We start from the raw sequence: 230,686 nt of genomic DNA, 5'->3' as shown, positions 1-230,686 counted from the left end.
GGCATCAAGCTTTTCGGTCCTGACGGATACAAGATGTCGGACGAGATCGAGGCGCGGATCGAGGCGCTAGTGGATCGCGAGAACTATTATCCTCAACTGGCCCGCTCCAGCGAGATTGGGCGCGCCAGCCGCGTTGAGGGCGACATCTACCGCTATATTGAATTCGTCAAACGCACGCTTCCGCGCGATGTGACGCTGCATGGCCTGCGTGTCGTGGTCGATTGTGCCAATGGCGCAGCCTACAAGGCGGCCCCGACAGCGCTGTGGGAACTCGGCGCTGACGTGGTTACGATCGGGGCGGAGCCGGACGGCCTCAACATCAACAAGGAATGCGGATCGACCTATCCGAAGACGCTGCAGGCCAAGGTCCACGAAGTCCGCGCCGATATCGGTATTGCACTCGATGGCGACGCCGATCGGCTGATCGTTGTCGACGAGAAGGGAAATATCATCGATGGCGACCAGCTGATGGCGGTGATCGTCGGCAATATGGCCGAGGACGGTGAGCTCAAGGGCAACGGCCTTGTGGCCACGGTCATGTCGAATCTCGGTCTTGAGCGTCATCTCAATAGCAAGGGGCTGGATCTTGTCCGCACCAAGGTCGGCGACCGCTACGTCGTTGAGCATATGCGCAAGCACGGTCACAATGTTGGCGGCGAACAATCCGGGCATATCGTGCTTTCCGATTTTGGCACGACCGGCGATGGGTTGGTCGCCGCCCTGCAGATCCTCGCCGCCGTTAAACGCGCGGGAAAGCCGGTCAGCGAAGTGTGCCGCAAGTTTGAACCGGTTCCTCAGCTCTTGCGCAATGTCCGCATTCAGGCGGGCGCAGCCCCGCTGGAGGACGGCAACGTCAAAAAGGCGATCACCGAGGCTGAGGCGGAACTGAAGGGCAGGGGACGGTTGGTTATACGGCCCTCCGGCACCGAGCCGCTGATCCGGGTGATGGCGGAAGGCGACGATCCCGCGCAGGTCGAGCGTGTCGTCTCTGGCCTCATTGACGTGATCGCGAATGTGCGCCACGCTGCATGAGCTGTTTTCAACAGTGATATCAGAGGCGCCCCAAGAGCTATATGAAGATCATCAGCTATTTTACACTTGATACGCCCTACGCGGTCGAGGTGCAGACGCTCGAAAAGAGTCTGCAGAAACAGGACATGGATTATGTCATCGAAGGGCTGCCGGCAAAGGCCAGATGGGTCGAGAACTGCGCCCAGAAGGCCGTCTTCGTGCGCTCAATGGCGAACAGGCTGGACGAAAGCTTCTGGTGGCTCGACGCCGATGCCGAGCTTTGCTCGCCATTGCCCGACTTGTCAGCTGATGGGGTGGATATAGCAGCCTACGCTACGGACGGCTGGAGCCTGAACAGCGGTACGGTTTTCTTTGCCAACACCGATGGCGCGCGGCGGATTGTCGAGCTGTGGTGCTGCTATTGTGAAACATACCCGTTTGTATGGGACCAGCTGCTGTTGATGCTCGCGGTTCACAACGCCCGCTGCGAGAGAGAAATTGTCTTTCGTGATTTGCCGAGAACCTACTACAAACGCGTCAAGAGCCGTCCGATAAGCCGGCTTAAGCATCAGCTTTTCATGGCGCTGGGGTTGGAGAAACGTCCGGTTGTGCGCCAAAATCAGGCCTCTCGGCGCCTGAAAGCACAGGCTCCCTCGAATGGGCAGATCTGGGAGTTCCGCAGCGACGACGCGCCGGACGAGGTGCGCACGGCACTCAAAAACCGCGCCAGGACGAGAAATCAGCATGGAACAGCTCTTTCGTGGTTCGAAGTTCGCTGCTGCGTTGGAATAAACTGCGCCGTATGCCTGACAGTCAGGTTGCCCTGAAAATGTCGTCAAAGCGCACACGCGGCAAAGTTCCGAGATTGCCGCCGATGCCGGCATTGAGGATGCGCTGATTGTGTCGTGCCGAACCGGCCGTCAGCCGGGCAAAACCCACATTGGTGTTCCGGATCATCTTGTCTTCGTCTCGCCGTGCAGCACGGAATTCACCTTCAGTGACGGCATAGGCGTATGGCTCCGGCGTGGTGTAGTTGAGGTCGCAGCCGAGAATAAAAATTTCAGGATATCCCATGAACAGGGCGATCTGTGTGGCCGACAGCAGCACTGTCTGGCCTCCGGCGACGCTGATCCACGGGTGCGTCGAGAGCCCGCGGTTCTGGGTGCCGCCCTTTGCGCTGGCAAACCAGATGATCCTTGCATCCCTGACAAAGTCAGCCGGAAGGAGCGGTTTGAAGCCTTCTTCCAGAAAATAGACGTTTGCCCTTACGGCGGGGGCGCCATTGGCGTAACCGTCGATGACACGCTTGTCAGCGGCGATATAGAAGGGGTTTTGTTGACCCTGAGCCCAGGCGATACGGTCTGCATGATTGCATAGAAAATAGTCTTCTCCGTGCAGCTGGTCGAGGTTCATTGCCTTGAGCGACGGGCCGTTGCCGATGATGAATATACGCTGTCTGCGCCTGTTGGCGGCAAGGGCCTGAAAATCGGCACGCCTTTGGCGGTGTCCGATAGCGAAGCGCAGATATTCGGGCAGGAAATACAGGCCTGCGTTGGCGCGCTTGAGTGCTTTCATAATCCGCCTCCTGAAGAACTGCCCATCGGCCTGCCGATACCTGCACCTTATGGGCGCAAGCTGCGGATTTGTCGAATCTCATCAACAAGCTGATCGAGGCGGCAGCGCAGGCAGCCCTGGTTGGCGACGGACCGCTTGGCGTCTGTTCGGAGGCGGTTTGCTCAGCGGGTTTCTGCCGGCCCATGCGACCGGGACAGGCTTCACCCAGGGGCATGCCGCTGTCGACAAGCGCCTGCCGGAAAAATCCCGGGCGCGGGGCATGCTTGCAGGAGGGCTGTTCTGATGGCGGAGAAATTCGAACAGCCGGCATGCCCGGCGATCACGAGCACGAAATCGGTTCGATGACGCGCCGGTCCAGAACAGTGACGGCACGTTCAACTTCTAGGGCGGTTCGTTCGAGACCCGCAATGGCTTTCCCGATCAGGCAGCACTTGCCGGGTTTCCGGCTGTCGAGAGTGAACAGGGCGTTGGCGTCGAGATCCAGCAGGGGCAGGCGGCAACGTGTGCGATCACCATTCAGGTGCCGCAGCTGATCTTTACTGATGCCGATAATGGCAATGTCAAAGCGAACGCGGTCGATATCGCCATTGATCGCCGGTCCGAGGATGGTACATGGCGTGAGGTGCGCACCGATACGATCTCGGGCAAATGCACCTCGCCCTATGTCCGCGCCTACCGGATACTGCTGGAAGGTACTGGCCCTTGGTATCTCCGTGTGCGGCTGCTGTCCAACGATGCCAATGGCACGATCTCGAACAATCAGACCTACTGGTCGTCCTTTACGGTCATCGAAGACTATCGGCTGACCTTTCCTGACAGTGCGGTTATGGGGTTGACGCTCGATGCGTCCGAGTTCGGCGGTGGCGCCATTCCGACAGTCTCTGTTGACTGGGCCGGGACGGTATGATCGCCGCGCTGGTGACGTGGCTCGCAAAGCTTGGTGCGGGCGGTCTCTGGTTGTTCGCGGCCTTTCCCGCCCCGCTCGATGCCTGGGCGGGCAACATGGTCCAGTGGGTTTTTTATGTCGGCTCGGGCGTCGCCGGGCTTCGTGCAATTCTGAAATAACGGGGGCAGGGCATGACGGTCGATCTTGCGCGTCGTCTGGGATAGGTTCAGGGCAAACTTGATGCCCTGATCCGCAAGGTGGATGAAAACGGTAGCGGTCACGATGAAATCCACGACCGGCTGAACCATGTCGAGCATCAGAACGAACGTCTGCTCGAGCAGAACAGGGCGCTATCCGAACGTCTCGGTGAAACCGAAGAGTTTGTCGCCGAGTATCAGAAGATCAAGCAGATCCGCCGGAGCTAAATCCTCGGCGCCGCCATGGCCGGGACCGGGTTCGGCGTCTGGCTGTCCGATGGGCTGATGCAGGCGATGAAGGGTGGGTGAGGTGACGAGTAAATTCACTCACGAAAATCGGACACTGACGCAGCTCTCGCTGGATTTCAAATGCGAAGACCGCCCTCTTCGCGAAGGAGGGCGAGACGTCATTGGTCGAGTTTTTGAAGGGCCTGAACTGCCTTCGCTAGACGGCATTATCCGTATCAGGGAGAGCAAGATAAATCAAAACGGCAATGATCGTGATGAAAAAACGGAAGGCACTTTCCACGCCGTTCCATTGTTGGGACATCCACATGCCGAACCATTCACCGCCAATCGACATGAAGCCTACCTGCCAAGTCAGAAAACCTATGGTTAGACCTGCTATCGCCCATTTCTTGCGGGCGTTAAACTCATTCGCGGAGCTGCCACTGGCGGCAAGTAACTTAAGACCTCCCACCCAGCAAAGGAGCGCGGTGAGTGTTTCCAGTGCAATAATGAAGATATACCCTGCATGGTGGAGTGCTTCGGATTCAATGGCCCGGTACTTAATCGATGAATCTGGGAAGATCGTATCCATCAAAAAAACGTGGTGAACAAAAGCGAAATTAGAACCGTAGTCCGTGATGTTGCCAAATGCCACTAGCGAAGCGAAAAAAGCAATGGCAAGAACCATCAAGGATTTTGACAGCCTGATAGTCATCATAAATTAACTCCTTGGTGTTTCGTTTTTTAACAACATATCAAACTGGTAGTCTCGTTCTTCCGGCAACTCTGACAGTTGACAATGTACAAAGTCTCTCGTGCAGGCGATCGAGGTGCAAGTGCGTTGCTCAGCGGCTTGTATGTTGCCCGGATCCAGGGGGCTGCAGCCCGCCAAAGCTGCAAATGACGGGGCAGTCGCCAAACATAGTCCCGTCCGGTAAGCACAAAGAATCCTCACTGCACCTGGTTGCCTGCGCTGGCGACGCGGTGTTTGGCAGATTCGGACATATCCTACAATGCAAGGAATGATCTCGGTGCGACCCGTGTCGCCGCCGGCCGCCTGTTGTGGCGGCAAAAAACGTCTCGCCAGGCGCGTTTTATCTATTATCGAACAGGTCTGCACTTCCAGTCCCGTTATCGTGACTAGAACCGGAAAGATCCGACATCCAGCGGTTCAAAGAAGGGGCGCACTGTGGGAGCAGGTCGTGCGGAAACTCGCCTGGCACGGGCAGGCGGCGGGCTTGCCGGGCGGCGCTGATCGGCCAGCCTCTTCCATACGCCGTTGACAGCCCGACTGCGTGACACTTACGAAACGAATGAGAACCGTTAGTGTTTCCAGAAAAGGATCAGCATGTCGCCAATCTTTTCGCTCCGGGCCATTCTTCTTGTCGCATTCGCTGGCACTGCAGGGCTGAGCGTACACATCATTGCCCAGCAGGTCTTCCATGTGCCCTACCCCGAGACCGGGGTCACCCGGCTGGAATCCGCGCTGCTTGCGCTGTCGCGGCATGTGGCGCTCTACGCGATATCCGTCATTCTCGTCCTGAGCCTGAAAAAGAAAGGCCGCTGGATCACGCTCGCCACGCTGTTCTTCTGCACGGCAGCCTTCTACGAGCAACTCGTCCGCGTGCCCGTCATGCAAAGCATCGTCACCAATGCCTGGGGCTTCGCGTTTCTTCCGCAAGTTGCCGTCTATGCCAAGGTTCTTCTTTTCTCCGTGCTCGTCCTGCTCACGGCCGCACTGGCAGCGCCTTTCGGGGACCGCCTCCGAAAATACGGAATCTTCGCCATCGGCGGGGTGATCGCGACGCTGCTCCTCTTTGCCTTGGACAATATCCTTCCGGTTCTAGAGCAGTTCCTGATGCAGTTCGCGGCCCCGCCGCAGGCAGAGAATGTCATCCAGTCGGAGGCTTACGGCACGCTCATCCTGTTGGCCGCCTATGCCACCTACATCGTGCCATCCTGGGCGATGTACCTCTATTTCCGCGCCTTTGCCGCGACGCTCGGCGGCGGGGCCCTCGCGGTCTGCCTGCTCTACATCGCGCTCCTGTCGCTGGCACGCGGGACACTGCTGATCTCGCTGGCGTCGATCGGCCCGGACTTCCTGCCAGTCTTCCAGTTCGCCGCGCAGATCCTCGTGGCGACCGGGCTGATCTGCGTTTTCTTCAGGAACGACCTGGCAGCCGGAGCGGTCAGGCCGCGCGCTTCGGAGTCAAGCGTCACAGGCCTGCCCGCTTCGACCTGACGCGTCTGGGGCAGATCCTCGAAGAGGTGCATGAACGCCGTTCCGGCGTCGTCATAGAGGACCTGGACTGGTGAGCTTTCATCGAGCGCTATGACAGGGAAGGGGCCTTGTTCTATTTCGAACCGTCCTATTACGGCTGCGAGATCGATTACAGCAGCGATAGCTTCAGGCGCGCTGAATTTGCCGAGATGGCGGAACGGCTTGCAAGTATCAAGGGTTGGCTCATCGTGGCTCACGCAAAGGAAGTGAAGATGAGACAGAAATCCGGGCAGCAGAAGTCGAGCGCAGACAAGGCGATCAAGGATATCCGCTGTGCCACACGCAAATCCTATTCTGCCGAGGAAAAGATCCGTGTCGTGCTCGAAGGCCTGCGCGGAGAGGACAGTATCGCCGCGCTCTGCCGCCGCGAGGGTATCGCCGAAGATCTGGCGGGATAGCTGAAGGACAGGAAAATGGAGCAGCGCCACGGTGCGCCCGGGTATCCGCAGACGTGAAGGCAAGATCGAGCGCTGGCATCAGACGCTGAAAAACCGGATCCTGCTCGAAAACGACTTCTTCCCGAAAGACCTGGAAGCTCAGATCGGTGCGTTCATCGAACACTACAACCATCGCCGATATCACGAGAGCCTCGGGAATCTCACGCCTGCGGATGTCTACTTCGGAAGAGGAAACGAAATCCTGAAACAGCGAAAAAGGGTCAAGGAACAGACAATCCAGAGCCGACGCTTGCAACACCACGCAAACGTCGCCTAAATCAATCAATCAAACGAGCCAGATCCTCCTGATAGTCAAACCGCATTCTGTCCATAATCATTCGATGACGGACAGTTACAAGAACAGGGTGGTGAGCCGCTGCGTCAGTTTTGTGTCAATTGAACCATTTTGTTCTCTTTATGTTCGTGGCTCGCCTTGCATGAAGTTGCAGTCCGTCATCACCAAGTCATCTTTTTCCTTGCGTATTCTCAACACCTCCAATATATCCAGCGGCGGGACACCTCTCCCCAACGAGAGGCTACTATCTGAAAGGGTAGAGATATGACAGATATGACCAAACCGGACATCCGTCCGGAAAATCCCCGTTTTTCTTCAGGCCCCTGTGCGAAGCGTCCCGGCTGGACGCCCGAAGCGTTGAATGACGCTGCCCTTGGCCGTTCCCACCGTGCAAAAATCGGCAAGGCGAAGCTCAAGGAAGCGATCGACCTGACCCGTGAGGTTCTGGACGTTCCCGGCGATTATCGCATCGGCATCGTTCCCGCCTCCGATACCGGCGCTGTCGAAATGGCGCTGTGGTCGCTGCTCGGCGAGCGCGGTGTCGACATGCTGGCATGGGAATCGTTCGGCGCAGGCTGGGTGACTGATGTTATCAAGCAGCTGAAGCTGAAAGATGCGCGCAAGCTCGAAGCGCCCTATGGCCAGCTTCCCGACCTTTCCAAAGTCAATTTCGACAATGACGTGGTCTTCACCTGGAATGGTACGACCTCTGGCGTGCGGGTTCCAAACGCCGATTTCATTCCGACCGACCGCAAGGGCCTGACGATTTGTGACGCGACCTCGGCCGTGTTTGCGCAAGACCTTGACTTCAACAAGCTCGATGTCGTCACCTTCTCCTGGCAGAAGGTTCTGGGCGGCGAGGGCGGCCACGGCATCCTCATCCTTTCACCGCGTGCGGTTGAACGGCTTGAAAACTATACGCCCGAATGGCCGCTGCCGAAGATTTTCCGCATGACCAAGGGCGGCAAGCTGATCGAGGGGATCTTTGTCGGCGAGACGATCAACACCCCGTCCATGCTTTGTGTCGAGGACTATCTCGATGCGCTGAAATGGGCAAAATCGCTCGGCGGTGCTGATGGATTGATTGCGCGGGCCGATGCCAATGCAAAGGTGATCTTCGATTTCGTTGAAAACAACGACTGGATCGAAAACCTTGCGGAAGATCCGGCAACCCGCTCCAATACCTCCGTTTGCCTGAAGATCGTCGATCCCGACGTTCAAAAGCTTGACGATGCGGCGCAGGCTGCCTTTGCCAAGGCGATCGTCTCCGCGCTCGACAAGGAAGGCGTGGCCTATGACATCGGCGCCTATCGCGATGCGCCGTCCGGTCTTCGCATCTGGGCCGGTTCCACGGTGGAAACCGCCGACATGGAAGCGTTGATGGGCTGGCTCGACTGGGCTTTCCGTGCCGAAAAGGTGAAGCTTTCCGAAAAGGCGGCCTGAGCGCCGCGCTTCAAGGAGGGTGGGCCGTGGCGATTTCTCCACGTGTGACCAGTTTCGTGGCAGACACGCTGGCGCTGGTGATCTTCTTCACCATCGCCAGCGGGCTCAACGAGCGGTTCATTGCCGGTATGGAATGGCGTGAGGTCCTGGTTTCGCGGAGCATTGGTGCCGTACTGATGGTTCTCACCGCAAGACCCTACGGGATGTGGCGCGACTTTGTGTTCGCCAAGGTTCGTCCCTCACGCCGTGCGGGCGCATTCCTCACCGATTGCGCTGCCCTGCTTTTCTTCCAGGTTCCGATCTATGTCGCGATCATCGCCGCTGGTGGCGCGTCGGGAACAGCGATCCTGAGGGGCGCGCTCGGCTTTGCCTTGCTGATGCTCGTGCTGGGGCGGCCGTATGGCCTGTTTCTCGAATTCGTCCGGGGTCTGTTCGGCCTTAAGGACAAGGGCCAGAAGCCGATGTCACTCGGCGGTTAAGAATGAAAGGCCGGACCCCGTTGCCCGGCGCTATGACCAGAAAATGTAATGCGCCGGCCGCTGTCCGGCACCAACCTCAAGGAGGCCATCATGGCACCTCGCGTACTCGTATCCGACGCGCTGTCGGAAGCTGCCGTCCAGATCTTCAAGGATCGCGGCATCGATGTCGATTTCCAGCCGAAACTCGGCAAGGACAAGGAAAAGCTTCTCGAAATCATCGGCCAGTATGATGGTCTCGCCATCCGCTCGGCCACCAAGGCGACCGAAAAGCTGATTGAAGCCGCGACCAATCTCAAGGTCATCGGCCGCGCCGGCATCGGTGTTGACAATGTCGATATCCCGGCAGCCTCGCGCCGCGGCATCATCGTCATGAACACGCCCTTCGGTAACTCGATCACGACCGCCGAACATGCGATTTCGCTGATGCTGGCCGTTGCCCGCCAGATCCCGGCTGCCGACACCTCGACCCAGGCCGGCAAATGGGAAAAGTCTAAATTCATGGGCGTCGAAATCACTGGCAAGACGCTCGGCGTCATCGGCGCCGGTAATATCGGCTCGATTGTCTGCGACCGCGCCATCGGTCTGAAGATGAACGTCATCGCCTATGACCCCTTCCTATCGCAGGATAAGGCCGAGAAGATGGGCGTCACCAAGGTCGAGCTCGACGAGCTGCTGGCCAAGGCCGATTTCATCACGCTGCATGTGCCGATGACCGACAAGACCCGCGGCATTCTGAACGCCGAGGCACTTGCCAAGACCAAGAAGGGCGTTCGCATCATCAACTGCGCCCGTGGTGGTCTGGTCGATGAGGCTGCCCTTGCCGAAGCCATCAAGTCCGGTCAGGTTGCCGGCGCCGGCTTCGACGTGTTCGAAACCGAGCCTGCTACCGAGAGCCCGCTGTTCGGCCTCCCGAACGTCGTCTGCACGCCGCACCTTGGTGCCTCGACGTCGGAAGCTCAGGAAAATGTGGCTCTTCAGGTGGCCGACCAGATGTCGGATTACCTGCTGAAGGGGGCCGTTACCAACGCCATCAACATGCCTTCGATTTCGGCCGATGAGGCCCCGCGCCTGAAGCCGGTGATCAAGCTTGCCGAAGTTCTTGGCGAGTTTGCCGGTCAGGTGACGGAAAACGCCATCAAGGAAGTCGAAGTGCTTTACGACGGCAACTTTGCGCAAATGAACACCACGGCGCTGACGAGCGCGCTTCTGGCTGGTCTGCTGCGTCCGCTGGTTGCCGACGTCAACATGGTGTCCGCGCCGATCATGCTGAAGGACAAAGGCATCATCCTGCAGGAAACCCGTCGCGACAAGTCGGGCGTCTATGACGGCTATATCAAGCTGACGATCACCACCGAAAAGCAGACCCGCTCTGTTGCCGGTACGGTGTTCTCTGATGGCAAGCCGCGCTTCATCCAGATCAAGGGCATCAACATGGATGCCGATGTCGGCCGCAACATGGTCTACATCTCCAACACCGACGTGCCCGGCATGATCGGTTTCATGGGCACCACACTTGGTGAGGCAGGTGTCAACATCGCCAACTTCCAACTCGGCCGCGACAATGAAGGCGGCGATGCAATCGCGCTTCTCTATGTTGACGATCAGCCGAAGCCGGACGTGCTCGACAAGCTGCTCGGCCATGAGGCCATCAAGCAGGCCAAGCCGTTGCAGTTCAGTGTTGAATAAGACGGCTTTACAGAAATAGCCGAAAAGCCCGGTTGCCAGAAAAAGGCGGTCGGGCTTTTCTTGTTGGCGGGAAGCGCAACGTAGTCTTTAATCACTAGAACCGCTGAACTGTTTGTGACGAGAGTTCTGAATGTCCGGATCTTGCATCGGGTGCCTGAAAGCAGATGCCCTGCCTTTTGACTTCTCGATGGCCTTTCAGCCGATCGTCAATCTTGAAGACGGTTCGGTTTTCGCCTACGAGGCGCTTGCGCGCGGTGTTGCTAATGAAGGGGCGGGAACGCTTTTTGCTCAACTGAGCGAAGACAATCTCTATGCCTTCGATCAACAATGCCGGGTGAAGGCGATTGAACTTGCCGCCGGCCTCGGCCTTATGGAAACAGGGGCGAAACTTTCGATCAATTTCATGCCGCGAGCGATCTATGAACCACGCGCATGCATCCAACTGACGCTTGCGACCGGCAAGAGATGCGGTGTCGCCAGTGAAAGGCTTATCTTCGAGTTTACCGAATCGGAAGTGGTCAACACAGACAGGCTCAAGTCGATTGTGACGCTCTATCGGGAGCTTGGCTTTCAAACGGCGGTGGATGATTTCGGCGCTGGCCATTCCGGTCTGTCGCTCCTGGCCAATATGCCGCCGAATATCATCAAGCTCGATATGGAGCTGGTGCGCGGCATCGAAAAAAGTCCGTCACGCCATGTCATCGTCAAGCACCTTGTCGCCATGGCGCGGGAAATGGCAATCGATCTCGTCTGCGAAGGTGTGGAGACCGCTGGCGAGCTCGCTGTGCTGTGCGAACTGGGCGTGGAGCTGGCGCAGGGCTATTATCTATGCCGCCCGGCCTTCGAACACTTGCCGCACACCGACGAGATTTGTTGGCGGTACTGAGTGCCCCGAAAGGGAGATGCAACAAGCAGGAGGCGTTTTTCATGACCAGCAATCAATTGGCAGCCCTTGATGCGGCGCTTGAGGCGCTCGCCCGCGCCGGCTTCGTGATTGGGTCGCAATGGGAAGCGGTGCACGAAATTTGCCAGGCACATGAGGGCGAGATGCCTTATGACGCAGCTCATGCGCTCTGTCACCGGATCGAGGGTGACAAATGGAATGCCGGCTACTGGTACCGCCGCGCGGGAAGGCCGGTCCCGCAAGGTAGCTTCGCGGACGAGCTTGCGGGGCTCAGGGCCGAGACAGCCTCCATGCGATAGGGCGAACAGTCTATCTTTTAGGGGAGGAGCGCCTTGCACCCCTCCCTGTTTCCTCATCATTTGTTGTCAGGTTGACTTCTGACCAGTTTTAATCCGCGTTCAGTAATCTGATACGGCCTGCCGCCGCGCGAGCGGATGGCGCGTTTGGCCTTCAGCTTGCGGAACAGGGTCAGGTCGAGGCCGGGATAGACCCAGCCGTCGCGGGTATAGCAGTCGACCTGTTCGATCTTGCGGTTGTCGGAGCGTGTCAGTTCGATCCTGCCACCCTGTGCGAGCAGGTGCAGGATGCGCTGTTCATTGCGCGAGATATCCATCGTCTTGAAATCCGGATTGGCGCCGTCATGGCGCACGAAAACATGTTCCCGCTGGCAGGTTTTGCCGCGAGGCTCAGTGTTTTCGGCCGCTGCGCGCTTGTCGCTTCATCAAAGCGAGGCGGGCAGGGCCCTTAGCGGGATTCCAGTCGGTTTGACATTCAAACTCCGAGTTGACGCGGATGGAATACGCCTGCGTCCGAAAAAGGTCAAGGTTTTGCCGCTCAAGCGTGTGCCCTATCGCTTGCGTCTTGCACCTATTTGCTCTACCTCACCAACGATATTCCGTAGATGAACGATGAGCTGACCATGACCATTGTCGATACCCGTACGCCTGATCCCAAACGCATGTTGCCCGGTGTCACCGGCGACTGGGAAATCATTGTCGGCTTGGAGGTGCATGCGCAGGTCACGAGCAATTCGAAACTGTTTTCCGGCTCGTCCACCCGGTTCGGCAAGGCGCCGAATGCCAATGTATCGCTGGTGGATGCGGCCATGCCCGGCATGCTGCCGGTCATCAACGAGGAATGCGTCAAACAGGCCGTGCGCACCGGTCTCGGTCTCAAGGCCCAGATCAACAAGCGTTCGATCTTCGACCGCAAGAACTATTTCTATCCCGACCTGCCGCAGGGCTACCAGATTTCGCAGTACAAGGATCCGATCGTCGGCGAGGGCATCATCACCATCTCGCTCGGGCCGGACAAACAGGGCAATTTCGAGGATATCGAAATTGGCATTGAACGCCTGCACCTGGAGCAGGACGCCGGCAAGTCGATGCATGACCAGCATCCCTCGATGTCATTCGTCGATCTGAACCGATCCGGTGTGGCGCTGATGGAAATCGTGTCCAAACCGGATATGCGTTCGCCCGACGAGGCCAAGGCATTCCTGACCAAGCTTCGCACTATCGTGCGTTATCTCGGCACCTGCGACGGCAACATGGACGAAGGCTCGATGCGCGCCGACGTCAATGTCTCTGTGCGCAAGCCGGGTGGGGAATTCGGTACACGCTGCGAGATCAAGAACGTCAACTCCATCCGCTTCGTTGGCATGGCGATTGAAAGCGAGGCGCGTCGCCAGATCGATATTCTGGAAGACGGCGGCGAGATCGATCAGGAAACCCGGCTGTTTGACCCGGTGAAGGGCGAAACCCGGTCGATGCGCTCCAAGGAAGATGCGCATGACTATCGCTATTTTCCTGATCCCGACCTGCTGCCACTCGAATTCGATGATGCCTTTATCGCGGAGCTGGCGAAGGATCTGCCGGAACTGCCTGACGACAAGAAGGCGCGGTTCGTCAACGATTTTGGCCTGTCGATCTACGATGCCTCCGTACTGGTTTCCGACAAGGCTGTTTCCGACTACTACGAAAAACTGGTCGGCCAGGGCGATGCCAAGGTCGCGGCCAACTGGGTGATCAACGACCTGCTCGGCGCGCTCAACAAGGCTGGCAAGGGCATTGACGAGACCCCGGTTTCGCCCGAGCAGCTAGGCGCAATCCTGTCGCTGATCAAGGAAGGCGTGATTTCCGGTAAGATCGCCAAGGACCTGTTCGAAATCGTCTGGAACGAGGGCGGTGACCCTAAGGCGATTGTCGAAGAGCGCGGCATGAAGCAGGTGACCGATACCGGCGCGATCGAAAAGATCGTCGACGAGATCATTGCCGCTAATCCCGAGCAGGCCGAAAAGGTCAAGGACAAGCCCTCGCTTGCCGGCTGGTTTGTCGGTCAGGTGATGAAGGCGTCGAAGGGCAAGGCCAATCCCCAGGCCGTTCAGGCGCTGGTGAAGGACAAGCTCGGCGTTACGGAGTAGGCCTTTGTTTTTCGTCCGAACCGCGATGGAAACGGATATTCCGGCGGTCTGCGCGCTGCTGGATGTCTCTTGGCATGCCACCTATGATCCCATCATGGGCGCCGAAAAGGTTAGCCAGCTTGTTGCAGGTTGGCATTCTCCCAAGGCAGTCAAGGACCGGCTCGAGCGCAAGGGCGGCGAGTTTCTGGTGGCCGATGATGGCCGCAAGGTCGGTGGCATGGCCTATGCTGCACCGTCGAAAAGCCGCGCGGATGTGGTCAACCTGCACCAGCTTTATATCCATCCGGATTTTCAGCGGCAGGGGATCGGCCGTAATCTTTTCGCCGAGATCGAGACCTGCTTTCCCAATGCCAGGAGGCTCGCGCTCGAAGTCGTCATCGGCAATGACGCAGCGTTTGCGTTTTATCAGGCGCATGGCCTGAGCGAGAGCGGGCGGACTGAGAATTGCGGCACCTGCGGCTCCGGCATTCCGGCAATCGTGATGGAAAAGGATCTGCCCGGTGGCTAACGGATGATTGGTCGTTCTTGACACGGCTCTGGCGGACTTGAAGTGGTCCTTGATAAGTCCCTTTTGTGCTCTGCAGCAGGACGGAACGTCCTTCGGATTTGGGCGTGTACTTTCGTCTCCCTCTGGACAAATGCCATCGGAAAAGCCATACACGGATGACGAAAATTGACACATGGCCGCAGCGCCGGTCGTCATAAGGAACGAAGAATGGCAAGCTTTCTGGCAAAGATGTTTACCTGGTGGAACGGCTCGACCATCGGTACGGATGTGTTCACCCGTCGCTTCGGCAACAAGGTCGGTGAAGACCAGTTCGGAAACGTCTATTACCAAGGTGGGAAGTCCACCTACGGCCTCGTGCGTCGCTGGGTGGTCTACAAGGGTTATGCTGACGCCTCCTCCATTCCGCCCGGCTGGCATGGCTGGATGCATCATCGCACCGATACTCCGCCTACGCAGGCTGTCTATAACGCCCGCGAATGGGAAAAACCGCATAACCCGAACCAGACGGGCACGGCTCTGGCATACCGGCCGAAGGGGTCGCTTGCGGTTCAGGGCGAGCGCGACGAGGTCACCGGCGACTATGACGCCTGGACACCGGGCGCGTAAGTTTTTGCCGCAATCAGACGGTATGCTGGCGCACATGTCAGTCTGAAATGAAGCGCGGCATTGGTCGCGCTTTTTGTTATCAAGGGATGATTCATGGATTTCCGTGCATTAAGGCGTCTTGTTACTGTTTCACTCGCTGTGTCGGCAGCAGGCATGTCGGCAAGCCCGGCCTTTGCCGCGCGCGTTGAAAACCCGGTGGCCGTGTTCGGCGGTATCGACAAGATCACCGGACGCACCTACACCTTCAATGCCTATGTCGGCGAGACTGTTCAGTTCGGCCGTCTGCAGGTAACGCCACGCGTTTGCTATTCGCGCGATGAGACCGAGGAGCAGCAGATCGATGCGTTCGTGCAGGTCGACAAGGTATCGCTGCAAAACGATGTGAACCGGATCTTTTCTGGCTGGATGTTTGCTGACTCACCGGCACTCAACGCTGTTCAGGATCCAATCTATGATGTCTGGCTGACCGACTGTGTGCAGCAGGCCGATGTCCCCACCCCGTGATTTTCCCATTTTCGAAGGCCCGCTATGTCAGACGCGCGTCCTGAGCTTTCGGTCGCTGAAGCCGCAAAATATCATTACCTCCCGGTTCTGAAATATTCAGGTCGTGCCGGTGCCGAAACCGTCGATCCCTGGGATCCGAAGGCGGACGCCTTCATGTGCGGCAACGCAAAGGCGCGTGCCGACTATACGGTCGGTAAATCCGGCGGCGCATTCAATGCGATCCAGATGGCGGTCAGCCAGGCTGTGCTGGATGCGGCGGCAGGTAACACCGGGAACAGGATCTATATCGCTATCCAACCCGGCGTTTATGGGGAAACTGTTATCGTCCCGCGGCTCATCGTTGGCGGCCGTTCCGTATCGATTACGCTTTACGGTACAGGACAGGCCCCGCAGGACACCGAGATCCGCGCCAATATCGACCAGGGCATGACCGGCGCTGATTTTGCGACGGCTTTTGGCGCTGCCGTCGAACACTACGCGCCGGAAATTGCCGAAATCTACCGTGCTAATGCCGCTCTTCAACGTCTTTCCACCGAGAATGCCTGTGTTCTCAGGGTTGAGAATGACGGCTTTCAGGCGAAAAACCTGACCGTTCAAAACGCCTATAATTGCGACAGGGCGGACCAGAACTCGAAATGCGAGGATGGCAAGGGCGGGCCGAAGAACGCAGCCGGGCAGTTCGCAAAGGGCTGGCATCAGGCCGTGGCGGCGCTGGTGCACAATGCCGACCGGGTCCATTTCGACCACGTTCGGTTCTCGAGCTTTCAGGACACGCTCTATTTCAAGGGCCGCGTTCCCAGCACAACAGTGCGTTCCTACTACAGCCATTGCTATGTCGAAGGCGATATCGACTTCATTTTCGGTCGTTCGACCGCCTATTTCGACGGCTGCGAAATCCGCTCCCTCGGTTCGCGGGTCGACCACACCTATGTGGTTGCGCCCTCGACCAATATGCACACGCCTTACGGTATCGTTTTCAACGATTGCGACTTCACCCATGACGGCAGTGAGACTGCGCTTGCCGGCACGTTTTCGCTTGGACGGCAGTGGTTTCAGACGGTGCGGGCGTCGCCCTACGGCATTCCCAATATCGAAGCCTATCGCACACGGCTTGCCGAAACCTCGGAATTCGACCATCCGCCGGAAGGAACAATCTCGCTCGATGTTCTGGAAGCCGTCGGCAAATGCGTGATCCTTAGTTCCCGCATCGGCGCGCATATCAATGCGTCAGCCCCCTGGGATGACTGGAGCGGCGGCAGGCGCAATGCGGATGGAGAATTCGTTCCGGGAGAGTGGAACACGCGCTATCGGCCCGTACAATACACGTCAGCCGATTTCTTCCGCTATCTGGGCGACTGGCTGAAGGGGGAGGGGCTTACGCTCCACGAACCGGATCCGCCGCAGCCGTGGCTTGCGGAGTACAACAACCGGCAGGCATAGCCGGTTCACGGAAACGGCTGATCGGGCCAGACCAGCGCTGCATTCAGCAGCGTCATATATTCTTCTTTGACAATATCGACCGCGCCCATGCTCTTCAGGTGATCGGTGGTGAACTGGGTGTCGAGCAACAGAAAGTTGTTGGCGCGCAGCCGTTCCACCAGATGTACAAGGCAGATCTTGGAGGCGTTGGGGCGGCGCGAGAACATGCTTTCGCCGAAGAACGCCGCCTTCAGCGAGACGCCGTAGAGACCGCCGACAAGTTCACCGTCCTGCCAGGCTTCCACCGAGTGGGCGCGGCCCATGGCATGCAGTGATTTGTAGAGGCTGCGGATCTCGTCATTGATCCATGTCTGCGGCCGGTCGGGCGCAGGCTCCGCACATGCGGCGATCACGCCCTCGAAATCATGATTGAACCGAATCTCGTAGGGAGACCTGCGCATGAATTTGCGCAGGCTGTGGGAAATGTGGAGTTTGTCGAGCGGAATGATACCGCGGATTTCCGGCTCGACCCAGAAAAGCTCGGTATCGTCGGCCGACTCGGACATGGGAAAGAGGCCGATGCTATAGGCATTCAAAAGCAGTTCCGGTGTGATTCCGCTGCTCTTTCCGGCGTTCTTTTCCATGGCCTCACAGCTAACCGTTCTTCTCTTCCAGATAGTGTTCCAGCCAGTGGATATCATAGTCGCCATTGGCGATATCCTGGTTGGCAATCAAATCCTGAAAAAGCGGCAGCGTCGTGTCAATGCCGTCCACGACGAACTCATCGAGCGCGCGTTTCAATCGCATCATGCATTCCACGCGGGTACGCCCGTGGACGATGAGCTTGCCGATTAGGCTGTCGTAATAGGGTGGGATTTTATAGCCCTGATAGACACCCGAATCGATGCGCACACCAAGCCCGCCCGGCGCATGGAAATGCGTGATCATGCCCGGCGACGGCCGGAAGGTCCTGGCATTTTCGGCATTGATGCGGCACTCGATCGCGTGGCCGGAAAAGGAGATATCCTTCTGGCTGACCGAAAGGCCTGCGCCAGCGGCAACGCGGATCTGCTCATGCACGAGGTCGATACCGGTAATGGCCTCGGTGATCGGGTGTTCCACCTGAAGACGGGTGTTCATCTCGATGAAGAAGAACTCGCCGTTTTCATACAGGAACTCGACCGTGCCGGCGCCGCGATATTTCATCTTGCGCATTGCAGCGGCGCAGATTTCACCGATTTCCATGCGTTGCTCGACGTTGAGCGCTGGCGAATTGGCTTCCTCCCAGACCTTCTGGTGGCGGCGCTGCAGCGAGCAGTCGCGTTCGCCCAGATGAATGGCATCGCCTTCACCGTCGCCGAAGACCTGCACTTCAATGTGACGCGGCTTGTCGAGATATTTCTCCATATAGACCGAATCATTGCCGAAAGCCGCTGCGGCTTCGCCACGCGCCGTGCTCCAGGCTTCCAGCAGATCGTCTCTGTCGCGAGCAAGCTTCATGCCGCGTCCGCCGCCACCGGCTGTTGCCTTGATCAGCACAGGAAAGCCGATTTCCTCGGCGGTCTTGATGGCGTCTTCCTCGGTGTCGACCGATCCGGCGGAGCCGGGGACGACGGGAATGCCGAGTTCTTCGGCCGTCGTCTTGGCGGTGATCTTGTCGCCCATCATGCGGATATGTTCGCTGGTCGGGCCGATGAAGGTGATACCGTGTGCCTCGAGGATCTCGGCGAACTTGGCGTTCTCGGACAGGAAGCCGTAGCCGGGATGCACCGCATCCGCGCCGGTGATCTCACACGCAGCGACGATCTGGTGAATATTGAGATAGCTCTCGCGTGAGGAGGGCGGGCCGATGCACACGCTTTCATCGGCAAGGCGCACATGCATTGCGTCGGCGTCGGCAGTGGAGTGTACGGCCACGGTGGCGATGCCGAGTTCCTTGCAGGCGCGCTGCACACGAAGTGCAATTTCGCCGCGGTTGGCAATCAGGATTTTGGAAAACATTTGGCTTTGACCCGTTATTCGATCACGACAAGCGGCTCGTCGAATTCTACCGGCTGGGAATCATCGACGAGAATTTCGACGACCTTGCCGCTCTTGGGGGCAGGGATCTGGTTCATCGTCTTCATCGCTTCGATGATAATGAGGGTCTGGCCTTCCTTCACATTGGAGCCGACTTCGATGAACGGGCGAGCGCCGGGGGCGGGGGAAAGGTAAACGGTTCCGACCATGGGCGCTTTCACGGCGTTGTCGTGATTGTTGGCCTTGGGGGCTTCGGTCGCAGCAGGCTGGGGCGCAGCGGTAGGGGCTGGCGCCGGGGCATAGGCCATGGCTTGCTGCGGCGCGGTTGTAACCGTCACTTCGCGCGCAACGCGGATATGAAGGCCGTCCTGATCAACCTCGATTTCGGTCAGGTCGGTTTCATTGAGAATTACGGCGAGCTCCCGCACCAGCGCTGCGTCAACTGCCTTCTTTTGGTCTGCCATGGGTGGTGTTCCTTTGTTCTTTTTATTCCGTGAGGTGCTTGAGTGCACGAAGCGCAAGGAGGTAGCTGTCTTGTCCGAAGCCACAGATTACCCCCTTCGCCGCCGGCGAGATCATGCTCTTGTGGCGAAAGGTCTCACGGGCATGAATGTTGGAAATGTGAAGCTCCACGACGGGTACGCTGATGGCGCGTATCGCATCATGAAGCGCAATGGATGTGTGCCCGTAGGCCCCTGGATTGATGGCCACGCCGGCAGCTTTCTCGCCGGCTTCGTGAAGCCAGTCAACAAGCACGCCTTCATGATTGCTCTGACGACAGTCAGCCTCAAACCCAAGGGTTTCCGCTTCCGCGCGGCAAGCCGCATCAATAGCTTCAAGGGTGAGTGCGCCATAGATACCCGGTTCGCGCTTGCCCAGAAGATTGAGGTTCGGCCCGTTCAGAACAAAGATCACGCGTGTCATCGGTCAATTCCAGTTTCGCCTTCACCTATAGACGTTCAGACCTTTCAGGAAAACCCCAAAGACCAGACCTTGAAACGTCTTGGTTAAGCTTCGGCGGGCTTCAAACTCTATGAACAGGTACCCTGTCCACAATCACGCACATTGTCGATGATCTGCTGGATACGGTCTGCGCCGATCGCGCCGTGAAGCATGGTGTCGCCGACGATATAGGCAGGGGTTCCGTTCACCCCGATGGAGCTTGCCAGTGCAAAATGCTCCTCAAGGGCTGCTTCGGCCGGAAATTCTGCCATCGCTGCATCGATCTGGGCGTCGTCTACGCCGAAGGCTGCGGCAACAGCGCGCGCACTTTCGTCGGTGGCGCGGTTGCCCGAGCCCATCAATGCGCGGTGGAAATCTTCATACTGATCGGGGTCGACCTTAAAGAAGGCGTAGGAAACGCGCTGCGCGGCCTCCGATTCGGGACCCAGAACAGGGATTTCCTTCAGGATGAAACGCACATCGTCATTGTTGGCGATGATCTCGTCCATATCGCCAAGCGCGCGCCGGCAATAGCCACAATTATAGTCAAAAAACTCGACGACGGTGATCGCGCCATCGGGATTGCCGAGCACAGCGTCGAATTCCGGCTGAAAGATCTTGTCTTGCTTTTCGGCAAGGGCGGCCTGGGCCACCTTTTGCTGCTCTTCGGCCTGCTTCCTCTGAAGCGCGACCTGAACATCCAGTAGCACTTCCGGATTGGTCACCAGATAGTCATGGACCCGCGTGTCGAAGTCATCGCCTGCAGGGGGGCTCTGCTGATTCGCGCGGTTGCGGCGTGGCAAACCCATAAATAGCACCTGTGGTTGCAGCAGCAGACGCGATCGCGGTCGCGAAGATGGCGGCAACGGCGAGCGTCGTTCCCTTAGAAGACATGTTTTCCCCTTCCAGCACGGTAAGATGCGTTTTGCTATGATCCAATTGTGCGCAAAAGGCGGCATTGTCCAGAGCAAAGACCTCAATTATAGCGGGCAGTGTTCAAAATCCCGTTTTTTGACCTCAAGGATTGCGGGCGCCGGGCGAATGGTCCAAGCCCGATAAAACCCCGCAGACCGCGCCGTACCCCTGAAGGAAGAACAGCCATGCCCTCGAAACGCAGCGAAATCGATTCATTTTTGGCCATGGATGTTCTGGCGGAGGCCAATCGCCGGAAGAAGGCGGGCCGCCCTGTGCTTTCGCTCGCTGTCGGCCAACCCTCCCACCCGGCGCCCGACAAGGCGCTTGAGGCTGCGCGCGCGGCACTTGACCACGGCCATCTCGGATATACCGATGCTTTTGGGCTGGCCAGCCTGCGCGAGGCAATTTCGAATGATTACCGCGACCGCATGGGTGTCACCGTTGATCCCGCACGGATTGCGGTGACGACCGGCTCATCGGCGGGCTTCAACCTGGCCTTTCTGGCGCTTTTCGATGCCGGCGACAGCGTGGCGATCGCCAGACCCGGCTATCCGGCCTATCGCAATATCCTCAGGGCGCTCGATCTCAACGTGATCGAGGTCGAGGCGAATGCGGCCCATGAATTTACCCTGACACCGGATGCACTGACCGAGGCTGAGCGCGAACATGGCGTGACCATCAAGGGCGTCCTGCTGGCAAGCCCTGCCAACCCGACCGGGACTGTCACCGGCCGGGCCGCGCTGAAGCGGCTTGCCGACTGGTGCGAGGAACGCGGAACGGCCTTCATCTCTGACGAAATCTATCATGGCCTTGTTTTTTCCGGCGAGGAGGCGACCGCGCTTTCCTTCACCGATGAGGCGATCGTCATCAATTCCTTTTCGAAATACTATTGCATGACCGGCTGGCGCGTCGGCTGGATGGTGCTGCCGGAAAAGCTGGTGCGTGTCTTCGAGCAACTGGCGCAGAACATCTATATCAGCGCGCCTGAGCTTTCGCAGATTGCCGCTGAAGCAGCACTCAAGGCGCGTCCGCAACTCGATGGTTACCGTGAAATCTACAGTGCCAACCGGGATTTTTTGATCAATGCACTTCCCGAGATCGGCCTGCCGATCGTCTCGCCGATGGATGGCGCTTTTTATGCCTATGTCGATGTCAGCGGCCATTCCAATGACAGCATGGCGTTTTCGCGTAAAATGCTTGCTGAGATTGACGTCGCTGCCACTCCAGGCGCTGATTTCGACCCGCTGACAGGCGGGCGTTATCTCCGGCTTTCCTATGCGGGAACCGAGGCCGAAATCCGCCAGGCTGTGGAGCGCATGGGCAACTGGCTGTCGCGCGCGCAGTAAGTCCCGTATTTTTCTGACGGACCACCATCACAGCTGTCACCATCAATGAAAAACGCCGCCGATGCGAACATCGGCGGCGTTTTGCGATCTCTCGCGGACCTCTTCGTTTTCAGAAGAAGCCGCGGCGCTGCCACCAGCCGCGCTTGGGTTTGGTGGCCGGCTCGTCTTCGTTTTCTGAGCCGTTGGAGGTGACCACCGGTTCCGACGTGGTGATATTGGAGCCACGGTTGGCGCGCTTGGTGCTGCCGTCTTCTTCAGCCTCGGAGGCCGCAGGTGCTTCCGTGGGGGCGGGCTCGGCTGCTGCCGTGGCCGCGGTCGTTTCCTCCGTCGCCGTGGGCTCGTCCTTGTCATCAGACGCGGCCTTGGTTTCAGGGGCGGTGTCTTCGTCCGTGTCCGGCTTGGCTGCAGCCGCCGCTACAGGCTGTTCGGTCTCTTGCTCCACAGCCTCGACCTTTTCGGCCTTCGGCTTACGGCGACGACGGGGTTTGCGGCCTTCGATTTCGGCCATCGCCTCGTCTTCCATTGTGGCCGTCGGTTGATCCGCGCTTGCTTCCGCAGTTTCCTCGGTCGGCTTGGACTTTACCGTTTCGGCATCTGCGGCTTCGGTCGCCTCAGATATGGCGGCTTCCTGCTGTTCAGGCACCGCACCGGAGGTTTCACCATCCGACGTTTCGGCTGAAGGCGCCGGGGTCACGTCGGCTGTGGTCTCGGCAGCGTCGTCAGACGCGTCCTGCTGGCCGTTTTCGTCACTGCGATTGCGGCGACCGCCGCGCTTGCCGCGACGGCGTTTGCGACGCGGCTTGTCGCTGTCATCGTCAAGACCGTCCGCGGCGTCCTGCGTGTTTTCGTCAGTGCTGCCGTTGTCGTCGTCCTGCGACAGGTCATCGTCCAGCGCATTGTTGCCGTTCGGCTGGCTGTTGCGGCCGCGACGGCGACGACGCTTGCGGCGCGAACGCCCGCCTTCCTCGTCACCACTGTTGGTTTCGCTGGTGTTGTTTGTTGGCGTGTTGTCGGAAGCATTGTCTTCCGCTTCGTCTGCTTCCGGCGTTTCGACGACCTCGTCTTCCTGCTCTTCAATCAGGTTGAACAGCGCCTCGATCTTCACCGGGTTTTCGACAGGGTCGCGACGGTCGATTTCGAAATGGCTACTCTCAATAGCGCCATCGGCCTCGATGATGATCTCGACACCGAAACGGTTTTCGTAATCAACCACCGTATTGCGCTTCTGGTTGAGCAGGTAGGGCGCAATATCTTGCGTCGTGCGCACGGTGATGTTGTGGGTCGTGTTCTTCAGCAGATATTCCTCGATACCGCGCAGAACATGCAGCGCGACAGAGGACTGTGAAAGAACATGACCGGCGCCACCGCAATGGCTGCACACCTGCGTGGTTGATTCCAGAACGGAAGCGCGGATGCGCTGGCGTGACATCTCCAGCAGGCCGAAATGCGAAATCCGACCGACCTGAATGCGGGCGCGGTCGTTCTTCAGGCATTCCTTGATCTTTTTCTCGACAGCGCGGTTATTGCGCTTTTCTTCCATGTCGATGAAGTCGATGACAACAAGACCGGCAAGGTCGCGCAGCCTGAGCTGGCGCGCCACTTCTTCGGCCGCCTCCAGGTTGGTCTGCAATGCGGTGTCTTCAATCGAGTGCTCACGGGTGGAGCGCCCGGAGTTGACGTCGATGGCGACCAGCGCTTCGGTCTGGTTTATAATCAGATAGCCACCTGATTTCAGCGTCACTTGCGGCTGCAGCATGCGGTCAAGCTGCGCCTCGATGCCGGAGCGCGAATAGATCGGATGGATGTCGCGGTAACGCTGAACCACTTTGGCGTGGCTCGGCATCAGCATTTTCATGAAGTCCTTCGCTTCGCGATATCCTTCATCGCCGGAAACGATGACCTCGCTGATATCCTTGTTGTAAAGGTCGCGAATGGAGCGCTTGATCAGGCTGCCCTCCTCGTAGACGAGGCAGGGCGCCGTCGATGTCAGCGTCATGGAGCGGACATTTTCCCAAAGGCGCATCAGGTATTCGAAGTCGCGCTTGACCTCTGCCTTGGTGCGGTTGGCACCGGCGGTGCGGAGGATCACACCCATGCCCTGCGGCACTTCAAGGCCCTTTGCGACGTCCTTCAGCCGCTTGCGGTCGGCGGGGTTGGTGATCTTGCGCGAAATACCGCCACCGCGTGCCGTGTTTGGCATCAGCACTGAATAGCGGCCTGCAAGCGAGAGATATGTCGTTAGCGCAGCGCCCTTGTTGCCGCGTTCTTCCTTGGCCACCTGCACGAGCAGGATCTGGCGGCGCTTGATGACTTCCTGAATGCGGTACTGTTTGCGCATCCGGCGATGGCCGTTGTCCGGCACTTCTTCCATCGCGTCTTCGGCGCCAACGGATTCGACACTGTCGTCATCATCATCGTCGACGTCTTCGGAAATGGTATCGGCGTCAACCTTGGCGGCCATGTGGGTGGGGCCACCTGAACCTTCGGAACCGTTTGAGCCGTTGTCGTCGGAGCCGCTTTCGGCAGAATTTTCGGCCTCGGAAGCGGTCTCGCCGTCTGCCTTGGCGTCTTTCTTGGCGGTGGGCTTGCGGCGCCTGCGCGGTTTGGCCTTTTGGGGCTCTTCCGGCGCGTCTTCGGTTGCTGGGGCTTCAGATGTGGCCGCGATGTTTTCGCCGCTCTCATCCGTCTCCGCGTTCTGGCTATCGTTGGCAGCCGTAGTTTCGGCCTTTTCGTCGCCGGTTGCCGCGTCAGCATTCTTGCCGCGCGTTTTGGCCCGGCCGCGACGGGTGCGTGGCTTCGGCTTGCCTTCGGCAGCCTGTTCGGAAACTTCCACTGGCTCGCTGACCGACGTATCGCTGTCATCATCGTCGTCATCGTTGGCCTCTCTCAGGAGGGCTTCACGATCGGCAAGTGGAATCTGGTAATAGTCTGGGTGGATCTCGGAGAAGGCCAGGAAACCGTGGCGGTTGCCGCCATAGTCGACAAACGCAGCCTGAAGAGAGGGTTCGACCCGCGTGACCTTTGCAAGATAGATGTTGCCGCGCAGCTGTTTCTTATGCTGCGATTCGAAATCGAACTCCTCTATACGATTTCCACGAACAACGACGACGCGTGTCTCTTCTTCATGAGAGGCGTCGATGAGCATTTTGTCTGCCATTTATGATGAGCTCCTCGGCGCAGTCGCTTACCGGCTCCCGAAAGGACTTCAGTCCTGCTTCGGAAACGGTCAGTTGCGGATGCGCCGGATGAAATTTCGCTCGACCGGTGCAACGAAACGCAGGCGGCTGCTTCTCGAATCAGTCTTCCACCTTTGGTCAGGGTGGAGGCCGAGGGAAGAAATGGACGCTTCATTCTCATATAAAACCAGTCGAAACCAACTTTGACGAGCCTCTGTTGAGAGGCGATGAATATGCTCCGTGGGGGTTACCAAAGAGCAATGAGCCTTACGCCGCAACGTTTTCGTAAAATACGTATACCGGCGAAGATATTCTGTTCGGTGGTGGGAAAAGACGGCGGACGATCCGTTGCTCCATATGGCGCCAATCATCTTGAGACCGGCTGCCGTTGCGCGCATCTGTCCCGTCATAAATCTCCACCTATACACATTAGTATGTATTCCATGCTGCAATAGCAAGAAAAAACCAATCACCCGTTATATTTGAGCACATCACGAATCACAGTCAATTTGACCGTGGGCAGGCAGGCGAAGAAGGCCCGGTCACGCCGCCGAAAAATCATAGCGGCTCGTCTGGCGGCCACTTTTTTGCCATGTCGCCGGCGTTATTGGCGCTGGCCCTTGGCGCGTGCTTGCTATTAACGTGCTGCACGGAATAATTGCACCTTGACGCGAGGGGCTTTGCACAGAATGAGGGGTTGCATGACGGGACACAACGCGGTCGGTGCCGGCGGTCTGTTCAATCAGGCATGGTTTGCCATTCTTACTGTTCTGGCCGTGGCCGGTTCTTTTTTGTTGTTGCTGGTGCTGACCATGGTTTTACCTGCGCCGGCTCGTGCCGCAGAGGATAGTGCCGCACCGCTCATTGCCTACAATGCGCTGCTCGTGGGCGACGACGCGCGCGCGCGGCTGGTGATCGATTTCGATCGCCCGCCTGAATTCAGCTATCACTATCTGAAGGATCCGGCCCGCCTTGTCATCACGCTGCCCAGCACGGCTTTCGGCTTTTCGGGCGATTCTGTTGAGCCGCGCGGCCTGGTTAGCGATGTCCGCTACGGGGCCACCGGCCCGGGCCAGTCGCGCATTGTGCTGTCGGCGCGCGAGCCGATCCAGATGACACTCGCAGAGGTGCGGGAAGACACGGGTTCCGGTGCCCGGCTCGTGATCGACCTGGCGATTGCCGGCGAGGACAGCTTTGAGGCGCTTCTTGAAGGCCAGCGCCCCGACCCTGGCGATTTCTTCTCCGATACGCCGCAAACAGTCGGCGAGGACAGGTATGTCGTGGCGATCGATGCCGGACATGGCGGCGTTGATACCGGGGCAATCGGTGAAGACACAAAGACACTCGAGAAGACCATTACGCTCGACTTTGCCCGCGCCTTTGCGCAGCGGCTTGCCGAGGTGCCTGGGATTGAGCCGTTTCTGACGCGGGATTCCGACACATACCTGTCGCTGACCCGGCGTGTCGAACTGGCGCGCCAGCACGGTGCTGACCTGTTTATTTCACTCCACGCTGATTCCCTGGACCAGCCCGATATCTCCGGCGCGACGGTCTACACGCTCTCTGACCGGGCCTCCGACCGGCTTGCTGCCGCCCTTGCGCGGCGCGAGAACCTGTCTAACGAAATCATGGGCCTGAATGCCGCCGACGAACCCGAAGAGGTTACCGACATCCTGCTTGACCTGACACGGCGGGAGACACAGAGCTTTTCCGTTTCGCTTGCCGATACGGTTGTGGCTTCGTTTGAAGGCCAGATCGGATTGATCAACAACCCGCACAGGTTTGCCGGGTTTATGGTGCTGCGTGCGCCGGATATTCCTTCGGTCCTGCTCGAAATCGGCTTCCTCTCCAATCCTGAGGATGAAAAGCGCATGCTCGACCCGGACTGGCGTGACCGGCTGGTGGAGCGGCTGGTGGATGCCGTGCGCCGCTACCGTACCCCTCTGGTCTCCGGTGGCGGATGAGCAACACCGCCGACGAGGATGGGTTGATCGGCGAAGCAACGTTTTAGCTGCGTCGCAAAAAGCGCACATTCGTTGTAAAAAAGTGATCGGGGTGTTTTCATCGCAGCGTTGGAGCGGTATCTGCGATGATCTCGAAAATGCGCCGACCAGAACAGATGCAGAGCCGTGCGTAAGCGTGCTCAATGTTAGCCTCTCCAGAGACAGGACCAAACAGACGTGAATGTGATCAAGTTCATCGGATATCTTTTTGGCCTCGCCTGCGCGCTTTTCGTCGTGGTGGCAGTGGGGCTCGGGGTCTATCTGAACAATGTCGCCAAGGATTTGCCGGATTACGAGGTGCTGGCGCAATACACGCCGCCGGTCACGACCCGCGTTTATGCCGGTAATGGCGAGCTGATGGCCGAATATGCCCATGAGCGCCGCCTGTTCCTGCCGATCGATGCCATTCCGATGCGTGTGCGCGGTGCCTTCCTGTCGGCTGAAGACAAGAATTTCTATTCGCATCCCGGCGTCGATGTTGTGGGGCTTGGCCGTGCGATCATCACCAATGTGCGCAATATGGGTACCGGCCGCCGTCCCGTCGGCGCTTCGACCATCACCCAGCAGGTCGCCAAGAATTTTCTTCTGAGCTCCGACCAGACGATTGAACGCAAGGTCAAGGAAGCGATCCTCTCCTTCCGCATCGAGCAGGCCTATTCCAAGGACACGATACTCGAACTTTACCTCAACGAGGTCTATTTCGGCCTCAATGCCTATGGCGTGGCCGATGCGGCGCTGACCTATTTTGACAAGCCAGTTTCCGACCTGACTGTCGCCGAGAGCGCCTATCTTGCCGCGGTTCTCAAAGGTCCGGCCAATTATGATCCCTACCGCCACCCCGATGCAGGCATAGAGCGGCGCAACTGGGTGATCAGCCGGATGGCGGAAAACGGCTACATCACCGCCGAGGAAGCTGAAATTGCCCGGGCAGAGCCGCTGGGCGTTGTCTCTACTCACAAGAACCGTCCGATCGCGGGGGACGAGTATTACGCCGAGGCTGTGCGGCGTGAACTGAAGGACGAGTACGGCGAGGAAATGCTTTATGAAGGCGGCCTGTCGGTTCGGACCTCGCTCGACCCGAAGATGCAGTCCTATGCGCAGAAAGCCTTGCGTGACGGCTTGATCCGCTATGATGAGGCTGCCGGTTTCAGAGGCCCGATCGCAGAGGCGTCGATTTCCGGCGACTGGGGTCCTGAACTGGCCAAGATGCCCCCTCTGTGGGATGTGCCCGACTGGAATATCGCGGTAGTGCTCGGCGTCAGTGCCGATGGTGCCGACATCGGCATCCGTCCGCCCATTGACGTCGGTGGCCGGGTCGACAACGCCCGCAATACCGGCTTCATTTCCGCAGACAATATGAAATGGGCCTATCGCTTCCTGAAAAAGGGCAAGAAGAACGCGACCAGCCCGGAGGGCGTCCTCAAGCCGGGGGATGTCGTCTATGTCGAAGCGACCGGCGAGGGCGATGCCTACCGTCTGCGGCAGGTGCCCAAGGTACAGGGCGGCCTCGTCGCAATGGACCCTGATACTGGACGTGTTGTTGCAATGGTGGGCGGGTTCGCGTTCGCGGAAAGCCAGTTTAACCGCGCTACCCAGGCGATGCGTCAGCCCGGATCGTCGTTCAAGCCGTTTGTCTACGCTGCGGCGCTCGACAATGGCTATTCGCCGGCGTCGGTGATCATGGACGCACCGATCGAGATCGAATCGGGTGGCGAATTGTGGCAGCCTCAGAACTATGCTGGCGGTTTTTCCGGGCCGCAGACGCTCAGAACCGGCATCGAAAAATCCAAGAACCTGATGACTGTGCGTCTGGCCAATGACCTCGGCATGGACGTCGTGGCGGACTACGCAGAGCGTTTCGGGATCTACGACCAGATGTCGCCGGTGTTGGCCATGTCGCTTGGCTCCGGGGAGACGACCGTGATGCGCATGGTGTCGGCCTATGCCGTTATCGCCAATGGCGGCAAGCAGGTCAATCCGACGCTGATCGACCGTATACAGGACCGTTACGGCGAAACCATCTTCAAGCATGAGGACCGGATCTGCGAGAACTGTGATGCGGCCGAATGGAACGGACAGGCCGAACCGATCCTGATCGACACGCGCGAACAGGTGCTTGATCCGATGACGGCCTATCAGATCACCTCAATGATGGAGGGCGTCGTCCAGCGCGGCACGGCGGCCAGCGCCGTCAACCTCGACCGTCCGGTCGCCGGCAAAACCGGCACCACCAATGACGAGAAGGATGCCTGGTTTGTTGGCTTCACACCGAATCTCGTTGCCGGCCTGTATATCGGCTTCGATCAGCCCCAGACCCTTGGCCGCCACGGAACTGGCGGCGGTCTCGCCGCGCCGATCTTCAACACCTTCATGACCAACGCGCTGAAGCAGTTGCCCAAGGAAAACTTCATCGAGCCGGAAGGCATGACCAATGTGCTGGTCAACCGCTCGACCGGCATGCGAGCCGGCGGTTCCGGCCCCGGGGTGATCCTGGAATCCTTCAAACCCGGAACCGGGCCGGCCCAAGCGCTCGATATCATTGATATGAGCGGCTACGTCCCGCCGGCGCAGATTCTCAAGGATTCGAATCAGGCCAACAAGGCGATCTCGACCGGTTCCAGCGGCCTTTACTGAGCCGCGGCCCGATGGGCGAGGCGGGGTTTACATCCGCGCCTCGCGCCCTTATTCACCGGCTCAAACACATTTTTCAAAGAAGCAGAAAGAACCATGCGCGCGGAAATCGAAGGTATTGTCGACGAAACCAAGCAGGCTATAACCCTGCTGAGGAGGCATCTTTGACTGGGATCAGGCAATCAAACGGCTGGACTGGCTGAACAACAGAGCGGAAGACCCCGATATCTGGAATGATGCGAGCGAAGCCCAGAAGCTGATGCGCGAACGCCAGCTTCTCGATGACGGCATTTCCTCCGTTCGTCGGATTGAAACGGAGCTTTCCGACAATATCGAGATGATCGAGCTCGGTGAGGAGGAAGGCGACGACGAGGTTGTGAAGGACGCCGAGGACAGCCTGAAGCGCCTTCTCGCGGAAGCTGAGCGTCAGCAGGTCGAGGCCATGCTGTCCGGTGAGGCCGATTCCAACGATGCCTATCTTGAGGTCCATTCCGGTGCCGGCGGCACGGAAAGTCAGGACTGGGCCAACATGCTGTTGCGGATGTATATCCGCTGGGCCGAGAGTCAGGGCTTCAAGGTCGAGGTGATGGAAGTCCATGACGGGGAAGAGGCAGGCATCAAGTCTGCGACCATCCACGTCAAGGGCCACAATGCCTATGGCTGGCTGAAGACCGAATCGGGCGTGCACCGTCTGGTGCGGATCTCTCCCTATGACAGCAATGCGCGGCGTCACACGTCGTTTTCGTCGGTCTGGACCTATCCGGTGATTGATGATTCAATCGATATCGAGGTTTCCGAAAGCGACTGCCGGATCGATACCTACCGCGCATCCGGTGCCGGTGGGCAGCACGTCAACACCACCGATTCGGCCGTTCGCATCACTCATATTCCGACAGGGATTGTGGTTCAGTGCCAGCAGGAGCGCTCGCAGCACAAGAACCGGGCCAAGGCCTGGGATATGCTCAGGGCCCGCCTCTATGAAGCCGAGTTGCAGAAACGTGAGGAGGCGGCCAACAAGGAAGCGGCCTCCAAGACCGATATCGGCTGGGGTCACCAGATCCGCTCCTATGTTCTCCAGCCCTATCAGTTGGTCAAGGACCTGAGGACGGGCGTCGAAAGCACGGCGCCGTCGGATGTTCTGGACGGTGCGCTTGGCCCGTTCATGGAGGCCGCTCTTGCCCACCGGATCGAGGGTGGCGCAGGCGCTTCTGTCGAGGACATAGACTGACCGCCAGTTGATCATACTTCCAAAGAAAAAGGCCGCTTCGGATATCCGAAGCGGCCTTTTTCTTTGGCGTTCGTTGCTGGTTAGCGCAGAGCCTGCAGCAATTGCGGAGTTGGCCAGCCGTCTGCCGGCATGCCGAGCTGCATCTGAACCGAGCGGACCGCATCGCGGGTACCGGCGCCGAGAATGCCGTCGATCTTGCCGACGTCGAATCCCTTGCGCGACAAGGCCGTCTGAAGCTGTTTCATCTGGCTGTCTGAAAGCCCCCGTTCGGGGTTGCCCTTGTTGTAAGCCGCAGCACCTTCAAACCGGGTCGCGAAATAGGCAACCGAGGTGGTGTAGATGAACGACTGGTTCCATTCCAGATAGACGTTGAAATTCGGATAGGCCAGGAACGTCGGGCCGAAGCGGCCCTGCGGCATCAAAAGCGCGGTCGGCAGATTGGAAAAACGGGTATTGCCGTCGCGCGGCTGAACGCCGAGCTTGAACCACTGGCCTGCCGTCAGGCCGCCACCGAACCCGGTTTTGTCCCAGGGCAGATCCTTGGGAATGATGACCTCCTGGATCCATGGCTCACCGGAGCGCCAGCCGAGGCTGCGGATGAAGTTGGCGGCTGTCAGTAGCGCATCGGGCGAGCTCTTCTTGACGCGCACATGGCCGTCACCGTCGCCGTCAACGCCGTAGCGGATGATGTCTTCGGGCAGCATCTGCACCTGACCGAGTTCGCCGGCCCAAGCGCCGGTCTCGGTCGCCGGATTGAAATCACCGTGCTGGGTCATCTCTATCAGCGCCAGAAGCTGCGGGCGGAAGATGTGCGGGCGACGGCAGTCATAGGAAAGCGTCACCAGCGCGTTGCGGGTGTTGAAATCGCCCTGGACGGCGCCGAAATCGGTTTCCATTGCCCAGAATGCGGTCAGCACGCCGGCAGGCACACCGAATTCGCGGCGGGCGCGGTCGAATGTGCTGGCATATTGCTGGATCTTCCGCTTGCCGGTGTTCAACCGCGAGGTGCTGCCGGTGCGCTGGGAAAATTCCAGAAAGGTCTGCTTGAAGACGCCCTGGGCGCGGTCACGGTTGAGCACGCTCTGGCTCACCGAAGCACCGGATAACACGGCATCGGCGGCACTTGGCGAAAGGCCGCGCTGAACGGCCTCGGATTTTACGCCTGAAAGAAAGCGCGAAAAATCGCCGCCGCATTGCTGTGCAGCAGCGGAGCCGGCGAAAAGTGATGTGAGACCGGCGGCAACCACAACCGCTCGGAGGGTCCTAGAAATCATGGGCGTCTCCTCAAAAAAACGACGGCCAGCCTTGGCCGGCGGGCGCACAAAATCGCTCCGCAACTTATATCAGACCACCTAAGCTTTCATTAAGACCGGTCTGAAGCAACCCTTGCGCTTGATCGAGGCCTGCTGTGCGCCGCTGCGTTCACGCCAGTTTGATGACGCCATGCCAGGCGTAGCCGCGTCCGATCGTGTCAAAATGGAACTGTGCACCGCGTGCTGCTGCCTCGCCCTGCAGCACGGCATGGAGCTTGGCGCGGGGCGTGACATGAAAGCGCGCCAGCCAATGCTGAAGGCTCCCGCGGAACCAGCGGGGGAGGCCTTCCTGTTGTCCGAAATCGACGACGTGCAACTCACCGTCGTCATTGAGCGCATCGAGAGCCGCTTCGACTGCCAGACGCCACTGCGGTATCATCGATAGCGCATAGGAAATTGCGATCCGGTCGAAGCCGTCAACTCCGAACCGCGCGGGCTTGAATTCGCAGGCATCGGCGGCCGCGAAGAGCGGCGGCGTTGAACTGGCTTTGAAATGCGCCCGCGCAGTCCCCAGCATTTCCTCGGATATGTCGAGGCCGTACAGGCGCGCTTCGGGCAGGCGCGCTGCCAGCTTTCTCAGGTTTCGCCCTGTGCCACAAGCGATCTCGAGCACGGAGCCACCGGGCGCAACGCTTACGCCATCGATCATCCTGTCACGGCCGAAGAGGTAGTATTTCCGGGTCAGGTCATAGATGTGCCGCTGATAGCGGTACATGGCATCCATCGCTGCGGCCTGATCGTGTAATGTTTCGGTTGGCTGTGTCCCGGCCATTTCAGACTTTCTCATAGATGTGGAAGCCGCCGTAAATCGCGGAGCGATCGAGCGCCGCAAGCTCGCGGGATGTCTTTTCGAGATAGCGCCACTGCGCCTCGGTCTCCGGCGTCAGCCGGCCGTCGATCACGGATGGCTCCGCGGCGGTACGAAAGATGACGCGGGCGCTTGGTCGCGCCGTGCGGGTGATCTCTCGCCACAGATCGTTGAGTTGCGCGTCGTTCATCCAGTCCTGCGCGTCGAGCAGCACGTAGCGATCGACGCTGTTGTCGGGCTTGCCGCAAAGAAGTTCGGTAAAACTCGCGTGATGAACTGTCGCCCGCACCGCATTTTCGCGGATCAGAGGGAACGCCGCCGCCTGCAGATATGTCGGCATCGGTCCGCAACCGTTATCCGGATAGCTGCGGGCGAAGGCCTGCCAGGCGAAATAGTTGTCTTTCAGCGAGAAATGACAGGCGAGTTTTTCCAGGCGCTGACACAGCACGGACGCCAGCGTGCCGTCAGTGCTGGCGCGGGCAAGTTCATCGTACTGGCGGGGCGGGATGCCAAGGCCGAACAGCGATGACTTGCGCGACGTCGTCCAGCGGATCAGCGGTTTGTCGAACAGCGGCGCGATCTTTTCCTGAAAGATGCGCCGCTGTTCGCGCATCGATGTGGCTTCGGCCAGTTCGGATATTCGAACGCCATGGAGGCGGGCAACCATGTGTCCGGTGCCGATGAAGTGACCGAGCAGTCCGGTGCGATAGATGTTGCGCTCGAAAACGCTGATGCGCCGGCGGCCAAGACTGTCGCGGCTTTCCCAGTATTTCCGGGTGTCCGGGTCAAGATGGCGCGCGATGTGGCTATCATAGTCGCGCACGCTCCCTTTGGCGCCATTACCGAACAGCCGCAGCACAGCCGCATGATCCGGGAGGTGGGTGAACGCTGTCAGTTTCAGCCGGTTGAGCGCGATATGATGGCTGTTGAGATCGACAACGTCGATGTGTTCCGGCGCGCGGGTGAGATAGGCCAGCACATTGCAACCGCCCGAGCCGATGGTGACGACCCGGTGTTCCGGCCCGAGCACCATCGCCGCGATATCGACGTCGGGATCCTCCCAGATCTGAGGGTAGACGAGGCCCGAAAACAACAGGCCAAAGAGCCGCTCTGACAGGCCCTCTTTTGTAAGCGCGCGATGCTGGAGCAATGCCGCATTCAGCGGGCGTCCACCTGTTTTGCGAAGTTCTTCCTCGGCAACGCTCATTTCCGGCTCCGTTTCTGGCCCGGGCCGGTGGCGTGGATGTGCCTGACCCAATGGCACCATCGAGTAAAGCGGTTCTGCTAAACTTTGATGACGGGGGCAATACAATCCACAGGCGTATGACCGCGCAAAGGTGTGGCCTCAGGCCGCGTCTTGCCGGTATCTGGCCGAAACGCGGGGCAGTCCGGAGCGCAGCAGCCGGGCGATTCGTTGCTGCCGCGACCGATCAAGCCGGCGGTTGAGGCGGGTCAGCAGTACTCGCGCGAAAAGCGCATAGACGAGAAGCGATGCCAGACTGGCAGCAAGGTGTGAGGCCGCGAACATTTCGCCTGTGTTTTGAAGCGAAGGGGCTGCCGGGATGAAGAAGATCGCGGTCGCAGCGGCGAGGCCAAATTCTGCGGCAGGCCGTGTCTTCAATTGTGCACCGTACCGGATGCGGCCAAGAAAGCTCTTGCCGGGCAGGTTGTCATTGCCTGCGAGCGGGGAGGGGCGCCGCAGGCGAGCGATCTGCCGCACGGCGAAAAATGCCAGAAATACAATGGCCGCCACCGACGCAACGGCGCGACCGGACGGCATGGCATGAACAAAAGCCACAGTGGCACCCAGCCCTGCTGCAAAAAACAGCGCCCGGGCTCCAAGGATTCCTGCTGCAATGGACATGCTTGCCCGTAGCCCGCGCTGACAATGCCATTTCGCAAATTCAAGCATCCGATCCGACGGAAGCACAAACATCACGAAAGCCAGCGCGGCGTAAAGGATAGCCGTTTCTAAAGTCACTCGTGTTCCTCCATCCGCAGGGCCCATAAAAGCCCCGAGGGATGAAAAGGTCAATTGGGGGGCGTGAAATGCTGCCCGATTTCTTCCATCACACCCGCAAACCAGGGCGTTGAAAGATCGAAATGGCCGCCGCCCTTGATACGATCGAATTCGATGGTTCGAAGTTGGCCATTGCGTTCGACATCATGTCCGGTCACGCCTGAGATGCCGTCAAGAGCGCTTTCGACGGCAAGGTCTACCATGGAATGAATCAGCCGGAGGTCGTCGGTATTGGCCGGAGCGGAACGGGCGTAGTAGCCGGATTTCTGTACCAGCGCGCGCTCGGCGCCGAGAATCTCGGCGAATTGTTTGGTGAACCAGTTGCCGACATTGATGTTGTCGAGCTTGACATGGCCAAAGGCATCGCGCTCGACATCGGCACCGGCGGCTTCCTGCTCGGCGATGATGGCATCGAGGCATGCGCCTTCGGAGACGAACAGCGAAACGGTGCCGTTGCGACTCATGGCTTCTTTCAGCCGTGCCGTTTCAGCCTCGAGGTCGAAGGCGGCCTCCGGCAGGTAAACACCGTCGATCATTTTCATCGCCGGGTTCATCAGCATGCCATCGACATAGTCGACTGTTTTCAGGCGTTCGAGATAGGCGCGTGCCGTTGCCGCGGTCAGCCAGCCGCAATTGCGGCCCATGACTTCGTGGACGATGAGTGTGCGCGGAGCCGCACTCTGCTCATTGGAGACGTTATCGAAGAAGGCCGCGCCGTACTCGGCCGCCGTCAGCGCGCCCAGTGTCTGGCGGATCGGCTTTACGTCATTGTCGACGGTCTTCGGCAGGCCGACGACGGTGAGGTCATAGCCGTTTTTCTTCAGATAGGCTGCTAGATCGGCAGCCGTCGTGTTGGTGTCGTCGCCGCCAATGGTGTGGAGAATGGTGATGCCATCTTCGGCAAGCCGGTCGGCCGCCACTTTCAGCGGATCTTCGCCGGCACCGACCAGCCCGCGCTTTTCGCAATCTTTCTGGTTGGTCAGCTTCACACGGCTATTGCCGATCGGAGAGCCGCCGAAGCGATGCAGAAGATGGGCCTGCTCACGTATTCCTGGTGTGATGGGCATGCTGTCGCCCATCAAAAGACCGGTATACCCGGAGCGGTAGGCGATGATTTCGGCTTCGGGTGCGATATCGGTGTAGCGCTCGATCAGTCCTCCGACGGCTGAAGAGAGACAGGGCGCGAGCCCTCCGGCGGTGAGCATTGCAACCTTCTGGCTCGACATATCAATCCTTCCATCAAATCCGAGGCAATTATCCGTCCAATATGCGACATGGATGCGACAGGAGAGGCCGGGCTGTAAAGCCTGAAAACGAATAAAATCCGGGATTTGCGTGGGCTGGTTTCGCGAAACCAGCGCTGTCTGCGCCGCTAAAACGATTGAACCGACGAGCGCTGACCGGACCGGACGAGGCAGTATCTGGTTTAGCCAAAGCGCGGGGAGAGGCTCGGTCTTGCGACAGAACCACTTTAGAAGCTGATATTCAGCCCGATCTTGCCGCCAAAGCCATAGGAACGGGTATCAAAGGCTGCGGACCCCTGGATCTCTGCAAATACGGAATACTGGCGCCCGGCGTTTTGCCAGTCTGCCTTTCCGCCGAGCCTGATCTCACCGGAAAGCTCGGCAGGTTCGGAGGAGAAGTCGTAGATGCTGCCCGGTTCAGCCAGGAAATCATAGTTGATGTTGGTGCTGCCGTAGAGGTTGCTGGAGCGCGTCTCTCCGTTCACATTCTGCCAGTTGCTTGTCCATTCGACCGCAAGTCCGGCCCGCCCCCAAAGGCTTTGCCCATTGGGAACGCCGAAGGCTTCGGCATAGGCTCCGCTGACACTGTCGATATCGACAGCCGCGAATGCCATCTGAAGCTGCGGTGCAAGCGAAAATCCGCTTCCAATATCAAGAGTGTGGCCCGCTTCCAGTGACAGCGCATAGCCGGTGGCGTTGCTGTTTTCGGATGAAATTGCCCCGTCTTCGACAGAGAGAGTGCTGTCATAGAAGGTGTAGGCAGCCTGGGCATCTGCGTAGAAGCCGTTCGTTCCAAGCCAGGTCAGCGTGACGCCAATCCCGTGGCCGTCCGGTCGGATTTTGCCAATGCCGCTAGAAGCCTGAACTCTGGCCCTGCCGATCTGGTACTGCCCCGTAACACCACCCACCAGTGTGCCTGATGGCTGGTCGACATATAATCCATCGATACCGATCTGCAATTCGAAGCTCGACATGCGGTAACCAGAGCCGGCCGAAGCCGATTGCGGCTCGAACACGTGATGTGCCGCATCAATCCTGCTCCACAGGACGTCGGGCGCGGCATCGGACGAAAAGGCCTGGCCGCCTGCGTAGCGTCCGCCCGAACGTGACTCGAAAGATGGAGGCCGGGTCATTTCCAACAGTACGGCGGGGTAGGCTTCGTGAACCGCAACCAAGGTGTGTGGCCATGCGCCCTTGTCGGTCGGGAAGCTGCTCGCACTTCGGGTTTTATGGGCCGTTGCCCGCACCTTCAAGAGGGATTTGAGCGGTCTCGGACCGGTTGTCGTAGGGTGAGTGCCAAGGTTGTCTTGCTGCGTGCGATGGTGTTGACGGAGTTCAGAGGCGACGGCCAGGATTTCGCCTTTTCGCAGGGGCGACGCGCTTTTGGTTGGAGTATCCATTGTGCCGCTCAGCCGCGCCGTCCCGCCTGTGGTGGGCAGAGCGGCGCCAAGGCTTGACGCCGGTGCCGCGCAGTGTTGCGCTTTCAGCTGATCGGTGCCGCAGGTGAAGGTTTCATCGGCGCTTGCTATCATTGGTGCGCCGACAATCAGGCTGAGGGCCGCTGCGAAAACCAGAGCGTAAGGCGTTAGCGTGCTGGGCGCGGGGGCGCGCAAACTGCATGGCCGGCCGGGTCCTGGCATACTCAGCTCCTCCCTGGATCTGCATCCAAATATAAGAGAAGCCTAATTTAGATTAATATTGCAATATAACTTGTATTAAATTGGAGTTATTTATGTATATGGTTTTATATTCGTGTATTTTAGATGTATGGATAAAATATACATGAAAAAATTCATGTAATTTTGAGTTTATAATTTTATGTATAGCTTTAAAAAAAACGGAACGGGCACCGCATGCAAGCGGCGCCCGTGATCAGGCAGTTCAGGTCCGTAAGGCCTATGAGAAGATGCGCGCATGCGCCAAGGGCTGCTGGACCAGCGGCGGAAAGTCGTCCGGGGTGATGGTTTCCTTCTCGAGGAGGATGCGGGCGCCGTCATCAAGGTCCTTGCGGCGTTGGGCAAGCACGGTCTTGGCCCGTTCATAGGCTTCATCGATCAGCTTGCGGATCGCAAGGTCGATCTCGCGGGCGGTGACATCGGAATAGTCCTTCGGCCTGCCCATGGCAGGGCCGCTGTCCAGATATTGGGCGCGCTGCTGTTCCAGTGCCGTCTGGCCTATATCCGGGTCCATGCCAAAACTCATCACATATTGCCTGGCGATATCGGTTACGCGCGCGAGGTCGTCCGAGGCGCCCGTCGAAATCTCGCCATAGACGAGATCTTCGGCGGCGCGGCCTGCGAGCAGCACCACCATTCGGTCCCGCAGTTCGCCGGCAGTGATCAGGAACCGGTCTTCGGTCGGACGCTGCATGGTGTAGCCGAGTGCGCCGATCGAGCGGGGAATGATCGAGATCTTGTGGACGGGATCGGTCTTGGGAAGGGCGGCGGCTGCCAGCGCGTGGCCCATCTCATGAAAGGCGACGCGTTCGCGCTCGTCGGGGTTCAGCAGTCGCCCGCGGCGTTCGGAGCCTGCGACGATGCGCTCAACGGCCAGCGTGAAGTCATCCATGGTCACATATTCGCCATCGCGGCGGGTGGCGAAGATCGCGGCCTCATTGACTAGGTTGGCGAGATCCGCGCCTGAAAAACCCGGGGTGAGGGCGGCCACATCATCGGCATTGAGTTCATCGGCGAGTTTCACATTGCGCATGTGCACCTTGAGGATCGCCGAGCGGCCTTCGCGGTCGGGCCGGTCCATCACCACCTGACGGTCGAAACGGCCGGCGCGGGTCAGTGCCTGATCAAGTACTTCGGGCCGGTTGGTGGCCGCCAGGATGACGATGCCGGCGGACGGATCGAAACCGTCCAGCTCCACGAGAAGCTGGTTCAGCGTCTGTTCCTTTTCATCATTGCCGCCACCGCCGAAGGAGTTGCGAGCGCGGCCCAGTGCATCGAGCTCGTCGATGAAGATGATGCAGGGCGCCATCTCGCGGGCCTGTTTGAACAGGTCGCGAACACGCGCTGCTCCGACGCCCACAAACATCTCCACGAACTCCGAGCCGGAGATCGAGAAGAATGTGACATCGGCCTCTCCGGCGACCGCCTTGGCAATCAGGGTCTTGCCGGTCCCGGGCGGGCCGACGAGCAACAGGCCCTTCGGGATACGCGCGCCGAGCCGGCCGAATTTGTCGGGCTCGGTCAGAAAGGAAACGACTTCCTTCAGCTCGGCCTTGGCTTCGTTGGCGCCGGCGACATCGTCAAAGGTTATGCCGGTCTTGCGTTCGACATAGATCTTCGCCTTGGACTTGCCGACATTCATCATGCCGCCAAGGCCGATGCCCTGCTTTTCCGCGAATTTGCGAAAGAACCATGCCCAGATCGCGAAGAAGATGATGATAGGAAGTATCCAGGACAGGATTTTTGTCAGCATGCTGTGGTCAGGGACGCCGGTGACATCGACCTTGTATTTGTCAAAATCGACGGCCAGCTCCTGAGGAACGCGATAGGTGACGAAGTATTCCTTGCCGTTGACGGCGTCCTTGAACTGACCCTGGATGGTGTTGTCGGCGATAGCGACGGATTGCACCTGGCCCTTTTCGATGTAGCTGATCATCTCGGAATAACTGATCTGGGCAACGTCGCGTGATGAAAACCACATCTGGAAACCGATGATCACCAGGAAGGCCAACAGAAAATAGCCAATATTGAATGTATTCTTGCGTTCCATGGTCGATTTTCCCCGCTATCGCCTTGTGAGGATTAGTCTATAGCCTCGGCATTGCGTTGCAGGCAATTGCAATCATCCCCGCCCTGCGTTTGGTTGTGTTGAATGTCACGGAAAAATTGTTCGACGGCGTCGCGAAAAAGTGAAATTGAACCGACCGGTTCGACTTGCGTCGAGCGTATTTTTTGTCCAATCTGTCCTGACGTGAAAGGGCGGATTCTACCCGCCGGGAGACTGTCGAATGTCATTTTGGGAGAAGCTGGTCAATTTTATCAGCCAATCCGCCGGCAATGTGCTGACCAGCGTTGTCGAGGCTGTGCGGACCCTGTTTGAGGGTGACCCCGAAACACGCCGGCAGGTTGCCTTCTCGGTGTCGCTGATCGCGCTTTCCGCGAAGATGGCCAAGGCCGACGGTTTCGTGACCATAGAAGAGGTCAACGCCTTCCATGAGATTTTCGAAATCCCGGACAGCGAGCGCGAGAATGTTGCACGGCTCTACAATCTCGCCCGCCAGGATATTGCTGGCTACGAGGCTTATGCCGGGAAGCTGAAAAGCCTGTGTGCTGAAGGTGACGAGGGTTGTCCGCTTCTTGAAGAAATTATTGATGGCCTGTTCCATATCGCCAAGGCCGACGGTGCGGTGCACGAGAAGGAACTGGCCTTCCTCGCGCGTGTTGCCGAGATCTTCGGCATCAGCGAAACGCGCTTTGTCGCGATCTGCGCCCGTCACATGGATATGGGGGAACGCGATCCCTACGGGGTGCTGGGCGTTTCGCGCAACGACGATTTCAAGACCATCCGTTCGCGTTACCGGGCGCTTGTCGCCGAAAACCATCCCGACAAATTGATTGCGCGCGGCGTTCCGAAGGAATTTCACGCCACCGCCAATGATCGCATGGCCCGCATCAACGCCGCTTACGAAGAAATCGAACGTGAACGAAAGGCCGCCTGAGGTGGTGGTTCGCAGCTTTTCGCTGGTGGTCCCGGCGCTTGTCGCACTTGTTGCCGCCTTTCCGGCCTCTGCCGCTGAAGACGGGCTTGCCGGTGCACGGGCTCTGGTTGAATTTCTCAACCCCGATGATTGTGACGCCGACCTGACCTCTCGCTTTGAAGGTCTGGAGGATGTCGTCCATCCGGTTGTCTGGACTGAGGTCGATTATGAGGGCAAGCCGGTTAAACGCGACGGTACGCTTTATGAAATCAATTGCTATCTGGGCGCTTACAATCTGGTTGCCGCCTATGTCTTTGCACCGGGAGAGAGCTATGGCGGAGGTCTGCACCCCGTAACTTTCGCAGTTCCGGACTTCACTGTGGACTATGCGGAAAACGACATGACGCAGACGCAGCTCACCCAGGCGCCTGCTGTGAGCGGTTTCGCCACCGAAACCACGCTGATCAATCCTGAATTCGATCCAGAAACCAATACGATATCGACATTCGAGAAATGGCGCGGGCTGGGCGATGCTTATTCATCGGGCGCATGGACCCTCGAAAACGGCCGTTTCGTGCTGAAGCGCTACGTAATCGATCCGATCTACGAAGCCAATATCGAGGATCCGTCGCAGGAACTGATCGATCAGAATTTCATTCTCTATGATGCGGGCGACAGGTGATACGCCGCCCTTGAGCGAGCGCAAGCAGTGATGTCTTTCGGCGTGCTATTGACGTCTCTGCTTCGCCCAGATGGCACGGTCGGTGAGGTTTCGCTTGCAAATTTTCCGGTCAGTGCTCAAGCTTTCGCTACTTTGCCCGGAAATTGTCTGGTGCCGTGATGCGCTGATGAAGGGGGCGGGCCATAGAGGGATTCATGACTGCACATTTCAGGACGATCATCGTCGGGCGAGGCCTGATGGGCGCTGCGGCCGCTCGCCATCTGGCCGGTTTGCAGGACGGTGTTGCCGTGATCGGGCCGGACGAGCCCGCAGACAAGGCAAATCATACCGGGGTTTTTGCCAGCCATTACGATGAAGGGCGGATTACCCGCACGATCGATCGTGATCCTGTCTGGGCGAGTCTCGCCAATCGCTCGATTGCGCGTTACCGCGAGATTGAACGCGAAAGCGGCATCGAAGTGTTTAACGAAGTCGGTGCCCTGATTGTCGGCCCGGCGCGCTCGCGCGGCAGATATGTCGAAACGATCATGGAGGCTGCCGGCAGTTGTGGGGCCGCTGCCGAGATCGTCGATGCGGACGGCCTCGTCGAAAAATTCCCCTATTTCGAGTTTGCGAAGAAGACCGAGGGTGTCTACGAACCGTCGTCTGCCGGATTTATATCGCCACGCAGGATGGTTGCAGCACAGTCCATTCTGGCCAAAAAGGCCGGTGCCGCGGTGATCAAGGCGACGGTGACGAAAATACGCGAAAGCAGTGCCGGCGTGCAGGTCGAAACTGATGACGGCGCGGTCTACACTGCGGAGAAGGTTCTGGTTGCTGCAGGTGGATTTTCGATCAACCCGGATCTGCTGCCCGCACGGCTCGATCTTACCGTTTTTGCAAGAACGGTCGCCTATTTCGAGGTGGATGAGGATGAGGCCGAAGCACTGGGTACTGTGCCCAGCCTGATCTACAAGCCGGAATTCGATGTCGACGGGATCTATCTCCTGCCGCCGATCCGCTATCCTGACGGCCGCTTTTATATCAAGATCGGCGGCGACCCGGACAACGTACCGCTTGAGTCCGAGGCGGATGTGTGTGCCTGGTTCAAGTCCAGGGGAACAAAAGCCACCCGTGAGTACCTGACGCGGGTCCTGTGTGATTTGATGCCTGGCATCCGCGTGCTGCAGTCTGAAACGGGCACCTGTGTCACCAGCTATTCGCCTTCGGGTTATCCGATGATCGGGTTTTCGCCATCCGACAGGATTGCCGTGCTGACGGCAGGTTGCGGGGCGGGGGCAAAGAGCTCTGACGAGATCGGAAGGCTCGGCGCGGTTTTGATGGCCGAGGGCTCGCTGGCCGATGAGGGATATGATGTCGACTTCGCGCCGTCCTTCTCCTGATCGGCCCAACTGCCGCGAAACCACTTTCCTTCATGGCCAAAACACAGTAGGAGACGCCCACCAGTTGGCCGGGCGGCCGCGCTGTGCCAATGCCGAAAGGCGGTGCGGTGAGGAAAGTCCGGGCTCCACGGAAACACGGTGCCGGAGAAAGTCCGGCGGGGGCGACCCCAGGGAAAGTGCCACAGAAAGTAAACCGCCCCGCTTTCAGACTGCTTGTCGATCAGACACAAGCAGCCTGATGGCGGGGTAAGGGTGAAAGGGTGGGGTAAGAGCCCACCGCGCCTGCGGCAACGCAAGGCGGCACGGTAAACCCCACCGGGAGCAAAACCGAATAGGGATGACGCGGCGCTTGACGCCAGCCTGTTTCCAGGCCGGTCATCCGGGTGGGTTGCGAGAGGCAGTGCGCAAGTGCTGTCCCAGATGAATGGCCGCCACGTTCTGCGGGAAACTGCAGGGCCTTACAAAACCCGGCTTACAGGCCAACTGGTCCTTTTTTCTCACTTTGGTCCGTTTTGGGATCGGTCGCCACGCTTCGTTTCCGGAGCGGGGCGATATTATTTTTTCTAATATTTTCAGAAGATTGCGCCTGAAAGCTTTCGTTAACAGGCGATTGATAGAATCGGGGTTTGAAACAGTTTTCCGGCACGGCTAATAGCAGGTTGTCCCATTGACGCCCAATTCTGCCCATGTTATCCCATTAACTAACAGTTCGCCGTCTGCGGCATATGGGCGGCAAGTCAGTTCTAAGTCTTTGCATTTATTGTTGAATTCGTCCTTTGGGCGAAGCGGGTTTCTTGTGTCTTTTTTTTGGGCGGCTGTCGGACGAGGGCAGCCAAAGTCTTCGGTAGTTTTGCGTCATGAACCGGTTTCTTTCCAATGCGACCAAGAAGATCGATGCGAAGGGAAGGGTCTCGGTGCCTGCGGTGTTTCGCACGGTTCTGTCAGAACGAAAGATTGCGGAGCTTTACTGCTTCCAGGATTTCACCTTTCCCGCCATCTCCATCGGAGGCACCGATCTTCTCGACCGCTTCGAGCGGCAGATCGATCAGGAGGATCCGTTTTCAGCCGACGCGAACAGCATGTCGCTGCTGATCCATGGTGGCGGCGTGTTTGCGAAACTCGATGCCGAGGGGCGGCTGATGATCACGGATTTCATCCGCGACTTCACCGGCATCGACAAGGAGGTCACTTTCGTGGGCCGTGCGGATCACTTCCAGCTTTGGGATCCGCAGGCCTTTCAGGAGGCGCAGGCCGAGGCGCGCAGGGCGCGCTCTCAGCGACGCGCCGGCGGTTGAACGAACGAGGGAACGGAATGTCGGGGACACTTGGCACAGCGGATGCCAATGGCGGACCGGTTCGCCACATTCCGGTCATGCTTGCCGAGGTGCTGGGCGTTCTCGCTCCTGCATCCGGCAAGGTCATTCTGGACGGCACTTTCGGCGCCGGCGGCTATTCGGCGGCGTTGCTGGAGGCTGGGGCCACGGTGATCGGCCTTGATCGCGATCCGAACGCTATTGCAGCGGCAGGCGATATGCTTGCCGCTTATGGCGATTGTCTGCAACTTCACCACACGCAGTTTTCAGTGCTGGACCGTTTCGCGCCCGAGGGCGGTCTTGACGGGGTCGTGCTCGATATCGGCGTCTCCTCGATGCAGATCGACGAGGCCGAACGCGGCTTTTCGTTCCAGAAAAACGGACCCCTCGATATGCGTATGTCGGGAGAAGGCGTTTCGGCCGCCGATGTCGTCAACCGCGCCAAGGTCAGCGATCTGACCCGGATTTTCGGGATCCTCGGTGAGGAAAAGAATGCCGGTCGCATTGCCCGCGCCATCGAAAAACGCCGCCAGGATCAACCGTTTGAAACCACCCGCGATCTGGCCGGGCTGATCGAGATCGTGACGCCGCGCCGCGCCAAGGACAAGATCCACCCGGCAACTCGCGTGTTTCAGGCGCTTCGCGTCTATGTGAATGATGAACTCGGTGAACTTGCCGCGGCACTGCTTGCCGCCGAGCGCAGTCTGAAGCCCGGCGGCGTGCTGGCCGTCGTCACCTTTCATTCGCTGGAAGATCGGATCGTAAAACACTTCATCGCAGCCCGTCTCGGCAAGGCTGGCGGCTCACGCCACCTTCCGGCGGTTGAGCCGGCGCCTGCGCTGTTTTCGCAAGCTGGCAAGGCGATGATTTCGGCAAGCGAAGCCGAAGCCGCTGAAAACCCGCGCGCACGCTCCGCAAAGCTGAGAGCCGCAATCCGTACCGATGTCACCGCGCCGGCCACCGGGCTCGATGCCTTCGGCCTGCCGGCGCTTGCCGATCTTTCCCGTCTAGGAGGTTTTGAGAACTGATGCTGCGTCCTCTCGATCTCATTCTCATTCTGGCCATGGTGGCGACTGCGACCGTCACCTATACGATCAAATACAATGCCGAGACGACACTGGAAGAGGTGCGCAGTCTTGAGGATCAGATCGCGCTTGAGGAAAACACCATTGACCTGCTGAAGGCCGATGAGGCGCTGTTGACGCAGCCCGCCCGCATGGCACGGCTTTCGGAGTATTTTGCGGTCGAGCTTGGTCTGGAGCCGGCCGAGCCCGAGCAGATCGCGACCCTCGATCAGCTCCCGCCGATTGCCCCCGAACCCCAGCCGGAAGACCTTCCGCCGCTGATGGCCGGGAATGCGCCCGACGGAACGGATATCGTTATAACCGGATCGGTGACCCCATGATGAAACTTGCCCGCATCTTCAGGAAAAAGCCGAAAGCAAACAACAGTGCCTCCGATGAAACGGCCACGGCGCAGACCGATGTGTTTCAGGGAACGGCCAAGAGGCGCGTAAGTCTTGCGCGCAGCCGCGTTGCCTTCGTCACCGTTGCCTTCGTTGCCGTCTACGCCATCATTGGCGGCAGGCTGGTACATTATTCGCTGGCCAAGGAAGACGGAACGGTGGCGCGCGCAGCCATGCCGCTCACACTCGCACGTCGCCCTGATATCGTGGATCGCAACGGCGCAATCATGGCCACTGACGTGCGGATGATGTCGCTTTATGCCGATCCCTCGATGATCACCAGTGCCGATGATGTGCTGGAATCGCTGAAACCGATCTTCCCGGATCTCGATGTGAAGCGGGCCTATCGTTTGCTGAAGTCCAAGGGCGAGTTCGTTTGGCTGAAGCGTCAGATCACGCCGAAACAGCAGAGCCAGGTGCTTGCTGCCGGTGTCCCCGGGGTTGGTTTCCGCCCTGAAGTGCGGCGCTTTTATCCTGGCGGTCCCGAGGCGGCTCACATTCTGGGTCTTGTGGATATCGACAACCGGGGTCTGTCTGGCATCGAACGCTATATGGACCAGACCGATGGTATTTCCGGCCTGATGGGACTTGGCCTGACAAGTTCCATGGGGTTGAAGCCCTTCGAGGTCTCGCTCGACCTGCGCGCCGAAAGCATTGTGCGCGATATTCTGGTCCGTGGCGTTGAAAAGTTCGAGGCGCTGGGTGCCACTGGTATCATTTTGAAGGCCGATACCGGTGAAGTTGTCGCACTCGCGTCCTATCCGGATTTCGATCCCAACAATCCGCCGCCGGCCAGCGACAAGAGGATGCTCAACCACGCCATTACCGGCGTTTACGAGATGGGCTCGACCTTCAAACTGTTTACGCTGGCGATGGGGCTGGAATCCGGGCAGTTCAACCTGCAGAGCACGGTCGACGCCAAGACGCCGCTGTTCTTCGGTTCCTCGCGCATCAATGATGACCACGCCCAGCATCGGATCCTTACTTATCCAGAGGTGTTTACCTACTCCTCCAATATCGGCGCCTCGCGCATCGCGGCCGCCGTCGGTCCAGATTACCAGAAGGCATTTCTCGAAAAGCTTGGTCTTCTCGACCGCATTGATACCGAGATTGGCGGCTCGGGCACGCCGCAGAAGCCGCAGAAGTGGGGGGCGTGTTTTCCGCCACCGTTTCCTTCGGCCAGGGCATTACCACGACACCGCTGCAAACGGCTGCGGCCGCAGCGGCCATCATCAACGGCGGCAAGCTGATGTCGCCGACCTTCCTGACGCGCGCACAGGAAGAAGCTGACCGTGTGGGCGTCCGGGTGATTTCCGAGGACACCAGCGACAAGATGCGCTACCTGCTGCGGCTGAACGGAACGGACGGGTCCGGCCGCAATGGACAGGTGCCGGGCTATCGGGTTGGCGCAAAGACCGGTACGGCGGAAAAGATCATTGATGGCAAATATGCCCATGACCACAATTTCAACGCCTTTCTCGCCGCATTTCCGATGGACGATCCCGAATATGTCGTTCTTGTTACCATCGATGATCCGAAAAAAGTCGAGGGCGTTCCCGGTCGCACGGCCGCCTGGAACGCCGGTCCGATGACGGGTGAGATCATCCGCCGCACAGCGCCCATACTTGGCGTCGACCCTGATTTCGGGGAAGATGGCAACGCAAAGCTCGCGGCGTACTGAGATATGATTCCGGTCGGCGCGGGTTTGCAACCGGTCGGACACAACGGAAGAGATCGAAAATGTTGCTGCGTGCGCTTGCCGGAATGGCCTTTCCCGAATTGAATGCGGCTCTTGCCGGGCGCGCGGGCGCAATTGAAATCACCGGACTATCTGCCGACAGCCGGAAGATCGAACCCGGCATGCTGTTTGTGGCCGTATCGGGCACCAAGGCCGATGGCGCCGTCTTCATCGATGCTGCAGCCGAAAAGGGCGCAGCGGTTGCGATCAGCGCATCTGCCGCCGACAGCGCGAAAATTCCGGTCCTTCAGGTTGATAATCCGCGTCTGTTTCTGGCACGTGCCGCCGCACGGTTTTATGGCAGGCAGCCCCAGACAATGGTCGCCGTCACAGGCACTGCCGGCAAGACCTCTGTTGCTTCATTTACCCGCCAGATATGGACCCATGCGGGACATCCCGCCGCGATGATCGGTACCACCGGCGTGATTGCGCCTGGCCGCAAGGAATACGGTGCGTTGACGACGCCCGATCCCGTCGTGTTGCACGCGCTTCTGGCAGAGCTTGCCGAAAACGGCGTGTCCCATGCTGCGATGGAGGCATCCAGTCACGGGCTCGACCAGTGCAGGCTTGATGGCGTCACGCTGGCAGCCGCGGGCTTTACCAATCTCGGTCGTGATCACATGGATTACCATCCGACGGTCGAGAAGTATTTCGATGCTAAGATGCACCTTTTCGACCGGGTTTTACCGCGCGGCGCACCGGCCGTGATCAACGCCGATGACGAATGGTCGATACGCGCGGCTGAAGCGGCAAAGGCTGCCGGACAAAGGGTTTTGACGGTCGGGCGCAACGGCGATTTTCTGACGCTGAAACGCGTCGAACAAAAGCGTGACAGCCAGTTTGCCGAAGTGCTGCATGACGGCACGATTTATGAGGTGCGGCTGCCGCTTGCCGGTGAATTCCAGATTTCCAATGCACTTGTGGCCGCAGGCCTTGCCATAGCCACTGGCGTTGCGGCGAAGGACGCGCTTGCCGCTCTTGACAAGCTTGAGGGTGCCGAGGGCCGGCTGCAGCTTGCGGGCAAGGCGAAAAACGGCGCGCTCGCCTATGTTGACTACGCCCACAAGCCCGATGCGCTGGAAAAGGTTCTTGCCTCGGTCCGTCCGTTTACAACGGGTCGCGTGCTCGTGGTGTTCGGCTGTGGCGGTGACCGTGACAAGGGCAAGCGCCCGATCATGGGCGAGATCGCCACGCGGCTTTCCGATATCGTGATCGTCACCGATGACAATCCACGCTCGGAAGAACCGGCCGTTATCCGTTCCGAAATCATGGCGGCAGCTCCAGGTGCCATTGAGATCGGTGATCGCCGTGAGGCCATCATTCACGCGATCGGCCTTTTGAAGCAGGGCGACACGCTGATCGTCGCGGGCAAGGGCCACGAAGAAGGACAGATGGCTGGCGGCATTACGCGTCCCTTCTCCGATCTGACTGAGGTGAAAAAAGCACTGGAGGGCATGCAATCGTGAGTTTGCTTTGGACATCAGCCGAAATGGTCGCGGCCATGGAAGGCCGTCCCGTCGGCGAACTGCCGGAAGGCGTCAACGGCATTTCCATCGACAGCCGGACGCTTGCGCCTGGAGAGGCGTTTTTCGCCATCAAGGGCGACAGAGTGGACGGGCATTCATTCGCGGGACTTGCGGCCGCCAACGGCGCCGGGCTTCTGGTGATCTCGGAAGCAAAACTGCCCGCGCTTGGCCGTCTGACCTGTCCGATGATCGTCGTCGATGATGTGCTGGAGGCGATGGTGCGCCTTGCTGCAGCCTCAAGGGCGCGTGTCGCGGGCCGGATCATCGCCGTCACTGGCTCTGTCGGCAAAACCAGCACCAAGGAGATGATCGCGCGCGGGCTGAAGGCTTCGGGCAAGGTCCACGCGGCGGTCGCCTCCTTCAACAATCACTGGGGCGTGCCGCTGACATTGGCGCGTATGCCGTCCGATACCGAATTCGGCGTGTTCGAGATCGGCATGAACCATTCCGGCGAGATCCGGCCGCTGACGAAGCTTGTGCGCCCGCATGTTGCGGTGGTGACCACGATTGCCCCCGTCCATATCGGCAATTTCTCAGGCATCAAAGAGATCACCGCAGCCAAGGCCGAGATATTCGAGGGGCTGGAGCCGGAAGGGGCTGCCATCCTGAACCGCGATATCGACGAATTCGAGTCGCTGGCGCGGGTGGCGAAGAATTGCGGCGCGCAGATTGTCTCTTTCGGCGAACATGCCAAAGCGCTGTTCCGTCTTCTCGATTACCGCACCGTTGGCGACAAGGGGCATGTCCAGGCGCTGCTTGGCAGCGAGGAACCGGTTTCCTTCAATCTCGGTCTGCCCGGCCAGCATATGGCCGAGAACGCGCTGGCAGCACTGGCGGCGATCTCCATGGCAGGCGGGGACGCCCATGCCGCGCTCGAGGCGCTGGAAACCGCCGAACAGTTGAAGGGCAGGGGCCTGCGCCAGCAGCTCGCAATCGGCGATGACGGCTTCACCCTGATCGACGAAAGCTATAACGCCAATCCAGCCTCGATGCGGGCAGCACTTGAATTGTTGGGTGCGGATCATAGCAGGGGACGCAGGATTGCCATACTTGGCGATATGCTCGAACTCGGCGATTACGCCGCGGAAGCGCATGAGGCTCTTGCCGGGCCGCTGGTGTCTGCCGGTGTCACGGATGTCTGGCTCGCCGGGGAGCATATGCAGGCGCTGCGCGATGCCCTGCCGGAGAGCATTGTTGTGGAATATCGGGCGAATGCCGGAGAACTGGCCGAATTTGCCGTCGGTGCGGTCGCGGCCGGCGATACTGTGATGGTAAAGTCATCCAATGGTGCGGGATTCGGCAAGATCGTCGCAAAACTGATCGATACCTATCCCGCGCGGTGATAAACCGCGCTTAAACATTTTCGTGGTAAACGGACGTTTGATATGCCGCGAAAAACGCAATTCTGAAGCGCCTGTTGCGGCCCGTTCGGGGGCAATGCCGGCGTGTTTCGCCGTCGCTGGAAAGGGACGTTTATGCTGATTTGGCTTGTGGAGCTGTCAGACAGGTTCCAGTTTTTCAACCTGTTCCGCTACATTACGTTTCGCTCCGGCGCTGCCGTATTTACCTCGGCCCTGATTGTCTTCCTCTTCGGTCCCCGGATTATCGCAGCCTTGCGCATAAGGCAGGGCAAGGGTCAGCCGATTCGCGCCGATGGTCCGCAGACCCATTTCAAGAAGGCCGGTACGCCGACCATGGGCGGGCTGATGATTCTGGCGGGCATTGTCGGCTCAGCGCTTTTGTGGGCGGACCTTTCCAATGCCTATGTGGTCGCGACCCTGCTGGTCACGCTCGGTTTTGGGGCAATCGGCTTTTATGACGATTATCTCAAGGTCACCAAGCAGTCCGATAAGGGGTTTTCCGGGCGGCGGCGGCTGTTCTTCGAATTCATCATCGCCGGTGTTGCCGTTGCCTTTATGATGTATGCGGCCAACCTGGCCAGTATCGATGGTGCAACGCTGGGTTCGGCGCTGACCTTCCCGTTCTTCAAGGATGTGATCATCGATCTCGGCTGGTTCTTTATTCCCTTCGGCGCTTTCGTGATCGTCGCTGCCGGTAATTCCGTGAACCTGACCGACGGTCTCGACGGACTGGCGACCGTTCCGGTGATTATCGCCTCCGGCTCGTTCGCGCTGATCGCCTATGTCGTCGGCAACTCCGTGTTCGCGACCTATCTTCAGATCAATTATGTTCCGGGCACCGGCGAACTGGTGGTGCTGCTTTCCGCCGTCATCGGCGCCTGCATGGGGTTCTTGTGGTTCAACGCACCGCCGGCGGCGATCTTCATGGGCGATACCGGGTCGCTGGCGCTTGGCGGCCTGATCGGCTCGGTTGCGGTTGCCACCAAGCATGAGATCGTGATGGCGATCATTTGCGGGCTGTTCGTGCTTGAGGCGCTCTCCGTCATCATTCAGGTGGCTGTCTATAAGAAAACCTCCAAACGGGTGTTCCTGATGGCGCCGATCCATCATCATTTCGAGAAGCTCGGCTGGACCGAGAGCCAGGTCGTGATCCGGTTCTGGATCATCTCTTTCGGTCTCGCCATGGTCGGCCTTTCGACCCTGAAGCTTCGATAGGAAAATAATCCGTGATCGTGGTCTCCGTCTTCTCCGGTAAAAAAATCGCTCTTTTCGGGCTCGGCGGTTCGGGCCTTGCGAGTGCGCGCGCTCTTGTTGCGGGTGGCGCGGAGGTTTCTGCCTTTGATGACCGCGAGGAAAGCCGTGCGGCCGCTCAGAAAGCCGGTATTCCGGTGGTCGATCTGAAGACGGCGGACTGGCATATGTTCGATGCGCTGGTGCTGGCGCCGGGCGTGCCGCTGACCCATCCGAAGCCGCACTGGACCGTAGAACTGGCAAAGGCTGCCGGCGTCGAGATCATCGGCGATGTCGAACTGTTTGCCCGTGAGCGGCGTGCGATCTGTCCGGGTGCAAAGCTGATCGCGATTACCGGCACCAACGGCAAATCGACAACCACGGCGCTGATTGGCCATATCCTCAACGCCGCCGGACGCGATGCGCAGGTTGGCGGCAATATCGGCAGGGCGGTGCTCGACCTCGATCCGCTCACACCTGAATGCTTTTATGTGGTGGAATGCTCCTCCTACCAGATCGATCTGGCACCGACGCTGGATGCCGATGTCGGCTTGCTCCTCAACCTCACGCCTGACCATCTCGACCGCCATGGCGACATGAACCGCTATGCTGCGATCAAGGAACGGCTGGTGGTGGGGGCTGGAACCGCTGTTGTCGGCGCCGATGACAGCTATTGTCTGGCAATTGCCGGTCGCCTGGTTCGGGCCGGTCACAATCTGATCAGCGTATCCGCCGATCGCACCCATATCACAAGCGGACTGGGCTTTGACGGTCGGGCGATCATCGCTGCAGAGGATGGCCGCGTGGTTGCCGATCTGTCCGGCCACACCGTGCTGCGCGGGGCGCATAACGGTCAGAACGTCGCCGCCGCCATTGCCGCCTGCCGTGCGGTCGGCCTTTCGGACCCGGAAATCCTGTCCGGTATCGCCACGTTCAAGGGACTTTCACATCGCATGCAGCCGATTGCGCGGCGCGGCAAGGTGCTGTTCGTCAATGATTCCAAGGCAACCAATGCCGAGGCTGCCGCCCCTGCGCTCAAGACCTTCAACGATATCTACTGGATCGCAGGCGGACGGCAAAAACAAGGCGGCGTCTCCTCATTGCAGGCGTTTTTCCCGAGGATTACCAAAGCCTATCTGATCGGAGAGGCGGCGGATGCCTTCGCCGAAACGCTTTCGGGCAAAACCGAGACGGTCATATCCGGTACGCTGGAAAAGGCCGTCAGTGATGCAGCGGATGATGCGGCGACGGCCGGTTCGGCGTCGCCCGTGGTGCTGCTTTCGCCCGCCTGCGCCAGCTTCGATCAGTTCAGGAACTTCGAGACGCGTGGCGATGCCTTCGTCGATGCCGTGATGGCGCTTGACGGGATTGAACCGCCCGATGAAACCGGCAGGGGGAAGTAGGCTATGGTCTCTCGCGTTCAACGCGGACCGATTGCGGACTGGTTCTGGACCATCGACCGATGGCTGCTTGCGGCCTTTCTCGCGCTGATGGGCATCGGGTTCATGCTGTCGTTTGCGGCGTCACCTGCCGTTGCCGACCGTCTCGGCTATGACAGTTTCCACTTTGTCCGCCGTCACGCCATCTTCATTTTTCCCTCGCTGGCGGTGATGATCGGCCTGTCCTTCTGTTCGCCGCGGATGATCCGGCGGCTGGCGGTGGTCATCCTCATTGGCTCTCTTCTGATGATGGTTGCGGCGCTGTTCGTCGGTACGGCGAATAATGGCTCGCGGCGCTGGATCGTGCTGGCCGGTTTTTCGCTCCAGCCTTCGGAGTTTCTCAAACCAGCCTTTGCGGTGGTCTGTGCCTGGCTGTTTGCCGAGCACCAACGCTATCCGGAAATTCCGGGCAATCTGTTTGCCGGAATTCTGTTCATCATTTCGGCAGTGCTGTTGATCGCCCAGCCCGATTTCGGTCAGACCGTGCTTCTCGGCATTGTCTGGGGTGGCATCTTCTTCATGGCCGGAATGTCGTGGATCTGGATTGCAGGTCTCGGCGGAGTGGGAGTTGCCGGTTTCCTGGCAGCCTATACCTGGCTTCCGCACGTGACCTCGCGTATCGACCGGTTTCTGACCGGCGAGGGCGATAACCTTCAGGTGGAGCTTGCTGCCAAGGCGATCCAGCAGGGCGGACTTTTCGGTCTCGGGCCGGGTGAGGGCATCGTCAAACGCCGCCTGCCGGACAGCCATACAGACTTCGTTTTTTCGGTGGCTGCGGAAGAGTTCGGCATTCTGTTCTGCATGTTCATCGTGGCGATCTTCGCCTTCATCGTCCTGCGTGGCCTGACCCATGCCTATCGCGAACGTGATGATTTTGCACGCTTTGCCGTGGCCGGTCTTGTGCTTCAGATCGGCATGCAGTCGGTGATCAATATCGGCGTTGCGCTGCAACTGATGCCGGCAAAGGGCATGACCCTGCCGCTGATTTCAGCGGGCGGATCGTCGATGATCGCAACCTGCATCGGAGCAGGCTTCATTCTGGCACTGACCCGCCACCGGCCCGAAAAACGCGCCCGACAGGACCATTTCTTCGAGCCGGGCCGACCACGTGGCGTGGCTGCGGAATAGGGTTTATCATGGAAAGCAAGCTGTTCTTCCTCGCCGCCGGTGGCACTGGCGGTCATGTATTTCCGGCCGAAGCGCTGGCGCATGAACTCATCCGGCGCGGTCATCAGGTTCATCTTGTGACCGACAGCCGTGCAGAGCGTTATGCCGGCAGTTTCCCCGCAGCCGAAATCCACATTGTGCCATCTGCCACGATCGGGTCAAAGAACCCGATATCGATCATTCGCGCGGCGCTGACGCTGTTCAAGGGATCACGGGTGGCGCGCGCGCTGTTTGCCGAACACCGTCCCGCAGCCGTGATCGGCTTTGGCGGATATCCGACCGTTCCGCCGCTTTATGCGGCCGCTGCCAGCGGCATTCCAACCATGCTGCACGAGCAGAATGCAGTGATGGGACGCGCCAACAAGATGCTGGCACCGCGCGTGAATGCCATTGCCGGTGGTTTCCTGACGCCCGAGGGCGAGCCGCTTGGCGCCAAGATTTTTGCGACCGGCAATCCTGTACGTCCCGCCGTTCTTCGGGCGGCGGCAACGCCCTATGATAGACGGACGCAGAAAGAGCCTTTCAACCTTCTGGTTTTCGGCGGTAGCCAGGGTGCGCACTTCTTTGCCGATGCCGTTCCCGGTGCACTGACGCGTCTTTCGCCTGAGGTGCGGGGCCTGTTCAGGGTCACCCAGCAGGCTCGACCGGAGGATGTGGAGCAGGTAACAGCGCGTTTTACCGAACTTGGAGTTCCCGCAGAGATTTCTCCTTTCTTTTCCGATATGGCGCGCAGGATCGCAGAAGCCCATCTGGTCGTTTGCCGTTCGGGTGCCTCGACAGTCTCGGAGATTTCGGTCATCGGGCGTCCGGCAATCTATGTGCCCTATCCCCACGCGCTTGATCATGACCAGGCGGCAAATGCCGCGCTGGTTTCGGCCAATGGCGGCGCAAAGGTCGTGCATCAGTCACAACTTTCAGATGAGCATTTTTCGGAATTGTTAACCGAAGCCGTTGATGATCCGGAGAAACTTGTCGCTGCGGCTGTCGCGGCAAAACAGGCCGGAAAACGCGATGCAACAGAGAAACTCGCCGACATGGCTGAGGCTCTGGCGTCGGGTGAGAAAATTGAAGGAACAAGCAGATGAGAATGCCTCAGGCTATCGGTGTCGTCCATTTTGTCGGCATCGGGGGGATCGGCATGAGCGGCATTGCCGAAGTCCTCAGCAATCTCGGCTATAAGGTGCAGGGCTCCGACCAAGCCGAAAGCGCCAATGTCACCCGACTGCGTGAAAAGGGCATTGTCGTCTCGATCGGTCACAGGCCCGAAAATCTCGGCGATGCGGAAGTGATCGTGGTGTCGTCAGCCATCAAGCGCACCAATCCCGAGCTTGTGGCCGCCCGCGAAAAACACCTGCCTGTGGTGCGCCGCGCGGAAATGCTGGCCGAACTGATGCGCTTCCGCGATGCGATCGCGATCGGCGGCACCCATGGCAAGACCACCACCACCTCGATGGTTGCGACCCTGCTGGAAGCCGGCGGGCTGGATCCGACTGTTATCAACGGCGGTATCATCAATGCTTATGGCACCAATGCGCGCATGGGCGAGGGCGAGTGGATGGTGGTCGAGGCGGATGAATCCGACGGCACCTTCCTGAAGCTGCCCGCCGAAATTGCGGTGGTTACCAATATCGACCCCGAGCACCTCGATCACTATGGCACCTTTGACGGCGTGCGCGCCGCCTTCCGGCAGTTCGTCGAGAATGTGCCGTTTTATGGGTGCGGTGTATTGTGTCTTGATCACCCGGAAGTGCAGTCGCTCGTCGGACAGATCGAGGACCGGCGTATCGTGACTTATGGCGAGAACCGCCAGGCGGATGTCCGGTTTTCCAACATCCGCAATGAAGGCACCCGCACGATCTTCGACGTCGATATCCGACGCCGCCGCAGGCCGTCGGTGAAGCTTGAAAATCTGGCGCTGCCGATGCCCGGTCGCCACAACGTCTCCAATGCGACGGCCGCGATTGCCGTTGCCGACCGGCTGCATATTTCCGAAGACGATATCCGCAAGGGGCTTGCGGCCTTCGGCGGTGTCAAGCGGCGGTTTACCCTGGTCGGAACCTGGAACGATGTTCAGATTTTCGATGATTACGGGCATCACCCGGTCGAGATCCGCTCGGTGCTGGGCGCGGCGCGTGAAGCCTGTGACGGGCGGGTCATCGCCATCCACCAGCCGCACCGCTATTCGCGGCTGGAAAGCCTGTTCGAGGATTTCACCAACTGCTTCAACGATGCCGATACCGTGTTCATCGCGCCGGTCTATGCAGCGGGTGAGGAACCGCGCGAGGGGTTTGACGCCGAGACGCTGGTCTCCGGCATCAAGGCCGCCGGCCACCGCGATGCCCATTATCTGGCTGGCGAGGAAGCGCTTTCGGCAAGGATTGCAAAGATTGCCGAACCGGGCGATTTTATTGTCATGCTCGGAGCGGGCAGTATCACCGCCTGGGCTGCGCGACTTCCGGTCGCGCTCAATGAAATGTCTTGAAGGATCCTACGTCAATGCTCGACGGAAAGAGGCTGATTGAACGGCTTGGCGCGACTGCGTCTCAACTGAGAGGCAGGCTTGTGCCGAATTCCGGCATGGCCCGGGTAACCTGGCTGCGCGCCGGGGGGCGGCCGAATTATTGTTTCAGCCATTGGACGAAGACGATCTTCAGCTCTTTCTGCAGGCTCTGCCGGACGATGTGCCGCTTGCCGCCTTCGGTGTTGGGTCAAACCTTCTGGTGCGCGATGGTGGGGTTTCCGGCGTGACTGTGCGTCTTTCCGCCAAGGGATTCGGCCAGCAGGACGTGGCCGGTGAAAACCGCATTCTGGCCGGGGCGATCTCGCCGGACAAGCATATCGCCGGGTTCGCCATGGATCAGGGTATCGGCGGATTTTCCTTTCTTTACGGCATTCCGGGTTCGCTGGGCGGGGCGCTTGCGATGAATGCCGGCGCCCATGGCACCGAGATGTCCGAGCGCGTTGTCGAAATCTATGGCCTGAACCGCAAGGGCGAGAAGGTGATCATCCCCCGCGAGGCGATGCGTTACGCCTATCGTTCGGCGGCGGTGCCTGAAGGTGTGATCTTCACCGGAGCCTTGCTGGAAGGTTTTGCCAGAGACCGGGCGGAAATCCGCGACGAGATGGAGGTGGTTCGCAACCACCGTGAGACGGTTCAGCCGATCCGTGAAAAGACCGGTGGCTCCACCTTCAAGAACCCGGACGGACATTCCGCATGGCGGCTGATTGACGAGGCTGGCTGTCGCGGTCTGATGATCGGTGGGGCGCAGATGTCGCCGATGCACTGCAACTTCATGATCAATCTCGGCCATGCCACTGCCTATGATCTGGAATATCTCGGGGAAACCGTGCGCGAGCGTGTCTACAATCACACCGGCATCCTGCTCGAATGGGAAATCAGACGCGTCGGCAAATTTCCCGAGGGCCGCGAGCTTTACACCTTCGTGCCGCAGGAACTCGATTGATCCACAGAGCCTGAAACGCCCGTGGCGCAAGGATGTTTAGCGCTGTCAGAGCGGGCTAACTCCTTATCGACAACAGCTTTTTCTCGTTCGGTTAACCAAAGTAAACGCTTCATTAACCATCCTCCTTCACAAATAGGGATACGAAACGCTTTCCACAAAAAAGCGGTATTCCGAATGTTTGGTCCGGCTTTTGCCGGCAAAGGTGGGGACGTGCATGAGTTCCGGACACGTGGCTGTTTTAATGGGCGGATTTTCCTCGGAGCGTCAGGTCAGTCTGGCGACGGGCAAGTCCTGCGCCGATGCGCTGGAGGCTGAAGGCTTCCGCGTCAGCCGCATCGACGTGACCCGTGATGTCGCCACGGTCCTTTCCGAACTGAAGCCAGATTTTGCCTTCAATGCGCTCCACGGTCCCTTCGGCGAGGACGGCAAGGTCCAGGGCATCCTGGAGTATCTCGAGATCCCCTATACCCATTCCGGCGTGTTGGCCTCGGCTCTTGCCATGGACAAGGCGCAGGCCAAGCGCGTGGCTGCTGCCTGCGGTATTCCTGTTGCTGACAGCATTCTTCTTCAGCGCGGCGAGATCGGCCATGACCATCCGATGACGCCGCCCTATGTGATCAAGCCCGTCAGCGAAGGCCTCGTCCTTCGGGGTGCTGATCGTGGATGAAGGGCAGGCTTCACCGCCGCAGTCAATTTCGTCCACCGATTGGACCTTCGGCGAGAAGGTCATGGTTGAGCGCTTCATCAAGGGGCGCGAGTTTACCTGCGGCGTGATGGATGGAACGGCGCTGTGCGTGACCGAGATCGTGCCGGTCGGCCAGAAATTTTACGATTTTGACGCCAAATATCGTCCGGGTGGCTCGAAACACATTCTGCCGGCGGAAATTAAACCGAATATTTACCAAAAGATACAATCATTGGCCGTTCAGGCGCATCAGGCAATCGGGTGCCGCGGTGTCTCTCGTTCGGATTTCCGTTTCGACGAGACCCTCGGCGAGGACGGCATCATCTGGCTGGAAGTGAATACCCAGCCCGGTATGACCGAAACCTCTCTGGTTCCCGAAATGGCTGCCGATGCAGGCTATGACTTTGGTGCATTTCTCCGATGGATGGTGGAGGACGCTTCGTGTTTGCGATGAAAGCTAAAAAGGGCGATACGGTCGACATTGGCCGCAGCGATCCCGTCGGACGGGGTGGCGTTCTGCCGCGACCCGTCAGGCGCGCGGTTCGCTTTTCGACCGGCTTTCTGACCGGCCGCACCCCTATGCCGGGTCATGTCGGAAGCCTTGCAGCGCTTGCTTTTTTTGTTGCCGTCAGTGCTCACGCGATTGTCGCTGCCGAAAAGGGCGACCTGGTGCGCCGTGCGGCTTTTCAGCTCGCTGGGTTTTCGGTCGAGGACATTGAGATTTCCGGCAACACTGAGACCTCGGAAATCGCCATTCTTCAGAACCTCGGCCTCGAAGGCGCCTATTCGCTGCAGGGAATTGATGTCCAGCGCGCTCGCGGGCAGCTGCTCAATCTGCCATGGGTGGCAGAGGCCGATGTCCGCAAGGTCTATCCATCGACGCTGAAGATCACGCTGACTGAACGCGTTCCCTATGCGCTTTGGCAGCAGGAAGATGGTCGAACGCTGATGATCGAGCGTGACGGCAATGTCATCGGCTCCCTCAGCGCACCGAAATTCCGCAGGCTTCCGCTGGTTCTCGGTCAGGGCGGCAATTTCGCCGCCGAAGGCATTGACGGGCTGCTTGAAGGTTGGCCGGCATTGTCGGACCGTGTGCGCGCCTACAAGCGCGTCGATGGCCGCCGATGGGACCTATATCTCGATAATGGCATGATCGTGAAACTGCCCCAGAAGGGCACGGAAGCGGCGTTGGCGCGCCTGAAGGGCCTGGAGGATAGCCGTTCAATCCTGGAACGCGAAATCACGGCCGTGGATCTCAGACTGGATGACCGCATCGCGATCCAGTTGACACCCGCTGCGATGGAGCGGCGTCAGGCGGCTACAGAAGCGCTGGAAAAGACATTTAAGAACAAGGGGAGGCGCCTGTGAACCTGTTTGGCTCCGTCGGCTTTGGCCGCGTAAAACCCCTTTCTGCAAAGAAGACGCATATCGTCAGTGTGCTGGATATAGGCTCGTCCAAGATCGTCTGCATGATCGCCCGTCTGACGCCACGCGCCGAAAGCCAGATTCTGCCCGGTCGAACTCACAATATCGAGATCATCGGGATCGGTCACCAGCGCTCGCAGGGTATCAAGAGCGGCGTCATCGTCAATCTCGATGCAGCCGAGCATGTCATCCGGCTTGCTGTCGATGCTGCGGAAAGCATGGCTGGGATCACGATTGACAGTCTGATCGTCAATGTCTCGGCTGGTCGCATCAAAAGCGATACCTATACGGCCGCGATCGATCTCGGTGGTCAGGACGTTGATGCCTCCGATCTGCGACGCGTCCTGTCTGCGGTTTCGCGTCGCTCGATCAACGACGAACGTCAGGTCCTGCACTCGCTGCCCGCCGGTTTCACGCTTGACGGAGAACGCGGCATTCGCGATCCGCTTGGCATGTATGGCGAGACGCTCGGCGTCGATCTGCATGTGGTTACCGCCGAAAGGCTGGCGCTGCGCAATGTCGAGCTTTGCGTTAACCGCGCGCATCTTTCTGTGGAGCGCATGGTGGCAACGCCCTATGCCAGCGGACTGTCCGCACTTGTCGATGATGAAGTCGAACTTGGCTGCGCGGCGATCGACATGGGTGCCGGTACCACGACGATCTCGGTTTTTTCCGAGGGACGGTTGGTTCACACCGATGCCATCAGTCTCGGTGGGCATCATGTGACGACCGATCTCGCCCGTGGTCTTTCCACGCGCATGGAAGACGCCGAACGTCTGAAATGCGTTCATGGATCGACATTGGCCTCCAGTGCCGACGAACGCGAGATGATTGCGGTTCCCTCGATCGGCCGCGACGATGACGACCAGCCCCGGCAGATCTCCAAGGCGCTGCTTTCGAAAATCGTCAGGGCGCGGGTGGAGGAAACGCTTGAGCTGATACGCGACCGGATCCAGCTTTCGGGCTATTCGGCCGTTGTCGGCAAGAGGGTGGTGCTGACCGGCGGAGCAAGCCAGCTCATCGGTCTTTGCGAACTGGCGCGGCGCATCTTGAGCCGCAATGTCAGGATCGGGCGTCCGATGGGCGTTTCGGGACTGCCGCTTCCGGCCAAGGGCCCGTCCTTTGCCACGGCAGCGGGACTGCTGATTTATCCGCAACTTGCGGAAAGCGAAACCTATGGCGGCGAACAGCGGGGTTTTCTGCCATCGGGAGGCGGACGCCTGTCGCGCGTCGGCCAATGGTTCAGGGAAAGTTTTTAAAGAACACCAGAGATTGGCCGGCTTGGCGGTGCGGCCTTAGCGAGAAGGAACGAAACCAATGACTATCACGCTTCAAAAGCCAGATATTACAGAATTGAAGCCGCGCATCACCGTATTCGGTGTCGGCGGCGGCGGCGGCAACGCCGTGAACAACATGATCACGGCAGGCCTGCAGGGCGTTGACTTTGTCGTCGCCAACACCGATGCGCAGGCGCTGACCATGACCAAGGCGGAACGCGTCATCCAGCTCGGCGTTGGCGTGACCGAAGGTCTCGGCGCCGGTTCGCAGCCGGAAGTCGGACGGGCCGCTGCCGAGGAGTGCATCGATGAAATCATCGACCACCTCAACAACACCCATATGTGCTTCGTCACTGCTGGCATGGGCGGCGGAACCGGCACGGGTGCTGCGCCAGTCGTAGCTCAGGCGGCCCGCAACAAGGGCATCCTGACCGTTGGCGTCGTCACCAAGCCGTTCCAGTTCGAAGGCCAGCGCCGTATGCGCCTTGCCGATTCGGGCATTGAAGAACTGCAGAAGTCGGTCGACACTCTGATCGTGATCCCGAACCAGAACCTGTTCCGTATCGCCAATGACAAGACGACCTTTGCGGACGCCTTTGCCATGGCCGACCAGGTGCTCTATTCCGGTGTTGCCTGCATCACCGACCTGATGGTCAAGGAAGGCCTGATCAATCTCGACTTCGCCGACGTCCGTTCGGTGATGCGCGAGATGGGCCGTGCGATGATGGGCACCGGCGAGGCATCTGGCGAAGGCCGCGCAATGCAGGCCGCCGAAGCCGCAATCGCCAATCCGCTGCTTGATGAAACCTCGATGCGCGGCGCTCAGGGTCTGCTGATCTCGATCACCGGTGGCCGTGACCTGACGCTGTTCGAAGTCGACGAGGCAGCCACGCGCATCCGCGAGGAAGTCGATCCGGACGCCAATATTATCCTTGGCGCCACTTTCGACGAAGAACTGGAAGGCATCATCCGCGTTTCCGTCGTTGCCACCGGCATCGACCGTTCGATGTCCGAAGGCTACGAGGATGCTCCCGCGCCGCGCCGCGAAGCACGTCCTGAAGTCCGCAGCATCAATGGTGGCCAAAACAACGGTGGCCAGACGGTCAACCAGGCACCTCAGCCGGCTGCACCCCAGCCTCAGCCCCAGCAGGCTCGTCCGGACCCGATCGCCGAGACCATTCGTTCGGCGGAAGCCGAAATGGAACGTGAACTGCAGATGGCTGTAAGCCGTCCCCAGCAGCCAAAGCCGCAGGCACAGCGTCCCGAAGGCGTCAACATGCAGCCGAAGAGCCAGATCTTCGCCGCCGAGACGGACCAGGCTCCGCGTCAGCAGCGGGCAGCTCCGGCTCCGCAGCAGGCGCCTCAGCAGCCCCGTCAGCAGATGGCTGAACCGCGCCGGATGCCGGAAGTCTCCGACTTTCCGCCGGTCGTCCAGCCGGAAATGAGCGCAAGCCGTCGTCAGGAGCAGGAAGAGCGTGGCCCCAAGGGTCTGTTCAAGCGCCTGTCGAATACGCTTGGCCGCGGTGACGAGAGCTTCGAAGGCCATCACGAGCAGCCGGCTCCGCGCCAGCAGGCACCGCAGGCGGCCCCGCAAAACAATCCTTACGCGCCGCGTCGTTCTGCTGAGCAGCCCGCCGCCCGCCAGGATGATGATCAGTTCGATATTCCCGCCTTCCTGCGTCGTCAGGCGAACTGATTGTTACGGTCTCATCGCTTCCCGCCTTAGGGAAGCGGTAACCGTCTTTTCCTAAAACTTCTCGCAAAGTGAACCCGGTCGCGCCTCGCGGCCGGGTTTTTTACGACTTTCGTAACATTAGGAAAGAAACAGTGATTTGGATTCAAAAGGGGCAATGCGTAATTACGTGACGAGCGGTCGATGTAGCGCAGAGTTGATTTGCGCAGCATGGTCTGACTCGCATGCCCGTGCATTTGGTTTCCGGGTCATGATGTCATTGAGACAAACACCTATTTTTATAAGGGCGTGATTATATGTCGGCTGGTTTTTTCGGATTGCAAACGACGGTGACGAATTCCGTGAGGATTTCGGGAATCGGTGTGCATTCTGGCAAGCCGGCGACGATTACGCTCGCACCTGCCGAGGCCGATACCGGTATCGTTTTCGAACGCTATGACGCGGGCCGCCGCATCAGTTCGTTCAAGGCGGTTTCCGACAATGTCGGGCCTACCGCGCTTTGCACCGTGCTCGGCGAGCATCCCGGCGAATGGATCGCGACGATTGAACACGTGATGGCAGCCCTCTATGCCTTTGGCGTCGACAATCTGGTCGTGGCCGTCGAGGGTGCGGAAATGCCGATCATGGACGGCAGTGCGCGGATCTTTGTCGAGGCTTTGGATGAGGTTGGCATTGTCGCGCTCCCCGAAAAGCGCAGCTATCTCAAGGTTACCAAGACTGTTCGTGTTGAAAACGGCGCCGGCTGGGCCGAGTTCACGCCTTATGAAGGCACGCGTTTCGAAGTTGAGATCGATTTCGATACACCGTTGATCGGCCGGCAGAAATGGACTGGCGACATGACGGGGGATACCTTCCGCAAGGAACTCTCGGGTGCGCGCACCTTTGGTTTCATGCGTGACGTCGAGCCGATGTGGGCACGCGGATTTGCACTTGGGTCCTCTTTGGAGAATTCAGTGGTGATCTCCGACGATGATCGTGTCATCAATCCGGAAGGGTTGCGCTACGATCACGAATTCGTGCGCCACAAGACGCTCGACGCTGTTGGCGACCTTGCAATGATGGGCATGCGGTTTGCCGGTTGTTTCCGGTCCTATCGCGGCGGGCATGCGCTGAATGCGAAAGCGGTGCGTGCTTTGTTCGAAACGGCAGGCGCCTGTGTCATCGTTTCGCCACGCGGAGCGCTGCCCTTCAGGCTGCGTCAGGAAGATGTCGTGGCTGCCGGGCCGGTTTCCTGATACTCAAAACCAATCGAAAATGCGGTCATGCCGGCGTCTGATGGGCGTCGGTATTTCCATGTTGAGCGATGGTTCGCTGATGCCGACTGCGTGTTTTTCATTGGAAAATCCCGCGCCGAACCTGTATCGATGCCACAGAAACTTATGCGTTTTCGGTGGCTTGAGATTGCTCTTGCCGGCCGGATATGCGTAAAACGACGTTCGACTTTGAAATGCGTTCCATAGACGCTGTAAATGGGGCTCGAAGAATGGCTGGTACCAAAAAACGAATGAATGACGGAGCGTTTCGCGCAGCGTCTCTTCCCGTCGCCATAGTTCTCGGAGCGAGCATTGTTCTTGCCGGATGCTCCAGAAACAAAGACGTGGATATCACGACGCTTCAGTACGAATCGGACCCGCCGCAGCAGCTTTATGACGAGGCGCTCGCCAACGTCAACGCTGGCAAGGTCAGCGAAGCGCTGAGAAAGTTCCAGGCAATCCAGGATCAGAACCCGCTCTCCGACTATGCGCGTCAGGCGCTGATCATGCAGACCTACCTCCAGTACCGTTCGCGCAAATATGAAGCGGCGGTCTCTTCAGGCAGGCGCTATCTCAAGCTCTATCCGAATTCGGCAGATGCGGCCTACGCTCAGTATCTGGTCGGTCTTGCCTATTCGAAGGAGATTGTCGACGTAACTCAGGATCAGGGGGCTGCGGAAAGCACCATCGTGGCAATGCAGGCTGTCGTCGACAATTATCCCGATTCTGAATACGTCTCCGATGCGCGGGCCAAGATCCGCTACGCGCGCGACCAGCTTGCCGGCAAGGACATGCAGGTGGGCCGCTATTATCTTGAGCGCAAGGATTATGTTGCTGCGATTTCACGCTTTAACAGCGTGGTTGAGGAATATTCCGACACCAACCAGATCGAAGAGGCGCTGGAACGGCTGGTCGAAGCCTATTACGCCATGGGCGTCATTCCCGAAGCGCAGAATGCTGCCTGGGTTCTCGGCCTCAATTATCCCGACAGCGTCTGGTATCAGAGGGCTTACAACCTGCTGAACAAACAGGGTATTCAGCCAAAATCGGCCGGCCGCGGCTCTTCTGTCGCCGACGCTATGCCGAATTAGTTCAACCGGCTTTTCGCCAGGGCGCGAACACAACAATGCTAGTCCAGCTTTCCATTCGAGACATCGTTTTGATCGAGCGGCTGGAACTTGATCTCGGCGACGGTCTTTCGGTTCTGACCGGGGAGACCGGCGCCGGCAAATCCATCCTGCTCGACAGCCTTTCGCTGGCGCTCGGCGCCCGCGGAGACGGCTCACTTGTGCGTCACGGCCAGGATTCAGGCCAGGTGATCGCCGTTTTCGATGTCGGTATGGAGCATCCGGTGCGCCTTCTGCTGCGCGAAAACGATCTGGATGACGAGGGCGACCTGATTTTCCGGCGGATGCAGTCGGCCGACGGGCGCACCCGTGCTTTCATCAACGATCAGTCGGTCAGCGTCCAGCTGATGCGTCAGGCCGGCCGGCTTATGGTGGAAATTCACGGCCAGCATGACGAGCGGGCGCTGATCGACACCGACGGCCATCGCCGGCTTCTCGATGCTTTCGGCGGGCTTTCCGGCGATGTCGAGACCGTCAGTGCGCTCCATCGCGCCTGGCGCGATGCCGAGCGACGGCTGAAAAAGCACCGCGCCCAGATCGAAGAGGCTGAACGGGAGGCTGATTTCCTGCGTTCCTCGGTTGAGGAGTTGCAGGCGCTTTCCCCCGTTGACGGTGAAGAGGACGAACTGGCCGAGCGGCGTGCCACGATGATGAAATCCGAGCGTATTGCCGGCGACATTTCCGAGGCGCTGGAGTTTCTGAACGGCAACGGTTCTCCTGTGCCGATGATCGCGTCGCTGGTCAGGCGGCTGGAGCGCAAGTCGCATGAGGCGCCGGGTCTTCTCGAAGATTCAGTCAACCTGCTCGATGCAGCGCTTGAACAGCTTTCCAGCGCGCAGATGGAGGTCGAAGCCGCACTCGAACGCGCCGCCTTCGATCCGCAGGAGCTGGAGCGAACGGAGGAGCGGCTTTTTGCCCTCAGAGGTGCGGCGCGCAAATACAACGTGCCTGTGACCGAGCTTCCGGCACTTGCCGAACGGATGGTGGCCGATCTCGACGAACTGGATGCCGGCGAGGCGCGGCTGGAGGTGCTGGTCGCCGAAGCCAAGTCGGCGCAAAAATCCTATTTCGAGAAAGCACAGAGGCTTTCCGGTGATCGCGCAAAGGCAGCCGAGCAGCTTTCGGCGTCTGTGATGGCCGAGTTACCGGCGCTGAAGCTGGAGCGCGCGCGCTTTACCGTCGCGGTAACATGCGACCCGGAGAATGCAGGAGCCGAGGGTATAGACACGGTTTCCTTCGAGGTCCAGACCAACCCGGGTACGCGACCCGGACCGATCATGAAGGTGGCCTCGGGCGGCGAGCTTTCGCGTTTCCTGCTGGCGCTGAAGGTGGCGCTTGCCGACAAGGGATCAGCCCCGACGCTTGTGTTTGACGAGATCGACACCGGTGTCGGCGGTGCTGTGGCCGATGCTATCGGTCAACGCTTGCGCCGGCTTTCCGAAAATGTTCAGGTTCTCTCGGTGACACATGCACCGCAGGCGGCCGCGCGCGCCAGGGGACACTATCTCATTTCCAAGGCCAGCAATGGCAAGGGCAAGAATGAGGCGGTGGCAACCCGCGTTGCCGTAATCGGGCCCGAAGAGCGCCAGGAAGAGATTGCCCGCATGCTGGCCGGTGCCAGCGTGACGGCAGAAGCCCGCGCTGCTGCGGCAAAGCTTCTTTCGGGCGATAGCTGATAATTTTCAAGCAAGCTGATATAACGTCAGCCCCGGGCCACGCCGGAACCGGCGGGCACAATGCGCCAAACCAACGGAATTGCCCTTTATGAATGTTTTTCTGGAACACTACTGGCCACATATTCTGGCGGTGCTTTCCTTCATCCTCGGTGCAACGGCGGCGATCCACGCCACCATGACCAAGGACGAGGTGCGCGCTGCAATCGGCTGGGTTGGTGTGATCATGCTTTCGCCGATCCTGGGGGCTGCGATCTATGCGGTTGCGGGCATCAACCGTATGCGGCGGCAATCGGTGCGCGACAAGCGGGAAAGCGTGCCCGATGCGGTGGCACATGAAGAGCAGAAACACAAGATCGATCGCGACCGGGTTGTCAGCGCCCTGGGGCCGCGCATGGGCGGGCTCTGGATACTCGGCAATACCGTGACCGGCATGCCCGCGACGGCCGGCAACAAAGTCCACCTGCTGGAGACCGGAGACGAGGCCTATGCAGCGATGCTGGAGGCGATCGACAAGGCCGAGCGGTCGATCCTGCTCCAGACCTATATTTTCGACAGCGATGCCATCGGCCGACGCTTTGTCGAAAGCCTGTCCAATGCCGTCAAACGCGGTGTCGAGGTGCGGATCCTCGTCGATTCCATCGGCGCGCGTTATTCGCGGCCACGCATCACCGGACTTCTGCGTGAAAACGGCATTCGCGTTGCCACCTTCAACGGTGCGGTTTTGCTGCGGCTTCGGCTTCCCTACGCGAACCTCAGAACCCACCGTAAGATTCTGGTTGTCGATGGTGAGACGGTGTTTGCCGGTGGCATGAACATCCGAGCAGCCTTTACCGGACCGAACGCTGCGCAGGATACCCATTTTATGCTCAAAGGTGCTGCCGTCGCGGATTACTACGCTGTCGCCGCCGCCGACTGGTATTTTGAGACCCATGAGACCCTCGACGGCGACGCCTGGCAGATTGCCGAAACACCGGCCGATGAGAATGACCTTGTGGCCCGTGTGGTGCCGTCTGGCCCGGATCGCAATCTTTCCAACAACAACAACATGATCATGGGCGCGCTTTCGGTTGCCGAGGACCGGGTGCTGATCATGTCGCCCTATTTCCTGCCGGACCGGGATCTCGTATCGGCGCTTGCCACGGCGGCGCGGCGTGGTGTCGTTGTCGATATCATCGTGCCGGGCAAGAACAATCTCGGGCTCGTGGACCGGGCCATGACGGCGCAGTTTGACGAGATCATCGAATATGGCTGCCGGATCTGGCGCGATAACGGGCCGTTCAACCATTCAAAACTGATGAGTGTTGACGGAAAATGGTCTTATCTCGGCTCCTCCAACATGGACTCACGGTCTCTCAGGCTGAACTTCGAAACCGATCTTGAGGTGTTTGATGCCGGCTTTGCGGATGAAATCGAGGCAAGGATTGCCGCGGCACGGGAGCGCTCGACACAGGTGACGCTTGAGGCGCTGAGAGCACGGCCCTTCGCCTATCGTTTGCGGGACCGGATCCTGTGGCTGGGCTTGCCGTATCTCTGAAACACTTCCAATATACATCCCGTAAGCCGATAACTCTCCTGAAGTCATGAAGATGCGCCCGATCAAATCGCCCCTTGCCAATGCTGTCATGCGGTCCTTCCGCGAAAACGGAAAACGCCCGGACAAGGCCATCCCCATGGAGGGGGATGGTCTGAAGGTTGCGACATACAATGTGCACAAATGTATCGGGGTCGACGGCCGGTTTGATCCGGATCGGATTTTCGAGGTGATTCGCGAGATCAGCCCCGATCTGATTGCTTTGCAGGAAGCCGATACACGGTTTGGCGAACGCACAGGCCTGCTGGACCTGAAGCAGATCGAGGCGGAGACCGGACTGATCGCTGTTCCCGCGCAGGCCAGTGCGCGCGCCCATGGCTGGCATGGCAATGTGCTGCTTTTTCGTGATGGCGCGGTGCGCGATATCCACCGCGAAAAGCTGCCGGGGCTTGAGCCGCGCGGCGCGCTGGTCACAGATATTGCGCTCAATAATGGTATTTCGCTCAGGGTTGCCGCGGTCCATCTCGGGCTTTTGCGCTGGGCGCGGCGCCAGCAGGCTGATCACATTATCGGGCTTCTCGGGCGCCGTGTCGAAGCGCCCTCTGTCATTATGGGCGACATGAATGAATGGCGGCTCGGTGACGGCTCTGCGTTGAAGCGGTTCGAGCAGGCCTTCGGATCACTGCCGCCGGCGCGCGCGAGCTTTCCCGCCCGCTGGCCGGTGCTGGCGCTCGACCGGATCATCGCCAATCGCGACGGTCTTGTCGCCGATCTCACCGTCCATGATTCGCTGCTGGCGCGGGCGGCGTCTGATCATTTGCCGCTGACAGCACTTCTCAACACCGCTGTTTTGAAGGGTGGTATTGATCCCGGCGAAGGGCTTTCCGCCTCCGCCGGTCTTTGAACTTGCCGACCCGGAACCAAATGCTCTAATGCGTTCCCGATGGCATGAAGGAGCTCACGGCAATGGCGAAAGAGACGGTCGTAGTCGATCAGTTGACCCGGGAACAGGCTGAGGCCGAACTGGCGTTTCTGGCTGGTGAGATCGCGCGTCATGATACTGCCTATCACGGCAAGGACGCGCCGGAGATTTCTGACGCCGAATATGATGCGCTGAAGAACCGCAATGACGCGATCGAGGCACAGTTCCCCGATCTGGTGCGCGATGACAGCCCGTCGGCCCGCGTCGGGTCCGCGCCCTCGGAAGTGTTTGCCCCCGTCACCCATTCTGTGCCGATGCTTTCGCTCGGCAATGTGTTTTCCGACGAAGACGTTCAGGATTTCATCGCCTCGGTTTATCGTTTCCTCGGCCAGTTGCCCGACAGCTCGATTGCCTTTACCGCCGAGCCCAAGATCGACGGGCTGTCGATGTCGCTGCGTTATGAGAACGGACGGCTGGTGTCCGGCGCCACGCGTGGTGATGGCACCACGGGCGAGAATGTGACGGCGAATGTCCGCACCATTGGCGAGATCCCGAACACGCTGCCGAAGGGCGCGCCGGAGATCGTTGAGGTGCGCGGCGAGATATATATGGCCAAGAGCGATTTTGCGGCCCTGAATGCAGCACTCTCGGAAGCCGGCGAAAAGACCTATGTGAACCCGCGCAACACCGCGTCGGGCTCCCTGCGTCAGCTTGATCCGAAGGTGACCGAAAAGCGCAGGCTGAAATTCTTTGCCTATGCCTGGGGCGAGATGTCTGAAATGCCCGCCGAAACCCAGATGGGCATGGTCGAGACCTTCGAAAAGTGGGGTTTTCCGGTCAATCCGCTGATGAAGCGGCTTTCTTCTGTCGATGATCTTATGGCGCATTACCATGAAATCGGCGTTAGGCGCGGCGATCTCGATTACGATATTGACGGTGTGGTCTATAAGGTCGACCGGCTGGATTTGCAGGCGCGTCTCGGCTTTCGCTCGCGCTCGCCACGCTGGGCGACGGCGCACAAGTTTCCCGCCGAACAGGCGATCACGCAGTTGACGGGGATCGATATTCAGGTGGGTCGCACGGGAGCGCTGACGCCGGTGGCGCGGCTGGAGCCGATTACCGTCGGTGGTGTGGTCGTCACCAATGTGACGCTTCACAATGAGGACTACATCGTCGGCAAGGGCTCTAAGGGCGAACCGATCCGCGAGGGCCGCGACATTCGCGTCGGCGACTATGTGATCGTCCAGCGTGCCGGCGATGTGATCCCGCAGATTGTCGATATCCTGCCGGAGAAGCGCCCTGACGATGCGGTTGCCTACGTGTTTCCCGACCACTGCCCGGTCTGCGGTGCCCATGCCGTTCGCGATATCAACGAGAACAGCGGCAAGGTCGACGCCGTGCGCCGTTGTACGGCCGGTTTTTCATGCCGGGCTCAGGCTGTCGAACATCTGAAACATTTCGTTTCGCGCAACGCCTTCGATATCGAGGGGCTGGGCGTGAAGCAGGTCGATTTCTTCTTTGAACACGAAGATCCGGGGCTTGTGATCCGAACCGCGCCGGACATTTTCACGCTGGAGCGCCGTCAGGCTGAGGCCTTGACGAAGCTTGAGAATTTCAACGGCTGGGGCAAGACCTCGGTCACCAACCTGTTCCAGTCGATCAATGAGCGCCGCGAAATCGCATTGCCGCGTTTCATCTTCGCGCTCGGGGTTCGCCATGTCGGCGAGACCACGGCCAAGCTTCTGGCGCGTTCCTACGGGACCTATGCCGTCTTCGAGCGGGCGATGCAGGAGGCGGCAGCAGGTAAGGGCGATGCCTGGGACGACCTCAACAATATCGATGGGATCGGAACCGTGGTGGCTCGCGCGCTCGTCGACTTTTATGCTGAAGAACAGAATGTCGAAGTCATCGCCCGCCTGCTGGACGAGGTGAAGCCACTCGATGACGCGCAGCGCATCGATACCTCAAGCCCGGTGGCGGGCAAGACTGTGGTGTTCACTGGCAGCCTTGAGAAAATGACCCGCGACGAGGCCAAGGCAAAGGCTGAAAGCCTGGGCGCCAAGGTTTCCGGTTCTGTTTCGAAGAAAACCGACATCGTTGTTGCCGGACCTGGTGCTGGCTCCAAGCTTAAAAAAGCCGAAGATCTTGGCGTTCAGACCATGGATGAGGATGAGTGGCTGGCGCTGATCAGCTGATGAACCGTTCGGTGACCGCTTGCAAACCACGCCTGCGCACCTATCTCCAGAGAGATTACAATGAATGCTAATGGATGGAGTGCGGTCATGCGTGCATATCTCGTTTCCCTTGTTGCGGGGCTGGCTCTCATGGCGTCGGCAGCCAGCGCTGAGCAGATCGGTGAGGTTGGCGTCGACTGGGTCGGCAATGATATCGAGATCGATGCGCTGCATGACCCGGAAATCGAGGGCGTAACCTGCCATATCGCCTATTTCGACCGCTCGATGATCGACAGGCTTTCAAAGGGCAACTGGTTCGAGGATCCGTCAAACTCCTCCATCGCCTGCCGCCAGACCGGCGCGATCCGGATCGGCGATATCGATCTCGACAAGGATGGCGAGGAAGTCTTCAAACAGGGACGCTCACTGATCTTCAAAAATCTGGTGATCAACCGGATTTACGACCGCAGCAACGAAACGCTGATCTATCTCGCCCATACGCGCGAGATCACCGAGGGTTCGGCCAAGATGTCGATGTCGACGGTTCCGCTTTACGGACAGGATGTCGTCTGGGAAAACGGTGCACCGGAGTAAGGGCTCCAAACGCATCTGGACAGGGGAGAGAGACCATCAGACTCGATTGTAGTTGCCAGTGCGGCAAAACGCACTTTTCAGTTGAGAGCAAAACGCCTTATCCCTATATGCGTTGCTATTGCAGCATATGCCGGAAATCCGGCGGGGGCGGGGGCTATGCCATCAACCTGGCCGCGGATGCCGAAACACTTTCGATCTCGGGTGGGGAGCACAAGCGTTTCTACCATGCCCGTATCCATAACGGCGAGAGCGAGGCCGAGCGGCATTTCTGCGGCGCTTGTGGCAGTGCACTCTACCTCTATGACCCACGCTGGCCGAAGCTGGTTCACCCGGTTGCCTCTGTGGTTGACACCCCCTTGCCCCGACCACCGGAGATCGTGCATATCATGCTTGGATCGAAGGCCGGTTGGGTCGACGTGCCCGAAGGTGAGGGGCATGTGCAGTTCGAAGGTTATCCCGAACTGTCGATCGAGGAATGGCATCGCAGGCACGGTCTGCTGGAAAAATGAGGCCGGTCGGCCTGACAGGGAATGAGATATGAAAACGTTCCGGCGTGTGCTCTGGGCATCGGTGATCGTGATCTGCGGTCTGATCGTTTGGCTGATTTATGAAATCGGCAAGACCAATGAGGAGATGATGAACGTCCCCTTTGGACCCGAATTCCAGCTGACTGCGGGGGACGGCTCCACGATCACAGAACAGGCACTGAGAAACAAGCCGACGGCGATCTTCTTCGGCTTCACCCATTGCCCGGAAGTTTGCCCGACGACACTTTACGAGATGAATGGCTGGCTTCATGAGGTCGATCCAGATGGCGACCGGATCAACGCTTACTGGATCACCGTCGATCCCGAGCGCGATACGCCGGAAATGATGCAGCGTTATATTTCCAATGTCTCTGACCGGATCGATTCGATTTCCGGTGACCCGGAAAAAGTGCTGGCGATGGTCGACGAATTCGGCATCTACTACAAGAAAGTGCCACTTGACCCCGACCAGCCCGATGGTGACTACACCATGGATCACAACGCGTCGGTGTTCCTGCTGGACGACGGCGGCGTGCTCCAAGGCACGATCGCTTATGGCGAAAACCCGGATGTCGCTGTACAGAAGCTTCAAAACCTTCTCGATTGAGGGCTTGCCTTGACGGGCCTGCGGCAGTATCGCCAACCGATAGACCCGCCGTTAGCAGAAAAGGCAAGAACAAGTGAGCCAGATCCGTCTTTACGTTACCACCGATGAAGCTGGCGCGGGCCGCGTTCTTGATGCGCTTTCGGAGTTGCTTGGCGAGGCACCCTACGCGCTGGCGACGATGGAAATCGAAGAGAAGGCCTGTATCTGGGAAGCCTCTGTCTACCTTGAGGCGCAAGAGGAAGATGCGCTCCGGCAGGTGTTTGATGCCGCGCTGGAGATCTTCACACCAGACGAAAGGCCAGCTGTCGAAAAGGAAATTATTCCCGAGATTGACTGGATCGCAAAATCGTTGGAAGGGCTGAAGCCCGTGCGGGCCGGCCGTTTTCTGGTGCATGGCGCCCATGACCGGGAGCGCCGTCATACGGGTGATATCGCGCTGCAGATCGAGGCGGGGCAGGCGTTTGGTACGGGCCACCACGGTACCACCTCAGGCTGCCTGGAGATGATCGACACGGTGTTGAAAGCCGAAGCCCCGCGAAACGCGCTGGATCTCGGTACGGGCACCGGTGTTCTGGCAATGGCTGTGCGCAAGCTCCGGCCCATTCCCGTTCTGGCGACCGATATCGATGCGGTTGCTGTTCGGGTTGCGCGCAGCAATGCGCGGCAAAACGGTATTGTATCAGGTGTCGATTTCGTCACCGCGCCGGGGTTTCACAATGCTGCGTTTGCGGAACATGGCCCGTTCGACCTTGTAATCGCCAATATTCTCGCCCGCCCGCTGATGAAGCTGGCGCCCGGCGTGCGCGCCAACCTTGCTCCCGGCGGATCGGTGATCCTGTCGGGTATTCTGGAGACCCAGCGCTGGAAGGTGCTTGCCGCCTATAATGCCCAGGGCATACGGCATGTGCGCACCTATTGGCGCGAAGGCTGGGTGACGCTGCTGCTCAAGGGCTGATCGGGTGCTCGTTCAGACGGCAAGGCTGAGCGTTGTTTCGCGTACGCTCATGCGGGCTTGACGGCGCAATGCACGCTCCTGCTGCGGTGAACACTGGTAAATCTCGCGATAACATTTGGAAAAGTGCGACGCGGATACGAAACCGCAGGCAACAGCCACGTCAACGACCGGCATGGTCGATTGCGCCAACAGCCGTCGGGCGCGGTCGAGCCGGATTTCCAGATAGTAGCGCGCCGGAGAACGGCCCATTTCCTGGCGAAACAGCCGCTCTATCTGGCGACGCGACAGACCGACCGCATCAGCGATTTCAATCAGCGACAGCGGTTCCGCCAGATTGGCCTCCATCAACTCGATGATCTGCATGACCTTGCCGTTCTGAACACCGAGCCGGGCGCGCAGCGGCAGGCGCTGGCGTTCGGTGGAGGGGCGCACCCGATCGGTAAGCGTCTGTTCGCAGATCGCGTTCACGAGCCCGTCACCGAACTCCCGGCTGACCAGGTGCAGGATCATGTCGATCGCCGCAGTCCCGCCGGCGCAGGTGTAGATGTTGCGATCAATCTCGAACAGGTCGGCACGGGCGTCGATTTCCGGATAGGTTTCGCAAAAGCCCGGCATGTTTTCCCAATGGATCGCACAGCGTTTACCTTTGAGCAGACCGGCGCGTGCCAGAAGATAGGTTGCTGTGCACATTGAGCCGATGCCGCAGCCGCGATTGTTGAGTTCGCGCAGCCAGGCTTCAAAAGACTTGTTGTCGTAATCGTCAACATTGACGCCGGAACAGACCAGCACGAGGTCTGGGCGCTTCTCGCCCATCAGTAAACGGCGCTCGTCGGCAAGCGAGGTGTCCGGATCGACCGCGATGCCGCTCGACGACGTGACCTTGGCGCCATTGTCGGAGGTAATCCGCCACCGATAAGCGTCAAAGCCCAGCATTCTGTTGGCAATGCGCAAAACATCGATGGCGCCCGAAAAGGGTAGCAGGGAGAATTGCGGAACCATATAGAAAACGAATGCTCTCACCATTGTGCATACACCGCCGCAGTAGAAGCTGAAATCTGATCTTGTAGAATTAACTTCTGCAAGAATTATGGTCGCCAATAGTCTGATTGCGACACTGACACAGACAAATGCGCCTGAGAAGATGTTCGTGTGCCGGTATGTGATTTTTATGATGCGTTGCTCGTGCTCTTCATCAAATCGAGACCTGTGGCGGGCCTTTAGCGGGCCGATTTCGGCTACTGTTGCTGCACTGCAGAAAAGACGGCCGCCGATCATGGCGATGGCGGCCATCTTCTCAGTCGTATTGCCAGTGCTTTTCGCGCGCGACAATGTCGTCACGCAGGTGCGGTGGGATGCGGTTGAGATTGCGTTGACGTTGGGCCCGCCGGGCGTCTTCGTCGCGCTGCTCGGCAAGCCGGGCAAGAGGGGTAACCAGATGCTTCAGGATAATGAACAGTCCCATGTCGCCTACTCCTTCAAGGTGTTTCGTGATGACCTGACGACAAGGTAGGAGAATTTGACATTCAATCAAACGAAATGTAGTCATGGTATTCGTCAATAAAATTGATTTGATGGAGCGCTTCCATGGCCAACTTTCTGCAAACGCCCTTACCGGTTCTTGACAATGACATCCTGCGAACCTTTGTAGCGATCGCCGAAACAGGCAGCTTTTCCGGGGCTGCAGAAATTGTTTTTCGCACGCCTTCGGCGGTTTCCATGCAGATCAAGCGGCTTGAGGAGCAGATCGGGGTCTCGCTGTTTGTGCGCGACGCACGTGCGGTGCGCCTGACCAGCAGCGGCGAAACTCTCCTGAATTACGCGCGGCGCATGCTGGCTCTTTCAAACGAGGCGATGTCGCGTTTCCGACATCCGGATATGCACGGCGTGGTCCGTCTCGGTGCGACCGATGATGTCGGCGAGCGGATACTGCCGACGATCCTCAAACGGTTTTCCGAGGCTTTCCCAGGTGTCATGGTTGATGTCACGATCGATAACAGTGTCGGTTTGAGGCGGCGCCTCGGCGAGCAGCGTCTCGACCTGACCCTGCTCAACTCCGGGGCCGGAGCATCGGACGAGGAAAGCGAACTGATCCTGCGCGAGCGTCTGGTCTGGGTCGGCGCGCGCGGCGGCACGGCGCATACCAGGGACCCGCTGCCGGTTTCGATGTGGGAGCAGGGCTGTTCCTGGCGCAACGAAGCGGTTCAGAAGCTTGCGGAAGAGGGGCGGGCCTATCGTGTCGCCTATATGAGCGCGACCACAATGGTGCAGCGCGCCGCAGTGCTTTCAGACCTTGCCGTCGCGCCGATCGCGTCATATTACGTCGCGGACGGCATGGAGGTTCTGGGCAAAGCCGAGCGGCTGCCCGAGCTCGGCTTTTACGAGATCCGGCTGAAGTTTTCCGAACAGCGCGGCGAACTCGTCGAGGCCGTGGCCGATGCGATCCGTCATGCCTTCCGTCCGGTACAGCGGCCAAGCCGGGTGGCCTGAGACAGCCTAGAAAAGCATGGCAAGCAGCGCGCCGGCCGCCACGATAACGAGGACTGCCAGCATGATCGACAGCACCCCGATGAAGGTTCCGATAATCAGCCCGTAGCCGTCGCGTTCGGTCACCGAGAGGCCGATCACAGCGAGCGCGAGTGCGGGAAACCAGTTTCCGAACGGGATCGGGACGAAAACCACAATCGCCAGAAGCAGGGTGAATGCGCCCAGAAGACGTTCGGCCCGGCGTGTCTCGAGAAACCAGAAGCGTGGTTTTACACCACTTTCGATCCAGCGCAGCCACGGCAGAATGCGGGCAAGCAGCGCCATGCAGCGCTCTCCATCCACCGAAAAACGCGCGATGCGTTCGGGCAGCCAGACTCGGGAATGTCGCGAGGTCATCATCTGCCACGTCACGAGGATCAGCGGCAGTGCGAGGAAAAGCGTCGCGCCGGGGGGCAGAGGGATCAGATTGGGAATGGAGAACAGCACGATGAAGGCGCCAAAGGATCGTTCGGCAAGCGCCTCGTCCAGTTGCTCAAGGTTGACACGGCCGTTTGTCCCAGGCGTCAGGCGCGCCAGGATATCCGAGAGCTTTTCACTTGTGTGAGAGTGTATGTCAGCTTCGTATTCGATCTCGCTGTCGTTCAATCCGGTCACTCCTCTTGTCGTATGTTTGGAAAACATGGGGGCGGTGAAGACTGAAACCAGTGGTACAGCCCAACAATCGTGTTCAGGCGGTGTTTTTGCAGAGCACTTTCGTCACTATAGGAAAACCTTATGCGCGCTTGTGGACAGGCTGTGGATAAGGTGTGAGCAAACCTTTGACGGAACCTGAACGGCGCCCGCGCGTTTATCAGGCAGTCCAGTTAGTCGAGGAAGCTGATATGTCCAAGAAAATGATGATTGCCGCTGCCACCCTGTTTGCCATGAGCAGCCTGATCACTTCATGTGGCAACACGATCGAGGGTATGGGCGAAGATACGGCCAATGCGATCAATGCCACTCAGGATGCCGGCCAGTCGATTGACCGTGCGGCATCTTACTAAGTTCTTCAGAAGATTTGATTTTTTAGCGGCGCCCGGGGCAACAGCCCGGGCGTCTTGTGTTTCAGGTCTCAAAACGCGTTTTGCCAGCCATTGTAGAAAGGATGATCCGCCAGAACTGGCAGCGCAACGGCACTGTAGGTTTTGGCCGACCAGTAGGCCGCTGTGGCAAAATCCAGGCTGTGGCGGGCGTCGGCAAGGGTCAGGGGAAGTGGCGTTTTCTCGCAAACGGCCCGGTGGAAATCCTGCATCTGGCCCGCAAAGCCGGAAGGCGGCGGCGTGAAATTGTTCAGAGCTTCGTCGATCTTACGCCCAATTTCCTCATTGGCAGGCACGAAACGCCATGGGGCCTCTGTGGCGTTGAAATCGGGTCGACTGTCGCTTTCAATTGTCACATTCGAGAAGCATAAACGCATCCGGCTGAGCGGCTCTGTCGAACCAAGCGTGGCCGATGTCGTTGCGAGCGCTCCACAGTTGAATTCGATACTGATACTGGCGCAATCCTCCACCTCGACGGGGTTCGCGCGCGTGGCGGTGCGTGCGAACAGAGACCGCACCGGGCCGAGCAGATAGAACATCAGGTCGTTGGCATGGATCGCATGATTCATGAGCACGCCGCCGAGTGCCCCGTTCCAGCTCTTGCGCCAGTCCTTTTGGTAGTAGTCGGCGCCGCGCAGCCAGTGCACTTCGCAGGTTGCGACAAGCGGTTTTCCCGCAAGGCCCGAGGCGATGATATGGTGCGCCTGCTGTGCGCCGTCATTGTAGCGGTACTGCATGATCGGCATCACGTGGCCGGACGACCGCGATTCGGCGTCAAGCAACTCGTCAATATCGGCTAGCGCTCCGACGAGCGGCTTTTCACAGATGACATGTTTGCCGGCTTGAAGCGCGACGAGGATCATCTCCCGGTGCGTTGCCGGTGGCGTACAGATGTCGATCACGTCAATATCGTCCATGCCGACTATCTCGTGATAACTGTCTTCCAGCCTTTCGACCGCGAATTCCGCGCCGCACTGTCGGAGCAGTTCCTGGTCCAGGTCGCAGAGTGCGGCGACCTCAAAGCGGTCCTTGTTGGAGAGATATCCGTTCAAGATGTGGTCGCGACCGATGCCGAGCCCGACAACAGCAACTTTGAGCTTTCGTGTCATACAGATGTTCCGCTGTGCGTTTCGCCTGTTTCTGCAAATGATTGAGCGCCGGGCGCCGTTCTCGCGGTGGTTAAAGATCCAATCCCTTGACGGCGTTTGGCCGAACCGTGCGACCGGTCATCTGGTGCTGCGCAAACGGCACCAGGCCAAGGGCCCTTCGCCGCAGCGCAGCCGATCTGACCGGGGCTGGGGATCAGAGTATCGCCGAACGCGGCTCTGCTGAAACGGGTCAATACAAACTTTGCCAAAGAAGAATCAGAGGTTTTACGAAAAACATGCTTTAACATAACCCGATTTCTCTCTGAGGCCACCGTTTTGGATGCTGCGTTCTTCTCAGTGGCCGCAGCGCGCAAGAAATCCCTCTACCATCGATCGGTACCCCGTGCCAAACAGGCGCAGGTGAACCAGAGCCGGCCAAAGGCTGTAGACGGCCTGGCGCTCTTTGTAGCTGGGCTCGAGGGCCGGGTAGCTGCCATAGAACGCATCATCGAGACTGCCAAACAAATTGAGCATGGCAAGGTCGACTTCGCCGTGGCCGTAATAGCAGGCGGGATCGATGAAACCCGTCACCCGGCTGCCGGCGGACATCACATTCCCGGACCAGAGATCCCCGTGAAGCAGTGCGGGCGGCGGTGTGTCGGGCAGGATATCCGCAAGCTTGGCCGCAAGCCGCTCAAGCCGGCGCGCGACAACCGCCGGCACATCGCCGAGATGGTTCAAGAGGCGATGGTCTCGCCAGAACGACACCCATGATGCGGTTTGCGTGTTGGTGATCGCGACCTTGCCGAAGGCATAATCGTGGTCGAAGCCAAAATGTTGCCCTTGCGCGCCGTGCAGTGTGGCAAGTGTACGGCCGAGATCGGCCTGTGCGCCGGAAAAGCCGCTCCGGCCCTCCACCAGCGCGATGATCAGCCACCGGTCGTTGGCGGCGATAACCTCGGGCGCCGGTGCGCCGCTTGCGGCGATGCGGACAAGCATCCCGGCTTCGACATCCGGCGCAGGGCCGCCCTTTGCGATGTAATTGCGCCCGTCGGGTGTGGTGACGCGCATCAGTGCGGACAAGTCGCCGGATGCGAAATGCGAAAGCGCGACATGGTCGGTGCCGAGCATTTCCGCGATCATACGTTCAGGATCATTCATAAGACTGCCGTCACGAGACGTTTGGATTTACGGCCGGCTCTGGACGCGGGGGGCGATCCTCGCATAAAAAGCGTGCGACCGGGTTTTTCGAAAACTACGGCAAAACAGGCGTGGAGTGCAAGAATTGGCAATCGAAGACGTTCAGACCCGGAAGCGCGATCCCGCAGCAGCCGAGAAAGTGATCGCGCTGCTGAAGGAAGGCTTCGGCGACAAGGTCCAGACGGGAGAGGCGTTCCGCGCCCAGCATGCGCATACGACCACCTATCTTCCGGCTCAATTGCCGGACGCCGTCTTCTTTGCCGACAGTTCCGATGATGTGAAGGCGGTTGTAAAGCTATGCGCCGAGCATAAGGTGCCGGTCATTGCCTTTGGAACGGGATCCTCGCTCGAAGGGCAGGTGAATGCGCCGGAGGGAGGAATCTCGCTTGATCTGTCGCGCATGAACCGGGTGCTTGAGGTCAATGCCGAAGACCTCGACTGCCGTGTCGAGCCCGGTGTCACGCGTGAGGAGCTTAACGAATACCTGCGCGATACCGGCCTGTTTTTTCCCATCGATCCCGGTGCCAACGCCTCCATCGGCGGCATGGCCGCAACGCGGGCATCCGGCACCAATGCCGTTCGCTATGGCACGATGAAGGATGTGGTGCTGGCGCTGACGGTGGTCACCGCCGATGGCGAGGAAATCACCACCGCGCGGCGCGCGCGCAAATCATCCGCAGGCTACGACCTCACCCGGCTGTTTGTCGGGGCAGAGGGCACACTCGGCATTATCACGTCGGTGACGCTGAAGCTCGCTGGCATTCCGGAGAAAATCGCAGGCGGCGTTCTCGTCCTTTGATACGCTGGAAGACGCCTGCAATGCTGTGATCATGACGATCCAGATGGGCGTTCCGGTTGCCCGGATCGAGTTGCTCGACGCACTTCAGGTGAAGGCCTGTAACGCTTATTCCAACCTCGACTTCCCCGAAATGCCGTTGCTGCTGCTCGAATTCCACGGCAGCGAAGCGGCGGTCGCCATGCAGTCGGAGCAGTTTGCCGAGATCGCGGCTGATTGCGGCGGATCGGATTTCGTCTGGACAGCCAATGCCGAAGAGCGCAACCGGTTGTGGAAGGCGCGCCACAGCGCCTATTGGGCCGGTCGGGCGCTTGCCCCGGAACTCGACGGCCTGTCGACAGATGTCTGTGTGCCGATTTCGCGCCTCGCCGACTGTGTGCGCGAGACCCAAGAGGATGTCGCCCGTGAAGGCATTCTGGCGCCGTGTGTGGGTCATGCCGGCGACGGGAATTTTCATCTTCTCGTGCTGTTCGACAAGAATGATCCGCAGGAAATCTCCCGCATCGAGGCGTTTACCGAGCGTCTGGCGGAGCGCGCCATCGCCATGGGCGGAACTGCGACGGGTGAGCATGGTGTGGGGCAGGGCAAGAAGCGGGTCGTCGGCCAGGAGATCGGCAGCGCGGCACTGGCCATGCGGGCGATCAAGCAGGCGCTCGACCCGGACAATATCTTTAATCCTGGCAAGATTTTCTGATCTGCGGGGCGCGGAAACCTCACTTGCGGATCACAAGCTGAACTGGCCTGCGTTTGCACGTCGTGATAGGTTCCTGACAACGAGATCACCGAACGGACCGGGCCGGTTGACGGGAAGAAGGGTTTCGGGCGTCGCGGACTGTCTGATGGCAGGTCTGCGGCTTGCCGCGCGCATGAGATAAGGGAACCGCAAGATTGCTGGGACGAATACTTGTTTTTATCGGGGCGCTGCTGGTTCTTCTGCTTTTCACGGCACTGCTGGTTCCGTATTTCGTCGACTGGAGCAATTTCCGCAAGGAATTCGAGGTTCAGGCCAGTCGCGTGCTTGGAAAGAAGGTTGAAGTCGTCGGCGATGTCGACGTCAGGATATTGCCGTTTCCCTCGATTACCATGAATGACGTGCTGGTCGGGCGTGATGCCTCGGGCACGCCGATGGCAACCGCCGAAGCGTTCTCCATGGATGCTGAGCTTGCGCCGTTTCTGAGCGGCGAGATGCGTATCTTCAAAATGGAGCTTGAACGCCCGGTTCTCAATCTGGAGCTTGATGAAACCGGAGCGCTGGCCTGGACGGCCACAGGCAATGCGCCGCTGTCCGCGCGCCGGGTAGTGTTCGAGGATGTTGAGATTCGCGATGGCGAAATCCATCTGAGCGATACCGCAAGCGGACGGGCGCGTACGCTGACCGGCATAAACGCCTTGCTTTCCGCCAACGCCATTGAAGGGCCGTGGCGCATGGAAGGGCAGGCCGTGCTCGACGGGCATCCCGGTTCGTTCTCCATCCTCACCGGCCGTCCTGATGCCGAGACCGGAACGATGCGACTGAGACTTTCGGCGGATCCTGAGGAATGGCCTGTCTCCACCACGTTTGAAGGTGATCTTACGCTTGCCGACGGACGACCTCTCTATGCGGGCGGTTTCCGGCTTGCGATCATCGATGACGATGCGCAGGAAATCCCGCCGCCGCGTGCCAGCGGCAATTTCGAGTTGACCAATGATTCACTGGCTGTTTCCGAATACCGGCTTGAAGTCGGTACGCGGGTCGACCCTTATGTGATCTCCGGCGAGGCAGATTTCGACACGCGGCCGGGTGGAAGGTTCCTGCTGACGGCCGATGGTCAGCAATTCAATGTTGAACGGCTTTCCGACTATGACACCAACCTGAAAAAGGGGCGTGTTGCGACGCCGAGCGCGCAAGAGCGCCTCGATATGCTCGTTGGTTTCCTGCGGCAGGTTCCGATCCCGCAATTGCCAGGGACCGTGACCTTCCGTCTCCCTGCTCTGGTTTCGGGGGATACCACGATCCGTTCTATTGTGCTTGATGCCGCGCCTGACGGCGACGGTTGGCTGATCGAAAACGGTTCGGCCGAACTGCCGGGACGCACTCAGGTGGAGGCCGCAGGCAGGCTCGCGCTTGGGGAAGACGTTTCTTTTTCCGGCTCGCTGCTCGTCGCCTCGCGCCAGCCGACCGGGCTTGCACAATGGCTGACGGGGCGGGTGGAACCGGAAATCCGGGCTCTGAGCCGAGCGGGCTTTTCCGCCGATGTCGATCTGGCGACGGAAAGCCAGATCTTCGAAAATCTCCAGATCGTCGCCGGCGAGGCCGTCCTTGACGGTGCCCTCGCGCGCCTTTCCGGAGGCGCGGGGACACCTGAGCTTGATCTCGACCTGTCCGGCAATGTCATTGACCTGAGCGCGCTCAGGGCGCTGGCCGGGCTGATGGTCGGCGAGGATATCGACAGTGGGCTCAGCCAGCACCGTATTCACGCGACGCTGAAGGCCGGAACCGTCAACGCCTTCGATCTGAGTGCCCGTGTCGTGGATACCGATTTTACCTATCAGTCCGGCGCTCTCGCCGTTGATCGGCTTGAGATCGGCAATCTTGCCGGTGCCGCTGTCTCGCTTTCGGGTCAGGCGCAGACCGGCCGCGACTTGCCTACAGGCTCCGGGCGGCTGACATTTGCGGCAGAAAATATCTCGGCTTTCGTGGCGATGATGGAGAAGCGTCTCGGCGATCATCCGGTTCTTGCAAAGCTGGCGGAAAACGCGGCCTGGTACCAGAATACAGAGATTGAGGCGGATCTTGCCTTTGGACAGGACGGGACCGGTGTGTCCGCGGTGTTCAGCGGCAATGCCAATGACAGCCGCATTTCCGGCTCCTGGCGGCGCGATGCGCTGACAGGTCCAGGCGGCATGGTCAGTCAGATCCAGTTGTCAAACCCGGACGCGGCCATCGTCTTCGGCCAGGCCGGCCTCGCACCTCTACCCATCCCCGCGCCGGCAGGCGCTCAGCTCTCGCTTTCGCTGGAGCGGTCGCAAGACGCCGGGCCGGTTGCCGTTGGCCTGCGTGCTGCCAGCGGGGAGACGCGGCTTTCCGTTTCCGGTGAAGCGGATCTGTCTGCCGATGACTTTCTCGGCGGCCGTTATTCAGTCTCGCTCTCAAGCCCCGATCTCGAACCCTATCTTGCCATGAATGCGTTTGCTGTTCCGGGTACGGCTTTGGGTGTTCCGCTGTCAGTGAAGGCGTCGCTCGATATTGCGCCCGAGCGATATGCCTTTTCGGCGATTGACGGCGAATTTGACGGCAATGCCGTTACCGGTCGTCTTGCCTTGCGGCGCGGCGAACCCGTGCCGCGCCTTGATGGCGCGCTGTCGCTTGACCGGCTTGACCTTGCCTGGCTGATGGAAGCCGTGTTTGGCCCGAATTTCGTTTTGGCGCCGGAAGGGTTGCCCGATACCCCCTTCGGCTCTGCCTATTTCGGTACGGCGGAAGCCAATATCGACATTCAGGCGGCCTCTTTCGACGCCGGCCTGACGGAGCCGGTGACAGGCATGAGCGGCACAGTCGATTTTCGCGGTGGTGGTCTTGCCGTCACGGGGCTTGCCGGACGTCTTCTCGACGGCACGCTGTCGGGCGATCTGCAACTCGGCAATTCCAGCGGCAATGGTTATTTTCAGGCGCAGCTTAATCTGGCCGATGCGGCTTTGCCGGAGCTTGTCTGGCAGTCTGCCGGAAAACCGGTGGCGAGCGGCCGTTTTGATCTCGGCCTTGTGGTGGAAACAACAGCCGATACCGCTGCCGGGTTGACAGCACAGGCCAGTGGTTCCGGGATGCTGACGTTGAAATCACCGTTGATTTCAGGTCTGGATCTCGCTGCCACCGATCCGCTGCTCGGCTGGGCCGACGCGCAGGGCACGGACGTCACCAACGCGGAGATCGAACAGCAAATGCGCGCGCTGGTGTTTACGGATAACACGTTCGAGGCCAGTGATATCGCCATCCCCTTCAGCATAACCGACGGTGTGCTTCAGGCCCGCAACGTCTTCGTCGATCTGCCGGAGGCACGGGTTTACAGCGCCGTTCGGGCCGATCTTGCCGCACGCGATCTGGACGCTTCCATCGAGGTGGCGCTGAAGCTGGGAGCGGAAAGTGAAGAGGGGGCGAGCGCCGGCTTTACCATCGGCTTTGCGGGGTCTCTCGCGGATCCGGTTCGCAGCCTTGACCTCACGGAAGTCAACAACTTCCTGGCATTGAGGGCTGTTGAGCGCGAACGGGCGCGGGTCGAGCGGCTTCAGGCCGATATCCTTGAAAGACAACGTCTGCGCCGCGAGGCCACGCTTTACAGCGACCGTGCGGAACGGCGAGAGGCTGAACGCAGGCAGCGCGAGGAAGCCGAACGTCAGCGTCTTGAGGATGAACGCCGCGCGCGCGAGGCCGAGGCGGCTGAAGACGATGATCAGGCCGCCATCGTGATTCCCTCTCCCCGCCAAGGCAATGCAACCCGGACCGCACCTGCGCCGCTTGAGAAGAGTGACTGGGACAGGCTGATCGATTCGGTGATCCGGGGTGCCGAAGAGCCGCAGGGCATCTCGCCGCCCGTACAGTGACGTCTGTCCAAAAAATGCCTGTTTTCAAACGCATGAGTGACAATTATGGATCGGAACAGGATTCTTGGTTATAGCAATCCGGTTTGATGGAGGCTCGGAATTGAAGCGCGGAATATTGCTTGTTGTCGGATGGATGATGGTCGGCCTGGGGGTCATCGGGGTTTTTCTGCCGGTGATGCCGACGGCGCCGTTTCTCATCGTTGCAGCTGCGGCCTTTGCGCGGTCTTCGCCCGAGATGGAAGCCCGGTTGATGGATCATCCCCGCTTCGGCGCCCATCTTCGTCAGTGGCGCCATCAGGGCGCGATTGCGGTTCCGGCCAAGATCATGGCGGTCACGGCCATGGCCTGCAGCTTCGTGTCCGTGCTCTTGTTTGCAACGGCCTTTCCGTGGCTGCAACTCGTCGTCGGCCTGGTGCTGTTGAGCTGTGCAACCTTTGTGGTTACGCGGCCATCGCCTTCGCCCATTGCCGTGCAGGCGGATCGCTGAGGCGTTTACTGCCTCATCGCACCTGAAGCACCGTCAGAACCGATAGTGATCAGCTGTTTTGCGATGCCTTCAGTGCCGGCGCCATCGACCAGTCGGGCTTGCTGATACTCTGTCGCGGTGCCGATGCCCGGTTTTCGATTCGGGCGAGTACGGAGCGGGCGAGTTCGCGTCCTGCCTGGCTGAAATCCTCGCTCATGGCGATGATCTCCGGGCTGATCCAGTTCAGGAAATCTGCCGGCTGCTTGGCGACGAGATCTATATCCTTGCCGAGTGTCAGCCCGCCTGCACGCAATGCGGCCATGATCGGGATGGCGCTGCTGCCGCTGCAGGCAATGATGCCGTCCGGCGGTGTCGATGAAGATAGCGCAGCCAATATGCCGTCGCGGATCTCCGATAGCGAGGAATCGGTGCTGACGGAGGTCAGTGGCGTTTCCTGAAGGCCGAAGCGGCCAAGGCCGCGCTCAAAGCCAGCGCGGAAATAGCGGTAGTAGGTGAGGTGGCTTGGCGGCTGCAGACAGACGATGCGTTTTCGACCGCGCTCTGCCAGTCTCTCGACCGCATCCATCGCATAGGCGTCATTGTCGAAATCGTGGAATGGATAGTCGTGGTCGCTTTCGGTGCGGCCGTGGGCGGCGAATGGCATGCCGCGTTCACGCATCATCGCGATACGCGGATCATCCGGGGCGATGCGCGAGATGATGACGCCGTCGGCCGAGCCGGTATCGAGAATGTAGCGGATCGGCGCGATCGGATCATGGTGGATCGGCTGCGGCATCAGCACGAGATGGTAAGGTGTGTCGGAAAGCGCATCGGAGATGCCGAAGATCATCTGTCCCGACATGCCCATGATTTCTTCCTCCATGCTGAGCACGAGGGCGATCACATTGGTTTTTCCGGTCCTGAGCCGCACGCCGGCGCGGTTTGGCATGTAGCCGAGCTGTTTGGCGACGAGGCGAACACGTTCCTTGGTGTGTTCGGCAATATCCGGTGCATCCTTCAGCGCCCGGGAAACCGTGGTCACTCCGAGCCCCGTCATATAGGCAATGGTTTTCAGTGTCGGACGCGCATTGGCTGTCTCGCGCGATGTGCTGTTCGTGGGTTTCATCGACGTTCTTTTATCTCCCATGTCGCTCCAAACGCGACGGCACGGACCACAAGGCCCGTCTCCTCCCTGGTGGCTGAGCATATTGGGCGACAGGCCGGAACTGGCCTTGAGCTGCCACGATACGCTGATTCTCGCTGGCAACGCGAGTTTCGCCTGCGTTCTTATCGTTCCTGCGCGGTTTTCCCAGCATGTCTTTCATTGAGGTCGTGTGCAGGACCTCCCCGTCTGCACAGCTCAAGGAGCGGCAATGTCCGTCTCTGTTGGTCGGTATGTCCGCGTTACCACAGTTTAGCGAGTGAATGCCTGTAACGATACAGAAAAGAAGCTGTCGCGTGACAGAAAGACTTTAATCGGAACCAGCAGGTATTGGCGAGAGTGGCGCTTGCCCGGTTTTTGCAAACGCGAACTGTCGCGCAGATAGTCAACGCATACTCACAATATATCTATATAAATCAGATATATAATTGAATTTTGCGATGCAGAAATAAGGATCTGTTCCGGTGTTTTGTCTAAATCAAAAGTCGTAGATTGCCAAAAACCAGAATAAAAGGGTTGCGTCATATTTGGCTTTCGCCTACCGTTTTACGGCAACGTTTCAGTTGGGAGGACAGTATGAAACATGCAATTCTCACCGCCGCCCTTGCGGCCGGCGTGGTCATGCCTATGTCGGCGAGCGCGACCGACCTTGAAGTGACCCATTGGTGGACATCGGGTGGCGAAGCCGCCGCTGTGAAGGTGCTCGCCGACAATTTCAACCAGACCGGCAATAACTGGGTCGACAGCGCGATTGCCGGCTCCGGCTCGACAGCCAATCCGATCATCATCAGCCGTATCATCGGCGGTAATCCGATGGGTGCGACCCAGATGAATACCGGCCGTGACGCTGAGGAACTGATCAAGGCCGGACTGATGCTGGATCTGACGGAGGTGGCTGAGAAAGAAAACTGGCGTGAAAAAGTCCGCCCCGCAAAGCTTCTCGAGGCTTGTGAGTTTGAAGGCCGGATCTACTGCGTGCCGATCAATATTCACTCCTGGCAGTGGATGTGGCTGAACCGTTCCGTTTTCGAGGATAACGGTATTCCGGTCCCCACCAACTGGGCAGAACTCGTCGCAGCCGCGCCGAAGCTCCGTGAAGCCGGCGTCACGCCGCTTGCCACCGGCCAGCCCTGGCAGGTCGACGGTATCCGCAACGTCATGCAGGTCGCTATCGGAGGTGTCGACAACTATCTCGCTGTCAACGGTGACAAGGATCCCGACGCGGTGATGAGCGATGAGAACCGCGCCATCTGGGAGGCATTCGCTCAGGCGCGCGAAATGGTCGATGACGCCTATTCCGGCCGTGACTGGAATGTGGCAACCAATATGGTGATCCAGGGCGATGCCGCAGCCCAGATCATGGGTGACTGGGCACAGGGCGAATTTGCCCAGGCCGGCCAGGAAGCCGGCGTCGATTATGATTGCCTGCCGGGCCTCGGCAATACCCCGGTTCTCGATACCGGTGGCGATGCCTTCTACTTTCCGAAGAACAGCGATCCCGATATCACGGCAGCCCAGCTTGAACTTGCCTCGATGCTGATCTCGCCGGAGACTCAGGTTGAGTTCAACCTCGTCAAGGGCTCGTTGCCGGTGCGCGGCGATGTCGATCTGGAAGCCGCTAATGCCTGCATGAAGAAGGGGATCGAGATTCTCGCCAACCCCGACAATGTGCTGCCGTCGACCGAGCAGTTGCTCGATTCCGATACGCAAGGTCAGATCACCGACCTGGCGCTTGAGTTCTTCTCTTCCGATATGACGGTTGATGAGGCGCTTGAGCAGCAGCAGTCGATCATCGAACAGGCCATGTAAGCCCGCGACATCTTGATGCGGAGCGGGTTTGCGTTTTGACCGAACCCGCTCCGTTTTCTTCCGGTCCCATGCCAATTTGTGAGGGGAGCTGCAATGGCTGCTGTTGCTCGCCGTCCGTTCGGCTTGTTCAAGAATCTGAACGCCAAGATCGCGGCAATACCGATGATGCTGACCGCTGTGGTCATCTTTATTGGCTGCACCGCCTGGACGGTCATCTATTCATTCACCGACTCGCGTCTCTTGCCGAGCGAGAATTTCGTCGGCCTGGCCCAGTATGATCGCCTGTTCGACACCACGCGCTGGAATGTCGCGATTGTCAATCTTCTGATCTACGGAAGCTTGAGCCTCATCTTCTCCTTCGTCGTCGGGTTTCTTCTGGCAACGCTCCTGGACCAGAAAATCCGCTTCGAAAACACATTCCGCACCATCTTTCTCTATCCCTTCGCGCTGTCCTTCATCGTCACAGGCCTTGTCTGGCAATGGATCCTCGATCCCGGCCTCGGCTTGCCGAAGTTTCTGGATGATCTCGGTCTGCCCGGCGGTGATTTCGCGCTGCTCGGCAACAAGAGCACGGTGATTTACGCACTGGTGATCGCTGGCCTCTGGCAGGGCACAGGGCTTGTGATGGTGCTGATGCTGGCGGGCCTGCGCGGCATTGACGGCGAAATCTGGAAAGCTTCAAGGGTCGACGGTATTCCAGCGTGGCGGACCTATATCTTCATCGTCATTCCGATGATGCGCGGCGTGTTCGTGACGACGCTTGTAATCGTCGCCTCAGGCATCGTGCGGGTCTACGACCTCGTTGTCGCCATGACGCAAGGGGGGCCCGGTTTTGCCTCCGAAGTGCCAGCCAAATATGTCTACGACCTGATGTTTCAGCGCGGCAATATCGGCCAGGGGCTCGCGGCCTCGACCGTCATGCTGGTCACCGTCTTCATCATCATCGTGCCCTGGGCGCTGATGGAATTCAGAGACAAGAGGAAGTGAGGAGGGGCAGATGAGTGCTATCGCTTCGAATGAACCGTCCGGCCCGCGTCCGAAACGCCGATTGGCGCCGTCGAGAATTATGCTGTATTCCATCCTGTTCGTGGCAGCGGTCTATTATCTCATTCCGCTCTACGTGATGGTGGTGACCTCCCTGAAGGGGATGCCGGAAATCCGCATGGGCAACATCTTTGCCCCACCGGTCGAGATCACCTTCGAACCGTGGGTGAAGGCGTGGAGCCAGGCCTGTACCGGGCTTTACTGCGAGGGAATCCGTGTCGGTTTCTGGAATTCGGTGAAGATCACCGTGCCGGGCATCATCGTCTCGATCGCCGTTGCCTCGGTCAATGGCTACGCGCTGGCCAACTGGCGCTTCAAGGGCTCGGAGTTCTTCTTCACCGTGCTGCTGTTCGGGGCCTTCATTCCCTATCAGGTGATGCTCTATCCGCTGGTGATCATCCTGCGCGAACTGCACCTGTTCTCCACATTGCCCGGTATCGTTCTGGTGCACACCATCTTCGGCATGCCGATCCTGACGCTGTTGTTCCGCAACTATTTCGCCTCGCTGCCCGAGGAACTGTTCAAGGCGGCACGTGTCGATGGTGCGGGGTTCTGGCAGATATTCTTCAAGATCATGTTGCCGATGTCGCTGCCGATCTTTGTCGTCGGCATGATCATCCAGACAACCGGCATCTGGAACGACTTTCTGTTCGGCGTGATCTTTGCCGGCCAGCAGAACTATCCGATGACGGTTCAGCTCAACAATATCGTCAACGCGGTGCAGGGTGTGAAGGAATACAACGTCAATATGGCGGCGACCCTTCTGACCGGTCTCGTGCCGCTCGCCGTCTACTTCGTTTCCGGACCGTTGTTTGTACGCGGCATCGCCGCCGGCGCTGTGAAAGGGTGAATGATGACTACGAGTGTTTCAATCAAGGATCTGTCGCTCTCCTTCGGTGCCGTCGACGTTCTGAAAAATCTCGATCTCGATATCCATGACGGCGAGTTTCTGGTGCTGCTCGGCTCGTCCGGTTGCGGCAAGTCCACGCTGTTGAACTGCATTGCCGGTCTTCTGGATGTCTCGGCCGGCCAGATTTTCATCAAGGACAAGAATGTCACCTGGCTGGAGCCGAAAGATCGCGGCATCGGCATGGTGTTCCAGTCCTATGCGCTTTATCCGCAGATGTCGGTGGAAAAGAACCTCTCCTTCGGCCTGCAGGTAGCCAAAATCCCGAAAGCGGAGATTGAAAAGCGGGTCAAGCGGGCTTCGGAAATCCTGCAGATCGAACCGCTTCTGAAGCGCAAGCCCGCCGAGCTTTCCGGCGGTCAGCGTCAGCGCGTCGCTATCGGCCGGGCACTGGTGCGCGATGTCGATGTGTTCCTGTTTGACGAGCCGTTGTCCAACCTCGATGCAAAGCTCAGGTCGGAGTTGCGTGTCGAAATCAAGCGTCTGCACCAGTCGCTTGAAAACACAATGATCTATGTGACCCATGACCAGATCGAGGCTATGACGCTGGCTGACCGGATCGCGATCATGCGTGGTGGCGAGATCCTGCAGCTTGACGAGCCGACGACGATCTATAACCGGCCAGTCAATCGCTATGTCGCCGGCTTCATCGGCTCGCCCTCGATGAATTTTCTCGATGGTGAACTTGCCCAGAAGGATGGCAAGACGGTTTTCCATTCGAACGGTGTCGACTTCGGGCTCGATGGCTATGACGGCAACGGGCCGCTGCCGAGCTCCGGCAAGGTCACTCTGGGCGTACGGCCCGAACATGTGATGGTTGATGACGAAATTCCCGCGGGCCAGGAGGTCCACCAGGCTGTTGTCGATCTGGAAGAGCCGATGGGCGCGGACAATTTGCTGTGGCTGAAACATGCCGGGCATCTGTTTTCTGTGCGTGTCGGTGGCAACAAGCGCTATCGTCCGGGGCAGGAGATCAGGCTCGCCTTCGCCATGGAACTGGCATCGCTTTTCGATGGCGAGACGGAGCTGAGGCTTTAGCATTTGGAAAGCGAACGCTTTCCCCTTAGGGGAGAACGCTAATATTCCAGGAAGGATCGCCGGCCCGAAGGTAAGCCGGCCTTATTGAGGAAATCGGCAGCACCGCTCTGCCGGGAGGAAGACATGACAAAACTCGGATTTCAACTGTTCGGCGCCCGGAACTACCAGCCTTTTTCAGGCGTATTCAGGAAGCTCGCGGCAGCGGGCTATGGCGAGGTCGAGGGCTATGGCGCGCTTTATGACGACCTGGATGAGGCAGGGCTGGAGCGTCTCGCCGGAGACCTTGAGGCCATCGGCCTTTCGATGCCGACCGGCCATTTCGGTATCGCCATGCTCGAGAACGAGCCGGATCGCGTCCTGGAAATCGCCGCCAAGCTGAAGATGGACAGCGTGTTCTGCCCGTTCCTTCTGCCCGATCAGCGGCCTGATACCGCCACGGGCTGGAAGCAATTCGGTGCGCGGCTTGAGGCGGCGGGAAAGCCCTTCCGCGAGGCCGGTCTTGTCTTCGGCTGGCACAACCACAATTTCGAGTTCGAGCTTCTGCCCGACGGCACGGCGCCGATGCGCCACATCATGGACGGCGGCCCGTCGCTTTCCTGGGAGGCCGATATTGCCTGGGTGATCCGTGGCGAGGCCGATCCCTATTTCTGGATCGAACTTTTCAAGGAGCGCATCAGCGCTGTCCATGTGAAGGACATTGCCGCGCCCGGCGAGAACGAGGATGAGGATGGCTGGGCCGATGTCGGCCACGGCATAGTCGACTGGAAGGGGCTGATGAGGGTGCTGAAGTCCATGCCGATCAGGCACTACGTTGTTGAACACGACAATCCGAATGACATCGACCGCGTGATCGAGCGTTCGATCGCATCTTTCCAGACATTCTGAGCGAGGCAGATATGACCAAGGAACTGGGTGTCGGCATCCTCGGATGCGGCAATATTTCCGCGACCTATTTTTCGCTTTCCCCGATGTTCAAGGGTATCAAGGTGCTGGCCTGCGCCGATATCAATCCGGCGGCTGCAAAGGCGCGGGCCGAGGAATATGGTGTCATCGCGCAAAGCGTCGACGAGCTATTCGCCAATGACGAGATCGACGTTGTCGTCAATCTCACCATTCCGGCGGCGCATTTTGAAATGTCGCGGCGCGCGCTGGAAGCCGGAAAGCATGTCTACTCCGAAAAACCGCTGGTGCTTTCAGTGGACGAGGGCAAGGACCTCGGCCGGTTGGCTGCGGAAAAAGGGCTCTCCGTCGGTTGTGCGCCGGATACGTTCCTGGGCGGCGCCCACCAGCGCGCCCGCAAATACATCGATGAGGGCGGGATTGGCCGTGTGACCTCTGGCACCTGCCATGTGATGAGCCCCGGCATGGAGATGTGGCATCCAAACCCGGACTTCTTCTTTCTGCCGGGTGGTGGCCCCGTGCTCGATCTCGGACCCTATTATATCGCCAACCTGATCAATCTGATCGGGCCGGTGAAGCGGGTCGCAGCACTCACTTCGATGGCGAACGAGACGCGTACCATCACCTCCGAACCACGCAATGGCGAAATCATTCCGGTGAAGACACCGACGAATATCCACGCGCTTCTGGAATTTGCCAACGGTGCGACGGTTTCGCTTGCCGCGAGCTGGGATGTGTTTGCACACCGGCATTCCAACATGGAGCTTTATGGCACCGAGGGGTCGCTGTTCGTGCCCGACCCGAATTTCTTTGGCGGCACGGTCGAGACCGCCGGTCGCGACAGGACGATCAGGGTGATAGACGAGGATGACCATCCTTTCGGCAAACCGAACCAGGATCTCGACAAGGGCGGGCGGGCGAATTATCGCACGGCGGGCCTTGCGGATATGGCGGTGGCGCTGATCGAAGGCCGGGATGCCCGCTGCTCGCTGGAGCGCGCGCTGCACGGTGTCGATGTGATGGCGGCCATTCTGAAATCCGGTGAGACCGGTGCATTCGTGCCGCTTTCGACGACCTGCACACAGCCGGCCGCTCTCGATGCGCAAGCTGCGGCGGCGCTTTTGCGCTAGGTTTGCCATAAGGCATGGCTTGTAGCGGCCGGATTGCCTATACTCGAGATCAGGAAAGGCGGCTTGGCCGCCTTTTTCATGTCGCCGTGCCGGCCGGCGCGACGGCGCTTTTCAAAAAACGGGAATGAAATGATGAGCTGGACACCGTCAGAAACGCGCTATGACACGATGAAGTATAACCGCTGCGGAAAATCCGGCCTGAAGCTGCCGGCCATTTCGCTGGGGCTCTGGCACAATTTTGGCGATGATACGCCGCGCGAGCGCAAGGTTGCAATCTGCCAGACCGCCTTCGACAGTGGCATTACCCATTTCGACCTTGCCAATAATTATGGCCCGCCGCCCGGTTCCGCCGAAGTCGCCTTCGGTTCCATCCTGAAAAACGAGTTTGCCGGTTTGCGCGATGAACTTATCGTTTCCTCGAAAGCCGGTTACGGCATGTGGGACGGGCCTTACGGCGAATGGGGAAGCCGCAAAAACCTGATTGCGTCCTGCGATCAGAGCCTGAACCGGCTTGGCCTCGACTATGTCGACATTTTTTATTCCCACCGCTTCGACCCCGATACCCCGCTTGAAGAAACCATGCTGGCGCTTGATCACATCGTGCGCTCGGGTCGGGCGCTTTATGTGGGAATTTCATCATATAATTCGCAGCGCACCCGCGAGGCCTACGCCATCCTGAAAGAACTGAAGACGCCCTTCGTCATCCATCAGCCGAGCTATTCGATGATCAACCGCTGGGTCGAGGATGACGGGCTCCTCGATACGCTGGAAGAACTCGGCCTCGGTTCCATCGTGTTCTCGCCGCTGGCGCAGGGCATGCTGACGTCGAAATATCTGAAGGGTATTCCCGAAAGCAGCCGTGCCGCCCAGGGCAAGTCGCTGCAGCAAGGCTTCCTGAAGCCTGAAACCATCGAGCATATCCGTTCCTTGAACGCGATTGCCGAACGGCGCGGGCAGACGCTGGCGCAGATGGCGCTTGCCTGGGTGTTGCGCAAGGGCAGGGTGACAACGGCGCTCATCGGCGCCAGCCGCCCCGAACAGGTGAGCGATTGTGTGGCAGCGCTCGGCAATCCCGATTTCACCGATGCCGAACTGGCCGAAATCGATACCTTTGCGCTGGATGCCAATATCAACATCTGGGCGAAGTCGGCCGAGCGCAAAGGGCCAGAACGCAAGAAATAACAACAAAGAGCCTGCGGGTGGCAGCTATGGCACCCGCAGGCAACGCCGTCCCGTTCATGCGCGTTTCCGGGATTGCGTCTTTGCAGCCGACTAATCGGCCACGAAGCAATCGGTCAGATTACCGGCGAGGTTTTCCAGGAGTACGAAATAGAGGTCCGGACCGTCCTCGAGGCCGGCGCCAAGCGGATCGAGAATGCCGGTGCGCGCATCGGTGCCCTCAATCACCGCATCGATGATCTTCGGCGGGAACTGCGGTTCTGAAAAGACGCAGGCCGCGCCGAGCTCGTTCAGCTTGTCATGGATTTCACGGATACGTTGTGCGCTCGGCGGGGCTTCCGGGTTGACCGTGATCGAACCGGCGGCCTCAACGCCAAAGCGGTTGCCAAAATAGTGATATGCGTCGTGGAACACGACATAGGGCCTTTCGGAAACGCTATCGATCTGGGCCTGAATGCCGGCCGTCAGTTCATCGATTCTGATCTCGAGCTTTTCAGCATTGGCGGCATAGATTTCGGCATTGGCGGGGTCATTTTCTGCCAACGTCCCTGCAATCGTGGCGGCAAAGGCTTTCGCATTCAGCGGATCAAGCCACATATGCGGGTCGACCGCGCCGTCATGGTGATGTCCGCTCTCTTCATGCTCATGCTCATGCTCATGCTCATGCTCATGGTCATCCTGGGCTTCGTGTTCCTCGTGATCATGGTTTTCATCCGCATGCGCGTCGTGGTCTTCGTGTTCACCATCGGCATGATGCTCATGATCGTCATGGTCATGCGCCTCGAAAGCGCCTCCCGCACGCGGTGCCAGCGTCTCCACGCCGTTGGCGTCTTCCAGCTCCACCAATTCGGCGTTTCCGCCGAGGGCATCAAGCGGCTTATCAAGAAAATGCTCAAGCGCCGGACCGATCCAGAATACAACGTCTGCGTTCTGCAGCGCGCGGGCCTCGGATGGCGCCATGCTGTAGGTGTGCGGTGAGGCTGCGCCCTTGACCAGCAGCGTGGTCTCGGTCTCCGTCCCGGCCGTGATCGCGGTCGTCAGCGAATAAAGTGGCTTGATCGAGGTGACCACCTTAAGACTGTCATCAGCCATTGCCGCGCTTGCGACCGAAAGAGCGGCCGTGGCCAGGAGAAGCATTCGGAACGATTTCATTCTAACCTCACTTGCATTAAACGTAATGTTATTACATTAATTGCGTAATGCTATAACGTATGTCATAGAGCACCGCAAGACGGAGTTTTCAGAAATTGAACATGACCAAGAATGATGCCGAGCTGCTGGTTTCGCTGGACAATGCCGGGATCAGGCGCGAGGGACGCTATCTGGTGCGTGGTGTGACTTTTGACGTACGCCGCGGCGAAATCGTCACCCTGATCGGTCCGAACGGTGCCGGAAAATCGACCAGCGCGAAGGTGGCGATCGGCGTGTTCGAGCCGGATGAGGGGCGTGTCAGCCGCGCCCCCCGGCTGAAGATCGGCTATGTGCCGCAAAAGCTCAACATCGACCATTCGCTGCCGCTGACCGTTCGCCGCCTGATGACGATAACCGGCCCGTTGTCGCGGCCTGCCATTTCCGATGCGCTCGAGCAGGTGGGGATTGCCCATATGGAAGAGGCCAATGTGCAGACCCTTTCCGGCGGCGAGTTTCAGCGTGCGCTTCTGGCCCGCGCCCTTGCCCGCAAACCGGACCTTCTGGTGCTCGACGAGCCGGTGCAAGGGGTCGATTATTCCGGCGAGATCGCGCTTTACGAGCTGATCTCCAGGATCCGTGACCGCCAGGGCTGCGGCGTGCTGATGATTTCGCACGATCTGCATGTTGTGATGGCCCAGACCGATACCGTGGTCTGCCTGAATGGCCACGTGTGCTGCACAGGAACGCCGGAAGCCGTCAGCGGCAGTGAGGCCTATCAGGCGCTGTTCGGTGCCCGGGCATCCGGCGCGCTTGCCCTCTACCGTCATCATCACGATCACACCCATATGCCGGACGGCCGGGTGCGCCATGCCGACGGAACGATCACCGAAGACTGCCACCCGCATGACGGTCATCACGACCATGCGCGTGATGACGGGGAGACGCCGCATGCTTGACGATTTCTTTACCCGCGCGCTGATTGCCGGCGTTGGCGTTGCGCTGACGGCAGGCCCCCTCGGCTGCTTCATCATCTGGCGCAAGATGGCCTATTTCGGTGACACCATGGCGCATTCCGCGCTTCTGGGCGTGGCTTTGTCACTGTTGTTTACCGTCAACCTGACCCTCAGCGTGTTCGTGGTGGCAACGGCTGTCTCGGTCATGCTCATCCTGCTGGAGCGTCATCGCGCGCTGTCCACCGACAGCCTGCTCGGCATTCTCGCCCATTCGACGCTTGCCGTGGGGCTGGTGATCGTTTCCTTCCTCACCTGGGTCAGGGTTGATCTTATCAGCTTCCTTTTCGGCGACATTCTTTCGGTGACACGCGCCGATATCGCGGTTGTCTGGCTCGGCGGTCTCTTGGTCGTCGGAGTGATTGCGGCTTTGTGGCGGCCGTTGCTTGCTGCAACCGTCTCGCAGGAGATTGCGCAGGCGGAGGGGATGCGGCCTGAGACCTCGCGTTTCATCTTCATGCTGCTGATGGCGCTGGTGATCGCGATCGCGATGAAGATCGTCGGAATCATGCTGATTACGTCACTGTTGATTGTGCCGGCCGCAACCGCCCGTCGCTTTGCCAAAACGCCTGAGGCCATGGCCGTGATTGCGTCCCTGATCGGCGCGGTTTCGGTGGTGCTGGGCCTTTACGCATCGCTCTATTACGATACGCCTTCGGGTCCCTCGATTGTGGTCGCTGCCATGCTGTTGTTTGTTGCAGGCCTGGTGCCGCTCGCTGCCCGTCGTGCATGAAGGAGGATCTGCCATGAATGTTGTTGCTAGAAAACTGACCCGAAACCAGTCACTGGTGTTCGATTGCCTGGCCGATAGCGACGGCCCGCTCAGCGCCTACACGATCCTTGATCGGCTGCGCGATCACGGCTTCAAGGCCCCGCTTCAGGTCTACCGTGCGCTCGACAAGCTGACCGATGCCGGCATGGTACACCGGCTGGAGAGCATGAACGCCTATGTCGCCTGTGCCCATCCTGATCAGGATTGTACGCATCACGGCATGACGGCCTTTGCGATCTGCGAGGGGTGCGGTGCGGTGATCGAGTTTCACGCTCACGACATTGAGGATGCGCTTGTTTCACTTGCCCAGGCTCAGAGATTCAAGCCGGAACGGATGACCGTCGAAATGCGTGGCCTGTGCCAGACTTGCCAGAATTGATCTTGGGAGCGTAGCGAAGGGGGCGAGCGTTCCCTCAGGAGGCTCTGGGTTCGGCGGCCTGGCGTTTGCCCGGCGGAATGCGCTCCTCGGCGGGTTGGTGGAGGCATGTCCGGTTGCGCCCGGTCTGCTTGGCCTCATAGAGCGCACGGTCGGCGCTGATCAGAAGGCTACGCGGTTCGTGTATCGTTGATGACGGTTGCTCGACCGCGACCCCTATACTGACGGTGAGCCGATGCAGCGGGCTTGTTGCATGGGTGATTTCCAGCCGGGCAATGGCTTCGTGAATACGGCCGGCCATCTGAAGTCCGACCGCCTCATTGCAGTTCGGCAGAACCAGCACGAATTCCTCACCGCCGAAGCGCGCGGACAGGTCGCTTTCCGCGCGCGTGCAGGTCTTGAGGGCTTTAGCGACATGTTTGAGACACTCATCGCCGGCAGGGTGTCCGTAGGTGTCATTATAACCCTTGAAATGGTCGATATCGATCATCAGCAGCGCCAGAGGTTCGCCGTCGAAGCGAGCGGTCTGCCAACTCTGCTTGAGGTAATCGTCAAACAGGCGCCGGTTGGCGAGATCAGTTAGCGGGTCGGTGTTGGAAATATGGTCGAGCGAGCGGTACTCGCTCAACAGCGCTTCACCCCTGAGCTTCTCGCGCAGGTAAAGCAGAAAGATCTTCCGCTCTATTGTCTCGATGCGCACATTGGCGAGCAGGGTCATCATGGTCGTTGCGAAAAGGAAGATCAGCGGCGACGCCTTTTCGTCCGGGACAAGTGTCTGCAGAGGCAGGATGAAATAGGCTGCAATGGCGAAATTGACCGCCGAAGCCAGAAGAGCCTGCGGTGGTCGTAGCGGCAACGCGATATTGGCAGTGACGGCGACGAGGATAAAGGTGTAGGGCTCGTAGCGAACGATCGGGTTGCCGACGGAGATCAGCATCAGCCCGGCGCCGAGCGACGCGATCGCAATGCCGAAGATTGACATCAGCCCCGGCAGACGGGTGTCGTCCCGGAAAATGATGACAAGTGATAGCGCTGCCATGATGGATAAAGTCACAGCGCTGCGGATGATCGAAAGATGAATAATCAGCGCCGGGCGGTAGATCAGGTCGACGATGACAAAAGCACACAGGAAGGCGATACCGACCGCGGCCGCGCGGACGATCTGCCTGTGACGAGTGGCGTGAATATGCGCGTTGAAACGGTGTTCAAGCTCTGCCGGAAAGGTGATCACCCAGCCGGTTCGGGCCAGATTGCGGCCGATCAGTTCATCCAGTGCCTGATCATGTTTCGACAGCGTGATGAACGGTGGTGCATTCATCACGCAGAACCATTGTCGAGGACTCTGAGGCTGCGGTTGAAGCGCCTCCAGTTGTTCTGGTAGTTCTCCGCCGAACGGCGAAGAGCCTCGATGGCCGCTTCATCAAGCGTGCGCACCACCTTGGCAGGTGCGCCGACGATCAGGCTGTTGTCGGGAAAAATCTTGCCTTCGGTGACGAGTGCATTGGCGCCCACCAGGCAATTGTTGCCGATGACCGCCCCGTTGAGAATGGTTGCGCCCATGCCGACAAGGCTGTTGTCGCCGATCGTGCAGCCATGAATGATGGCGTGATGGCCGATGGTGCAACCTTTACCGATGGTCGCCGGCGACCCCATATCGGTATGGATCATCACGCCGTCCTGAATATTGCTGCCCGCGCCGATGGTGATCGCTTCGTTGTCTCCGCGCAGGACTGCGTTGAACCATATTCCGACATTGTCTGCGACAATGATCTCGCCAATCACCGCCGCGTCGGGGGCGATCCAGTATGCACCTTCCGGTGGCAATGTCGGTCGGCGCTCGCCAAGGGCATAAATCGTCACGTCACGTCCTCCAGAGAAACGCAAGATTATATCAGATCACGTCGAATGCAAGTTTTGCGATAGTTTCGATTTCACAGGTGATCCGGTCACCCCGGTTGACCGGGCCAACGCCGGAGGGCGTTCCTGTCAGGATGATGTCGCCGGGCGCAAGGGTCACATAGCGCGACAGTTCTGCGATAATCTCCGGCACTTTCCAGATCATCTGGCTGAGGTCTCCGTGCTGGACTTTCTGGCCATTGCGCGACAGCGAGACGCTGCCTTTCGACGGGTGGCCGATATCCTCGGCGCGGGCAATTGCGGATATAGGCGCTGAGTGCTCGAAGGCCTTTGCCATTTCCCAAGGCCGACTTTTCGCCTTGGCTTCGTCCTGAATATCACGCCGGGTGAAATCTACCGAGACACCATAGCCGTAGACGCAGCCGAGCGCGTCATTGACGTCGATTTCCGTACCGCCGTGGTTAAGGGCGACGTAGCATTCGACCTCATGATGAACATTTTCCGAAAGAGCAGGGTAGGGAAAGGGCAAGCCCGGTAAAAGCAGATTTTCGGGATTTTTCTGGAAGAAAAACGGCGCTTCACGATTGGGATCGTGGCCCATTTCCATCGCATGTGCCGCATAATTACGTCCGACACAGTAAACACGGCGCACCGGAAGTCGCTCCTGAAGGCCGGCAACGGGAAGCAGGATTGCTGGCCGAGGTGGAAATACGGTTGCTGACATGGCCGGAGCGCCTTCCTGTTATCTCATCTTGGGGTGCGCTCGAGTTTTGGCTCATTCGGGGGAACAGTTCAAGCTGACGTTCCAACAACGGCAACTGAATCGGGGATTGCGGCCTTTTTTAGCGTTTTTTACTTGTGGTGTATCGCCTGTTAACCGTACCAACGGTTTGAATTGCATAATGCGTGACCCTCAAAAAATGCTGTCGATCCGTTGCCGTTCTGCTTGTGGCCTCTTCCGGCGCAAGCACCGTAGCTTGACGCTCTGGTGGGAGAAAGAGAACTGACAAAACGAACAAGAAACGCAGGGCCGTGAGTGATGATTGAGTATATGAGCTTTCTCGCCGATATGCTGGAAAAGGTGGGGTTGGCGGCTCTGATTATCTTGGCCTACCGCACCATACTCCGTTCACGCTGGCCGGCTCTCTGGTCAGGGCCGGCAATCGGGGTGCTCTTTGGTCTCGGTGCTGTCATCACGATGATCGATCCGTTCGTCGTCGGCCCTGGTATCGTCTTTGATATCCGGACGGTCATGGTTGGCCTGGCTGCGCTTTTCGGTGGCTTCTGGGCAGTATCGATCACTTGTTTGATTACCGTTTCCGCAAGGCTGTTCGTCGGCGGAGCAGGGGTTTTGCCGGGTACGGTCAGTATTGTGCTGGCCGCCATTATTGCCCTCATTTTCGTGCGTGTTCGTGGCAATCAGCGCGATCTGCGCAGCCTGATTCTTCTGGGGCTTGCCATCTCTCTCAACCTGTCGAGTATTGTTCTGCTCTCGTTCGAGTTCCTGGTGAATACGGCGATCAACTCGATTCCCGCCCTTGTTGTCCGAAACCTGACCGGAACAGTAATACTGGGATATTTTCTGGCGATGGAGGAGCGCCGTGAGGAAGAGCACGAGGCCTTCAAGGAGATGGCCGAACGCGACGCGCTTACCGGGCTCAGCAACCGGCGGGCGCTGCAGCTGCTTGAAAGGCGCACGCCGACGCGTGATAGCAATGGGTTCTTCTGCGTCATCATGTTCGACCTCGATCACTTCAAAGCCGTCAATGACACTCATGGTCACGGCTTTGGCGATGTCGTTCTGGCACGTTTTGCCGAGATCATTTCCAGACGAGATCCGCGGAAGCGACCTGGTTGTGCGCTATGGCGGCGAGGAATTCTGCGTCATCCTTAACGATGCACTCATCAAAAATGCAGCACGCATTGCCGAGGATATCAGAGACCAACTCGCTGCGGAGGCGTTTGCCAATGACGTCACGGTAACTGTGAGCGCAGGCGTCGCTCAGTCACCGGAAATGGAGCCGTCGGTCTATGCGGTGATCAAGGATGCCGACAACGCGCTCTATGAGGCCAAGCGCAACGGACGTAACCGCGTGGAAATTCACACGCCGTAGCGCCTGTCTTGCCTGACAGTACACTGCTCTGCATGCCGCAAAGAAAAGCCCCGCTGTCGGGGCTTTTCGTTTTCTGTCTTTCTGCGTGCCCTTGCTCAGACCGCGCCACTGCCCCAGGGGCCGTGATGGATATCAAGGCCGTCGAGACGGTCGAAGCCGTGGGCGCCGAAGAAGTCGCGCTGAGCCTGGATCAGGTTGGCGGTGCCGCGCGACTGGCGATAGGCGTCGAAATAGGTCAGCGCCGAAGCAAGGCCCGGTACCGGAAGGCCGGCGGAGGTGGCGGCTGCCACGATGCGGCGCAGCGGCGGCAGGCACTCATTGACCATGGCGGCAAAGGCCGGGGTGACGATCAGATTGGCCACATCCGGCGTGTCGGAGAAGGCCTTGGTGATCTCGTCCAGGAACTGCGAGCGAATGATGCAGCCGGCACGCCAGATGCGAGCGATTTCGGGCATCGGCAGTTTCCAGCCATATTCATCCGAGGCTGCCGCCATCACGTCAAAACCCTGCGCATAGGCGGCGATTTTGGCTGCGAACAGCGCGAGTTCCAGATCGCGGTTGAGCCAGGGACCCGGCGGAATGCTGAACTCGAGCTCTTCCTTGTTGAACATCGGCTCGGCAGCCTTACGTTCCCCGAGCATGGCGGAAATGCAACGTGCGGCCACGGCGGCCTCGATAACCGTCGCGGGCACGGCGAGCTGCTGCGCCTCGATTGCCGACCAGCGGCCGGTGCCCTTCTGTCCGGCGGCGTCGACGATGACGTCTGGCATCGGTTTTCCGGTTTCCGGATCGGTTGCCGTCAGCACCTTTGCTGTGATCTCGATTAGGAAGGAATTCAGGCGGCCGTCGTTCCACTCGCTGAAAACATGGGCGATTTCGGATGCGTTCATGCCGACGCCATCGCGCAGGATGCCGTAGATTTCGGCAATCATCTGCATGTCGGCATATTCGATGCCATTGTGGATGGTCTTGACGAAATGGCCGGCGCCATCAACGCCAAGCCAGGCGCAGCACGGTTCATCGGCGTATTTGGCCGAGATCGAGGTCAGTACCTTTTCAACGCGGGCGTAGCTGTCTTCAGTGCCGCCGACCATGATCGAGGGGCCGTGGCGCGCACCTTCCTCGCCACCAGAAACACCCATGCCGATAAAGGTCAGGCCAGTACCTTCCAGTTCCTGAAAGCGGCGACGGGTATCGTGGAAATTGGCGTTGCCGGCGTCGATGATGATGTCACCCTTGCCGAGATAGGGGCGCAGCTTCTCGATTTCCTGGTCGACAGGATCGCCGGCCTTGATCATGATGATGAGCGGACGCGGCGGGCGGATGGCTGCCACAAATTCCGAAAGTGTTTCGGTGGCAACGATATTCTTCTGAAGTTCACCGGCGCCTGCGTAAAACGCGCGCGTCTTGTCGACCGTCCGGTTGTAGACGGCGATCCTGTTGCCTTTTTCGGCAATGTTCAGGGCGAGGTTGGAGCCCATGACACCCAGACCAATCAGTCCGATTTCTGCTTTTTCCACGACATCACCTCTCGTGTTTGATGGTGACCTTTTGTGGCATCGCAACAGACAAACGGCAAGGGTAGGAGCCGCAGAACTGGTTATTTTCAGGTAGATGATTAAAAGTTTAGCGAAACTGACATGAAACCGAACGCCGGGAGCACGCGGTGGCGGTCAGACGGAACTCAGCCTGCATCGGGTTTGAGCCCTGCAAAATCGAACAGCACCGGGTCAAGCAAGTGGGACGCATTGACATTGCAAAGCGCTCTCAGCATCACCTCTTTACGTCCTGGCATGCGGGCTTCCATGTCGGCCAGCATCTTCTTCATTGCATTGCGCTCCAGCCCGTCCTGTGAGCCGCAGAGGTCGCATGGAATGATCGGAAACCGCATGGCCTCGGCAAAGCGCGCCAGGTCATCTTCGGCCGAATAGGCAAGCGGGCGAAGCACCGTCAGATCGCCGTCATCGTTCATGAGTTTTGCGGGCATGGTCGCAAGCCTGCCGCCGTGGAAGAGGTTCATGAAGAAGGTTTCGAGAATATCTTCGCGGTGGTGCCCGAGCACGAGCGCATCGCAGCTTTCCTCGCGGGCGATGCGGTAAAGATGTCCACGTCTCAGCCGAGAGCAGAGCGAGCAATAGGTGGAGCCGGGTGCAAGCTTGTCGGTTACGATTGAATAGGTGTCTCGGTATTCGATGCGGTGTTTGACACCCAGGCTTTCGAGATAGTCGGGCAGAACATGCCTTGGAAAGTTCGGCTGGCCCTGATCTAGATTGCAGGCAATCAGCTCGACCGGCAGCAGTCCGCGCCATTTCAGTTCCATCAAAACGGCCAGAAGTCCGTAGCTGTCCTTGCCGCCGGAAAGTGCGACCAGCCAGCGTTTCTGGCCGTCCAGCATGGCAAAATCGGACAGCACCTGGCGCACTTGCCGCAAGAGCCGCTTGCGCAGCCGCTGGAAATTGACTGACGAGGGCGCGTTTTCAAACAGCGCACGGAAAGCACCGTCTTCCGGCGTGGTATCATCAAGGGGCGCTACGTCGCTCATGGTTTGGTGTTTTTCCTTCGCGTCTGCCTGAGACATGCCTTGTCCGGCCGGTTCGATCAAGTGCCAAACACCGACCAGCCCGTGCGTGCGGCCAGCATTTCGAGCGCGATGCCGCCGAGCAGGGAGTTTCCAGTCGCGTCGAGGCCCGGTGACCAGACCGCAATCGAGGCCTTTCCCGGAGCGACCGCGAAAATACCGCCGCCGACACCGGATTTTCCCGGCAGACCGACACGGAAGGCGAAATCGCCTGAACCGTCATAATGGCCGCAGGTCAGCATGATCGCATTGATGCGCCGCGCGCGCCGCGGCGAGACCACCGAAAAGCCGGTCAGCGGATTGGTGCCGCGATTGGCGAGGAACAGCCCGGCATGGGACAGTTGGACGCAATCCATGGTCAATGCGCACTGGTGAAAATAGACGCCGAGAACATGGTCGACGGGATGTTCCAGGTTATTGAAGCCGCGCATGAAATTGGCGAGCGCGAAATTACGATAGCCAGTGCGCTGCTCGGAACGCGCGACTGTCTCGTCAATGTGAAGGCTGTCGTCATCAGCGATATAGTGCATGAAGCGCAGGAATTCGCCGATCGCCTCGCGCGGACGGTGGCCCGCGAGCACGATGTCTGTCACGACAATGGCACCGGCATTGATGAAGGGGTTGCGGGGTATCCCGTGCTCATGTTCAAGCTGAACGATGGAATTGAAGGCGGATCCAGAGGGTTCGCGCCCGACCCGGCTCCAGATCGTCTCGCCGACCTTGCCGAGCGCCAGCGTCAGCATGAACACCTTGGAAATGCTCTGCACCGAAAACGCCGTCTCCGCATCGCCGGCCCGGAAGGTCTTGCCGTCGACGGTGGAAATCGCGATGCCGAGCTGCTTCGGGTTCACCTTGGCAAGCTCGGGAATATAATCGGCCACTTTGCCCTCGCCGAGCCGGGGGGCCAGTTCGCGCACGATGTCGTCAGCAATCGCCTGAAGGTCCATGGTGGTCCTCGAGAATAAGATGATCACCTATAAACCAGAGGTGCCGACAAATGAAAAGCCGCCCACAAAGGGGCGGCTTCCAAAAGCAGATCCGCGTCTAACGATTAACGCGAATAGAATTCGACAACGAGGTTCGGTTCCATGATGACCGGGTAGGGGATATCGGCAAGAGCCGGAATCCGCACATAGGTCGCGACCATCTTGGAGTGGTCGGCGTCGATGTATTCCGGAACGTCACGCTCAGCGAGCTGGCTGGCCTCGAGAACGCTGGCGAGCTGCTTGGAGCGCTCACGAACCTCGATAACGTCGCCAGGCTGGCAGCGGTAGGAACCGATGTTGACCTTGGTGCCGTTGACCGTAATGTGGCCGTGGTTGACGAACTGACGGGCAGCAAAGACCGTCGGTACGAACTTGGCGCGGTAAACGATCGCGTCGAGGCGGCTTTCCAGCAGGCCAACCAGGTTTTCACCGGTGTCGCCCCTGCGGCGGTTGGCTTCCTCGAAGGTTGCGAGGAACTGCTTTTCGCGCAGTTCGCCGTAGTAGCCCTTCAGCTTCTGCTTGGCGCGCAGCTGCACACCGAAGTCGGACATCTTGCCCTTGCGGCGCTGGCCGTGCTGGCCGGGGCCGTATTCGCGACGGTTCACCGGGGACTTCGGACGGCCCCAGATGTTTTCGCCCATACGGCGGTCAATTTTATGCTTGGACGATTCTGCGCTTGCTCATCGTATTTCCTTTAAGTCATAACAAGAGAACCGGCTTTCGCCAGTTCCAAGGAAACACGCCCTCCTTTGGTTCTTCCCGAGGAAGATCCTGACAGGTTTTCGCGGAAAAAAGCGCCCTGAAAACCACGGGACATGTCGGTGAAACATCGACCGAAGCCGGTGTTGGCGCGGGGATAGTCGGGTTTTGTTGAAAAGTCAACGACAAAGCATCGCCTTTGGTCCTGCAGGCCATGGACTTTGCAGGTGCGGACATGATTTAACCGGACCTGATTTGTTCCACGGGGATTTCAGCACATGACGATCACATCCGAAACACTCGACGCCATCGCCAGGCTGATGCGCGAAGCCGCCGCACAGGAGATCCTGCCACGTTTTCGAAAGTTGCACGATCAGGACGTTGCAGAAAAGACCGAGGCCAGCGATCTCGTCACCGTTGCCGATACCGGCGCGGAGCGGGTGATCAAGGCGGGTATCGAGAAGATCCTGCCTGACGCAGCCTTTGTCGGCGAGGAGGGCGTTGCAGCCAATCCGTCGCTTTTGTCAAAACTGAAGGATGCGGAACTGGCTGTGGTGGTCGATCCGATTGATGGCACGTTCAATTATGCCCATGGCATTTCCGCTTTTGGGGTGATGGCAGCGATCGTGGTCAATGGCGAGACCGTTGCCGGACTGATCTATGATCCGATGGGCGACGACTTCATGATTGCCGAGAAGGGCGGCGGCACCTGGCTGAAACGTGTCGATGGTTCGTCAAGCCGGATGAAGGTCGCAGCCCCCGTTGCGCTTGAGGATATGCTTGGGACTGCCTCGGTTGCCTTCATGCCGCGCGAGAAGCGGGCCGAACTTCTGGCCAATACCGCCAAGCTTCGCTATGCAGCGAGCTATCGCTGTGCTGCCGTCGAATATCGCGCCTTTGCTGCAGGCGGCTTGCACTTCTTCACCTATTTCAAGCTGATGCCATGGGATCATCTGGCCGGTGTGCTGATCGGTCAGGAGGCCGGTGGCTATATCGCGCGTTATGACGGCTCTGCCTACCGCCCCGACCATCTGGACGGCGGCCTGTTGGGTGCACCGGACAAGGAAAGCTGGCAGGAACTGCGCGCGAAAGTGTTCACGGTTTAACGCCGGAGCGGCTGGAGAGAGAAAAAGGCGCCCTTCGCGGCGCCTTTTTTTGATCAGACTTCCGGATTTTGCGGCTGGAACAGCTTGCCGCGTTCGGCGATCACCGTGGCGATGCAGGCGCAGATGGCAAATGTGAAGAATCCGGCGATCAGTGGCGTCGTGGTGCCGTTGAAGGACTGGCCGACCAGAGAACCGATCAGTGCGGATCCGGCAGTGCTGGTGAACCCCAGCACCGAGGAGCCAATCCCGGCGACATGACCGAGGGGTTCCATCGCCATGGAATTGAAGTTGGCGCCGATGATGCCGAATTGCAGCCAGGCAAGGCAGAACATCAGGTAGAACAGCCAGAACGGCATGATGCCATCATAGGCCAGGTCGAGCGCAAGCCAGATCCCGATCACCGTTGTGAAGATGATCAGGCCTGCCTGCGACAGCCGCCGCATGCCGAACCGGCCGACGAAGCGTGAGTTCAAAAGCGCCGAGCAGGACATGATCACGCCGAGGCCGGCAAAAGCGATCGGAAACAGCGTTCCGAGGTCGAAGATACCGATGTAGATCTGCTGGGCCGAGGTAATATAGCCGAACATGCAGGCCTGAATGAAGGTCGTTGCCAGAATGTAAAGTGCTGCCGTACGGTTGCGGATCACCATCATGAAACCGCTTGCGATCGAGGTGACGCTGAAGGCGCGCTGGTCTGCGGGATTGAGCGATTCTGGTAGCCGCATCAGCACCCAGACGATCATGGCGGACGAAAACATTGCCAGGAAGATAAAGATCAGATGCCATTCACCGGCGAGCAGGATGACCTGGCCAATTGACGGTGCCAGGATCGGGATGATCATGAACACCATCATGATCAGCGACATCACCTCAGCCATCATCCGGCCACCATAAAGGTCGCGCACGATCGAGATCGAGATCACACGCGTGGCCGCAGACCCCGCGCCCTGCATGAAGCGGGCAAGGAGCATCAGTCCGAAGCTCGGAACGAAGGCGGCAAACAGCGATGTTGAAAGGTAAAGGGCAAGTCCGGCGAGCAGCGGTTTCTTGCGTCCGAAACGGTCGGAAAGCGGTCCGAACAGCAATTGCGCGAAGCCCATGCCGAGTACATAAGCGGTGACAATAAACTGTCGGCGGTTTTCCTCTTCGACGCCAAGGCTTGCGCCGATCTGCTGCAGACCGGGCAGCATGATGTCGATGGCCAGCGCATTCAGCGCCATCAGGAGCGCCATCATGGTCACAAGTTCCCATTTGGGAAGAAGTTTGCTCAGTGGCGCGGAATGAGAGGGGGATGCATGTGTCACGAGGAGGGGACTTTCGGGGCATGGGCCCGGTCCCGTTCTGGACCGGGCGAGAATGGCATCAGACTTCCGGGTTTTGCGGCTGAAGCAGCTTTCCCTTCTCCGCAATCAGGGTTAGTGCGAGAGCGATCAAGCCGAAGACAAAGAAGCCGCCGATCATCGGTGTCGTCGTTCCGTTGAAGGACAGGCCGATCGCTGCGCCGAGAAGTGCGGAACCGGCCGTGCTGGCAAAACCGAGGATCGACGATGCGGCGCCTGCAATATGGCCAAGGGGCTCCATGGCCAGTGCATTGAAGTTTGGCGCGATCCATCCGAACTGGAACCATGCGACCATGAATATCCCGTAAAACAGCCAGAACGGCATGATACCGGTAAACATGAGGTCAATCGCCAGCCAGACCCCATTGGTCAGCACAAAGCCGATCAGTGCACCGTGGGACAGCCTGCGCATGCCAATCTTGCCAACGATGCGGGAGTTCGCAAGCGATGAGGCCGCCATGACGACGCCGACGCCGGCGAAGGCCAGCGGAAACAGGGTGCCAAGCCCGTAGATATCGACATAGACCTGCTGCGCAGAGGTCACGAAGCCGAAGATGCAGGCCACGATGAAGGTTGTTGCCAGGGTGTAGAACAGTGCCACGCGGTTGCTCAGTACACGGGCGAAGCTGTGGGCGACCGCTTTTGGCGTCAGTTCGATCACGTCCTCGGGATGCTGGGTTTCCGGCAGACGGAAGGTAACCCAGAAGAAATTGCCGAGCGCGGCAAGCCCCAGGAAGACGAAGACCAGATGCCAGTCGCCGAACAGCATGATCGTCTGGCCGATCGAGGGAGCGATCACCGGGATGATCATGAAGACCATCATGATCAACGACATGATCTCGGCCATCTTGCGGCCGCCGTAGAGATCACGAACGATGGCAACCGAGATCACGCGGGTTGCCGCCGCACCGAGCCCCTGGCAGAAGCGCACGAGTAGCATCATTCCGAACGTTGGAACGAACGCGCATGCCACCGCGCCGATGAAATAGATGACGAGACCCGCGAGAAGCGGCAGTTTGCGTCCGAAACGGTCCGCCAGAGGTCCGTAGGCGAGCTGCGCAACACCAAAGCCAAGCACATAGGATGTGATGATGAACTGGTGCTGGTTTTCTGCCTCAACGCCGAGACTGGCACCGATCTGTTTGAGGCCGGGCAACATGATATCGATGGCAAGCGCATTGAGCGCCATCAGCCCTGCCATCATAGCCACCAGCTCCCATTTTCCGGGGATTTTTCGGACCCGCGGCCGTGATGTCTGTAATGTTTCTGTCACAACGATATTCCTGAAAGCAAAAGAAGGCGCCGCATATGCGACGCCCGTGTCAGAATGACTGCAAAATTATGCCGGAGAGCCGCTTGGGCACCTGTCCGCAACAACAATCGTGGCCGGATGTCGTTGCGTCAGTCCGGGATCAGGCCGCGCCGCGAATTGCGACACCCTTCGACGCAAAGTGGTCCTGAAGCTCGCCAGCCTGGAACATTTCTCGCACGATATCGCAACCGCCGAGGAACTCACCCTTCACGTAGAGTTGGGGAATGGTCGGCCAGTTGGAATAATCCTTGATACCCTGACGCAAATCACCATCGGCAAGAACGTTGATGCCTTTGAAGTCGACGCCGAGATATTCGAGAATCTGAACAACCTGACCGGAGAAACCGCACTGCGGAAACTGCGGGGTCCCTTTCATGAAAACGACAACATCGTTGTCGTCGACTTCGCTCTTGATGTAGGTATTGATGTCACTCATGAGCAATCCTTTTACATACGGGTTCAAGATCCGTAGCTTTATTTGCTTTCAGCATATAATCGATCGATTGACAACCGCCAAGTCCCAAGACCGATGATTTGGTCGCTGCGGGCATATTGCCATCGTTGGAGCGCCTATTGCGGCGCGGACGTTTGCAGCGCGAGTGCGTGAAGCACCCCGCCCATATTGCCTTTCAGGGCGTCGTAGACCATCTGATGCTGCTGCACACGGGTCTTGCCCTTGAAACTTTCCGAGACAACTTCGGCAGCAAAATGGTCGCCATCGCCTGCCAGATCCCTGATGTTGACGGTTGCGTCGGGAATGGCTGCCTTGATCATGTCTTCGATTTCGCCCGCGCTCATTGCCATATTCAGTGCTCCTCGCTTGATGCCGGGCTTGATGCCGGTTCTTCTGCCGACTGGCCGTTGCCTCTGGTCGCGCCCATGAACTGAGGGAACCACATTTCATGGGCGTTACGCAACTCCCCGACGGGCAGGGAGATCAGATCGTCGATCACAAGCGCGTCGCCCTTCACATTGCCAAGACGGCGGAACTGGATACCGCTGCCTTCTGCCGAAGCGCAGACGAAATTGCCGTATTCCGCCGGTACGGTGATTACATAGCGGGCCTGGTCCTCGCCGAAAAGCAAGGCATGTGGCAGGCCGCGCGCTTGATCGATGCTGACCGCCATGCCTTTGCCGGCTGCCATGCACATTTCGGCCAGGGCAACGGCAAGTCCGCCTGCGGAAATGTCGTGGCAAGCGGTGATCTGGCCGTTGTTGATCGCCGAGCGCACGAAATCGCCATTGCGGCGCTCGACGTAGAGATCCACCGTCGGTGCCGGGCCGTCGATGAGGTCGAGAACGTCGCGCATATAGGCCGAAGCGCCAAGATGATCGCCATCGGCGCCGATCAGAATCACACAGTCGCCGTCCTCGAACGAGCCGATCCGGGCCATCTTGCGCCAGTCGGCGATAAGGCCGACCCCGCCGATGGTCGGTGTCGGCAGGATGGCCTCGCCATTGGTCTCGTTATAGAGCGAGACATTGCCGGACACGATCGGGAAATCTAGCGCCCGGCAGGCTTCGCCGATACCTTCGATCGCCTTCACCAGCTGGCCCATGATTTCCGGTTTTTCCGGGTTGCCGAAGTTCAGATTGTCCGTGGATGCCAGCGGCTCGGCACCGGTCGCGGTGATGTTGCGCCAGCATTCGGCAACCGCCTGCTTGCCGCCCTCATAAGGGTCGGCCTCGACGTAATGCGGGGTCACGTCACAGGAAAAGGCAAGCGCCTTCACCGGATGGCCGTCAACGCGGACGACGCCAGCATCGCCGCCGGGGATCTGCAGGGAATTGCCCTGGATCAGCGTGTCATACTGTTCGTATACCCAGCGTCGGCTCGATTGGTTCGGGCCGCCGACCAATTTCAGCAGTGCCGCGCCATAATCCTCCGGAGCCGCGACCAGATGCGCGGGCAGTTCTCCGCGGGTGTCGGGCTCGCGCCAGGGCCGGTCATATTCGGGCGCCTCGTCGCCAAGTTCCTTGATCGGAAGGTTCGCCACTTCTTCGCCGCGATGGAGAACGCGGAACCTGAGATCGTCGGTGGTCTTTCCGACAATCGCGAAATCCAGTCCCCATTTGCGGAAGATCGCCTCGGCTTCCTCTTCCTTTTCGGGGTCGAGTACCATGAGCATGCGCTCCTGGCTTTCCGACAGCATCATTTCATAAGCCGTCATCTCGGTCTCGCGCACGGGCACGCAATCAAGATCCAGCTCGACGCCGAGATTGCCCTTGGCGCCCATTTCGACCGCCGAACATGTCAGCCCCGCCGCGCCCATGTCCTGAATGGCGATCACCGCGCCGGTCTTCATCAGTTCCATACAGGCTTCAAGCAGGCATTTTTCGGTAAAGGGGTCGCCGACCTGAACGGTCGGGCGCTTTTCCTCGATATCCGTGTCGAATTCAGCGGATGCCATGGTCGCGCCGCCGACGCCATCACGGCCTGTCTTGGCGCCGAGATAGACAACCGGCAGGCCGACGCCCTTGGCCTCGGAATAAAAAATCGAATCGGACTTTGCGATGCCGGCCGCAAAGGCGTTGACGAGGTTGTTGCCGTTGTAACGGGCGTCGAATTCGACCTCACCGCCAACGGTCGGCACACCGAAGGCATTGCCGTAGCCGCCGACGCCAGCCACCACGCCGGAAACCAGATGGCGGGTCTTGGGATGATCGGGCGCGCCGAAGCGCAGCGCGTTCATTGCGGCCACCGGACGCGCGCCCATGGTGAAGATATCGCGTAAGATTCCACCGACACCGGTCGCAGCCCCTTGATAGGGTTCGATATAGGAGGGGTGGTTGTGGCTTTCCATCTTGAAGACGACGCAATCGCCGTCATCAATGTCGACGATGCCCGCATTTTCGCCGGGCCCCTGGATCACCCGCCGCCCTGTCGTCGGCAGCGTTCTCAGCCAGCGTTTCGATGATTTGTAGGAGCAGTGCTCGTTCCACATCGCGGAGAATATGCCGAGTTCGGTGAAGGTCGGCTCGCGGCCGATCAGTTCAAGAACCCGCTCGTATTCGTCCGGCTTCAGTCCATGGGCTTCGACGATTTCAGGTGTGATGGCCTGACTGTTGGAAAGTGTCATGAGACAAGAGCATCCCGCATTGGTTTTCGACGTTCGGCGCGTTTTCGCCCTTCAATAAAGCGGTTCGCGCGCAAATGGAAGCTTCTCCGCCGCTGCCGGCCGGTTTTCCGCAGGCAGCCCACGGCAGATGTTAGCCGCGCCAGTACATCGGCATGAGGATGACCGCAACGGTCAGGATTTCAAGGCGGCCAAGCAGCATCAGAATGGAGAGAAGGTAAAGTTCAGGGTCGGCAAATGTGGAAAAATTGCCTGCCGGGCCGATTATATCGCCAAGTCCTGGGCCGACATTCGAAAGCGCGGTCAAAACCGCAGAGATGGCCGTAGTCAGATCATATCCGAAGGCTGCCATGGCAAGGCTGCCAAATGCCCACAGCAGGATGAACGCGCTGAAGAACATCGAAACGGCGCGCTGGGTCTCCGAGATCGACGCCCAGCCGACCGTAGCGGATCGAGTAGACGGCGTTGGGGTAGATCAGCTTTTTCATACCGGTGCTGAGCATGTTGAACAGAATCAGAAAACGGTAGGCCTTTATGCCGCCGGCTGTTGACCCCGAGCAGCCGCCCATGAAGGTCAGGAAAAATACCATGACGATCGCGAAGCCGCCCCAGGCCGTGTAGTCGGTACTGGCATAGCCGGTTGTCGACAGAATGGAGGAAACATTGAAGAAGGACTGCGTCAAGGCGGTGACGAAATCCATCTGTCCGTCGAGGCTGATATAAAGCGCGAGTACGAAGGTGGCGATCAGCAGATACGACAGAAACAGCATGATCTGAGGGTCGCGCAGCGTATCGAGGCGACCGCGAACAACAAACAGGATCAGGATCGAGAAAGGCAGACTGCACAGGGTCATGAAAAAACCGGCAATCCACAGCAGCTCCATGCTGTGGAAATAACCGAACGAGGCGTCGTGGGTGGAGAAGCCTCCGGTGGCAACCGTTGTCAGGGCATGGTTGACCGCATCGAAATGCGACATGCCGGCAAGACCGTAACAGATAGCGCAGACGATTGTGATGCCAACGTAGATCGCGAGGAATGCCCTGGTGAAACTCGCCATCCGCGCGAACGGCTTGTCGCTGGTGTCTGATGATTCCATCTTGAAAAAGGCCATGCCGCCGATGCGCAGGAACGGCAGGATGAACAGGCCGAGTGCGACGATGCCGATGCCGCCCATCCATTGCAACAGCGATCGCCACAAAAGAAGCCCGGGCGCGGCATCGTCGAGGCCGGTCAGAACGGTTGATCCTGTGGTGGTGATCGCGGAGACGGCTTCAAACAGGGCCTGCGCGAAGGTGAGGTCCTCGCGGGCAAGATAGATCGGGATCGAGCCGATCACCGCAAAGGTGATCCACAGAAGATTGACGAGGAAGAAGCCCAGCCGTCGGCTGAACGGCGGTGGGTTGCCGCGCATCGCCATGGCTGTCGCGGCGCTTGTGCCGCCGACCATGAAGCCACATATGGCAAAGACCCGCCAGTCGTCATTGGCGTAATAAAGGTCCGCCATTGCCGGAACAAACATCGCGGCAGCGAGGTAGAGACCGCAAATGGCCGCAATGTAGAAGGCTGACCGCAAAAGAGTGGCGTTCAAGGAGACCGTTCCCCGTCATGCTCGGTGTCACTTGCGGGTTTTTCCAATCCCGCGATCTATGCCATAGCGGTGTAGCGTTACAAACTCAATGGGAAGCACCAGAATGCGCGATGATGTAACTGAAGCAACCAAAGCCCTCAGAACCCTGTTCGAGCCGACGCCACTTCAGCGGAACGCGCATTTGAGTGCCCGTTTCAATGCCGATATCTATCTCAAGCGCGAGGATTTGACGCCGGTACGTTCCTACAAGTTGCGGGGCGCTTTCACTTTCATGCGCAAACGCATGGCCGAAGGCGGCGGCGACAGGGTCTTTGTCTGCGCCTCTGCCGGAAACCATGCCCAGGGGTTCGCTTATTGTTGCAGTCATTTCGGAGTGGAGGGCGTTATCTTCATGCCGGTGACGACGCCACAGCAGAAAATCGACAAGACCCGCATCTTCGGTGCCGGCCAAATCCGAATAGAGCTTGTCGGCGATATATTCGACGTCTGCTATGCGGCCGCGCGTGCGTTCGTGGAGCAGAATGACGGTGTGATGGTGCCGCCCTTCGATCACCCAGACATTATCGAGGGGCAAGCCAGTGTTGCCGCGGAAATCGAGGCGGCCTGGCCGGAAGAGGGGGCTTGCCGGATCTGATCGTGATGCCCGTCGGTGGTGGCGGGCTTTCGGCGGGTGTTACCGGCTATTTCGAGGGACAGCTCGGGGATGACGCATTTCTGCTGAGCGAGCCTTCCGGCGCGCCAAGCCTCAGGCGTTCGCTTGAGGCGCATGAGATCGTGACGCTTGCCGAGGTCGACAATTTTGTCGATGGCGCTGCGGTTGCGCGCATCGGCGATGCCAATTTTGCCGCTTTGCGCCGGTTTTCTCCCGAACAGGTGATCCTCGTTCCCGAAAATGCGATCTGCGCAACCATGACGGAAATGCTGAATGTCGAAGGCGTGGTTCTCGAGCCCGCGGGCGCGCTGGCACTGACCGCACTTGGCATGCTTGCTCCGGATGATGTGCGTGGCCGCAAGATTGTGGTTCTCGTTTCCGGTGGCAATTTCGACTTTGACCGGCTGCCGGACGTCAAGGAGCGGGCAATGCGCTTTGCCGGACTGAAAAAATACTTCATCCTGCGCCTGCCGCAGCGTCCCGGAGCACTGAAGGATTTTCTTGGTCTTCTCGGCCCGCAGGACGACATCGCGCGGTTCGAATATCTGAAGAAATCCGCGCGCAATTTCGGTTCGATCCTGATCGGCATCGAAACGGCGAAACCGGAGAATTTTGCTGACCTGTTCGAAAAGATGACGGCCAGCGGGCTGAAATTCCAGGATATTACCGAAAACGAGATACTGGCGAACCTGATCATCTGATCGTTTCAGCTCGCTGCTTTCTGCCGCAGTGGAATCTCACAGGCCGGTCTGGCGAAAACAAGGTTGATCGGTTAAAAACGCTAAAAAGGGAGTTTGTGTCTATGGCATCGTTTTTCTCGAAGCTCGGTTCTTTGTTTTCCGGTGGTGGCGGCGGCCAAGAGAATGAGCAGGCTGTAAAGTCGATCGTCCACGAGGACTGCATCATTTTCGCCGAACCGGCGAAGGAAGGCGCGCAGTACAGGCTTCAAGGTCGAATCGAGAAGGAAATCGGCGAGGAAACGCTGGTTCGGACCTTCATCCGGGCTGACCTGTTCTCATCACAGGATGAAGCGATCGAGTGGAGCCTCAAGAAGGGCAAGCAGATCGTGGACCAGAACGGCAAATCGCTGTTTTCTGACGGCGAAAAGCACCGTACCGCCTGAGCGGCAGACACTTCAAGGCAGAGCTATCAGCCGGCTTGGTGGTGCATTCTTTGATTCGAATGAAAATGGCGCTGTGCGGGAAGCCGGCCCCCTTGCGGGAGCGCTCTCGCTTAGGCCCGCGCACCGCATGAATGGCACACTCCACTCTGGCTGCAGGCGGATAAAAGTCGATTTCGTCAAAACCTGACCGCAAGTGGCGATTATCTCGATGGCACAGGTCAGTTTCTTCACGACGGCCCTGGCCTGCCAATTCGCGGCAAGAAATCACATGTGAAAGATCATCAGATAGCTGGTGAGTATGGCGATCCCGAAAAAGGATATCCATACCGGCATGTTATATGGCATGGTCGCGGGCGCTTGTGTCTCGTGCTTTTTCTCCACAGCGCCTCCGCTATGGGTCTCAAGCGCAGCGAGACTGTAGCTGCCACAACGACGGCACACACGCCCAGTATCCTGCACCATCATACAGTCGGTACATTTATAGCGAGCCATTTTCGGATCCTCTCCCGATTTTGAGGAGGTTAATCCTTAATGGCAGCGCAATCAAGTTTTTATACTTATGTAGTTCAACGTTAACGAACGGAATAGTGTCTGGGATTGTGGAATATTCCGGGCTTTTTTACTGTGGATGGAAATGCCGTTGTGAATTGTCCAGCGCTGCAGCAGCCGACCTTGTGCGATCGGACGGGTGGCGAGCCCTTTCGCGAAGAGCGCATGTCATGAGCGAAGGGCGGATCTGAAAGTCTCATCATAACCAAATCACGCAGCCAACCCTGCTGGCTGAAGGCAATCATACTGCATGAAGAAGAATGGTGGGCGATGAGAGACTCGAACTCCCGACATCCTCGGTGTAAACGAGGCGCTCTACCAACTGAGCTAATCGCCCGACCGCGTTGGTGGTGCGTGAAATAGGCGGATAGAACGAAAACCGCAAGAGGGTTTTCGCGGAATCTGCATTTTTTTCAAAAGGTCGCCGGAGGATGCGGGCCGGGGAAGGGGTATCGTGTGAATCACCTCGGTGTTCTGGCGCCTTAAGGTCGCTTCTTCACCAGAAGGTGTTCAGTGCCCGCGTAGCAGCAATATAATTTCTGAAAGCGGTTTTCCCGGTTTTGCAGGCCTCTTGAGAGCTGTCGCACAAAAAAACAGAAATGCGTGACAAGCTGCTTGACACTAGCAGGTGTCCCCCTTAAACAGCCGCTCACGCCAGACAGACAAGCGCTCACGAAAACAAGCGCTTGATCCTGAAACGGCCAAATGCGCGGGTGTAGCTCAGCTGGTTAGAGTGCCGGCCTGTCACGCCGGAGGTCGCGGGTTCGAGCCCCGTCACTCGCGCCATTTTTCTTATCAGAAAATGTTTCTCCCATATTATTGCGCTGCAGTTTGCAGGCAGGTCAGTGTAATTGCTGGCTTGGGCATTTGGGACCTCTTTATAGAAAAGGTTTGGCCCATGCCGGTCGCCTGGCTTTCGGGCCACGTCTCTTTTGAGATCCGTCATGGTCGACGCGACGAGCATCCGTGCGGGCGCAGCAAATTGCCGCACATTGGATCGGATGCAGCAAAGGGCGCAAAAACGCCGCATTCCATTCTGCAAAGATTGTTGCAGCGCCACGAAATGAAGTCGCAATGGCTTGCGCGAGCGCGCTGGCTGCGCTAACCACAACCCCGACATCTATCAATTTTCGGTACCGCGGTCTATTCTGCGGGTGCGCTGACCCGGGCGCCATCAAACGGCAAGGGTGTTTTTATGGCTGAAGTCCTCAGTTCCTATATTCCGATCGTCATCTTTATCGCCATCTGTCTCGTCATCGGGTTGGCCCTGATGGTCGCGCCGTTTGCGCTGGCCTTCAAAGCGCCCGATGCGGAGAAGCTTTCGGCCTATGAGTGCGGTTTCAACGCGTTTGACGACGCCCGCATGAAGTTCGATATCCGCTTCTATCTGGTTGCGATCCTGTTCATCATCTTTGATCTTGAAGTGGCTTTCCTGTTTCCCTGGGCAGCATCCTTCGGCGATATTGGCTGGTTCGGTTTCTGGTCTATGATGGTCTTTCTGGGCGTGCTGACAATCGGCTTCATCTATGAATGGAAAAAGGGAGCACTCGAATGGGAGTGAGCCAGGACGAGAACTCTGGTCGCACCGGCGCCGAAAGGCGTGATCGACCCGATAACGAACAAACCTGTCGGCGCTGACGACCGCTTTTTCGGTGAAATCAACAATGAGCTTGCCGACAAGGGCTTTCTCGTTACCTCTTCCGCGCAGCTGATCACCTGGGCGCGTACCGGCTCCCTGATGTGGATGCAGTTCGGTCTCGCATGCTGCGCCGTCGAGATGATGCAGATGTCGATGCCGCGCTATGACTGCGAGCGCTTTGGGTTTGCTCCGCGCGCCTCTCCGCGCCAGTCGGATGTGATGATCGTTGCCGGAACGCTGACCAACAAGATGGCGCCTGCGCTTCGCAAGGTCTATGACCAGATGCCGGAGCCGCGCTATGTCATCTCCATGGGCTCCTGTGCCAATGGCGGCGGCTATTATCACTATTCCTATTCCGTTGTGCGTGGATGCGACCGAGTCGTTCCCGTCGACATTTACGTGCCGGGCTGTCCGCCCACGGCCGAGGCGTTGCTTTACGGCGTGCTTTTGCTGCAGAAAAAGATCCGGCGCACCGGCACGATCGAGCGATAGCGGCTGGAGACCATAATGAGTGAAGTTTTGAACGATCTCGGCGCCCATATCCGCGAAGTATGCAGCGGTGTTCATGATGCTCGCGTCGCCCATGGCGAACTGACGGTATTCACGACGCCGGGCGCGATCGTGGATGTCGCAAAGTTCCTGCGCGATGACGGCCAGTGCGCCTTCGCAATCATTATTGACGTATGCGGTGTGGACTGGCCCGGCCGGGCACAGCGCTTCGATGTTGTCTATCACCTTCTGTCTCCGACCCAGAACGCCCGTATCCGGATCAAAGTTGCTGTGGATGAAGACGAAGTTGTGCCGTCGATCACCTCGATCTTTCCGGGCGCCGACTGGTTCGAGCGCGAGACTTGGGACATGTACGGCATCCCTTTCAGTGGCCATCCAGACCTGCGCCGGCTTTTGACCGATTACGGTTTCGAGGGGCATCCGTTGCGCAAGGACTTCCCGACGACCGGCTTTGTCGAGCTGCGTTATGACGAGGAAGCCAAGCGCGTGATCTACGAGCCGGTTGAACTTCGTCAGGAGTTTCGCAGCTTTGATTTTCTCAGCCCCTGGGAAGGACCCGACTACGTCCTGCCTGGTGACGAGAAGGCGAGCTGAGGAGGGCGTGATGGCTGAACGGTTGACTGGCGGCTGTATCTGCGGGGCGGTTCGTTTTAGCGCCGCACCGGCAAGTGACGAGATGGGTGTGTGCCATTGCGGGTTGTGCCGGCGCTGGAGCGGCGGTGCGGGTTTTCTCGGCGTCGACTGCGGCACTGCCGTTGAGATCGAAAACGAGGCGATGCTCGGTGTCTACAAATCGTCAGAGTATGGTGAGCGGGTGTTCTGCAAGACCTGCGGTTCAACGCTGTTCTGGCGCATGCAGGATGGCTCTGACGTCGTCGTGTCCGCGCAAGCCTTTGATCAGCCCGGGGCCTTCCGGTTCACCAGCGAAATCTTCGTTGACGAGAAGCCGGACAACTACACCTTCGCCAACGAGACCAGGAAGATGACGTCGGAAGAGTTCTTCGCGGCCTATGCTTCACAACAGGATCCATCGGCATGACTGAACATAATGTCCGCAATTTCACGATCAACTTCGGACCGGAGCATCCCTCCGCCCATGGCGTGCTGCGTCTGGTTCTGGAGCTGGACGGCGAGATCGTCGAACGTGTCGACCCGCATATCGGCCTGCTGCACCGCGGGACCGAGAAGCTGATCGAGACCAAGACCTTTCTGCAGGCTGTACCCTATTTCGACCGGCTGGATTATGTCGCGCCGATGAACCAGGAGCACGCCTTTGCGCTTGCCGTGGAAAAGCTGTTGGACGTCGAGATCCCGATCCGTGGTCAGCTCATCCGCGTGCTGTTTTCCGAGATCGGCCGTGTTCTCAATCATCTTCTCAACTGCACCACTGCCGCCATGGACGTTGGCGCGCTGACGCCGCCGCTCTGGGGTTTTGAAGAGCGCGAAAAGCTGATGGTGTTCTATGAGCGGGCTTGTGGCGCGCGCATGCATGCGGCCTATTTCCGCCCCGGTGGCGTGCATCAGGATCTGCCGCCCGAACTGGTCGAGGATATCGGCAAGTGGTGCGAACAGTTCCCGGCAAAGCTCAACGATATCGAAGCGCTTCTGGCTGGTAACCGTATCTTCAAGCAACGCAATGTCGATATTGGTAATGTCACGCTCGAAGACGCCTTCGCCTGGGGCTTCTCCGGCCCGATGGTGCGTGGTTCGGGGGCTGCCTGGGACCTGCGCCGGGCACAGCCCTATGAATGCTATTCCGATCTCGACTTCGATGTGGTGATTGGCAAGAACGGTGACTGCTATGATCGCTGGGTTCTGCGCATCAACGAGATGCGCGAATCGGTGAAGATCATGAAGCAGTGCGTCGAGCGCCTTCTGGGCGATGCCAAGACCGGTCCGTTCAACTCGATGGACGGCAAGGTGGTTCCGCCGAAACGCGCGCAGATGAAGCGCTCGATGGAAGCGCTGATTCACCACTTCAAGCTTTACACCGAAGGCTATCATGTGCCCGAGGGCGAGGTTTATGCCGCCGTGGAAGCGCCTAAGGGCGAATTCGGCGTCTACCTCGTCTCCGATGGCACCAACAAGCCTTACCGCTGCAAGATCCGTGCGCCGGGCTTTGCCCATCTGTCCGCGATGGACTTCATGTCGAAGGGCCATCAGCTTGCCGACGTCACCGCGATCATCGGGACGCTCGACATCGTGTTCGGTGAGGTGGATCGGTGAGAGCTAACGCCTTTGAATTTTCGAGAACCGCTTTTTGCTGTCCCGGACCGGTTGAAGGCCGGTGCCAGAACATGGGATATGCTAAAGCTGTGACCAAAACCTCCGAAGAGGTATAAGAGAGCATGTCCGTTCGCCGACTAGCCGATGAGAATGTCCAGCCCGCCGCATTTGCGTTTTCAGACGAGAATGCCGCGTGGGCCGAAGCCACGATCAAAAAATATCCCGAGGGTCGCCAACAGTCTGCCGTCATACCGCTTTTGATGCGCGCGCAGGAGCAGGACGGCTGGGTGACGCGTGCGGCGATCGAAAAGGTCGCCGCCATGTTGTCCATGCCGCTGATCCGGGTGCTCGAAGTGGCGACCTTCTATACCCAGTTCCAGCTGAAGCCGGTTGGCACCAAGGCTCATATTCAGGTGTGCGGCACAACGCCCTGCATGCTGCGTGGCGCCGGTGATCTGATCAATGTCTGCAAGAAGAAGATCAACGCAGCAGCCCTTGAGCCCAATGCTGAGGGCACGCTGTCCTGGGAAGAGGTTGAGTGCCAGGGCGCCTGCGCCAACGCGCCGATGGTGATGATCTTCAAGGATGCCTATGAAGACCTGACGCCGGAACGGCTCGAGGAAATCATCGATACGTTCGAGGCTGGCCGCGGTGACGAGATCAAGCCCGGTCCGCAGATCGACCGCTGGTTCTCTGCGCCTGAAGGTGGTTTTACGTCGCTGACGGATGATGACGATGATGCCGGAGCCGCTCGCGAGGACGAAACCGACGCCAATGCCGGTACGCCCGAGGCGATCGACGGTGCAAAAGGTGACCGCCCTCCGGCGGCCGAACGCAAGCCGGAAGATCCTGATGATCTCAAGTTGATTTCGGGCGTCGGTCCGAAGATAGAGACGCTTTTGAACGATATCGGCATTTACAAATTCGAGCAGATTGCTGCATGGACGCCGGGCGAATGCGCCTGGGTCAATGGTTCGCTGAAACTCGGCGGCCGCATCGAACGCGACGAATGGGTGCGTCAGGCCGGTGTGCTCGCCAAGGGCGGCATCGAGGAATATGAAAAAGTGTTCGGCAGAACATCGCGCTAGGAGTGAAGCATGTTAAAAGATAGGGATCGCATCTTCACCAACCTCTACGGTCATCGGGACAAGTCCCTGAAGGGCGCGATGGCGCGTGGTTCGTGGGATAACACCAAGGCTTTGGTCGACAAGGGCCGCGACTGGATCGTTCAGGAAATGAAGGATTCGGGTCTGCGTGGTCGTGGCGGCGCGGGCTTTCCGACGGGGCTGAAATGGTCGTTCATGCCCAAGGATGACCGTACGCACTATCTTGTTGTGAATGCTGACGAATCCGAACCAGGCACCTGCAAGGACCGCGAGATCATGCGGCACGATCCGCATCACCTGATCGAGGGCTGCCTGCTGGCAGGCGTCGGCATGGGTGCGCATACGGCCTATATCTATATCCGCGGCGAATTCATGCGCGAGCGCGAGGCGCTGCAGGCGGCGATCGACGAATGCTACGATGCCGGCCTTCTCGGCAAGGACAACAAGTGCGGCTGGGATATGGACGTTTTCGTCCACCACGGCGCCGGCGCTTATATCTGCGGTGAGGAAACTGCGCTTCTGGAAAGCCTTGAGGGCAAGAAGGGGCAGCCCCGCCTGAAGCCGCCGTTCCCGGCCAATATGGGCCTTTACGGCCTGCCGACCACGGTCAACAACGTCGAATCGATTGCTGTTGCGCCGACAATTCTGCGTCGCGGCGCGAGCTGGTTTCTTCCTTCGGACGCCCGAACAATGTTGGCACCAAGGTGTTCATGGTCTCCGGCCATGTGAACCGCCCCTGCGTGGTCGAGGAGAGCCTCGGAATAACCTTCCGCGAGTTGATCGAGCGGCATTGTGGCGGGATTCGCGGTGGCTGGAGCAATCTTCTGGCGGTGATCCCCGGCGGTGCATCGTGCCCGGTGGTCAAGGCCGAAGACATGATGGACGTGCAAATGGACTTTGACGGGCTGAAGGAAGTCAAATCTTCCTTCGGGACCGGCGGTGCCATCGTGATGGACAAGTCGACCGACATCATCAAGGCGATTGCCCGGCTGGCAGAATTCTTCAAACATGAGAGCTGCGGCCAGTGCACGCCATGCCGCGAAGGCACCGGCTGGATGTGGCGGGTGATGGAACGCATGGTCATCGGCAAGGCCCAAAAGCGCGAAATCGACATGCTGTTCGAGGTTACCAAACAGGTTGAAGGCCACACCATTTGCGCGCTCGGCGATGCCGCGGCGTGGCCGATCCAGGGACTTATCCGCAATTTCCGTCCGGAAATCGAAAAGCGGATCGATCAATACACGGCCAACGCCACGTCTGAAGGTGCGGTGATGGAAGCGGCGGAGTGAAAAGATGGAGATCCACGGACAGGCCAGTCGCATCGATGCCAGAAAGAGTGATCTTTCCGGATCGGTGTTTGACGATGTCAACCTGTCCGGGGTTTCCTACGAAAATGTCAATCTCTCCGGCGGCAGCTATCACGGGGTCACGCTCTCGGGCTCCAAATTCGATGACGTGAACATGTCGGGCTGCAGGTTTGAGAATGTGAATATGTCGGGATGGAGTGTTAACAACGCCAACCTTTCGGGCACGGTGGTGACGGATGCCAATCTCTCCGGCGTCTCTATCAGCGACTGCCGTCTCGACGGTATGACGATCGAAGGCATCAATGTCGGTGAATTGCTGGCGTTATGGAAAGAACATAAGACTTGAAGCCTAACCCTGATCGGGCGGACGCAATCGAGAATAGACTGCCGTCGGTCTCTTTCGGACCAACGGCGAAGCGGGAAAAACGGATATGGTAAATCTGATTGTAGACGGCAAGGAAATCGAGGTTCCCGACCACTACACGCTGCTGCAGGCGGCGGAAGCGGCGGGCGCCGAAATCCCGCGCTTCTGCTTTCACGAGCGGCTGTCGATTGCCGGCAATTGCCGCATGTGCCTCATTCAGGTGAAGGGCGGGCCGCCGAAGCCGGCAGCCTCCTGCGCCATGGGTGTCAAGGATGTGCGTGGCGGACCGGATGGTTCGTTGCCGGAAATCTATACCAAGACGCCGATGGTCAAGAAGGCGCGCGAAGGGGTGATGGAGTTCCTGCTCATCAACCATCCGCTCGATTGCCCGATCTGCGACCAGGGCGGCGAATGCGACCTGCAGGACCAGGCCATGGCCTTCGGTATCGACGCCTCGCGCTATCAGGAAGACAAGCGCGCCGTCGAAGACAAGTATATCGGCCCGCTGGTCAAGACCGTGATGAACCGCTGCATTCACTGCACGCGCTGTGTCCGCTTCACCACGGAAGTGGCCGGCATTTCCGAGCTTGGTCTGATCGGCCGCGGCGAAGATGCTGAAATCACCACCTATCTTGAACAGGCGATGACGTCGGAGCTGCAGGGCAATGTGGTTGACCTTTGTCCGGTCGGCGCGCTGACCTCCAAGCCCTTCGCGTTCACGGCCCGTCCGTGGGAGCTGAACAAGACCGAGAGCATCGACGTGATGGATGCCGTCGGTTCGGCGATCCGCGTTGATACCCGGGGCCGCGAAGTGATGCGCATCATGCCGCGCGTCAATGAAGAGGTGAATGAGGAGTGGATCTCCGACAAGACCCGCTTCATCTGGGACGGCCTTCGCACCCAGCGCATCGACAAGCCCTATATCCGCACCAATGGTCGTCTGCAGGCATCGAACTGGAATGACGCCTTCGAAACGATCAATGCCGCCATCAACGGTGTCAGCGGCGACAGGATCGGCGCGATTGCCGGTGATCTGGCAAGCGTTGAGGAAATGTATGCCCTCAAGGGACTGATGAGCGCGCTTGGATCATCGAATATCGACTGTCGTCAGGATGGGACGAAGCTTGATCCGACCAATGGCCGCGCCAGCTATCTCTTCAACCCGACGATCGAAGGCATTGAAAACGCCGATGCGCTGCTGATCATTGGTGCCAATCCGCGTTTCGAGGCGTCGATCCTGAACGCCCGTATCCGCAAGCGCTTCCGCAAGGCCAGCTTCCCGATCGGCGTGATCGGCGAACATGCCGACCTTCGTTATGATTATGAATATCTCGGCGCCGGACCGCAGACGCTCACCGATCTGGCTTCCGGTTCGCTCGACTTCCTCGACGTTCTGAAGAAGGCCGAACGTCCGATCATCCTCATCGGTCAGGGCGCGCTGACGCGGGAAGACGGCGCGGCCGTATTGTCGAAGGCGGCTGCACTTGCCGGCGATGTCGGCGCGGTCAGCGAAGACTGGAACGGCTTTGCCGTGCTTCACACTGCCGCCTCGCGTGTCGGCGGGCTCGATATCGGTTTCGTGCCGGGCGAGGGCGGCAAGACTGCGGCCGCGATGCTTGGTGACACGGATGTTCTCTTCCTGCTTGGTGCAGATGAGCTTGATTTTTCTACCAAGAAGGCTGGTTTCACGGTCTATCTCGGCTCGCACGGCGATGCCGGCGCGATGAACGCCGATGTGGTGCTGCCGGCAGCCGCCTATACCGAGAAATCGGGTACCTACGTTAACACTGAGGGCCGCGTGCAGATGACCAATCGCGCAGGGTTTGCGCCGGGTGACGCACGTGAAGACTGGGCGGTATTGCGGGCGCTTTCCGGCATTCTCGGCAAGACGCTTCCCTATGATTCGCTGGCGGCGCTGCGTGCGGCGCTTTACGCCGAGTATCCGCACCTCGCCGCGCTTGACGCGATCGCTGACGCTGATATCAAGGCGGTCGAAACGGCTGCGTCGAAGGGCGGGGATCTGGCTGAGGCCGGTTTCGTATCGCCGATCACCGATTTCTACCTGACCAACCCGATTGCCCGGGCCTCTGCCGTGATGGCCGAATGCTCGGCGCTGGCGCGCAGTAATTTCAAGGCAGCGGCGGAATAAGGACCGAACAATGGATTCTTTTCTTTCAACCTATCTTTGGCCCGCACTGATCATGATCGGTCAGTCGCTGCTGCTTCTGGTCCTGCTGCTTATCGGTATCGCATTCATCCTGCTTGCTGACCGCAAGATCTGGGCGGCGGTGCAGATGCGCCGCGGCCCGAATGTCGTGGGCCCGTTCGGTCTGTTGCAGTCCTTTGCCGATTTGCTCAAATTCGTGCTGAAGGAGCCGATCATCCCGGCGAGTGCCGACAAGGTCGTGTTTCTGCTGGCGCCGCTGATCTCGGTGACGCTGGCGCTCGCCACATGGGCGGTGATTCCGGTCGCCGATGGCTGGGTGATCGCCAATATCAATATCGGCATTCTCTATATCTTCGCCATTTCGTCGCTCGAGGTTTACGGCGTGATCATGGGCGGCTGGGCATCGAACTCGAAATACGCATTTCTCGGCTCGTTGCGTTCTGCGGCACAGATGGTTTCTTACGAAGTCTCGATCGGCCTTGTCATCGTCACCGTTCTTTTGACCGTCGGATCGCTGAACCTGTCGGATATCGTGTTCGCCCAGCAGACCGGTCTTGGCACCATGCTCGGCCTGCCGAACTCGTTCCTCGACTGGAATTGGCTGGCGCTGTTCCCGATGTTCATCGTGTTCTTCATTTCGGCGCTCGCTGAAACCAACCGTCCGCCTTTCGATCTTCCTGAAGCGGAATCGGAACTGGTCGCGGGCTTCATGGTGGAATACGGCTCGACCCCGTACATGATGTTCATGCTCGGTGAATATGCCGCCATCGTGCTGATGTGCGCGCTGACGACGACGCTGTTTCTCGGCGGCTGGCTGCCGATCATCGATGTGGCGGTGCTGAACTGGATCCCGGGCGTCATCTGGTTCCTGATCAAGGTCTGCCTTTGCTTCTTCATGTTCGCCATGGTGAAGGCATTCGTGCCGCGTTATCGCTACGATCAGCTGATGCGCCTCGGCTGGAAGGTTTTCCTTCCGCTGTCGCTTGCCATGGTCGTCATCGTGGCCTTCGTTGTTAAACTGACCGGCTGGGTGGGCTGATGCAGGTGCTTTTCGAAGTGCCGGATTGGAGAAACTGAAATGGGTTCTGTTGCTCAGGCTTTCAATGCCGTCTTTCTGAAGGAGTTCGTGGCTGCGTTCTTCCTGACGATGCGCTACTTCTTCTCGCAGAAGTCGACGGTCAACTACCCCTTCGAGAAGGGGCCTGTCAGCCCGCGTTTTCGCGGCGAGCATGCGCTGCGCCGTTATCCCAACGGTGAAGAACGCTGCATTGCCTGCAAGCTGTGCGAGGCGATCTGTCCCGCCCAGGCGATTACCATCGAGGCCGGCCCGCGCCGCAATGACGGCACCCGCCGCACGGTTCGCTATGACATCGATATGGTGAAGTGCATTTATTGCGGCTTCTGCCAGGAGGCGTGTCCCGTCGAGGCGATCGTCGAGGGGCCGAATTTCGAATTCGCGACCGAGACCCGCGAAGAACTTTACTACGACAAGGAGCGTCTGCTCGCCAACGGTGACCGTTGGGAGCGCGAAATCGGGCAGAACATCGCCATGGACGCACCTTATCGCTGAGACTTGAAACACGTGGTCGGACGGCACGAAGCCGACCGGCAAAAAATGTGAGAACGGAAAGCCTGCCGTGTCGGCCGGTTTTTCAATGAGACGCGTCCGGGGCTCCCGCGACGTACAGGAAGAGAAGGCACCAAAATGGGTCTCCAGGCTCTTTTTTTCTACTTTTTCGCGTTTATCGCCGTGGCCTCGGCGTTCATGGTTATTTCTGCGCGGAATCCGGTCCATTCGGTCCTGTTTCTGATCGTGGTGTTCGTGAATGCCGCTGCGCTGTTCATTCTGGCCGGCGCGGAATATCTCGGCCTGTTGCTGCTCGTCGTCTATGTCGGCGCGGTAGCGGTGCTGTTCCTGTTCGTGGTGATGATGCTCGATATCGACTTCGCGGCGCTGAGGTCCGGTATTCTGAGGTATGCGCCTGTCGGTGCGCTGATCGGGGTCGTGCTTCTGGCCGAACTGATCATCGTGGTCGGCGGCACCGTCATCTCGCCGGAGATCGCCGCCAATACGGCAATGCCGATGCCTCCGCTCTCCGAAAAGTCGAGTGTGCAGGCGCTTGGTGACGTGATCTACACGCATTACGCTTATTTCTTCCAGGTGGCAGGGCTGATTCTGCTGGTGGCGATGATCGGAGCGATCGTGCTGACGCTGAAACATCGCACCGATGTGAAGCGCCAGAATATCGGCCAGCAGGTGGCGCGCACGCCGGAGACGGCGCATGAAGTCGTCAAGGTCAAGCCCGGCCAGGGCCTATAATTTAAGAGAATTCAGCAGGGATACGGGACTAAGGACAGAGCAATGGAAATCGGACTTTCCCACTACCTGACGGTCAGTGCCATACTTTTCACGATTGGCGTTTTCGGCATCTTTTTGAACCGGAAGAACGTCATCATTATTCTCATGTCCATTGAGCTGATCCTGCTTTCGGTCAATCTCAACATGGTCGCTTTCTCGGCATTTCTCAACGATTTGGTCGGCCAGGTCTTCGCGCTCTTCATCCTCACGGTGGCAGCGGCGGAAGCGGCGATCGGATTGGCGATCCTCGTGGTGTTTTATCGCAACCGCGGTTCGATTGCGGTCGAAGACGTCAATATGATGAAGGGCTGATCTCCAGATGATTTACAAACTCATCGTTTTCCTGCCGTTGCTCGGCTTCCTCATCGCAGGCTTCTTCGGAAACCGGATCGGCGCAAAGGCCACCGAATGGGTGACCATCGCCTTCATGGCGATTTCCGCCATCCTGTCCTGGTATGTGTTCATTTCGGTCGGTTTCCTGTCCCACGCCGAGGATCTGGTGATCCAGGTTCCGGTGATGCAGTGGATCAGCTCCGGTAACATCGATGTCGCCTGGTCGCTCAGGATCGATACGCTCACCGCCGTCATGCTGGTTGTGGTCAACACGGTCTCCTGTCTCGTCCACCTCTATTCCGTGGGCTACATGCATGACGACCCGCACCGGCCGCGCTTCTTTGCCTATCTGTCGCTGTTTACCTTTGCGATGCTGTCGCTGGTGACATCAGACAACCTGCTGCAGATGTTCTTCGGCTGGGAGGGTGTTGGCCTTGCCTCCTACCTGCTGATCGGTTTCTGGTACAAGAAGCCATCGGCCTGCGCCGCTGCAATGAAGGCGTTCATCGTCAACCGTGTCGGTGACTTCGGCTTCCTGCTTGGGATTGCCGGTCTGTTCTTCCTTGCGCACACCATCAATTTCGATCCGATCTTCGCTGCCACCGAAAATATTGCGAATGACCATGCGGTTGCTGTTGCCGCGGGCGAACAGGTTCCGGTGCTGCATTTCCTCGGCATGGATCTGACGTTGATGCACGCGATTACCGCGGTATGCCTGCTGCTGTTCATGGGCGCCATGGGTAAGTCGGCTCAGTTCCTGCTCCACACCTGGCTGCCGGACGCGATGGAAGGCCCGACCCCTGTGTCGGCTCTTATCCATGCCGCGACCATGGTGACGGCCGGCGTGTTTCTGGTGGCGCGCATGTCGCCGCTTTTTGAATTATCGCCCTCTGCGCTCACCTTCGTCACACTCATCGGCTCGATTACCGCGCTGTTTGCCGCGACGATCGGTCTGGTGCAGAACGATATTAAGCGCGTCATTGCCTACTCGACCTGTTCGCAGCTCGGCTACATGTTTGCAGCACTCGGGGCAGGGGCCTACGGCGCTGCCGTGTTCCATCTCTTTACCCACGCCTTCTTCAAGGCGCTGTTGTTCCTGTGCGCAGGCTCCGTCATCCATGCCGTTTCCGGCGATCAGGACATGCGTCGCATGGGCGGCTTGAGAAAGCATATCCCGATCACCTTCTGGGGCATGATCTTCGGCACGCTCGCCATTACCGGCTTCGGTATTCCCGGTACGGTCATCGGTGCTGCCGGTTTCTTCTCCAAGGATGCTATCATCGAGGCGGCCTTCGTTTCGGCCAGCCCGCTTGCAGGCTTCTCCTTCTGGGCTCTGGTGATTGCCGCCGTGCTCACGGCGTTCTACTCATGGCGCCTGATCTTCATGACATTCTTCGGCAAGCCGCGCGCTTCCTCCGATGTTATGCATCATGTCCATGAATCGCCGTGGGTGATGCTGATCCCGCTGATCGTGCTGTCGGTCGGCGCCCTGTTTGCCGGTGTGGTCTTCGCCGAGTTCTTCTATGGCCATGATTATTCCGAGTTCTGGAAGGGCGCTCTGTTTACCGGACCGCACAACGAGGTTCTGGAAGAGCACCATCATGTTGCGCTCTGGGTCAAGCTGTCGCCGTTCTTCGCTATGCTGATCGGTACGGTGGTCGCGATCTACATGTACCTGATCAAGCCGGCATCTGCGAAGGCGATGGCGAATGCCTTCCCGCGGATCTACGCATTCCTGCTCAACAAGTGGTACTTCGATGAACTGTACGATTTCCTGTTTGTCCGCCCTGCGAAAAAGCTCGGGCACTTCCTGTGGCAGAAAGGGGATGTCGGCGTGATTGACCGGTACGGACCCAATGGCATCGCGGCGCTGGTCGTCGATGTCACCAACCGCGTGGTCAAGCTGCAGTCCGGTTATGTTTACCACTATGCGTTCGCAATGCTGATCGGCGTGGCCGCTCTTGTAACGTGGATGATGCTCGGAGGGGCACTGTAATGAGCGATTGGCCAATTCTCTCGACAGTCACCTTCCTGCCGCTGGTCGGCGTGGTGCTGATCCTGTTTACTCGCGATGACAACGAAACCGGCCTGCGCAACATCCGCAACGTCGCGCTGCTGACGACGCTGTTTACCTTTGTCGTGTCGCTGTTCATTTGGGTCAATTATGATCCGGCGGATCCGAACTTTCAGATGATCGAGAACCATGCCTGGCTAGGCACGGGGATCTCCTATCATATGGGTGTTGACGGCATTTCAATGCTGTTCGTCTTGCTCACGACGGTGTTGATGCCGCTTTGTATCCTGGCGTCCTGGGCGGCCATCACCCATCGGGTGAAGGCCTATATGATTGCCTTCCTGATTCTGGAAACGCTGATCATTGGTGTGTTCGTCTCGCTTGATATCGTGATGTTCTACGTCTTCTTTGAGGCGAGCCTGATACCGATGTATCTGATCATCGGCATCTGGGGGCATGACAGGCGCGTCTACGCCTCGTTCAAGTTCTTCCTTTACACCTTTGCCGGTTCAGTCTTCATGCTGTTGTCGATCATGGCGATGTACTGGGTCACCGGAACGACCAGTGTTCCGGTGCTTCTGGAGTATGATTTCCCGGTCAACATGCAATACTGGCTGTTCCTTGGCTTCTTTGCATCATTCGCGGTGAAGATGCCGATGTGGCCGGTGCATACCTGGCTGCCGGATGCCCATGTGGAAGCGCCGACGGCGGCCTCCGGCGTGCTTGCAGGCGTTCTTCTGAAACTCGGCGGTTTCGGCGTGCTGCGCTATTCCATGCCGATGTTCCCAGACGCCTCCTATTATTTCGCCCCGCTGATCTTCGCGTTGTCGATCATCGCCATCATCTACGCCTCGCTGGTGGCGCTGATGCAGACCGACATGAAAAAGTTGATCGCCTATTCCTCGGTTGCGCATATGGGCTATGTGACCATGGGTATGTTCTCGGCAACAACCGAGGGTATCGAAGGCTCGATCTTCCTGATGCTGTCGCACGGCATCGTCTCGGGTGCGCTGTTCTTCTGCGTCGGTATGGTCTATGACCGCATGCATACGCGTGAGATTGCGGCATATGGCGGGCTTGTGAACAACATGCCGAAATTCGCGGTCGCCTTCATGATCTTCACCATGGCCAATGTCGGGCTTCCCGGCACGTCCGGCTTCATTGGTGAATTCCTGACGGTGGTCGGTGTCTTCCAGGTCAATACCTGGGTGGCCGTGTTTGCCGCGACCGGCGTCATTCTTTCCGCCGCCTATGCGCTTTGGCTTTACCGTCGTGTGATTTTCGGTGCACTGGAGAAAGACAGCCTGAAGGGGCTTCTCGATCTCTCCATGCGTGAGAAATTCGTGCTTTATCCGCTGATCGTTCTGACGATTTTCTTCGGTGTTTATCCGGAACCGATCTTCGCGGCGATCCACGGGCCGGTCGCCCAGATCGTTCAACACTATGACGCTGTTCTGGAATCCACCAAGAACATCGCGCTGCCGGTATACTGAGACAGGATCTTTTGGACATGACCTCGGAACTCCTACTTTCAAGTCTGAAGCTGATCATACCGGAGCTGATCCTTTCGATTGGCGCCATGGTCCTGTTGATGATCGGAGCCTTTGCCGGCCGCAAGAGCGGACCGACCATCGTCGCGCTTGCTGTTGCCCTGCTTTTGTTTGCTGGTGGCTTCCTGTTTTGGTCGGGTAATGGCGTGGCGTTCAACGGCTCGCTTACCTTCAACGCCTTTACCCGCTTCATGCAGGTGCTGGTTCTGATTGGTGCGGTGCTGTCGATGATCCTGTCGGTCGGCCATGAAGAACCGGAATATCTCGATCGCTTCGAATTTCCGGTGCTGATGCTGCTGTCGACCACCGGCATGATGCTGATGGTCTCGGCCAACGACATGCTGGCTTTCTATATGGGCCTTGAGCTGATGTCGCTGCCGCTCTACGTGATTGCCGCGATCAACCGGGACAGCCTGCGCTCCACGGAAGCGGGCCTGAAATATTTTGTTCTGGGTTCGCTGTCCTCCGGCATGCTGCTCTACGGCATCTCGCTGATTTACGGCTTTACCGGCAATATCGGCTTCGAGGCTGTCTCCAACCAGATTGCGCTTGGCGAGACCGGTCTCGGCTTCATCTTCGGCATGGTCTTCGTACTCGCCGGTATCACGTTCAAGATTTCCGCCGTTCCCTTCCACATGTGGACCCCGGACGTTTATGAAGGGGCGCCGACGCCGGTTACGGCCTTTTTTGCGTCCGCGCCCAAGGTTGCGGCCATGGCGATCATCATCCGCCTGCTGATCGATGCCTTCGGTCCGGCCGTCGATCAATGGCGTCAGGTAGTGGTGTTCATTTCGATCGCCTCAATGGTGCTGGGGGCATTCGCTGCCATCGGACAGCGCAATATCAAGCGCCTGATGGCATATTCTTCGATCACCCATATGGGCTATGCGCTTGTCGGCCTTGCCGCTGGTACGGAAGTGGGCGTCAGCGGTGTTGTCATTTATATGACGATCTATCTGTTCATGACGCTCGGCACCTTCGCCATCATCATGGCGATGCGGCTGAAGGAAGGCGGGAATGTCGAGACTATCGACGATCTTGCCGGGCTTTCGCAGACAAAGCCTGTTATGGCCATTGTAATGACCGCACTGATGTTCTCGCTGGCCGGCGTACCGCCGCTGGCTGGCTTCTTCGGCAAGTATTTCGTGTTTCTGGCGGCGATCAATGCCGAGCTTTATGCCCTGGCGATCATCGGTGTTCTCGCCTCTGTCGTTGCAGCGTTTTACTATCTGCGTATCGTCAAGGTCATGTGGTTCGATGAGCCGACAGTGGAATTTTCGCGGGTGGCGAGCGAGTTGCGGTTTGTCTTTGGCCTCAGTGGTCTGTTCGCCATTGGCTATCTCCTGTTCGGCGGCCCGTTGAATTCTGCAGCAGGCGTGGCAGCAGCGGCTCTGTTCTAAATGGCTGCGGACAGGACCGCTTCTGCTGAAACCTATCGGCATGAAGCACTCGGCAATGTAGCATCGACCAACCTTGAGGCGATGGAGCGAGCCGAGGCCGGTGATCCGGGCTTGCTCTGGATCACCGCAGAACGACAATCAGGCGGTCGGGCGCGGCGCGGACGTAACTGGATTTCGGAGCGGGGCAATCTTTATGCCTCGCTTCTGCTTGTTGATCCCGCATCCGTTTCCGCTCTCTCGTCACTGCCGTTAGTGGCTGCGGTCGCGGTCCATGGTGCCATCGATCGCATGATGGCCGGGCAGGGGGAGGTCGCGATCAAATGGCCGAACGACGTGCTGATAGACCGCAAAAAGGTCTGCGGCATTCTGCTTGAGGCCAGGAAATTGCCCGACGGTCGTTTTGCCGTTGTGGTTGGTATTGGCGTCAATGTTGGCTTTTGCCCGCAGGAGGCACCATATCCGGTTGCAAGAATGGCCGATTATGTTGCCGGTGCGGATCCAGAGGTTTTGTTTGCCCATCTGTTCGAGGTCATGGCTAACGAGCTCGCGATCTGGGATAGCGGTCGAGGTGTCGGCAAGACTGTCGCGCGCTGGCGCTCCGCAGCATGCGGCATAAACGAACGGATCACCATTAATCTGGCCCGAGAGCAGGTCTCCGGGCTTTTTGCCGGCATTGATGATGGCGGTATGCTGAAACTTGAAACGGAAGAGGGCACGCGCACTTTTGCTGCTGGCGATGTCTTCTTCGAAAACAATAAGAACGGATAACGCTTAAATGGCGGACAATAACGCTGAACTGGTTTTCCTGCCCCTCGGCGGGCTTGGCGAAATCGGTATGAACCTTGCGCTTTACGGCTATGGTCCTGCGCAAAAACGCGAATGGATCATGGTTGATTGCGGCGTCACTTTCCCGGGCGCCGATCTGCCTGGTGTCGATCTGATCCTGCCTGACATCGAATTTGTGCGCGAACAGCGCGCCAATCTGAAGGCGATGATCATCACCCACGCGCACGAGGACCACTTCGGCGCGATCAACGATCTCTGGCCGGGCCTGAACGTGCCGATCTACGCTTCGCCGTTTACGGCAGGTCTGCTGGAATCAAAGCGCGCCTATGAGCGCTCGATGGGCGAGATCCCGATCACCATTTTCAAGGCCGGCGATACCATCAATGTCGGACCGTTCTCGGTGGAGGCGGTTGCCGTCAATCACTCGATCCCCGAGCCGATGGCGCTGTGCATCCGCACGCCGCTTGGCAATATCGTCCATACCGGCGACTGGAAAATCGATCACGCTCCCTCGCTCGGGCCGATGACCGACGAGAGCCGTTTCCGCGCACTTGGCGATGAAGGCATTCTCGCGCTGATGTGCGATTCGACCAACGCACTGCGCGATGGCGTTTCTCCGTCGGAACAGGAAGTTTCAGAAAGCCTGCGCAAGGTCATCGAAAACGCCGAAGGAAGGGTCGCGCTCACAAGCTTCTCCTCCAATATTGGACGTATCCGTTCGATTGCAAAAGCGGCGGAAGAGGCTGGCCGGCAGGTTCTGTTGCTGGGCTCGTCGCTGAAGCGTGCCGTTCAGGTCGCCCGCGACATCGGGCTGATGGAAGGGGTCAAACCCTTCGTCGAGGAAGACGAATTCGGTTATATTCCGCGCGACAAGGTGGTGGCGATCCTCACTGGCTCGCAGGGCGAAAGCCGCGCGGCGCTCGCCAAGCTTTCGCGTGACGAAATGCGCAATGTCGCTCTGACTGCCGGTGATCTGGTGGTCTTTTCCTCGCGCGCTATTCCCGGAAACGAGAAGGCGATCCAGGAGGTCAAGAACGGGTTGATCGAGCAGGGCGTTCACATTCTGACGGACGATGAGGCGCTTGTTCATGTCTCCGGCCATCCGCGCCGCAATGAACTGAAGCAGATGTATGAATGGATCCGGCCCGAAATTCTTGTGCCAGTCCACGGAGAGGCCGCGCATCTGACCGGCCAGAAGGAACTCGGAGAACAGGCGGGCATCGCCAATGTGCCGCGTGTGCGCAATGGCGACATGCTGCGGGTTGCTCCCGGCGCGCCGGAAGTCATCGCCAAGGTTGAAGCCGGCCGCGTCTTCAAGGACGGCAAGCTCATCGGCGGGTTTGAGGAGATGGGTATCGGCGATCGCCGCAAGCTCTCCTTCGTCGGACATGTCGCCATCAATGTGGTCTTGAACAGCAAGTTTGAATTCGCCGGCGATCCGGATGTTGTTCCGATCGGCCTGCCGGGCTTCGACGACGATGACGAACGCATGGAGGACGTGCTGTTCGATGCGGTTCTGGGCGCTGTCGAAAGCATTCCGCGTTCGCGCCGCAAGGACCTCAAAATGGTCAAGGAAGCCGTGCGCCGTTCGGTTCGCGCTGCGGCCAATGAATGCTGGGGCAAGAAACCTGTCGTGACCGTGTTTGTCAGCAGGCTCAGCTGAGCCGGATCAGCCGGGCCGGCGAAACAGCCGGCTCTGCTCGAACAACCCTTCCAACTGGCTGATGCGCTGGCGGGTCTTGTCCCAGCTTTTTGCCTGAACCGCCTCGATCAGCGCCTCGACCACAAACAGTGTGACGACGGATGAGTCCCAGGCGGACGGCACCTCGATATGGACGCGGAAGGTGTGGCGCGCGAATTTCGTCACCGGCGAGGCCCACTGGTCGGTGAAGAGAATGATCTCGACGCCGTTTTCGCTCGCTACCCGCGCCAGTGTCGCCATGTCCTGCTCATAGCGGCGGATGTCGAAGATCACCAGAACATCGCCCTTTGCCATGTTCAGCATGTGCTGCGGCCAGGAACCGGAATTCGATGACATCAGCGTCGTCTTTGGGCGGATCACCTGCATATGGGTGTAGAAATAGCCGGAAACCGCTCCGGTAATGCGCCCGCCGACGAAATAGACCGCACGGTCGAGGTCCGAGAGCAGGGCAGCCGCCCCTCCGAACGTCTCCTGATCAAGCTGTGACAGCGTGCGGCGCATATTGTCGATCGCCGCCTCGCCGAAGCGATTGAGAATATGCGTGTCCGGCACATTGCGCGCCAGCCGGTCATGTTTGGCGATCGGGTTGGAGAGCGTGGCCTCCAGCTCTTGATGCAGCCGCGCCTGAAACTCGCCATACCCCTTGAAGCCCAGCTTCTGAACCATCCGTGCAACCGTCGGGGTCGAGACGTCGGCGTTTTCGGCCAATGTGGTGATGCTGCCGAGGCCGGAAACCGGATAATTCTCACTGATGGTGTCGGCGAGGCGTTTTTCCGAACGCGTCAGTTCGTCATACCGTGTGGCGATTATGTCTGCGACTGTTCTGGACCCGTCACGCAATCTGCATCTCCTACTTTGTTGACATCTAGGAGTGGCGCAGCCGATCCGTCAATGGATAAACTGAATAGAAGTTTTCAGAGTTCGATTGACAACAGCTGTTTTCTGAAGAACTATTTACATAATCAGAGTGCAGAAAATGCAGGGGAACAGATGTTGGGAAAGCCGGGGCTCTTGAGCGCCCGTGATGGTGCGCCTGTTGTCGTCGAGCGCGCATCCGGCCAGAGCAGGGTCATACTGATTTGCGAACATGCCGGCAGGGCCATTCCCGAAGTTCTCGGGGATATGGGGCTGTCGGCCGCGCTGCTCGAAAGCCATATCGCCTGGGATCCGGGTGCGCTTGCCGTCTCCCGGCTGCTGAGCACGGCACTTGATTCCATGCTTGTTCATCAGCGTTTCTCCCGGCTCGTCTATGACTGCAATCGCCCGCCCGAAGCGTCCGACTCCACTCCCGAAATCAGTGAGGTTTTCGCGGTGCCCGCCAATCGCGGTCTTGGTCCGGTGGCGAAGGCAGAACGCGCCGAGGCGCTCTACCTGCCGTTCCATGAACGCATCGATCAGCTTTTGGATGAGACTGCGCACACCGCTCGCAATGCTGTCATCGTAACCATCCATTCCTTTACACCGGTGTTCAAGGGTCAGAAGCGTGATGTCGAAATCGGGATCCTGCACGACAGCGACCGGAGACTGGCAGACTGCATGTTGAAAAAGGCCAGTGCTGCCAGCGGCTACGATGTGCGCCGCAACGAGCCCTATGCACCGGTGGACGGTGTGACGCATACGCTGCGTCGCCATGCACTGCAACGCGGTCTCCTCAATGTCATGATCGAGGTTCGCAACGACCTGATTGCCGACGCCGTGGGGCAGGGGGCGGTAGCAGGTTTTGTCGCGGGGCTGCTGAACGAATGCCTCGACGGCATGCAGGAGGTGGCCTGATGCCTCAGGCAATCAAGACCTATGTTCGCTATGTCGACGGCTTCAACCGCGTGGTCGGTCGCATCGCCATGTGGCTGATCTTTGTGATGATGGGCATCCTGCTCTGGTCATCCGTTTCCAAGACCTTCTTCAATCCGTCGCTGTGGACGCTGGAAATGGCTCAGTTTGTGATGACGGCCTATTTCCTCGTCGGCGGCGCCTATTCGATGCAGCTCGACAGCCATGTGCGCATGGATCTGCTCTATGGTCGCTGGACGCCGCGCCAGCGCGCGATTGTCGATGCGATCACGGTGTTCATGCTGTTCACCTATCTGATCTTCCTGCTGATCGGCGGTGTGTCCTCCACCAGCTACGCGCTGAAATATGGCGAAACCTCGTATTCCAGCTGGTCGCCCTATATGGCGCCGATCAAGATCATCATGGTCTTTGGTATTTTCCTGATGTTCCTGCAGACGACCTCGATCTTCTTCAAGGATCTGGCAAAGGCGCTGGGGAGGCCGATCGCATGAACCTCTCCTATGAAATGATTGCGCTGCTGCTGTTCTTCTCGATGATGATGACCATGTTGACCGGACAGCGCGTGTTCGCCGCGATCGGCTTTGTCGGCGTGGTGGCGGCTGCTGTCCTTTGGGGCACGGGTGGCTATGAACTCGGCTTTTCGGCCAGTATGAAGCTGATGAAGTGGTATCCGATGCTGACGCTGCCGCTGTTCATCTTCATGGGCTACATGTTGTCGGAATCGGGTATCGCCGAAGACCTCTACAAGGCGTTTCACGTCTGGATGGGCGGTCTGCCGGGCGGGCTTGCCGTTGGCACGATCGCGCTGATGGTGGTGATCTCGGCGATGAACGGGCTGTCCGTCGCGGGGATGGCGATCGGCGCGACCATCGCGCTGCCGGAACTCTTGAGGCGCGGCTATGACAAGATCATGGTGTCCGGGGTGATCCAGGCGGGTTCCTCGCTCGGCATTCTGGTGCCGCCGAGCGTGGTGCTGGTGCTTTACGGCATGATCGCCCGCCAGCCCGTCGGCAAGCTCTGGGTCGCGGGCGCGCTGCCCGGTCTGATGCTGGCGGCGATGTTCATCATCTACATTGTTATCCGCTGCCGCATGAACCCGGCGCTCGGGCCTTCGCTGCCGAAGGAAGAACGCGACATGCCGCTTGGCGAGAAGCTGAAGCTTCTGCGCGCCGGAATCATTCCCTTCGTAATCTTCTTCCTGATGATGGGGCTTTTCCTGATGGGCGTGACCAGCCTGACGGAAAGCGCGGCCATCGGCGCGCTGTCCGCGCTTGTCGCGGCACTGTTCAAACGGCGTCTGACATGGAAACTGCTGAACCGCACGCTGGAGCAGACGCTCGGCATTTCGTGCATGTTCATGTGGATCATCATGGCCGCACTGTGCTTCGGCGCGGTGTTTGACGGGCTTGGCGCGGTCCGCGCGCTTGAACATCTTCTGCTGGAACGCTGGGATCTCGGCCCCTGGGAAATCCTGATCATGATGCAGATTTCATACATCATCATGGGCACGTTTCTCGATGACACGGCAATGCTGGTGATTGTCGCACCGCTTTACGTGCCGCTTGTCGGGCATCTTGGTTTTGATCTCGTATGGTACGGCGTGCTTTACACCATCACTTGCCAGATTGCCTACATGACGCCACCCTTTGGCTACAACCTGTTCTTGATGCGGGCCATGGCGCCAAGGGAGATTTCGTTGACTGATATCTACCGCTCCGTCTGGCCGTTCGTGATCATCATGATCATCGGTCTGGCGATCGTCACGGCGTTTCCGCAGATAGCCCTGTGGTTGCCGAACCTCGTCTATGCGCGCTGAGGGAGTGACTGAAGCGTGCGGGAGATCGTCCGTTGTTTCGGGCGCTAGTGAAGGGAAAGGCCCGGCGTTCGGCCGGGTCACCAACGACCTGAAAAAGCAAAACAGAGGGAAGCAGCATGACCAACAGACGCAGTTTTTTGAAAAATGCGGGCCTTGCGACCGCAGCCGGCGCCACGGCGCTTGCCGCACCCGCCGTCACACGTGCCCAGAGCAAGATCACCTGGCGCCTTCAGACCTATGCCGGTCCGGCGCTGGCCGAGCACGTCATCAAGCCGTCGATCGAGGCGTTCAACACCGCGGCCAACGGCGAAATGGAAATCCAGCTGTTCACCGCCGATCAGCTTGTCCCGACCGGTGAACTGTTCCGCGCCATGCAGCGCGGCACCATCGATGCCGTCCAGTCGGACGACGACTCGATGAACTCGCCGCTCGACATCAAAGTGTTCGGCGGCTACTTCCCGTTCGCATCCAAATACAGCCTCGATGTTCCGACGCTGTTTTACGAATACGGCCTCGCCGATATCTGGGAAAAGGCCTATTCGGAAGTCGGCGTTCAGTGGATTTCCGCCGGCGCCTGGGACCCTTGCAACTTCGCCACCGTCAACCCGGTGACGAGCCTGTCCGATCTTGAAGGCCTGCGCATCTTCACCTTCCCCACTGCCGGCAAGTTCCTGTCGCAGTTCGGCGTGGTGCCGGTCACGCTGCCGTGGGAAGACGTCCAGGTGGCGATGCAGACCGGTGAACTCGACGGTCTGGCATGGTCCGGTATCACCGAGGACTACACTGTCGGCTGGGCCGACGTGACCAACTACTTCCTGACCAACAACATCTCCGGCGGCTGGTGCGGCTCTTTCTTCGTCAATTCCGACAAATGGGCGGAAGTGCCGGAACATCTCAAAGTGCTGTTCCGGATGTGCACGGATAGTTCGCATCTCCACCGCCTGCATTGGTACTGGGGCGGTGAGGCCAGGCTTCGCGCCCATGGTGAAAAGCTGAAGTTGACGACGATCCCCGATGCCGAGTGGAAGACCGTAGAAGACGCCGCCGATGGCTTCTGGGACGAAATCGCCGCCGAGACCGACCGCACGGCGGAAGTGGTCAAGATCCTGAAGCAGTATCAGGCCGACATGAAAGCCGCCGGTCCGCCCTACCGCGCGGGCTGATCGACGTCGCTGCCACTGGCGGCGACACCATTGACACGGATCGTCCGGAGTGTTCCTGCTCCGGACGATTGCATGAACCACAGGATGAGCCCGATGAGTGCGCAATACACATTCAACCAACTGAAAAAGGATGTCGCGGACGGCAGCATCGATACCGTGCTCGCCTGCCAGATCGATATGCAGGGCCGCCTGATGGGCAAGCGCTTTACGGGCGAGTACTTCATAGACAGCGCCCACAAGGAAACCCATAGCTGCAACTATGTGCAGGCGACCGATATGGAGATGCACACGGTGGAGGGCTATGCTTCGACAAGCTGGTCATCGGGTTACGGGGACTACACGATGACGCCCGATCTCTCGACGCTGCGGCGGGTTCCGTGGCTCGAAGGAACGGCACTGGTCCTGTGCGATGTCTCTGACCATGCCACGCATTCGGACGTTGCCCATTCGCCGCGCGCGATCCTGAAGAAGCAGATCGCCCGGCTTGAGGAGCGCGGCTGGCGCGCGATGATGGCGACCGAGCTTGAGTTCTTTCTCTTCAACCAGTCGTTTGAAAGCGCCGAGCAGGCCGGTTATCGCGGACTGACCCGTTCCAGTGCCTATAACGAGGACTACCACATTCTCCAGACCACCAAGGAGGAGGATGTGATGCGCGCGATCCGCAACGGCTTGCAGGGCGCGGGTATCCCGGTCGAAAACACCAAGGGCGAGGCCGATGCCGGGCAGGTGGAACTCAATGTCCGCTATGCCGACGCGCTCGCCATGGCCGACCGCCACGTGATTGCCAAGAATGCCTGCAAGGAAATCGCCTGGCAAAAGGGCAAGGCTGTGACCTTTATGGCCAAGTGGAATTACGAGGCCGCCGGCAATTCTGTCCCACGTGCATCAGTCGCTGTGGAGTGCGGACGGCAAGACGCCGCTGTTCTTCGATCCCGAAGGCCGGTTCGGCATGTCGAAGCTGATGGAGCACTATGTCGCGGGGTTGCTCGCGCATTCCGCCGAGATTACCTATTTTCTGGCACCCTATATCAACTCCTACAAGCGCTTCATGGCCGGTACCTTTGCACCGACCAAGGCGATCTGGTCGAAGGATAACCGCACGGCCGGCTTCAGGCTTTGCGGCGATCAATCGAAGGGTATCCGCATCGAATGCCGCGTTGGTGGCGCAGACCTCAATCCCTATCTCGCCTTCGCCGCCCAACTGGCCGCCGGCCTCGACGGGATCGACAAGGAAATGACGCTTGAAGAGCCCTATGTCGGGGATGCCTATGGCAGCACCGCCGATGTCCGCGAAATTCCGAAAACGCTGCGTGCCGCGCGCGAGGCCATGAACAACTCCGATCTTCTGCGAAGCGCCTTCGGCGACGAGGTGATCGATCATTATTGCCGCGCCGCCGAATGGGAACAGGAAGAATACGACCGCCGCGTCACCGACTGGGAGATTGCGCGCGGGTTTGAACGTGCTTGAAGGCGTGCGCTGGACCTAAAGAGGGTCTTTGGCGCACTGCCTTGAGAGAAAATCGCAAATGACAGGATGGTGATCATGACGATGATCCAATGTATTTCACCGATCGACGGATCGGTTTATGCCGAGCGGGAGGCAATGTCCGCTGATACCGCAAGTGCTGCGGTCGCAAAGGCGCGCACGGCCCAGAAAGATTGGGCCACGCGACCGCTTGAAGAGCGGGTTTCGCTGGTTCAGGCGGGCGTGAAGGCGCTCAATGCCATGAGTGACGCGGTGGTTGAGGAGCTTGCCTGGATGATGGGCCGGCCGGTGCGCTATGGCGGCGAGTTCGGCGGCGTCAACGAGCGTGCCGACTATATGGCCAGCATTGCCGAACAGGGGCTGGCGCCTATTGCGCTTGAGGACAGCGGCAACTTCCGGCGCTATATCGCGCGTGAGCCGCATGGCGTTGTTTTCGTCATCGCGCCGTGGAATTATCCGTATATGACGGCGATCAACACCATCGTTCCGGCGCTGATTGCCGGAAACGCGGTGATCATCAAACATGCCAGCCAGACGCTTCTCGTCGGTGAGCGCATCGTCCAAGCCTTCGTCTCTGCCGGTATCCCGGAAGACCTGTTTCAGAACCTTTTCCTCGATCATGCAACGACATCCGAACTGATTGCGGCAAAGAGCTTCGATTTCATCAATTTCACCGGTTCGGTGGAAGGCGGGCGCCAGATGGAGCGCGCGGCAGCCGGTACGTTCACGCCGATGGGGCTGGAACTTGGTGGCAAGGACCCGGGCTATGTGATGGAGGATGCCGATCTCGACGCCGCAGTCGCGACGCTGATGGACGGGGCGATGTTCAATGCCGGGCAGTGCTGCTGCGGCATCGAGCGCATCTATGTGATCGACAGTCTCTATGATGCGTTTGTGGAAAAGGCTGCTGCCTTCGCCTCTGCCTACAAGCTTGGCAATCCGTTTGATGAGGCGACGACCCTTGGGCCGATGGCGAACAGGCGTTTTGCCGCTGTCGTCAGAAAGCAGATTGAAGAAGCGGTCGCGGCCGGTGCAACGCCGCTGGTCGACCCAAAACTGTTTCCCGAGGATGATGGCGGCACCTACCTTGCGCCGCAGGTTCTGGTGAATGTCGATCATTCGATGAGCGTGATGCGCGAGGAAAGTTTCGGTCCGGTGGTCGGCATCATGAAGGTTACCTCCGATGAAGAGGCGCTTTCCCTGATGAATGACAGCGAATACGGCCTGACCGCATCGCTCTGGACCGCCGATCCCGAGCGCGCGGCAGCACTCGGTGCCCGCATCGAAACCGGGACCGTGTTCATGAACAGGGCGGACTATCTCGATCCGGCGCTTTGCTGGACGGGGTGCAAGAACACAGGTCGCGGCGGTTCGCTTTCCCTTATCGGCTACCACAACCTGACCCGGCCGAAGTCATACCATATGAAGAAAGTCACAAAATGAGCCTCACAGCCAACTGGAGTTATCCAACCGCCATCAGGTTCGGTGCGGGTCGCATTACCGAGCTTGCCCAAGCCTGCAAGAGTCTCGGGATGACCAATCCGCTGCTGGTCACCGACAAGGGGCTGGCAAACCTGCCGATCACGCAGAACGCACTCAGGATCCTCGCCGATGGCGGACTGGATACAGCCTTGTTTTCGGACGTCGATCCGAACCCGAACGAAAACAACCTCGCCGATGGCATCGCCGCGTTCAGGAATGGTGGCCATGACGGTGTGATTGCCTTTGGCGGCGGCTCGGGGCTCGATCTCGGCAAGCTGGTGGCGATGATGGCCGGCCAGACCCGGCCCGTCTGGGACTTCGAGGATATAGGCGACTGGTGGACTCGCGCCGATGCATACGCCATTGCGCCGATCATCGCGGTGCCGACAACGGCGGGAACGGGATCGGAAGTCGGTCGGGCAGGGGTACTCACCAATTCCGAGACCCATGTGAAGAAGATCATCTTCCATCCGAAACTTCTGCCGGGCGTGGTGATCTGCGATCCGGAACTGACGGTCGGCATGCCGAAGATCATCACCGCAGGCACCGGCCTCGATGCCTTCGCCCATTGCCTTGAGGCCTATTGCTCGCCGCATTATCACCCGATGTCGCACGGGATTGCGCTTGAGGGGTTGCGGCTGGTGAAGGATAATCTTCCCAAGGTCTATCATGAGCCGGAAAACATTGAAGCGCGTGCAGAGATGATGAGTGCCGCCGCCATGGGGGCCGTTGCGTTCCAGAAGGGGCTCGGCGCCATTCACGCGATTTCCCATCCGCTCGGGGCGGTCTACAACACCCATCACGGCATGACCAATGCGGTGGTGATGCCACCGGTCTTGCGTTTCAACCGCGAGAAAATTGCCGCCAGGCTGAAACTGGCGGCCGATTATCTCGGGATTTCGGGCGGCTATGACGGCTTCTACAATTTTGTGCTCGAATTCAGAGCCGAGCTTGGCGTGCCGGAAAACCTGACCGCAATGGGCATTGCACCGGACCGCATCGATGAATTGGCGTCAATGGCGCTCGACGACCCGAGCACGGGCGGCAATCCGGTTGAGATGACGCTCGAGAACACCAGGGCGCTTCTGGCCGACTGCTTCTGAGGCTGGATGCTGATTATCTACGAAAGGGCATCGTTTTGGCGGTTCCTTTTTTGATACAGGCGGTGGCACCGGGGATGATGTCTTTCGCCTTACCGCGGGACAAACGTAGCAAAGCGCAATGACGTTGAGGGAAATGACAAGAGTTGCATGAGCGCGGAAAAACGGTCTACTGGTCGCACGTAGAAAACGACATCGTCAGGAGTGGAGGTTTCCGTGTCGCTGTTTTCCGCCTTCGCGGTCTATTTCGTCATCTGGTGGGTCACACTGTTCGCCGTGTTGCCCTTCGGTCTGCGCACTCAGGACGAGGAGGGTGATGTGGTGCCCGGAACCACGGCCAGTGCGCCGCATCGGTTTCGGCCGTGGCGCGTTATCCTCTGGACCTCTCTGGTGGCAGCGCTTTTGTTTGCGGCCTGGTATCTTGTGGTGATCGTCGCGGGCTACGGGCTGGATGATCTCTCCGCCCTGTTCTGGACGTCCTGATTCAGAACCGTAAGCGCAAAAATGCGCTGGCGAGGCCGTAATCGAAATCTGCTGCACCGCTGTCGCCGGTTGAACGGCCGTATTCGATACGGGCGCCGAGTTCAAGATCGGTGGGTAAAAACTTGATGCTGCTCTCAAGACCGCCAAAGAGGGCGCCGGTATCAATGTCCGCCGGTGAAAAGCGGTTGTTGTTGTCGATCGAGACATCGCCGAAAACCTGTCGGTATCCGGCGTAGGGTGAAAAGGTCATCAGCCCGAGATTGGCCTTGCCCTGGACATAGGCCCCAATCGAGCTCAGATCGGTCTCGGTTTTACCACCGCCCATGCGGCTCTCGACTGCCTTGGTTGAGTCACCAAGTGCGGCAAAGCCCGTCAAGCCGGCACACAGGTTGAACGGTCCCTTGCTGCAGATACCGAGACGGCCATCGATTCCCCAATAGGTATCGGCGATCACATCATTGAGCGCATCCTCGTTCATATGCAGCATGAAGGCGGCCGGACCGCCGGAAAGATCAAGATAGAAGGCGTCGGAAACATCGGCCGCCCGTGCGTTTACGGAGAAGGCTGCAAGACAGGCGGCGGACAAGGCCGCAAAGACGGAGGTTTTTCGGTTGCAGTGCACGGCCGGTCTGATCCCTTGACGTGTATTGTCGATAGGGCGTTGTCCGGCAATCGCGGTAACGGGTCAATGCGGCGGGCAATGAGACTGGGTTTGTGGCAAAAAAGTACTAACGGGCAAAACCCGTGTCGAGAAAACAAAAAAAAACAAGGCCTCAGGCCTTGTTTTTCAAGTATCGCGTGATCCGTTCCGTTACCGGGGCTGCGAACAGGCGCGCCTGGATCGATCCTCCCAAGACTTGACCGCGAAGAAAAGGCAAGAATTTAAGCTCCCTGCCTGTTTTATGAGCTTAAGCTAGCCCAATGATTGGGCTTTGTCATCCCCTATTTTGCATTTTTGCGACAGTCAGAAGAGTTTTTGAGTTTGACAAACACTTTACTGTGTTCTGTACCGTTTCGTGTGCTTGACATCTGTCAAGGCTGGTTATCCGGCGTGCGATGCGAGTTTTGTTCGTGACTTGTTTCACGGCTTTAACTCTGCTGCGGAAGCCGCTAAAAGGACCGTGAATAAACCCGATATCAAATCGATTCCCGGCTTGCCGGGATGACGACAAGAAAGCAGCTAACGATGCGTCTTTCCCGATATTTCCTGCCTATCCTGAAGGAAACCCCCAAGGAGGCCGAGATTGTCTCGCACCGCTTCATGCTGCGTGCAGGGATGGTCCGCCAGCACGGGCAGGGAATTTACTCTTGGCTGCCGCTCGGCAAGCGGGTTCTCGACAAGGTCAACCGCATTATCCGCGAGGAACAGGACCGCGCCGGTGCGGTGGAACTGCTGATGCCGACCATGCAGTCTGCCGATCTTTGGATCGAAAGCGGGCGCTACGAGGCCTATGGCAAGGAAATGCTGCGCATTACCGACCGTCAGGACCGCGCCATGCTGTTCGGCCCCACCAATGAGGAAATGATCACCGAGATCTTCCGTTCCTCGGTGAAATCGTACAAGCAGCTTCCGCTCAACCTCTATCATATCCAGTGGAAATTCCGCGACGAGATCCGTCCGCGTTTCGGCACCATGCGTTCGCGCGAATTCATGATGAAGGACGCCTACTCCTTCGACCTGACGCTGGAGGGTGCAGAACACTCCTATCGCAAGATGTTTGCGGCTTACCTGCGGACGTTCGACCGGCTCGGCCTTCGCGCCATTCCCATGCGCGCCGATACAGGTCCGATTGGCGGCAATCTCAGCCATGAATTCATCATTCTTGCCGAAACCGGCGAATCGGAAGTGTTCTGCCACCGGGATTTTGTGAATTTCGACATTCCCGCCACGGATCTCGATTTCGACAATGTCGAAACCCTGAAAGGCATTTTCGATCAGTGGACATCTGTCTATGCGGCAACCGACGAGATGCACGATGCGGCCGCCTTCGATGCGTTGCCCGAGGGCGAACGGCTTTCCGCGCGCGGTATTGAGGTCGGGCACATCTTCTATTTTGGCACAAAGTATTCCGAGCCGATGAGCGCCGTCGTGCAGGGTCCGGACGGCAAGGAGCATCCCGTGCATATGGGCTCCTACGGCATTGGCCCGACACGCCTTGTTCCCGCCATCATCGAAGCCTCTCATGACGAAAACGGTATCATATGGCCGGACTCTGTCGCACCCTTCGACGCGGTGATCATTAATATGAAAGTCTCCGATGAGGGCTGCAGCAATGTCAGCGAGCAGCTCTATGAGGCGCTTTCCAATGCCGGTCTTGATGTCCTCTATGATGACACTGACGAGCGTGCGGGGGCGAAGTTCGCCACCGCTGATCTGATCGGGGTGCCGAATCAGATCGTAGTCGGCCCGCGCGGCGTCGCCGCCGGTGAGGTCGAAGTGAAGCGCCGCAAGTCCGGCGAACGCGAAACCATGTCGGTGGACGCTGCGATTGCCAGGCTGACTGCCGGGCGCTGAGGAGGACGTGTAGATGGCTGCGGCCGAACCCGACCAGACGACTGCCGGAAACCCCGCAAGGGCGAAGCCTTTTTCCGTTTTCGAGCGCATGGTGGCTTGGCGGTATCTGCGCTCGCGCCGCAAGGAAGCCTTCATCTCGGTGATTGCCGGCTTCTCATTCCTCGGGATCATGCTCGGCGTCGCCACGCTGATCATCGTGATGGCGGTGATGAACGGGTTCCGCAGTGAACTGGTCAGCCGTATTCTCGGGATCAACGGCCATATCGTCGTGTTGCCAGCGGGGCAGCCTTTTCCCGATTATGCGGCGTTGACGCAGCGTATCGAGGGCGTTGAGGGGGTTCGTCTTGCCTTTCCGCTGGTCGAGGGCCAGGCGCTGGTCTCCGGCGCGCAAGGAGCGGGCAGCGGTGCGCTGGTGCGCGGCGTTCGCCCAGACGACATGCTGAAGCTCGACATGGTGTCCGAAAATATCGTCGAGGGCGACATGGTCGGCTACACCAGCGGCGAGGGGGTTCTGATCGGGTCACGCATGGCGCGCTCGCTCGGCCTTTTTGCCGGTGACCGGATCACCATGATCTCGCCGGAAGGCGATGTTACCCCTTTTGGCGTCAATCCACGGGTCAAGGCCTATACCATCTCCGGCATTTTTGAGATCGGCATGTCGGAATATGATGCCTCGATCATCTTCATGCCGCTTGGCCAGGCCCAGGCCTATTTTAACGCCGGCGACAAGGTGCAGAGTATCGAGGTGTTCATCGATCATCCCGACGACGTCGATGCCATTATCCCGGCGATACGGGCGGCGGCGGGCGAGGATATCCAGATTTCCGACTGGCGACAGAATAACCGGACATTCTTCAGCGCGCTGGAGGTCGAGCGGAATGTGATGTTCATGATCCTGACACTGATCGTGATCGTGGCAGCACTCAATATTATTTCCGGACTGATCATGCTGGTAAAGGATAAGGGGCCGGACATCGCGATCCTGCGCACCATGGGCGCGACCTCAGGCGCCATCATGCGGATTTTCTTCATGACCGGGGCGGCGATCGGCACTGTGGGCACATTTGCAGGCGTTTTTCTCGGCGTCGTCGTCTGCCTCAACATCGAATCGATCCGGCAGTTCTTCTCTTGGGTGAGTGGCACGGTGCTGTTCGACCCGCAGCTCTATTTCCTGAGCACATTGCCGGCGGAAATGAGTTTTGGCGAAACGATGACCGTGGTGGTCATGGCGCTCACGCTTTCATTCATCGCGACGATCTTTCCGGCGTGGCGCGCCTCCCGTCTCGATCCGGTTCAGGCACTGCGCTACGAATAGCGGGAGAATACCTTGTCCAATCCGTCACTGGAACTGAAGTCGATCGTGCATGAATACGGGCAGGGTGACAGTGTCCTGCAGATTCTGAAGGGCGCATCGCTTACGCTCATGCCGGGCGAAATGGTGGCGCTCGTGGCGCCATCGGGCACGGGAAAATCGACCCTGCTGCAGATCGCGGGCCTGCTTGAAAAGCCGACCTCCGGTGAGGTTTTCCTCAATGGCCGCGAGGCGACCGCGCTCGACGATGACGCGCGCACTGCCTTGCGCCGCAATGATGTCGGCTTTGTCTATCAGTTTCATCACCTTCTGCCTGAGTTTACGGCGCGGGAAAACGTCATGCTGCCGCAGATGATTGCCGGCCTTGCGCCACGCGAGGCGGGAGAACGCGCCGACCAGATGCTCGATTATCTCAAGATCGGTCACCGTGCCCAGCACCGCCCCACAGAGCTTTCCGGTGGCGAGCAGCAGCGTGTGGCCATCGGCCGTGCGGTTGCCAATGCGCCGAGCTTGCTCCTTGCCGATGAGCCAACCGGCAATCTCGACCCCGGAACAGCCGGCTATGTATTCGAGGCGCTCGAGGCGCTGGTTCGGCAGTCTGGGCTTTCCGCGCTCATCGCTACGCACAATCTCGATATTGCCGAGCGGATGGACCGCCGTGTGACCCTGAGCGACGGTCTCATCGTCGACCGCGACGGCTTGTCCGGCTGAGCAGCAGCACTCCCGTTTCCCCCTTATTTGCAGCCGACCGGCACGGTACTGGCGTCGGATCGCAAACCTGTGTTCCGGGGTGTCATCAGAGTTAATTCAGCAGGCGCAATGCTGCCAGCCTGCAGCTTTGTCCCGCCCGTCCTGTTTTGTCGGGTGACAATGCCCCGATCCTGACACCAGTCGTGCACCTGCAGGCATTTTGCGGGTGGGTAAAAAAAGATTGCAAAATAGGAATATAATCCTATATGTATAAATACACGGATAGGTGGTTATCTGACTGTTACGTCAAGAGAGGCCGGCAGGTCAAGTTGAAATCAGCTTCGGAATGAGCATAGAACGCTGTCTATGCATGTCATTAATACTACGTCAAAAGCCTGACGTTGAGTGATGTTTTAAATTCAATCTATCAAGTAATAGTGCTGTTTATGTTTTAATATCACATGTAATATATTGAATAATATTTCACTCTCCTCTCGATTTTGCTATTTATAATTGATTTACGGCGATAAAACACGTATAAAGTGCATATATGATTTAGCTGGAAAGGGAACAAGATGATGCAGAATCGGGCGGAAGAAAATAGCCAAAAGTCCGAACGGACTGATGAGGAGCGCGCAGCCTGGAACCGCTATATGCGCAATTTTCGGCGAAGCTTCAAAGAGCGGGGGCTTGCCAGTCTGTCGACCGTGATTACGACAGATCATGCTAAATTCATTGAAGAATTCGGCCGACAAAACGGGTGCCAATCCAAGCGGGAGGCGTTGATGATGATCATCGAAGACGTCAAGGAGCGTTTTGAAGATGAGGACGATGGCGGCGATCAGAAGCAATAATGCGCTTGATCTCTGCCTGTCCTAAGTTGAGGACCGGCTGCAGCCAGGGCCTCAATTTAAATCCGAGAAAATCAACCCAAGATTGTTTTTCTGGCTTCTGTCGATATCTGTTCGGTGTTCAGCGGAGCAGGGTGTTGCATCCAGTCTTCAGCTCGCCTATGAGGGCTGTGGCCTCGCCATTGAGATATGGCGCGCCGGGCGCGTGTGGCGGAATTGGTAGACGCAGCAGGTTTAGGTCCTGCCGCCGCAAGGTGTGGGGGTTCGAGTCCCTCCACGCGCACCACTGGTGTAGCGTGACTGTAGCGTTGTAGCGTGACGCGCGGTTTTGCAATTTTGACAGTTGGTTTTGCAGCAATCGACGTTCGACTGAAAGCTATTCGAGCTGGAGATTTTCGCTGCCAACGATCCATTTTAAAGTCGGGTAAAACTTATCGAGTTTCCTTGGACCATCGATCTAGATGTTCCTGCAGAACGTTCAGCTCGTGCTTTGCAGCCATAGCCGGATTGTCAACGGCGGTGTAAAAACCGGCCACGGGGCGGAGCAAAAGTCGGCCACCTCGGGCGCAGGTATGAGGCCCGCGGGAGGGCGTAGCCCGAGCGGGGGCCTCATACCTGCGTAGCGATTTTCTGAAGGGTTTCAGCTGGCCTTTCGGGCACGGCTTTGGGCGAGACGATAGCTGTCGCCATTCATTTCGAGAATGTTGACATGGTGCGTGACGCGGTCGAGCAGAGCGCCGGTCAGGCGCTCGGATCCCATGATTTCGGTCCATTCATCAAAGGGCAAATTGCTGGTGATCAGGGTGGCGCCCCGCTCATAACGTTGCGAGATCAACTCGAACAGCAGTTCCGCGCCAGTCTTGGAGAGCGGCACGAAGCCGAGTTCGTCGATGATCAGCAACTTGTACCCTGCCATCTGCTTCTGGAAACGCAAGAGGCGCCGCTCGTCACGGGCTTCCATCATCTCGCTGAGACCATGGCTGCGGCTGTGGTGAAGCCAACGGACAGGCCCTTCTGGCAGGCTGAAAGGCCGAGGGCGAGCGCTATGTGCGTCTTCCCGGTTCCGCTGGGGCCGAGAGCGATGACGTTCTCGCGACGCTCGATCCATTCGCAGCGGGCCAGCTCCAGCACCTGCATCTTGTTGAGCTTCGGGATGGCGGCAAAGTCGAAACTGTCGAGGCTTTTGACGACCGGGAATTTGGCTGCCTTGATACGCCGCTCGACCTTGCGACGATCCCGTTCGACCATTTCCCGCTCGGCAAGCCGGCTGAGGTACCCGATGTGGTCGACGCCCTCGGTGGCGCAAAGCCGGGCCAGTTTCTGATACTCCCGCTGGAAGGTCGGCAGCTTCAGGCTCTTGAGGTCGTGGGCAAGCAGGATCTCGGGTGCTTCGGTGCTCATGCCGCTTCTCCCTTCCCCGATGACAGGAGGCCCATATACGCCTTCGCCGATGTCGTCTCGACGGTTGCTCTCGGCAGGTAGGGATAAATCGACAGATCCAGTCGCGGCGGCCGGCGCTCTATCCGGCAAAGAATCAGATGTTTGACGGCGTCGAAGCCAATCGCCCCGAGTTGCAGAGCTTGCTTGATCGCCGCATGCAGGTCAGCCATATCGAAGCTTTCCAGCAGACGAAGAACCTGTACGTATTCTCGCCGGCCATGCTTTGCCATGCGGCCTTCCATCAGCCGGCACAGTGTCGCAAACTCCTCCGGCAGAGCCCAGCCCTGCAGAGGGGCCGCCTGATCCAGCGCATTGATCTTCTGTTCGATCAGCGGCAGGTAATGAACAGGGTCGAAGATGACATCTTCCCGATCCCAGCTCCTGGGATGGCGGGCGATGATCTCGCCGCGGCAACCAATCACCACCTTGTCGACATAGCCTCGAACCCAAACGTCCTGATGACCGTAGGCGACAGGCACGGAATAGTCACCGGATCGCCGTGCGCTCTTTGCGCACGCGACGATCCGGCACTTTGAATATGCGCATCGTTCCGAACGGAAATCGTTCCCGATCTCCTGGCCGATGCGCGGGTTTTGTAGCGAACGAGAGACTGGGCCGTCACCCTGGCGCTGGCTTGGTCGCAGGCGTCAAATGGCGACGCTGGCAAGGACTGCATGGCAGCCAGATCGCGCTGCAGCCGTTCACCGATCGTCTCGCTCTCACCGCGCAGCCTGTCACATTGGCGCTTCCGGCACTGTTCTTCCAGAAAGGCATTGAACGCATCCCAGGTCGCAAACTGCGGGATGGGGACCATGAAGTTACGCCGGGCATAACCGACAAGGCCCTCGACGTTACCCTTGTCATTGCCCTTTCCGGGCCGGCCATAGCGATCCCGGATCAGGTAGTGGGACAGGAACCCGCTGAACAGTGTTGCCCGCTTACGCGTGCCGTCAGGCAGGATCCTCGCCACAAGGCAGCGATCATTGTCATAGACGATCGATTGCGGCACGGCCCCGAAGAAGGCGAACGCATGGACGTGGCCATCAACCCAGGCCTCGGCCACCGCCGCCGGATAAGCCCGCACGTAGCAGCCGTCGCTATGCGGAAGGTCGAGCACAAAGAACCGGGCTTTCTGCTCGACACCGCCGATCACCACCGTCGCCTCACCGAAATCCGCCTGCGCATGGCCGGGCGGATGAGAAAGCGGCACGAACACTTCCTGACGGCGCTGTTCCCGCTCCCGGATATAGTCCTTGATAATCGTATAGCCGCCGGTGAACCCGCACTCATCACAAAGCCGGTCGAAAACACGCTTGGCCGTATGGCGCTGTTTGCGCGGCACGTGTCTGTCTTCATCCAACCAGTGGTCGATCGTCGAAACGAACGCGTCCAGCTTCGGCCGCCGGACTGGTGATTGTCGCTGATAGCCAGGTGGCGTCGAATACGACAGCATCTTCGCTACGCTGTCGCGGGATATGTTGAAGTGTTTGGCTGCCTGACGCCGGCTCATCCCTTCCGAGACGGCCAGACGAACCTTCAGATAAAGATCCACGGTGTAAATCCTCTGTCCCTCCTGCGCTCATTGCAGAAGGAAGATAGGTGGCCGGATTTTACTCCGCCCGCGGACGAATTATTCCGCCGCTTTCGTGGCCGACTTTTGCACCGCCGTTCTCATACAGGGACGGCGCTGGAATCATAAGCGTGTTTATCGCATCTACCGCGCGCTTGAGCTGAACCTCAGGATCAAGCCACGCCGGCGGCTGAAACGGGAAAAACCGGATACACTCAATGTCCCGACAACGCCGAACGCGGTCTGGTCCATGGACTTTATGGCGGATCGGCTGGCCGATGGCCGGCAGTTTCGGCTTTTGAATGTTCTGGATGACTTTAACCGTGAGGGGCTTGGCATTGAGGTCGATTTCTCTCTACCTGCGGAGCGTGTCATCCGTAGCCTGAACCAGATCATTGAGTGGCGCGGCAAACCGCTGGCAATACGTGTTGACAATGGCCCGGAATATGTCAGTGGAAGGCTTATGGACTGGGCTGAAAATCAGGGCATTGCGCTGAATTACATCCAGCCTGGAAAGCCGCAGCAGAACGCTTATGTCGAACGCTACAACCGGACAGTACGACACGAATGGCTTGACCAATACATCATCGAGAGTATCGAAGAGGCGCAGGCGTTCGCCACACAATGGTTATGGAGCTATAACAACGAGCGACCCAATATGGGCATCGGCGGAATGACACCCGCACAGAAACTGAAAATGGCTGCGTGAATTCTACCAAAAAGCCCCGTTAAAAAGGGGAGGATTACCACGGCATCGACCGAACCAGCCGAAGGTGCGCTCGACCACCCATCGGCGTGGCAGAACCTCAAAGCCTTTCGCTGTGTCGGAACGCTTGATGATTTCAAGGTTCCATTGGCCGCATCCGCGCAGCGCTTTTCGCAACTTCTGCCCGGCATAGCCGCCATCTGCGAAGACATGGCGCAACCAGGGGAAACGGTAGCGGATGGCTTTCAGGACATCGGGCGCACCGTCGCGGTCCTGGATATCGGCAGCATGGACAAGCACGAACAGCATCAGCCCGATCGTATCGGTGATGATGTGGCGCTTGCGGCCCTTGATCTTCTTGCCGGCGTCGTAGCCCGAAACCCCGCCGCTTTCGGTGGTCTTGACACTCTGGCTGTCGATGACACCGGCCGTGGGCGAGGCCTCACGCCCCTCCAGTTCGCGCGTAGCACAGACAAGCAGATGGTTGATGGTCTGCCAAAAGCCGATATCGCGCCAGCCATAGAAATAGCCTCGCACCGTGGAGACCGGAGGGAAGTCCTTCGGCAGTGCCCGCCATTGACTGCCACTGCCCGCAATATAAAGGATCGCGTTCACCACTTCCCTCATATTCGTTTTCCGTGGCCGCCCACCGGGCTTGGCCGGCGGTATCAGTGGAGCAATTACAGCCCACTCACGATCCGTCAAATCGGTTGGATAGCGAAGGCGATCGCGGTTATGCTGCAGGCGGGTGATATCAGTCCAGGGCATGCAATCCTCCACGTTCTTGGCAGAGGTGGTTGAATCACATCCTTCTGATATCACTCAACAACTTTTAAATCGGGTTCTGAATCGAGCATAACGTATACTCAGAAACACCTCCAAACGCCTGATTCACTTCGGGAGCCAAGGTTTGCTGGTTCTCCGCGTCAAGGATGCCCAGACTGCAGGCGCGGGCTGGAATGAACATCAGGACGCCGAGATAGTTTGGATCGCTTTGATCAAGGACGCTACAGCATGCCGAGATTCCGCTCTCGGCAAAAGCATCGCTGACGCCAACTGATATGTGCAAAACCAGAAATGCAAGCATAATGAGTTTTAAACCGGATAGAATGATATATCTCCTCAATAATACGGGCTATAAATCGGAGAATTTACCATGCCTAAACCACCCAATCCGCCGAAATAACTGTAGTACATTGAAGATACAATCCAAAGTGGGTCTGAGAAAGTATTGGGGAATATTGCGTAATATCCATCAGTGGAGCACGGAATCATTCCATCAATTCCCGGTGTCGATTGCGGATTTCCGCAGTTGCCATCAACAATCCCAGCCTGGCTCACCCCGGTGAAATAGATGTGCACACCATAATCCGTGAGCGTGTACGCCGAATATTGGTTGCACGTTTGCTCCCAATGCCCGACCGCGGTGGCGGAGTCGCTGGTTACGAGATTGGTACTGACGACGGAGAAATTTCCCGATTCATAGGACTCCCCGAAAAGCTCCAAACGGTCGAGTACCCACCGTTTACAACCGCCAGTGTTTTTTGATTGACGCTGACCTGAGGCACACAACTGTCATCGGCATAGGCACGCATCCCGACCCCACTGCTGAACGACATGACCATCATCAAGAACACAAATATTGGCAAGCGCATACGACTCTCCATAGTTGATGTTGTGATTGCGACTACCTATAGTTGTAATTTGAATATAAAACAACCTGAAAATTTTTTAGCGTTCAGTCAGTGCTTGTGACGCAAGGGCCGTGGTCGGGGAGCGAGCGGATCCGGTCGGCAAACCACGGCTGTTTCTCGCCGACAGGGTTGTGACGGCGACTTCGTTCGGGAGGAACTGCTGATGCGCGGCACCAGGCCCGTCATTCCTCCCAAAGAAAACCGGAAAAACCCGCCGATTTAAAACCCGTTTGCGACGGGATTGTCCCGCCATGTGGGAGATCCCGATTTACGTTGACGACCTCAGGAAAACATTTTTTCAAAGGGCCGTCTTTTGCATGTTTGTGAGAAAAAATAACAAAAATAACTTTTTAAGGTATGTTTTTGAATTTTAAAAAAGCAGTTAAGCGTTTTTTTATCCATAAATGGATTTACAAATCACTTTTTTTGTCGCTATATGGGTGTGTCAACAGGGAGGAGCGACGGTCTGGGTGAGGAAGTGCCGTTCAGGACCGTTCTGCTCTTCAGGAGCATACGAGGTTTTAGATGCTAACCCGCAATACACCGACGGCCTGCGCGGCCGATCTTGCCAACGCCATTCGCGCGCTGACCATGGATTCTGTGCAGAAAGCCAATTCCGGCCATCCGGGCATGCCTCTTGGCATGGCTGAAATCGGCGTTGCGCTCTGGTCGCGACACCTGCGCCACAACCCGAAAAATCCGCAATGGTTCGATCGTGATCGTTTTGTGTTGTCCAACGGTCATGGCTCGATGCTGATCTACAGTCTTCTGCATCTGAGCGGATATGACCTTTCCATGGATGACATCCGCGACTTCCGGCAATTGCACTCGAAGACACCGGGTCATCCCGAATATGGTTATACGCCGGGGGTGGAGACCACCACTGGCCCGCTGGGACAGGGGATTGCCAATGCCGTCGGCATGGCGCTGGCGGAGAAGATGCTGGCGGCAGATTTCAACAAGCCCGGCAATGACCTGGTTGACCACCACACCTATACATTTGTTGGTGACGGTTGCCTGATGGAAGGCGTTTCGCACGAAGCATGCTCACTGGCTGGTACGCTCGGTCTTGGCAAGCTGATCGCTCTTTACGATGACAACGGCATTTCGATTGACGGCCATGTCGAGGGATGGTTCGCCGACGATACGCCGAAGCGCTTCGAGGCCTATGGCTGGCAGGTCATTCCGGATGTGGATGGACATGATATTGACGCGGTTGATGCGGCAATTGCCAAGGCAAAGGAAAACACGAGCCAACCGACACTGATTTGCTGCAAAACGACAATCGGCAAGGGCTCACCGTCAAAGGCTGGCAGCGAGGACAGCCACGGCAATCCGCTCGGGGATGAAGAAATCGAGCGCACAAGAGCCGCAATCGGCTGGCCCTACGGTCCGTTCGAGATTCCAGAAACCGTATACAAGGCCTGGAGCGCGGTTGATTCCGGCAAGGCGCTTGAGGACGACTGGAATAAACGTTTTGCTGTCTATGAAGCTGCTTTCCCGCAAGAGGCCGCTGAATTCCGCCGCCGTATGCAAGGCGAGCTTCCGGCTGATTTTGACGAGCGGATGACGACGTTCATTGCTGCTGCTTCAAAAGGCAGCGAAAGCATGCCGACCCGCCGGGCGAGCCTTAAGGCGGTCGAGATGCTGGCTGATGCACTGCCGGAACTCGTGGGAGGCTCGGCCGACCTCGCCAGTTCCTGCCTTACGAAGTGGGACGATGCGAAGCCGGTGACCGCGAAAAGCGGTGGCGATTTTGTTTACTTCGGCGTTCGCGAGTTCGGTATGGGCGCGATCATGAATGGGATGTTCCTGCATGGCGGTGTCCGGCCATTCGGCGGAACTTATGTGATGTTCTCCGAATATGCGCGCAATGCGATCCGCATGGCTGCCCTGATGAAGATCGGTGTGGTCTACGCCTTGACCCACGATTCCATCGCACTTGGCGAAGACGGACCCACCCATCAGCCAATCGAGCAGCTTTCTTCATTGCGGCTGATGCCAAACCTTGATCTGTGGCGCCCCTGTGACGCAGCAGAAACGGCAATTGCCTGGGAATTTGCGATCCGCAATCGCAATCATCCGACCATTCTGGCCCTCAGCCGTCAGAGCCTCCCCCTCAGTCACACACCGATGACCAGCTCGCGCTGATCCGGCGCGGCGGCTATGTGCTGAAGGAGGCGGCTGGCAAACCGGAAGCCATCATCATTGCAACGGGCGGTGAGGTTGCCATCGCGATGGATGCGCAGAGCGCGCTTGAGCAGAAAGGCGTTCATGTTCGTGTTGTGTCGCTGCCGTCGACCTTTGTGTTTGATCAGCAGGATGAAGAATACCGCAACGCTGTTTTGCCGCCGAAACTCCCATGCGTTTCTGTGGAAGCGGGGGTGACGGATTACTGGCGCAAATACGTCGGTCGTGACGGGGCTTGCGTCGGCATCGATACTTTCGGCGAATCCGCCCCCTCCGAGGATCTTTTTGAGTACTTCAAAATGACACCTGCCAGTGTTTGTGCGGCTGTGATGACTGCAACCAAAAACGCGAAGTCATGATCTGAATACGCCGCCTTTTACCGATCCGTTCCGGGCCCTGTGCCCGCTTGTCGAAGGGTGGGCTTCCGTCGGAGCTGGTACAGCCTCCCGTGCCGGCGGGAATTCTCTCCAGGCAGGGTCCGGAATGGCGCGCGTAAAAGGTGGGATGGTAGGCCCAGTCGGGAGCGAGAAGGGTTACCGGGAGGAAAGGAAAGACAGATGGAAATGTCTGCAGACCCAAATACGGAGTTAGTTCTGGAGATGCGGAATATCTCCAAGACTTTTGGTTCGATCAAGGCACTTAACAACGTTTCGCTCACCGTGAAACGCGGCGAGATTCATGCGTTGATGGGAGAAAACGGCGCCGGCAAGTCGACTTTGATGAAAATTCTCTCTGGTGCGCTGGTGCCGGATCCCGGCGGGGAGGTGCTTATCCATGGCAAGCCGCTCGCAAAAGGTAACCCGCGTATTTCGAAAGAGGCCGGGATTGCCGTTATCTATCAGGAACTGTCCCTGGCGCCGAATCTGACTGTGAACCAGAATATCTATCTGGGAACAGAGAATGCGAAATTCGGGTTTATCTCGCAGCATGATACTGAGCAGAAAACAGCTGCAATTCTGAAGAGACTGGGGCTTGGTTTTTCTCCGCGCACCATGGTGTCGGATCTTTCCATCGGTGAACGGCAGATGGTGGAAATCGCCAGGGCATTATCTTTTACTCCTGGCATCATCATTATGGATGAACCAACGACGTCGCTCACCGAACGGGAAAGCGAGCGGCTGTTTGATGTCATTGCCGAGCTCAAAAGCCAGGGCATTGCCATCATCTATATCAGCCACCGCATGGAGGAAGTCTACCGGCTTGCCGACCGGGTTTCCGTCCTGAGGGATGCCCAGCAAATCGGAACGATCCAGAGAGACGAGCTTTCACCGGACCGACTTATTTCGATGATGGTTGGCCGCGATCTTTCTACCTTTTACAAGAAGACACGCCATCCGGACTCGCCGACCGGTAAACCCGTTCTGGCGGTCAGCAATATCGGTGACGGGACGCATGTCTTCGGTTGCTCGTTTGATGTGCATGCCGGCGAGGTTGTCGGCCTTTCCGGTCTCGTCGGTGCTGGTCGTACCGAACTCGCCCGCCTCATCTTCGGTGCAGATCACCAAAGTCAGGGCGAGATCCGGATCAATGGCGAGAAAGCCAGCATTGCAAGTCCGCAAGACGCAATTACGGCCGGCATTGCATATCTGACAGAGGACCGGAAACGTCTTGGCCTCTTTCTCGATATGTCGATCGGGCAGAATTTGAACCTGTCGGTGATGAAGCAGGATGCCTACCCCGGAGGCTTCAGAAACTTCAAGAAGGCTGCTGTGCGTTCTCGCCGTGCGTTCAAAGCATTCAACATTCGTGCCAGCGGTCCGGGTGTGCGGGTGGGGGATTTGTCTGGCGGCAACCAGCAGAAGGTACTGCTTGCCCGGCTGATTGAAGCCAATCCCAAGGTCGTGATCCTGGATGAGCCGACACGTGGCGTCGACGTCGGTGCCAAAACTGAAATCTACCGGTTGATTGACGAACTCGCACAGAGTGGCGTCGCGATCTTGATGATTTCCAGCGAACTGGCTGAAATCGTGGGCGTTTCAGATCGTGTCCTGGTGATGTGCAATGGCAAGATCGCCGGCGAAGTGCTGCCGGGCCCCGATGGAGAGATCATCCAGGAAGAAATCATGTCTTTCTCAACAGGCAAGACCGAAACGGCCATGGCCTGAGTGCTCGTTCTGGGAGGAACAAACTTATGAGCAATATCACCAATAACGCTCAAGCGCCCCAATCCAAAATTGATTTGCAAGCGAGAATCCAGTCGACAATGCGGACCCTCGGCATGCTGCCGGTTCTTGTGTTGTTGTGCATCGGCTTCCAGCTTCTCAGCGGACGCTTCATCTCAACCAGCAATCTTTCGATCGTGATGCAGCAGGCCTCGATCAATACGGTTCTGGCCGCCGGGATGACGTTCGTGATCCTGACTGGCGGCATCGACCTTTCCGTCGGTTCCGCACTGGCCATGGCTGCGATGCTGTCATTGATCGTGTCTATGGTTCCGGATTTCGGCATGCTGGGCATTGTAGCCGGTTTGGGCTGCGGTCTTGCATGCGGTCTTTTCAACGGGGGACTGATATCGACACTCAAGCTGCCGCCATTCATTGTGACACTCGGCACTCTGACCGCATTTCGCGGAATGGCACGGCTCATCGGTAACGACAAGACCGTTTTCAATGCCGATCTGCCGTTCGCTGCTATTGGTAACCAGAGCCTGTTCGGCATCCCCTGGCTCGTCCTGATTGCCCTCGCCGTCATTGTCGTTTCCTGGATAATTCTCTCAAGAACCGTCCTGGGAACATGGATCTATGCCGTTGGCGGCAATGAGGAAGCCGCAAGGCTGACGGGGATCAAGACGTGGAAAGTGCTGCTGTTCGTATACGGCGCTTCGGGACTTCTGGCCGGGCTCGGCGGAGTGATGTCCGGTGCACGCCTTTATGCAGCCAACGGACTTCAGCTCGGACAGGCCTATGAGCTTGATGCGATCGCGGCCGTTATTCTCGGGGGTACCAGCTTTGTTGGCGGGATCGGCTCTATCTGGGGCACGCTTGTGGGCGCCCTGATTATCGCGGTTTTGTCGAACGGGCTCATCCTCGTCGGTGTTTCGGACATCTGGCAGTACATCATAAAGGGCTTGGTGATTATCGGTGCCGTCGCGCTCGATCGCTATCGGGCGAGTTGAGAATTCAGCCTGTTTGGCGGGCTGAAATGAGAGCACATCCGTGCTCGTTAATGAGGAGAAAGAAATGAAACTGAAATCAGGTTTGGTAGTGGGAGCGATCATTTCAGGTCTGGCGGCGGGAACCGCTATGGCTGGGGATGCCAAAACTGTCGACAAGGTGGGTATTTCCGTCGGTACACTCGGAAACCCCTTCTATGTCGCAACGGCGGAGGGCATAACCAGCGCCGCAAACGAGCTCAACCCGGACGTCGATATTACGGCTGTTTCGGCCGACTACGACCTCAATAAACAACTGTCGCAGATTGACAGCTTCATCGGCGCCGGCATGCAGATCATGATGATCGTGCCAGTCGATCCGCAGGCCAGTGTACCGTCGGTCCAGAAGGCCAAGGATGCGGGTTTGGTGGTCGGTGCGTTTGACGCGATTGCTCCCAACGCCGACATCAATGTTTCAACGAACAATGTCCGGGCTGGTGAAATCGCTTGCCAGTATATGGCGGACCGGCTGAATGGCAAAGGCGATGTGGTCATTGTCAACGCCATTCAGGTTTCTGCGGTGGTCGACCGTGTCAACGGCTGCAAGAGTGTTCTCGATAAGTATGAGGACATCAATATAGTTGCCGATCAGGCGTCCGAAGGATCGCGCGATACAGGCATGAAAGTGATGCAGAGCCTGCTGACCCGTTTCCCCCATATCGACGGGGTTTTCGCGTTGAATGATCCGGCAGCTATCGGGGCAGATCTCGCCGCGAAACAATTGAACCGGTCGGAGTTCTTCATCGTTTCGGTTGACGGCGCGCCGGATGTGCAGAATATGCTGAAAACCGGAAACACGCTGATTGCGGCAACCGCGGCTCAGGACCCGTATGCGATGGCAGCAATGGCCTTTGAGCTTGCCAATGACGTTTATCAGGGCAAGTCTCTGACTGAGACAAATGTTCTGATGGATCCGATGCTGGTGACCGCTGACAATGTCGACGATTATGTCGGCTGGGAAGACGAGCGGTAAACCATTCCCAACCACGAAATTAGCCATCGCGCCAACGAACGGCGCGATGGTCGTCGACTTCATGTCGCATATCATGTTGCAACTATTTCGGAGAAATCAGCTCGGCCTCACTATATGGTGCAAACAAATAAGCGTTTGTTGTTGTGGAATTTGATCAAAACTTTATTGAAAATGTTCAATACCGACAAAATCTGCTAAGCAGATTTTAGAAGAATCTCAACCTAAAGAAGGCAGAATAGTACCTCTATGGGGAATTCCGCGACTGGTCCGCAAGCAATTGAACTGAGCAACAGCGCGGCGATTTTTTCGTTGATCGCAACCGGCGCTGCAACCTCCCGATCCGCGCTGCTTGAAGCGTCAGGAATAGCCCGCGCAACTCTATCGTCACGGCTTGCGCCCCTTTTGCTGGCGGGAATTGTCGCAGAAACCGAAAAGACAACGCCGAGTGGCGGGCGTCCGTCGCGGGTGTTGGAAGTCGACAGCAGGGCCGGGTATGTTCTGGTCGCGAACTTCGGTGAAACTTTCGTACGCATCGCCACGATGGATCTGCAGGCGAATCTCATCAGTCAGGATACGATTGCCTTCACCACTCAAAATAGCCCGGTCGCCACGATGGAAATGCTGTGCGATGCATTCTCGGCGCTCATCGAGAAAGGTGGTCTTGCCGGGCGTTTTCTGGCGGGCATCGGGCTTTCATTGCCCGCTCCAATCGACATCCGGACCCACAGTGTTGTTCGGCCTTCGGTTTTACCGGATTGGGCAGGATTTGATATATCCAGTTGGCTCTCGGCCCGCTATGAGGCACCGGTTCACGTCGAAAAAGACGTAAACCTGATGGCAATCTATGAGCACAAGCGTAATTTTTCTGATGTTGATGACATGTTCTTCGTCAAGGCAGGGACCGGTATCGGCAGCGGCATCATAACCGGCGGGCGACTTTTCCGGGGTGCCCAGGGCGGTGCTGGAGATATCGGCCATATTCAGTTCTCATCCGATCATGCCCCGCTTTGCCGATGCGGAAAGCTGGGCTGTGTTGAAGCACGTGCTGCAGGTTGGGCGCTCGCCAGAGACCTTAGAGCCGCCGGTTACCAGGCCGAAAACGCGCGCGATGTTGTTCATCTCGTCGATCAGAACAAACCCGAGGCAATCATGTCGGTGCGCAAAGCTGGTCAGGTGATCGGCGAGGCGACGGCCGACGTTGTAAGCTTGCTTAACCCCAGCCTTATCGTCATAGGAGGCACGCTGGCGCAGACAGGCGATTTTCTGCTCGCTGGCGTAAGGGAACTGGTCTATCAGCGCTGTCTGCCGCTGGCCACGCACAATCTCCAGATTATCTTTGGAGAGACAGAAGTCGACACCGCCCTAGGCGGTGCCGCACTGATGGTACTTGATGAAGCATTTGGCAAGGATTCCGCTCGCGATTTCCTCCAGCGCTTTGCTGAGAGCCGGGCGGATAGTTAGCAATAGCACTGATCCAGCCGCCGCCTCATTCATTCGCCGCTTCCTGCTCCATGTCCGCCCAACTGGGTTCCGTCCGCCGCCGTAAACCCAGTTTGACACCGGCGCGCGAACAGCCTGATCCTCGATCGCATCGTCGGTAAAATCACTGAAAAGCGGCCAGCGCAGTCCCGCCGCGACCGCTCGCTTCAGATTATCCTGAACGGTGCTGCACGCCACGCCGAGCATCAGTTCAATCTCACCGGTGCTCGTCCCGTCTCCGGGACAACCCGATTGCAGCAGGTAGAAGATTGCATCCATCACGGTGCGAACTGACGTCTTGTGCCGTCGGCCCCGCCGCGGCTGATACGGCATGAAGGGCTCGATCATGCTCCATTCCCGGCCTGTCAGGTCACTTGCGTAGCGTGAGGCGGCTTCTGTCATGGTGACGACGGGTGAAGGGCGGCGGCCATTCGGTCTCTCCGTATTTGTCGCAAAATACACAGAATCCGATTACCGCCCTTCACTCAACCCCAAGCCAGCACCGCCATTCTTGGACAGACAGTCAGGAACTTGTTGCTTGGTGGCTAGCGGTGTCAACGGACTTGCGCGTGCTCATGGCACAGGCGTGATTCCGAGTTGCGCGGCGTATGAGCGGAGTTCCTGCGAATTCGGGTTTGCAGCAAGTGCTTCGCGCACGACCGGGGGCAGGGCGTCTGGACCGTTCAATGCCGCCGTGAGACGAATGATCATGCTCCATGCGTCCAGTCGCTGCGGATCAAGCGAGACGGCCTGCCGGAAGGCGGTGAGGGCCCCGGCATAGTCGCGATCAGTTAGCGCGGTACCCGCGAAAACGATTTGCGTCTCGGGGAAATCGGCCTTGTATGCCTGTGATGCCCGCCATTCGGCCATCAGCGCATCAAGGTCATGTTTCGACTGTTCTGTCAGATCATCGGTGGGAAGTCCGAAAAACTGTCGCAGGGCGGCGAAGCGGACTGTTCTTGGTTGGGCAGTGAGGAGCGGCTCCAGTGAGCGTGTGGCATCGGCGGACGGGGCGGCCTGCTGGATGCCGGCGGCATGGGCGCGTAAAAGCGGGCTGTCATGGGTTAGCAGTGCAGCGGTGTCACGGGCAGCCTGTGCATCTTGACTCGGCCGCAGCAGGGCAAGTGCTGTTGCGCGGACGATGTCGGCGGTCTCTTCGTCATTGGCGATTTCGACGAGGCGCTCTTTCGATTGCGCGGGGTCGGACAGGGTCATGGCGAAAGTCGCGCCGTAATGCACGCCGCGGCTGTTCGGGTCCGGGTACCACTCGGCAATCGCCGTTGCGGCCCAGGATGCGGTTCTCGTCCGTATGACAGGCCGAGCAGGCATCGGGAGCGCCTGTGATCCCGGAAAGGTCGGGGCGAGGGATGCGAAAACTGTGATCGGCGCGCCAGTCATTGCCCATATAAACCTGTTCGAGCATATGACAATTCTTGCATTCGGCCCCGGCAGTATCGGGTTCGTGGTGGTGGTGGTCCGGCGTGTCGTATTCCTTCAGAACAAGCGTCGGAAACTCGACATTGCCTGCGGGCGAATGACACTGGGCGCAGAGCGCGTTGCCCTCGGCAATCAGCCTCGTCGTGTGTGGATCGTGGCAATCGAGACAGCCGACGCCCTGTTCGTACATCTTCGACTGCAGGAACGAGCCATAAACATAGACTTCACCACGGATCTGTCCGTCGGGATAATACAGCCCCGGGGTAAGCGGTGTCAGTCGATAGGCGTCGTGATACGGCGTTCCAGGCAGCGGGTTGCCATCGCCATAGGCCTCGCGGCGGGAGTGGCAGCCGGCACATTGCTGGATCCAGCGCTCGGTCCCCGCTTCGGTTTCCATGGTCAGGCCGTAACCGGGATCGGTTGCGGCCTCTTCCTTCGAATGGGTCTCCATCCAGCTGGCATGGGCGGAGCCGGGGCCGTGGCAGGCCTCGCAGCCCACGCCAATTTCTGCTTCTGTGGAGTGGTAGGCGCCGGCTACAGCATCGAAACGCTTTTCGAAACCCGTGGCATGGCACTCGGCGCAGCGCGCGTTCCAGTTTTTGTAGGGGCCGGTCCAGTGCATGCCGTCATCCGGCGGCAGTGGCGGGTCGGGGTAAAGGTGAAACCATTCCTTCTTTTCCGTGTCCCAGACCACGTCGAAGCTTTGCAGCCGTCCAGGCTCGGTCTCGAACAGATATTGCTGGAGCGGCTCGATGCCGACCACGGAATGCACGTCTCGCAGAGTTGTGGAACCATCCGACTCGGTGACGAGCGCATGATAGCCTTCGCTATCGTGGGAGAAATCGACGGACATGCCTACGCCTTCGAATGAAGAGCCGTCGAAATCGGCGCGAACATTTTCAGGGTCTGCCGCCGTCCAGGCGCGCTCGTGATCGGAGCCGCGCCAGGATCGATATTCGTAATCGTGACAGTCGGAGCAAGCTTGAGAGCCTATATAGCTGGGTGTTTCCTGCCCGAAAGACGGGGCAGGGCAAAACAGCACAAGGCAAAGGGCAAGAAATTTCTTCACGGACAGATCTCTGGGATCATCAGGCCCACCAGAAAAAAAGTCGCCGCGGCATTCGCGCCGCGGCGCAGGTGGGTTACCTCGTTGCAGGCGGAAAAATCTCCGCCCAGTCATTCTTCATGCTGATGACGGTCCAGTCGTCGGCATTGGCCTCATCCAGCAATGATTGCGAAAAAGTGCCGAAATGGGTATCCGGCAGGCCGCCGCCCGGCCCATAGGCATATTCACGGGTCGCATCGTCGTGGTGCACCAGCATCATTAGCGTGGCGGCGGTGCCTGCCGCAGTCCATTCCAGCATTTCGCGATCACCGTCGGAATTGCCGAAGGCGGCAACCGGCTGCTTGCCGATTGCGGAAATGATGCCGACGGGCTTGCCGCCCTTGTCGTCATCAAAGGCCAACTCCGGCAGCCGTGTCAGCTGCGGTTTGCCGTCAACGATCTCGAACTTGGTTTTGATTGCGGAGCCGACAACCTGCTCGGACGGGATGCCGTACACCTCTTCGGTGATGACGCGCATGAACTCGATGCCGCCGCCGGAAACGATGTAGGTTTTGAAATCATTGGCGCGCATATAATCGAGCAGCTCCAGCATCGGCTGGTAGGCCAGCTCGGTATAGGGCCTGTCGAAACGGGGGTGCTTGGCGGTCTTGAACCAATCGGCGACGATTGTCTCGAACGCCTCTGTGCTCATGCCGGCATGTGTCGCCATGATAAGCTGGGCAATGCCCTTTTCTCCCGACTGGGCAAGCGTCTTCATGTTGCCGTCGAGCGCGGATTTGAACGGCTCGGTGGTTTTCCATTCGGGATGATCGGGCGCGAGAGCCTTGAGGCGGTCCAGCGCGAAAGCAAGCTGTGTATACATCGGGTGTTCGGTCCACAGCGTACCATCATTGTCGAAAACGACAATGCGTGCGGATAGCGGAACGAATTTGGGGTCGTTATCGTCCGTGGCGGTCGCCACGAAATCGAGTATGGCTTGCTTAGTGTCGCCGGCGTTCCATGAAGGCAATGGATCGGCCATCTGGGCGTGTGCAAGCGTGAACATGACAAGGCCCATTGCCGGGGCTATCACCGCCGCTTTGAACGTTCTGTGCATCATGCTCATTGTCTCTCCCCTTTTGTCTCACGCATCATTGGCGTGCACCGCACTTGCGTCAACAAACCCGCTCGGCCTGGCCTGGAGGATGCGGCATTGAGCCGCTCCTTCCGTTTTTATCAGGTGCAGTTCCGCCTATGTTGGCTTTGCGGAGCTGCATTTTGTCTTTGACTTGAAGCAATTCCGGACGGAAGGCTGAGCCCTCTTTTCCCGGAATTGCTTCTAATCGGGTTCCTCAGTCCTTCGTCATTCCGGAATTCTTGACCTGGTCTATCACTGCATCGAGATTGTAGGCTGCCGGATGCTGAAGCGGCGGGAACGTCTTGTAGCTTTCCAGCTCCTTAAGCCACAGCGCCTGGCCGATCGGCAGCATGTTCCAGTCATAGGCATAGGCCGTGGCGGGAGCGCCGAGTGCGCCGCCGACTCCGTTGAACGTCTTGCTGAACGTGCCGATCGACTGTTCGAAGGGGTCGCGCTTGATGTTGACCACCTGGGTCCAGCTGTAGGTTTCCACACCATTGAACGTTTTGGTCGGATCCTGATCGACCATGGCGAAATACATCTTCCAGTTCTTGTAGCGAACCGCCGAAGCCGTCTTGCCCGAATAGTAGAAGAAAGTATCGCGTTTCGGTTCGCCGGTACCTGTCAGCGAGCCGACCTGATTGACACCGTCAATCGTGGTCTTGACGATACCGGGATACTTTCCGGCCTCAATCTCGTTTTTCAGGTCGTCGCCCTTGGGGCCACCGGCGATTTCAACGAGCGTCGGCACCCAGTCCAGCGCAGCGAAGATGTCGTTGTTGACCGTGCCCGGCTCGATGTGACCTGGCCAGCGCACGACCAGCGGAACGCGCATGCCGCCTTCCCATGTGGTCAGCTTGCCGCCGGCAAACGGGGTGACGCCGCCATCGGGGAAGGTGATGGTTTCTGCGCCATTGTCTGTGGTGAACACGACGATCGTGTTGTCCAGTTCGCCCATGTCTTCAAGCTTCTGCAGAACGACGCCGATATTGTCGTCGACCTGCTTCATTGCGGCTTCGTTCACGCCCCAGTCCTTGCCACCCCTGGTGCCGAGCATGGCTGCATATTTATCGGAAAGAACGGTTGTGACGTGCATGCGGGCAGGATTGTACCAGGCGAAGAACGGCTTGCCGGTCTTCTCCGGGTCATTGCGGTCGAGGAAGTCGACGACCTTGGCGGAGATCTCTTCATCGATGGTCTTGGAGCGCTCAAGCGTGAGCGGGCCTTCATCCTTGCAGCTCTGGTTGGCCTCTGTGCCGTCCGAAGATGCGCAGGCGATCACCGGACGCGGGGGCGTCATGCACAGCCCTTCGGAAGGATCGATCGCGCCAGGCGGATCGGAGAGCCCGGGAACAGGTGTATTTGTGCACGGCGGTGCGACGGCCTGTTCGGTCGGGCTGGAGTTGATGTCGGGGAAGCTGACACCTTGCATTGCATCAAGATGGTAGAGATAACCCCAGAATTCTTCGAAACCATGGGCAGTTGGCAAGGATTCGGCGGTGTCGCCCAAGTGGTTTTTGCCGAATTCACCGGTGGTGTATCCCAGGTCGCGCAGGAAAACTGCAAGCGAAGGCGTCCCCTTGCGCAGGTAGGATTCGGAGCCGGGGATTTCCGGCAACAGCATGCCGGCGCGCACTGGATTCATGCCGGTGAAGAAGGCAGTACGGCCCGCGGTGCAGCTCTGCTCGGCGTAATAGTCGGTGAACATCGCGCCTTCATGGCCAATCCGGTCGATATTCGGCGTTTCGCCAACCATCAGGCCGCGGTGATAGATACCCGGCTGCATATAGCCGACGTCATCGGCCATGATGAACAGTATGTTGGGCTGTGCGCCGTTTGAGGCACTGCTAGTGCTCTCCTGCGCCATACTACTGACACTCGTCAGTGCCGTTGCGCAAAAAGCAGCAGCCAGAACGGCCCCTGCTTTGACCGCGCCGTTTAACCTGGGCATTTCAAACATGAAAATCCTCCGTTTCGGCGGGGTCGGCACACCGGATCGCCACCGAAAATTGCGTCCTCAAATAATGGTTCTTAGTCTAGACCGGGGGCATGATCCGATTGCGGTGCGATCCCTGAAGCGGAAACGCGTCCATTTCCGCCGTCTCTGTTTCCTGCGAACAATACGCCCGTCAAAGTTGACATTCTCGGAGGCTACTTCCATACATCTCCAAGCTGAGCGCAGGCCGCTACACGCCCGGCTTTCGAATGGCCGTCCTCGTCAGTTATGTCCGTTTTGCGTGTCCGTCAGTGCTTCGCTTGTATAACGCGAAATGTAATTTGAAACTTTTCATTTCGCGTCACTTTTGGGGGTCGTGGTGTTTAAAAAGAAAAGCTCGGTTGCGCTCGCCCGGTTCCGCGGAATTGGGTCGCTCCCGGACTTGGTTGAAGAATATAACGGTGAGCGCGGGCTGGCGAGGATGTTTCACTCTGTTGGTCTGCCGCTGGTAGTGCTTCAGAAACCGGATACGCCGATCCCTGTGTCGCTGATGAGCGAGCTTTTTGATGTCGGCGCGAGGTTGCTGGGAGATCGCACGGTTGGCCTGATTGCCGGTGAGCGTACGACACATGCCGGGTGGGGGCGCTGGACCGACTACGGCTCCCAGGCCCGCAACCTGGAGGACGGATTGCGGCGCCTTCATGCCACCACATGGGCTCACATGTCTGATTTCCAGATGGGGCTGGAGCCGGTCGGTCGTGGATGGGTGTGGAGGGTGATACCACCGGTCAGGCTGGACAGAGTGACGCAGTACACCGACCACCTCATCATTCCAATGCTGACCTTCGCCCGGATCTACCTGGGGCGCGATTGGCGGCCGGGCTGGATCGAGGTCAACTACCCGCGTGACAGCGCGGTTCATATCATCGAGTCCTATTTGGGGGTAGCGCTGCGTTGCGGGGGGCGTGGTATTGCCTTGCCACTCTCATCAGAAGATCTCGTCCGGCAACGGCCTGGTTCATACCCGGGAGTCGCTGAAGCCCTGCCTCTGCGGGAAGTGACTTCGGATGTCGTTCTGGTGGGGGCACCCGAACCGGCGCGGTCCTTTTCTGCCGTTGTTTCGCTCCGTCTTCTCGAAGGCAAGAGCGATATAGACGGGGCGGCCCGGATGGCAGGGCTCAGCGTTCAGGGGTTGCAGCGGCGCCTGCGATCGACGGGATATACCTATAAGGATATTCTTGAGGTTGCCCGCCGCACACGTGCTGTCATGCTGCTCACGCAGACGAGTGTCTCAATTGCAGAAATCGCCTTTTCCCTGGGGTATGATGAACAGGCAAATTTCACGCGGGCATTCAATCGCTGGCTGGGCTGTTCTCCTTCGACCTTCAGGGTGCAGTACGGGATCGATTCCTTTGTTCTTCCCGAGGCGGGAGCGAATTGAGCGGCGACCGCCGATATCCGGTACAAAGGGCGTTCGGGTCGCTCGCACGGGGCGGGCCGTCTGCGATCATGCATGGCCGTGATATTGCTCATCAGGAGCGAATGACAGAAAAGCCTGCGCCTTAGATTTTTTCATAAAGAATCAGAATTTCAAAAGGTTGAACAACGTCAGGACCGCTTGCATGTGCCGATCGGGGTGACGCCGACCACAAAAAAGACGATTCGCGCTTGTCAATAGAACAGAAAGGGAACATAATAAAAACATAAAGTGAAAAGGAGACACATATGACCGATATTCTGCGTGATGTGGCGGCGTTTTTCTCGATCAGTCTGTTCCTGACAAGCATGGCTTTGATCATCAGTTCGCTTTAGCCGGAAGGCTCGCCTGCCGGAGCGGATTTACCGTTGATGATCACGCGATGACGTGACTTTCTGTGCATAGAAATTCCCGGCGTTGCTTTGAGCCTGTCGGCCTGCGAAAATCAAGAACGCAGGCAGAGCACGATGGAGCAGAATATGGTGACCGACTCGCAAGAGCATTCGACATCGGGCGGGGCGGCCGTACGCTTCGTTCATTTGCGCACCCATTCGGCCTATTCGTTGCTTGAAGGTGCGCTGCCGCTGAAAAAAATCCTGAAACTCGCGGTGGACGATCGCCAGCCGGCCGTTGCCGTGACGGATACCAACAATCTTTTCTGCGCGCTGGAGTTTTCCCAAAAGGCGATCGGAGAGGGGCTGCAGCCGATCATCGGATGCCAGTTGTCTATCGATATGGAAGACGGCGGTGATGCGGACCGGCGCGGCGGCTCCCATATGCCTGTCAAGCTACCATCCATCGTCGCGCTGGTGGCCAATGAGATCGGGTATGCCAATCTCATGTATCTGGTTAGTGAGGCCTATCTTGGCGGCGAGGCGCATGAAAGTGTCTGTATCCGAAAGTCGTGGCTGGAAGGGCGTTCCGACGGACTTGTCGTGTTGACCGGCGGATCGGGTGGACCGGTCGATCAGGCGCTGGCCGCTGGCTTCGAGGCCAAGGCCGGAGAGCGCTTGGCCGCGCTCAAGACGCTTTTCGGCGACCGTCTCTATGTCGAACTTCAGCGTCAGGGGGCATATGATGTTCAGCGTGAGCGGCATGTCGTCAACCTTGCATACGAACTCGAACTGCCGCTGGTTGCTACAAACGAGCCGTTTTTTCCCGCAAGCGATGATTTCGAGGCGCACGACGCTCTTATGGCCGTCGCACACAATGCGATCGTTTCCGATGATCGGCGGTTCAGGTTGACGCCGGACCACTATATGAAGTCCCAGCAGGAAATGGTTGCGCTGTTTGAAGATATCCCTGAAGCGCTCGACAATACGGTTGAAATCGCCCGGCGCTGCAGTTTTGTGCTTCAGACCCGCATGCCGATCCTGCCGCGTTTCACAGGCGCCTCGGATGATCCGGAAGAGGCGGAGAAGGCCGAGGCGCTTGAATTGCGCCGTCAGGCCGTCGACGGACTCGATGCCCGTCTCTCCCATGTCGGCCTCAGCGAAGGACAAAGCCGCCAGGATTATATCGACCGTCTGGATTACGAGCTCGGCATCATCGAGAGCATGAAGTTTCCCGGGTACTTCCTGATCGTTGCGGACTTTATTAAATGGGCGAAGGAGCATGGCATCCCCGTTGGGCCAGGCCGCGGATCGGGTGCTGGCTCGCTTGTTGCCTATGCCCTGACCATCACAGATGTGGACCCGCTTCGCTTTTCCCTTCTGTTCGAACGCTTTCTCAACCCCGAACGTGTTTCGATGCCGGACTTCGACATCGACTTCTGTCAGGACCGGCGCGAAGAGGTTATCCGCTACGTTCAGAAAAAATACGGGCGTGCCCAGGTGGCGCAGATCATAACGTTCGGATCGCTGCAGGCGCGCGCTGCATTGCGCGATGTCGGGCGGGTTCTGGAAATGCCCTACGGTCAGGTTGATCGGATCTCCAAGCTTGTACCCAACAATCCGGCAAATCCTGTAACGCTGGCCAGAGCGATTGAGGACGAACCCAAGTTCCAGGAAGCGGCCGACGAGGAGCCCATCGTCGGAAGGTTGCTGGCGATTGCTCAGAAGATCGAGGGTCTTTACAGGCATGCATCCACTCATGCTGCAGGTATCGTGATCGGTGATCGCCCACTTTCGCAATTGGTGCCGATGTATCGCGACCCGCGTTCGGACATGCCCGTCACGCAGTTTAACATGAAGTGGGTGGAGCAGGCAGGGCTCGTCAAGTTCGACTTTCTCGGACTGAAAACACTGACAGTGTTGAAGACGGCAGTCGACTTTATTGCCAGTGCAGGGTGTCGATGTGGATCTGTCGCTGGTGCCGCTGGATGACAGCGACGCCTATGAAATGCTCGCGCGCGGCGAAACCGTGGGTGTTTTCCAGGTGGAAAGCGCGGGCATGCGCAAGGCGCTGATTGGCATGAAGCCTGACCGGATCGAAGACCTGATCGCCCTTGTTGCGCTTTACCGGCCGGGGCCTATGGAAAACATTCCCGTCTATAATGCGCGCAAGCATGGTGAAGAGGAGATCGAATCGATCCATCCGCTGATCGACCATCTGCTCGCGGAAACGCAGGGCGTCATCATCTATCAGGAACAGGTGATGCAGGTGGCGCAGGTGCTGTCCGGCTATTCTTTGGGCGAAGCCGATCTTCTGCGGCGCGCGATGGGTAAGAAAATCAAGGAGCAGATGGACAAGCAGCGCGTCCGTTTTGTGGAGGGCGCGATCGAGAACGGCGTCAAGAAGCAGCGCGCAGACGAGATCTTTGACCTCTTGGCAAAGTTTGCCAATTACGGCTTCAACAAGTCGCATGCCGCTGCCTATGCAATCGTCTCGTACCATACCGCCTATCTGAAGGCGCATTACCCGGTGGAGTTTCTGGCTGCCTCGATGACGCTTGATATGGCCAATACGGAAAAGCTCAACGACTTCCGTCACGATGCCCGCAGGTTGGGAATTGACGTGGTCGCACCGTCGGTTCAGACGAGCTTCAGGCATTTTGAGCCCGGTGAAGGCAGGATCTACTATGCGCTTGCCGCCATCAAGGGGGTCGGCGAGGCGGCGGTGGAGCATATCGTGCAAGTTCGGGGCGATGTGGTGTTCTCCAGTCTGGAGGATTTCTGCCAACGTATCGATCCGAAGTTAGTCAACCGTCGGGTGCTCGAGAGTCTCATTTGTGCCGGCGCGTTCGACTGCTTTGGTCACGATCGTGCAGCGCTTCTCGCCGGTCTTGACCGTATTATCGGTCTTGCACAGCGTACCCAGGAGGACCTTGTCAGCGGCCAGGCCGATATTTTCGGCAGCGCAGGGACTGTGGCGAAGATCGTTCTGCCCGACTACACACCGCAATCTGACTCGGAGCGGTTGATGCGGGAATACCAGATGCTCGGCTATTATCAGACAGCGCATCCTCTCGATGCCTATGGTGAGGTACTCGCGCGCATGCGCGTGCAGGAGTTTGCCGCCTTTGAACTGTCGGTGAAGAACGGATCGGATCGCGGACGTCTGGCAGGTACCGTCGTCGCCAAGCAGGAACGCAAGACACGCACGGGAAACAGGATGGGGATCATCATGTTTTCAGACGCTACGGGCCAGTTCGAGGCCGTTTTGTTCTCGGAAATGCTCTATCAGTACCGAGACCTGCTTGAGCCCGGAACATCGGTCGTTATCACCGTTGCGGCCGAGATGCGGCCTGAGGGCATCGGAATGCGGATACAAACAGTCCAGTCTCTGGAAGAGGAGGCCGTTCGCCAGCAGCGGGCGATGCGCGTCTATGTGCGGGACGATCTCGCCGATAGCCTCGCTTGCCAAGCATCTGAATCAGAATGGTGAGGGGCTTGTTTCCTTTGTTGTGATCCAGAACCACGGTTTGCGTGAGATCGAGGTGGAGCTGCCGGGCACCTACCGGCTTTCGCCCGAGGTGGCTTCTGCGATGCGGGCTGTGGCCGGCGTTGTGGATGTCGAATTGGTATAGGAAGGCGGTGGTGCCGGTTGATCCCGACGCCAGAAGTCGACCTCCTCGATTGGTCTTCTCCGCTGGACAGGTGATTCTGATTTGGCGATTCGATCTCACATTCTGTCTGGAGCATCGGCTCTGAAATCTGAGGCCGGACACTCCTGACAATGCGATTTGACTGGAAATTCGTCATTTTCCGGAGCGGTACAGGACTTGGCTTGTGCGTTTGGAGTCTTTTTGGAGCTTGTTTTCTTTACCTTTTGTAAAGATTTGGCCGGTTCGGGGGCGAACTTGTTGCCAATCCGCAACAGCAAGCGGGTAAGGACCGCTGGAACGGGATGATCGGGGCGATTGATGATTGCGATCGCGGCGCGGTCTTGTATGTTCAACCTCGGAAGTGAGGGCGAGACGGCCCGGTCTTCTTGAAACCAGGGGATGGGGCAGGGAACGCCTCGGCGAAAATCCCAGACCCGCTTTAAACCTTATTTGGAGGTCACTATGAACGTTAAGAGCCTTCTCCTCGGCTCCGCTGCAGCAGTTGCAGCAGCTTCCGGCGCTCAGGCTGCCGACCCGGTTGTGGTCATCGAGCCTGTAACCGCTAACTACGTTGAAGTTTGCGACGCTTTCGGCGCTGGCTATTTCTACATTCCGGGTACTGAAACCTGCCTCGATATCGGCGGTTATGTCCGTTTTCAGGTTCAGGGTTACAGCGAGACCGGCCCGAACTGGGCAGGGTCAAACCCACAGCCGGGTACTTGGGATGTATTTACCAAGGCTCAGCTTGATATTGCCAGCAAGACGGAAACCGAACTCGGTGTCCTGACCGGCGTTATCAAGATGAACGCCGAAGCGCACAGCGCTGGCGGTTCGGGCACGACCTTCAGTCTCGACCAGACCTACCTTGCTCTCGGCGGCTTCCAGGCTGGTTATTTCCAGAGCTACTGGGATGAAGGTCTTGTTGGCGAAATCGACGATCTGACGGGTCAGACCAAGTTCAACTCGATGCGTTATGTCTTCACCGGCGACGGCTTTGTAGCTGGCCTTTCGGTTGATGCGCTGACGGCGTCGCAGGTTGGTTACACGGGCGATCCTGACCTGGCTCGCATCGGTGTTTCCGGTCGCGTTGGCTTCCAGGCTGGTGGCATCGGCATGAAGTTGGATGGTGGTTACGATACTTGGAATGAAGAGGGTGCGCTCCGTGCAATGAGCACGCTCGCTCTCGGACCGGGTTCGCTTGATCTCGGTGCTAGCTGGGCTTCCGGTTGGAACGCTTACGCCAATACTTACAGTGATTTCGACACCTACCCCTTTGCTCCGGGTGTCTCTGCGGACGTTTATGCTGAGTGGCAGCTTGCTGCAGGTTACGCTCTTGACGTCACTGAAAAGCTGACGATCACCCCTGCTGTTCAGTGGTCTTCGGTTTCCATTCCGGGCGCAAGCAACAAGAGCTTTTACACATATGGCGCTCTGTTTGACTACGAAATCGTAGAGGGTCTGTCGGCTAAGATTAACTTCGACTATGCTGACCTGCCGGACTCCTACTTCGATAAGGACACCTGGGGCGGCTGGTTCCGTCTGCAGCGTGACTTCTAATCAGACTTAGTCTGGTTGATGAAAGCCCGGCCTTTTCAGGTCGGGCTTTTTGATTCAGGGTCGTGCATGGTCGCGGGCGACCTGGTCCGTTAAGGGCATGCCCCTCAAAAAGTTTGGTTCAGCCGCGGGCTGATCTCAGGCCTGGCGATTTTTAGCGCTGCCGAATGCAGACTGTATGCCTGCGATAGAAGTCGCGGATATCGGGCCCGGTGTTCTCATATTGGTGGTGGTTTCCGGAGTGTGAGTGGTGTGTTGCGGCTCGTCGCTGTCACAGCACATTGACGCACCGCGATGGACGTGGTCGGGGCGATTTTGTGTGTAGTTGTGTCGGGCATGCGTTGGATGCTTGCGCTGCGTCTGCCATGGAGGAGCTGGTGGTGCGGACGGCGGGAATCGAACCCGCATGACCAATCGGTCGAGGGATTTTAAGTCCCTTGCGTCTACCAGTTTCGCCACGTCCGCCCCGAAGTCCGAGCTTTAGTATGGTCTGCGGCTCGAGGCAACACCTGTTCGCACACGGACATTGATGATGTATATCTGAGCGACTTTTCCGCAGCCGTTCCACCGGCAACGATCAGGCTGCATGATTGTCCAGATGAAAACTGGCATGTGTGTCGCTTGCGACACAGCATTTCAGCTGAATCTCACGTAAAGCTATTTGGGTGAGGAGGGCCTATTTCCCGCCACAAACGGAGAGCATGAGAAGATCAAGAAAAGTTGCATTGGTGCTCGGAAAATTGAGTCTGACCAAAGCGGCTTTGTTTCGTGTTGATCGGCAAGGGCCGGTTTTCAATGGTTGCGGTACCGGCGTTTCGCAGCCGGGTAATCAATTTGACGAAGTGTTTCGGTGAAGAAACGTTCGATGATCATGAGTAGTTCTGGACACAGGCGTATTAGCGTTGTTTTGGTGATGGCAAGCCTTGTCGTCGGTGCTTCGCTGCGACCGGTTTGCGCTTTCGATATTGCGACCGAAGTGCCGAAGGATCTCGGGCCGTTTCGATCTGTTCCGCTTCGGTTTTAAGGCCTACGAACGCGGTGACAAAGAGAAAGCCGTTGAGGCTTATCGCTACGCCGCGGAGAAGGGGCATACTGGTTCGCGTTGGGCGCTGGCCAATATGTATGCCTATGGCGACGGCGTACCGGAAAACGACTACGAGGCCTTCAAGTTCTACGCTGAAATCGTCAATCACGATGTCGAGCCGGGTTCGCCCGATACAGGCTTTTATGTCAACGCATTGTTGGCGCTAGCAGGCTACTATCAGACCGGCATACCGGATACACCGGTCGAGAAGGACCTTGCTCAGGCGCGTCAGTTCTATTTTCAGGCTGCGTCGGTATTTGGAAGTCCTGAAGGGCAGTTTCGCTTGGCGGAGATGATTCTCGATGGTCAGGGTGGGGCGAAGAACGTGCGCCTTGCAAAAAAATGGCTCAACCTTGCCAGAAGAAACGGCAATATTGGTGCCATGGCGCTGTTCGGCGATCTTATTTTCGATGAGGGGCAGCCTGTTCTTGGGCTTGCCTATCTGACCATGGCAGCAGATCGCTGTGGTCCCGGTGATTGCGGTTGGATTCGGGCGATGCAGGAGAAATGTTTTTCGATCGTCAACGAGAATGACCGGCGTGGAGCAATTGCGCTTGCGCAAAATATGAGCACCAGCAACCCCTGATTGTCATTTCTGTATGCAATTCTGTCTGTGAGAGCATTTGCAGAGCGGAGCCGTAGTGCTTCAAGCGATTTTTTTGTGTCTTGAAGTGTTTTCATCGGTCAGGCTTCGTTCTGTGGGGCGAGCGCGTCCTTAGCCTAGAAAAATACGCGGCAGATGAGTCAGGACTAAGCGATCAGGCAGATCCGCTGGCTGGTTCCGGCCAATGCCAAAACGCTCTGTTTGGTGATCAGGCTGGTCGCGGGCATGGCCCATGCCATCATTGTTTATAGCCCCTTTTTTGAAGGGCCTTCCAAGTTGCAGCACGTGTTCCGGAAATCTGGCTGGCCGCAAATCCTGAATATCAGCGCCATTTCATATCGAATGATGCAATGACCGGCACGTGATCGGACGGCTTCTCCCATCCGCGAACCTTTGCGTCAATCTGTGTGTTCATCAGCCTGTCCGCAGCCTCGGCCGACAGCAGTATATGGTCGATGCGAATACCGTTGTTCTTTGGCCAGGCGCCAGCCTGATAGTCCCAGAATGTGTACTGGCCGGCTGTATCATTGGCAGCGCTGACTGCGTCGTAAAGACCGAGGGCAAGCAGAGATGTGAATGCCTGCCGGGTTTGCGGCAGAAACAGGGCGTCATTCGCCCACGTGGCCGGATCATGACAGTCGCCCGGACGCGGTATTACATTGTAGTCGCCGGCGAGGATGAGTGGCTCTTCATAGCTAAGTTGCTGAGAAACATGGTTTTTCAGGCGGGTCATCCAAGCGAGCTTGTAGGGGTATTTTTCACTCTCCACAGGGTTTCCGTTCGGCAGATAAATCGAAGCGACCCGAACCGCGCCTCCGGCAATGCTGAACACACCTTCGATATAGCGCGCCTGGGTATCGTCATCGTCGCCGGGCAGACCACGGTTGACCTCATCGGGCTCGTATCGAGAGAGAAGCGCAACACCGTTGAAACCTTTCTGGCCATGAGTCTCGACATGGTATCCCAAGGCCTCGATTGCTTCTCTGGGGAAGCTCTCATCCTGCGATTTGATTTCCTGAAGGCATGCAATGTCGGGCTTTTCCGACGCCAGCCAGGCCAGCAGATTGTCTTGCCTCGCCTTGATGCCGTTAATGTTCCAGGTGGCGATTTTCATGGACTGTTCTTCCCGGCTTTTGGTTTCCCTCCTTATGCCGGGGGCAACCCGTTTTTGCAAACCGGTTCAGCGTTACTTGTCGCCTGGATGTGCTTTCTACCCGGTTTGCGTGAAATATGATTGTTTTGTGGCATGGAAATTGCATCGATCAAAATGCTAGCAGCAGGGGACAACGCGCGGTCTTGGCCGCCTTTGAAAGAGAAATAGATGAGCGAACAAAATAAAAGTGCGGAGCACCACCATATCATATTCAAGTTGAACGATGTGCCTTCGCCGGGGGCGTCTTTCTTGGCCGCAATACAGCATATTTTGGCTAGTATCATCGGCATTGTGACGCCGACGCTGATTATTGGCGGAGCACTGGGTCTTGGCGAGAACGTACCGTACCTTCTGTCCATGGCGATGTTCGTCTCCGGTGTGGCGACATTCATTCAGTGCCGGCGTATCGGGCCGGTGGGTTCCGGACTTCTCAGTGTTCAGGGAACAAGCTTCGCATTCCTCGGTGTCATTCTTGCCGCAGGCTTCGCGGTAAAGGGCAGGGGCGGTTCGCCTGAGGATATCCTTGCGATGATCTTCGGGCTGTGCCTTGTTGGCTGCCTGGTCGAGATTGTTCTCAGTCAGTTCATCACAAAGATGGGCCGGATCGTAACGCCGACGGTCACCGGGATCGTCATCACCGTCATCGGGCTCAGCCTGGTGAAGTCTGGGTTCACAGACTTTGCCGGCGGCGCGGGTGCCGGCGAGAGCTTCGGCGCTCCGGTCAATATCTTCCTTGGGCTGCTTGTCGTTGCCGTCATCATCTTCTTTTCGTTTTCCAAGATCCCGATGGTGCGCATTGCCGCCATCATGATGGGGCTGGTCGTTGGCTTTGTGGTCTCGATCTTCTTCGGCATGGTGGATTTCTCAAAGCTTGGAACCCAGCAGCTGTTCGCGATCCCCACACCGTTGCGATACGGCCTGGACTTCGATATCGGTCTGTTCCTTCCGATTGCGTTTGTTTATCTGATCACCGCTATCGAAACGACGGGTGACCTGACGGCCAACTCCGTTATCTCGGGCGAACCGGTTCAGGGTGAGGTCTATCTCAACCGCGTGAAGGGCGGCGTTCTCGCCGACGGTATCAATTCCGGTATTGCAGCGCTGTTCTGTACCTTCCCCAACACCACCTTCAGCCAGAATAACGGCGTGATCCAGATGACCGGCGTGGCAAGCCGTCATGTGGGCTTCTATATCGCGGGTATTCTGATCGTTCTCGGGTTTTTCCCGGTCATTGGCGGGGCCTTCCTGCTGGTGCCGAAACCTGTGCTCGGCGGGGCCACCGTCGTTCTATTCGGGTCGATCGCCGTTGCCGGTATCCGTATTCTGGCTTCCGAGCCGATCGACCATCGCAAGGTCTATATCATGGCGGTGTCGTTCGGCCTTGGTCTCGGTGTAACGCTGGTGCCGCAGTCGATGCAGCAGATGCCTGATATCATCCAGAAGGTTTTCGCGACACCGATCACCCTTTCCGGTATCTCGGCAATCCTGCTCTCGCTGGTCATTCCGGAAAGCGCGGGCAAGGAAATCAAGGACTGACAATCAGACAACAAAAAAAGGCCGCGCTTTCGGGCGCGGCCTTTTGTAATTGTCTGACCGCCATCCGGTCAGCGGCTTTTGTCCGTCAAATGGCGAAGCTTGTGCCGCAGCCGCAACTGGCGACTGCGTTGGGGTTTTGGATCTGGAAGGATTGGCCGAGCAGATTGTCGACGAAATCGATTTCGGCGCCGGCCATATAGACCAGTGAAACGCTGTCGATCAGCACAGTCGCCTGATCCTTGTTGATCACGAAATCGTCTTCCTCCGGGCCTTCCACAAGATCGAACTTGTAGGAAAAACCTGAACATCCGCCGCCCTCGACTGAAACCCTGAGGGCCTGCTTGTCACTATCGCTTTCGATAATCGAGGCGATCCGCCGCGCGGCCGCATCGGAAAGCGTCACTGTCTGAGTGTCCATCTGTCTTCTCCGTGCCTTGGGGCTTGACCGGACCCGCCCGCAGGCGCATCAGATCCGAAACGCCGAAGGCATTTGCATCTTGATCGTGACGCCGGTCGCCGCGATACCTTTCAATGACTTCCAAACTTAGTTAAGAACGGCAACACGGGCCGTCAACGGTCAAATTGCAGTCGGGTCCGCTGCCTTTGGCAAAAGCATGTGTCTCGCGCAACGGGAAATACCATGACAATCGACAAAACGGCTCTGGGTTTCGGCGATGTGGCTCTGGCGGTCTATGCCTGCGATCCATGGACAAGCCGGGGTCGGCTTTTTCCGAATCCGATAGCCTCACGCGCTCGCCGTTTCAGCGCGACAGGGATCGCATCATCCACACCACCGCTTTCCGGCGGCTCAAGCACAAGACGCAGGTCTTCATTGCTCAGGACGGCGATCACTACCGCACGCGTCTCACCCACACGATCGAGGTGGCGCAGGTCGCACGCTCGCTTGCCCGTGCGCTCCGCCTTGATGAGGATCTCGCCGAAGGCGTCGCTCTGGTTCATGATTTCGGGCACACGCCGTTCGGCCACACCGGCGAGGATGCACTGCACGCGAGGATGGCGGATTACGGTGGCTTTGATCACAATGCCCAGTCGCTTCGAATTGTGACGAGCCTGGAGCGACGCTACGCCGATTTCGATGGCATCAACCTGACCTGGGAAACGCTTGAGGGGCTCGTCAAGCACAATGGTCCGTTGGAAACAGCCACGGGCGAGGGGATCGACGGTCCGGTTCCGCGCCCGATCCTGGACTATTGCAGCCGCCATGATCTCTGGATTGCAACCCATGCCAGCCTTGAAGCGCAGGTGGCGGCGATTGCCGACGATATCGCCTACAACACCCACGACATCGATGACGGAATGCGTTCGGGTTATCTGACCCACGAGATGCTCGAGGAGGTTCCGTTTCTCGACGGCCTGATGCGTACGGTTCGCGACCGTTATCCCAATCTCGAGGACAGCCGGTTCACCAATGAGATCATGCGCCGTCAGATCACGGCCATGGTGGAGGATGTTATCGCCGTGACCCAGGCCAATTTGCGCGAAGGCAAGCCGCAGAGCGCCGACGAAGTCAGGCGCGCAGGCCGTACGTTTGCGACTTTCTCGCCGGAGATGGCGGAGGTCGACAGGCAGATCAAGAAGCTGCTGTTCGGGCACATATACCGCCATCCGGACATCATGAAGATCCGTGCCGGTGCGGCGCAGATCGTCAGGGAGTTGTTCGATGCCTATTTCGCTGAACCGAAACTGATGGGGTCGCATTCCTGGACAGACGGCAGTGAGGCCCTGACGCCGGGGCAACGCGCTCGCCTTGTGGCCGATTATCTGGCCGGTATGACGGACACCTATGCCGAGAAGACCCACCGGCAGCTGTTTGACCATACCCCCGATTTGCGCTAGAGCCCCCGACAAACAGCGCTTTTTGCCGCCAGCGATGCGGCTGATGGAATATGATATGAACCTTTTCACGGATTTTGAGCAAAGACTGAGCGAACGCCTACTGACAATCGAAGCTGTTGCGGAGAAGCGCACAAGCCTTGATTTTTCGCGCCTCGTTGTCGAGCCGCCGCGCGATCCCAGCCATGGCGATATCGCCATCAACGCTGCGCTGGTGCTGGCCAAGCCTTTGGGCAAGAAGCCGCGGGATCTGGCCGCCGAGATCGTACTGGCGCTGGAGAGCGACGAAGACATTGCCGAGCTGTCGATCGCCGGGCCCGGTTTCATCAATATTCGTCTGTCCGATGCTTTCTGGAAGCGGATGCTGCTTGCCGCCCTTCGCGAAGCCGAGGATTTCGGCCGTAGTACCACCGGCGCCAACCGCAAGATCAACGTCGAATATGTTTCGGCCAATCCCACAGGCCCGATGCATGTCGGTCATTGCCGCGGGGCCGTTGTCGGTGACACGCTGGCGAATATTCTCGGCTATGCCGGGTTCGACGTGACTAAGGAATATTACATCAATGATGCCGGCGCTCAGATCGATGTGCTGGCCCGTTCCGTTTTCCTCAGATATCGCGAGGCACTTGGCGAGGATGTCGGCGCCATTCCGGAGGGACTTTATCCGGGGGACTACCTGGTCCCCGTCGGCGAGGCGCTGAAGGTAGAGTTCGGTCCATCGCTTCACAATCTTCCTGAAGAGCAGTGGATGCCGATCGTCAAGGACCGGGCAATCGCGGCGATGCTGGAGATGATCCGGGAGGATCTTGCGGCACTCAATGTGCGCCACGAGGTGTTCTTTTCTGAACGCACGCTTCATGCTGACGACGCCGCGAGGATCCGCGCCGCGATCAACGACCTGACCTTCAAGGGGCATGTCTACAAGGGCACCCTGCCGCCGCCGAAGGGAAAGCTGCCGGAAGACTGGGAAGATCGTGAGCAGACGCTGTTCCGCTCAACGGAGGTTGGCGACGATATTGACCGGCCACTGATCAAATCAGACGGAAACTACACCTATTTCGCCGCCGATGTTGCCTATTTCAAGGACAAGTATGACCGCGGTTTTCAAGAAATGGTCTATATTCTCGGGGCCGATCATGGCGGCTATGTGAAGCGGCTGGAGGCGGTCGCGAAGGCGGTGTCTGGTGAAGAGGCCAAGCTCACTGTGCTGCTTTGCCAGCTGGTCAAGCTGCTGCGCAACGGCCAGGAAGTGAAGATGTCGAAACGTTCTGGCAATTTCGTCACGCTGCGCGAAGTTGTCGACGAGGTCGGCCGTGATTCCGTGCGCTTCATGATGTTGTATCGCAAGAGCACTGAGCCGCTTGATTTTGATTTTGCCAAGGTGACAGAGCAGTCCAAGGACAACCCGGTCTTCTACGTTCAGTATGCCCATGCGCGCTGCATGTCGGTGATGCGGCAGGCGCAGGAAGCCTTTCCAAAGCTTGAAATCAACCAGAAATCTCTGGAAAAAGCGGTTGTGGATGCGGATTTTGAACAAGAAGAACTTAAAGTTGTGGCAAAGTTGTCCGAGTATCCTCGAGTCGTGGAGTCGGCTGCACTGATGCGGGAACCGCATCGACTGGCGTTTTACCTCTACGATCTTGCGTCAACCTTCCATTCCCATTGGAACAAAGGGAAGGACAAGAAGGAATTACGCTTTATTAATGAGGCTGATGGACAATTGACGCTCGCGAAACTGGGACTGGTTTCTTCCGTGGCCGCGGTGCTGCGTTCCGGCCTGACATTGACGGGCACTGATGCACCGCGTGAGATGCGCTAGAAACTGTCCCCCGATCTCCCCTCGCGCCGTACGCGGCGCGCGGCAGCCCCGGTGGTAGTAAAAATGGCAGACAAGAACAAACCGGATCACACGCCCCGTCAGTCTGACAATGCGGAGCAGGATGATCCTTTTGCTGAACTGGCGCGGTTGATTGCACCGCGCAAGGAGGAGGCACCGCGCGCGCCGGAAACCGCCGAAGACCTGGCCGATGAACTGTTGCGTGAATTTGACGCCTTTCCTTCGCGCTATGCCCCCGACGAGCCTGCCGCGCCGCAGCCGGAGGTTTCTGACCCCGACCCGCAGGATCAGCCGTATACATTCAGTTCCTTCCACACTGTCGACTATGGTTCGGCCACCCCCTCAGCACAGGAACGGGACGAATTACCGTCTATTGAATCCGAAATTGCGGATCATTCCGGCACAAGCGAATTCGAGTTCGATGATGCTCTTCTGGAAGACGAACTGAGGCAATCGATTGCTGCGTTCGACCCTGCCGCAGGCGCTGACCGCGAAGAGCCGGCGCCCGGCAGATACGAGCCTGAGCCTGAAACCGGCCTTCCGCCGTCGACGGCATTCGAGCGGGACGTATTCGAAGAGCCTGAGGCATCGTCAGCGGACGATGCGGAAGTGGAACGGCAGGAGCGTGAACTGGCGCTCGACCTTGAGGAGCTCGAGATCGAGCTTTCAGATGTCGTTACGCATGAAAACGGCCCGGAGCCGCTTGAAGAGGTTGCGGCAGCCGAAACCGGGCGTGACGATGCGTTCGATCCGGCGGCGCTGATTGCGACAGATGAATTGCCGCGTCCGGTGGACGAACTGGACCTGCCGAGCATGGCGGATGAATCCGGAACCGAGCACGAAAGCCGGCCACTGGCCTACGAATTCGATCTTGACGAAGAACTGGCCGATGTTCTGGCAAGCCAGCCTGCCCTCGTCGATCCGTTATATGATGAGCCTGTTGACCGCGATCCCGCCGGTGGTCAGGGAGTTGACCCCGAACAGGGCAGTCGCGCTTACGACCAGGATATAGAGCAGGCGCTTGAGGATGGCTTCCGGCTTGCCGAGACGCAGGTCCCGCCCGAGCAGCCAGCCTATGCCGATATCGCTGACGAAGAATATTACGATGTAGATGAGCACGACCGCCGGCCGAGCTGGATCGCCGTCAGTTTCATGAGTTACGGGCGCAGCCTCGTGCTTGGGCTTGTCGTCGTCGTGCTTGCTGTTCTCTCGGTATTCGCAGGCCTGCGTTATTTCGGCGGCCAGGACGACAGCGGCCCGATCATGATTGCCGCCGACGACACCAGTGTAAAGGAAGCGCCGGAGGATCCTGGTGGTGAGGTTGTTCCCAATCAGGACAATGTGATCTTCAATGATGCGGCGGAGACGCTGGCATCCGCGCCGCGCCAGGACAGTCTCATTGCCTCCGATCAGGAGCCGGTCGATGTTGAAGATATTGCGCCCAACCCGCTGGCGGAGACGGCAACTGGCGGAACCACCGAGGTTGGCGGCGGTATTGTTGAACCGCGTAAGGTCAGAACCATCATCGTAAGGCCCGATGGCACATTGGTAGAACGCACGGCCCCGGAAGAGCCGGCTGCGACTGTGAATGAAAGCGTTGCCGGCGCGGCGTCGGCGGGCGCAGCTGTCTCGCCGCAAGAGCCAGCGGTTCCGGACGTCCCTGTTCCCGGAAACGGTGGTTTCCAGTCTGCCGAAGCCGGGCTCGCTGCGAATACGCCGCAGGCCCAGTCTGTCACGGATGTGCTGAATGGAGCGGTGGCCCAGCCAGAAACGGCAGAAGCCGCCGACACCGAAGCGCCCGCAACCATGCCCGGACCCGTCGAGGATTTCGGGATCGCCAATGTTCCGATCCCGACACCGCGCGCGTCTTCAGCCGGCGCGCGGGTCGCGTCAGCGCCCGTTCAGGCTGCTCCCGCAGCTGCGGTCCAGCCAGCTCCGGTCGCTGCCTCGTCCGCCCTCTCGGCGTCCGCTTCGCCCTATGCCATGCAGATTGCGTCGCTGCCCACGGAAGCTGAAGCGCGTCAGGCCTATCAGCGCCTTGCCGCACAGTATCCGGCAGAGCTTGGCCGCAGGCCGGTGGAAATCGTCAGCGCCGAACTCGCCGGTCGCGGCACCTATTATCGTGTTCGGATACCGGCGGGAACGCTGTCGGAGGCGCTTTCGCTCTGCGAGCGTTTTCAGGCCGCCGGCGGCAGCTGTTTCGTGCCGCGTTGAGGGGGCTCCCTCACGTGGTGCAACGACCTGAAACCGAAGAAAGCTGTGCATGAGGTTTCGCCGTCATTCGTGCTTCAGCCTCGAACAGCTATGATTCGCGGATGACCATTACCCGCAAGGCTATGATTCTGGGTTGTGGCGGCACACGCCTCAGCGCGGTGGAGAAGGATTTCTTCCGCGCCGTTCAGCCGTGGGGTTTCATTCTTTTCCGGCGCAACATCGAAAGCCTGACCCAGGTGAAGGCGCTGACGGACGAAATGCGCGACGCCGTCGGATGGCATGCTCCGGTTTTCATTGATCAGGAAGGCGGAACGGTGCGCCGGCTCAGGCCGCCACTGGTGCGGGACTATCCGGCAGCATCCCTGATCGGCGCGCTTTATGAAACGTCACCGGATGCGGGTCTGGAGGCGGCGTGGCTCAGCGGGCGGCTTCTGGCCGGTGACCTGCTGCCACTTGGCATCAGTGTCGATTGCGCGCCCGTGCTCGATATTCCGCCGTCGCCCGGCGCCGGTTTTCTGGCTGACCGGGCCTTCGGCTGCGACCCAGATCAGGTGATTGCGCTGGGCCAGGCGCAGGCCAACGGCCTGAAGGCGGGCGGCGTGCTGCCTGTGATCAAACATATGCCGGGCCATGGCCGGGGTCTGCTTGATTCACACAAACGTCTGCCGGTTGTCGATGCACCGCTTGAAACGCTGCGCGAAACGGATTTCCGGCCTTTCGCGGCTGTGACCGGCATTGCCATGGCGATGACCTGCCATGTCCTGTTTGAGGCCGTCGATCCGGAACACCCGGCATCCGCTTCGAAAAAAGTGGTTGAGGACATCATGCGCGGCGAAATCGGCTTTGAGGGGCTGATCATATCCGATGATATCTCGATGAACGCGCTTTCCGGCGATATCGCCACCCGCGCCCGCGCAGTCTCCGATGCCGGTCTTGATATCATTCTGCACTGTAACGGCGATATGAGCGAGATGCGTGCCGTTGCCGATGCCGCTCCGCCGCTTGTCGGTGATGCGCTGAACCGGGCTGTTGCTGCGATTTTCCGCGCGCCCAAAGCTGACGACAGCGACCTTGCGGCTCTGTCGCGCCGTTTTGATGCACTTATGGAGGGGAAGGGGTAGGGCATGCAGGAAAATTTCTTCCCCGAAGATCCGAACGGAACGGTCGAGGTTGGTGCTGCTGACGACGCCGTTTTTGTGATTGATGTCGGTGGGTTTGAAGGCCCGCTTGATTTGCTGCTGCATCTGGCCCGTACACAAAAGGTCGATCTGGCGCGCATCTCGGTGCTGGCGCTGGCGGAGCAGTATCTCGAATTCATCGAGCGTGCCCGGCGTATCCGTATTGAACTCGCCGCCGACTATCTCGTCATGGCCGCCTGGCTTGCCTATCTCAAATCCCGGCTTTTGATCCCGCGCCGTGCCAGCGATGAGGAACCCTCGGGCGAAGATCTGGCGGCAACGCTTGCTCACAGGCTGAAACGGCTGGAAGCCATGCGCGATGCTGCCGCCAAGATCGTGAACCGCAACCGGCTTGGCCGCGATATATTCCAGCGCGGCGCACCGGAACATATTCCAGACGAGACCGGCTCGGCCTTCAAGGCCACGCTTTATGAACTTCTCGACGCCTACGCCAATCTTCGGCAGCGGCAGGCCGTCAGTGAAGTGACGATTGAAAAACGCCTTGTCTGGTCGCTGAGCGATGCCCGTGAACTGCTGCAGGAGATGATCGGCGAGATTGCGGAATGGACATCTCTGGATCGCTATCTGCTGCGCTATCTTTCCCGTCCGGAGGAAATGCGCACGGCAATTGCCAGCACATTTGCCGCGTCGCTGGAACTCGTGCGCGAGGGACAGCTGGACCTGCGCCAGGACGAAGCGTTTTCTCCGATCCAGATGCGGCGCGGCAGCGGCCGATTGCCGCAGCCGGTCGCCATTCCCGGGAAAGCGGCCGAATGAGCGAGGACGAGGCTAAAAACACGGAAGCGGCGGCGGCAGAAAGTCCGGAACTTCTGCTGGAAGCCGAGCGTATCGCCGAGGCGCTAGTGTTTGCGTCGGCCGAACCGGTGAGCGAGGCCTATATCCGCGAGCGGATTCCTGACGGCATCAATGTCGTTGCGGTCATGGAAAACCTGAAGGAATTCTACGCCAACCGGGGCGTCAATCTGGTGCGCGTCGAGGATCACTGGGCTTTCCGCACCGCGCCTGATCTATCCTTCGTGATTCATCGCGGCGAGCGGGAGGCCCGCAAACTGACCCGCGCCGCGCTGGAAGTGCTGTCGATCATTGCCTATCACCAGCCGGTGACGCGTGCGGAGATCGAGGAAATTCGCGGTGTTCAGACCTCCAGGGGGACGCTGGATGTGCTGATGGAAGCAGGCTTTGTACGCTTTCGCGGCCGCCGGCGTACGCCCGGCAGGCCGGTGACGATGGGCACGACCCGCGCCTTTCTTGATCATTTCGGCCTTGAGGACATCCGCGATCTGCCGGGATTGGAAGAGCTTCGCGGCGCCGGGCTTCTCTCCGGACGAATTCCGCCCGGTTTTCAGATCCCGCTGCCGCTCAACGACGATGAAGACCTTGCCGATGACGAGGATCCGCTTGATGCTGCGGACCTGGAGGATCTCGGCCTTTTGACACCGGGCGGCAAACATGATGAATAAGCTCTAGATAACGTCCGGACTGGGCCGGGCGACGAGAAGCTGGAGCGACGATGAACCTTGCGGCGCGCAATCTGGGCTTAAGCGGCACTGCCGCTCGTTTGCGTTTCGAAAATATCCGCCATGGTTACGGTAGCCGTGACATTGTGCGCGATGTTTCGCTGACGGCTTATCCCGGCAGGGTCCTTTGTCTGCTTGGGCCTTCCGGCTCTGGCAAAAGCACACTTTTGAGAATTGCAGCGGGCCTTGAAGTGCCGCGCGGCGGGCGGTTGCTGATCAATGATATCGAGGTTAGCGGTCCTTCTACCTTTCTGGAGCCCGAGCGGCGCGGTATTGGCCTGATGTTTCAGGACTTCGCGCTTTTTCCGCACATGACGGTTGCAGCGAATGTCGCCTTCGGGCTCACCAATTTTCCCAAGCCGGCGCGGCAGGCCGCTGCAGCTGAAGCGCTGGCGCGTGTTGGCCTCGCCGGATACGAGGGTAAATATCCGCATATGCTCTCAGGTGGTGAGCAGCAGCGCGTTGCTCTTGCTCGCGCGGTGGCGCCCCGGCCTTCAGTGCTGTTGATGGACGAGCCGTTTTCCGGCCTCGATTCGCGCCTGAAAGATCAGGTGCGGGCGGACACGCTCGCGGTCCTGCGCGAAACCGGCGCGACGGTCGTGATCGTGACCCATGATCCGGAAGAGGCGATGGGTATGGCAGACCAGATTGCGCTTCTGAAAGACGGAACGCTGGTGCAGGCGGGCAGCGCACGCGATCTTTTTACCCGGCCGAACAGCGTGTTCGCAGCGTCTTTCTTTTCCGAGATTAACAGGTTCGAGACTGTCGCCCACGACGGAAGTGTCGCTACACCTTTTGGTGTACGCCGTACTCCGGAAAAAATGAAGGACGGCGACGTCGCACTTGCGGTGCGTTTCAGCGACATTCGTGTCGCCACCGCAGAGCAGCCGGAATCTGTGGCCGCAACGGTACTGGATCGCCGCTATCTCGGGACTTCGGAGCATTTGACGCTGAAGCTGGAGGCCGGTGGTGAGGTGGTTCAGGCCAGCGTCGGCGCGGGCGTGCTGGCCGAAGGTATAAGCCGGGTTTTCCTGATTGTTGCCGATGACGCGATTTTGATGTTTGAAAAATAACCACAAACATCCTACACCTGAGACAAAGTGGTAACAGGAGAATAGGCCATGGGTAATCTCGGTATCTGGCAGTTGCTGATCATTCTTGCGATTGTCGTCTTGCTGTTCGGCCGTGGCAAGATCCCCGAATTGATGGGCGATGTCGCAAAGGGCATCAAGAGCTTCAAAAAGGGCATTTCCGACGAGGACGAAAAGCCGGCTGACACGGACGACAAAACCGTCGAGCACAGGGCAGACGAAAAGACCAAGCAGGGCTGACACGGCGCCGGGCGGCCGTCAGGGCTGCCTGCAGGAGAATGTGAATGCTTGATATTGGCTGGACGGAGCTTCTGGTCGTGGCGATCGTTTTGGTCGTCGTCGTCGGCCCGAGGGAGCTTCCGCATGTCCTGAGAACCTTCGGCAAGACCATGACCAAGATGCGGCGCATGGCTTCCGATTTCCGTTCTCAGATGGATGACGCGTTGAAAGAGGCGGATATGGAGGACGTTTCCTCCGCCATACGGGATGTGAGGAAGCTCAATCCCGCCAACCAGTTGCGTGATGCCGTCAATCCTCTGCGCGATACAGCGCGCGATCTCCAGTCCGATCTGAAAAACGCGACTGCGCTGGAAAACAAGCCGAAAACGAAGACCGACAAGCCGGATCTGCCCAAGTCCTCCTATCCGACGCCCGGCAACCAGCCGGCCTTTACGCCGGAAAACGTCTTCCAGAAGGCCGTCCGCAAGGAAGAAGAGCCCTCTGCTGAGCTTGTATCCAAGCGGCAGGATGACGGGCTGATCAGCCGCCGTCCCGGCTACAGGGGAACATCGCGTCCGACGAAGGGCACCAAGGGACGCTCCGGCGGACGGAGGAACGACCGATGAGCGTCGAAAACGATATCAGTGACAAGCCGCAGCCGCTTGTCGAGCACCTGATTGAACTGCGCAAAAGGCTGGTTTGGTCGCTGGCTGCCTTTTTCGCCGGTTTTCTGCTCTGTTTCGCTTTCGCGAAGGACCTGTTCAACCTTCTGGTGCTTCCCTATAAATGGGCGGTCATCTGGTCGGGTCTCGACCCGGACAAAATGCAGCTGATCTACACGGCCCCGCAGGAATTCTTCTTCACCCAGATCAAGATCTCGCTGTTCGGCGGCCTGCTTCTGGCCTTCCCTGTCATCGCCTTCCAGGTCTATAGCTTTGTCGCACCCGGGCTTTACAGGAACGAAAGGTCGGCTTTTCTGCCTTTCCTTGTGGCATCTCCGATCCTGTTCGTGACTGGCGGCGCAATCGTCTATTTCTTCCTGATTCCCGTCGTGATGATGTTCTTCCTCGGCATGCAGCAGGCACCCGAGGGCGGCGAGGTGGCAATTTCGCTGCTGCCCAAGGTCTCGGAATATCTGAGCCTGATCATGTCTCTGGTGCTGGCTTTCGGGCTGGTGTTCCAGCTGCCGGTGGTTACCACGCTTCTGTCTCGGGCAGGGCTTGTCACTGCGGCCTGGCTTGCCAAGCAGCGCAAGTTCGCCATCGTCATCGCCTTCATCATCGCTGCCGTTCTGACCCCGCCCGATCCGCTGTCCCAACTGGGACTGGCATTGCCGACCGTGCTTCTCTACGAGGTCGCGATCTATGCCGCCAAGCTGGTCGAGCGCCGGCGCAAGGATGAGGCCGAAGACGAGACCAAAGACGACGAAGAGACAAAGTCCTCCGAAGACGAGGTTTAGCCGATATCATCAAAGCGTGGCTTGCGCTTTTCATATGAGTTGGGCACAAGAGGGCCGCTGACGTTCAAGCGTCAGCGGCCTTTTTTCTTCATGGGAAAGCAGGAACGATGCTTGATATCAAATGGATCTCGCGAAAACCCCGAAGCGCTGGACAAAGCGCTTGCGACGCGCGGTGCCGCACCGCTTGCGGCTCAAATCGTCGGACTTGACGAGAAGCGCCGGTCCGTTCTGCAGCGCCTGCAGGAAATGCAGTCCCGCCGCAACACCGCGTCGAAAGAAATCGGCGCGGCGATGGGCAAGAAGGACACGGCGCTTGCTGAAAAGCTGAAGGCTGAGGTCGCCGGGATCAAAACTGAAATGCCGTCGCTTGAGGAAGAGGAGAGGGTCGCAACCGCGGCGCTCGACGAACTGCTTTCCGGTGTTCCCAATATTCCGCTTGAAGACGTCCCCGTTGGCAAGGATGAGGACGACAATGTCGAAATCCGCAAATGGGGGCAGAAGCCGAGTTGGAGCCATGCGCCGAAAGAACATTTCGAAATCGGCGAAGCCCTTGGCGGGATGGATTTCGAGCGCGCAGCCAAGCTTTCGGGATCGCGCTTTACCGTGCTGACCGGGGCATTTGCGCGGCTTGAGCGGGCGTTGGGCCAGTTCATGATCGACATGCACACGGAAAAGCACGGCTACCTGGAAGTCAGCCCGCCGCTTCTGGTGCGCGATGCCGCCCTTTATGGCACCGGCCAGTTGCCCAAATTTGCCGATGACCTGTTTAAGGCGTCTGAGGATCGGTGGATGATCCCGACGGCAGAAGTTCCACTCACCAATCTTGTCGCTGGCGATATTCTGCCTGCTGAAACGCTGCCGCTGCGCTACTCCGCGCTGACCTACTGTTTTCGCTCGGAAGCCGGGTCGGCCGGGCGCGATACCCGCGGCATGCTGCGTCAGCACCAGTTCTTGAAATGCGAGATGGTGTCGATCACCGATGCCGAAAGCTCGCTTGATGAACTGGAGCGTATGACGTCGGCTGCCGAGGATGTGCTGCAGGCGCTCGGTCTGCATTATCGCGTTGTGAAGCTTTCGACCGGCGATATGGGCTTTGGTGCCCGCAAGACCTATGACATCGAAGTCTGGCTTCCCGGGCAGGACACCTATCGCGAGATTCTCGTCCTGTTCTGTTTGCGGTGATTTTCAGGCGCGCCGCATGAATGCGCGCTATCGTCCGAAAGACGAAAAGGCCACGCGTTTCGTACATACGCTTAACGGCTCGGGCGTTGCCGTAGGGCGTGCGCTGATTGCCGTTGTCGAAAACTACCTGAACGAGGATGGTTCAGTGACAATCCCCGAAGTGCTCGTCCCATATATGGGCGGCAAAACCAGAATCGATGCTGAAGGATAAGCGACGACCATGCGTATTCTGCTGACTAATGACGACGGCATTCACGGGCCGGGACTTGCCGTGCTCCAGAAGATCGCGGCCGAGCTTTCCGACGATGTCTGGACCGTCGCGCCGGAAACCGACCAGAGTGGCCTTGCCCACTCGCTGACGCTTTCTGAGCCGCTTCGTCTCCGCCAGACGGGCGAAAAACAGTTTGCCCTGCGTGGCACGCCGACCGATTGCGTCATCATGGCAATACGCGAGGTGCTGCCGGAAGCCCCGGACCTTATCCTCTCGGGTATCAATTCCGGCGCAAACATGGCTGATGATGTCACCTATTCCGGCACGATCGCCGCCGCAATCGAGGGAACGCTTCAGGGCGTACGCTCGATTGCGATCAGCCAGTCCGGACGCTATGACAACGGCCGGTATTTCCCCTGGGAAGTGGCCGAACACCACACGCTGCCGCTGATCTCGCAAGCTTTTGCCGCTGGAATTGCCGGAAGGCACGTTTTTCAACGTTAATTTCCCTTGCTGTGCACCCGACGAGGTCAAGGGTGTGCGGGTTACCGAGCAGGGTAAGCTCGAATCCGGGCTTTCTGTTGAAAAGCGCACCGATGGCCGCGGTTTGCCTTACTACTGGCTGACGTTCCGCGAGCGGCTGAGCACTTTTGCGCAGGACAGCGACCTGAATGCTGTTGGCCAGAACCATGTGTCGGTCACCCCCTTGAAGCTCGACTTGACCGATCATGTGGTTCGCGACAGGATCGCCGAAGCGCTTGCGTGAATGACGAGGACATATGGTGGCGACGAAGCTTCAGGAACGTGAGGGGTTTGCCGCGCTGGTGATGCGGTTAAGGGCGAGCGGTGTCACCAATCTCGATCTTCTGTCGGCTGTTGAGGCGACACCGCGCTCAGGTTTCACACCCTCCCATATGTCGCCCTATGCCTATTCCGGCCGGTCTATCCCGATCGAGTGCGGCACCTTCATGGAGGGCGCTGATCTTGCCATCCGTCTGATCGATATCCTGAAGGTCAAACCCGGACAGCGTGTTCTTGAGGTCGGGACCGGTTCCGGCTACACGGCCGCGATCATGGGGCGGATTGCCGAGCGTGTGCTCACGGTGGAGCGCTACCGCACCCTTGCTGACCTTGCCCGCAAGCGTATGGCCGATCTGGCGCTCAAGAGCGTGGTTGTACGCCAGTGCCGACGGGCGCGAAGGGTTAAGCGGGGAGGGGACTTTCGACCGGATCTTTTATACGGTGGCTCTGCCGGAAATTCCGCGTGCCCGGGTCGAGCAGTTGGTGTCCAACGGTGTCATCATGGCGCCGTTGATCCGCGAAGGCGCACCGCCGCTGATGGTGCGGATGACGCGAATCGGTAGCCGATTTGAACGGCAGGACCTGTTTGAGGTGCCTTATCTGGCTGTGGAGCGCGGTCTTTCGAAAGCGCTGTAATGTGGGGCGCGATACCCGTGCGCATAAAGGAAAACGCCCGTCTGGATCGCGTTTCATCGACCCCCGTTGAACTGATTTTCGGCATTGCTGCCCGGCCCTTAACCGCACGGTAACTCTGATAGGGTTAAAAACGGTGCAGTAAAGAGTTCAAGCGTACAGGGTCGGTTCATGCGTATTTCAGGTGTGCCGGAAGGCGGCAAGGCAACACAACGAATTCTGTTTGTTTCGGCGTTGGCGGTGATGGCCGCAAGCTGCAGTTCGCAGAGCGCACGGCTCGGCAACAGCCCCGATACAATGACGACAGGATCGGTTGCCGGTGTTCCGCAGTACCAGCAGATGGTGCCGCCGGAAAATGTCGGAAGCGGAGGCTATCAGACACTGCCTTCGCAGAATGCCGGTTCGGCTGTCGTCAGTCGCCAGCCGATCAATACCGCAACAACAGCCGGTTCAGGTGCGCGCATGGCGACGACACCCGTCGCCGTGCAGAACGGCAGCCTGCCGTCGCCGGCGGCGCCCGTCCAGATCGCGGCAGTATCCCAGCCTGTTAATCCGTCGGCAACATACAGCCAGCAGCAGACTTCGGTCGGCGCGCCGAGCAACTTGCCGTCACGCACCCAGGATGTTGCAACCCAGCGTGTGATGATGCGCTCGGACGAGATCCCTTTCCGCCTTTGCTGCGCGCAATGGCGCGTCGGAACAGGATATTCTGAGGCTTAACGGGCTGACGAGCGCCTCCCAGGTGCGTCCCGGCCAGGTCCTGATCGTGCCGCTGGTTTCGAGCCAGTCCTCGGCAGCAAAGGCCACGGCCCGGGCTCAGGGGCTTCCGCCCTCAGCCCCGGCCCCGGCCCCGGCTGGTACGCCCGATCAGCGTGTTGCGGTCCTGCCGAGCACGCCGAGCAGCCGCGATCGACAGAATGTCGGTACCACTGGCAGCAGCACCGCGTCTTCCGCTGCCGGTCAAAGCAGCGACGACCGGTCGCCGTCTGGTGGTAACGTCTATACCGTCAAGAGCGGAGACAGCCTCTACACAATCGCCAAGGCGAGTGGCGTGACAGTTGATCTGCTCAAAGCTGCCAATGGACTGACATCTTCGAACATCCGGATCGGTCAAAAGTTGCAGGTTCCGGTCGCCGGTGCGTCGCCGGCGCAGCCTGTGACGCCGGTTCAGGTCGGCCAGCAGCAGGCGCCGCAACAGCAGACAGCGGCCTCGGACAGCCCGAAGCCCTATCAGCCGCCGGCGGTGGAAAAGGAAGTCGTCGTCGAGGAAGTGGCCGTGCGCAGCGATGCAGGCGAGGTCGTGCCCGAAGGCACCGGCATTGCGGCCTATCGTTGGCCGGTCAGCGGTGCGGTCGTTGTTGGCTTCGGCCAGCCTTATGGCGACGAAATCAGCGAAGGCATCGATATTTCAGTGCCGCAGGGCACGCCGATCAAGGCCGCTGAAAACGGTGTCGTGGTCTATGCCGATGACGGGCTTTCTGATTACGGCAATGCCATCCTTATCCGCCATGACGATGGCCGTGTGACCGTCTACGGCTATGCGGAGGAACTCAAGGTCAAGCGTGGCGACAGCATTCAGCGCGGCCAGACGATTGCCACATCGGGCATGACCGGCAAGGCGACACGGCCGATGGTGCATTTCGAGGTTCGCGATAACACCAAGGCCGTCGACCCGATGCCTTATCTCAATGGCTGAGCAGAGATCCGGGCAGGCTTGGTTGACCTGCCCACCTCACAGTTTCAGGTGTTTGCGCTGACGCCCGGCGATGTCCTGAACGAATTGCCATGCGACGCGGCCTGAGCGGCCGCCACGTGTAGTGGCCCATGTCAGAGCCTCGGCATGCAGCTTTTCCTTCTCCCCATCCAGTTCGAAATGGGCCGCATAGCCGTCGATCATGGCGAGATAGTCGTCCTGGCTGCATTTGTGGAAGCCGAGCCAGAGGCCGAAGCGGTCTGACAGCGAGACCTTTTCCTCGGTCGCTTCGGACGGGTTGATGGCGGTCGAGCGCTCGTTTTCGATCATGTCGCGCGGCATCAGGTGGCGGCGGTTTGATGTCGCATAGAGCAGCACATTTTCCGGCCGGCCCTCGACGCCGCCGTCCAGCGCCGCCTTCAGTGATTTGTAGGCGGCATCGTCGTGATCGAAGGACAGATCGTCGGTGAACAGCAGGAACCGGTACTGTGAGGTCTTGAGGATATCGAGAAGATCGCCAAGCGAGCTGATGTCTTCACGATAAAGCTCCACCAGTTTCAGCTTGAGGGCCGGGTTCTCCGCGATCCCGGCATGGATCGCCTTGACCAGTGACGATTTCCCCATGCCACGCGCGCCCCATAAAAGCGCATTGTTTGCAGGAAAGCCCTCAGCAAAACGCAGCGTGTTTTCATGGAGAATGTCGCGCACATGGTCGACCCCGCGGATCAGCGAGAGGTCCACACGGCTTGGGGTGTCGACGGGCGAGAGATAGCGCTCCTCCGGCTTCCAGACAAAACAGTCCGCTGCATCGAGATCGTTCTTGCGCGACGGCGCCGGCCCCATGCGCTCCAGCGCGTCGGCCAGTCGTTTGACTTCGGCGATCAGCGCCTCTGTGGATTTCTTGCCCAATTTGCACTCCCGTGAATTCGATAAGCAGGCGGTTCGAACCACAGCTTTTCGCTTTTTGTTGCCGTTGCAAGGTCGAAATGATGGTAAAATGATCGCTTCCCCCCAAAAAGACCCCTTGTTTTTGCGGCTATTGTTGCATTGAACTGGCCTCCGACTATATACCGGCGACACATCCGAGGGGCTTAGGCCTCGTTTATGCTTTGAGGAGTTTTGTACGACATGTTTAGCACGGCTTACGCCCAGGCAGCGGGCGGTTCAGGCGCGATGGGATCGGGTCTCGAGATGATCTTCCTGTTCGTGCCGCTGATGGCGATCTGGTACTTCCTGTTGATCCGTCCGCAGCGCCGCCAGGCCAAGAAGCGCCAGGAAACGCTTTCCGCCATTCGTCGTGGCGACCAGGTGGTCACAGGCGGCGGTATCGTCGGCAAGGTCACAAAGGTGATCGACGACAGCGAACTGGAAGTCGAGATTGCCGAAGGCGTCCGCATCCGGGCCATGCGCAGCCATGTGTCCGATGTTCGCGTCAAGGGCGAGCCGGTCAAGACCGAGGACGCCAAGCCGAAGAGCTGAAGCCAGTGCCGCCGGCCTGTTTCGCCCTGAAAAGGCGATATTGGCCGGTCTAACTGTTATACGCGCAACCGGAACCGACCGTCCCGGTTGATTGGCTGACAAACATGTAGGGCGATACCCGAAGGGTGTCGCCTGCTTCGTGAAAACCGACGAACCGAGACCTCCATGCTGTATTTTTCCCGTTGGAAGACCATATTCATCTGGCTTGTTGTGGCGCTGGGAGTGGTAATCGCTACGCCCAATCTCTTGAGCGACCAGCAACTGGCGAAGCTTCCGGGATGGATGCCAGACAGCAAGGTCACCCTGGGGCTCGACCTTCAGGGCGGGTCCTACATCATGCTCCAGGTCGACCGCACCGATATCGTCACTGACCGCATGAACACGCTGGTCGATGACGTACGCGCCGATCTGCGAGAGGCGCAGGTGCGCTACACCGGCCTTTCCGGTTCGGGACAGACCGCGCAGGTTCGCATCAGCGACCCCGACCAGTATGTCGCCGCCGAAGAGGCGCTCCAGCCGCTTACGGAATATATCAATGCCGGCACACTGAATGGCGGCACCTTTCAGGAAGTGACCATCTCCGATGACGGAAATGGTCTGCTGCAGCTTTGGCTTTCCGATGCCGGTGTCGATTACCGCATGCGTTCAGCCGTACAGCAGTCGATTGAGGTCATCCGCCGCCGTGTCGACGAACTCGGCACCACCGAACCGCTGATCCAGCGTCAGGGCGACGACCGCATTATCGTTCAGGTTCCCGGTCTTGACGACCCGCAGCGCCTCAAGGCTCTGCTAAACAGAACCGCGAAGCTGACCTTCCACATGGTCGATACGTCGGTTAACCCGCGAGATGCAATCGAGGGCAGACCACCGGCGGGCGACGAAATACTCTATACGATGGATGATCCGCCGGTTCCCTACGTGATCGAGAAGCGCGCGTTGATTTCCGGCGAGGACCTGGTCGACGCGAAGGCCGCCTTTGACCAGCGCACCAATGAGCCGGTCGTCAATTTCCGCTTCGATCTCGCGCGGCGCACAGCGTTTCGCCCAGGCCACACAGCAGAATGTCGGCCGTCCCTTCGCCATCGTGCTCGACGACCAGATCGTGTCCGCTCCGGTGATCAACGAGCCGATCCTGGGCGGTTCCGGCCAAATCTCCGGCAATTTCACGGTGCAGGGCGCAAATGACCTTGCTGTGCTGCTGCGCGCCGGTGCATTGCCGGCCACGCTGACCGTGGTTGAAGAACGCACGGTCGGACCAAGCCTCGGCGCCGACTCCATCCGCGCCGGTGTTCTCGCCTCGGTCATTGGTGCGGCACTGGTGGTCGTGTTCATGCTCGCATTTTACGGCATGTTCGGGCTGGTCGCGAACATCGCGCTGTTCTTCAATATTGTCATGCTGATCGCGCTTTTGAGTGTCATCGGCGCAACGCTGACGCTCCCGGGCATTGCCGGTATCGTGCTGACCATCGGTATGGCGGTCGACTCCAATGTTTTGATCTATGAGCGTATCCGTGAGGAGCGGCGGCGCAATGGCCGCAACGTGGTTCAGGCGGTTGATGCCGGCTTCCGGCGTGCATTCGCCACGATCATCGACGCCAACCTGACGACACTGATCGCGGCTGTGATTCTGTTCTTCCTGGGCTCTGGCCCGGTTCGCGGCTTTGCCATCACGCTTGCCATCGGTATCCTGACGACGATCTTCAGTGCGTTCTTCCTGACGCGCTTCATGATCTCCGAGTGGGTGCGCCGCCGACGTCCGAAGGAACTGCCGAAGGGCATCCGCACGGGTATGTTCGACGGTATCAACTTCTCCTTCATGAATTTCCGGAAGATCTCGTTCATCGCATCGGCTGTTCTTGTCGTCGCATCTGTCGTCGGGTTCGGAACACACGGGATGAACCTCGGCATCGACTTCACCGGCGGTTCTGTCGTGCAGGTTGAATCGAAATCTGGGCCTGCTGACATCGGTCAGATCCGTACCGACCTGAACGGGCTGAACCTTGGTGCCGTTCAGGCGCAGGGCTTTGGCACCGATAAGGACGTGCTGATCCGCGTTCCGGCGCAGGACGGGGGCGCGAATGCCGAGCAGAGCGCGATCTCCAAGATCCGCACCGCGCTCGACAGCAGCTATAATTTTGTCCGGGTCGAAGTCGTTGGACCGGTTGTTTCCGGTGAGCTTTCGCGTTCGGCCACGATCGGGGTTCTGGCTTCGCTGATCGCGATCCTGATCTATATCTGGTTCCGGTTCGAGTGGCAGTTTGCCGTCGGCGCGATTATCGCTACTGCGCACGACGTGCTGCTGACCATCGGCATCTTCGTGTTGACGGGGGTCGAGTTCAATCTCACCAGTATTGCCGCGGTACTAACCATTGTCGGCTATTCGCTGAACGATACCGTTGTGGTCTATGACCGTGTGCGCGAGAACCTGAGGCGGTATCAGAAGATGCCGCTGCCGGAATTGCTCGACATCTCGATCAACCACACACTGTCGCGTACCATTCTGACCGCGCTGACGACCATGCTGGCGCTTGCCGCACTCTATCTCTTTGGTGGCGAGGTGATTCGTTCTTTCACCTTTGCGATGCTGTTCGGCGTGGCAATCGGGACCTATTCGTCGATCTATATCGCGGCACCCATCCTGATCGCTTTCAAGCTGCGCTCTGATACCTTCCAGAAGAAGGACAAAGAGAAAGACGCGCCGGAAGAACGCGGTTCGGTGACAGGGGCTAAGCTGATGGCGCGTGGCATCGAGATCCGCGAGGCGCACTTCCCGGGAAAGGCGCCGATCGACACCTATGGCAATGGCGGGTTCCGCTTTGCAGATATGTCGCATCGCGGGTCTCTGCTGTGCTTGCCGTCGGGCATCCATGGCTGGGATGTGACCTCGCCGGAAGACATGGCGGCTGTGGCTTTTGAACGGGTGCTGGCGGAGGCGGATGAAATCGAGGTCCTGCTGGTTGGGACCGGTACCGAGATGGTGATCCTGCCGAAGCCGTTACGTGAGGCTTTGCGTGCGAAGAAGATCGTCGCCGATCCGATGAATACGGGCGCGGCTGTCAGGACCTACAATATCCTGCTTGGCGAATCACGCGCGGTTGCTGCGGCCTTGATCGCCGTTTGAAAACATCTCGGAAACGGCCTGAAAAAAACGGGAGCATGTATCGTGGCGGATCGCACCGATAACGAAGAAATGCTGCTGGCCGAACTGCGTGAGGCCGACCGCGACCGTTATCTGGCCGCACTGCTCTCGCCTGCCGGAAAGCGCGGCGCGCTTGCAGCGCTTTATCTATTCAGTGCCGAACTTGCCCGGGTGCGTGAACGTGTCAGCGAGCCACTGCCGGGCGAAGTAAGGCTGCAATACTGGCGCGATCTCCTGGAAGGTTCGGGCCATGGCTCGACCGAGGCGAACCCGTCGGCTGCCGCACTTCTGCAAACAATAGATCGCTTCCGACTGCCACTCGACCCGCTGATCCGGATGACAGAGGCGCGGATTTTCGATCTTTACGACGATCCGATGGGCACGATTTCGGACTTTGAGGGTTATGCCGGAGAGACAGCTTCGGCGCTCATTCAACTCGCAAGCTTGGTTCTGGACGCCGACGCGGCGCGGCGTTTTGCCAATGCGGCGGGGCATGCCGGCGTGGCGCAGGCGGTTGCAGGAACACTGCTGCTGCTGCCGCGCCACAGGGCCGCCGGCCAGGTGTTCATCCCGGCTGAAATTCTCTCGGCCACCGGTCTGGAGCGGGAGAGCTTCCTTATTGGGAACGACACGACGCGAGTCGGCAACGCGATCAGGGCTTTCGCTTCATTCGGGCGATCTCATTTGTCGAAGTTCCGGGCCGATGGGCCGGTTGCCAAATCGCTTCTGCCGGCGTTCCTGCCAGTGTCAGCCTGTGAGAGCATTCTTGTAAAAGCCGAGGCTTTGGGCGAAACTGCGCTCGCCGGGTCGATCCGTCCTTCCCAGTGGAAGAGGCAATTGTTGATGATGCGCTCTTTGCTGTTTCGTAAGTTTTGACCTGTATCGTTTCGCCCGAGCACAGGACCCGAGACTGCTTCGGCGGCAGATTATTCAAAATCTACCCTCCTGCTTTAATCGTTCGGGATCGCTGACATGAATGCTGCATTAGGAGAGGAAGGTGGCGAATGGAAACGTGGGTGTGGCTTGTCGGAGCTGTGTTCGTCGCCATGGTATTATTTTACTATTTCGGGCGTGCCAAAGCACAGAGAACGCCGACTGAGGTTTCGGTCGACGAGGCCAATGGCTGGGCGCGCCGCGAGTTTGGCCGCAGCTACCCCGATGATCGGGTGGCCTCCGTCATTGGTGATAAGGAAATTGAAACATTTTTCCTGAGATTGGCCGATGGCAAGGTCGGCATGTACCGCTCCCGCCGCGGGAAGGGGCAGGCTATCGTCGTCCAGCAGAGCGACTACCGCTTGCGCGCGCTGCCGGAAGCAAACGGTCTGCAGGTGGATTTTCCCGAAAACGATTTCTTCAGCGGAAACTACTATTTCCGCAGCGAACAGGATGCCGCGGACGTTTCAACCTGGATGCTGAACGCCCGCTGACATGATCCTTGGTATCAGGCGTCGACCCACGCCTTGCAGGCCTCCAGAGCCCGCTTTGCAACAAGCTGCTTCTTCACCGATGATTTGGCCTTTCCGCGTGGGCGCTTTCCGGTCTCCGGATCGATCAGCGCACCGGGTTCCAGCTCGGGAAACAGGCCGAAATTGATGTTCATCGGCTGGAAGGAACGCTTTCCGCCTTCTTCTTCATGCGACAGGTGTCCACCGGTGACATGGCCGAGCAGGGAACCGAGTGCGGTTTCGGATGGCGGGATGACCGGGGGCTGTCCAAGCCGCTCTGCCGCCGCGAATCGCCCGGCGAGTAGGCCGATGCTGGCGCTTTCGACATAACCTTCGCAACCGGTGATCTGACCGGCAAACCGCAGCCCTGACCGCCCTTTGAGCGCAAGTGTTCCGTCGAGCAGCGTCGGCGCGTTCAGATAAGTGTTGCGGTGAAGGCCACCGAGGCGGGCAAATTCCGCATCCTGAAGACCGGGGATCATCTTCAGCACGTCCTTCTGCGAGCCGTAGCGCAGCTTGGTCTGGAAGCCGACCATATTGTAAAGCGTGCCGAGCGCGTTGTCCTGGCGTAGCTGCACCACCGCATAGGCCTTGATATCCGGCTTGTGGGCATTGGTGAGGCCCATCGGCTTCATCGGCCCGTGCCGCAGGGTTTCGCGCCCGCGCTCCGCCATGACTTCGATCGGCAGGCAGCCGTCGAAATAGGGTGTGCCTTCCCATTCCTTGAAATCGGTCTTATCACCGGCAATCAGCGCATCAATGAAGGCGTTGTATTCTGTCTCGTCCATCGGGCAGTTGATGTAATCCTTGCCTGTGCCGCCAGGGCCAACCTTGTCATAGCGCGACTGGTACCAGCAGATATCCATGTCGATCGTGTCGCGGTAGACGATCGGTGCGATGGCATCGAAGAAGGCGAGGGCCTCCTTGCCTGTTCTGGCGCTGATGGCTTCGGCAAGGGCAGGGGCCGTCAGCGGGCCGGTGGCGATGATGGCCTGGTCCCAGTCTTCCGGCGGCAGTGCGGTGATTTCCTCGCGCACGATTGTAATCATCGGATGGGCGACAAGCTTTTCGGTGACAGCATCGGAAAAGCCACCGCGGTCCACTGCCAATGCGCCGCCCGCCGGCACCTGATGGGCATCCGCGCAGGCCATGATAAGCGAGTTCGCCAGGCGCATTTCGGCATGGATGACGCCGACAGCATTGCTCGTTGCGTCATCGGAGCGGAATGAGTTGGAGCAGACAAGCTCGGCAAGGCCGTCGGTCTTGTGAGCCGCGGTCTCGCGCACGCCACGCATTTCATGCAGGATCACAGGAATGTCGCGGCTGGCGATCTGCCATGCGGCTTCGGAGCCGGCAAGGCCGCCGCCAATGACGTGGATGGGTTTGGGTGAATTGCTGGTGTCGGACATGGTTGTTCAAACCGGAAGGTTGGCCGGGGCTATGTTGCCGGCGAGTTTCAGTTTAGTCTCTCACCGGAAGGGTCGGTGGATTTTGTCTTGGAAATGCCAGATTGGCGGCCCGCCGTCGAGTAGCGGGCACTTATTTGCGGCGCGAAACGAATTTCCTGATTTTTTTACATATCGCCAAAAGTCTGTCACGGTTAACGTTGTAAAATCGCGCCACAAAAGTTTGCAAACGTCAAGTCGTTGAAAGTGCTGAAACAACTGTTATGTCGTGTTCAGAAACGTGTCTTTGCGTTTCGCTGAAGCCGTTAAACTCCACGACTCGTTCGGTCGAAAATTTCCTACGAAGCCTTCCGGTTGATTTAGGTCATGTGATGCGAAACGGGTCTGAGGGATATAACAAATCGATTTAAACGCCAATTTGATTTCGAAAAGGGAGTCGACATGGAACAGATCACGCCTGATAGCACCCAGAATATTCTGGGGCCCGAAGAACTGGATCTGATGAATAGATACTGGCAGGCGTCCAACTACCTGTCGGTTGGTCAGATTTATCTTATGGACAACCCCCTGCTGAAGGAGCCTCTCGCAGAAGAAGACGTCAAGCCTCGCCTTCTCGGCCACTGGGGCACGACGCCGGGCCTCAACTTCATCTATGTGCACCTGAACCGCGTTATCAAGAAATTTGACGCAAGCACGATTTATATCTGCGGTCCCGGCCATGGCGGTCCCGGTCTGGTCGCCAACGCCTATCTCGACGGCACCTACACCGAAGTCTATCCGGAGATCACGGAAGACGAAGACGGTATGCAGAAGCTGTTCAAGCAGTTTTCGTTCCCTGGCGGCATTCCGAGTCACGTTGCACCGGAAACGCCCGGATCGATCCATGAAGGTGGCGAGCTTGGTTACGCGCTTGTCCACGCCTTCGGTGCTGCTTACGACAATCCTGACCTGATCGTTGCCTGCGTTGTTGGCGACGGTGAAGCCGAAACCGGCCCGTTGGCCGCTTCGTGGCATTCGAACAAGTTCCTGAACCCGATCAACGACGGCGCCGTTCTGCCGATCCTTCATCTCAACGGCTACAAGATCGCAAATCCGACCCTGATGGCCCGGATGAGCAAGAAGGACCTGACCGACCTGTTCCAGGGTTACGGCTATCAGCCCTTCTACGTTGAAGGCGATGATCCGGAATACATGCACCAGCGCATGGCCGAGGTCATGGAAGAGTGCTACACGCGCATCCGTGAAATCCAGGCTGAAGCCCGCGCTGAAGGCACGGTCTACGAAATGCCGCGCTGGCCGATGATCATCCTCCGCAGCCCCAAGGGCTGGACCGGTCCGAAATTCGTCGACAACAAGAAGGTCGAAGACTTCTGGCGTTCGCACCAGGTTCCGATTTCGGCAGCGCGTGAAAACGCCGATCACCGCAGCCAGCTCGAAGACTGGCTGAAGAGCTATGCCCCCGAAAAGCTGTTTGACGAAAACGGCAAGCTGGTTCCCGAACTGAAGGCGCTTGCGCCTGAAGGCGACCTGCGCATGAGCGCCAACCCGCACACCAATGGCGGTATCCTGCGCAAGGAACTGAAGATGCCCGACTTCCGCGAACTTGCGGTGGACGTCAAGCAGCCCGGCGAAGTGATGACCTCGGCGACGAAACGTCTCGGCATGCTGCTGCGCGAAGTCATGAAGCTCAATGCTGAAGAGCGTAACTTCCGCTTGGTGGGCCCCGACGAAACAGCATCGAACCGCCTGCAGGATGTGTTCGAAGTGACCGACCGCGTATGGATGGCTGACATTCTCGAATATGACGAAGGCGTCGCTCGCGATGGCCGGGTCATGGAAGTGCTCAGCGAGCATCTGTGCCAGGGTTGGCTGGAAGGTTACCTGCTGACGGGACGCCACGGTCTGTTCTCGTGCTATGAAGCTTTCATCCACATCATCGACTCGATGTTCAACCAGCACGCCAAATGGCTGAAGACCACGCAGCATATTGGTTGGCGCAAGCCGATCTCGTCGCTGAACTACCTTCTGACCTCGCATGTATGGCGTCAGGACCACAACGGCTTCAGCCATCAGGATCCGGGCTTCATCGACCACGTCGTCAACAAGAAGGCAGACGTCGTTCGCACATATTTCCCGCCGGATGCCAACACGCTTCTGGTTGTCGGTGACCACATTCTGCGCACCTACAACCGCGTCAACGTTATCGTTGCCGGCAAGCAGCCGCAGCCGCAGTGGCTTTCGATCGAGGAAGCAGTCGTGCATTGCGACACTGGTCTTGGCGAATGGAAGTGGGCCAGCAACGTGCCGGAAGGCGAACAGCCCGATGTTGTCATGGCCTCGGCCGGTGACGTGCCGACCCTGGAAATGATGGCCGCTGTCGATCTTCTTCGCCAGAAGCTGCCGGAACTGAAGGTCAAGGTTGTCAACGTTGTTGACCTGATGGCCCTGCAGCCGAAGGAAGAACATCCGCATGGTCTGCGTGATGCCGACTTCGACGAGTTGTTCACCGACAACAAGCCGGTTATCTTCGCCTATCATGGTTATCCCTGGCTCATTCACCGCCTGGCCTATCGCCGTCACAACCACAACAACATCCACGTTCGTGGGTATGTTGAAGAGGGAACGACGACAACGCCATTCGATATGGTTGTCCAGAACCGCCTCGACCGTTTCCATCTCGCCATGGATGCGATCGAACGTGCCGGTGGATTTGGTGAAAGAGGTGCGGCCGCTTTGAACTATCTCAAGGAAAAGCGTGCCGAACATCACGATTATATCCGTGTGCATGGTCAAGACATGCCGGAGATTCTCGATTGGAAATGGCCCTATCCCAAGGGCTGATCCAAAAACTGAAGCCTGCGCACCGCCACTCCCAGGGCGGTGCGCACACCATTTCTGGATAGCGATTATGAATGGCACAATACTGGCATTGAATGCCGGATCATCCAGCCTCAAATTCCGTCTTTATGAAGTCGAGGGTGATGATTTTTCTCTTGTTCTGCGTGGTCAGTTTGACGGCGTGAACGAAAACCCTCGCCTTGTGGTCAAGGAAGCCGGCGGCAAGGAAATCTGCAATATCGACCTCGAAATCAGCGCGCACATGCAGGAAGACATGCTTGAGCGCATTTTTGGCGTTATCAAGCCCTATACCGCAAACAGCCCGCTGCAGGCGGTCGGGCACAGGGTTCTCCACGGCGGTGGCCGCTTCGCCGAGCCGGTTCTTCTCGACGACGAAATCGTCTCTTACCTCGAAACGCTGATCCCCATGGGCCCGCTGCACCAGCCGGCCAATCTCGCGTCGATCAAACTCTTCCGGCGCATCCGTCCTGACCTCCCGCAGGTCGCATGCTTCGACACGGCCTTCCACGTCAATATCGACGAGCGCGCTGCGCGTTATCCGATCCCGCTGGAATATGAGGCCAAGGGCTATCGCCGTTTCGGCTTCCACGGCCTGTCCTACACCTACATTGCCGATCGTCTGCGCGAGGTCTCTGATTATCTGGTGAAGAAGCGCACCGTCGTTGCCCATCTTGGCAGTGGTTCGTCCATGTGCGCCATGCGCAATGGCAAGGCCGTTGATACGACTATGGGGATGACGCCGCTTGGTGGTCTGATGATGGGGACACGTTCCGGCACGGTTGACCCAGGGTTGGTTCTAACCTTGATGGAAGCTGAAAATATGTCGCCGGCTGATATCAAGGACATGCTCTGGTATAAGTCTGGCCTGCTCGGTGTTTCCGGCATTTCAAGCGATCTGCGTGTGCTGATGGACAGCGATGATCCGAATGCCAAAAAGGCAATCGACCTGTTTGTCTTCCGTGCGTGCCGTGAGCTTTCGATCATGGTTGCCACAATGGAAGGCATGGAATCGCTGGTCTTCAGCGCCGGCATCGGTGAGAACTCTCCGGTTATCCGCAAGATGATCTGCGACCGTCTCGGCTGGCTGGGCGTTCAGCTCGATGACGATGCCAACAATGCCAGTGAGGAGATCATTTCCTGCCCGGAAAGCCGCGTTGAAGTACGCGTCATTCCGACGGACGAGGAAATCGTTCTGGCAAAGCAGACGGCCCGCGTCGTCGGTGAAGCAGCGAAAGCCGGTCGCGTGGCCGCCTACGCCTGAGCGCTGCCGTTTCTGTTTGAGATTTGAGATGCCCGTGCGAAAGCGCGGGCATTTTTCATTTGTTGCGCCACGCCTCGATAAAGCGCGTGCCCTGCAATGCAATGAGAATGACGGCAACGCCGAGGAAGATGCGGGGCGGGGGGACCTCGCCGAAAAAGAAGAAACCGGCGGCTGCGGCAAAGAATACCGAGAGATAGCCAAACGGAGCGAGCATGCTGGCATCGCTTTTCTGATAGGCCTTGAGCCAGCAATACTGCCCCGCCTGCGCCAGAAGACCGATCAGGGCCAGAACCGGCCAGTGGGAAAGCGGTACGGGTTGCCACACCAGACCCGCGGGGATGCCGGTGATGAGAACGAGGCCGATGGTATAGAATGTCATCATCACGATCGTGCTTTCGTCTGCAAGCCGCCGCGTCTGGATCGTCGCCAACGCGCCGAAGACGATGCTGGCAATCACAACCAGAAGGCCGGGATTGAGATCGATCTCATCGGGAGAGATGATGATCAGCGCGCCGCCGAAGGCAATGGCCGCGCCCAGCCAGCGCAGGCGGCCGACACGTTCGCCCAGCAGTAATGCGGCAAGCCCCATTGTCACCAGCGGCCGGGTGAAACCGAGCGCATTGACCATCACCAGCGGCAGCATGGCGAAGGCCAGGAAATTCGAAGTGAGCGCGATGGCGTTGCAGGTGACGCGGAAGGCATTGCGCAGCGGATAGCGCGTCGTCTTCAGGGCTGCGCGGTTCTTCACGATCATCGGAAGAATGAAGACAAGGCCGATCAGAGCGCGGATGAAGACGAGCTGGATCGCCGGATAGGCGACGCTGTTGGCCTTCACCAGCGCGCTCATGAAGGTCACCAGTGTCATATCGGCAAGAAGCCAGGCAATGCCTTGTCCAGCGGTGTTCTTTTCGTCCGGTGCGGTGTCTTCGCTGCTCACCGTGTCATGCCGGCTGCACCAGGTTCGCCATGAGCCGGAACGCACCGGGGATGAGCCGGTCCATCTGGTGATGGAGAACAAGGCTTGTGTGGGTGTGGCGCCCCTTGCCGAACCTGGCCGAAACCAGCGCACCCTTGAGCGGCTTCTCATCGGCATCATGCATGGCCAGAAGCGGTTGATAGGCGGCATCCCAGTCGGCGGCAAAATACAGTCCGCGCTCCTTGTGCCAGCCGGACCAGTCTTCCGCCGTGATCGTGTTCGGGCCATTCAGAAGCGGGTGCTCCGGTGCCAGAACCGTGACATCTGCGTTCGGATTGGTGACCCGCCACCTGAGCGAGGGCGTGCCGATCTTCAGGTAAAGCGGCGGTGTTGTCTCAGGCGTCCAGCCGTCGGAAGGGCGGTGGTAGAGGGTCACCAGATGGCCGCCGTCCTCGACGAATTTGTGAATTTTCGCCGTGGCAGCGGCGAGGTCCGGACGGGTGCCAAAGGCGAAGATGCCGATGACGATGGTGGTAAAGCCAGAGAGGTCTCCGGAAAGCGCTGCCTGATCGAGCTCGGTGACATCAAGTCCCATACGCTTCAGCGATAGTCCGACATTGTCTGCGCCGCCACCGACATAGCCGATCTTCGCGCCCTCCGGCAGGGTGAGGTCGAGGGTGAGAACGTTCAGAGCCTCTGGCCTGATGAAGCGATTGCGGCCGATATGAGGGTAGAAAAAAGGCGTGACGTTGTACGCCGGCTGGTCATCAATTTCCGGTGTCAGGGTCACAAGCCCGGGCAACGGCTTTTTCGGAAGAGACAGCGCGCATTGCTCTCCGTTCACTTTGATCTGGTAGCCGTCAGGCGTCCTAAAGTTGATTCTTAAGTTTGGATCTTCTGTTTGGGCAGCGAACGAAAGATTCGTTCCAAGCCTTTGTACAGGAACAATAAATGCATTCGGGCTGAGCGCCAATGAATGTGCAGGAATCACCGGAAGTGCGGTCTCCAGATCAAAATGGCCGGTTACTTTCCGGCCCCCGACTTCGGTTTCGAGTGTGATCGAGACCGGGGCATTTCCACCAAGCGAAGACCAGAGCGGCGGGTATTGTCCTGTAAGCGGAGCATCGGCGGCGGCCGAAAGCGTGAAGCGGATGATGCCGGCCTCTTCGGACGGCGGTGACGCTGTGACACCTTCAGACAGGATTGGATTGACGGTGACGGTGCGGTTTGTGTCTTCGCTCAACACGACGGCAAGCACGGTGGAGCCGCCCGGTGTCAGGCATTCGGCCTCGCCATAGGCACGTTCGAAAAGCGCTTCTGTCTCCAGAATGGCAGCGTCGATCTCGATAAGCTTTCGGGAAAGCCGGTGTCCGTGAGCCTCCACAAAGGCGGCGGGGGCGGCCTCGACTGCGGCTTCAATTTCGCCGGAGGCGGAAATCAGACTGCGGGTGATGGCTTCGCGGTCGGGGAAGGCATCGATGGCAGCAGCAATCGCGGCATCGGCAGTCACCAGATGTTTGACAAGTGACGTCGCTTCATCGCTGCACAGGCTTGCGAGTGTCGTTGGCAGGCCGTCGAGGATCGTATTTTCATGCGCACCGCCATCGAGACCGATCAGCAGGTGCAGCTCCCAGGCGTGGTCGGGGCGCTCGGGCCACCAGCCCATGCCTTGCGAGGCATGGTAGTAGCGCGACCATTCGCCGATACGGCCATAATCCGCGCCAGTTGCCGGATCGCGACCCTCTGAGACGACGGTCACGGTTGCCGGCGGTGGCGGCAGGTCGTCGTCATAGGTGCCGCCGCCGCCGGACCATGCCGGCAGGTAGTATTTCGCGACCCGCCACGGCTTCAGCCCTTCGGCGAAATGCTCCGGATAGGCCGTCTCGTCGGCGGCAAGGCGAATGGCGGTCTCGGCGGCCCGCGTCATGGCGCGGTGGTGGCCGTGCTGGCCGGGAACGTCGAGAAATGTCGGGATCACGATATCGGGCCGCTCGCGCCGGTAGGCGCGGACCATGCGTTCCACGATCCGGTCCTCGCCCCAGCGCGCAAAGGTCGCGTCGCCATCCTTCGAGAAGCCGAAATCATGGACTGGATCGTCAGGCCCGTGCCCGAGCCAGTGGATATCGGCATCCAGCGCGCGGGCGGCCTCTTCCATCTCGCGGGTTCTGAGCACGCCAAGCGCGCCGATGCGCTCTGGCCCCAGCACATTCTGACCGCCTTCTCCACGCGTTGAGCAGCCGATGATTACGCGCATGCCCAATCCGAAGCGGAACCAGGCGAGCATGTCGGACTGCTCATCATCGGGATGCGCGCCGGTGTTCATCATCGTCAACGGCGATTTCAGCCGCGAGAGCGCCCGGTGGAGACGGACGAGTGACGATGAGGCCTTTTCCTGTTCGATGCGCTGTCGCGACGTGAGCATGCTGGTTTCCCCGTTGTTTGTTGGTATTGTCAGGCCACCTGCTGGTCGGGTGGCGATGTTTCGAGCTTGGGTGTCAGGATTTCGAAGAGCGGCAGGGCGGCGGCCCCCAGCGCTGCGGTATACTGGCCCGTCTGGCCGCGCATGACGCGCGGTTGCCGGCGATTTGCACGCGCGGCGACAGAAGGCGGAAGCGCTGGCATTCGTGCGATCAGTTCATCCATCACCACGTCCGAAAACGTGCCGCTGAAAATGATGGTTTCCGGATCGAAAATGTTTTCAAGCAAACCGACGACGGTTGAAAGGTGCGAGGCTGCCTCGCCGATCCATTCTTCAACCACTGGATCAGCATTTTGGAAAAGTGACTCTATTTCAGATATTTGCGGACGGTTTCTGCCGTTCTGGTCGAATCTTTCATGCAGCGCGTGAAGCGAGGCGTAGCGCTCCAGGCAGCCACGCTGGCCGCAGGGGCAGAGCCTGCCGGACGGCACCAGCGGCACATGACCGATCTCGCCGGCATTGCCGAAGGCACCGCGATAGGGCGCGCCATCCTGGATCATGCCAAGCCCGATGCCGGAACCGAAATAGAGCATGCAGAAATGCGCAATTGCGTGTCCCGCGCCGAACAGCCGTTCGGCAACGGCGGCGGCTGCTGCATCGTTTTCCAGGGTCACGTTGGCTCCGCAGGCTGCCTCGAGTTCAGCCTCGACATCGATGCCGTTCCAGCCGGGCAGGGTGGTCGGCCCAACGAAACTCATGCCTTCAATGCCGAAGGGGCCGGGCATCACCACGCCGACACCGAGAAGCGGCGCTTCCACGGATTTGCGGGCGCGTCCGACTTCCAGACTGAAGACCGGCAGAGTGCGCTCCGGCGTGGTGCCGGACAGGGGAATGATGCGCTTGTAACGCAGCACACCGGTGAGATCGAGAACGGTCACGACCATCTGGTCGGTGGCGATTTCGACGCCGACGGTGGCGGCGCCTTCCGGATTGACGGCAAACTGGATGGGCGGCTGGCCGCGCCCGGTGCGCCGCCGCCCGGTCGCCATCAGCAGGCCTTCGCCGACGAGGTCATCGACAATGTTGGCGACCGCCTGTGCGGTCAGATGCGTCTGGCGGGCAATCTCCATGCGACCAAGCATGCCGTGCTGACGCACCAGATCGAGCACGACCCGCCGGTTATGCTCCCTGTTGCGTTCAGGATTGTTGCCAATGGCAGATGGCGCGCGTGACTTGTCGATCATATCGGTTCGCTTTCAGATGGTCTCAGTCTGGGGCCGGACCTGTCTACCGTCAATATATTAATTCAATTAGATTATCTTATTGACAAACCCGCGATGTCACGCGACCGTGTTGGAGAGGTGCCGGAAAAAAACGGTGCCCGGTGGCGCCCCGCGACGCGGGTGCCAGCATGAAGCGAACAATGGCCGCTGCCTTTGGCAGACGGCTCTCGGGAACAAGAAAAAAGCCCCGGACGCGGCTAAACGCTCGCTGCGGGGAAGTGGAGATTTCAATGCGCAAGGCACTTCTGCTCGCCGGCCTGATGTCCGGCATCAGCATGTTCTCAGTCAACTCGGCAAACGCCGTCGAAATCGAATATTGGCAGTATATCTACGAAACGCGCGTCAACGCGATGGATCAGCTGATCGAGAATTTCGAGGCCGCCAACCCGGATATCACTGTCAAACAGGTCACCTTTCCCTATGCGGACTACCAGACCCGCATCGTTGCCGCCAACATGGCTGGCAAGGGGCCGGATGTGATGCAATTGTTCTATGGTTGGCTCGACAAGTTCGTCGCCGGCGGCCTGTTGCAGCCGCTGCCGCAGGACGCGTTTCCCCATGAGCAGATCGAGAGCGAGTTTTTCCCGATCGTGACCGCAATGAGCCGCGACGGTGAGTATTACGGCCTGCCGACGGCCGTGCGTTCGCTGGCGCTGTTTTATAACAAGAAGCTTTTCGAAGATGCCGGTCTCGATCCGGAAAACCCGCCGCAGACGCTGGATGAGCTTGTTGCCGCCGGCAAGGCGATTGCCAAGTTCGACGATGCCGGCAACATGATCACCGAAGGCATGACCCTCGACATGGCCGGGCAGGACCACCAGTGGTGGCGCGAGGTTCTGGTGCGTCAGTTCGGCGGCGTGCCCTACACCGATGACTACCGCAAGGTGACCTATGACAGCCCGGAAGGCACCGAGGCACTCGAATTCTACACTAATTTGCAGCTTGAAGAGAAAATCGGCCAGGCGGGCTTCATGGATGAAGGTCAGGCTGCGTTTCGTGCGGGCAAGGCCGGTATGACAATCGACGGCACGTTCCGGCTTGGCTCCTTCAGCCAGATCGAGGATTTCGAATGGGCCGTGACCGAGTTGCCGGCCAATGCCGACGGCATGCGCTCCAACTATTCGAGCTATTTTGCAAATGGCATCGGTGCCAAGGTCAAAGGCGAAGAACTTGAAGCGTCCGAGAAATTCCTCACCTATCTGACCTCTCCGGAAGCCATGAGCGTCTGGCTCGATGTGGTCGGTGAACTGCCGGCGCGCCGCGCAGTGGCGCTGACCGACGAAAACACCTCCAATCCGATCTACGGTCCCTTCCTGAAGGGTCTGGCCTATGCCCATACCACGCTGTTTGTGGACGAAGCCGCGCAGCGCCAGGTCGCCATAGACATGGTCAACCGGGTTCTGCTTAACGGCCAGTCGCCTGCCGACAGCATCAAGGAAGCGGCCGCTGACGAACAAGCCATTATCGATGATGCGATGTAAGCCGGATCGGACCGATGTCTCTTCAGGTTGAAAACACCAATGGGGCGGCTTCCGGCCGCCCCAAAGGCGGCGGCTTTGCCGACCGTTTCTCGATGCACACCAAACGCCTTGCCTGGATCTGGACCTTTCTGGCGCTGCCTGTGCTGTTTTACAGTGTCATTCGTTTCTACCCGACCCTCGACGCCTTCCGGCTGTCGCTGACGGACTGGAACCTGATGCGACCACCGAAATTCATCGGTTTCGAAAACTACACAAAATTGTTCGCCGATCCGGACTTCTGGCAGGTGTTCAAGAACACCTTTGCTTATCTCATTTTCGGAACGCCGATCTCGCTGTTTCTGTCCTTCACCATTGCCTTCTTTCTGGACCGGGTTCGTTTCGGTCACGGCTTTATCCGCGCGCTCTATTTCATGCCGTTTCTGACAACGGCGGCAGCCATGGCCTGGGTCTGGCGCTGGTTCTATCAGCCGGCCCCGATCGGCCTCATCAACGATTTTCTGGCCTATTTCGGCCTGCCGCAGCAGCCGTTTCTGCGCTCTACCACCCAGGCGCTGCCTTCCATCATGGTGACGGCGATCTGGGCTGGGCTCGGTTTTCAGATTATCATCTTCATGGCGGGCTTGCGTGCCATTCCGACGACCTTCTACGAAGCAGCGCGGATCGACGGGCTCGGGGAGTGGGCCATTTTGCGCAGGATCACGCTGCCGCTTCTGAAGCCGACCACAGTGTTTCTGGTGGTACTCTCCTCCATCGGCTTTCTGCGGATCTTCGACCAAGTCTATAACATGACCACCAATGATCCGGGCGGACCGCTGGGCACTACCAAGCCGTTGGTGCTGATGATCTATCAGTCGGCCTTTTCCTCCTATCAGATGGGCTACGCGGCCGCGCAGACCGTTGTGCTGTTTCTCATTCTCCTCGTCATATCGCTGCTGCAGCTTTGGATCCTGAGGGACAAGTCATGACTGATATTCGCCAAAAGGACGCAGTATCGCGCTTTCGCCCGAGGGTGCGGCCCGGTCGGATACTGATGTGGACGCTGCTTTTGATCGGCGGTGTCATCATGATCACGCCGCTTCTGTTCATGTTTTCCACTTCGCTGAAACCGGCGAGCCAGGTCTATGATTTGAGGCTGATCCCGCAGGACCCGACATTTTCGAACTATGTGAAGGTGCTGACCTCCACCGGGTTCGGGCGCTGGTTCTTCAACTCATTGCTGGTGGCGACGATCGTCACCTGTTCCAACGTGTTCTTTGACAGTCTTGTCGGCTACACGCTGGCCAAATTCCGCTTTCGTGGGCGCCGTTTCATCTTCATCGCCATCCTGTCGACGCTGATGATCCCGACGGAAATGCTGGTGATCCCGTGGTATCTGATGTCGGCCAATCTTGGCTGGCTCGACAGCTATTGGGGCATCATGTTCCCCGGGATGATGACCGGGTTCGGTACCTTCCTGATGCGCCAGTTCTTCGAAGGCGTGCCGGATGATTTCATGGAGGCAGCCCGGATCGACGGCATGAACGAGTTCGTGATCTGGTGGAAGATCGCCATGCCGCTTGTGGCTCCGGCGCTGTCGGCGCTTGCCATCTTCACCTTCCTCGGCAACTGGACTGCCTTCTTCTGGCCGCTGATCGTCACCACTTCGAGCGAGCTCTATACGTTGCCTGTCGGGCTTTCGAGCTTTGCCGTGGAGGCCGCGATCCAGTGGGAGATGATCATGACCGGGGCTGCCCTTGCCACCATTCCCACACTTCTCGTCTTCCTCATCTTCCAGCGCTATATCGTGCGCGGTGTGATGCTGGCCGGCGTCAAGGGATAACACCATGAACACCAACGATCCCCAAAGAAACGATACCAGCCGGTTTCCGGACCCAGCCTATAAGGAAACCGTGCTCAAGCCATTGTTTGACGGTGCAAAAACAAACTTCATCGATGGCTTCAGGGCGATCGACCGGGCCCACCTGGTGATGCTTGCCGAAACCGGCATTCTCAACGGTGAGCAGGCGGGAAAGATCGCCGATGCGCTGGACGCGATTGACCGAGAGGTCGATCCCGCCGCCCTTGAATACACCGGCGAGGTCGAGGACTTCTTCTTTCTGATCGAGAAGGAACTGAAGGCACGGCTCGGCCCGGATCTTGGTGGCAGATTGCACACGGCGCGCTCGCGCAATGATATCGACCACACGCTGTTCAAGTTCAATCTGCGCCGCTATATCGATGTCGCTGCTGACCGGGCTCTCAAACTGCTCGCTGCGCTGATCGAGACTGCGCACCGCGAAAAGGCGACGCTGATCGTCGCCTATACTCACGGCCAGCCTGCCCAGCCGACCACCTTCGGGCATTACCTTTCTGCGGCCATCGAGATGCTTTCCCGCGATATCGAGCGGTTGTTTGCCGCGCGAAAGATCGTCGATCTCTGCCCGATGGGGTCGGCCGCAATCACCACATCCGGTTTCCCGATCGACCGGGCGCGCATGGCGGAACTGCTCGGTTTTGCCGCACCGCTGCAAAACTCCTACAGCTGCATTGCCGGCGTCGATTACATCACGGCGACCTATTCGGCGCTTCAGCTGATGTTCCTGCATCTCGGCCGGATGATCCAGGATTTTCAGTTCTGGACCAGTTTCGAGGTCGGTCAGCTCTATGTGCCCAATGCGCTGGTGCAGATCTCCTCGATCATGCCGCAGAAACGCAACCCGGTGCCGGTGGAGCATATGCGCCATCTGGCAAGCCAGACGGTGGGGCGCGCCCAGACGGTGCTGACGGTGATGCACAACACGCCGTTCACCGACATGAACGACAGTGAGGGCGAGACCCAGGTGATGGGTTACCAGGCCTTTGACAGCGGCATGCGTGTTCTGGAATTGATGACCAGCCTTGTCGGGCAGGTGCGCATCAGTTCAAAACGCGTTGCCGCCAATCTCGACCGCTCCTGCATCACCATCACCGAACTGGCCGATAGTCTGGTGCGGCGCGAGGCGCTCTCTTTCCGTCAGGCCCACGAGATTGCCGCCGATGTCGCCCGTGCTGTGGTGGCAGCCGAGGGTGCGCTTGGTACCGATGGGTTTGCCCCGTTCAAAAAGGCCTTTATCGCCCATGTAGGCCGGGAGGCGACGCTTGATGAAGACGCCTTCCGCGAGATCGTCTCGCCGGAATATTTCGTCACCGTGCGAAAGCGTTATGGCGGGCCGGCGGCAGAGCCGCTCGCAGCCGCCATTGAAGGCTATCGGGCGGAGCTGGATTCATTTCAAAAACAAGCCGAAGAGCTTGCCAGCCGCCTCGATGCGGCAGCAGGCGAACGCGGCGCATGTTTCGACCGGTTGAGGGGAAAAGCATAATGGCTTCGATCGCACTGGAAAAACTGGTGAAGCGCTATGACAAGGTCGAGGCCGTGCATGGCATCGACCTCGAAATTGCCGATGGCGAATTCGTCGTTTTCGTCGGTCCCTCGGGCTGCGGCAAGTCGACCACGCTCAGGATGATCGCGGGTCTTGAGGAGATCACCGGCGGCACGTTGCGGATCGGTGACGCGGTGGTCAACGAGCGGGCGCCAAAGGCGCGCAACATCGCCATGGTGTTTCAGAACTATGCCATCTATCCGCATCTGACGGTCCGCCAGAACATCGGCTTCGGGCTTTACACCGCGAAGCTTTCGAAGGACGAGAAGAATGCCCGGATCGACGACACCGCGCGGATACTCGGTCTGACGGATTATCTGGAGCGGCGGCCTGCCGCGCTTTCCGGTGGGCAGCGCCAGCGCGTCGCCATCGGTCGGGCGATGGTGCGCAATCCATCTGCGTTTCTGTTCGATGAACCGCTGTCCAATCTCGATGCTCAGCTTCGTGCGCAGATGCGTATTGAAATCAAGAAGTTGCATCAGGAACTTAAGACAACAACCGTCTATGTGACCCATGACCAAATTGAAGCCATGACCATGGCCGACCGTATCGTGGTGATGAAGGATGGCAATATCCTGCAGACCGGCACACCGGTCGATCTTTATGAAAACCCCGCCGATGTGTTTACCGCCCGCTTCATCGGCTCGCCGTCGATGAACATGCTGCCGGCCTTGGCACTGGCTGGGCAGTCTGCCGTGCCGTCCGATGATGTCCTTGTCGGCATTCGCCCGCATGATCTTCTCGCCGTTGTCGACGGAGCGGTACCGGAAGGCGCGATCGTGACGCTGGAGGGTGTGGTTGAGGCAGTCGAGCCACTCGGCCCGGAAACCATGGTGCATCTGAACGTCGCCGGGGCATCGCTGATTGCCACCTCGCCGGGCACGCTTTCGCCGGCCGTTGGCAGCCGGATCACCTGTACGGTTCAGCCGGGCAAGCTCTATCTCTTCGATGCTGCGACAGAAAAGAGCCTTGGCCGTAAATGACATCCGTAAATGACGAGAGGTCGGCGGTTCTGTGCGTCGGCCGGATTTATTGTGACCTGATTTTCACAGGTCTTGAGCGAATGCCGGTTCTGGGCCGAGAAATCTTCGCCGAAAACCTGACGATTGCGGCAGGCGGGGGGCGTTCATTTCTGCCGCCCATTTCGCCGGGACCGGCCGCCAAGCCGCGCTTGTCGGTCGACTGGGCCGTGATGCGCTTTCATGCGCAATCGAAGGCCAGCTTCAAGCAAGCGGCGTCGATCTGGCCTTTCTGGAGCGCGCTGACGATGCCGGTCCGCAGGTGACAGTTGCCTCGGTGCTGGCGAGCGAGCGCGCCTTTCTGACCAAGCGGGCAGGGCGCGCCGAGCCTGCCACCCTTGAAGACGCGCTTGCCTGGTCGATGGCCGGCCACCTGCATATTGCCGAATATGCGACCCTCGCCGAAATGCCGGATCTTGTCAGCCGTGCCCGCAGCGCCGGGCTCACGGTATCGCTTGACCCGAGCTGGGACGACACGCTGATTGGAGATCCGGATCTTTTGGAGAAGTGTCGTGGCGTCGACCTGTTTTTGCCGAACCTCGAAGAGGCTCGCGTCATTACCGATGAGTGCGACCCGCAAGCCATGTGCGCGCACCTTGCTGAACATTTTCCCGTCGTCGCTATCAAGGCTGGCGGCGAGGGCGCTTATCTGGCAGCGTCGTCCTTGCGCAGCCAGGCACCGGCTGAAAATGTGGCCGTAGTTGACACCACCGGCGCAGGCGATGCCTTCAATGCAGGTTTTGTCGATGCATGGCGGAAAGGCGAAGACCTGCTGCTCTGTCTCTCTGCCGCCATCCGCGCGGGAAGCCGCGCTGTGCAGGTTGCCGGCGGCGCAGGCGCGTCCGCAAAAAAATCGATTAACAGGCTGCTGCAAAACGGTCTGTTTTGTTGCTTCTAGTTTTGGACCTGTCGCAGTTTGATGCCGCTCCTTTGATAGCATTTACTGCAACAAAGGAGACAGGCCATGGGAGAAAAACGGACGGATGAATTCCGCCAGGATGCGGTGCTGATTGCGTTCACCAGTGGTCTTACGCGTAAGCAGCTGGCTGACGATCTGGGCGTTGGGGTGTCGACGCTGGACACATGGATTACTGCCCACCGAGACACGGATGTGGTGTCACAAGAGGATTTGAGCCTTGCCCAGGAGAATGATCGGCCTCAGTACGAGGTTCGCATCCTCAAGGAGGAACAGAAAGGGTCAAATGTCGGTGGCATTCAACACTGCGGGCCGTGTCTGGCGAAGCTGGCCGGTTGAACTCCCCCGCTGCAAGGAAGCGACAAACCACGCGAGGCACGCTTCGGCGCGCGGCGTCTCGGAGCGCACGGCGAAGACAAGTGCCTCGTCGGGGTGAAGACCATATTTACCTATGCTTTCGGAGAGCATTGTTTCACGGGGGCTTACAGCAACGGAACTCAGTCCAGCTTCGCTTAACCTCGCAAAAAAATTGTTACCGTAGAGTCTAACATGATCTGCCTGGCCGGAGCGAGCCTCGCGCTCCCCGGTCGTCTCAAGAGTTTCTTCATCGGTCATATCGCTGCCGGACAGGGGGACCTGTAGGATGGCGATTCCAGTTGGAGCAAGAACTCGCGCAATCTCGGCCATCGCTTTCCGGTCCTCCGGAATATGCTCCAGAACGTGTAGCGCCAGAAGGACATCCGCATAATCGACGGGAAACGGTAGGGCGGTCAGTGACGCGACGATATCGACCTCGCGTTCATCCGCTTCTGGATAAGCATCCACCGTTTTTGAGACGCCGAACAGATTACGAAACGCAAGGGTCGCATGGGATGGGGCGACTTCGACCAATGTCGCTCGCTCGGGCAATCGGGTCTGCGGAACCCACATATTGCGCAGCAATGGTCCCACGAGATGAAGAAAGCGATGGCGCTCGAGCGACCCGCATTCTGGGCAACCAGCGTTCGGCCTGCCTCGTGGGCCGGGGACAAATTTACCGACGAAACCGCAACAACTGCAAACATGGCTGCTCAACGGGAAAGGAGCGCCGACGGCACGTTCTCGCAAGGCAATTTCGCGACCGAGATCGGGCGGCCAATGGGCTACGGTGATCCGACTTGAACCGGATGCCGAATAGAGGGAAGAAATAGCATTGACTGGGACGATTCGGCTGGGCCTAGAGCCGATGAACCTCAGTACATAGTCCCAGTCGACCAAGCGTCTCAAATCTGGATCAAATCGGGTGGCGCTTGCCCGATGCATGATCTGATTGAGATCCACGTAGTTGCTCTGTTTCAACTTTTCGAAATCAAAGGGAACAAGGAACCAGTTTTTCTCGGTGGTCGTAAATTCTGTATCGCGAAGCTGGGCGCCGTAAACGATGTCAATCTTGGGGTCTGCATTTAGAAACTCCGCAGCCTGCTCTATCCATCGCGGCCACATAAGATTGTCGTCATCCAGAAACGCCACGAGAGATGAGTCCAACGCGTCAAGCGCAAGATTTCGGGCCGCCGAACTGCCGCTGTAGGGGCTTTCGGTTTGAAGGACGGAAATCGTGAGGTGACTAGAGAATTCCTCGACCAGTTCCTCAACTGGATCCCGACCGTCATTGACTACAAACACTTGGTCTGGCCGACGGCTTTGCGCCGCAATCGAAGTAAGCGCCCTTCTGAGGCTTTCGGGACGGTCGCAGGTAGGTATGACAACACCCACTGTACCTTCACCGGTTTGGTCCGACCTCTTGGGACCGCCAAAGAGCATGGAAGCGATGTCGTAAAGTGCTTGACGATTAAATTGCTCGGAAGTCTGCAACAGGGTAATTGATTGTGAGAGGCGTGAATGAGCTGCATCCAGTCTCTGCTGACTTTCATCGAGGCGTGAATGGGCTGCCTCCAGTCTCTGCTGACTTTCATCAAGGCGTGAATGAGCTGCGTCGAGCCTCTGCTGACTTTCATCAAGGCGTGAATGAGCTGCCTCCAGTCTCTGCTGACTTTCATCAAGGCGTGAATGAGCTGCATCCAGTCTCTGCTGACTTTCATCGAGGCGTGAATGGGCTGCATCCAGTCTCTGCTGGTTTCCATCAAGGCGTGAATGAGCTGCGTCGAGTCTCTGCTGGTTTTCATCGAGGCGTGAGGCGACGAAATCAAGGTCGGCTTGAGACGCAAAAATTCGTGCGAACTCTTTTTTGATTGGCCTAAGTATCTCCCGCCAAATTTTTTTCAATACCATTTTTCCGCCTTAGTTTTTTTCGCAGACTTGCACTGATCGGCCCCATGCGCCCCACATCTAATTTGAGAGTCTGCGGGTTGGTGGTTGGTAGTTTGGTTGATTTTCCTGGGCAAGTGTCTGGGTGGCGGTCGCATCACAATCTTTCATTTCTCGCCGCACTTCGATCGGCATTTTATTGCTTAGCGAGGAATGCGGCCTGACACGGTTGTTGTTATATCGCCACAGGGCCAGTTTTCGCCGGGTTCAGCACGACACTGTCGAGCATTGTGTCAGCCAGAAACCGGGTACTGTCTCGGAACCGGTTGGCGACGCTTCTGGGGGCGGTGTATCTTGAGCAGATCGCGCGGCTGACCGACGTGATCGAACGGCTGGCAAACGCGTTGGAGGCTGCATCGAAGACAGATTGTGAATTGCGGCGGCTTTGCACCATCCCCGGGATCGGCCCCGTGATGACGGGCGCCGTTGCGGCATTCGCCCCCGACCTCGACACTTTTGATAGTGGGCGGAACTTTGCGGCCTTTCTGGGCCTTGTGCCACGGCAGAGATCCATGGGTGGCAAGGCTAGGCTGGGGGCTCTCAGCAAGATGGGCCAGACCGACATTCGCCGACTGCTCATCGTCGGAGCGATGAGCGTGATCTGCTGGGTTGTCCGAAAGGGTGACAGTTCGAATCGTTAGCTCGTTGCCCTCATGGCACGCAAGCACAGGATGGTCGCGGCCGTTGCGTTGGCGAATAAAATGGCCCGGATGATCTGGGCCATGCCGACCAAGCAAGAGGATTATCGAATGGCGTGACCTGAAACCGAGACGGGAAAAGGCACGACATGGCCGCAAGGCCGGGGGAACGATCGACGAGGGGTACGCGACACGGACTTCGAAGTTCAAGGCAGGGAAATTCAGACCCGGGGCTCGAGCGCTTGCAGCTCGCTGAACCGATGTGAACCCAGCTTTCCGAACAGCATCCGGCCCGTGGCGTCATCGAAGGCCACAATCTGAGGCCTGACACACGTCCGATCGAAGACCCCGCCGAAAAATCGAAGATAAAGCTTGCCAGACAGGGGGCAACCACACACGTCTTGATACAATCGATGCCGCTGGGTGGGGCGTCCACCGCATCAGTTCATTCGGCAAGGGCAGAGCTCGCTCGGGTAAAATCAAAGTGCAATCGCGTCGGCTGTCTGGAGCGATAGTTGCGTATTCTGCGACATAAAGTAACACACGAAAAACGAGTGTCTATTGTTGACCTCCGGTTGAGCAGGGTTGATAACAAGGTTGGAATGAAATGCTGCGTCGGGGGGCGGGCTTATGGTTGTAGGTGTGCCTTTGCGGCATGCGCCGGTCCGGCGAGGCGTGGATGCGCAGGCGGCAGAGCAGGAAGGCCAGTCCAAGGGACGGTTTGTCTTTTCACTGCTCGGCCCGGGGGCAGATATCGCTCCGGTGGTGGCGCTGGCACGGGAGGTGCATGGCGAAAGCCGGTTTGGCTACATTCCCTTCAGTCCATCGAAAGTGGAGGCGATCATTGCGCGGATTGTTGCCAATCCGTCGCGCTCGGCCTGCATTCTCGCGACCCGAAGCGATGAGGTTGCCGGCATGCTGTGGTGCTCGCTCGGCGAATATCACATTGGCACCGATGTCCTGCTGACCACGATCCACAATCTCAATGTCCAGAAATCGCTTCGGGCCTCGCTTGCGGGCGGCAAGGTGACGCTTGGGCTGCTGAAGCGCGCCGAGGCCTGGTCACGGGCCAAGGGCGCGCGCGAGATGTTGTTTCATGTGACGTCGGGTGTGGAGACGGAGCGGACGGAGAGGATGATGTGGAAGTTGGGGTATGATGTAATGGGTGGGAATTACGCATATAGGCAATGCAGGTAAGCGAAAAGGGAAATTATGGATATTATCCTTATGATATACGCACCACTTATTACAAAATTCCAGATTTTGATAAATAGTAGAAAAAAATGTATGTCATTGATTTAATTTTATTCTTTTATAGCGTTATCGTTTTTTTTATACAGAAAGACTTCGAGGGAAAGTATTTATACATTTTCAATATTTCCAATTTGGCAATCGGAGTTATAATTAGTCCTTTTATAGTTTCATTAGTTAAGCAGCATAAGGGTGTGAGCGGTGAGTAATACAAGGGGGCAGTTTAATTTTTCCGGATCAGATCAGGATAAAATTTCTATAGAAAGGGAGTATAATACAGGTCCATCTCATTTGAACGTACAGAGTTCGTTTGAATTTGGCGGATTGAGTCGGTGGAGTTCTGACTTACTTCAAGGATACTCAAACGCGCCACCGGTGGATGTTGGTTTCACTTATGGCGTCGGCATCGCTGGGCTCTCTGCCGACGTTTCTTATGATGATTTGACCGAAGAGACTTCACTTCAACTTAGTGGCTCCGTGATTGGGCTGGGTTTTGACGTGGAGCTAGTCTTGGATCGGAACAATAAAATCATATCGTCCAGTGGTTTTGGCGGCGGTCAATTGATCGGAGGAACCAAGGCTGTGGTCCTTGGCCTTCCTATAGGCACCGAAGGTATAATGCGTGTCGGCCTGAAAACTAGCGCCAATAGCCTGTCATTCGTTGTTGAAACTGAAGCGTCTGTTGGCATCCTAATCGGCGAATTTGACTATAACTTCTCGCAAGAAGTCGAGCTGCTACGATTTGGCGACCAATGCTTCCTCGCGGGCACGCCGGTCACTATGGCGGATGGCGTTGAAAAGTCGATTGAGGATTTGCAGCCCGATGACTGGGTGATGGCGTTCGATCGTAACGGCAACACGGTGCCCGGCCGGGTTGCCGAGCGGGAAATGGTCGAACGGGATCGTCGCAAGGTCGAGCGGCGTATCAAGGCAGCCAAATTCCCGGTCGTCAAAAGCCTCGACAGTTTCGACTTTGCCGCCATCCCGAAGCTCAACAAGATGCAGGTGCTGGAGCTGGCCCGCTGCGAATGGATCGAGCGTCGCGAGAACGTCATCGCTCTCGGCCCCAGCGGAACCGGGAAGACGCACATAGCGCTCGCCCTCGGCCTTTCAGCCTGCCAGAAGGGCCTGTCCGTTGGCTTCACCACAGCCGCAGCCATGGTCTCAGCGAGATGATGGAAGCCCGTGACGAGCGGCGCCTCTTGCGTTTCCAGAAGCAGATGGCAGGGTACAAGTTGCTGATCATCGACGAACTCGGCTTCGTGCCGCTCTCCAAGACTGGCGCGGAACTGCTGTTCGAGTTGATCTCGCAACGTTATGAGCGGGGCGCCACCCTGATCACCAGCAATTTGCCCTTTGATGAATGGACCGAAATCATGGGATCCGAGCGCCTGACCGGCGCTCTGCTCGACCGCGTCACGCACCATGTCAACATTCTCGAAATGAATGGCGACAGCTATCGTCTCGCCCAAAGCCGTGCCCGAAAGGCCAGCTGAAACCCTTCAGAAAATCGCTACGCAGGTATGAGGCCCCCGCTCGGGCTACGCCCTCCCGCGGGCCTCATACCTGCGCCCGAGGTGGCCGACTTTTGCTCCGCCCCGTGGCCGGTTTTTACACCGCCGTTGACACGCAAACCTCCTGTTTGCACCATCGATTCAGATTCGTCGCATTTTTGGAAGCCCGAGAGTCAGAATTATTGAAGTCTGGTATTACTGGGCTTTGGAGGCCTTAACCAGTTCCTCAAGCTTCTCGTATTCTGCCTTCACTTCCGGCTGGCTTTCCAGAAGCTCGGATGCAAGCTCTGCGAAACCTTCTTCCATCTGTGCCTGTTCTTCGGCAGGCAACTGCGTGATCACGCCGCCATTTTCGGTCCAAGTGGCATAAGAGCGGCCGACGTTCTCGATGCCCCACGGGTAGACCGCTTCTTCGGCTGCGCGGCCGGCGGCGATGATTGCGGCCTTGGTGTCTTCGCTTTGCATCTGGAACCAGTCTTCGTTGACGAGGGTAACCGAGACCACTTCGGCGAAGTGCAGGTCGAGGATATATTTGCCGACATCATAATACTTGAACGCGGTCAGGATCGGCACGCCCACCAGCATGCCGTCGAGGCCGCCAGACTGGAGCTGCGGGATCACTTCGGAAAGGGCCAGCGGCAGGGGGATAGCGCCGATCTGTTCCATCGGCTCGATCTGTAGCGGCGAGGCAAAGGTACGGATCTTGAGGCCCTTGACGTCCTCGAGCGTCTTGGCGTCTTCCATGGTGAAGAGTACGGTCGGGGAGTTGTAAATCGCGCCGATTACGCGCAGGCCCTTGTTGAGAAACATGGTTTCGAGATGATCGCGAAACTCCGGGTTGTGAAGCGCCGCATGCACATCCTCGGGCGAGGTGAACAGGCCTGGAACGTCGAAGGCCTGAAAACGCGGATCGACGTTGGACATGAATGATGTCGGCGTGGTGAAGGCCTCGATCGTTCCCAGAAGCACGCCTTCGGACATGCGCGGGATCGCGCCGAGCTGGGAGGCCGGGTAGATCTCGGTCTTCACGGCGCCGGGCGCGCGCTCGGCGAGTTCGTCGGCAAAGACCTTGATCCATTCATGCTGCACGTCGTTGATGGTCGCGGTCGCGAGCTTCATCGTGCTTTGCGCCTGGGCAGTGAGGAATGAACTCACCGTCAGCGCGGTGGCAAAGGCCGCAGTCTTGAGAAGGTTGGAGATCATCGAACGTGTCCTTTTTCAGTGGGGTTGGGCGAGGGACAGGGATAATGCGGGAACATAGGTGATCACGAGGAGGGCGATGACGAGGACCACAACGAAGGGGGCGACGCCTCGGTAGAGTGTGTGAGCGGGTAGGCCGGTCACCTGTTGGGCCACGAATATGTTCAGGCCGAAGGGCGGCGTGAACATGCCGATGGCCAGATTGACGGTCATGATGACCCCGAAATGGATCGGGTCGATGCCGAGCGATATCGCGATCGGCACCAGAAGCGGCGCGAAGACGAGGATTGCGGAGGTCGGATCGAGGAAAGCGCCGATGGCCAGGAGCAGCAGGTTCACGGCCAAAAGGAAGGTGAAGGCGGATAACTGCATTGCATTTATCCAGGCAATCATCGCCTGCGGCACGCCCTGCGTCGTCAAGATCCAGGTAATGACGCTTGCCGCGGCGACAAGGATCAGGATCTGGCCCGAGAGCATCGCTGCTTTCCCCGCAGCATCGATGATATCGCGCAGCGTCATCGTGCGGTAGACGAACAGGCCGATCACGATGGCATAGAAACAGGCAAAGCCGCCCGCCTCGGAAGGCGAAAACACGCCGAGATAAATGCCGCCGAGCACGAAAACCGGCATCAGGATCGCCCAGAACGCGTCCTTCGTTGCCTTGGCGGCCGTCCTGAACGAGAACGAGCTTTCTGAAGGAATGTCGCGACGGATGGCATCCGCAATCACGAACAGACACAGAAGCGCTGCCATAAGGATGGCCGGCAGGATCCCGGCGATGAAAAGCCGGGGAATGGATTGCTCGGCGGCCATGCCATAGAGGATCATGGCGATGCTGGGCGGGATGACGATATCAATGGCGCCGGAAGACGCCAGAAGGCCGCCCGCGCGGCGCTGACCGTAGCCCGCGTCAATGAGCTTGGGATAAAGCGTTTTGCCGAGCGCTGCGACGGCGGCGACCGAGGACCCCGAGATTGCGCCGAGAGCGGTTGACGCCGCGACGGTGGAAACGCCGAGGCTGCCCGGAACCCGCCCCACCATTGCCATCGCCCAGGCGATCAGCCTGTTGGCGATGCCGCTGGAACTCATGAGCTGTCCGGCGAAGACGAAGAACGGGATTGCCAGAAGGGCGAAGTTGTCGAGCCCGCCAAACATGACCTGTTGAAGCGCCACGGGCGGTATGTTCAGAAAGAACAGCATGGCGACGGCGACCACAGTCAGGAAGACGAGGAAGATCGGCGTGCCGATGGCGACAAGCAGAACGGGCAGGACGATATAGGCGAAGATCATGGGCGGATCTCCGAAGCCGGGGCCTTTCGCAACAGGGCTCTGATGTCGAAAATGAGCTTGATGACGCCGGCAACAGTCAATCCGGCGAAGCCGATGAGCAGGGCTGCATGTGGTATCGTCATGGGAATGCCAAGCCCCATGCTGGTCACGCCGATCCGGTTGATCTTGGCGATGAAAAGCCAGGATGCATGGGTTGCGAAGCTGCAGGCGAAGATGGCCGCGAGATCGTGGAGAATATACCAGAAATGCCGGGCGCGCTTCGTGCTGTAGAGCGGTACCAGGTCCACGCTGATATGGGTGCGGGTGAAAAATGACAGGACCGCGGCAATCATCGTGATCCAGATGATCAGGTAGATCATCAACTCATCCGCGCCGACGGGGGAGATGCCGAAAAGGTAGCGGCTGCCGGCGTTGAGCACATTGATGGCAACCACGACAAGAAGCACAATGCCGAGGCCGGTGTGGAGCGCGCGCGTGACGATATTGCCTGTCCGAGTCGGTTTAGACGCGGGCTGGTCGTCAGTACTCATGTGCGGTCCTCCAGGATGCGGCGGATCGCGACCAGCTTTTGCGCTCGGCTTTTCTGGAGTTCGGCGATTTTTTCAGGCGTATAGTCATAGACGCCGCTACCCGACTTCAGACCCAGCGTGCCTGCGGCGATCTTCTCGCTGATCAGTTCCGGCACATCCTTGCGGTCGGCAAGATCGGCGTTGAGGAAGCTCGAAACGGAGTGGTAGATGTCGAGTCCGGCCATATCCAGAAGCGCCATGGGGCCGATCACCGCAAGCTTGTAGCCGATCCCCCATGAAACGCAGGTATCGATATCCTCCGGGTCGACTACGCCCTGTTCGACAAGGTCGATAACCTCCCGCAAAAGCGCGTAGAGGACACGGTTTTCGACGAAACCCGGCACATCCTTTTTCACGGTCACGGGCAGGAGGCCCAGCGAGCGGATCAGATCCTTGATCGCCTCACTCGTCTCTGGCGCTGTGTGCGCGCCTGCGATGACTTCGATCATCGGAATGATGTGCGGCGGGTTTGACCAGTGCATGCCGACCATGCGGGCGGGATTGGAAATGTGCTCTTGAAGGCTGGTGATCGGAATGCCTGAGGTGTCGGAGGCAACGATGACGTCGGGGCCGACGAGGGCGTCGATCTGGCGATAGACGCCGGCCTTGATCTCGGCCGTTTCGGGAACGTTCTCGATCACCAGCTCGGCGCCTGCGACCGCTTCGGCAAGGTCGCTCGTCAGCTTGACCGGGTTATCCGCCGTGGCCTTAATGCCGAGCTTATCGAGTACGGCGTTGGCCGTCGCGATCATGGCGGAGGCGCGTTCGAGGGCTGCCGGTGCGATGTCATATGCGGTGACTTCGACGCCACCGCGCGCCAGCCGCGCCGCCATGCCCGGTCCCATGGTTCCCAACCCGATGATTGCAATTTTCTTCATGATTTTTCTCTTTCCTGGTTGAGTGGCTCGGACTGGAAGCACCGATCTTGTTGTCTGGTGTGTGAACCGGCCCCGCGAGCGGGATTTTTGCGAGGAGCGCGATTACCACAACGGCTGCAATGATGTTGACAATGGCAAACATGTGCCCCAGCGCGAGCGGCAACATCAGGCAGACACCGGCTGCAACGTGTAAGGCCAAGGCACTCTTCGGCGATTTGAAAACGGTACGCCGCATATTCGCCCCGTCAAGACTGGCCGCGGTGATCGAGGTCAGCGCCACCGG

Annotated in this window: 180 protein-coding genes, 4 tRNA genes, 1 other RNA gene and 27 pseudogenes (1 of these 212 cut by a window edge); 151 read left to right on the top strand and 61 right to left on the bottom strand. The window is 58.6% G+C overall.

Annotated elements, in window-relative coordinates:
- Both glmM and AC0L7L_RS10335 read left to right on the top strand, forming a co-directional pair.
- A protein-coding gene (glmM, locus tag AC0L7L_RS10340; RefSeq protein ID WP_473513879.1) for a phosphoglucosamine mutase crosses the window boundary here: on the top strand, positions 1-1,032 show its 3' portion. The gene continues 327 nt to the left of window position 1, outside the view; the window shows 1,032 of its 1,359 coding nt (coding positions 328-1,359); its start codon lies off the left edge, out of view; its stop codon occupies positions 1,030-1,032.
- Positions 1,033-1,073: 41 nt separating this feature from the next.
- Positions 1,074-1,838 carry a hypothetical protein gene (locus tag AC0L7L_RS10335; protein ID WP_473508860.1) on the top strand — a complete coding sequence of 255 codons (765 nt, stop codon included), beginning with the start codon at positions 1,074-1,076 and terminating at the stop codon, positions 1,836-1,838.
- On the opposite strand, the gene AC0L7L_RS10330 is transcribed toward AC0L7L_RS10335, so the two are convergent.
- Positions 1,825-2,586 carry a hypothetical protein gene (locus AC0L7L_RS10330; RefSeq protein ID WP_272211813.1) on the bottom strand — a complete coding sequence of 254 codons (762 nt, stop codon included), beginning with the start codon at positions 2,584-2,586 and terminating at the stop codon, positions 1,825-1,827. The genes AC0L7L_RS10335 and AC0L7L_RS10330 overlap by 14 nt on opposite strands.
- A 157-nt stretch (positions 2,587-2,743) precedes the next feature.
- Between AC0L7L_RS10330 and AC0L7L_RS10325 the strand changes: the two genes are divergently transcribed.
- From AC0L7L_RS10325 to AC0L7L_RS10310, 4 genes and pseudogenes are all read left to right on the top strand, one after another.
- Entirely contained in the window at positions 2,744-2,869 is a 126-nt protein-coding gene (locus AC0L7L_RS10325; protein ID WP_272211812.1) for a hypothetical protein, read from the top strand.
- Positions 2,870-3,046: 177 nt separating this feature from the next.
- Positions 3,047-3,493, top strand: a pseudogene (gpJ, locus tag AC0L7L_RS10320) (TipJ family phage tail tip protein); the annotation flags it as partial.
- Complete coding sequence (locus AC0L7L_RS10315; RefSeq protein ID WP_473508858.1) at positions 3,490-3,651, top strand: hypothetical protein; 162 nt, start codon at positions 3,490-3,492, stop codon at positions 3,649-3,651. The pseudogene gpJ and the gene AC0L7L_RS10315, both read left to right, overlap by 4 nt.
- A 78-nt stretch (positions 3,652-3,729) precedes the next feature.
- Complete coding sequence (locus AC0L7L_RS10310) at positions 3,730-3,897, top strand: hypothetical protein (RefSeq protein WP_272211809.1); 168 nt, start codon at positions 3,730-3,732, stop codon at positions 3,895-3,897.
- A 217-nt stretch (positions 3,898-4,114) separates the two neighbouring features.
- Here the strand turns inward: AC0L7L_RS10310 and AC0L7L_RS10305 are convergent, their stop codons facing one another.
- Positions 4,115-4,615, bottom strand: a complete 501-nt coding sequence (locus AC0L7L_RS10305; protein WP_473508856.1) for a DUF2165 family protein — start codon at positions 4,613-4,615, stop codon at positions 4,115-4,117.
- 630 nt (positions 4,616-5,245) lie between these two features.
- Between AC0L7L_RS10305 and AC0L7L_RS10300 the strand changes: the two genes are divergently transcribed.
- The 8 genes and pseudogenes from AC0L7L_RS10300 to AC0L7L_RS10265 all read left to right on the top strand — a co-directional run bounded on the left by AC0L7L_RS10300 (position 5,246) and on the right by AC0L7L_RS10265 (position 11,721).
- Positions 5,246-6,139 (top strand): hypothetical protein, encoded by an 894-nt coding sequence (locus tag AC0L7L_RS10300; RefSeq protein WP_473508854.1) that lies wholly within the window; start codon positions 5,246-5,248, stop codon positions 6,137-6,139.
- Between the two features lie 107 nt (positions 6,140-6,246).
- Positions 6,247-6,576, top strand: coding sequence for a transposase (locus tag AC0L7L_RS10295; protein ID WP_272211807.1), 330 nt, complete (start codon positions 6,247-6,249; stop codon positions 6,574-6,576).
- 21 nt (positions 6,577-6,597) lie between these two features.
- Positions 6,598-6,892: pseudogene (locus AC0L7L_RS10290) on the top strand (integrase core domain-containing protein); the annotation flags it as partial.
- Between the two features lie 282 nt (positions 6,893-7,174).
- Positions 7,175-8,353, top strand: coding sequence for a phosphoserine transaminase (locus AC0L7L_RS10285; RefSeq protein ID WP_272211806.1), 1,179 nt, complete (start codon positions 7,175-7,177; stop codon positions 8,351-8,353).
- Positions 8,354-8,379: 26 nt separating this feature from the next.
- Positions 8,380-8,832: an L-alanine exporter AlaE gene (gene alaE / locus AC0L7L_RS10280; protein ID WP_473508851.1), complete on the top strand. Its 453-nt coding sequence runs from the start codon at positions 8,380-8,382 to the stop codon at positions 8,830-8,832.
- A gap of 90 nt (positions 8,833-8,922) precedes the next feature.
- Entirely contained in the window at positions 8,923-10,518 is a 1,596-nt protein-coding gene (gene serA, locus AC0L7L_RS10275; protein ID WP_272211802.1) for a phosphoglycerate dehydrogenase, read from the top strand.
- Between the two features lie 130 nt (positions 10,519-10,648).
- Positions 10,649-11,404: an EAL domain-containing protein gene (locus tag AC0L7L_RS10270; protein WP_473508849.1), complete on the top strand. Its 756-nt coding sequence runs from the start codon at positions 10,649-10,651 to the stop codon at positions 11,402-11,404.
- A 41-nt stretch (positions 11,405-11,445) separates the two neighbouring features.
- The gene (locus AC0L7L_RS10265) at positions 11,446-11,721 is read left to right on the top strand and encodes a hypothetical protein (RefSeq protein ID WP_272211801.1); all 276 of its coding nucleotides are present in this window, start codon (positions 11,446-11,448) and stop codon (positions 11,719-11,721) included.
- A 56-nt stretch (positions 11,722-11,777) separates the two neighbouring features.
- Here the strand turns inward: AC0L7L_RS10265 and AC0L7L_RS10260 are convergent, their stop codons facing one another.
- The gene (locus AC0L7L_RS10260) at positions 11,778-12,035 is read right to left on the bottom strand and encodes a YjhX family toxin (RefSeq protein WP_473513877.1); all 258 of its coding nucleotides are present in this window, start codon (positions 12,033-12,035) and stop codon (positions 11,778-11,780) included.
- Positions 12,036-12,341: 306 nt separating this feature from the next.
- Here AC0L7L_RS10260 and gatB point away from each other — a divergent pair, with 306 nt between their 5' ends.
- The 5 genes from gatB (at position 12,342) to AC0L7L_RS10235 (ending at position 16,902) form a co-directional block, all read left to right on the top strand.
- On the top strand, positions 12,342-13,844 hold the full coding sequence (gene gatB / locus AC0L7L_RS10255) for an Asp-tRNA(Asn)/Glu-tRNA(Gln) amidotransferase subunit GatB (RefSeq protein WP_473513875.1): 1,503 nt from the start codon (positions 12,342-12,344) through the stop codon (positions 13,842-13,844).
- Between the two features lie 4 nt (positions 13,845-13,848).
- Complete coding sequence (locus AC0L7L_RS10250) at positions 13,849-14,352, top strand: GNAT family N-acetyltransferase (RefSeq protein ID WP_473508845.1); 504 nt, start codon at positions 13,849-13,851, stop codon at positions 14,350-14,352.
- A gap of 207 nt (positions 14,353-14,559) precedes the next feature.
- Complete coding sequence (locus AC0L7L_RS10245) at positions 14,560-14,958, top strand: NADH:ubiquinone oxidoreductase subunit NDUFA12 (protein WP_272211798.1); 399 nt, start codon at positions 14,560-14,562, stop codon at positions 14,956-14,958.
- Between the two features lie 93 nt (positions 14,959-15,051).
- Positions 15,052-15,462 (top strand): DUF2155 domain-containing protein, encoded by a 411-nt coding sequence (locus AC0L7L_RS10240; protein ID WP_272211797.1) that lies wholly within the window; start codon positions 15,052-15,054, stop codon positions 15,460-15,462.
- Positions 15,463-15,486: 24 nt separating this feature from the next.
- Entirely contained in the window at positions 15,487-16,902 is a 1,416-nt protein-coding gene (locus AC0L7L_RS10235; protein ID WP_473508843.1) for a pectinesterase family protein, read from the top strand.
- A gap of 5 nt (positions 16,903-16,907) precedes the next feature.
- Here AC0L7L_RS10235 and aat read toward each other — a convergent pair whose 3' ends face one another.
- The 5 genes from aat to AC0L7L_RS10210 form a co-directional block, all read right to left on the bottom strand.
- Positions 16,908-17,525 carry a leucyl/phenylalanyl-tRNA--protein transferase gene (gene aat / locus AC0L7L_RS10230; RefSeq protein WP_272211794.1) on the bottom strand — a complete coding sequence of 206 codons (618 nt, stop codon included), beginning with the start codon at positions 17,523-17,525 and terminating at the stop codon, positions 16,908-16,910.
- A gap of 10 nt (positions 17,526-17,535) precedes the next feature.
- Positions 17,536-18,882 (bottom strand): acetyl-CoA carboxylase biotin carboxylase subunit, encoded by a 1,347-nt coding sequence (gene accC / locus AC0L7L_RS10225; RefSeq protein ID WP_272211792.1) that lies wholly within the window; start codon positions 18,880-18,882, stop codon positions 17,536-17,538.
- Positions 18,883-18,896: 14 nt separating this feature from the next.
- The gene (gene accB / locus AC0L7L_RS10220) at positions 18,897-19,364 is read right to left on the bottom strand and encodes an acetyl-CoA carboxylase biotin carboxyl carrier protein (protein ID WP_473508836.1); all 468 of its coding nucleotides are present in this window, start codon (positions 19,362-19,364) and stop codon (positions 18,897-18,899) included.
- 22 nt (positions 19,365-19,386) lie between these two features.
- Positions 19,387-19,824, bottom strand: a complete 438-nt coding sequence (gene aroQ / locus AC0L7L_RS10215; RefSeq protein ID WP_473508832.1) for a type II 3-dehydroquinate dehydratase — start codon at positions 19,822-19,824, stop codon at positions 19,387-19,389.
- Positions 19,825-19,931: 107 nt separating this feature from the next.
- The gene (locus AC0L7L_RS10210) at positions 19,932-20,651 is read right to left on the bottom strand and encodes a DsbA family protein (protein ID WP_473508830.1); all 720 of its coding nucleotides are present in this window, start codon (positions 20,649-20,651) and stop codon (positions 19,932-19,934) included.
- Positions 20,652-20,942: 291 nt separating this feature from the next.
- Between AC0L7L_RS10210 and AC0L7L_RS10205 the strand changes: the two genes are divergently transcribed.
- Positions 20,943-22,103: a pyridoxal phosphate-dependent aminotransferase gene (locus AC0L7L_RS10205; RefSeq protein WP_473508828.1), complete on the top strand. Its 1,161-nt coding sequence runs from the start codon at positions 20,943-20,945 to the stop codon at positions 22,101-22,103.
- 1,020 nt (positions 22,104-23,123) lie between these two features.
- Here AC0L7L_RS10205 and AC0L7L_RS10200 read toward each other — a convergent pair.
- Positions 23,124-25,260 (bottom strand): annotated as a pseudogene (locus AC0L7L_RS10200) (Rne/Rng family ribonuclease); the annotation flags it as partial.
- 720 nt (positions 25,261-25,980) lie between these two features.
- Here AC0L7L_RS10200 and AC0L7L_RS10195 point away from each other — a divergent pair.
- The 3 genes from AC0L7L_RS10195 (at position 25,981) to prfB (ending at position 31,141) form a co-directional block, all read left to right on the top strand.
- Entirely contained in the window at positions 25,981-27,243 is a 1,263-nt protein-coding gene (locus AC0L7L_RS10195) for an N-acetylmuramoyl-L-alanine amidase (RefSeq protein ID WP_473508825.1), read from the top strand.
- A 222-nt stretch (positions 27,244-27,465) separates the two neighbouring features.
- Positions 27,466-29,916, top strand: a complete 2,451-nt coding sequence (locus AC0L7L_RS10190; protein WP_473513873.1) for a penicillin-binding protein 1A — start codon at positions 27,466-27,468, stop codon at positions 29,914-29,916.
- A gap of 93 nt (positions 29,917-30,009) precedes the next feature.
- Positions 30,010-31,141 (top strand): peptide chain release factor 2 gene (gene prfB, locus AC0L7L_RS10185; protein WP_272211782.1). Its coding sequence is split into 2 segments (ribosomal slippage): positions 30,010-30,078 and positions 30,080-31,141, totalling 1,131 coding nucleotides; the frame shifts between segments, so codons are not numbered across the junction.
- Positions 31,142-31,221: 80 nt separating this feature from the next.
- On the opposite strand, the gene AC0L7L_RS10180 is transcribed toward prfB, so the two are convergent.
- From AC0L7L_RS10180 to ftsH, 7 genes are all read right to left on the bottom strand, one after another.
- Entirely contained in the window at positions 31,222-32,415 is a 1,194-nt protein-coding gene (locus tag AC0L7L_RS10180; RefSeq protein WP_473508821.1) for a lytic murein transglycosylase, read from the bottom strand.
- Between the two features lie 148 nt (positions 32,416-32,563).
- On the bottom strand, positions 32,564-33,226 hold the full coding sequence (locus tag AC0L7L_RS10175) for a class I SAM-dependent methyltransferase (protein WP_473508819.1): 663 nt from the start codon (positions 33,224-33,226) through the stop codon (positions 32,564-32,566).
- A gap of 1 nt (position 33,227) precedes the next feature.
- Positions 33,228-34,469, bottom strand: coding sequence for a BtaA family protein (locus tag AC0L7L_RS10170; protein WP_473508816.1), 1,242 nt, complete (start codon positions 34,467-34,469; stop codon positions 33,228-33,230).
- 138 nt (positions 34,470-34,607) lie between these two features.
- Positions 34,608-35,126 (bottom strand): hypothetical protein, encoded by a 519-nt coding sequence (locus AC0L7L_RS10165; RefSeq protein ID WP_473513691.1) that lies wholly within the window; start codon positions 35,124-35,126, stop codon positions 34,608-34,610.
- Between the two features lie 167 nt (positions 35,127-35,293).
- Positions 35,294-36,508 carry a pyrophosphate--fructose-6-phosphate 1-phosphotransferase gene (locus AC0L7L_RS10160; protein ID WP_473513690.1) on the bottom strand — a complete coding sequence of 405 codons (1,215 nt, stop codon included), beginning with the start codon at positions 36,506-36,508 and terminating at the stop codon, positions 35,294-35,296.
- A gap of 245 nt (positions 36,509-36,753) precedes the next feature.
- Positions 36,754-37,701, bottom strand: coding sequence for an autotransporter outer membrane beta-barrel domain-containing protein (locus tag AC0L7L_RS10155; protein ID WP_473513688.1), 948 nt, complete (start codon positions 37,699-37,701; stop codon positions 36,754-36,756).
- A 721-nt stretch (positions 37,702-38,422) separates the two neighbouring features.
- The gene (gene ftsH, locus AC0L7L_RS10150) at positions 38,423-40,252 is read right to left on the bottom strand and encodes an ATP-dependent zinc metalloprotease FtsH (RefSeq protein WP_272211776.1); all 1,830 of its coding nucleotides are present in this window, start codon (positions 40,250-40,252) and stop codon (positions 38,423-38,425) included.
- A 238-nt stretch (positions 40,253-40,490) separates the two neighbouring features.
- Between ftsH and AC0L7L_RS10145 the strand changes: the two genes are divergently transcribed.
- The 30 genes and pseudogenes from AC0L7L_RS10145 to AC0L7L_RS10000 all read left to right on the top strand — a co-directional run bounded on the left by AC0L7L_RS10145 (position 40,491) and on the right by AC0L7L_RS10000 (position 74,393).
- Positions 40,491-41,201, top strand: coding sequence for a TerB family tellurite resistance protein (locus AC0L7L_RS10145; RefSeq protein ID WP_473513685.1), 711 nt, complete (start codon positions 40,491-40,493; stop codon positions 41,199-41,201).
- The gene (locus tag AC0L7L_RS10140; protein ID WP_272211773.1) at positions 41,182-41,862 is read left to right on the top strand and encodes a DUF1176 domain-containing protein; all 681 of its coding nucleotides are present in this window, start codon (positions 41,182-41,184) and stop codon (positions 41,860-41,862) included. The genes AC0L7L_RS10145 and AC0L7L_RS10140 overlap by 20 nt, the downstream gene beginning before the upstream one ends.
- 194 nt (positions 41,863-42,056) lie before the next feature.
- Complete coding sequence (locus AC0L7L_RS10135) at positions 42,057-43,244, top strand: FAD-dependent oxidoreductase (RefSeq protein WP_473513683.1); 1,188 nt, start codon at positions 42,057-42,059, stop codon at positions 43,242-43,244.
- A 60-nt stretch (positions 43,245-43,304) separates the two neighbouring features.
- An RNA gene (gene rnpB / locus AC0L7L_RS10130) (RNase P RNA component class A) lies at positions 43,305-43,735 on the top strand.
- A gap of 366 nt (positions 43,736-44,101) precedes the next feature.
- Positions 44,102-44,539, top strand: coding sequence for a division/cell wall cluster transcriptional repressor MraZ (mraZ, locus tag AC0L7L_RS10125; RefSeq protein WP_272211770.1), 438 nt, complete (start codon positions 44,102-44,104; stop codon positions 44,537-44,539).
- 17 nt (positions 44,540-44,556) lie between these two features.
- Positions 44,557-45,585 carry a 16S rRNA (cytosine(1402)-N(4))-methyltransferase RsmH gene (gene rsmH / locus AC0L7L_RS10120; protein ID WP_272211768.1) on the top strand — a complete coding sequence of 343 codons (1,029 nt, stop codon included), beginning with the start codon at positions 44,557-44,559 and terminating at the stop codon, positions 45,583-45,585.
- Entirely contained in the window at positions 45,585-45,962 is a 378-nt protein-coding gene (gene ftsL, locus AC0L7L_RS10115; protein WP_272211767.1) for a cell division protein FtsL, read from the top strand. The genes rsmH and ftsL overlap by 1 nt, the downstream gene beginning before the upstream one ends.
- Positions 45,959-47,703, top strand: a pseudogene (locus AC0L7L_RS10110) (peptidoglycan D,D-transpeptidase FtsI family protein). The gene ftsL and the pseudogene AC0L7L_RS10110 overlap by 4 nt, the downstream one beginning before the upstream one ends.
- Positions 47,700-49,226: a UDP-N-acetylmuramoyl-L-alanyl-D-glutamate--2,6-diaminopimelate ligase gene (locus AC0L7L_RS10105; RefSeq protein ID WP_473513871.1), complete on the top strand. Its 1,527-nt coding sequence runs from the start codon at positions 47,700-47,702 to the stop codon at positions 49,224-49,226. The pseudogene AC0L7L_RS10110 and the gene AC0L7L_RS10105 overlap by 4 nt, the downstream one beginning before the upstream one ends.
- Complete coding sequence (locus tag AC0L7L_RS10100) at positions 49,223-50,629, top strand: UDP-N-acetylmuramoylalanyl-D-glutamyl-2,6-diaminopimelate--D-alanyl-D-alanine ligase (RefSeq protein WP_473513681.1); 1,407 nt, start codon at positions 49,223-49,225, stop codon at positions 50,627-50,629. Before AC0L7L_RS10105 ends, AC0L7L_RS10100 begins: the two co-directional genes overlap by 4 nt.
- A 132-nt stretch (positions 50,630-50,761) precedes the next feature.
- Positions 50,762-51,862, top strand: coding sequence for a phospho-N-acetylmuramoyl-pentapeptide-transferase (gene mraY, locus AC0L7L_RS10095; RefSeq protein WP_272211762.1), 1,101 nt, complete (start codon positions 50,762-50,764; stop codon positions 51,860-51,862).
- A gap of 11 nt (positions 51,863-51,873) precedes the next feature.
- On the top strand, positions 51,874-53,280 hold the full coding sequence (gene murD / locus AC0L7L_RS10090) for a UDP-N-acetylmuramoyl-L-alanine--D-glutamate ligase (RefSeq protein WP_473513678.1): 1,407 nt from the start codon (positions 51,874-51,876) through the stop codon (positions 53,278-53,280).
- A gap of 3 nt (positions 53,281-53,283) precedes the next feature.
- Positions 53,284-54,444, top strand: a complete 1,161-nt coding sequence (gene ftsW, locus AC0L7L_RS10085; protein ID WP_473513676.1) for a putative lipid II flippase FtsW — start codon at positions 53,284-53,286, stop codon at positions 54,442-54,444.
- A gap of 8 nt (positions 54,445-54,452) precedes the next feature.
- On the top strand, positions 54,453-55,568 hold the full coding sequence (murG, locus tag AC0L7L_RS10080; RefSeq protein WP_473513674.1) for an undecaprenyldiphospho-muramoylpentapeptide beta-N-acetylglucosaminyltransferase: 1,116 nt from the start codon (positions 54,453-54,455) through the stop codon (positions 55,566-55,568).
- On the top strand, positions 55,565-56,965 hold the full coding sequence (gene murC, locus AC0L7L_RS10075; protein ID WP_473513672.1) for a UDP-N-acetylmuramate--L-alanine ligase: 1,401 nt from the start codon (positions 55,565-55,567) through the stop codon (positions 56,963-56,965). The genes murG and murC overlap by 4 nt, the downstream gene beginning before the upstream one ends.
- A 14-nt stretch (positions 56,966-56,979) precedes the next feature.
- Positions 56,980-57,947 (top strand): annotated as a pseudogene (gene murB, locus AC0L7L_RS10070) (UDP-N-acetylmuramate dehydrogenase).
- A gap of 214 nt (positions 57,948-58,161) precedes the next feature.
- Positions 58,162-59,086, top strand: a pseudogene (locus AC0L7L_RS10065) (D-alanine--D-alanine ligase).
- Positions 59,083-60,000, top strand: a complete 918-nt coding sequence (locus AC0L7L_RS10060) for a cell division protein FtsQ/DivIB (protein WP_473513869.1) — start codon at positions 59,083-59,085, stop codon at positions 59,998-60,000. Before AC0L7L_RS10065 ends, AC0L7L_RS10060 begins: the two are co-directional and overlap by 4 nt.
- Complete coding sequence (gene ftsA, locus AC0L7L_RS10055) at positions 59,997-61,316, top strand: cell division protein FtsA (RefSeq protein ID WP_473513670.1); 1,320 nt, start codon at positions 59,997-59,999, stop codon at positions 61,314-61,316. The genes AC0L7L_RS10060 and ftsA overlap by 4 nt, the downstream gene beginning before the upstream one ends.
- A 58-nt stretch (positions 61,317-61,374) precedes the next feature.
- A complete protein-coding gene (ftsZ, locus tag AC0L7L_RS10050; RefSeq protein ID WP_473513668.1) occupies positions 61,375-63,030 on the top strand; it encodes a cell division protein FtsZ in 1,656 nt (551 codons plus the stop codon).
- A 293-nt stretch (positions 63,031-63,323) separates the two neighbouring features.
- Positions 63,324-64,262, top strand: coding sequence for a UDP-3-O-acyl-N-acetylglucosamine deacetylase (lpxC, locus tag AC0L7L_RS10045; protein WP_473513666.1), 939 nt, complete (start codon positions 63,324-63,326; stop codon positions 64,260-64,262).
- Between the two features lie 269 nt (positions 64,263-64,531).
- The gene (locus AC0L7L_RS10040) at positions 64,532-65,371 is read left to right on the top strand and encodes an outer membrane protein assembly factor BamD (protein WP_473513867.1); all 840 of its coding nucleotides are present in this window, start codon (positions 64,532-64,534) and stop codon (positions 65,369-65,371) included.
- A 35-nt stretch (positions 65,372-65,406) separates the two neighbouring features.
- The gene (recN, locus tag AC0L7L_RS10035) at positions 65,407-67,083 is read left to right on the top strand and encodes a DNA repair protein RecN (RefSeq protein ID WP_473513664.1); all 1,677 of its coding nucleotides are present in this window, start codon (positions 65,407-65,409) and stop codon (positions 67,081-67,083) included.
- An 88-nt stretch (positions 67,084-67,171) separates the two neighbouring features.
- Complete coding sequence (locus tag AC0L7L_RS10030; protein ID WP_272211746.1) at positions 67,172-68,617, top strand: phospholipase D-like domain-containing protein; 1,446 nt, start codon at positions 67,172-67,174, stop codon at positions 68,615-68,617.
- A 52-nt stretch (positions 68,618-68,669) separates the two neighbouring features.
- Positions 68,670-69,518 (top strand): endonuclease/exonuclease/phosphatase family protein, encoded by an 849-nt coding sequence (locus tag AC0L7L_RS10025; protein ID WP_473513662.1) that lies wholly within the window; start codon positions 68,670-68,672, stop codon positions 69,516-69,518.
- 62 nt (positions 69,519-69,580) lie between these two features.
- Complete coding sequence (ligA, locus tag AC0L7L_RS10020) at positions 69,581-71,731, top strand: NAD-dependent DNA ligase LigA (protein WP_473513660.1); 2,151 nt, start codon at positions 69,581-69,583, stop codon at positions 71,729-71,731.
- 87 nt (positions 71,732-71,818) lie between these two features.
- On the top strand, positions 71,819-72,304 hold the full coding sequence (locus AC0L7L_RS10015) for a CreA family protein (RefSeq protein WP_272211742.1): 486 nt from the start codon (positions 71,819-71,821) through the stop codon (positions 72,302-72,304).
- A 35-nt stretch (positions 72,305-72,339) separates the two neighbouring features.
- The gene (locus AC0L7L_RS10010; protein ID WP_473513865.1) at positions 72,340-72,813 is read left to right on the top strand and encodes a GFA family protein; all 474 of its coding nucleotides are present in this window, start codon (positions 72,340-72,342) and stop codon (positions 72,811-72,813) included.
- Positions 72,814-72,841: 28 nt separating this feature from the next.
- On the top strand, positions 72,842-73,438 hold the full coding sequence (locus AC0L7L_RS10005; RefSeq protein ID WP_473513658.1) for an SCO family protein: 597 nt from the start codon (positions 72,842-72,844) through the stop codon (positions 73,436-73,438).
- A 73-nt stretch (positions 73,439-73,511) separates the two neighbouring features.
- Positions 73,512-74,393, top strand: a complete 882-nt coding sequence (locus tag AC0L7L_RS10000) for a 50S ribosomal protein L11 methyltransferase (protein WP_272211738.1) — start codon at positions 73,512-73,514, stop codon at positions 74,391-74,393.
- Between the two features lie 12 nt (positions 74,394-74,405).
- Here AC0L7L_RS10000 and AC0L7L_RS09995 read toward each other — a convergent pair whose 3' ends face one another.
- Together AC0L7L_RS09995 and AC0L7L_RS09990 are read right to left on the bottom strand one after the other, a co-directional pair.
- Positions 74,406-75,416 (bottom strand): GlxA family transcriptional regulator, encoded by a 1,011-nt coding sequence (locus tag AC0L7L_RS09995; protein WP_272211737.1) that lies wholly within the window; start codon positions 75,414-75,416, stop codon positions 74,406-74,408.
- A gap of 271 nt (positions 75,417-75,687) precedes the next feature.
- Positions 75,688-75,855 (bottom strand): hypothetical protein, encoded by a 168-nt coding sequence (locus AC0L7L_RS09990; RefSeq protein WP_272211736.1) that lies wholly within the window; start codon positions 75,853-75,855, stop codon positions 75,688-75,690.
- Positions 75,856-75,977: 122 nt separating this feature from the next.
- Here AC0L7L_RS09990 and AC0L7L_RS09985 point away from each other — a divergent pair, with 122 nt between their 5' ends.
- A complete protein-coding gene (locus AC0L7L_RS09985; RefSeq protein WP_272211735.1) occupies positions 75,978-76,880 on the top strand; it encodes a LysR family transcriptional regulator in 903 nt (300 codons plus the stop codon).
- Positions 76,881-76,886: 6 nt separating this feature from the next.
- On the opposite strand, the gene AC0L7L_RS09980 is transcribed toward AC0L7L_RS09985, so the two are convergent.
- On the bottom strand, positions 76,887-77,522 hold the full coding sequence (locus AC0L7L_RS09980; protein ID WP_473513656.1) for an exopolysaccharide biosynthesis protein: 636 nt from the start codon (positions 77,520-77,522) through the stop codon (positions 76,887-76,889).
- A gap of 278 nt (positions 77,523-77,800) precedes the next feature.
- Here AC0L7L_RS09980 and AC0L7L_RS09975 point away from each other — a divergent pair, with 278 nt between their 5' ends.
- Entirely contained in the window at positions 77,801-77,920 is a 120-nt protein-coding gene (locus AC0L7L_RS09975; protein WP_473513863.1) for an entericidin domain-containing protein, read from the top strand.
- A gap of 68 nt (positions 77,921-77,988) precedes the next feature.
- Here AC0L7L_RS09975 and AC0L7L_RS09970 read toward each other — a convergent pair whose 3' ends face one another.
- Together AC0L7L_RS09970 and AC0L7L_RS09965 are read right to left on the bottom strand one after the other, a co-directional pair.
- Positions 77,989-79,065, bottom strand: a complete 1,077-nt coding sequence (locus AC0L7L_RS09970) for a Gfo/Idh/MocA family protein (protein WP_473513654.1) — start codon at positions 79,063-79,065, stop codon at positions 77,989-77,991.
- A gap of 333 nt (positions 79,066-79,398) precedes the next feature.
- Complete coding sequence (locus tag AC0L7L_RS09965) at positions 79,399-80,205, bottom strand: fructosamine kinase family protein (RefSeq protein ID WP_272211731.1); 807 nt, start codon at positions 80,203-80,205, stop codon at positions 79,399-79,401.
- 124 nt (positions 80,206-80,329) lie between these two features.
- Between AC0L7L_RS09965 and AC0L7L_RS09960 the strand changes: the two are divergent.
- The 3 genes and pseudogenes from AC0L7L_RS09960 (at position 80,330) to AC0L7L_RS09950 (ending at position 86,105) form a co-directional block, all read left to right on the top strand.
- A pseudogene (locus AC0L7L_RS09960) lies at positions 80,330-81,734 on the top strand (FAD-binding oxidoreductase).
- Between the two features lie 194 nt (positions 81,735-81,928).
- Positions 81,929-85,618, top strand: coding sequence for an AsmA family protein (locus AC0L7L_RS09955; protein WP_473513652.1), 3,690 nt, complete (start codon positions 81,929-81,931; stop codon positions 85,616-85,618).
- Positions 85,619-85,682: 64 nt separating this feature from the next.
- Positions 85,683-86,105, top strand: coding sequence for a YbaN family protein (locus AC0L7L_RS09950; RefSeq protein WP_473513650.1), 423 nt, complete (start codon positions 85,683-85,685; stop codon positions 86,103-86,105).
- A gap of 49 nt (positions 86,106-86,154) precedes the next feature.
- On the opposite strand, the gene AC0L7L_RS09945 is transcribed toward AC0L7L_RS09950, so the two are convergent.
- Positions 86,155-87,210 (bottom strand): LacI family transcriptional regulator, encoded by a 1,056-nt coding sequence (locus AC0L7L_RS09945; RefSeq protein ID WP_272211725.1) that lies wholly within the window; start codon positions 87,208-87,210, stop codon positions 86,155-86,157.
- Between the two features lie 612 nt (positions 87,211-87,822).
- Between AC0L7L_RS09945 and AC0L7L_RS09940 the strand changes: the two genes are divergently transcribed.
- The 7 genes from AC0L7L_RS09940 (at position 87,823) to mgrA (ending at position 95,256) form a co-directional block, all read left to right on the top strand.
- On the top strand, positions 87,823-89,055 hold the full coding sequence (locus tag AC0L7L_RS09940) for an ABC transporter substrate-binding protein (RefSeq protein WP_272211724.1): 1,233 nt from the start codon (positions 87,823-87,825) through the stop codon (positions 89,053-89,055).
- 93 nt (positions 89,056-89,148) lie between these two features.
- Complete coding sequence (locus AC0L7L_RS09935) at positions 89,149-90,042, top strand: carbohydrate ABC transporter permease (RefSeq protein WP_473513648.1); 894 nt, start codon at positions 89,149-89,151, stop codon at positions 90,040-90,042.
- 10 nt (positions 90,043-90,052) lie between these two features.
- A complete protein-coding gene (locus tag AC0L7L_RS09930) occupies positions 90,053-90,949 on the top strand; it encodes a carbohydrate ABC transporter permease (protein ID WP_473513646.1) in 897 nt (298 codons plus the stop codon).
- 3 nt (positions 90,950-90,952) lie between these two features.
- Positions 90,953-92,044, top strand: coding sequence for an ABC transporter ATP-binding protein (locus AC0L7L_RS09925; RefSeq protein ID WP_473513861.1), 1,092 nt, complete (start codon positions 90,953-90,955; stop codon positions 92,042-92,044).
- Positions 92,045-92,167: 123 nt separating this feature from the next.
- On the top strand, positions 92,168-92,929 hold the full coding sequence (locus AC0L7L_RS09920) for a sugar phosphate isomerase/epimerase family protein (protein ID WP_272211721.1): 762 nt from the start codon (positions 92,168-92,170) through the stop codon (positions 92,927-92,929).
- Positions 92,930-92,940: 11 nt separating this feature from the next.
- Entirely contained in the window at positions 92,941-94,074 is a 1,134-nt protein-coding gene (locus tag AC0L7L_RS09915) for a Gfo/Idh/MocA family protein (protein ID WP_473513644.1), read from the top strand.
- 132 nt (positions 94,075-94,206) lie between these two features.
- Positions 94,207-95,256, top strand: coding sequence for an L-glyceraldehyde 3-phosphate reductase (mgrA, locus tag AC0L7L_RS09910; protein WP_473513642.1), 1,050 nt, complete (start codon positions 94,207-94,209; stop codon positions 95,254-95,256).
- A gap of 90 nt (positions 95,257-95,346) precedes the next feature.
- Here mgrA and AC0L7L_RS09905 read toward each other — a convergent pair whose 3' ends face one another.
- Positions 95,347-96,405 carry a zinc ABC transporter substrate-binding protein gene (locus AC0L7L_RS09905; protein ID WP_272211716.1) on the bottom strand — a complete coding sequence of 353 codons (1,059 nt, stop codon included), beginning with the start codon at positions 96,403-96,405 and terminating at the stop codon, positions 95,347-95,349.
- A 101-nt stretch (positions 96,406-96,506) separates the two neighbouring features.
- Here AC0L7L_RS09905 and AC0L7L_RS09900 point away from each other — a divergent pair, with 101 nt between their 5' ends.
- The 3 genes from AC0L7L_RS09900 to AC0L7L_RS09890 are packed head-to-tail and all read left to right on the top strand — an operon-like array spanning position 96,507 to position 98,545.
- Positions 96,507-97,340 carry an ATP-binding cassette domain-containing protein gene (locus AC0L7L_RS09900; protein ID WP_473513640.1) on the top strand — a complete coding sequence of 278 codons (834 nt, stop codon included), beginning with the start codon at positions 96,507-96,509 and terminating at the stop codon, positions 97,338-97,340.
- Complete coding sequence (locus tag AC0L7L_RS09895; RefSeq protein ID WP_473513638.1) at positions 97,333-98,127, top strand: metal ABC transporter permease; 795 nt, start codon at positions 97,333-97,335, stop codon at positions 98,125-98,127. Before AC0L7L_RS09900 ends, AC0L7L_RS09895 begins: the two co-directional genes overlap by 8 nt.
- A 13-nt stretch (positions 98,128-98,140) precedes the next feature.
- Positions 98,141-98,545, top strand: a complete 405-nt coding sequence (locus AC0L7L_RS09890) for a Fur family transcriptional regulator (protein ID WP_272211713.1) — start codon at positions 98,141-98,143, stop codon at positions 98,543-98,545.
- A gap of 34 nt (positions 98,546-98,579) precedes the next feature.
- Here AC0L7L_RS09890 and AC0L7L_RS09885 read toward each other — a convergent pair whose 3' ends face one another.
- The 3 genes from AC0L7L_RS09885 to AC0L7L_RS09875 are packed head-to-tail and all read right to left on the bottom strand — an operon-like array spanning position 98,580 to position 101,123.
- The gene (locus tag AC0L7L_RS09885; RefSeq protein WP_473513636.1) at positions 98,580-99,860 is read right to left on the bottom strand and encodes a GGDEF domain-containing protein; all 1,281 of its coding nucleotides are present in this window, start codon (positions 99,858-99,860) and stop codon (positions 98,580-98,582) included.
- Positions 99,860-100,402, bottom strand: coding sequence for a gamma carbonic anhydrase family protein (locus tag AC0L7L_RS09880; protein ID WP_272211710.1), 543 nt, complete (start codon positions 100,400-100,402; stop codon positions 99,860-99,862). The genes AC0L7L_RS09885 and AC0L7L_RS09880 overlap by 1 nt, the downstream gene beginning before the upstream one ends.
- Positions 100,403-100,433: 31 nt before the next feature.
- Positions 100,434-101,123 carry a fumarylacetoacetate hydrolase family protein gene (locus tag AC0L7L_RS09875; protein WP_272211709.1) on the bottom strand — a complete coding sequence of 230 codons (690 nt, stop codon included), beginning with the start codon at positions 101,121-101,123 and terminating at the stop codon, positions 100,434-100,436.
- Between the two features lie 315 nt (positions 101,124-101,438).
- On the opposite strand from AC0L7L_RS09875, the gene AC0L7L_RS09870 reads away from it, so the two are divergent.
- Together AC0L7L_RS09870 and AC0L7L_RS09865 are read left to right on the top strand one after the other, a co-directional pair.
- Positions 101,439-102,293 (top strand): GGDEF domain-containing protein, encoded by an 855-nt coding sequence (locus AC0L7L_RS09870; protein WP_272211708.1) that lies wholly within the window; start codon positions 101,439-101,441, stop codon positions 102,291-102,293.
- On the top strand, positions 102,256-102,513 hold the full coding sequence (locus tag AC0L7L_RS09865) for a GGDEF domain-containing protein (RefSeq protein WP_272211707.1): 258 nt from the start codon (positions 102,256-102,258) through the stop codon (positions 102,511-102,513). The genes AC0L7L_RS09870 and AC0L7L_RS09865 overlap by 38 nt, the downstream gene beginning before the upstream one ends.
- A 95-nt stretch (positions 102,514-102,608) precedes the next feature.
- Here the strand turns inward: AC0L7L_RS09865 and gndA are convergent, their stop codons facing one another.
- The 4 genes and pseudogenes from gndA to rpsD form a co-directional block, all read right to left on the bottom strand.
- Positions 102,609-104,033 carry an NADP-dependent phosphogluconate dehydrogenase gene (gndA, locus tag AC0L7L_RS09860; protein ID WP_272211706.1) on the bottom strand — a complete coding sequence of 475 codons (1,425 nt, stop codon included), beginning with the start codon at positions 104,031-104,033 and terminating at the stop codon, positions 102,609-102,611.
- A gap of 164 nt (positions 104,034-104,197) precedes the next feature.
- Entirely contained in the window at positions 104,198-105,055 is an 858-nt protein-coding gene (gene ttcA / locus AC0L7L_RS09855) for a tRNA 2-thiocytidine(32) synthetase TtcA (protein ID WP_272211705.1), read from the bottom strand.
- Between the two features lie 56 nt (positions 105,056-105,111).
- Positions 105,112-106,038 (bottom strand): glutaminase, encoded by a 927-nt coding sequence (locus AC0L7L_RS09850; RefSeq protein ID WP_473513632.1) that lies wholly within the window; start codon positions 106,036-106,038, stop codon positions 105,112-105,114.
- Between the two features lie 104 nt (positions 106,039-106,142).
- Positions 106,143-106,761 (bottom strand): annotated as a pseudogene (gene rpsD / locus AC0L7L_RS09845) (30S ribosomal protein S4).
- Positions 106,762-107,054: 293 nt separating this feature from the next.
- Here rpsD and AC0L7L_RS09840 point away from each other — a divergent pair.
- Positions 107,055-107,882: an inositol monophosphatase gene (locus AC0L7L_RS09840; RefSeq protein WP_272211702.1), complete on the top strand. Its 828-nt coding sequence runs from the start codon at positions 107,055-107,057 to the stop codon at positions 107,880-107,882.
- 53 nt (positions 107,883-107,935) lie between these two features.
- Here AC0L7L_RS09840 and AC0L7L_RS09835 read toward each other — a convergent pair whose 3' ends face one another.
- From AC0L7L_RS09835 to AC0L7L_RS09810, 6 genes and pseudogenes are all read right to left on the bottom strand, one after another.
- Positions 107,936-109,186 (bottom strand): multidrug effflux MFS transporter, encoded by a 1,251-nt coding sequence (locus AC0L7L_RS09835; RefSeq protein ID WP_473513630.1) that lies wholly within the window; start codon positions 109,184-109,186, stop codon positions 107,936-107,938.
- A 58-nt stretch (positions 109,187-109,244) separates the two neighbouring features.
- A complete protein-coding gene (locus AC0L7L_RS09830) occupies positions 109,245-110,426 on the bottom strand; it encodes a multidrug effflux MFS transporter (RefSeq protein ID WP_473513859.1) in 1,182 nt (393 codons plus the stop codon).
- 208 nt (positions 110,427-110,634) lie between these two features.
- The gene (grxD, locus tag AC0L7L_RS09825) at positions 110,635-110,970 is read right to left on the bottom strand and encodes a Grx4 family monothiol glutaredoxin (protein ID WP_272211699.1); all 336 of its coding nucleotides are present in this window, start codon (positions 110,968-110,970) and stop codon (positions 110,635-110,637) included.
- Positions 110,971-111,104: 134 nt separating this feature from the next.
- The gene (locus tag AC0L7L_RS09820; RefSeq protein WP_272211698.1) at positions 111,105-111,338 is read right to left on the bottom strand and encodes a BolA family transcriptional regulator; all 234 of its coding nucleotides are present in this window, start codon (positions 111,336-111,338) and stop codon (positions 111,105-111,107) included.
- A gap of 2 nt (positions 111,339-111,340) precedes the next feature.
- The gene (gene purL, locus AC0L7L_RS09815; protein WP_473513628.1) at positions 111,341-113,614 is read right to left on the bottom strand and encodes a phosphoribosylformylglycinamidine synthase subunit PurL; all 2,274 of its coding nucleotides are present in this window, start codon (positions 113,612-113,614) and stop codon (positions 111,341-111,343) included.
- Between the two features lie 130 nt (positions 113,615-113,744).
- Positions 113,745-115,200 (bottom strand): annotated as a pseudogene (locus AC0L7L_RS09810) (TrkH family potassium uptake protein).
- A 103-nt stretch (positions 115,201-115,303) separates the two neighbouring features.
- On the opposite strand from AC0L7L_RS09810, the pseudogene ilvA reads away from it, so the two are divergent.
- Positions 115,304-116,553, top strand: a pseudogene (gene ilvA / locus AC0L7L_RS09805) (threonine ammonia-lyase IlvA).
- Positions 116,554-116,654: 101 nt separating this feature from the next.
- A complete protein-coding gene (locus tag AC0L7L_RS09800) occupies positions 116,655-116,975 on the top strand; it encodes an HlyU family transcriptional regulator (protein ID WP_272211691.1) in 321 nt (106 codons plus the stop codon).
- Between the two features lie 264 nt (positions 116,976-117,239).
- Here AC0L7L_RS09800 and AC0L7L_RS09795 read toward each other — a convergent pair whose 3' ends face one another.
- Positions 117,240-117,467 carry a hypothetical protein gene (locus AC0L7L_RS09795; RefSeq protein WP_272211690.1) on the bottom strand — a complete coding sequence of 76 codons (228 nt, stop codon included), beginning with the start codon at positions 117,465-117,467 and terminating at the stop codon, positions 117,240-117,242.
- A gap of 318 nt (positions 117,468-117,785) precedes the next feature.
- Positions 117,786-117,861, bottom strand: a tRNA-Val gene (locus AC0L7L_RS09790).
- Between the two features lie 372 nt (positions 117,862-118,233).
- On the opposite strand from AC0L7L_RS09790, the gene AC0L7L_RS09785 reads away from it, so the two are divergent.
- The 20 genes and pseudogenes from AC0L7L_RS09785 (at position 118,234) to AC0L7L_RS09690 (ending at position 136,948) form a co-directional block, all read left to right on the top strand.
- A tRNA-Asp gene (locus AC0L7L_RS09785) sits at positions 118,234-118,310 on the top strand.
- Between the two features lie 112 nt (positions 118,311-118,422).
- Positions 118,423-118,629: a hypothetical protein gene (locus AC0L7L_RS09780; RefSeq protein WP_272211689.1), complete on the top strand. Its 207-nt coding sequence runs from the start codon at positions 118,423-118,425 to the stop codon at positions 118,627-118,629.
- 90 nt (positions 118,630-118,719) lie between these two features.
- A complete protein-coding gene (locus AC0L7L_RS09775) occupies positions 118,720-119,085 on the top strand; it encodes an NADH-quinone oxidoreductase subunit A (protein WP_473513625.1) in 366 nt (121 codons plus the stop codon).
- Positions 119,086-119,100: 15 nt separating this feature from the next.
- Positions 119,101-119,655 (top strand): NuoB/complex I 20 kDa subunit family protein, encoded by a 555-nt coding sequence (locus AC0L7L_RS09770; protein WP_473513857.1) that lies wholly within the window; start codon positions 119,101-119,103, stop codon positions 119,653-119,655.
- A gap of 15 nt (positions 119,656-119,670) precedes the next feature.
- Entirely contained in the window at positions 119,671-120,267 is a 597-nt protein-coding gene (locus AC0L7L_RS09765) for an NADH-quinone oxidoreductase subunit C (protein WP_272211687.1), read from the top strand.
- Positions 120,268-120,277: 10 nt separating this feature from the next.
- Positions 120,278-120,712 carry a GFA family protein gene (locus AC0L7L_RS09760; protein WP_272211686.1) on the top strand — a complete coding sequence of 145 codons (435 nt, stop codon included), beginning with the start codon at positions 120,278-120,280 and terminating at the stop codon, positions 120,710-120,712.
- Positions 120,709-121,899 carry an NADH-quinone oxidoreductase subunit D gene (locus AC0L7L_RS09755; protein WP_272211685.1) on the top strand — a complete coding sequence of 397 codons (1,191 nt, stop codon included), beginning with the start codon at positions 120,709-120,711 and terminating at the stop codon, positions 121,897-121,899. The genes AC0L7L_RS09760 and AC0L7L_RS09755 overlap by 4 nt, the downstream gene beginning before the upstream one ends.
- 122 nt (positions 121,900-122,021) lie before the next feature.
- On the top strand, positions 122,022-122,987 hold the full coding sequence (gene nuoE / locus AC0L7L_RS09750; protein WP_473513622.1) for an NADH-quinone oxidoreductase subunit NuoE: 966 nt from the start codon (positions 122,022-122,024) through the stop codon (positions 122,985-122,987).
- 9 nt (positions 122,988-122,996) lie between these two features.
- A pseudogene (nuoF, locus tag AC0L7L_RS09745) lies at positions 122,997-124,294 on the top strand (NADH-quinone oxidoreductase subunit NuoF).
- Positions 124,295-124,298: 4 nt separating this feature from the next.
- On the top strand, positions 124,299-124,658 hold the full coding sequence (locus tag AC0L7L_RS09740) for a pentapeptide repeat-containing protein (protein ID WP_272211682.1): 360 nt from the start codon (positions 124,299-124,301) through the stop codon (positions 124,656-124,658).
- A gap of 85 nt (positions 124,659-124,743) precedes the next feature.
- A complete protein-coding gene (gene nuoG, locus AC0L7L_RS09735) occupies positions 124,744-126,825 on the top strand; it encodes an NADH-quinone oxidoreductase subunit NuoG (protein WP_272211681.1) in 2,082 nt (693 codons plus the stop codon).
- A gap of 10 nt (positions 126,826-126,835) precedes the next feature.
- Positions 126,836-127,882, top strand: a complete 1,047-nt coding sequence (nuoH, locus tag AC0L7L_RS09730) for an NADH-quinone oxidoreductase subunit NuoH (protein WP_272211680.1) — start codon at positions 126,836-126,838, stop codon at positions 127,880-127,882.
- Positions 127,883-127,921: 39 nt separating this feature from the next.
- Entirely contained in the window at positions 127,922-128,413 is a 492-nt protein-coding gene (gene nuoI, locus AC0L7L_RS09725) for an NADH-quinone oxidoreductase subunit NuoI (RefSeq protein ID WP_272211679.1), read from the top strand.
- Positions 128,414-128,548: 135 nt separating this feature from the next.
- Positions 128,549-129,163 (top strand): NADH-quinone oxidoreductase subunit J, encoded by a 615-nt coding sequence (locus AC0L7L_RS09720; RefSeq protein WP_473513619.1) that lies wholly within the window; start codon positions 128,549-128,551, stop codon positions 129,161-129,163.
- A 42-nt stretch (positions 129,164-129,205) separates the two neighbouring features.
- Positions 129,206-129,514, top strand: coding sequence for an NADH-quinone oxidoreductase subunit NuoK (gene nuoK, locus AC0L7L_RS09715; RefSeq protein ID WP_024707013.1), 309 nt, complete (start codon positions 129,206-129,208; stop codon positions 129,512-129,514).
- A 7-nt stretch (positions 129,515-129,521) separates the two neighbouring features.
- Positions 129,522-131,531 carry an NADH-quinone oxidoreductase subunit L gene (gene nuoL, locus AC0L7L_RS09710; RefSeq protein ID WP_272211678.1) on the top strand — a complete coding sequence of 670 codons (2,010 nt, stop codon included), beginning with the start codon at positions 129,522-129,524 and terminating at the stop codon, positions 131,529-131,531.
- Positions 131,531-133,042, top strand: coding sequence for an NADH-quinone oxidoreductase subunit M (locus AC0L7L_RS09705; protein WP_272211677.1), 1,512 nt, complete (start codon positions 131,531-131,533; stop codon positions 133,040-133,042). The genes nuoL and AC0L7L_RS09705 overlap by 1 nt, the downstream gene beginning before the upstream one ends.
- Before the next feature lie 17 nt (positions 133,043-133,059).
- The gene (gene nuoN, locus AC0L7L_RS09700; RefSeq protein ID WP_473513617.1) at positions 133,060-134,499 is read left to right on the top strand and encodes an NADH-quinone oxidoreductase subunit NuoN; all 1,440 of its coding nucleotides are present in this window, start codon (positions 133,060-133,062) and stop codon (positions 134,497-134,499) included.
- Complete coding sequence (locus AC0L7L_RS09695; protein ID WP_473513615.1) at positions 134,500-135,267, top strand: biotin--[acetyl-CoA-carboxylase] ligase; 768 nt, start codon at positions 134,500-134,502, stop codon at positions 135,265-135,267.
- Between the two features lie 7 nt (positions 135,268-135,274).
- Positions 135,275-136,948, top strand: a complete 1,674-nt coding sequence (locus AC0L7L_RS09690) for a ribonuclease J (RefSeq protein ID WP_473513613.1) — start codon at positions 135,275-135,277, stop codon at positions 136,946-136,948.
- 6 nt (positions 136,949-136,954) lie between these two features.
- Here AC0L7L_RS09690 and AC0L7L_RS09685 read toward each other — a convergent pair whose 3' ends face one another.
- A complete protein-coding gene (locus AC0L7L_RS09685) occupies positions 136,955-137,827 on the bottom strand; it encodes a MurR/RpiR family transcriptional regulator (protein WP_272211670.1) in 873 nt (290 codons plus the stop codon).
- A 150-nt stretch (positions 137,828-137,977) separates the two neighbouring features.
- Here AC0L7L_RS09685 and AC0L7L_RS09680 point away from each other — a divergent pair, with 150 nt between their 5' ends.
- From AC0L7L_RS09680 to AC0L7L_RS09645, 8 genes and pseudogenes are all read left to right on the top strand, one after another.
- Positions 137,978-138,760 carry an N-formylglutamate amidohydrolase gene (locus tag AC0L7L_RS09680; protein ID WP_473513611.1) on the top strand — a complete coding sequence of 261 codons (783 nt, stop codon included), beginning with the start codon at positions 137,978-137,980 and terminating at the stop codon, positions 138,758-138,760.
- On the top strand, positions 138,760-139,269 hold the full coding sequence (locus tag AC0L7L_RS09675) for a TRAP transporter small permease subunit (RefSeq protein ID WP_272211668.1): 510 nt from the start codon (positions 138,760-138,762) through the stop codon (positions 139,267-139,269). The genes AC0L7L_RS09680 and AC0L7L_RS09675 overlap by 1 nt, the downstream gene beginning before the upstream one ends.
- Positions 139,266-140,594: a TRAP transporter large permease gene (locus tag AC0L7L_RS09670; RefSeq protein WP_272211667.1), complete on the top strand. Its 1,329-nt coding sequence runs from the start codon at positions 139,266-139,268 to the stop codon at positions 140,592-140,594. The genes AC0L7L_RS09675 and AC0L7L_RS09670 overlap by 4 nt, the downstream gene beginning before the upstream one ends.
- Positions 140,595-140,710: 116 nt before the next feature.
- A complete protein-coding gene (locus AC0L7L_RS09665; protein WP_473513609.1) occupies positions 140,711-141,757 on the top strand; it encodes a TRAP transporter substrate-binding protein in 1,047 nt (348 codons plus the stop codon).
- A 93-nt stretch (positions 141,758-141,850) separates the two neighbouring features.
- A pseudogene (locus tag AC0L7L_RS09660) lies at positions 141,851-143,225 on the top strand (glutamine synthetase family protein).
- A gap of 75 nt (positions 143,226-143,300) precedes the next feature.
- Complete coding sequence (locus AC0L7L_RS09655; protein ID WP_473513607.1) at positions 143,301-144,686, top strand: aldehyde dehydrogenase family protein; 1,386 nt, start codon at positions 143,301-143,303, stop codon at positions 144,684-144,686.
- Entirely contained in the window at positions 144,683-145,828 is a 1,146-nt protein-coding gene (locus tag AC0L7L_RS09650) for an iron-containing alcohol dehydrogenase (RefSeq protein ID WP_272211664.1), read from the top strand. The genes AC0L7L_RS09655 and AC0L7L_RS09650 overlap by 4 nt, the downstream gene beginning before the upstream one ends.
- 213 nt (positions 145,829-146,041) lie before the next feature.
- Complete coding sequence (locus AC0L7L_RS09645; protein WP_473513605.1) at positions 146,042-146,308, top strand: DUF1467 family protein; 267 nt, start codon at positions 146,042-146,044, stop codon at positions 146,306-146,308.
- Between the two features lies 1 nt (position 146,309).
- Here AC0L7L_RS09645 and AC0L7L_RS09640 read toward each other — a convergent pair whose 3' ends face one another.
- The gene (locus AC0L7L_RS09640) at positions 146,310-146,930 is read right to left on the bottom strand and encodes a hypothetical protein (protein WP_473513603.1); all 621 of its coding nucleotides are present in this window, start codon (positions 146,928-146,930) and stop codon (positions 146,310-146,312) included.
- 564 nt (positions 146,931-147,494) lie between these two features.
- Here AC0L7L_RS09640 and proS point away from each other — a divergent pair.
- The 5 genes from proS to AC0L7L_RS09615 all read left to right on the top strand — a co-directional run bounded on the left by proS (position 147,495) and on the right by AC0L7L_RS09615 (position 151,962).
- Positions 147,495-148,823, top strand: coding sequence for a proline--tRNA ligase (gene proS, locus AC0L7L_RS09635; RefSeq protein WP_272211662.1), 1,329 nt, complete (start codon positions 147,495-147,497; stop codon positions 148,821-148,823).
- A gap of 13 nt (positions 148,824-148,836) precedes the next feature.
- On the top strand, positions 148,837-150,138 hold the full coding sequence (locus tag AC0L7L_RS09630; protein ID WP_473513600.1) for a lipoprotein-releasing ABC transporter permease subunit: 1,302 nt from the start codon (positions 148,837-148,839) through the stop codon (positions 150,136-150,138).
- Between the two features lie 12 nt (positions 150,139-150,150).
- A complete protein-coding gene (locus tag AC0L7L_RS09625; RefSeq protein ID WP_272211658.1) occupies positions 150,151-150,846 on the top strand; it encodes an ABC transporter ATP-binding protein in 696 nt (231 codons plus the stop codon).
- Positions 150,847-151,400: 554 nt separating this feature from the next.
- Complete coding sequence (locus AC0L7L_RS09620) at positions 151,401-151,679, top strand: hypothetical protein (RefSeq protein ID WP_473513598.1); 279 nt, start codon at positions 151,401-151,403, stop codon at positions 151,677-151,679.
- A 198-nt stretch (positions 151,680-151,877) separates the two neighbouring features.
- Positions 151,878-151,962 (top strand) — tRNA-Leu (locus AC0L7L_RS09615).
- Between the two features lie 354 nt (positions 151,963-152,316).
- Here the strand turns inward: AC0L7L_RS09615 and istB (AC0L7L_RS09610) are convergent.
- A pseudogene (gene istB / locus AC0L7L_RS09610) lies at positions 152,317-153,077 on the bottom strand (IS21-like element helper ATPase IstB).
- Positions 153,074-154,668, bottom strand: a pseudogene (istA, locus tag AC0L7L_RS09605) (IS21 family transposase). Before istA ends, istB (AC0L7L_RS09610) begins: the two co-directional pseudogenes overlap by 4 nt.
- A 121-nt stretch (positions 154,669-154,789) precedes the next feature.
- Here istA and AC0L7L_RS09600 point away from each other — a divergent pair.
- A pseudogene (locus tag AC0L7L_RS09600) lies at positions 154,790-155,395 on the top strand (IS3 family transposase); the annotation flags it as partial.
- A 39-nt stretch (positions 155,396-155,434) separates the two neighbouring features.
- Here the strand turns inward: AC0L7L_RS09600 and AC0L7L_RS09595 are convergent.
- Positions 155,435-156,160: pseudogene (locus tag AC0L7L_RS09595) on the bottom strand (IS5 family transposase); the annotation flags it as partial.
- A gap of 1,018 nt (positions 156,161-157,178) precedes the next feature.
- On the opposite strand from AC0L7L_RS09595, the pseudogene AC0L7L_RS09590 reads away from it, so the two are divergent.
- The 7 genes and pseudogenes from AC0L7L_RS09590 to AC0L7L_RS09560 form a co-directional block, all read left to right on the top strand.
- Positions 157,179-157,294: pseudogene (locus AC0L7L_RS09590) on the top strand (IS5 family transposase); the annotation flags it as partial.
- Between the two features lie 317 nt (positions 157,295-157,611).
- Positions 157,612-159,237 (top strand): transketolase, encoded by a 1,626-nt coding sequence (gene tkt, locus AC0L7L_RS09585; protein ID WP_473513596.1) that lies wholly within the window; start codon positions 157,612-157,614, stop codon positions 159,235-159,237.
- A gap of 17 nt (positions 159,238-159,254) precedes the next feature.
- On the top strand, positions 159,255-159,635 hold the full coding sequence (locus tag AC0L7L_RS09580) for a transketolase-like TK C-terminal-containing protein (protein WP_473513594.1): 381 nt from the start codon (positions 159,255-159,257) through the stop codon (positions 159,633-159,635).
- A 198-nt stretch (positions 159,636-159,833) separates the two neighbouring features.
- Positions 159,834-161,381: a sugar ABC transporter ATP-binding protein gene (locus AC0L7L_RS09575; RefSeq protein ID WP_473513592.1), complete on the top strand. Its 1,548-nt coding sequence runs from the start codon at positions 159,834-159,836 to the stop codon at positions 161,379-161,381.
- Between the two features lie 98 nt (positions 161,382-161,479).
- Entirely contained in the window at positions 161,480-162,391 is a 912-nt protein-coding gene (locus AC0L7L_RS09570) for an ABC transporter permease subunit (RefSeq protein ID WP_473513590.1), read from the top strand.
- 64 nt (positions 162,392-162,455) lie between these two features.
- Positions 162,456-163,400, top strand: a complete 945-nt coding sequence (locus AC0L7L_RS09565; RefSeq protein ID WP_473513586.1) for an ABC transporter substrate-binding protein — start codon at positions 162,456-162,458, stop codon at positions 163,398-163,400.
- Positions 163,401-163,646: 246 nt separating this feature from the next.
- Positions 163,647-164,861, top strand: coding sequence for an ROK family protein (locus AC0L7L_RS09560; RefSeq protein ID WP_473513584.1), 1,215 nt, complete (start codon positions 163,647-163,649; stop codon positions 164,859-164,861).
- Here AC0L7L_RS09560 and AC0L7L_RS09555 read toward each other — a convergent pair.
- From AC0L7L_RS09555 to AC0L7L_RS09535, 5 genes are all read right to left on the bottom strand, one after another.
- A complete protein-coding gene (locus tag AC0L7L_RS09555; protein WP_272211651.1) occupies positions 164,763-165,281 on the bottom strand; it encodes a transposase in 519 nt (172 codons plus the stop codon). The two genes, AC0L7L_RS09560 and AC0L7L_RS09555, sit on opposite strands and share 99 nt — an antisense overlap.
- Before the next feature lie 171 nt (positions 165,282-165,452).
- Positions 165,453-166,094, bottom strand: coding sequence for a hypothetical protein (locus AC0L7L_RS09550; protein WP_473513582.1), 642 nt, complete (start codon positions 166,092-166,094; stop codon positions 165,453-165,455).
- Complete coding sequence (locus tag AC0L7L_RS09545) at positions 166,039-167,385, bottom strand: cytochrome c3 family protein (RefSeq protein ID WP_473513580.1); 1,347 nt, start codon at positions 167,383-167,385, stop codon at positions 166,039-166,041. The genes AC0L7L_RS09550 and AC0L7L_RS09545 overlap by 56 nt, the downstream gene beginning before the upstream one ends.
- A 73-nt stretch (positions 167,386-167,458) precedes the next feature.
- Complete coding sequence (locus AC0L7L_RS09540) at positions 167,459-168,487, bottom strand: HAD family hydrolase (RefSeq protein ID WP_272211649.1); 1,029 nt, start codon at positions 168,485-168,487, stop codon at positions 167,459-167,461.
- A 226-nt stretch (positions 168,488-168,713) separates the two neighbouring features.
- Positions 168,714-170,366, bottom strand: a complete 1,653-nt coding sequence (locus AC0L7L_RS09535) for an arylsulfatase (protein ID WP_473513855.1) — start codon at positions 170,364-170,366, stop codon at positions 168,714-168,716.
- Between the two features lie 448 nt (positions 170,367-170,814).
- Here AC0L7L_RS09535 and AC0L7L_RS09530 point away from each other — a divergent pair, with 448 nt between their 5' ends.
- From AC0L7L_RS09530 to AC0L7L_RS09520, 3 genes and pseudogenes are all read left to right on the top strand, one after another.
- Entirely contained in the window at positions 170,815-171,876 is a 1,062-nt protein-coding gene (locus AC0L7L_RS09530; protein ID WP_473513578.1) for a helix-turn-helix domain-containing protein, read from the top strand.
- Positions 171,877-172,391: 515 nt separating this feature from the next.
- Positions 172,392-175,879: pseudogene (gene dnaE, locus AC0L7L_RS09525) on the top strand (DNA polymerase III subunit alpha).
- Between the two features lie 480 nt (positions 175,880-176,359).
- The gene (locus AC0L7L_RS09520) at positions 176,360-177,454 is read left to right on the top strand and encodes a porin (RefSeq protein ID WP_272211640.1); all 1,095 of its coding nucleotides are present in this window, start codon (positions 176,360-176,362) and stop codon (positions 177,452-177,454) included.
- 375 nt (positions 177,455-177,829) lie between these two features.
- Here AC0L7L_RS09520 and AC0L7L_RS09515 read toward each other — a convergent pair.
- Positions 177,830-177,916: transfer RNA gene (locus AC0L7L_RS09515), tRNA-Leu, on the bottom strand.
- Positions 177,917-178,322: 406 nt separating this feature from the next.
- On the opposite strand from AC0L7L_RS09515, the pseudogene AC0L7L_RS09510 reads away from it, so the two are divergent.
- Positions 178,323-179,121: pseudogene (locus AC0L7L_RS09510) on the top strand (tetratricopeptide repeat protein).
- Positions 179,122-179,461: 340 nt separating this feature from the next.
- Here AC0L7L_RS09510 and xth read toward each other — a convergent pair.
- On the bottom strand, positions 179,462-180,253 hold the full coding sequence (gene xth, locus AC0L7L_RS09505; protein ID WP_272211635.1) for an exodeoxyribonuclease III: 792 nt from the start codon (positions 180,251-180,253) through the stop codon (positions 179,462-179,464).
- Positions 180,254-180,460: 207 nt separating this feature from the next.
- Here xth and AC0L7L_RS09500 point away from each other — a divergent pair, with 207 nt between their 5' ends.
- The gene (locus AC0L7L_RS09500) at positions 180,461-181,828 is read left to right on the top strand and encodes a uracil-xanthine permease family protein (protein ID WP_272211634.1); all 1,368 of its coding nucleotides are present in this window, start codon (positions 180,461-180,463) and stop codon (positions 181,826-181,828) included.
- 85 nt (positions 181,829-181,913) lie between these two features.
- On the opposite strand, the gene erpA is transcribed toward AC0L7L_RS09500, so the two are convergent.
- The gene (gene erpA, locus AC0L7L_RS09495) at positions 181,914-182,246 is read right to left on the bottom strand and encodes an iron-sulfur cluster insertion protein ErpA (RefSeq protein WP_272211633.1); all 333 of its coding nucleotides are present in this window, start codon (positions 182,244-182,246) and stop codon (positions 181,914-181,916) included.
- A gap of 222 nt (positions 182,247-182,468) precedes the next feature.
- Between erpA and AC0L7L_RS09490 the strand changes: the two are divergent.
- From AC0L7L_RS09490 to AC0L7L_RS09420, 15 genes and pseudogenes are all read left to right on the top strand, one after another.
- Positions 182,469-183,685, top strand: a pseudogene (locus AC0L7L_RS09490) (deoxyguanosinetriphosphate triphosphohydrolase).
- Between the two features lie 55 nt (positions 183,686-183,740).
- Complete coding sequence (gene argS / locus AC0L7L_RS09485) at positions 183,741-185,501, top strand: arginine--tRNA ligase (RefSeq protein WP_473513574.1); 1,761 nt, start codon at positions 183,741-183,743, stop codon at positions 185,499-185,501.
- Between the two features lie 63 nt (positions 185,502-185,564).
- The gene (locus AC0L7L_RS09480) at positions 185,565-187,733 is read left to right on the top strand and encodes an SPOR domain-containing protein (protein WP_473513573.1); all 2,169 of its coding nucleotides are present in this window, start codon (positions 185,565-185,567) and stop codon (positions 187,731-187,733) included.
- 101 nt (positions 187,734-187,834) lie between these two features.
- Complete coding sequence (gene nagZ, locus AC0L7L_RS09475) at positions 187,835-188,854, top strand: beta-N-acetylhexosaminidase (RefSeq protein ID WP_473513571.1); 1,020 nt, start codon at positions 187,835-187,837, stop codon at positions 188,852-188,854.
- A 3-nt stretch (positions 188,855-188,857) separates the two neighbouring features.
- A complete protein-coding gene (locus AC0L7L_RS09470; RefSeq protein WP_473513569.1) occupies positions 188,858-189,688 on the top strand; it encodes a segregation and condensation protein A in 831 nt (276 codons plus the stop codon).
- Positions 189,685-190,392 carry an SMC-Scp complex subunit ScpB gene (scpB, locus tag AC0L7L_RS09465; RefSeq protein WP_473513567.1) on the top strand — a complete coding sequence of 236 codons (708 nt, stop codon included), beginning with the start codon at positions 189,685-189,687 and terminating at the stop codon, positions 190,390-190,392. Before AC0L7L_RS09470 ends, scpB begins: the two co-directional genes overlap by 4 nt.
- Positions 190,393-190,442: 50 nt before the next feature.
- Positions 190,443-191,522 (top strand): ABC transporter ATP-binding protein, encoded by a 1,080-nt coding sequence (locus AC0L7L_RS09460; protein WP_473513565.1) that lies wholly within the window; start codon positions 190,443-190,445, stop codon positions 191,520-191,522.
- 48 nt (positions 191,523-191,570) lie between these two features.
- Complete coding sequence (locus AC0L7L_RS09455; protein ID WP_272211614.1) at positions 191,571-191,780, top strand: twin-arginine translocase TatA/TatE family subunit; 210 nt, start codon at positions 191,571-191,573, stop codon at positions 191,778-191,780.
- A 44-nt stretch (positions 191,781-191,824) separates the two neighbouring features.
- On the top strand, positions 191,825-192,385 hold the full coding sequence (gene tatB / locus AC0L7L_RS09450) for a Sec-independent protein translocase protein TatB (RefSeq protein ID WP_473513562.1): 561 nt from the start codon (positions 191,825-191,827) through the stop codon (positions 192,383-192,385).
- Positions 192,382-193,218 (top strand): twin-arginine translocase subunit TatC, encoded by an 837-nt coding sequence (gene tatC, locus AC0L7L_RS09445; protein WP_272211612.1) that lies wholly within the window; start codon positions 192,382-192,384, stop codon positions 193,216-193,218. Before tatB ends, tatC begins: the two co-directional genes overlap by 4 nt.
- A gap of 107 nt (positions 193,219-193,325) precedes the next feature.
- Positions 193,326-194,611 (top strand): annotated as a pseudogene (serS, locus tag AC0L7L_RS09440) (serine--tRNA ligase).
- Positions 194,612-194,620: 9 nt separating this feature from the next.
- Positions 194,621-195,377 (top strand): annotated as a pseudogene (surE, locus tag AC0L7L_RS09435) (5'/3'-nucleotidase SurE).
- A 16-nt stretch (positions 195,378-195,393) separates the two neighbouring features.
- Positions 195,394-196,048: pseudogene (locus AC0L7L_RS09430) on the top strand (protein-L-isoaspartate(D-aspartate) O-methyltransferase).
- A gap of 168 nt (positions 196,049-196,216) precedes the next feature.
- The gene (locus tag AC0L7L_RS09425; RefSeq protein ID WP_473513560.1) at positions 196,217-196,765 is read left to right on the top strand and encodes a hypothetical protein; all 549 of its coding nucleotides are present in this window, start codon (positions 196,217-196,219) and stop codon (positions 196,763-196,765) included.
- Positions 196,766-196,787: 22 nt separating this feature from the next.
- A complete protein-coding gene (locus tag AC0L7L_RS09420) occupies positions 196,788-197,741 on the top strand; it encodes a peptidoglycan DD-metalloendopeptidase family protein (protein ID WP_473513558.1) in 954 nt (317 codons plus the stop codon).
- Positions 197,742-197,777: 36 nt separating this feature from the next.
- On the opposite strand, the gene AC0L7L_RS09415 is transcribed toward AC0L7L_RS09420, so the two are convergent.
- Entirely contained in the window at positions 197,778-198,647 is an 870-nt protein-coding gene (locus AC0L7L_RS09415; protein ID WP_473513556.1) for an ATP-binding protein, read from the bottom strand.
- A gap of 219 nt (positions 198,648-198,866) precedes the next feature.
- Between AC0L7L_RS09415 and yajC the strand changes: the two genes are divergently transcribed.
- The 5 genes and pseudogenes from yajC to AC0L7L_RS09390 all read left to right on the top strand — a co-directional run bounded on the left by yajC (position 198,867) and on the right by AC0L7L_RS09390 (position 203,783).
- On the top strand, positions 198,867-199,217 hold the full coding sequence (gene yajC / locus AC0L7L_RS09410; RefSeq protein ID WP_272211605.1) for a preprotein translocase subunit YajC: 351 nt from the start codon (positions 198,867-198,869) through the stop codon (positions 199,215-199,217).
- Between the two features lie 165 nt (positions 199,218-199,382).
- A pseudogene (gene secDF, locus AC0L7L_RS09405) lies at positions 199,383-201,948 on the top strand (protein translocase subunit SecDF); the annotation flags it as partial.
- Positions 201,949-201,951: 3 nt separating this feature from the next.
- Complete coding sequence (locus AC0L7L_RS09400; RefSeq protein ID WP_473513853.1) at positions 201,952-202,338, top strand: Mth938-like domain-containing protein; 387 nt, start codon at positions 201,952-201,954, stop codon at positions 202,336-202,338.
- 69 nt (positions 202,339-202,407) lie between these two features.
- Positions 202,408-203,232 (top strand): phytoene/squalene synthase family protein, encoded by an 825-nt coding sequence (locus tag AC0L7L_RS09395; protein ID WP_473513851.1) that lies wholly within the window; start codon positions 202,408-202,410, stop codon positions 203,230-203,232.
- A 128-nt stretch (positions 203,233-203,360) separates the two neighbouring features.
- On the top strand, positions 203,361-203,783 hold the full coding sequence (locus tag AC0L7L_RS09390; protein ID WP_473513554.1) for a hypothetical protein: 423 nt from the start codon (positions 203,361-203,363) through the stop codon (positions 203,781-203,783).
- A 14-nt stretch (positions 203,784-203,797) separates the two neighbouring features.
- Here the strand turns inward: AC0L7L_RS09390 and trmFO are convergent, their stop codons facing one another.
- The gene (gene trmFO, locus AC0L7L_RS09385; protein WP_272211599.1) at positions 203,798-205,210 is read right to left on the bottom strand and encodes a methylenetetrahydrofolate--tRNA-(uracil(54)-C(5))-methyltransferase (FADH(2)-oxidizing) TrmFO; all 1,413 of its coding nucleotides are present in this window, start codon (positions 205,208-205,210) and stop codon (positions 203,798-203,800) included.
- 438 nt (positions 205,211-205,648) lie between these two features.
- Here trmFO and AC0L7L_RS09380 point away from each other — a divergent pair, with 438 nt between their 5' ends.
- Both AC0L7L_RS09380 and AC0L7L_RS09375 read left to right on the top strand, forming a co-directional pair.
- Complete coding sequence (locus tag AC0L7L_RS09380) at positions 205,649-208,048, top strand: phosphoketolase family protein (RefSeq protein WP_473513551.1); 2,400 nt, start codon at positions 205,649-205,651, stop codon at positions 208,046-208,048.
- 67 nt (positions 208,049-208,115) lie between these two features.
- Positions 208,116-209,327, top strand: coding sequence for an acetate/propionate family kinase (locus AC0L7L_RS09375; protein ID WP_272211596.1), 1,212 nt, complete (start codon positions 208,116-208,118; stop codon positions 209,325-209,327).
- Between the two features lie 55 nt (positions 209,328-209,382).
- Here AC0L7L_RS09375 and AC0L7L_RS09370 read toward each other — a convergent pair whose 3' ends face one another.
- From AC0L7L_RS09370 to AC0L7L_RS09360, 3 genes are read right to left on the bottom strand one after another with little or no spacing between them, the layout of a single operon-like run.
- Complete coding sequence (locus tag AC0L7L_RS09370) at positions 209,383-210,264, bottom strand: DMT family transporter (RefSeq protein WP_473513549.1); 882 nt, start codon at positions 210,262-210,264, stop codon at positions 209,383-209,385.
- A gap of 4 nt (positions 210,265-210,268) precedes the next feature.
- Complete coding sequence (locus tag AC0L7L_RS09365; RefSeq protein WP_473513547.1) at positions 210,269-212,665, bottom strand: PIG-L family deacetylase; 2,397 nt, start codon at positions 212,663-212,665, stop codon at positions 210,269-210,271.
- Between the two features lie 29 nt (positions 212,666-212,694).
- On the bottom strand, positions 212,695-213,906 hold the full coding sequence (locus tag AC0L7L_RS09360; protein WP_473513545.1) for an ROK family protein: 1,212 nt from the start codon (positions 213,904-213,906) through the stop codon (positions 212,695-212,697).
- 269 nt (positions 213,907-214,175) lie between these two features.
- On the opposite strand from AC0L7L_RS09360, the gene AC0L7L_RS09355 reads away from it, so the two are divergent.
- The 7 genes and pseudogenes from AC0L7L_RS09355 to AC0L7L_RS09325 all read left to right on the top strand — a co-directional run.
- Positions 214,176-215,426, top strand: coding sequence for an extracellular solute-binding protein (locus AC0L7L_RS09355; RefSeq protein ID WP_473513543.1), 1,251 nt, complete (start codon positions 214,176-214,178; stop codon positions 215,424-215,426).
- 14 nt (positions 215,427-215,440) lie between these two features.
- On the top strand, positions 215,441-216,391 hold the full coding sequence (locus AC0L7L_RS09350; RefSeq protein WP_272211588.1) for a carbohydrate ABC transporter permease: 951 nt from the start codon (positions 215,441-215,443) through the stop codon (positions 216,389-216,391).
- Complete coding sequence (locus AC0L7L_RS09345) at positions 216,388-217,245, top strand: carbohydrate ABC transporter permease (RefSeq protein WP_473513541.1); 858 nt, start codon at positions 216,388-216,390, stop codon at positions 217,243-217,245. Before AC0L7L_RS09350 ends, AC0L7L_RS09345 begins: the two co-directional genes overlap by 4 nt.
- 4 nt (positions 217,246-217,249) lie before the next feature.
- Positions 217,250-218,764 carry an argininosuccinate lyase gene (gene argH, locus AC0L7L_RS09340; RefSeq protein WP_473513539.1) on the top strand — a complete coding sequence of 505 codons (1,515 nt, stop codon included), beginning with the start codon at positions 217,250-217,252 and terminating at the stop codon, positions 218,762-218,764.
- Positions 218,764-219,807, top strand: coding sequence for an ABC transporter ATP-binding protein (locus AC0L7L_RS09335; protein ID WP_272211585.1), 1,044 nt, complete (start codon positions 218,764-218,766; stop codon positions 219,805-219,807). Before argH ends, AC0L7L_RS09335 begins: the two co-directional genes overlap by 1 nt.
- A pseudogene (locus AC0L7L_RS09330) lies at positions 219,804-220,741 on the top strand (carbohydrate kinase family protein). The gene AC0L7L_RS09335 and the pseudogene AC0L7L_RS09330 overlap by 4 nt, the downstream one beginning before the upstream one ends.
- A 66-nt stretch (positions 220,742-220,807) precedes the next feature.
- Positions 220,808-221,074: pseudogene (locus tag AC0L7L_RS09325) on the top strand (transposase); the annotation flags it as partial.
- Here AC0L7L_RS09325 and AC0L7L_RS09320 read toward each other — a convergent pair.
- Positions 221,042-222,559 (bottom strand): glycosyltransferase, encoded by a 1,518-nt coding sequence (locus AC0L7L_RS09320; protein ID WP_473513849.1) that lies wholly within the window; start codon positions 222,557-222,559, stop codon positions 221,042-221,044. The pseudogene AC0L7L_RS09325 and the gene AC0L7L_RS09320 overlap by 33 nt on opposite strands.
- 770 nt (positions 222,560-223,329) lie before the next feature.
- On the opposite strand from AC0L7L_RS09320, the gene AC0L7L_RS09315 reads away from it, so the two are divergent.
- The 3 genes and pseudogenes from AC0L7L_RS09315 to istB (AC0L7L_RS09305) form a co-directional block, all read left to right on the top strand.
- Positions 223,330-223,704: a transposase gene (locus AC0L7L_RS09315; RefSeq protein WP_473513536.1), complete on the top strand. Its 375-nt coding sequence runs from the start codon at positions 223,330-223,332 to the stop codon at positions 223,702-223,704.
- A 627-nt stretch (positions 223,705-224,331) separates the two neighbouring features.
- Complete coding sequence (locus AC0L7L_RS09310; RefSeq protein ID WP_473513534.1) at positions 224,332-224,898, top strand: hypothetical protein; 567 nt, start codon at positions 224,332-224,334, stop codon at positions 224,896-224,898.
- Between the two features lie 924 nt (positions 224,899-225,822).
- A pseudogene (gene istB, locus AC0L7L_RS09305) lies at positions 225,823-226,448 on the top strand (IS21-like element helper ATPase IstB); the annotation flags it as partial.
- Positions 226,449-226,661: 213 nt separating this feature from the next.
- Here the strand turns inward: istB (AC0L7L_RS09305) and AC0L7L_RS09300 are convergent.
- From AC0L7L_RS09300 to fhmpcd1, 4 genes are read right to left on the bottom strand one after another with little or no spacing between them, the layout of a single operon-like run.
- On the bottom strand, positions 226,662-227,669 hold the full coding sequence (locus AC0L7L_RS09300) for a TRAP transporter substrate-binding protein (RefSeq protein WP_473513532.1): 1,008 nt from the start codon (positions 227,667-227,669) through the stop codon (positions 226,662-226,664).
- A gap of 15 nt (positions 227,670-227,684) precedes the next feature.
- Positions 227,685-228,956: a TRAP transporter large permease gene (locus AC0L7L_RS09295; protein WP_473513529.1), complete on the bottom strand. Its 1,272-nt coding sequence runs from the start codon at positions 228,954-228,956 to the stop codon at positions 227,685-227,687.
- Positions 228,953-229,486, bottom strand: a complete 534-nt coding sequence (locus AC0L7L_RS09290) for a TRAP transporter small permease (protein ID WP_473513527.1) — start codon at positions 229,484-229,486, stop codon at positions 228,953-228,955. Before AC0L7L_RS09290 ends, AC0L7L_RS09295 begins: the two co-directional genes overlap by 4 nt.
- Positions 229,483-230,403, bottom strand: coding sequence for a 5-formyl-3-hydroxy-2-methylpyridine 4-carboxylate 5-dehydrogenase (gene fhmpcd1 / locus AC0L7L_RS09285; protein WP_272211574.1), 921 nt, complete (start codon positions 230,401-230,403; stop codon positions 229,483-229,485). The genes AC0L7L_RS09290 and fhmpcd1 overlap by 4 nt, the downstream gene beginning before the upstream one ends.
- Between the last annotated feature and the right edge of the window lie 283 nt (positions 230,404-230,686).

It is taken from the genome of Martelella sp. K41-7, from assembly GCF_055808365.1.
Note: the sequence above shows the minus strand (reverse complement) of the source record. Positions and strands in the feature narration are given on the sequence as shown.

Excerpts from the sequence above, each read along its gene's own strand:
- AC0L7L_RS10335 (WP_473508860.1), top strand. The coding sequence starts at position 1,074 with ATGAAGATCATCAGCTATTTTACACTTGATACGCCCTACGCGGTCGAG.
- AC0L7L_RS10330 (WP_272211813.1), bottom strand. The coding sequence starts at position 2,586 with ATGAAAGCACTCAAGCGCGCCAACGCAGGCCTGTATTTCCTGCCCGAA.
- AC0L7L_RS10315 (WP_473508858.1), top strand. The coding sequence starts at position 3,490 with ATGATCGCCGCGCTGGTGACGTGGCTCGCAAAGCTTGGTGCGGGCGGT.
- AC0L7L_RS10305 (WP_473508856.1), bottom strand. The coding sequence starts at position 4,615 with ATGATGACTATCAGGCTGTCAAAATCCTTGATGGTTCTTGCCATTGCT.
- AC0L7L_RS10300 (WP_473508854.1), top strand. The coding sequence starts at position 5,246 with ATGTCGCCAATCTTTTCGCTCCGGGCCATTCTTCTTGTCGCATTCGCT.
- AC0L7L_RS10285 (WP_272211806.1), top strand. The coding sequence starts at position 7,175 with ATGACAGATATGACCAAACCGGACATCCGTCCGGAAAATCCCCGTTTT.
- serA (WP_272211802.1), top strand. The coding sequence starts at position 8,923 with ATGGCACCTCGCGTACTCGTATCCGACGCGCTGTCGGAAGCTGCCGTC.
- AC0L7L_RS10270 (WP_473508849.1), top strand. The coding sequence starts at position 10,649 with ATGTCCGGATCTTGCATCGGGTGCCTGAAAGCAGATGCCCTGCCTTTT.
- AC0L7L_RS10265 (WP_272211801.1), top strand. The coding sequence starts at position 11,446 with ATGACCAGCAATCAATTGGCAGCCCTTGATGCGGCGCTTGAGGCGCTC.
- AC0L7L_RS10260 (WP_473513877.1), bottom strand. The coding sequence starts at position 12,035 with ATGGATATCTCGCGCAATGAACAGCGCATCCTGCACCTGCTCGCACAG.
- gatB (WP_473513875.1), top strand. The coding sequence starts at position 12,342 with ATGACCATTGTCGATACCCGTACGCCTGATCCCAAACGCATGTTGCCC.
- AC0L7L_RS10245 (WP_272211798.1), top strand. The coding sequence starts at position 14,560 with ATGGCAAGCTTTCTGGCAAAGATGTTTACCTGGTGGAACGGCTCGACC.
- AC0L7L_RS10240 (WP_272211797.1), top strand. The coding sequence starts at position 15,052 with ATGGATTTCCGTGCATTAAGGCGTCTTGTTACTGTTTCACTCGCTGTG.
- AC0L7L_RS10235 (WP_473508843.1), top strand. The coding sequence starts at position 15,487 with ATGTCAGACGCGCGTCCTGAGCTTTCGGTCGCTGAAGCCGCAAAATAT.
- aat (WP_272211794.1), bottom strand. The coding sequence starts at position 17,525 with ATGGAAAAGAACGCCGGAAAGAGCAGCGGAATCACACCGGAACTGCTT.
- accC (WP_272211792.1), bottom strand. The coding sequence starts at position 18,882 with ATGTTTTCCAAAATCCTGATTGCCAACCGCGGCGAAATTGCACTTCGT.
- accB (WP_473508836.1), bottom strand. The coding sequence starts at position 19,364 with ATGGCAGACCAAAAGAAGGCAGTTGACGCAGCGCTGGTGCGGGAGCTC.
- aroQ (WP_473508832.1), bottom strand. The coding sequence starts at position 19,824 with ATGACACGCGTGATCTTTGTTCTGAACGGGCCGAACCTCAATCTTCTG.
- AC0L7L_RS10210 (WP_473508830.1), bottom strand. The coding sequence starts at position 20,651 with ATGGGTTTGCCACGCCGCAACCGCGCGAATCAGCAGAGCCCCCCTGCA.
- AC0L7L_RS10205 (WP_473508828.1), top strand. The coding sequence starts at position 20,943 with ATGCCCTCGAAACGCAGCGAAATCGATTCATTTTTGGCCATGGATGTT.
- AC0L7L_RS10195 (WP_473508825.1), top strand. The coding sequence starts at position 25,981 with ATGACGGGACACAACGCGGTCGGTGCCGGCGGTCTGTTCAATCAGGCA.
- AC0L7L_RS10180 (WP_473508821.1), bottom strand. The coding sequence starts at position 32,415 with ATGATTTCTAGGACCCTCCGAGCGGTTGTGGTTGCCGCCGGTCTCACA.
- AC0L7L_RS10175 (WP_473508819.1), bottom strand. The coding sequence starts at position 33,226 with ATGGCCGGGACACAGCCAACCGAAACATTACACGATCAGGCCGCAGCG.
- AC0L7L_RS10170 (WP_473508816.1), bottom strand. The coding sequence starts at position 34,469 with ATGAGCGTTGCCGAGGAAGAACTTCGCAAAACAGGTGGACGCCCGCTG.
- AC0L7L_RS10165 (WP_473513691.1), bottom strand. The coding sequence starts at position 35,126 with ATGTCCATTGCAGCAGGAATCCTTGGAGCCCGGGCGCTGTTTTTTGCA.
- AC0L7L_RS10160 (WP_473513690.1), bottom strand. The coding sequence starts at position 36,508 with ATGTCGAGCCAGAAGGTTGCAATGCTCACCGCCGGAGGGCTCGCGCCC.
- ftsH (WP_272211776.1), bottom strand. The coding sequence starts at position 40,252 with ATGGAACGCAAGAATACATTCAATATTGGCTATTTTCTGTTGGCCTTC.
- AC0L7L_RS10145 (WP_473513685.1), top strand. The coding sequence starts at position 40,491 with ATGTCATTTTGGGAGAAGCTGGTCAATTTTATCAGCCAATCCGCCGGC.
- AC0L7L_RS10135 (WP_473513683.1), top strand. The coding sequence starts at position 42,057 with ATGACTGCACATTTCAGGACGATCATCGTCGGGCGAGGCCTGATGGGC.
- mraZ (WP_272211770.1), top strand. The coding sequence starts at position 44,102 with ATGAACCGGTTTCTTTCCAATGCGACCAAGAAGATCGATGCGAAGGGA.
- rsmH (WP_272211768.1), top strand. The coding sequence starts at position 44,557 with ATGTCGGGGACACTTGGCACAGCGGATGCCAATGGCGGACCGGTTCGC.
- ftsL (WP_272211767.1), top strand. The coding sequence starts at position 45,585 with ATGCTGCGTCCTCTCGATCTCATTCTCATTCTGGCCATGGTGGCGACT.
- mraY (WP_272211762.1), top strand. The coding sequence starts at position 50,762 with ATGCTGATTTGGCTTGTGGAGCTGTCAGACAGGTTCCAGTTTTTCAAC.
- ftsW (WP_473513676.1), top strand. The coding sequence starts at position 53,284 with ATGGTCTCTCGCGTTCAACGCGGACCGATTGCGGACTGGTTCTGGACC.
- murG (WP_473513674.1), top strand. The coding sequence starts at position 54,453 with ATGGAAAGCAAGCTGTTCTTCCTCGCCGCCGGTGGCACTGGCGGTCAT.
- murC (WP_473513672.1), top strand. The coding sequence starts at position 55,565 with ATGAGAATGCCTCAGGCTATCGGTGTCGTCCATTTTGTCGGCATCGGG.
- AC0L7L_RS10060 (WP_473513869.1), top strand. The coding sequence starts at position 59,083 with ATGAAAGCTAAAAAGGGCGATACGGTCGACATTGGCCGCAGCGATCCC.
- ftsZ (WP_473513668.1), top strand. The coding sequence starts at position 61,375 with ATGACTATCACGCTTCAAAAGCCAGATATTACAGAATTGAAGCCGCGC.
- lpxC (WP_473513666.1), top strand. The coding sequence starts at position 63,324 with ATGTCGGCTGGTTTTTTCGGATTGCAAACGACGGTGACGAATTCCGTG.
- AC0L7L_RS10040 (WP_473513867.1), top strand. The coding sequence starts at position 64,532 with ATGAATGACGGAGCGTTTCGCGCAGCGTCTCTTCCCGTCGCCATAGTT.
- recN (WP_473513664.1), top strand. The coding sequence starts at position 65,407 with ATGCTAGTCCAGCTTTCCATTCGAGACATCGTTTTGATCGAGCGGCTG.
- AC0L7L_RS10030 (WP_272211746.1), top strand. The coding sequence starts at position 67,172 with ATGAATGTTTTTCTGGAACACTACTGGCCACATATTCTGGCGGTGCTT.
- AC0L7L_RS10025 (WP_473513662.1), top strand. The coding sequence starts at position 68,670 with ATGCGCCCGATCAAATCGCCCCTTGCCAATGCTGTCATGCGGTCCTTC.
- ligA (WP_473513660.1), top strand. The coding sequence starts at position 69,581 with ATGGCGAAAGAGACGGTCGTAGTCGATCAGTTGACCCGGGAACAGGCT.
- AC0L7L_RS10015 (WP_272211742.1), top strand. The coding sequence starts at position 71,819 with ATGCGTGCATATCTCGTTTCCCTTGTTGCGGGGCTGGCTCTCATGGCG.
- AC0L7L_RS10005 (WP_473513658.1), top strand. The coding sequence starts at position 72,842 with ATGAAAACGTTCCGGCGTGTGCTCTGGGCATCGGTGATCGTGATCTGC.
- AC0L7L_RS09995 (WP_272211737.1), bottom strand. The coding sequence starts at position 75,416 with ATGGTGAGAGCATTCGTTTTCTATATGGTTCCGCAATTCTCCCTGCTA.
- AC0L7L_RS09990 (WP_272211736.1), bottom strand. The coding sequence starts at position 75,855 with ATGGGACTGTTCATTATCCTGAAGCATCTGGTTACCCCTCTTGCCCGG.
- AC0L7L_RS09985 (WP_272211735.1), top strand. The coding sequence starts at position 75,978 with ATGGCCAACTTTCTGCAAACGCCCTTACCGGTTCTTGACAATGACATC.
- AC0L7L_RS09975 (WP_473513863.1), top strand. The coding sequence starts at position 77,801 with ATGAGCAGCCTGATCACTTCATGTGGCAACACGATCGAGGGTATGGGC.
- AC0L7L_RS09970 (WP_473513654.1), bottom strand. The coding sequence starts at position 79,065 with ATGACACGAAAGCTCAAAGTTGCTGTTGTCGGGCTCGGCATCGGTCGC.
- AC0L7L_RS09965 (WP_272211731.1), bottom strand. The coding sequence starts at position 80,205 with ATGAATGATCCTGAACGTATGATCGCGGAAATGCTCGGCACCGACCAT.
- AC0L7L_RS09945 (WP_272211725.1), bottom strand. The coding sequence starts at position 87,210 with ATGAAACCCACGAACAGCACATCGCGCGAGACAGCCAATGCGCGTCCG.
- AC0L7L_RS09940 (WP_272211724.1), top strand. The coding sequence starts at position 87,823 with ATGAAACATGCAATTCTCACCGCCGCCCTTGCGGCCGGCGTGGTCATG.
- AC0L7L_RS09935 (WP_473513648.1), top strand. The coding sequence starts at position 89,149 with ATGGCTGCTGTTGCTCGCCGTCCGTTCGGCTTGTTCAAGAATCTGAAC.
- AC0L7L_RS09930 (WP_473513646.1), top strand. The coding sequence starts at position 90,053 with ATGAGTGCTATCGCTTCGAATGAACCGTCCGGCCCGCGTCCGAAACGC.
- AC0L7L_RS09925 (WP_473513861.1), top strand. The coding sequence starts at position 90,953 with ATGACTACGAGTGTTTCAATCAAGGATCTGTCGCTCTCCTTCGGTGCC.
- AC0L7L_RS09920 (WP_272211721.1), top strand. The coding sequence starts at position 92,168 with ATGACAAAACTCGGATTTCAACTGTTCGGCGCCCGGAACTACCAGCCT.
- AC0L7L_RS09915 (WP_473513644.1), top strand. The coding sequence starts at position 92,941 with ATGACCAAGGAACTGGGTGTCGGCATCCTCGGATGCGGCAATATTTCC.
- mgrA (WP_473513642.1), top strand. The coding sequence starts at position 94,207 with ATGAGCTGGACACCGTCAGAAACGCGCTATGACACGATGAAGTATAAC.
- AC0L7L_RS09905 (WP_272211716.1), bottom strand. The coding sequence starts at position 96,405 with ATGAAATCGTTCCGAATGCTTCTCCTGGCCACGGCCGCTCTTTCGGTC.
- AC0L7L_RS09900 (WP_473513640.1), top strand. The coding sequence starts at position 96,507 with ATGACCAAGAATGATGCCGAGCTGCTGGTTTCGCTGGACAATGCCGGG.
- AC0L7L_RS09895 (WP_473513638.1), top strand. The coding sequence starts at position 97,333 with ATGCTTGACGATTTCTTTACCCGCGCGCTGATTGCCGGCGTTGGCGTT.
- AC0L7L_RS09890 (WP_272211713.1), top strand. The coding sequence starts at position 98,141 with ATGAATGTTGTTGCTAGAAAACTGACCCGAAACCAGTCACTGGTGTTC.
- AC0L7L_RS09885 (WP_473513636.1), bottom strand. The coding sequence starts at position 99,860 with ATGAATGCACCACCGTTCATCACGCTGTCGAAACATGATCAGGCACTG.
- AC0L7L_RS09875 (WP_272211709.1), bottom strand. The coding sequence starts at position 101,123 with ATGTCAGCAACCGTATTTCCACCTCGGCCAGCAATCCTGCTTCCCGTT.
- AC0L7L_RS09870 (WP_272211708.1), top strand. The coding sequence starts at position 101,439 with ATGATTGAGTATATGAGCTTTCTCGCCGATATGCTGGAAAAGGTGGGG.
- ttcA (WP_272211705.1), bottom strand. The coding sequence starts at position 105,055 with ATGAGCGACGTAGCGCCCCTTGATGATACCACGCCGGAAGACGGTGCT.
- AC0L7L_RS09850 (WP_473513632.1), bottom strand. The coding sequence starts at position 106,038 with ATGGACCTTCAGGCGATTGCTGACGACATCGTGCGCGAACTGGCCCCC.
- AC0L7L_RS09840 (WP_272211702.1), top strand. The coding sequence starts at position 107,055 with ATGACGATCACATCCGAAACACTCGACGCCATCGCCAGGCTGATGCGC.
- AC0L7L_RS09830 (WP_473513859.1), bottom strand. The coding sequence starts at position 110,426 with ATGATGGCAGGGCTGATGGCGCTCAATGCGCTTGCCATCGATATCATG.
- grxD (WP_272211699.1), bottom strand. The coding sequence starts at position 110,970 with ATGAGTGACATCAATACCTACATCAAGAGCGAAGTCGACGACAACGAT.
- AC0L7L_RS09820 (WP_272211698.1), bottom strand. The coding sequence starts at position 111,338 with ATGGCAATGAGCGCGGGCGAAATCGAAGACATGATCAAGGCAGCCATT.
- purL (WP_473513628.1), bottom strand. The coding sequence starts at position 113,614 with ATGACACTTTCCAACAGTCAGGCCATCACACCTGAAATCGTCGAAGCC.
- AC0L7L_RS09800 (WP_272211691.1), top strand. The coding sequence starts at position 116,655 with ATGGCATCGTTTTTCTCGAAGCTCGGTTCTTTGTTTTCCGGTGGTGGC.
- AC0L7L_RS09795 (WP_272211690.1), bottom strand. The coding sequence starts at position 117,467 with ATGGCTCGCTATAAATGTACCGACTGTATGATGGTGCAGGATACTGGG.
- AC0L7L_RS09780 (WP_272211689.1), top strand. The coding sequence starts at position 118,423 with ATGCCGGTCGCCTGGCTTTCGGGCCACGTCTCTTTTGAGATCCGTCAT.
- AC0L7L_RS09775 (WP_473513625.1), top strand. The coding sequence starts at position 118,720 with ATGGCTGAAGTCCTCAGTTCCTATATTCCGATCGTCATCTTTATCGCC.
- AC0L7L_RS09765 (WP_272211687.1), top strand. The coding sequence starts at position 119,671 with ATGAGTGAAGTTTTGAACGATCTCGGCGCCCATATCCGCGAAGTATGC.
- AC0L7L_RS09760 (WP_272211686.1), top strand. The coding sequence starts at position 120,278 with ATGGCTGAACGGTTGACTGGCGGCTGTATCTGCGGGGCGGTTCGTTTT.
- AC0L7L_RS09755 (WP_272211685.1), top strand. The coding sequence starts at position 120,709 with ATGACTGAACATAATGTCCGCAATTTCACGATCAACTTCGGACCGGAG.
- nuoE (WP_473513622.1), top strand. The coding sequence starts at position 122,022 with ATGTCCGTTCGCCGACTAGCCGATGAGAATGTCCAGCCCGCCGCATTT.
- AC0L7L_RS09740 (WP_272211682.1), top strand. The coding sequence starts at position 124,299 with ATGGAGATCCACGGACAGGCCAGTCGCATCGATGCCAGAAAGAGTGAT.
- nuoG (WP_272211681.1), top strand. The coding sequence starts at position 124,744 with ATGGTAAATCTGATTGTAGACGGCAAGGAAATCGAGGTTCCCGACCAC.
- nuoH (WP_272211680.1), top strand. The coding sequence starts at position 126,836 with ATGGATTCTTTTCTTTCAACCTATCTTTGGCCCGCACTGATCATGATC.
- nuoI (WP_272211679.1), top strand. The coding sequence starts at position 127,922 with ATGGGTTCTGTTGCTCAGGCTTTCAATGCCGTCTTTCTGAAGGAGTTC.
- AC0L7L_RS09720 (WP_473513619.1), top strand. The coding sequence starts at position 128,549 with ATGGGTCTCCAGGCTCTTTTTTTCTACTTTTTCGCGTTTATCGCCGTG.
- nuoK (WP_024707013.1), top strand. The coding sequence starts at position 129,206 with ATGGAAATCGGACTTTCCCACTACCTGACGGTCAGTGCCATACTTTTC.
- nuoL (WP_272211678.1), top strand. The coding sequence starts at position 129,522 with ATGATTTACAAACTCATCGTTTTCCTGCCGTTGCTCGGCTTCCTCATC.
- AC0L7L_RS09705 (WP_272211677.1), top strand. The coding sequence starts at position 131,531 with ATGAGCGATTGGCCAATTCTCTCGACAGTCACCTTCCTGCCGCTGGTC.
- nuoN (WP_473513617.1), top strand. The coding sequence starts at position 133,060 with ATGACCTCGGAACTCCTACTTTCAAGTCTGAAGCTGATCATACCGGAG.
- AC0L7L_RS09695 (WP_473513615.1), top strand. The coding sequence starts at position 134,500 with ATGGCTGCGGACAGGACCGCTTCTGCTGAAACCTATCGGCATGAAGCA.
- AC0L7L_RS09690 (WP_473513613.1), top strand. The coding sequence starts at position 135,275 with ATGGCGGACAATAACGCTGAACTGGTTTTCCTGCCCCTCGGCGGGCTT.
- AC0L7L_RS09680 (WP_473513611.1), top strand. The coding sequence starts at position 137,978 with ATGTTGGGAAAGCCGGGGCTCTTGAGCGCCCGTGATGGTGCGCCTGTT.
- AC0L7L_RS09675 (WP_272211668.1), top strand. The coding sequence starts at position 138,760 with ATGCCTCAGGCAATCAAGACCTATGTTCGCTATGTCGACGGCTTCAAC.
- AC0L7L_RS09670 (WP_272211667.1), top strand. The coding sequence starts at position 139,266 with ATGAACCTCTCCTATGAAATGATTGCGCTGCTGCTGTTCTTCTCGATG.
- AC0L7L_RS09665 (WP_473513609.1), top strand. The coding sequence starts at position 140,711 with ATGACCAACAGACGCAGTTTTTTGAAAAATGCGGGCCTTGCGACCGCA.
- AC0L7L_RS09655 (WP_473513607.1), top strand. The coding sequence starts at position 143,301 with ATGACGATGATCCAATGTATTTCACCGATCGACGGATCGGTTTATGCC.
- AC0L7L_RS09650 (WP_272211664.1), top strand. The coding sequence starts at position 144,683 with ATGAGCCTCACAGCCAACTGGAGTTATCCAACCGCCATCAGGTTCGGT.
- proS (WP_272211662.1), top strand. The coding sequence starts at position 147,495 with ATGCGTCTTTCCCGATATTTCCTGCCTATCCTGAAGGAAACCCCCAAG.
- AC0L7L_RS09630 (WP_473513600.1), top strand. The coding sequence starts at position 148,837 with ATGGCTGCGGCCGAACCCGACCAGACGACTGCCGGAAACCCCGCAAGG.
- AC0L7L_RS09620 (WP_473513598.1), top strand. The coding sequence starts at position 151,401 with ATGATGCAGAATCGGGCGGAAGAAAATAGCCAAAAGTCCGAACGGACT.
- tkt (WP_473513596.1), top strand. The coding sequence starts at position 157,612 with ATGCTAACCCGCAATACACCGACGGCCTGCGCGGCCGATCTTGCCAAC.
- AC0L7L_RS09575 (WP_473513592.1), top strand. The coding sequence starts at position 159,834 with ATGGAAATGTCTGCAGACCCAAATACGGAGTTAGTTCTGGAGATGCGG.
- AC0L7L_RS09570 (WP_473513590.1), top strand. The coding sequence starts at position 161,480 with ATGCGGACCCTCGGCATGCTGCCGGTTCTTGTGTTGTTGTGCATCGGC.
- AC0L7L_RS09565 (WP_473513586.1), top strand. The coding sequence starts at position 162,456 with ATGAAACTGAAATCAGGTTTGGTAGTGGGAGCGATCATTTCAGGTCTG.
- AC0L7L_RS09560 (WP_473513584.1), top strand. The coding sequence starts at position 163,647 with ATGGGGAATTCCGCGACTGGTCCGCAAGCAATTGAACTGAGCAACAGC.
- AC0L7L_RS09555 (WP_272211651.1), bottom strand. The coding sequence starts at position 165,281 with ATGACAGAAGCCGCCTCACGCTACGCAAGTGACCTGACAGGCCGGGAA.
- AC0L7L_RS09550 (WP_473513582.1), bottom strand. The coding sequence starts at position 166,094 with ATGACCCTGTCCGACCCCGCGCAATCGAAAGAGCGCCTCGTCGAAATC.
- AC0L7L_RS09540 (WP_272211649.1), bottom strand. The coding sequence starts at position 168,487 with ATGAGCATGATGCACAGAACGTTCAAAGCGGCGGTGATAGCCCCGGCA.
- AC0L7L_RS09535 (WP_473513855.1), bottom strand. The coding sequence starts at position 170,366 with ATGGCGCAGGAGAGCACTAGCAGTGCCTCAAACGGCGCACAGCCCAAC.
- AC0L7L_RS09520 (WP_272211640.1), top strand. The coding sequence starts at position 176,360 with ATGAACGTTAAGAGCCTTCTCCTCGGCTCCGCTGCAGCAGTTGCAGCA.
- xth (WP_272211635.1), bottom strand. The coding sequence starts at position 180,253 with ATGAAAATCGCCACCTGGAACATTAACGGCATCAAGGCGAGGCAAGAC.
- AC0L7L_RS09500 (WP_272211634.1), top strand. The coding sequence starts at position 180,461 with ATGAGCGAACAAAATAAAAGTGCGGAGCACCACCATATCATATTCAAG.
- erpA (WP_272211633.1), bottom strand. The coding sequence starts at position 182,246 with ATGGACACTCAGACAGTGACGCTTTCCGATGCGGCCGCGCGGCGGATC.
- argS (WP_473513574.1), top strand. The coding sequence starts at position 183,741 with ATGAACCTTTTCACGGATTTTGAGCAAAGACTGAGCGAACGCCTACTG.
- AC0L7L_RS09480 (WP_473513573.1), top strand. The coding sequence starts at position 185,565 with ATGGCAGACAAGAACAAACCGGATCACACGCCCCGTCAGTCTGACAAT.
- nagZ (WP_473513571.1), top strand. The coding sequence starts at position 187,835 with ATGACCATTACCCGCAAGGCTATGATTCTGGGTTGTGGCGGCACACGC.
- AC0L7L_RS09470 (WP_473513569.1), top strand. The coding sequence starts at position 188,858 with ATGCAGGAAAATTTCTTCCCCGAAGATCCGAACGGAACGGTCGAGGTT.
- scpB (WP_473513567.1), top strand. The coding sequence starts at position 189,685 with ATGAGCGAGGACGAGGCTAAAAACACGGAAGCGGCGGCGGCAGAAAGT.
- AC0L7L_RS09460 (WP_473513565.1), top strand. The coding sequence starts at position 190,443 with ATGAACCTTGCGGCGCGCAATCTGGGCTTAAGCGGCACTGCCGCTCGT.
- AC0L7L_RS09455 (WP_272211614.1), top strand. The coding sequence starts at position 191,571 with ATGGGTAATCTCGGTATCTGGCAGTTGCTGATCATTCTTGCGATTGTC.
- tatB (WP_473513562.1), top strand. The coding sequence starts at position 191,825 with ATGCTTGATATTGGCTGGACGGAGCTTCTGGTCGTGGCGATCGTTTTG.
- tatC (WP_272211612.1), top strand. The coding sequence starts at position 192,382 with ATGAGCGTCGAAAACGATATCAGTGACAAGCCGCAGCCGCTTGTCGAG.
- AC0L7L_RS09425 (WP_473513560.1), top strand. The coding sequence starts at position 196,217 with ATGCGTATTTCAGGTGTGCCGGAAGGCGGCAAGGCAACACAACGAATT.
- yajC (WP_272211605.1), top strand. The coding sequence starts at position 198,867 with ATGTTTAGCACGGCTTACGCCCAGGCAGCGGGCGGTTCAGGCGCGATG.
- AC0L7L_RS09400 (WP_473513853.1), top strand. The coding sequence starts at position 201,952 with ATGGCGCGTGGCATCGAGATCCGCGAGGCGCACTTCCCGGGAAAGGCG.
- AC0L7L_RS09395 (WP_473513851.1), top strand. The coding sequence starts at position 202,408 with ATGCTGCTGGCCGAACTGCGTGAGGCCGACCGCGACCGTTATCTGGCC.
- AC0L7L_RS09390 (WP_473513554.1), top strand. The coding sequence starts at position 203,361 with ATGGAAACGTGGGTGTGGCTTGTCGGAGCTGTGTTCGTCGCCATGGTA.
- trmFO (WP_272211599.1), bottom strand. The coding sequence starts at position 205,210 with ATGTCCGACACCAGCAATTCACCCAAACCCATCCACGTCATTGGCGGC.
- AC0L7L_RS09380 (WP_473513551.1), top strand. The coding sequence starts at position 205,649 with ATGGAACAGATCACGCCTGATAGCACCCAGAATATTCTGGGGCCCGAA.
- AC0L7L_RS09375 (WP_272211596.1), top strand. The coding sequence starts at position 208,116 with ATGAATGGCACAATACTGGCATTGAATGCCGGATCATCCAGCCTCAAA.
- AC0L7L_RS09365 (WP_473513547.1), bottom strand. The coding sequence starts at position 212,665 with ATGCTCACGTCGCGACAGCGCATCGAACAGGAAAAGGCCTCATCGTCA.
- AC0L7L_RS09360 (WP_473513545.1), bottom strand. The coding sequence starts at position 213,906 with ATGATCGACAAGTCACGCGCGCCATCTGCCATTGGCAACAATCCTGAA.
- AC0L7L_RS09355 (WP_473513543.1), top strand. The coding sequence starts at position 214,176 with ATGCGCAAGGCACTTCTGCTCGCCGGCCTGATGTCCGGCATCAGCATG.
- AC0L7L_RS09350 (WP_272211588.1), top strand. The coding sequence starts at position 215,441 with ATGTCTCTTCAGGTTGAAAACACCAATGGGGCGGCTTCCGGCCGCCCC.
- AC0L7L_RS09345 (WP_473513541.1), top strand. The coding sequence starts at position 216,388 with ATGACTGATATTCGCCAAAAGGACGCAGTATCGCGCTTTCGCCCGAGG.
- argH (WP_473513539.1), top strand. The coding sequence starts at position 217,250 with ATGAACACCAACGATCCCCAAAGAAACGATACCAGCCGGTTTCCGGAC.
- AC0L7L_RS09335 (WP_272211585.1), top strand. The coding sequence starts at position 218,764 with ATGGCTTCGATCGCACTGGAAAAACTGGTGAAGCGCTATGACAAGGTC.
- AC0L7L_RS09320 (WP_473513849.1), bottom strand. The coding sequence starts at position 222,559 with ATGCTCTTTGGCGGTCCCAAGAGGTCGGACCAAACCGGTGAAGGTACA.
- AC0L7L_RS09310 (WP_473513534.1), top strand. The coding sequence starts at position 224,332 with ATGGTTGTAGGTGTGCCTTTGCGGCATGCGCCGGTCCGGCGAGGCGTG.
- AC0L7L_RS09300 (WP_473513532.1), bottom strand. The coding sequence starts at position 227,669 with ATGATCTCCAACCTTCTCAAGACTGCGGCCTTTGCCACCGCGCTGACG.
- AC0L7L_RS09295 (WP_473513529.1), bottom strand. The coding sequence starts at position 228,956 with ATGATCTTCGCCTATATCGTCCTGCCCGTTCTGCTTGTCGCCATCGGC.
- AC0L7L_RS09290 (WP_473513527.1), bottom strand. The coding sequence starts at position 229,486 with ATGAGTACTGACGACCAGCCCGCGTCTAAACCGACTCGGACAGGCAAT.
- fhmpcd1 (WP_272211574.1), bottom strand. The coding sequence starts at position 230,403 with ATGAAGAAAATTGCAATCATCGGGTTGGGAACCATGGGACCGGGCATG.